Raw genomic sequence first — 230,686 nt, 5'->3', positions numbered from 1 at the left:
CAGGCACAGGCTCAGCGCGCGCGGATCGGCATTACCGATGTCTTCGCTGGCCATGCGTACTACACGGCGTGCGAGGTACAGCGGATCACAACCGCCATCGATCATTCGCGCAAACCAGTACAACGCGCCGTCCGGGTTGGAGCCGCGCACCGACTTGTGCAGCGCCGAAATCTGGTCGTAGAACGCCTCGCCGCCCTTGTCGAAGCGGCGCCGGGTATCGCCCAGCAGGCTTTGCAGCAGCTCGACACCGATCTCGCTGTCGTCTTCGGCCAGGTCCGAGGCGTTTTCCAGCAGGTTGAGCAGGCGCCGGCCATCGCCGTCGGCAGCGCTGAACAATATCTGGAAACCTTCGTCGCTGAGGCTCAGGTGGCGCTTGCCCAGGCCGCGCTCTTCGGTTAGCGCGCGATGCACCAGCTTGCGCATCGCCGCCTCGTCGAGGCTCTTGAGCACGTAGACCCGCGCGCGGGACAGCAAGGCGTTGTTGAGTTCGAACGAAGGGTTCTCGGTGGTGGCACCGATGAAAATCAGCGTGCCGTCTTCGACATAGGGCAAGAAGGCGTCCTGCTGCGACTTGTTGAAGCGATGCACTTCATCGACGAACAGGATGGTGCGCTTGCCGTACTGGCCGGCCTGCTGCTTGGCGATTTCCACCGCCTGGCGAATCTCCTTGACCCCGGCCAGCACGGCCGACACCGTTTCGAAATGCGCGTCCGAGACTTCCGCCAGCAACCGCGCCAGGGTGGTCTTGCCGACCCCCGGCGGGCCCCAGAAGATCATCGAATGCAGGGCGCCCTGCTCCAGGGCTTCGCGCAGGGGCTTGCCGCGGGCGAGCACATGTTCCTGGCCGACGTACTCATCCAGGTTGGTGGCCCGCAGGCGGGCGGCCAATGGCTGGGCAATCGGGGCGCTTCGAAACAGGTCCATGATTACTTACACAACCTCCGCTGGGTCCTGTTGCCGATCAGTTGAACAATTGAACACCACGATCCCTTGTGGGAGCGAGCCTGCTCGCGAAGCGGTGTATCAGCTACGTCATTGTCAACTGATCCGCCGCCTTCGCGAGCAGGCTCGCTCCCACAAGGGTTACAGCGTTATTCCTGGATCACATCCGCACCCTTGGGGATGTCGAACTTGAACTTGGACGCGGCGATCGGCTCGTTGGCCTTGACCCCTGTGAACAGGATGTTGGTGCGCTGGCCGACACTGTCGATCAGTTGCATGTCGTTGACCAGGCCGTTGCGGAACGACAGGCGCAGGCTGTCGAACAGGCTGTCCTTGGTCTTCGGCTTGAGAGTGAAGTCAATCACGCCACCAGCCTCCTTGGAGGTGATGTCGAAGCTCTGGCTGATCTCCGAGATATCGCCGGAAAGCAACAGCGCCGGCGTCTGGGTCAGGCGCTGGTCGAGGGTCTTGATGGTCACTTGTTCGAGGTCCGGGTCCCACAGGGAGACTTTCTTGCCATCGGACACCATCAGCTGTTCGGCGGGTGCATCGGTGTGCCAGTAGAACAGGCCAGGGCGCTGCAGGGCCATGTCGCCAGCGGTTTCCTGCAACTGGGTGCCGCTGCCGTCGAGGGTCAGCTGGGAGAAACGCGCAGTCAGGGTCTGGGAGCCGCCCAGCAACTGGGTCAGGCGGGCCACATCTTTCTCGCCGGCATGGGCCGACAAGGTAGACAAAGCCAATACGGGCAACAACAGCATGCGAATCAGGCGCATGGGAGTCCTCATGAATTCGTGGGGGGCGAGCGGCGCGTCATCACGCCGCCCGGGTTGTCAGTCGCGCATCGGGCCCGGCGCCAGCACTTCGCGCGAGCCGTTGGTGTTCATGGCCGTCACGACCCCGGCCATTTCCATGGCCTCGATCATGCGTGCGGCGCGGTTGTAGCCGATCTTCAGCTTGCGCTGTACGGCGGAAATCGAGGCACGGCGACTCTCCAGGACGAACTGCACCGCTTCGTCATAGAGCGCATCGGTCTCGGCATCGTCGTCACCGCCGCCACTGCTGCCCTCGAAACCGCTGCCGGCCTCTTCGACACCGTTGAGGATGTCGTCGTTGTATTCAGGCGCGCCACGCAACTTCCAGGCTTCGACCACGCGGTGCACTTCGTCATCGGAGACGAACGCACCGTGGACACGGATCGGCAGGCTGGTGCCGGGCGGCATGTAGAGCATGTCACCGTGGCCGAGCAATTGCTCGGCGCCGCCCTGGTCGATGATGGTCCGCGAGTCGATCTTGCTCGACACCTGGAACGCCATGCGGGTCGGGATGTTGGCCTTGATCAGACCGGTGATCACATCTACCGACGGCCGTTGGGTGGCGAGGATCAGGTGAATACCGGCCGCACGGGCTTTCTGGGCGATACGGGCGATCAGTTCTTCGACCTTCTTGCCGACGATCATCATCATGTCGGCGAATTCGTCCACCACCACCACGATGGTCGGCAGCTTGTGCAACAGCGGCGCTTCGTCGTGGATGCTTTCGCGGTGGTACAGCGGGTCGCTCAACGGCGTGCCGGCTTCCTCGGCCTCCTTGACCTTGGCGTTGAAGCCCGACAGGTTGCGCACGCCCATCTTCGCCATCAGCTTGTAGCGGCGCTCCATCTCGGCAACGCTCCAGCGCAGGGCGTTGGCCGCGTCCTTCATGTCGGTGACCACCGGGCACAGCAGGTGCGGGATGCCTTCGTAGATCGACAATTCGAGCATCTTCGGGTCGATCATGATCAGCTTGGCGTCTTCCGGGCCGGACTTGAACAGGATCGACAGGATCATCGCGTTCACCCCCACCGACTTACCCGAACCGGTGGTACCGGCTACCAGCAGGTGAGGCATCTTCGCCAGGTCGGTGATGACCGGCTTGCCACCGATGTCGTGGCCCAGGGCCAGGGTGACCGGTGACTTGTGATTGTCGTACTCGGGGGTCGAGAGCACCTCGGAGAAGCGCACGATCTGGCGATCCTCGTTGGGGATCTCGATGCCCACGGTGGTCTTGCCCGGGATCACTTCCACCACCCGCACGCTGGTGACCGCCAGGGAGCGCGCCAGGTCCTTCGCGAGGTTGGCGATACGGCTGACCTTGACGCCGGCGGCCGGCTGGATTTCGTAACGGGTAATGACCGGACCCGGATGGATCGAATCCACCGACACCTCGACACCGAACTCCTTGAGCTTGATCTCCAGCAGGTGACCGACGGCCGCCAGGGATTCGGGGGAATAATTGAGTTGTTTCTTTTCGGCAGGATCGAGGATCGAGATCGGCGGCAAGGTCCCTTCCACCGCGCTGTCGACGAACAGCGGCGCCTGTTTTTCCTTCTGCACGCGCTTGCTCTGCTCCGGCGGCTTGGCCGGGGCCATGGTGATAACCGGCGGCACCTGCTTTTCGCGCTCGGACATGTGCTTGCTCAGGGCCTGCTCGCGCTCGATCAGGCGTTCCTTGACCTTGGCCTGCTCGCGTTTGTCCGGAACGGTGGGCGCCACGACGTCATGGACCCGATCGTCCACTTCACGCAGTTGCGCCACCAGTTGCTTGCGTTCGTTGCGCGCCGCCCACCAGCGGTTCAGCGCACCCTGGATCAACTCGATGAGGTCGAGCGTGATCTTGCCGGTCACGTCCATGACCTTGAACCAGGACAGGTCGGTGAACACGGTCAGGCCGAAGAGGAACAGTGCGATGAACAGCAGCGTGCTGCCCTGGATATTCAGGGCATTGCGCGCCAGGTCGCCAAGGCTCTCGCCCAGCGCACCACCCGCCCCGGCCGGCAGGCCGGTGGGTGCGTGGAAATGGATATGTGCCAGCGCGGCGCCTGACAACACCAGGAACACCAGGCCAATCAGGCGCCAGGAGAACAGCCAGCCGCTCCACTGCCAGGGCTCATGGCGCTGACGGAAAATCTGATAGGTCTTGATCGCCAGCAGCAGCGGGAAAATATAGGCGAAATAGCCCAGCACCATGAACAGGATGTCAGCACTGTAGGAACCGGCCGGCCCGCCGAAATTCTGCACGTCTTCAATCTTGCTGTTGTGGCTCCAGCCCGGATCGTCCTTGCCGTAGGTCAGCAAGGCCATCATCAGGAACAGGCACAAGGCCCCAATGGCGATCAACGCACCTTCCTTGAGCCGGTAGTGCAATTGTTGGCGCCAGAGCGGAACGACTGTCTTGGGTGCTGCGGTGGATTTCTTCAAAACGCTTCTTTTCCTGCGCCAATGGCGCGTCCATCTGTTGAATGACTATAAAAACTGCCCACGTGGAGCAGGTAAAAAAAGTGAATGTGCTCAACCGGTACTACTTTTACCACTGAGGCATGTTTTACCACTGTGGCATGCGTCCGGAAAACCGCAGGTGTTGCCGAAGATTTGACCTTTTGCCCGTCCTGCGTTCAAAACTCAAGCATTGTACGGGTTTGTCTTGCCCGAGGCATTGCCCGTGCGCCCGGCGACAACCTGGCCAGAAACGGGTCATCGGGCGCCAATTTGAGCATGCATTCTCTTTTGTGACAAAGGCTTATGAGGTGTTTTTTATGAGCGAAGCGAAGCATTCACGCCTGATCATTCTCGGTTCCGGCCCTGCAGGGTACAGCGCGGCTGTCTATGCGGCCCGCGCCAACCTCAAACCCGTTGTCATTACCGGCATACAGGCCGGTGGCCAGCTCACCACCACGGTCGAAGTCGATAACTGGCCCGGCGATGTCGAAGGCCTGACCGGCCCCGTACTCATGGAGCGCATGCAGCGGCACGCCGAGCGCTTCGACACGCAGATCGTCTACGACCATATCCATACCGCCAAGTTGCAACAGCGACCGTTCGAACTGGTCGGCGACAGCGGCACCTATACCTGCGACGCATTGATCATCGCAACCGGCGCCTCGGCTCAATACCTGGGCCTGTCTTCGGAGGAAACCTTCGCCGGCAAAGGCGTGTCCGCCTGCGCGACCTGCGATGGCTTCTTTTATCGAAACCAGGTGGTGGCCGTTATCGGTGGCGGTAACACGGCGGTTGAAGAAGCCTTGTACCTGTCGAACATCGCCAGGGAAGTTCACCTGATTCACCGCCGCGACAAGCTGCGCGCGGAAAAGATATTGCAGGACAAGCTCTTCGAAAAGGCAGCCAACGGCAATATCCGCCTGCACTGGAACCAGAACCTGGATGAAGTGCTGGGTGACGCCAGCGGCGTGACCGGCGCGCGCCTGCGGCACAGCGAGACGGGCGATACCAGCACGTTATCCCTGGCCGGGGTGTTCATCGCCATCGGGCACAAACCCAACACCGATCTGTTCCAGGGCCAGCTGAAGATGCGCGACGGCTACCTGATTGTGCGCGGCGGCAGCGAAGGCAATGCCACCGCCACTGACATCGAAGGTGTTTTTGCCGCCGGCGACGTGGCTGACCACGTCTATCGCCAGGCCATTACGTCCGCTGGCGCCGGTTGCATGGCCGCGCTGGATGCAGAGAAGTATCTCGATGACATCCCGGCCGTTTGACGGTTAACCTCTAAGGCGGGCCTATGACAGGGCCCGCTCCCCTCCCCTTCTGCAAGTCCGGATAACGATGCTGACCTGGTTACAACGCAACACGTTCGATTTCCCACCGCTGGAAAAAGCCATGCGCGACCCCAGTGGCTTGCTGGCCGCCGGCGGAGACCTTTGCGCCGATCGGTTGATCCAGGCCTATCGTCACGGCTGCTTTCCATGGTTCTCGGAAGGACAGTCGATCCTGTGGTGGTCACCGGACCCGCGCACCGTGCTGTTTCCCGACGAACTGCATGTTTCCCGTAGCCTGAACAAGCTATTGCGCAAGCAGCGCTATCAAGTGACGTTCGACCGGGACTTCGCGGCGGTCATCAAGGCCTGCGCCGCACCCCGCGATTATGCCGACGGCACCTGGATCACCGACGCCATGCAGACCGCTTATCTGGAACTGCACCGGCGTGGCTTCGCCCATTCGGTGGAGGTCTGGGACCAGGACCAGTTGGTGGGCGGCTTGTATGGCCTGGCGATGGGGCAGCTGTTTTTCGGTGAGTCGATGTTCAGCCGGGCCGACAATGCGTCGAAATTCGGCTTCGCAACCCTGGTCCAACATCTCAAGGAAGCGGGTTTCGTGCTCATTGACTGCCAGATGCCCACCGAGCACCTGCACAGCCTGGGCGCCCGGTCGATTCCCCGCGCAGCGTTTGCCGATTACTTGAAGGCGCACCTGGACCAGCCCAACCAGGCCACTTGGCTTTGCTGAGCGATATTCGCGCGACTGGCTTACACTTGAATTGAAGTTTTATCCCGAGGGTTGATCATGACCGAGTTGGCGCGCTTGAAGTTCTATGCCACTCAACCTCACTCTTGCAGTTATCTGCCGGAGGAACAGGCCACGACCCTGTTCCTCGACCCGAGCCAGCCCATGGATGTGCATGTCTACGCAGACCTGTCGGAAATGGGCTTTCGGCGCAGTGGCGATCATCTTTACCGGCCCCATTGCCAGCACTGCAATGCGTGCGTTCCGGCGCGCATTCCCGTGGCGCGATTCACACCCAATCGCCAGCAAAAGCGTATTTTCAAGCGCAACGCCGACTTGCAGGTGCGCCCGGCCAAGCCGCAATTTACCGAAGAATATTTTGACCTGTACCAGCGCTATATCGAGCAACGCCACGCCGATGGCGACATGTACCCGCCCAGCCGGGATCAATTCTCGACGTTCCTGGTGCGCGACCTGCCGTTCTCGCGCTTCTACGAGTTCCGCCTCGATGACCGACTGGTCGCCATCGCCGTCACCGACCTGCTGCCCAATGGGCTTTCGGCGGTGTACACCTTCTATGAGCCCGACGAAGAAAAACGCAGCCTGGGGCGTTTTGCGATTCTCTGGCAGATCAACGAATGCCGGCGCCTGGGCCTGGATGCGGTGTACTTGGGCTACTGGATCAAGAACTGCAAAAAAATGAACTACAAGACCCAATATCGGCCCATTGAATTGCTGATCAATCAGCGGTGGGTTGTCCTGAACTAAGGGCTCGCTCGCAATGAGTGCCCCGATGCAAGTACCCGACTCGTCGAGTATCCCAAGAACCCCTTGGCTTGCCCCCCCTTTTTCGGGCACAATGCACGCCGCTTTTGCCTGGCGCAGTTGCACCGGGCCATTCACTGGATACCGAGGGCTTTACTGCATGTCGAAAGAAGACAGCTTCGAAATGGAAGGCACTGTCGTCGACACCCTGCCCAACACCATGTTTCGTGTGGAGTTGGAAAATGGGCACGTCGTAACCGCGCATATCTCCGGCAAGATGCGCAAGAACTACATTCGTATTCTTACCGGTGACAAAGTGCGCGTCGAGCTGACGCCCTATGACTTGAGCAAAGGGCGCATCACTTACCGCGCTCGCTAACAAGTCAATACAAAACGCCCGGCTCATGTCGGGCGTTTTTGTTTGCCTGGGATTTGATGGCTGCCCCGAAACACTGTGGGAGCGAGCTTGCTCGCGATAGCGGTGGGTCAGTTTGCATCGGTGTCGAATGTGCCGCAGCCATCGCGAGCAAGCTCGCTCCCACATGGGATTACGGTGTCGCATATAGCAAAAAGGCGCCTTTCGGCGCCTTTTGCTTATTGCGATTTACGATCAGGCCATTTCCGCCGTGGTTTCGAAGTCGAACGTCAGCTCGCCATCCTTGATGTCGATGTGGACCACACCGCCATGCTCGGCCAGTTCGCCAAAGAGGATTTCCTCCGCCAGTGGACGCTTGATCTTGTCCTGGATCAGGCGAGCCATTGGCCGCGCTCCCATCGTCACATCGTAGCCACCTTCGGCCAGCCAGCTGCGGGCTGCATCGGTGACTTCCAGCAACACACGCTTGTCTTCGAGCTGCGCCTGGAGTTCGGTAAGGAACTTGTCCACCACGCTCTTGATGACTTCATGACTGAGGCGACCAAACTGGATGATGGTGTCCAGGCGGTTACGGAACTCAGGCGTGAAGCTCTTCTTGATCACTTCCATCGCATCGGACGAGTGGTCCTGATGGGTGAAACCGATCGAAGCGCGCGCGGCGGTTTCAGCGCCGGCGTTGGTGGTCATGATGATGATCACGTTGCGGAAATCCGCCTTGCGCCCGTTGTTGTCGGTCAGCGTACCGTGGTCCATGACCTGCAGCAGCAGGTTGAAGACTTCCGGATGCGCCTTCTCGATTTCATCGAGCAACAGCACGCAGTGCGGCTGCTTGGTGATCGCCTCGGTCAGCAGACCGCCCTGGTCGAACCCGACATAGCCCGGAGGCGCACCAATCAGCCGCGATACGGTGTGACGCTCCATGTACTCGGACATGTCGAAGCGCACCAGCTCGATACCCATCGCCTTGGCCAACTGCCGTGCCGCCTCGGTCTTGCCGACACCGGTAGGCCCGGCGAACAGGAACGAACCGACCGGCTTGTCTGGCGACTTGAGACCTGCACGCGATAGCTTGATGGCGGTCGACAGCGAGTCGATGGCCGCATCCTGGCCGAACACCGTGAGCTTCAGGTCGCGCTCCAGGTTACGCAGCAGCTCCTTGTCGGAACTGGTGACGTGTTTTGGGGGAATCCGCGCGATCTTCGCAACGATGTCCTCGACCTGCGGCACCTCGATGCGCTTGACGCGATTCTCCACCGGTTGCAGGCGCTGATAGGCACCCGCCTCGTCGATGACATCGATGGCTTTGTCCGGCATATGCCGATCATTGATGTAGCGCGAGGCCAGCTCGGCGGCCGCGCGCAACGCTTCGTCGCTGTATTCGATGCTGTGGTGCAGCTCGAAACGCCCTTTCAGGCCGCGCAGGATGCCGATGGTGTCTTCCACCGACGGCTCCGAGACGTCGACTTTCTGGAAACGCCGGGCCAAAGCACGGTCTTTCTCGAAAATGCCACGGAATTCCTGGAACGTGGTCGAGCCGATGCAACGGATATCACCCGACGAGAGCAACGGCTTGAGCAGGTTCGAGGCATCCATGACGCCACCCGACGCAGCACCGGCACCGATAATGGTGTGGATCTCGTCGATGAACAGGATCGCCTGCGGCCGTTTCTTCAGCTCGCCGAGCAGCGCCTTGAAGCGTTTCTCGAAGTCGCCGCGGTATTTGGTACCGGCCAGCAAGGCACCCAGGTCGAGCGAATACACGACACTGTTGGCCAGCAGGTCCGGCACCTGGTTATCGACGATGCGCTTGGCCAGGCCTTCGGCGATCGCGGTCTTGCCCACGCCCGCCTCGCCTACCAGCAGCGGATTGTTCTTGCGACGCCGGGCCAGGATCTGCGCCACGCGCTCGACTTCCGCCTCGCGCCCGACCAGCGGGTCGATACGGCCCTGGCGCGCCAGTTCGTTCAGGTTGCTGGCATAGGCATCCAGGGGATTGCCTGAAGAAGAAGACTCACCGCCCTCGTCGTCCTGCATGTCCTGCTCACCCTCGGAATGATCGCCATGCCCGGGCACCTTGGAGATGCCATGGGCGATGTAGTTGACGACATCGATACGCGCCACGCTCTGCTGCTTGAGCAGGAAGACCGCCTGGCTTTCCTGCTCGCTGAAGATCGCGACCAGGACATTGGCGCCGGTGACTTCGCGCTTGCCCGAGCTCTGTACGTGAAAGACAGCACGCTGCAGTACACGCTGGAAGCCCAGGGTTGGCTGGGTTTCGCGATCCTCGTCGTGAACGGGGATCAATGGCGTGGTGGAGTCGATGAACTCCTGCAGATCATGCTTGAGTTTATCGAGGTTTGCGCCGCAGGCACGCAAAACGGTGGCGGCAGCCTCATTATCCAATAGGGCCAGCAGCAGGTGTTCGACGGTCATGAATTCATGACGCTTCGAACGAGCCTCCTTGAAGGCAAGATTGAGGGTGACTTCGAGCTCGCGGTTTAACATAGCTTCACCTCATACCCAAGTGGTCGGCGTTAACCGTCCTTCTCGATTTCACAGAGTAGCGGATGCTGGCTTTCCCGGGCGTACTGGTTGACCTGCATGGCCTTTGTCTCGGCGATGTCGCGGGTAAACACTCCACATACTGCCCGTCCCTCTGTATGGACGGCCAGCATGACCTTGGTCGCCAGCTCGCGATTCAGGTTAAAAAACACCTCGAGCACTTCGACGACGAAATCCATCGGTGTGTAGTCATCGTTGAACAAAACCACCTTGTACATCGGTGGAGCCTGTAAAGCGGGCTTTGATTCCTGAACAGCAATACCCGCTGAATCGTCGTCATGTAGATCCGGGCGATCCTGATTGAATGTTAGTCGAATCTGGCTGATTGCATGCATGGAAAGAAAGGTTCGTTTAGTTGGCGAATACAGTGATGGGGCCGCTTGCAGGCGATTTCAACCGCTACTGCCCGATCACCTTGACTATCGGCAAATCGGTGTTACAACCAATAGAGCCCACCGTGGGTTAAAAAGGTCCGTGAAGTCAATCCGATTTCGGCGATCGACGGCGGATGATCAGGATGATACTCCCATGGCGGGGTGTGTTGCAGAGGGATATTGGTATGCCGGGCAGCGGGATGACATTCAAGGGCAAGGTCAAATGGTTCAACAACTCCAAGGGCTTCGGGTTTATCAATCGCGATGGCGATCCGAATAAGGAAGACCTGTTCGCTCACTACTCGGCGATCCTGATGGACGGCTACAAGACCTTGAAGGCCGGGCAAACCGTGTCGTTCAGCATGATCCAGGGTCCCAAGGGCGTACACGCGATCGCCATCACGCCCGTCGCGCAGGACAACGCCGACGCCACGCCCGAATCCGTCAACGCCCTGGAGCACGTCATCGCCTCCGAAAAAGGCTGACACACCCGCCCCTCCTCAGGCAAAACGCCCGGATCGATCACTCGAGCCGGGCGTTTTCAGTTGCGTAACGATCCGCCTACATGTGCGAAATCAGTGCATCACCAAAGCCGGAAGACGATACCAGCTTGGCTCCGTCCATCAGGCGTTCGAAGTCATAGGTCACGGTCTTGGCCGAGATCGCGCCGTTGGTGCCCTTGATGATCAGGTCGGCCGCTTCGATCCAGCCCATGTGACGCAGCATCATTTCCGCCGACAGGATCAGCGAACCCGGGTTGACCTGGTCCTTGCCGGCATATTTGGGCGCGGTGCCATGAGTGGCCTCGAACATCGCCACAGTGTCCGACAGGTTGGCACCCGGCGCGATACCGATACCGCCCACTTCGGCCGCCAGGGCGTCGGAGAGATAGTCGCCGTTGAGGTTCAGGGTTGCGATCACGTCGTACTCGGCCGGGCGCAGCAGGATCTGCTGGAGCATGGCGTCGGCGATGGCATCCTTGACCACGACATTCTTGCCGGTCCGCGGATTCTTGAACTGCATCCAGGGCCCGCCGTCGAGCAGGGTTGCGCCGAACTCTTCGGCCGCCACTTCGTAGGCCCATTCCTTGAAGGCACCTTCGGTGAACTTCATGATGTTGCCTTTGTGCACGATGGTCAGCGAATCGCGGTCATTGTCGACAACATATTGCAAGGCTTTGCGCGCCAGACGTTTGGTGCCCTGCTTGGAAACCGGCTTGACGCCGATACCGCAATCTTCGTCGAAGCGGATCTTGGTGACACCCATTTCCTCCTTGAGGAACTTGATGACCTTGGTGGCCTCGGCCGAACCGGCCTTCCATTCGATGCCTGCATAGATGTCTTCGGAGTTCTCGCGGAAGATTGTCATGTCGACATCGCCAGGCTTCTTCACCGGGCTTGGCACACCCTCGAACCAGCGCACCGGGCGCAGGCAGACATACAGGTCCAGCTGCTGGCGCAGCGCGACGTTCAACGAGCGGATACCGCCACCGACCGGCGTGGTCAGCGGGCCCTTGATGGAAACCACGTAGTCCTTGACCGCGTCCAGGGTTTCCTGGGGAAGCCAGGTGTCCTGGTCGTAGACCTGGGTGGCTTTTTCACCGGCATAGACTTCCATCCAGGAAATCTTGCGCTTGCCGCCATAAGCCTTCTCGACCGCGGCGTCGACAACCTTGATCATGACCGGACTGATATCAACGCCAATGCCGTCACCTTCAATGAAAGGGATGATCGGATTGTCGGGAACATTAAGAGAATGGTCTGCATTGACGGTGATTTTGTCACCGACGGCTGGAACCTGAATCTTTTGATACCCCATGCTGAACTCCATTGCTTGGATTGAACATCTGGCTGCGTTCGAGCGTACCCCAGTTGTATCGGCACGCAAACCCTACGTTCGGCCCGTCCTCGGCAAATAAACCGAGTTCGCCGCGTACAAGCCTGAAAACCAAGGGAAAAGCGCCAAACTTGAGCATAGTCCAGCCCCGCGGCCTGCGACGTTTAGACCAATGGACGTGTACGGAAGTCTATGAACCGTCGGCAGATCGCCAGCTACCTATGTATAATGCCGCCGCTGACCACAGGGTCACGATGGCTGACGGCTCTATCACGAGACTTTCCGCCAATTTGAAAGCCGGACCGTTACCGCGGCCCGACCGCTTGACGCTCGACTGATGCACCCAACATCACCGCGAAGAAACCTCGACATTCGGCTCACGGATGACTTTGAACGAACGCGCTTACCCGGCGCCCCTCGAGTTTCTGCGCATGCTTTAGCAAAGAAGAGAGTTAATCCGAATATGCCCACCCGCTCGAAGATCATCTATACCTTCACCGACGAAGCGCCTGCCCTCGCCACCTATTCGCTGCTGCCGATCGTCGAAGCCTTCACCGCTTCGGCCGATATCGCCGTGGAAACCCGCGATATCTCCCTCGCAGGGCGCATCCTGGCCAGCTTCCCCGAGCAACTGGGTGACAAAGCCGTAGCCGACCACCTCGCCGAACTGGGCGACCTGGCCGTCACGCCTGAAGCCAACATCATCAAGCTGCCGAACATCAGCGCCTCGGTGCCGCAACTGCAGGCCGCGATCAAGGAATTGCAGGCCCAGGGCTACGCACTGCCGGACTACCCGGAAACCGTGACCACCGACGCCGAGAAAGAAGTCCGCGCCCGTTACGACAAGGTCAAGGGCAGCGCCGTGAACCCGGTCCTGCGCGAAGGCAACTCCGACCGCCGCGCGCCGCTGTCGGTGAAGAACTACGCTCGCAAGCATCCGCACAAGATGGGCGCCTGGGCTGCCGATTCCAAATCCCACGTGGCCCACATGAGCACCGGCGATTTCTACGGCAGCGAAAAAGCCGCCCTGATCGACGCCGCGGGCAGCGTGAAGATCGAGTTGATCGCCAAGGACGGTACTGCCACTGTCCTGAAGGAAAAAACCACCGTCCAAGCCGGTGAGATCCTCGATTGCGCGGTCATGAGCAAAAATGCCCTGCGCAATTTCATCGCCGCCGAAATCGAAGACGCCAAGCAGAAAGGCGTGTTGCTGTCGGTTCACCTCAAGGCGACCATGATGAAGGTCTCCGACCCGATCATGTTCGGCCAGATCGTGGCTGAGTACTATAAGGACGCGCTGGCCAAGCACGCCCAGGTACTGGAGCAGATCGGCTTCAACCTGAACAACGGCATCGGCGACCTGTACGCCCGCATCAAGGCCCTGCCGGCCGAGCAGCAGGCGCAGATCGAAGCCGACATCCAGGCGGTCTATGCCGTTCGTCCGGCACTGGCGATGGTCAACTCCGACAAAGGCATCACCAACCTGCACGTGCCGAGTGACGTCATCGTCGACGCCTCGATGCCAGCCATGATCCGTGACTCCGGCAAGATGTGGGGCACCGACGGCCAGCTGCACGACACCAAGGCCGTGATCCCGGATCGCTGCTACGCGACCATCTACCAGGCCGTGATCGAAGACTGCAAGCAACACGGCGCCTTCGACCCGACCACCATGGGCAGCGTGCCGAACGTCGGCCTGATGGCCAAGAAAGCCGAAGAGTACGGCTCCCACGACAAGACCTTCCAGATCAAGACTGACGGTGTGGTCCGCGTCTCGGACAACAACGGTCGCACCCTGCTGGAGCAGAACGTCGAGGCTGGCGATATCTTCCGCATGTGCCAGACCAAGGACGCGCCGATCCAGGATTGGGTCAAGCTCGCCGTCAACCGCGCCCGCGCCAGCAGCACCCCGGCAATCTTCTGGCTCGACCCGATGCGCGCCCACGATGGCGTGATGATCGAGAAGGTCCAGGCTTACCTGAAGGATCACGATACCAGCGGCCTGGAGATCCGCATCATGTCGCCTGTCGACGCGATGAAGTTCACCCTGGCGCGTACCCGCGAAGGCAAGGACACCATCTCGGTGACCGGCAACGTACTGCGTGACTACCTGACCGACCTGTTCCCGATCATGGAACTGGGCACCAGCGCCAAGATGCTCTCGATCGTGCCACTGATGAACGGTGGCGGCCTGTTCGAAACCGGCGCCGGCGGCTCGGCACCCAAGCACGTGCAGCAATTGCTGGAAGAGAACTTCCTGCGTTGGGATTCCCTGGGCGAGTTCCTGGCCCTGGCCGCATCCCTGGAACACCTGGGCGTGACCTACAACAACCCGAAAGCACTGGTGCTGGCCAAGACTCTCGACCAGGCGACTGGCGAATTCCTGGACCGCAACAAGTCGCCTTCGCGCAAGGTCGGCGGCATCGACAACCGCGGCAGCCACTTCTACCTGACCCTGTTCTGGGCCCAGGCACTGGCCGCCCAGGATGACGACGCAGCCCTGAAGGCGCAGTTCACCACCCTGGCCAAGACCCTGACCGACAACGAAGAAAAAATCGTTGCCGAGCTCAACGCCGTCCAAGGTAAGCCAGTGGACATCGGCGGCTACTACTTCGCCAACCCCGAGCTGACCAGCAAGGCCATGCGCCCGAGCAACACCTTCAACGCGGCGATTGCTGCGCTGGTATAAGGTTGCAAGGAAACACCACAAACCCCGGCCCTGTGCCGGGGTTTGTGTTTCCGGGCCACCACAACCATTTTCCCCTGTGGGAGCGAGCTTGCTCGCGATTGCGATTCATCATTCAATTCAGATGCTGACTGACCCACCGCTATCGCGAGCAAGCTCGCTCCCACAGGGGGATTGAAGCAGAGCCGGCAGAGACAGGTCGGCTGTCAGGCCGCCTTCGCGAGCAGGCTCGCTCCCACAATTAGATCGGGGTATAGCCAAAGAGACAGGCCGCCTCGCTTTCGATCTTGATCTTGATCTTGATCCTGATCTTGATCTGGGGCGCCCCGTTAACCACGATGGCCGAACGCAGGCGTTGCGCAGTGGGCAACCCGGCATGGATGCCGGGTTAGCCGCGCTGGGCCATGGATGGCCCTTCGCGGCGGCCCACGGAGCAATGCCGGAGTGAGGGCATGCCGAGCCCAGGCGAGGCACCGAGTGGTGGGGCTAAGCCTTTTTGGTTACTTTTTTGGCGTCTGAAAAAAGTGACCCGCCGTAAGGGCGGAACCCTAAGCAGCCGTGACCGCAGCAATGGATATGTACTCAATCAACGAAACCCGGCCAGCGAGCAGGCTCGCTCCCACAATTAGATGGGGGTATAGCTGGGCGGGCCTTTGATGTAGTCCGCGATGAATAGCAGTTTCAGGTCCATAGGTCTCGCCATGGCACGGTCAGATCCTCGAAAACCGACCCTGCCAGTTGAAAACTGTTACCTATGTGAGTGAACTGATTTGTAACCTATGTGGGTGAGTCATACCCCCAAAGCCTTTTTGGTTACTTTTTTGGCGTCTGAAAAAAGTGACCCGCCGTAAGGGCGGAACCCTAAGCAGCCGTGACCGCAGCAATGGATATGTACTCAGCCAACCAAATCCGAGAAATAGAGGAATCTCATGAACTGGCAACCCCACATCACCGTCGCCACCATCGTCGAAGACCATGGCCGCTTCCTGATGGTCGAAGAATCCAAGGGCGGACGAGCAGTGCTCAACCAGCCCGCCGGCCACCTGGACCCGAACGAAACACTGATCCAAGCCGCCATACGTGAAACCCTCGAAGAAACCGGCTGGGACGTCGAACCCACCAGCATCACCGGCATCTACCTCTACACCGCCCCGAGCAACGGCGTGACCTACCAGCGGGTCTGCTTCGCCGCCAAAGCCCTGAAACACCACCCGGACTATCAACTGGACGACGGCATCCTCGGCGCCAAGTGGCTGACCCGCGACGAATTGCTGGCACAGCGCGACCGCTGGCGCAGCGAGCTGGTCATCCGCTGCATCGACGATTACCTGGCCGGCCATCGCCACAGCCTGGAGCTTATCCGCCCTTCTCTTTAGCCTTGCACGCCCGGGCCTGATAGAATCGCGTCCTTTTTCAAGACACTCATTGAATTCCTATGCGTGATCCAGCCTCTTCGAACACCCCCAAGCAACGCGTCATAGTCGGCATGTCCGGCGGCGTGGACTCTTCCGTTTCCGCCCTTCTGCTGATCGAGCAGGGTTATGAGGTGGAAGGCCTGTTCATGAAGAACTGGGAAGAAGACGACGGAACCGAATACTGCACCGCCATGGACGACCTGGCGGACGCCCAGGCCGTCTGCGACCGGATCGGCATCAAGCTGCACACCGCCAACTTCGCCGCGGAATACTGGGACAACGTGTTCGAGCACTTCCTCGCCGAATACAAGGCCGGTCGCACGCCGAACCCGGACATCCTCTGCAACCGCGAAATCAAGTTCAAGGCGTTCCTCGACTACGCCATGATGCTCGGCGCCGACCTGATCGCCACCGGTCACTACGTGCGCCGCCGCGACATCGACGGTCGTACCGAGCTGCTCAAGGGCCTGGACCCGAACAAGGACCAGAGTTATTTCCTGCACGCCGTCGGCGGTGAACAGATCGCCAAGACCCTGTTCCCGGTGGGCGAGCTGGAAAAACCCGAAGTGCGCGCAATTGCCGAGAAACATGACCTGGCCACCGCGAAGAAGAAGGATTCCACCGGGATCTGCTTCATTGGCGAACGGCGCTTCAGCGATTTCCTCAAGCAATACCTGCCGGCCCAGCCGGGCGAGATCAAGACCACCGAAGGCGAAGTCATCGGCCGCCACCACGGTCTGATGTACCACACCATCGGCCAGCGCCAGGGCCTGGGCATCGGCGGCTTGAAAGATGCCGGTGAAGAGCCCTGGTACGTGCTGGTCAAGGACCTGGAGCACAACGAGCTGATCGTTGGCCAGGGCAATGACCATCCATGGCTGTTTTCCCGCGCCCTGCTCGCCTCCGACATCTATTGGGTCAACCCGATCGACCTCAGCGAACCGCGCCGCCTGACCGCCAAGGTTCGCTACCGCCAGAGCGACCAGCCCTGCACCCTGGAAAAAACCGCCAGCGGCTATCGCGCCACGTTCGATGATCCGCAGCGCGCGGTCACGCCCGGCCAGTCCGTGGTGTTCTACGAAGGTGAAGTCTGCCTCGGCGGCGGCGTGATAGAAGTCGCCGAGCCATGGAGCAGCCAGGCATGACGCCGATCCAGGAACAACTGACGGCACTCGGCGGGGTGTTTCTCGCCGCGGTGCTGGTGGACCGGATCGCCAAGACCGGCCAGGCCACCGAAGCTGGCCTGGGCTGCATGCTCGGCAGCCTGCTGGTGCGCGACCCCAAGGACACCCTGGAAGTCTACGGAGGCGATGACCTGAACCTGCGCGAAGGCTATCGTGCGCTGATCGGCGCCCTGGAGCGCGACCCCAGTGCCCTGCAACGCGAGCCGCTGCGCTACGCCCTGTCGATGCTGGGCCTCGAGCGTCAGCTGGCCAAGCGCGACGACCTGCTGGAGACCATCGGCAAACGCCTTCCACAGATCCAGTCCCAGGTCGAACACTTCGGCCCGTCCCACGAGAACGTGATCGCCGCTTGCGGCGCGCTGTACCAGGACACCTTGAGTACCCTGCGCCAGCGCATCCAGGTGCATGGCGACATGCGTAACCTGCAGCAGCCTAGTAACGCTTCAAAGATCCGCGCCCTGTTGCTGGCCGGGATTCGCTCGGCGCGGCTGTGGCGACAACTGGGCGGGCATCGCTGGCAGTTGGTGATCAGCCGACGCAAATTGTTGAAAGAGCTTTACCCGTTGATGCGCAACGAATAAGTCGCCTCGACCTGCTTGTGGACATTGAGGGGCTGCTTACAGCCCAGCGGGAGCAAGCTCCCTCGCCACAGGTAATGAACAGTTTTATCTCGATACGCGTAACACGCCGGTCAGTTGGCAACGGACCGGCGCTGGATTTCATGTATGATACGCGCCCCATTTCGTTGCCCGACTGTCCGAGAACACCCCATGCAGCTCTCTTCGCTCACTGCGGTTTCCCCTGTAGACGGCCGCTACGCCGGCAAAACCCAGGCCCTGCGCCCTATTTTCAGCGAGTACGGCCTGATCCGTGCCCGCGTTCTGGTTGAAGTGCGCTGGCTCCAGCGCCTGGCCGCTCACCCTGGCATTGGCGAAGTACCGGCCTTTTCCGCCGAAGCCAACGCGGTACTGAACGCCCTGGCCGACGATTTCGCGCTGGAGCACGCCGAGCGCGTCAAAGAGATCGAGCGCACCACCAACCACGACGTCAAGGCCATCGAATACCTGCTCAAGGAGCAGGCGGCCAAGCTGCCGGAACTGGCCAACGTCAGCGAGTTCATCCACTTTGCCTGCACCAGCGAGGACATCAACAACCTGTCCCACGCCCTGATGTTGCGCGAAGGCCGTGACGAGGTGATGCTGCCCCTGATGCGCCAGACCGCCCAGGCCATCCGCGAACTGGCGATCCGCTTTGCCGACGTGCCGATGCTGTCGCGCACCCACGGTCAACCGGCTTCGCCGACCACCCTGGGCAAGGAGCTGGCAAACGTGGTGTATCGCCTGGAGCGCCAGATCGCCCAGGTGGCCGCCGTGCCACTGCTGGGCAAGATCAACGGCGCCGTGGGCAACTACAACGCCCACCTGTCGGCCTACCCGGACATCGACTGGGAAGCCAACGCCCGCGCCTTCATCGAAGACGAGCTGGGCCTGAGCTTCAACCCGTACACCACCCAGATCGAACCGCATGACTACATCGCCGAGCTGTTCGACGCGATCGCGCGCTTCAACACCATCCTGATCGACTTCGACCGTGACATCTGGGGCTACATCTCCCTGGGTTACTTCAAGCAGCGCACCATCGCCGGCGAAATCGGTTCCTCGACCATGCCGCACAAGGTCAATCCGATCGACTTCGAAAACTCCGAAGGCAACCTGGGCATCGCCAACGCGCTGTTCCAGCACCTGGCGAGCAAGCTGCCGATTTCCCGCTGGCAGCGCGACCTGACCGACTCCACCGTGCTGCGCAACCTGGGCGTAGGTTTTGCCCACAGCGTCATCGCCTACGAGGCCAGCCTCAAGGGCATCAGCAAGCTGGAACTGAACGAGCAGAAAATCGCCGCCGACCTGGATGCCTGCTGGGAAGTCCTGGCCGAGCCGATCCAGACCGTGATGCGTCGCTACAACATCGAAAACCCCTATGAAAAGCTGAAAGAACTGACCCGTGGCAAGGGCATCAGCCCGGACGCGTTGCAGACTTTCATCGAGGGCCTGGACATGCCTGCCGAGGCCAAGGCAGAGCTGAAGAAGCTGACCCCGGCCAGCTACATCGGCAACGCGGCGGCACAAGCCAAGCGCATCTGACACATCGCTTCACCTTTGAGACGCCCGGCCGCGCCGGGCGTTTTTATTCGCGTCTGAAAAGTATATTTTTTCAATAGGTTACACATGAATTCTGACATTCCACTGCAACTCCTGGGCGGTATCACGGCACGGGAGTTCCTGCGCGACTACTGGCAGAAGAAACCCCTGCTGATCCGCCAGGCCATTCCTGACTTCGAAAGCCCGATCGACGCCGACGAATTGGCCGGCCTTGCGCTTGAGGAAGAGATCGAGTCACGCCTGGTGATTGAACACGGCGAGCGCCCCTGGGAATTGCGTCGCGGCCCGTTCGCCGAAGACGAGTTCAGCAAACTGCCGGAGCGCGAGTGGACCCTGCTGGTGCAGGCGGTCGACCAGTTCGTACCGGAAGTCAGCGAGCTGCTGGAGCATTTCCGCTTTTTGCCGAGCTGGCGCATCGACGATGTGATGATCAGCTTCGCTGCTCCAGGTGGCGGCGTCGGCCCGCATTTCGATAACTACGATGTGTTCCTGCTGCAGGGCCACGGCAAGCGCAACTGGAAAATCGGCCAGATGTGCAACTCCGAAAGCCCGCTGCTGCCCCATGCAGACTTGCGCATCCTCGCCGATTTCGAGCCGACCGAGGAATGGGTCCTGGAACCTGGCGACATGCTCTACCTGCCGCCGCGCCTGGCCCACTGCGGCGTCGCCGTGGATGACTGCATGACCTATTCGGTGGGTTTCCGCGCACCGAGCGCCGCCGAGGTGCTGACCCATTTCACCGACTTCCTCAGCCAGTTCCTGCCGGATGAAGAGCGCTACACCGACGCCGATGCGCGGCCTGTCGCCGATCCGCATCAGATCCAGCATGACGCCCTGGACCGACTCAAGGGCCTGCTGGCCGAGCACATGAGCGACGAGCGCCTGCTGCTGACCTGGTTCGGCCAGTTCATGACCGAGCCGCGCTATCCGGAACTGGTCGTCGGCCCGGAGCTGGAAGAGGACGATCTGCTGGCCGGCCTGGAACAGGGCGCGGTGATCATTCGCAACCCGAGCGCTCGCCTGGCCTGGTCGGAAGTCGATGAAGACCTGTTGCTGTTCGCCAGCGGCCAGAGCCGTTATTTGCCGGGCAAATTGCGCGACCTGTTGAAGATGATCTGTGCCGCCGACGCGCTGCACATCGAAAACCTCGGCCCATGGCTGGCCGACGAGGACGGTCGCGGCCTCATTCATGAATTGGTCAAGCAAGGTAGCCTGGGGTTCGCCGATGAATAAAATTCACGTTCGTGTCGCAGACTGGCAAAAGGATAACGCCGAGATCCGGCGCATTCGTGAAGCGGTATTCATTGCCGAGCAATCCGTGCCGCCGGAGTTGGAGTGGGATTCGGATGACCAGGACGCCGTGCATTTCCTGGCCTTCGAAGGCGACTTCCCCATCGGCACCGCGCGCCTGCTGACCGATGGCCATATCGGCCGCGTCTCGGTCCTGAAGGATTGGCGCGGCCTGAAAGTCGGCGATGCGCTGATGCACGCAGCAATCGCCGAGGCCGAGAAGCGCGGGCTCAAGCAGCAGATGCTCAGCGCCCAGGTGCACGCCACGCCGTTTTACGAGCGACTGGGGTTTGCGGTGGTCAGCGAGGAGTTCCTCGAAGCCGGGATTCCTCACGTGGACATGGTGCGGCGCTCGATCTGAGACCGTGGTGCGGCATTCGCGAGCAGGCTCGCTCCCACAAGGTTCTGCTGCGAACACCGATCCGGTGATCACTTCGGCGCACATGTGGGAGCGAGCCTGCTCGCGAAGAGGCCCTCAATCCCTGCCCAAAAGCCCGACAAAACACTGCTCCCTCGCCACAAAGGCAGCCTGCAACAACATCCTGCAACGCCCAAGACGCCCCGCCATCCACCGATGCCGGGGCGTTTTGCCGTCTACCATTCAACTTGCCCCACCCGGGGCCGACAAACTGGCAATATCCAGCTTTTGTCTCGCGGAGAAATGGACATGTCCCTACGTACCCTGCTGACCACCCTGCTGCTCGGTTGCAGCCTGTCAGTCATGGCGGCTACCGAAATCGTGCCGCTGAACTACCGCACCAGCGCGGACTTGCTGCCGGTGGCGCAGAACTTCATCGGCAAGGATGGCCAGGTCAGCGCTTACGGCAACCAACTGATCGTCAACGCCGAACCCGGCAAGATCGAAGAACTTCGACAATTCCTGGCGCAGCTCGACGTGGCTCCCAAGCGCTTGCTGATCACGGTCGACACCAATGAAAACAACCTGCAAGGCGACCAGGGTTACTCGATCAACGGAGCCGCACCCAGCCAGACCCGTATCATCAACCGCAGCACCGCCAGTCGTGAAGGCGGCGTGCAGCAGATCCAGGCCAGCGAGGGCCAGCCGGCGCTGATCCAGGTGGGCCAGAGCGTGCCCTTCACCAGCAACCAGACCGATGGCTATGGGCGCATGCAAAGCCAGACCGAATACCGCAACGTCACCCAAGGGTTTTACGTAACGGCCAGCGTCACCGGCGAGACCGTTCATCTGAGCATCAGCACCAACCGTGACCGCATGAGCCAGGAACGTCCCGATGTAGTGAACGTGCAAAGCACCGACACAACCGTCAGCGGGCGCCTGGGCGAGTGGATCACTCTGGCCGGGGTGAATCGGCAGAATCAGGCCGATAAACAAGGCCTGACCCGCAGCTACTCGACCCAAGGCCGGGATGACATGATTTTGCGGGTCAAGGTCGATACGCTGAACTGAAGCACCAGAAACTGACTGATAAGTCGTATTAGACCAAAGATGTAGTGCCTGAAAAAAAGCACTACAAAACGTTTGACGAGCCAAAAAACCGAAGGCATGATGGCCTCGCTCCCGCTAATCAGGGGCCCTGGCAAGGGCCTTCGGGTCGACGCTTGCAACTACCCTGCGAGCCGATTCGTGTCTGTACCGCCCACAAGGTGTGTTTGACGAGGTTGCGACTGGAACGAAGTTGTCCCGAGGGACGGAAGCGTAACTAGGTAACCCGGCATCACTCTGAGTTCGTATGAAGGCCCACGACGCCCGAATGCGCCCGCAGCTCGCCCCTACCTGCTCACTTTCCCCTCGAGCCCATCGTTCATCCCGTCGCCTCCCCGCCTCAACCGACTTGTACGCCAGCCTCCTGGTCAGCGAGCAGCCCTTCACACCAATGACTGGTGCGATTGACGAGCTGGAACCTTCCAGCCCGGAACGACCATCCATACAAGACGCGACGAGGTTTATTTCCATGGCACTGACACGCGAACAGCAAATTGCAGCCCTTGAAAAAGACTGGGCTGAAAACCCGCGCTGGAAAGGCGTGAAGCGCAATTATTCGGCTGCTGACGTCGTCCGTCTGCGTGGCTCGGTGCAACCTGAGCACACCTTCGCGAAAATGGGCGCCGAGAAGCTGTGGAACCTGGTCACCCAGGGCGCCAAGCCAGCCTTCCGTCCCGAGAAAGACTTCGTCAACTGCATGGGCGCCCTGACCGGCGGCCAGGCTGTGCAGCAGGTCAAGGCCGGTATCCAGGCCATCTACCTGTCGGGCTGGCAAGTGGCCGCGGACAACAACTCCGCCGAGTCCATGTACCCCGACCAGTCGCTGTACCCGGTGGATTCGGTTCCGACCGTGGTCAAGCGCATCAACAACTCGTTCCGTCGCGCCGACCAGATCCAGTGGAAAGCCGGCAAGAACCCGGGCGACGAAGGCTACATCGACTACTTCGCGCCAATCGTGGCTGACGCCGAAGCCGGTTTCGGCGGTGTACTGAACGCCTACGAACTGATGAAGAGCATGATCGAGGCAGGCGCCGCCGGCGTGCACTTCGAAGATCAGCTGGCCTCGGTTAAAAAATGCGGCCACATGGGCGGCAAGGTACTGGTTCCCACCCAGGAAGCCGTACAGAAGCTGACCGCCGCGCGCCTGGCCGCCGACGTTGCCGGCGTACCGACCATCATTCTGGCCCGTACCGACGCCAACGCCGCTGACCTGCTGACATCCGACTGCGATCCGTACGACCAGCCGTTCGTCACCGGCACCCGTACCCAGGAAGGCTTCTACAAGGTGCGCGCCGGTCTCGACCAGGCCATCGCCCGCGGCCTGGCCTACGCCCCGTACGCCGACCTGATCTGGTGCGAAACCGCCAAGCCGGACCTGGACGAGGCTCGTCGCTTCGCCGAAGCGATCAAGAAGGAATACCCGGACCAACTGCTGTCGTACAACTGCTCGCCTTCCTTCAACTGGAAGAAGAACCTGGACGACGCGACCATCGCCAAGTTCCAGCGCGAACTGTCCGCCATGGGCTACAAGCACCAGTTCATCACTCTGGCCGGCATCCACAACATGTGGCACAGCATGTTCAACCTGGCGCACGACTACGCCCGCAACGACATGACCGCCTACGTGAAGCTGCAAGAGCAGGAGTTCGCTGACGCCGCCAAAGGCTACACCTTCGTGGCCCACCAGCAGGAAGTCGGCACCGGTTACTTCGACGACATGACCACGGTGATCCAGGGCGGTACCTCGTCGGTGACCGCACTGACCGGCTCGACCGAAGAAGAACAGTTCCACTGATTGCACGCGTAAACGGCCCTTGCGGACCGAATAAAAGCTAACCGCAAAGCCGACGATTTGAAGCCCCGACTGGTTCGGGGCTTTTTTTTGCCTATGCTTTAGCAGCAACCTCGTCACATGAAATGATTTTGTGGCGAGGGAGCTTGCTCCCGCTGGCTGCGCAGCAGCCTTTTTGTGAGCGCTTCGCACTCAAGCGGGAGCAAGCTCCCTCGCCACAAGGATCCAGACAGGCCTTAAGGAAGCGCTCCCACAGAAAAAGCAAAAAGATTGATCGAACGCAGTAACGGGCAGTCTGAAAAAGAGTAAAACGGCCGGCGCTGACAACTGCGATCACCGCTATATAAGACATGTTCTCAGTTGTTGCATCGAGCCCATACGGCGATCACAGGCCAAACAATAATAATTATCATTTGAAGGGCGTTTCCATTGTTACATCCAAAACGAAATTCCATTGTGCATTCGACGGCCAATCCCCACGGGGCCGGGCTCGCGAGGTCGTGGAGGCGCGCTATGTCCTTATTCCAATAAATAATTTCGCTATAGGAATTTTACTTGCCCGGTGTTTAGCCATAAAATCACCGCGATTGATTGCTGCGACATATCGTCACTGCGTTATTTCTTTTCAAGCTCAGAGACCTTTGCTCTCTGTTAAGGATTTCCAGCATGCCCGAAGCGACAGGACTCATGGCCCACAACTGGGGCTTTGCCATTTTCCTTCTGGGTGTTGTCGGCCTGTGTGCCTTCATGCTCGGCGTGTCGAGTCTGCTCGGGTCAAAAGCCTGGGGCCGCAGCAAGAATGAACCGTTCGAGTCCGGCATGCTGCCTACCGGTGGCGCCCGCTTGCGGCTCTCAGCCAAATTCTATCTGGTCGCGATGCTCTTCGTGATCTTCGATATCGAAGCCCTTTTTCTCTTTGCATGGTCTGTGTCCGTCCGCGAAAGCGGCTGGACCGGATTCGTCGAAGCTCTCGTTTTCATAGCAATTCTGTTGGCAGGTCTTGTCTACCTTTACCGGGTGGGGGCTCTTGATTGGGCTCCGGAAGCTCGGCGCAAGCGGCAGGCGAAGCTGAAACAATGAGGCTTTGGCAATGCAATACAATCTCACCAGGATCGACCCCGATGCTCCTAACGAGCAGTATCCGATCGGCAAGCGGGAAACCGTTTCCGATCCGTTAGAGGATCAAGTTCACAAGAACATCTTCATGGGCAAGCTCGAAGACGTGCTGAACAGCACGGTAAACTGGGGTCGCAAGAACTCCCTGTGGCCGTACAACTTCGGCCTTTCGTGCTGCTACGTGGAAATGACCACCGCCTTCACGGCGCCCCACGACATCGCGCGCTTTGGCGCCGAGGTGATCCGGGCATCGCCGCGCCAGGCGGACTTCATGGTTATCGCCGGTACGCCGTTCCTGAAAATGGCTCCCATCATCCAGCGCCTGTACGAACAGATGCTGGAACCCAAGTGGGTCATTTCCATGGGCGCGTGTGCCAACTCCGGCGGCATGTACGACATTTATTCCGTGGTCCAGGGAGTCGACAAGTTCCTCCCGGTGGATGTCTACGTGCCCGGCTGCCCGCCCCGCCCCGAAGCGTTCCTGCAAGGCCTGATGCTGCTGCAGGAATCCATCGGCCAGGAGCGTCGCCCACTGTCCTGGGTCGTCGGTGATCAAGGCGTCTATCGCGCCGACATGCCGTCGCAAAAGGAACAGCGCCGCGAACAGCGAATCGCAGTCACCAACCTGCGCAGCCCCGACGAAGTCTGATCCAGCTCTGTTCTGTAGAAGAAACGAGAACCTGGCTTCATTCTTTACGTTGACCGAAAGCGATAAATAACCATGACTACAGGCAGTGCTCTGTACATCCCGCCTTACAAGGCAGACGACCAGGATGTGGTCGTCGAACTGAACAACCGCTTTGGCGCCGAGGCGTTCACCGCCCAGGCCACCCGCACCGGCATGCCGGTGCTTTGGGTTGCCCGCGCCAGGCTCATCGAAGTCCTGACCTTCCTGCGCAACCTGCCCAAGCCGTACGTCATGCTCTATGACCTGCACGGCGTGGACGAGCGCCTGCGCACCAAGCGCCAGGGGCTGCCGGGCGCCGACTTCACCGTGTTCTACCACCTGCTGTCGATCGAGCGTAATAGTGACGTAATGATCAAGGTCGCCTTGTCCGAGAGCGACCTCAGCGTGCCGACCGTGACCGGCATCTGGCCGAACGCCAACTGGTACGAGCGTGAAGTCTGGGACATGTTCGGCATCGACTTCCCCGGCCACCCGCACCTGACCCGCATCATGATGCCGCCGACCTGGGAAGGTCACCCGTTGCGCAAGGACTTCCCGGCCCGCGCCACCGAGTTCGACCCGTACAGCCTGACCCTGGCCAAACAGCAGCTCGAGGAAGAATCCGCGCGCTTCAAGCCGGAAGACTGGGGCATGAAGCGTTCCGGCGCCAACGAGGACTACATGTTCCTCAACCTGGGCCCGAACCACCCTTCGGCCCACGGTGCGTTCCGTATCATCCTGCAACTGGACGGTGAAGAGATCGTCGATTGCGTCCCGGACATCGGCTACCACCACCGTGGCGCCGAGAAGATGGGCGAGCGTCAGTCCTGGCACAGCTATATTCCGTACACCGACCGCATCGATTACCTCGGCGGTGTGATGAACAACCTGCCGTACGTCCTGTCGGTGGAAAAACTGGCGGGCATCACGGTGCCGGACCGGGTCAACGTGATCCGCATCATGATGGCCGAGTTCTTCCGGATCACCAGCCACTTGCTGTTCCTGGGTACCTATATCCAGGACGTGGGCGCCATGACGCCGGTGTTCTTCACCTTCACCGACCGCCAGAAAGCCTACACCGTGATCGAAGCCATCACCGGTTTCCGCCTGCACCCGGCGTGGTACCGCATCGGTGGCGTTGCCCACGACCTGCCGCGCGGCTGGGAAAAACTGGTCAAGGATTTCGTCGAGTGGATGCCCAAGCGCCTGGACGAATACACCAAGGCTGCGTTGCAGAACAGCATCCTCAAGGGTCGTACCGTCGGCGTCGCCGCGTACAACACCAAGGAAGCGCTGGAATGGGGCGTCACCGGCCCGAACCTGCGCGCCACCGGCCTTGATTTCGACCTGCGCAAGGCGCGCCCGTACTCTGGCTACGAGAACTTCGAGTTCGAAGTCCCGCTGGCGTCCAGCGGCGATGCCTATGACCGCTGCCTGGTTCGCGTCGAAGAAATGCGCCAGAGCGTGAAGATCATCGAGCAATGCATGCGCAACATGCCGGAAGGCCCGTACAAGGCGGACCACCCGCTGACCACGCCGCCGCCAAAAGAGCGCACGCTGCAACACATCGAGACCCTGATCACGCACTTCCTGCAGGTTTCGTGGGGCCCGGTCATGCCGGCCAACGAATCCTTCCAGATGATCGAAGCGACCAAGGGCATCAACAGTTATTACCTGACGAGCGATGGCGGCACCATGAGCTACCGCACCCGGATTCGCACCCCAAGCTACCCGCACCTGCAGCAGATCCCTTCGGTGATCAAAGGCAGCATGGTCGCGGACTTGATCGCGTACCTGGGTAGTATCGATTTCGTTATGGCCGACGTGGACCGCTAAGCATGAACAGCACGCTTATCCAGACAGACCGTTTCGCCCTGAGCGAAACCGAGCGCTCGGCCATCGAGCACGAGCTGCATCACTACGAAGACCCGCGCGCGGCGTCGATCGAAGCCCTGAAGATCGTCCAGAAGGAACGTGGCTGGGTGCCCGATGGCGCGCTCTACGCCATCGGCGAAATCCTCGGCATTCCGGCCAGCGACGTCGAAGGTGTCGCCACGTTCTACAGCCAGATTTTCCGCCAGCCGGTCGGCCGCCACATCATTCGCGTCTGCGACAGCATGGTCTGCTACATCGGCGGCCACGAGTCGGTGGTCAACGAAATCCAGGGCAAGCTGGGCATCGGCCTGGGCCAGACCACCGCCGACGGCCGCTTCACGCTGCTGCCGGTGTGCTGCCTGGGCAACTGCGACAAGGCACCGGCGCTGATGATCGACGACGACACCTTTGGTGACGTCAAGCCGGATGGCGTCGCCAAACTGCTGGAGGGCTACGTATGACCCTGACTTCCTTCGGGCCCGCCAACCGCATCCAGCGTTCGGCCGAAACCCATCCCCTGACCTGGCGCCTGCGTGACGATGGCGAGGCGGTGTGGCTGGACGAATACCAGGCGAAGAACGGCTATGCCGCCGCGCGCAAGGCATTCGCCGACATGGCCGCCGACGACATCGTCCAGACCGTGAAAGACGCCGGCCTCAAGGGCCGTGGCGGCGCGGGCTTCCCCACGGGCGTGAAGTGGGGCCTGATGCCCAAGGACGAGTCCATCAACATCCGCTACCTGCTGTGCAACGCGGACGAGATGGAGCCCAACACCTGGAAAGACCGCATGCTGATGGAGCAACTGCCCCATCTGCTGATCGAAGGCATGCTGATCAGTGCCCGCGCGCTGAAAACCTACCGTGGCTACATCTTCCTGCGCGGTGAATACACCACCGCCGCCAGGCACCTGAACCGTGCCGTCGAAGAAGCCAAGGCCGCCGGCCTGCTGGGCAAGAACATCCTTGGCTCAGGCTTCGACTTCGAGCTGTTCGTGCACACTGGCGCCGGGCGCTATATCTGCGGTGAAGAAACCGCGCTGATCAACTCCCTCGAAGGTCGTCGCGCCAACCCACGCTCCAAGCCGCCCTTCCCTGCCGCCGTTGGCGTGTGGGGCAAGCCGACCTGCGTGAACAACGTCGAGACCCTGTGCAACGTGCCGGCGATCATCGCCGACGGCGTGGACTGGTACAAATCCTTGGCCCGTGACGGCAGCGAAGACATGGGCACCAAGCTCATGGGCTTCTCCGGCAAGGTCAAGAACCCTGGCCTGTGGGAACTGCCGTTCGGCGTCACCGCGCGTGAGCTGTTCGAGGACTACGCCGGCGGCATGCGCGACGGCTACAAGCTCAAGTGCTGGCAGCCCGGCGGCGCCGGTACCGGTTTCCTGTTGCCGGAACACCTGGACGCACAAATGTATGCCGGCGGCATCGCCAAGGTCGGCACCCGGATGGGTACCGGCCTGGCGATGGCGGTGGACGACAGCGTCAACATGGTCTCGCTGCTGCGCAACATGGAGCAGTTTTTCTCGCGCGAATCCTGTGGGTTCTGCACCCCTTGCCGCGACGGCCTGCCCTGGAGCGTCAAGCTGCTGATGGCCATCGAGAACGGTGAAGGCCAGCCCGGCGACATCGAGACCCTGCTGGGTCTGGTGGGTTTCCTCGGCCCAGGCAAGACCTTCTGTGCTCACGCACCGGGTGCCGTGGAGCCGCTGGGCAGCGCAATCAAATACTTCCGCCCTGAGTTCGAGGCCGGCATCGCGCCAACCCGCGCGGGCGATCTCAATCAGGTGGTCACGCCGACCATGGTCGGCGCGTAACGACGCTTAACAAGGCGAAGGGTCCGTGCCCTTCGCCTTTCGTTCGATGACGCCTTTTCACCGAGGCTGTTTGGATTCGGACGAACAACAAGATTCCATTAGCCACGCCCGCTGACACCGGGCCAACGAAGAACTTTGAACCATGGCCACTATCCACGTAGACGGCAAAGAGCTCGAAGTCGATGGCGCAGACAACCTGTTACAGGCATGTCTGTCGCTGGGCCTCGACATTCCTTATTTCTGCTGGCACCCCGCCCTTGGCAGCGTTGGCGCCTGTCGCCAGTGCGCGGTCAAGCAGTACACCGACGAGAACGACAAGCGTGGTCGGATCGTCATGTCCTGCATGACCCCCGCCACCGACGGCAGCTGGATCTCCATCGACGACGAAGAAGCGAAAGTGTTTCGCGCCAGCGTCGTCGAATGGCTGATGACCAACCACCCTCACGACTGCCCGGTCTGTGAGGAAGGCGGTCACTGCCACCTGCAAGACATGACCGTGATGACCGGCCACAACGAGCGCCGTTATCGCTTCACCAAGCGCACCCACCAGAACCAGGACCTCGGCCCGTTCATTTCCCACGAGATGAACCGCTGCATCGCCTGCTACCGTTGCGTGCGTTTCTACAAGGACTACGCCGGCGGCACCGACCTCGGTGTGTTCGGCGCCCACGACAACGTGTACTTCGGTCGCGTTGAAGACGGCACCCTGGAAAGCGAGTTTTCCGGCAACCTCACCGAGGTCTGCCCGACCGGTGTGTTCACCGACAAGACTCACTCCGAGCGCTACAACCGCAAGTGGGACATGCAGTTTTCGCCAAGCATCTGCCACGGCTGCTCCAGCGGCTGCAACATCAGCCCGGGCGAACGCTACGGCGAACTGCGTCGCATCGAGAACCGCTACAACGGTTCGGTGAACCAGTATTTCCTCTGCGACCGTGGCCGTTTCGGCTATGGCTACGTCAATCGCAAGGACCGCCCGCGCCAGCCGCTGCTCGCCAATGGCGCCAAGCTGAGCCTGGACGAAGCCCTGGACAAGGCCGCCGAACTGCTGCGCGGTCGCAACATCGTCGGCATCGGTTCGCCACGGGCCAGCCTGGAAAGCAACTACGCCCTGCGTGAACTGGTCGGTGCCGAGCACTTCTACAGCGGCATCGAAGCCGGCGAGCTGGAACGTATTCGCCTGGTGCTGCAAGTGCTCAAGGACAGCCCGCTGCCCGTGCCGACGATGCGCGACATCGAAGATCACGACGCGGTGTTCGTCCTCGGCGAAGACCTGACCCAGACCGCCGCCCGCATGGCCCTGGCCCTGCGTCAGTCGGTAAAAGGCAAGGCCGAGGACATGGCCGACGCCATGCGCGTCCAGCCATGGCTCGACGCTGCGGTGAAGAACATCGGCCAGCACGCGCTGAACCCGCTGTTCATCGCCAGCCTCGCTGAAACCAAGCTCGACGACGTCGCCGAAGAATGCGTCCACGCCGCTCCGGACGACCTCGCGCGCATCGGTTTTGCCGTCGCCCACGCCCTGGACGCCAGCGCCCCGGCCGTCGACGGCCTGGACAGCGAAGCTGCCGGCCTGGCCCAACGCATCGCCGACGCCCTGCTGGCGGCCAAGCGTCCATTGATCATTGCCGGCACCTCGCTGGGTTCCAAGGCGCTGATCGAAGCCGCCGCCAACATAGCCAAGGCCCTGAAGCTGCGCGAGAAGAACGGTTCCATCAGCCTGGTCGTGCCGGAAGCCAACAGCCTCGGCCTGGCTATGCTCGGTGGCGAATCGGTCGATGCCGCCCTGCAAGCAGTGATCGACGGCAGCGCCGATGCCATCGTGGTGCTGGAGAACGACCTGTTCACCCGCACCGACAATGCCAAGGTCGATGCTGCGCTGAACGCTGCCAAAGTCGTCATCGTCGCTGACCATCAGAAAACCGCCACCACCGACCGCGCCGACCTGGTGCTGCCGGCGGCGAGCTTCGCCGAAGGCGACGGTACGCTGGTCAGCCAGGAAGGTCGCGCCCAGCGCTTCTTCCAGGTCTTTGATCCGCAATACCTGGACGCCAGCATCCTGGTCCACGAAGGCTGGCGCTGGCTGCATGCGTTGCGCGCGACCCTGCTGAACCAGCCGATCGACTGGACCCAGCTGGACCACGTCACCGCAGCCGTCGCTTCGAGCAGCCCGCAACTGGCCCGCATCGTCGACGCCGCGCCGTCCGCCGCGTTCCGCATCAAGGGCCTGAAGCTGGCGCGCGAACCGCTGCGCTATTCCGGTCGCACCGCGATGCGCGCCAATATCAGCGTGCACGAACCTCGTATGCCGCAGGACCACGACACCGCGTTCGCCTTCTCCATGGAAGGTTACTCGGGCTCCGCCGAACCGCGCTCCCAGGTGCCGTTCGCCTGGTCGCCGGGCTGGAACTCGCCGCAAGCCTGGAACAAGTTCCAGGACGAAGTCGGCGGTCACCTGCGCGCCGGTGATCCGGGCACCCGCCTGATCGAAAGCCAGGGCGATGGCCTCGGCTGGTTCGCCAGCGTGCCACGCGCCTTCAACCCGGCACCGGGCACCTGGCAGGTCGTGCCGTTCCATCACCTGTTCGGCAGTGAAGAGAACTCTTCCAAGGCCGAGCCGGTGCAGGAGCGCATCCCGGCGGCCTACGTGTCGCTGGCCAAGTCCGAAGCCGATCGCCTGGGCGTCAACGATGGCGCCTTGCTGAGCCTGAACGTTGCGGGCCGGACCTTGCGTCTGCCGCTGCGCATCAATGAAGAACTGGGCGCCGGCCTGGTGGCCCTGCCGGCTGGCCTGGCGGGCATTCCACCGGCGATTTTCGGCAAGACTGTCGACGGTCTGCAGGAGGCAGCGCAATGAGCTGGTTCACCCCTGAAGTGATCGCGGTGATCCTGACGGTCCTCAAGGCCATCGTGATCCTGCTGGCCGTGGTGGTCTGCGGCGCGTTGCTGAGCTTCGTCGAACGTCGCCTGCTCGGCTGGTGGCAGGACCGCTACGGTCCGAACCGCGTCGGCCCGTTCGGCATGTTCCAGATCGCCGCCGACATGATCAAGATGTTCTTCAAGGAAGACTGGACCCCGCCGTTTGCCGACAAGGTGATTTTCACCCTGGCACCGGTCGTGGCCATGAGCGCCTTGCTGATCGCCTTCGCGGTCATCCCGATCACCCCGACCTGGGGCGTGGCGGACCTGAACATCGGCCTGCTGTTCTTCTTCGCCATGGCCGGTCTGTCGGTGTACGCGGTGCTGTTCGCCGGTTGGTCGAGCAACAACAAATTCGCCCTGCTCGGCAGTCTGCGGGCCTCGGCCCAGACCGTGTCCTATGAAGTGTTCATGGGCCTGTCGCTGATGGGCATCGTGATCCAGGCCGGCTCGTTCAACATGCGCGACATCGTCGAGTACCAGGCCCAGAACCTGTGGTTCATCATTCCGCAGTTCTTCGGTTTCTGTACGTTCTTCATCGCCGGCGTCGCCGTGACTCACCGTCACCCGTTCGACCAGCCGGAAGCGGAACAGGAACTGGCCGACGGTTACCACATTGAATATGCCGGCATGAAATGGGGCATGTTCTTCGTTGGCGAGTACATCGGCATCATCCTGATCTCGGCGCTGCTGGTAACGCTGTTCTTCGGTGGCTGGCACGGTCCGTTCGGCATCCTGCCGCAACTGTCCTTCGTCTGGTTCGCCCTGAAGACCGCGTTCTTCATCATGCTGTTCGTCCTGCTGCGCGCCTCGATCCCGCGCCCACGCTACGACCAGGTGATGGATTTCAGCTGGAAATTCTGCCTGCCGCTGACCCTGATCAACATGCTGGTGACCGCTGCGATCGTTTTGATGAACGCGCCTGCGGCCGCGGTTCAGTGAGGATTTGACCCATGTTCAAATATATTGGCGACATCGTTAAGGGTACCGGTACCCAACTGCGAAGCCTGGTCATGATCTTCGGCCATGGCTTTCGCAAGCGCGACACCCTGCAATACCCGGAAGAAGCGGTCTACCTGGCGCCGCGTTATCGCGGCCGTATCGTCCTGACCCGCGACCCTGACGGCGAGGAACGCTGCGTGGCCTGCAACCTGTGCGCCGTGGCGTGCCCGGTAGGTTGCATCTCGCTGCAGAAAGCCGAGACCGAAGACGGTCGCTGGTACCCGGACTTCTTCCGTATCAACTTCTCGCGCTGCATTTTCTGCGGGTTGTGCGAGGAAGCGTGCCCGACCACCGCGATCCAGCTCACGCCGGATTTCGAAATGGCCGACTTCAAGCGTCAGGACCTGGTGTACGAGAAAGAAGACTTGCTGATTTCCGGTCCCGGTAAAAACCCTGATTACAACTTCTATCGTGTTGCAGGTATGGCCATTGCCGGTAAGCCGAAAGGCGCCGCGCAGAACGAAGCCGAACCGATCAACGTGAAGAGCTTGCTGCCTTAAGGAAGAAAGATGGAATTCGCTTTCTATTTCGCATCGGGTATCGCGGTGGTGTCCACGCTTCGTGTGGTCACCAATACCAACCCCGTGCACGCCCTGCTCTACCTGATCATTTCGCTGATCGCCGTGGCCATGACCTTTTTCGCTCTCGGAGCACCGTTCGCCGGTGCCCTGGAAGTGATCGCCTACGCCGGCGCCATCATGGTGCTGTTCGTATTCGTGGTGATGATGCTCAACCTGGGTCCGGCGGCCGTCCAGCAGGAACGCTCCTGGCTCAAGCCGGGCATCTGGGCCGGGCCGGTGATTCTCTCCGCGCTGCTGCTGGGTGAACTGCTGTATGTGCTGTTCGCCCACCAGAGCGGCCAGGCCATCGGCCACACCACCGTAGGCGCCAAGGCCGTGGGCATCAGCCTGTTCGGTCCGTACCTGCTGGTGGTCGAACTCGCCTCGATGCTGCTGCTTGCCGCAGTTGTCACGGCGTTCCATTTGGGCCGTAACGAGGCGAAGGAGTAATCACATGCCTGCTATCCCTCTTGAGCATGGTCTGGCGGTTGCCGGCATCCTGTTCTGTCTCGGTCTGGTCGGCCTGATGGTCCGCCGCAACATTCTGTTCGTGCTGATGAGCCTGGAGGTCATGATGAATGCCTCCGCCCTGGCCTTCATCGTCGCGGGCGCGCGCTGGGCGCAACCGGATGGACAGATCATGTTCATCCTGGTGATCAGCCTGGCAGCCGCCGAGGCCAGTATCGGCCTGGCGATCCTGTTGCAGCTGTACCGCCGCTTCCACACTCTCGATATTGACGCTGCCAGCGAGATGCGCGGATGAACCTTCTCTTCCTGACTTTCGTATTTCCCCTCATCGGTTTCCTGCTGCTGTCGTTCTCCCGTGGACGCTGGTCGGAAAACCTTTCGGCGCTGGTTGGCGTGGGCTCGATCGGCCTGTCCGCCCTCGTCACCGCCTATGTGATCTGGCAATTCAACGTCGCCCCACCGGAAGGTGGCCGGTACGTGCAGGTGCTGTGGCAGTGGATGGCGGTGGAAGGCTTCACGCCGAACTTCGCCCTCTACCTGGACGGCCTGTCAGTGACCATGCTTGGCGTGGTGGTCGGCGTGGGTTTCCTGATCCACCTGTTCGCCTCCTGGTACATGCGCGGTGAAGCCGGTTACTCGCGCTTCTTCGCCTACACCAACCTGTTCATCGCCAGCATGCTGTTCCTGGTACTCGGCGATAACCTGTTGTTCCTGTACTTCGGCTGGGAAGGCGTGGGCCTGTGCTCGTACCTGTTGATCGGTTTCTACTACAGCAACCGCAACAACGGTAACGCCGCGCTCAAGGCATTCATCGTGACCCGCATCGGCGACGTGTTCATGGCCATCGGCCTGTTCATCCTGTTCCAGCAACTGGGCACGCTGAACATCCAGGAGCTGCTGGTTCGTGCTCCGGAGCACTTCAAGGCCGGTGATTTCTGGATCGTCCTCGCGACCCTGATGCTGCTGGGCGGCGCCGTCGGTAAATCCGCGCAACTGCCGCTGCAGACCTGGCTGGCGGACGCGATGGCTGGCCCGACCCCGGTTTCGGCACTGATCCACGCAGCGACCATGGTCACCGCGGGCGTCTACCTGATCGCCCGTACCCATGGCCTGTTCGCCCTGGCGCCGGACATCCTGCACCTGGTCGGCCTCGTTGGCGGCGTGACCCTGGTGCTGGCCGGTTTTGCCGCGCTGGTGCAGACCGACATCAAGCGTATCCTCGCCTACTCGACCATGAGCCAGATCGGCTACATGTTCCTGGCCCTGGGTGTCGGCGCCTGGGAAGGCGCGATCTTCCACCTGATGACCCACGCGTTCTTCAAGGCCCTGCTGTTCCTTGCCTCCGGTGCGGTGATCGTTGCCTGCCACCACGAGCAGAACATCTTCAAGATGGGCGGCCTGTGGAAAAAACTGCCGTTGGCCTACGCCAGCTTCATCGTTGGCGGCGCGGCCCTGGCGGCCCTGCCACTGGTCACTGCCGGTTTCTACTCCAAGGACGAAATCCTCTGGGAAGCGTTCGCCAGCGGTAACCAGGGTCTGCTCTACGCCGGCCTGGTGGGTGCGTTCATGACCTCGCTGTACACCTTCCGCCTGATCTTCATCGCGTTCCACGGTGAAGCCAAGACCGAAGCCCACGCCGGCCACGGCGTCGCCCATTGGCTGCCGCTGTCGGTGCTGATCGTGCTGTCGACCTTTGTCGGCGCAATGATCACCCCACCGCTGGCCGATGTGCTGCCGCAAAGCGTCGGCCATGCCGGCGGCGAAGCCAAGCACAGCCTGGAAATCGCCTCGGGTGCCATCGCCCTGGCGGGGATCCTGCTGGCCGCCCTGCTGTTCCTTGGCAAGCGCCGCTTCGTCACGGCCATCGCCAACAGCGGCATCGGGCGTTTCCTCTCGGCCTGGTGGTTCGCCGCCTGGGGCTTCGACTGGATCTACGACAAACTGTTCGTCAAGCCATACCTTGCGATCAGCCACATTCTGCGCAAAGACCCGCTCGACCAGACCATTGGCCTGATCCCGCGCATGGCCAAGGGCGGCCACACCGCCCTGAGCCGTACCGAGACCGGTCAACTGCGTTGGTATGCGGCTTCCATGGCGGCTGGCGCCGTGCTGGTTATCGGCGCCATCGTGCTGGTAGCGGTCTGATATGAACCTTGCGAACTTGCGAAAGGAAACGAGCCCGTCATGATTCTGCCCTGGCTAATCCTGATCCCCTTCATCGGCGGCCTGCTGTGCTGGATGGCGGAGCGTTCCAGCTCTACCCTCCCGCGCTGGATTGCGCTGCTGACCATGTCCCTGGAACTCGCGCTCGGCCTCTGGCTGTGGGCGACCGGCGACTATTCATTCGCACCGGCCCCTGGCGCCGATCCGACCTGGGCGCTTGAGTTCAAGCACACCTGGATCGAGCGCTTCGGCATCAGCGTGCACCTGGCCCTCGATGGCCTGTCGCTGCTGATGATCCTGCTGACCGGCCTGCTGGGTATCCTCTCGGTACTCTGCTCCTGGAAAGAGATCCAGCGTCACGTCGGCTTCTTCCACCTGAACCTGATGTGGATCCTGGGCGGTGTCGTCGGCGTGTTCCTGGCGCTGGACCTGTTCATGTTCTTCTTCTTCTGGGAAATGATGCTGGTGCCGATGTACTTCCTCATCGCGCTCTGGGGTCACAGTTCTTCGGATGGCAAGAAAACCCGGATCTACGCGGCGACCAAGTTCTTCATCTTCACCCAGGCTTCCGGCCTGATCATGCTGGTGGCGATCCTTGGCCTGGTGCTGGTGAACTTCAACAATACTGGCGTGATTACCTTCAATTACGCCGACCTGTTGAAGGTGCAGATGTCGCGCACCACCGAATACGTGCTGATGCTGGGCTTCTTCATCGCCTTCGCGGTGAAGCTGCCGGTGGTGCCGTTCCACTCCTGGCTGCCGGACGCCCACGCCCAGGCACCGACCGCCGGTTCCGTGGACCTGGCCGGTATCCTGTTGAAAACGGCGGCCTACGGCCTGCTGCGTTTCGCCCTGCCGCTGTTCCCGAATGCCTCGGCGGAGTTCGCGCCGATTGCCATGACCCTGGGCCTGATCGGGATTTTCTACGGTGCGTTCCTGGCATTTGCCCAGAGCGATATCAAGCGCCTGATCGCCTTCTCCAGCGTCTCGCACATGGGCTTCGTGCTGATCGGGATCTACTCCGGCAGCCAGTTGGCCCTGCAAGGCGCGGTGATCCAGATGCTCGCCCACGGCCTGTCGGCCGCGGCGCTGTTTATCCTCAGCGGTCAGTTGTACGAGCGCCTGCACACCCGGGACATGCGTGAAATGGGCGGCATCTGGTCGCGCATCGCCTACCTGCCGGCCATCAGCCTGTTCTTCGCGGCCGCTTCCCTGGGTCTGCCAGGCACCGGCAACTTCGTCGGCGAGTTCCTGATCCTGATCGGCTCGTTCGTCAGCGCACCGTGGATCACCGCGATCGCGACGTCCGGCCTGGTGTTCGGTTCGGTCTACTCGCTGATCATGATCCACCGTGCCTACTTCGGTCCGGCCAAGTCGGACGAAGTGTTGCGGGGCATGGACGGTCGCGAACTGATCATGGTGCTCGGCCTTGCGGTGCTGCTGGTTTACCTCGGCGTCTACCCGCAACCGTTCCTCGACACCTCTGCCGCCACGATGCATGGCGTGCAGCAGTGGCTCGGCACCGCCTTCTCTCAACTCGCTTCGGCCCGGTAAGAGCGCTATGGAATTCACGATTCAACACTTTATCGCGCTTGCGCCGCTGTTGATCACCAGCGCCACGATCATCGTGGTGATGCTGGCGATCGCCTGGCGGCGCAATCACTCGCAGACCTTCCTGCTGTCGGTGGCGGGGCTGAACCTGGCCTTGCTGTCGATCCTGCCGGCCCTGAAAGTCGCGCCACTGGCGGTCACGCCACTGATCCAGATCGACAGCTTCGCCTGCCTGTACATGGCGCTGATCCTGGTCGCCACCCTCGCCTGCGTCACCCTCGCCCACGCCTACCTGGGTGACGGCGGTTCGGGTTACCCGGGCAACCGCGAAGAACTGTACCTGCTGATCCTGATGGCCGCCGCCGGTGGCCTGGTCCTGGTCAGCGCGCAGCACCTGGCCAGCCTGTTCATTGGCCTGGAGCTGCTGTCGGTACCGGTCTACGGCCTGGTGGCCTATGCCTTCTTCAACAAGCGCTCCCTGGAAGCCGGCATCAAGTACATGGTGCTGTCGGCGGCCGGTTCCGCGTTCCTGTTGTTCGGCATGGCCCTGCTCTACGCCGAAGCCGGCACCCTGAGCTTCGTCGGCATCGGCCAGGCCCTGGCGGCCACCGGCCTGCCTAGCCCGATCGCGCAACTGGGCCTGGGCATGATGCTGATCGGCCTGGCGTTCAAGTTGTCGCTGGTGCCCTTCCACCTCTGGACCCCGGACGTCTACGAAGGCGCCCCGGCGCCGGTGGCGGCGTTCCTGGCTACCGCTTCGAAAGTGGCGGTGTTCGCGGTGATGGTGCGGCTGTTCCAGATCTCGCCAGTGGCCAGTAGCGGTGTGCTGAGCAATGTGCTGACGATCATCGCCATCGCGTCGATCCTGTTTGGCAACCTGCTGGCGCTGACCCAGAGCAACCTCAAGCGTCTGCTCGGTTACTCGTCCATCGCCCACTTCGGCTACCTGCTGATCGCCCTGATCGCCAGCAAAGGCCTGGCCGTGGAAGCCATCGGCGTGTACCTGGTGACCTACGTGATCACCAGCCTCGGTGCCTTCGGCGTGATCACCCTGATGTCCTCGCCGTACAACGGCCGTGACGCGGACGCCCTGTACGAATACCGCGGCCTGTTCTGGCGTCGTCCGTACCTGACCGCCGTGCTGACCGTGATGATGCTGTCCCTGGCCGGCATCCCGCTGACCGCCGGCTTCATCGGCAAGTTCTACATCATCGCCACCGGCGTCGAGGCCCACCAGTGGTGGCTGGTCGGCTCCCTGGTGCTGGGCAGTGCCATCGGCGTGTTCTACTACCTGCGCGTGATGGTCACCCTGTACCTGATGGAACCGAACCTGCGTCGTCACGATGCCGAGTTGCACTGGGAACAGAAGGCGGGCGGCGTGATGCTGCTGGCCATCGCCGTCCTGGCGTTCTTCCTCGGTGTGTACCCGCAGCCGTTGCTGACGCTGGTCCAGCAGGCGGGCCTGACCGGCTGAATGCCTGAGCGTCATCGCTGACAAAAAATGCCCGTATCGTGAGATGCGGGCATTTTTTTTGATCTGGATTTAAAACCGTGGCGAGGGAGCTTGCTCCCACCGGGTTGCGCAGCAGCCCCATCGCTTTACCGCGTCAGGTCAGGCAGATTTTTACGACTGCTGCGCAGCCGAGCGGGAGCAAGCTCCCTCGCCACGGTTTGGTGGTTTTCCGAGATTGTTATTAGGTTTGATTAATTTTTTGGCAGATTAAATCGCAACCACTCATCTATAATCATCGCCCTAGAAGACTGGCTTGCACCGCCAACCGCCAAGGAGAACTCTGCCATGACAACCACCACGAAAACCCGGTCGGTCACCGCTCATGTCCCGGTGGACCTGGCTGAAAAAGTCGATCTGATGGCCGAGCGCCTTGAGCGCTCCAGGAACTGGATCGTCAAACAAGCGCTATCTGCCTGGATCGAACAGGAGGAGGAACGCAGCCGCCTGACTCATGAGGCGTTGGCCGATGTTGACGCTGGCCGTGTGGTTGACCATCAGGCTGTCCAGGCTTGGGCCGATAGCCTCAGCACTGACGCTCCGTTACCGGTACCGCGCTGATGGAGTTGAAGTGGACCAGCAAGGCGCTTTCCGACATCGCCCGACTTTACGAATTTCTGGCGCTGGTGAATCAACCCGCCGCCGCGCGAACAGTGCAACAGCTCACGGCGGCGCCTACCGCTCTGCTGACCAACCCGCGCATGGGTGAGCGCCTGGAAGAGTTCGACCCTCGGAACGTGCGCAGAATCCAGGTCGGCCCCTACGAAATGCGCTATGAAATAATCGGCTCCACCCTTTACCTGCTACGCCTGTGGCACACACGCGAAGATCGGTGACCCTGGGCTCGATCAGCCACCAGCGCCCTCGGCAGCGCAAAGTGCAAGGCGTTTTCAGCGTGCCTCATGCAGCCTGCACGATGGCGAAAATTCTCGACAATTTAAATCTTTGATTCCAAAGGGTTTTATCAAGCGACTCGGCTGGCACGGTGGATGCACTTGTCCTTGTTACGTGGCGTCGGCGCTTGAAGCCGGCCCGCATCCGTGAATGACCGAGGAGCAACACATGAACGCCATCGACCTGTTGAAAGCGGACCATGAACGCGTGAAGGGCATCCTGTCCCAGTTGAGCGAATCAACCGACCGCGCCATCAAGAAACGCACCGAACTGTTGGCCAAGCTGGAAATGGAAGTGTCTATCCATACCCGCCTGGAAGAAGAAATCCTTTATCCGGCCTTCAAGCAGGAAGGCGGCAAGGACGAAGCCGAGATGTACTACGAAGCCAAGGAAGAGCACCGCACCGTCGATTCCCTGGTGCTACCCGACCTGAAAAACACCGACCCTTCCCAACCTGAGTTCGCCGGTCGCGTGAAAGTGGTCAAGGAGCTGCTCGAGCATCACATCGAAGAAGAAGAGGAAGAAATGTTCCCTAAAGCCGAAGAAATCCTCGGCAAGGCCAAGCTCGAAGAACTGGGCAACCAGATGGAAGCCGTGAAGGCCCAGTACAAGAAAGAGTTCACCGCCAACCTGGCTGCCTGATCTAGCCGTCTCGAAATTCAGCCGTCCCTGGGACGGCTGAATGCGTTTTGCGCTACCTACTGCATGTGTTCACGCAAGAATTCCACCAACGCCTGCACCGGTCGCGAGCTTTGTCGGTGTTGCGGATAGACCGCCGACAGCGTCAACGGCTCGGTCTCGAATCCCTCCAACACCTTGATCAACCGCCCATCCCTCAACGCCTCACCGAGGATGAAGGTCGGCAGATAAGTAATCCCCATGCCGGCAATCGCCGCATCCCTGAGCAAATCGCCGTTATTGGCACGCATGCGTCCCACCACTTCCAGCGCCAACGGCTTGCCCTTTCCGGCGAATCGCCACTGCACCTGACGGCTGTGCCCGTACGGCAAACAGTCGTGGGTGCGCAGGTCTTCCGGTCGCGTCGGCGTGCCTCGCTGCGCCAGGTAGGCGGCGCTGGCGCAATACACTCGCTTGATACTCGCGATGCGCCGGGCGATCAGGGTCGAATCTTCCAGCACGCCGATCCTCAGTGCGAGGTCGTACCCCTCCCCCAGCAGGTCCACCGAACGATCACTCAGGTCGACCTCCACGTTGACATCCGGGTAGCGCTGCAAGAACAGCGGCAGCAGGCTGCCCAGGTGCGCCACGGCGAAGGACAACGGAGCGCTGAGGCGGATGGTTCCGCGCGGCTCGCTGGTCTGGCCACTGATGCCCTGCTCCACCTGCTCGACTTCGCTGAGCAGGCGCAACGCCGCCTCGTGATAACGCTGGCCCAGCGGAGTGACGTCCAGCCGGCGCGTCGAACGATTGAGCAACCGAACCCCCAGCCGCTGCTCCAGCTCCATCAACTTGCGACTGACGAACTGCTTGGACAGCCCGAGCTTGTCCGCCGCGGCGGTGAAACTGCCCGACTCCATGACCTGGGCAAAGATGCGCATTTCTTCGAAGGGGTTCATTGTCATTCCGTGGGTGGACAGTCATCGGGTTCCAGCGGGCATTGTGGTCTTGGCAGGTCAGATTGACCAGCTGTTGAATGTGCCGGCCTCATCGCGAGCAAGCTCGCTCCCACAGTGGTTCGGGGCGCTTCAAACCCTGTGGGAGCGAGCCTGCTCGCGAAGGCGGTAGTTCAGCTTGATAGATTGCTCAGGCACAAAAACGCCCGCACAAGGCGGGCGTCGTCCAGCAAGGCGCGCTTATTTCGCCGTCAGCGCCGAGTAGCTGTTCATCAGGTTGCGGTAGTTGGGGATGCGCTGGGACAGCAGGTTGCCCAGGCCTTCGATGTCGTTGCGCCAGTCGCGGTGCAGCTCACAGGCCACCGAGAACCAGTTCATCATCTGCGCGCCGGCGGCGGTCATGCGCACCCAGGCGGCCTGTTGCACGGTTTCGTTGAACGTACCCGAGGCGTCGGTCACGACAAACACGTCGAAACCTTCAGCCAGGGCCGACAGGGTCGGGAACGCCACGCAGACATCGGTCACTACGCCGGCGATGATCAATTGCTTGCGGCCGGTGGCCTTGATCGCCTTGACGAAGTCTTCGTTGTCCCAGGCATTGATCTGGCCAGGGCGCGGAATATACGGCGCGTCCGGGAACATTTCCTTGAGCTCCGGCACGATCGGGCCATTGGGGCCCTGTTCGAAACTGGTGGTCAGGATGGTCGGCAGGCCAAAGAACTTGGCCAGGTCAGCCAGGGCCAGCACGTTGTTCTTGAACTCGTTGGGCGAGAAATCCTGGACCAGGGAAATCAGGCCAGTCTGGTGATCGACCAGCAGGACCACCGCGTCGTCTTTATTCAGGCGGTTGTAGGCGGGAACGTTGCTCATGGGATGACTCCTTTGGGATGGATATATTGAAACCAATGTGGGAGCGAGCTTGCTCGCGATAGCGGAGTGTCAGGCGGCGGCACGTTGAATGTTCCGCCGCCATCGTCGGATCGCCGCCCGGAGCAAGCTCGCTCCCACAGGGGAATTCCGCGTCTCAGTTAAAAGGCAAAACACGAACAGCCAAACGCGCCCCAGAAACCCTGGAAGTCGCTGACCGGCACGTTCGACAGACGCGCCCGTTCATGGCTGTGGGAATGCACCTTGCACGGCCCACTGCACTGGTGGACTTGCGCCTGCAATGGCGAAGCCGGGCGCCAGTGGCCGGGAACCTTGACCACCGGCGACCAGTCCGGCAGTACCGGGACGCTGGCCGGGCCGAGTTTTTCGAAGTCGCCGGCGGCGTAGACGACCTTGCCGTCCACCACGGTCAGCACCGATTCGATCCACTTGATGGCTTCTTCATCGACGCTGAAGAAATCCGCGCTCAGGGCTGCCAGGTCCGCCAGTTGGCCAACCTTGATCTGGCCCTTCTTGCCCTGCTCCGAGGAGAACCAGGCGCTGCCATGGGTGAACAGCTCCAATGCGGTCAGCCGCGGCAGGCCTTCTTCGTGCAGCGAGAGGCCGCCGACGGTGCGGCCGCTGACCATCCAGTACAGCGATGTCCACGGGTTGTAGCTGGAGACCCGGGTGGCGTCGGTGCCGGCGCCCACCGGTACGCCTTCGGCCAGCATGCGCTTGATCGGCGGCGTGGCTTCGGCGGCCTTGGCGCCGTAGCGGTCGACGAAATATTCACCCTGGAAGGCCATGCGGTCCTGGATCGCGATGCCACCGCCCAGCGCCCGGACCCGCTCGATGTTTTTCGGCGTGATGGTCTCGGCGTGGTCGAAGAACCACGGCAGGCCGTTGAACGGAATGTCGCGGTTGACCTTCTCGAACACGTCGAGCATGCGGCTGATGGATTCGTCATAGGTGGCGTGCAGGCGGAACGGCCAGCGCTGCTCGACCAGATGACGCACCACCGGCTCCAGGTCCTGCTCCATGCCCGGCGGCAGGTCCGGACGCGGTTCGAGGAAGTCTTCGAAGTCCGCCGCCGAGAACACCAGCATTTCACCGGCGCCGTTGTGCCGCAGGAAGTCGTCGCCCTGGTGCAGCTTGACGCTGCCGGTCCAGTTCTTGAAGTCGGTGAGTTCTTCCTTGGGCTTCTGGGTGAACAGGTTGTAGGCGATGCGCACCGTCAACTGCTGCTCGCGAGCCAACTGCTCGATGACTTCGTAGTCATCCGGGTAGTTCTGATAGCCGCCGCCGGCGTCGATCGCGCTGGTCAGGCCCAGGCGATTGAGCTCGCGCATGAACTGGCGGGTGGAGTTGACCTGGTATTCCAGCGGCAGCTTCGGCCCTTTCGCCAGCGTCGAGTAAAGGATCATCGCGTTGGGCCGCGCCACCAGCATGCCGGTCGGATTCCCGTTGGCATCGCGAACGATCTCGCCGCCCGGCGGGTTCGGCGTGTCGCGGGTGTAGCCGGCCACCCGCAGCGCGGCGCGGTTGAGCAAGGCGCGGTCATACAGGTGCAACACGAACACCGGGGTGTCGGGCGCGGCCTGGTTCAGTTCTTCCAGGGTCGGCAGGCGTTTTTCGGCGAACTGGAATTCGTTCCAGCCCCCCACCACCCGTACCCATTGCGGGGTCGGGGTGCGATCGGCCTGGTCCTTGAGCATGCGCAAGGCGTCGGCCAGGGACGGCACGCCTTCCCAACGCAGCTCCAGGTTGTAGTTCAGGCCACCGCGGATCAGGTGCAGGTGCGAGTCGTTGAGGCCGGGAATGACGGTGCGGCCCTTGAGGTCGATGACCTGGGTGCCGCTGCCACGCAAGGCCATGGCCTCGGCATCGGTGCCCACGGCGACGAAACGGCCCTGGCTGATGGCAACCGCGCTGGCGCGAGGTTTTTCACGGTCGACGGTATGGAACTGGCCATTGAACAGAATCAGATCGGCGTTCATTGGATGTCCTTCTGGATGGGAAGATGAAAGAGACAGGCGTGGCCAGAAAGCCGCCGCCGCGCTGAGCAGGGATCCGGCGGCCAGCAACTGGCGGCGCAGCGGATCGGTCGGGTCGTCTTTATTGGCCATCGCCGGGCTCCAGGTGTTGGTGGGCCTTGGACGCTTCCAGCCACGGCGCGAACAGACGCGTCGCCAGCGGCATGCACACGTACACCACCGAGAGCACGATGGTCACGGTGATCAGGAACGTGGCGACCACGTAATTCGACAGAAACGCGTTGAGTTGCAGCAGCGGGCCCCAGAGCAACGGCACCAGCAAGGTGTGCGGCAGGATGACCAGCAAGGTCACCACCGATTGCTTCCAGCGCGGTGGCGGCGTGGCGGCATCGGCCAGCGGGGCGAACCAGAATTCCTTGTGCGGGGCGACTTCTGTCTGGTCGCCGTCCGCCAGCAGCGGCGCGGCCTCTTCCACCAGTTCGCGGCGCTCGGGCGAGTCCAGCCAGCGCTGCATGGCCTCGGTGGAGCAGAACCGCAGCACGCAGGTGAACAGCGACAACCCGCCCTGCTTGCCCCGGACTACGTCCACGCCCAGATGCCCCGGCCATTGGCCGGCCACGCTGACGATGCGCCGCAACCAGGCTTCATAGGCGCCGTCCTGCCCGGCCTTGACCCGGTGTTTGACTACCAGGGTGACGATTTCATCGAAGCCGGGGATCGCCGGGATCGCGGTTGATTCAAGGGTTTGGGATTCAGGCATGACGCAGCACTCCAGCAAAACGCGCGTTGATCGCCAGGCCTCCCGGGCCGGCAATGAACACGCTGGTAAATATGATCAGCAGCAACCAGCCGAACTGGCCTTCTTCCAGGCTCCATTGCGGGTGCACCACGAGCAGCGCAACGGCCAGCAGGAAGAGGATGGGCAAGCACGCCAGGCGCACCAACACGCCGGCCATGATCAGCAGCGGGCAAAGCACCTCGGCGAAAATCGCCAGGATCAGCGTGGGCGCCGCGCCGAGGTGGAACGGGTCTTCGATGCGGGTCAGCTCGGCGCTGTAGTTCAGCAGCTTCGGCAAGCCATGGACCCACAGCAAAAACAGCGCGCCGCTCAGGCGCAGGAACAGCAGGCCGAGGTCCTGCATGCGGCGTTCGTCAGTGGCGTTCATCGGTGAGCTCCGGCCGGGTCCGTCGAGGCGGCTGCCGGCAACGGTTGGGACATGTGGGTGGCGATGCGCGAGCGCAGCCAGCGCTCGGCGGGGTCGTTGTCGTGGACGCCGCTCCAGACCATTGACAACTCGGCGGCGTTGATCTCGAACGGCGGATCTTCGGCGCGCAAGGCGCAGCCCTCCACCAGCGCGCAGCGGCGTAGTCCGGCACCGTGGCGATCAGCTCGGTGCCCGCCAGCAAGGCGCGCAAGCCGCTGAATTGCGGCACCGCCAAGACCACTTTGCGGGCCCGGCCGATGCGCGCCAGGTCCAGGTCGATGTTGCCGCTCAGGTCGCCCGAGAACGACACCATGGCGTGGGGTCGCGAGCAGTAGTCGTCCAGGGTCAGCGGCCCCGGGCGCTTGTCGCCACGCAGGACCTTGCAGGGAATGTCCCGCAGTTTCTTGCGCTTGGCATTGGCCGGCAGGTCGGTGGTGTAGCTGACACCGACGCTGATTTCGCTGCTGGCGAGCAACGACGACATCAGCAGGAAATTGGCCCGGCGCACCACCACGATGATGCCCGGCGCTTCTTCGCGCAGTTGACTGAGCAGCGGTGGAAACAGGCCGAATTCGGCATCATCGGACAGACCGATGCGGAACACGTCGCAACTGGTAGACGGGTCGAACGCCTTGGCCCGGCTGACCGCGCCGGAAATGGTGTCCATGGCCGGCTGCAATTCTTGCAGGATCGCCAGGGCCCGAGGCGTCGGTTCCATGCCCCGGCCGTGACGGATCAGCAGCGGATCATCGAACAGATCCCGCAGCCGCCCAAGCGCTGCGCTCACCGCCGGTTGGCCCATGAACAGCTTTTCGGCGACACGGGTCAGGTTCTTCTCGAACATCAGCGCCTCGAAGATCACCAGCAGGTTCATGTCGAGGCGGCGTAGATCGTTGCGGTTCATGGGTGTGAGGTCCTGTTTAAACTGTGGGAGCTGGCTTGCTCCCACAGGTTCATGGCTTGATCAACCCTGGATGAATGCCAGCAGGTCGGCGTTCAGCCGGTCCTTGTGGGTGTCGGTCAGACCATGGGGCGCGCCCGGATAGACCAGCAGCTGCGAGTTCTTGAGCAGCTTGGCGGCCGCGATGCCGGCGGTTTCGATCGGCACGACCTGGTCGTCATCGCCATGCACCACCAGGGTCGGCACATCGATGTTGCGCAGGTCTTCGGAAAGATCGGTCTCCGAGAAGGCCTTGATGCAGTCATAGGCGTTCTTGTGGCCGGCAAGCATGCCCTGCATCCAGAACCAGTCGATCATGCCCTGGGACACCTTGGCACCCGGACGGTTGGCGCCGAAAAACGCGCTGGCCACATCCTTGTATAGCTGAGAACGGTCGGCCAGGGAGGCCTGGCGGAAGCCGTCGAACACCTCGATGGGCAGGCCGCCGGGGTTGGCCGCGGTCCTGAGCATCAGCGGCGTGACCGCCGAGATCAGGCCGAGCTTGGCGACGCGGGCGGCACCGTGCCGACCGATGTAGCGCGCCACTTCGCCACCGCCGGTGGAGAAACCGAGCAACACCGCGTCCTTGAGGTCCAGGCGCTCGATCAGCTCGGCCAGGTCATCGGCGTAGGTGTCCATGTCATTGCCGTCCCAGGGCTGGCTGGAACGCCCGTGACCACGACGGTCGTGGGCAATCACCCGATAGCCGTTGGACGCCAGGAACATCATCTGCGCCTCCCAACTGTCCGAATTCAACGGCCAGCCGTGGCTGAAGACCACCGGTTGGCCACTGCCCCAATCCTTGTAGTAGATCTCGGTGCCGTCGCGGGTGATGAAGGTGCTCATGACGTGATTCCTTGAGGTCGGTGGATCAATCAATGGTCCGGCCAGGAGAGGCATGTGCGTGAGTTAAACGTTGTTAATTTTTTCGCGACTGAGGTGTTAACAAGCTACTGGAGAGCACATTTGTGGCGAGGGAGCTTGCTCCCGCTGGGTCGGTCCGACGTCTCGGGCGCAGCAGCCCCGGAATTGTCACTTCGGTGTGCCAGATTGGTTGGGGTGGTGCTTTTGGGGCCGCTTCGCGGCCCAGCGGGAGCAAGCTCCCTCGCCACGGGTCGTGGGTTGGAACAAGACGCCTTACCGTTGCGCTTGACGCAAAACCTGAGGAATATGCTCGGGTACAGCGGGAACAGAACCTTGAGCAGACCATGAGCCAATACCTCAGCCTGCCCGTCGAACAGACGGTGCATTTCGGCCCCTACCGGGTCCATCCGCGCCAGCACCTGGTGCTGGAGGGCGGGCAACCGTTGCGCCTGGGGCGGCGAGCGGTGGAGATCCTGCTGGTGCTGCTCGAACACGCCGGCCAAGTGGTGAGCAAGCAGCAACTGATCGCCCGGGTCTGGCCGAAAAGCGTGGTGGAGGACACCAACCTGCGGGTTCACGTGGCGGCGTTGCGCAAGGCCCTGGGCGACGGCCAGGCCGGTCAGCGTTATATCGTCACGGTGGCGCAGCGCGGCTACAGTTTTGTCGCGCCGGTGACGTTCGAAGCGCCCGAGGAACTGGCGCGCATCCCCCACCCCTCCCTGGCGCGCAACCTGCCGCCGCGCCGTACCCGCATGATCGGCCGCCAGGGCCTGGTGGAGAGCCTGGTGGCGCAGCTCCCGCGCAAACGCTTCATCAGCCTGGTCGGCAGCGGCGGCATCGGCAAGACCACCGTCGCCTTGCGGGTTGCCGAACGGCTGCTTGGCCAGTACCGCGACGGCACCTGCCTGCTGGACCTGGCCTCGCTCAACGACGCGGCCATGATCGCCCCCAACCTCTGTGCGCTGCTGGAGCTGACGCTGCATGACGGCGAACCGCTTGACGCGATCGTCCGGCAACTCAAGGACCGCCATCTGCTGCTGGTCATCGACACCTGTGAACACCTGATCGATGCTGTTGCGCTGCTCTGCGAAACCTTGCTGCGCGGCGCGCCTCATCTGCATATCCTGGCCACCAGCCGCGAAGGCCTGCGCGCCGAAGGCGAACACGTGCAGCGCCTCGATTCGCTGGCGTTTCCGCCAAGGGGCATGGCCATCGAAGGTTATCCGGCCCTGGAATTCCCGGCGCTGCAACTGTTCGCCGAACGGGCGATGGCCAGCCAGGACGACTTTGAGCTGACGGACCACGAGGTTCCGCTGATCGTCGATATCTGCCAGCGGCTCGACGGAATACCCCTGGCGATCGAACTGGCCGCCGCCCAGGTCGGGCGCTTTGGGCTGGAGGCGCTATGCCGGCAACTGCAGGACAGCGTCGCCCTGCTCGACCATGACAGGCACGCCAGCGCACCGCGCCAGCAGACCCTGCGCGCCACGGTGGACTGGAGCTTCGCGCTGCTCACGCCGTGCGAACAGACCTGCCTGCGGCGCCTCGCGGTGTTCATGGGCAGTTTCAACCTGGCGTCGGCCGCGGCAGTCATCGTCGGCCAGCATGTCGCGCCGGAACAGGTACTGGTCTCGATCAGCCAGTTGGTGGCGAAATCGTTGCTCAACGTCGAGATCGGCGACGATGAGGTCCGTTATCGGTTGCTGGACACCACGCGCAGCTACGCCCTGGAAAAACTGCTGGAGGCCGGGGAACTGGCCGCCACCCGGGAGCGCCACGCCGAGCGCTGCCTGACGCTCATGGAACAGGCTGAAAAGGATTGGGAAAACACTTCTACGCGCGTGTGGATCGCACGGTACGCGGCCTATCGGGACGACATCCGCGCGGCGCTCGACCGCGGGCTGGGCCCGCAGGGTTCGCACGCCGTGGCGATCCGTCTGGCCGCGCGCACCCTGCCGCTCTGGCAAGAGCTGTCGCTGCTCAAGGAGCACGGGCTATATGTCAGCAAGGCGCGGGCGCTGCTACGGGCCAGCCCCTCGCAGTGCCCGAGATTGACCCTCGCCCTGGAACTGGCCCATGGCAGTTTCAACTACCACACCGAGGGCGGTACGCCGGCCACTGTCGAGGCCTTCGTCACGGCCCGCCACCTGGCCCGGCAGTGCCAGGACCGGGCGGGAGAATTGCGCGCATTGTCGGGCCTCATGACGGTCAATCTCAGCGCCGGCCGCTATCAGCAGGCGCTGGAGCAAAGCCTGGATTTCGATCGCCTGGGCCTGCCGGGCGACCCGGTCCTGTCCTTGAGTACCCAGCGCCTGCGAGTGCTGGCGCTGCATTTCACCGGCGACCAGGACGGCGCGCGACGTGACGCCGAGCAGGTCATCCAGCGCCTGGCCCAGAATGGTCACCTGAGCCGCTTCAGCCACGGTTTCGGCGTGCAATACGAGCAGAGCGTGGCCGCGCTGACAATCCTGTCGCGCATCCTCTGGCTGCAAGGCTTCGCCGAAAAAGCCCGGCGCACGGCCAACCTTGCGCTACAGATTGCCCTGCAGATCAACCACGGCCTTTCGATCTGCTACACCCTGGCGATCGCCGGTTGCGTGATCGCCCATTACACCGGCGATCAGCCGACCGCCCGGGAACGGCTGGACATGTTGAAGCAGCAGGCCAAACGCCATTCGGTCATGCTGTTCCATGATTGGGCTGGCCATTACGAGCGCGCCTTCGACGGCGCCACTCCGCAGTCGCACTTGAGCGCTTGCGGCCTGATCCAGGATACCGTCGTCACTCTGCGCGGCGCTGCCGTCAGCCCTCAGCAGATCGAGCGCGCCCATAGCGGCGCGGCAGGCTGGTGCTCGGCGGAAATCCTGCGCGTCGCTGCCGAAGCGTTGCTGGCCGAGGGAAAGGCGAGCGCAGAAAGCCGTGCCGAAGAGTACTTGCACGCCGCGCTGGCGCTAGCCCGGAGCCAAGGCGCGCTGGCGTGGCAATTACGCAGTGCCATGTCCCTGGCCCGGCTGTGGCAACGGCGCGGCCAGGATGCGGCAGCGCAGGATGTGCTCGCTTCGGTCTATCGGCGCTTCAGCGAAGGGTTCGACACACCCGACCTAAAGGAAGCTGGCGCGCTGCTCCAGACGCTGACTCGCCAGCTCGGGTCTTGAACGCCGCGCCAGCCAGGCCTCCTGCAACATGTAGCGCCGATGGAGCGACTGCCACTGGCCTGCGCGACGCAACTTTTCCAAGGCATAGGCACGCGTGGTATTGAGCAGGTGGTAGCGATTGCCTTCGGCACCTTGTTCGACCATCACCAGCGACTGCTTGACCAGCCGTGACAGCAGCCAGGGCAATCGCCCCACCCCGACGTCGGTGCAACTGACCACAGCCAGCGCAGCCTTCAACGTGAACGGTTCCTCGAACACCGCCAGCCGCTGGAACAGCGTCCGTTCGTCGCTGCCCAAGCGCTCGAAACTCCAATCCAACGCCGCATCAAGGCTGCGGTGGCGCGCCACGGCTGTACGGCGGCCGTGGCTCAACAGTGACAGACCGTAGTCCAACTGTTCCAGGACCCCCGCCACGCCCAGCACATCAACCTGGGCCGCCGCCAGTTCCAGCGCCAACGGCAACCCGTCCAGGCGCTGGCAGATTTGTGCGAGAGGCGCGAGGTCGCGTTCACCCGGCTTGAAGCCCTGCTGTCGGGCACCGACCCGATCGACCAGCAAGCGCACCGCCGGACTCGCCAATATCAAGTGGCCGGGCTCGCTGGCCGTCGCCACGGCCAGACCGGCCAATTGCACGACATGTTCATCTGCAAGCTCCAAGGCTTCGCGACTGCTCAACAACAGCGATACGCCAGGGGCCGCTGAGCGCAGCGTCAAGGCCAGCTCCCGGCAGGCATCGAGCTGGTGTTCGGCGCCGTCGAGCACCAGCAACATCCGGCACGATTGCAGGCACTGTTCCAGCGAGCCGCCCGTCAGGCCAAGGGTTTGCATGATCCGCGGGCAGACCTCGGCCGGGTCGCTGATCGCCGCCAGGTCAATAAACCAGGCGCCGTCGGTAAAATGCTCAAGCAACAGTTCCGCCGCCCGCGACACCACCGTGGTCTTGCCGATACCGCCCGGGCCGACGACGGTAGTCAGGGGCTGGCGAGGAACCTCGACCAACAGCCGTCCCAGCAGCTTGTCGCGACCGATCACCGGGCTCAGGCGCGCGGGCAGATTGTGCCGCTCGGAGCGCCTGGCGCCGGATGATTCAGCACTCGGCTGCGCGGTCAGGGGCACGGCGAAGCAGTAGCCCTGGCGCGGATGATTGAGAATGTAGCGGTTGCCATCCTGTCCAGCACCGAACGCCCGCCGTAAGGCGGCGATGTGCACCCGCAGGTTGATGTCTTCCACCACACTGTCGGGCCAGACCTGGGCGATCAGGGTTTGCTTGCTGACGAAGGCGCCCGCATGGGCCACCAACAAGTGCAGGATGTCCAGGGCGCGACCGCCCAGGGCCAGGGGCTCGCCATCGCGGGTAACCAGCCGCTGCTGGCGGTGAAAGACAAACGGACCGAAGCGCACCGTGGTTTCGGTGCTCGCCGCTGTTGCGGCGCAAGGTTTGGTGAAGCTGTTCATGAGCGATCCAGCGACAGAAAACCGGTCCGGGCGTGGCGCTGCGGATCGCCGCACACACCTGCCCTGGCTCCTGCGCATCCTTTGCAGAGGGTTCGCCGTTATCTTGGCAGCCACAGGGCAGAGAACAATGCTGGCACAGGACGCATCACGGACATCCCGGTGCCCTGGACGGACACCGAAGGCTCAACTGAACTGCTGGCGGTACTGGACCGGTGTCAGGCCGAGTTTTTCGCTGAACAACTGGCGCATGTGCCGGACGCTGCCAAAGCCACTGCGAAAGGCCACGGTCTTGAGGGGCAAGTCGGTGGACTCCAGCAACTGCCGCGCCCGATCGATGCGCGCACCTTGCAGGAACTCCATCGGTGTCATCTTGACTTCGCGCAGGAAAACCCGGGCGAAATGCCTTGAGCTCATGGCGGCCAGATCAGCCATGCGCTCGATGGAAAACGGCTCTTCCAAGTGTTCCATCACATAATGCTGCACCCGGGTAACCGCCGACTCCTGTGCCGCCACCGTCGCTACCAGCGGGCTGAACTGCGCTTGCCCACCCTGGCGCTGCATGACCACCAGCAAGACCTTGGCCACATCCAGCGCGACTTTGCGGCCATGGTCCTGGGCGACGATGGACAGGGCCATGTCGATACCGGCCGTGACACCGCCGGAGGTGATCAACCGTCGGTCATGCAAGATGATCTTGTCGGTCTCGACCAAAGCCTTGGGGAACCGCTGGATCAGGCGTTCGGTGTAATGCCAATGGGTGGTGACCCGATAGCCGTCGAGCAAGCCCGCCTCTCCCAGGATGAAGGCTCCCGTGCAGATCGACCCGTAGCGCGTGGCCCGCTGCGCCGACGCCCGCAACCAGGTATGCAAGCCCGGATGCCTGTCGTTATAGGCACCAGGCCCGCCCGGTACCAGCAGTACGTCGTAGGCCGCCCAAGCCTGGTCGATATGGATATCGGCCTGGACCGTCACCCCGTTGGAGGCTCGCAACGCCCCGCGCTCGGTGCCCAGGGTCAGCAACTGATAGTGCTGCTCCGGCGCGAGAAAACGATTGGCGATGGAAAACACTTCGAGCGGCCCGGCCATGTCGAGCAGCAGGAAATCGGAGAACAGCACCATTGCAACGGTTTTCATGGGGAGGACGCCAAGACAAAGGAACGCATTGGAAGGCTCATGCAAGGACGGCAAACATGTTTAGACAATCTGGTGTGGGAGCGAGCCTGCTCGCGAAGGCAGTTTGTCAGCCGCCATCGATAAAACCTGTGCCGACGTATTCGCGAGCAGGCTCGCTCCCACACGGGTTCATGGTTTGATCGGCTGGCATTATGACGAAGCGCAGCGCTCCCGGCGAGATTGTCCACTCAGAACGGACAGTATTTCCACATTCAGCCGCTTATTGAATGCGCCGATAACCATTAACCTTCTTCTGTACCCGGCGAACGGCCAAGGCCACCGCCCTCTGAACCAGGAGAATCATCATGCTGACCCTTCGCAAAGCTTCTGATCGCGGCATCGCTCGTCACGGCTGGCTGACATCGTTCCACACCTTTTCCTTCGCCAACTACCGCGACCTCAACCAACAGGGTTTTTCCGACCTGCTGGTGATCAACGACGATCGGGTCGCCGCCGCCCAAGGTTTCGGCCAGCACCCACACCGGGACATGGAGATTTTCTCCTACGTGCTCGAAGGCGCGCTGGAACACAAGGACACCCTGGGCACGGGCTCGGTGATTCGTCCGGGTGATGTGCAGTTGATGAGCGCCGGCAGCGGCGTGGCCCACAGCGAGTTCAATCACAGCGCGGACGAGCCGGTGCACTTCCTGCAGATCTGGATCGTGCCCAATGTCGTGGGCGCTACGCCGCGCTACCAGCAGGAGCACTTCAGCACCGAACAGAAACGCGGTCGCCTGCAACTGATCATCTCCCCGGACGGCGCCGAGGGGTCGTTGCACGTACGCCAGGACGCACGGGTGTATGCCGGGCTGTTCGATGGTCAGGAAAGCGCCACGCTGACCTTGGCCGCTGATCGTTATGCCTATGTGCATGTGGCCCGGGGCAGCGTCGAGCTCAACGGCGTGGCGTTGCAGGAAGGCGACGGTGTGCGGGTACGCAACGAACAGGTACTGACGCTGGGCAACGGCCAGGATGCCGAGGTGCTGGTGTTTGACCTGCGGCCGCAGGAACTGCCGCAAATGCCATGAGGCCGGCGCCCTATGTAACAGGTGTAACGGGTGTAACTGGTGGGAGCGAGCCTGCTCGCGAAGGCGGTGGGTCAGCCAAGATGACAGTTGGCTGGCCTGACGCCTTCGCGAGCAGGCTCGCTCCCACATTTATTTAATTGGTCTCCTGGGAAAACGCCGCGACGATCTCATCGATCACCGCTCGCACCGCAACCTTCCAGGCGCTGACCGAGTTTGGCTATTCGGCGCTGTTCAATGCCAATGGCGGACAGCACGGGTTACTGTTTCTGGTATCGGCGGGAGCGATTCTGACTGCTCTGGCGCTGGGCCTGCTGCCCAGGATGAAAAACCCGGCCGGCCACTGAGTTTTTCAACCAGGGTCGCGGGGATCGCGCAAGTCCGAGCGACCTTTTTTTGGGTTGTCCGACCGTGGATGGCGAGGGTCTGATGGGGTCTGCTCCTCTTCAACGATGCGTCGGAATATCATCAGTGCCGAGTGGGCCGTTGGCCAGCCTGAGTAAAATGCCAGATGGGTGATCAACTCGACCAACTCTTCCTGGCTGACGCCATTTTCAAGCGCCTTGCGTAAATGAATCGGCAGCTCATTACCACGATAGAGCGCTACCAGAGCGGCTACGGTTACCAGGCTGCGGTCGCGTGGCGAGAGCTCCTCTCGCTGCCAGACTTCGCCAAAGAGAATCCGGTCAGTGTAATCGGCCAGGGCGGGGGCGATGTCGCCGAACGCCTCACGGCCGGGAAACGTACGGTCTTTCATATCCGATTCCATCCAGTCACGCCTGAACGCGGCCCTGCGCCTGTTCTTCACGGATCAGCCGCTCGACAGCCCGGCGCATGCGCGCCGGAGCCGCATCGACGGAAAACAGTGACGGTTTCATTGCCCAGAACTCGCTATCACCCAGCGCAGCCTGCTGCGCTTCGAGCATGACCTTGTCTTGTTCGGCAAATGCGAAACGACGCATTTCAGCAAACTTTGTCTCGTCGACTTCATTCAATCGAGTCCCCGATGGCAGTGCGGCGGCGAAGTGATAATGGGTCGTCGACCCGGTTTCCGGTGTCAGGATATGTTGTCCGTACCACCAACCGTGATCCTCGCGTTCCTCCAGCCGTGGCGCCCGCACTCCGCCGTCGAACCAGAAGTAACTCGGCGCCATCCAACGTATCTCCGTCCACATATCAACCGGTTGCTGGTCACGTCGGTAGATCAGGTCGAAGACAGCAGGAACTTTACTGTTTGGCATCCAATGCCGGCAGACGAGTCGCCCTTCCTCGTCTTCCTCCACAACTTGTTCAGCGCCGGCCTGTTCAGGATCACCCAACAGGCCATCGTGGAGATACATGAGGTGGCTCAGATCCAGCAGATTGTCCGCCATCAGCAGGTAATTGGCGCCGACATGGAGGTAACCGCTCACCACTTGGTAGCTGGAATCCGCACCGTGCAGGCCATAGTCGGGAATCCGCGTCAGGTCGGCCGGAGCATCCCCCATCCAGATCCACACCAGGCCATACAGCTCTTGCACCGGATAGGCATGTACCTTTGCCACCTCGAGAATTTTTTCATCGCCATGAGGATTGCCGACACAGCGACCTGCACAGTCGAATCGCAGGCCGTGATACCCGCATTCGATCTCATCCCCTTGAAGCTTACCGAGATGAAGCGGTACGAATCGATGGGGACAACGATCGCGTAACGCCGCCAGCGCGCCGTCTTGCTTGCGATAGAAAACGACCGGTTCATCCAGCAGTATTCTATGGAAAATCTCACCACCGCGCACTTGCTGGCTCCGGCAAGCCGCGTACCAGGCATTCCTGATGAAGTTCATAGCGAAAGTCCACTGAGTGCCTCGCGAACACATTCAACGAGTCATGTTGTTATAAAAACCCGTGTAGGTACTGGCGAAGAGGTGACAGCCGAATCGTATCCCTTCTTTGATTGAAGATTTGAAGACGCCTTCTTGCCAATCGTTGTCAACAACGCTCAAGAAGTCTTCGGCATGTTCGATATCCAGCGCCTTGTGTAATCCATAGTGTGTGACCTGATGTACATCCAGCCATCTCTGGTCGACGATGGACTGGCCTATCAGTGCCGAGATATCGGCGAATGTTCGCTCAATCCCCGCGAACATGGAGACGGCAAAACGATAGTTTTCGAATGTCGAGACGCCACGCAGCGCTTCATTGAAGATCCGTGCATTGGGTGACGGGTCGTTCAGGTCGATGCTTGAGGAGTCGCCACCCAGTCGGTCGATGAGTGTCAATATGGTCTGGCCGTGTACATTTTCCGGAACGCCCTGGCCATGCTCTTCCCATAGATTTCCCACCAGGGCAACACGGGGTGGCGCCTCAGGAATGTTGGCGATCACTTGTGCCATCGGACGACTGAAAAAATACACCATCGGTGCAAATTCCATTTGGCTCTTCAGGAATTGTTGCTTTGACATTCTCCCGCTGCAAAGCATCTTGAAGTACAGATTCTCCGGCAAATTCAATTCCGCGATACAGGTTTCCAGACAGTCTTTCAAATCGAGGCAAACAGGCATAAGAGTCCCCTTTTCATGCTGTTCGAACTGAACAAATCGACTTCGTCAATTGGCTAAATTGAATGAACATGGGTGACTATCTTGTGTGGGGTTTTTTCCAGGCACACCTGTCAACTTTGACAGGTGTGCCTGTTTATTTGCGATAAAAACGCCTGGCGTCAGACACAAACGCCTATAAGCGCTTCGCATTGATGCTTCAACGCGCCCCCTGTTTGCGCCCGAGCCCGGCGCGATAACTGCCGGGCGGAACGCCAAAGAAGTCGCGAAAACGTCGCTGGAAATGCGGAGAGCTGACGAAGCCCGTAGCCACGGCGATTTCGGTCACCGAGCGGTTGGTCTGCTGGATGAGCTGGCGTGCGCGTGTCAGGCGCAGTTCCAGGTAATAACGCGTCGGGGTCGCACCGAGGAACCGGCAGAACCGCCGCTCCAGCTGGCGCTTGGAGACATTGACGCAGGCCGCCAGCTCATCGATCGTCAAGGGCTCCTCGACGTTCTGCCACATCAATTCCAACGCCAGCTTGAGGCTTTCCGGCAGCGTCGGATCGGTCTCGACGAAGATCGGCGGCAGGTCCGTGGCGTCATCCCCTGATTCATCGCAGCGAAGGATCTCTTCGATTGCGCCCACCAGCGCCTCGCCGCCGGTGCGGCGGATCAGCTGGAGCATCATGCGCAGCGAGCTGTTGGCGCCCGCGCAGCTGACTCGCTCGCGGTCTACGACATAGGCGCGGCTAGTGACTTTCACATGGGGGAACATCTCGGCCATCGTCGCCCGACTTTCCGGATGGACCGCGCATTCGAAACCATCGAGCAGGTTCGCCTCTGCCACAAAAAAAACGCCGTTCCACAACCCACCCACTATCGCCCCGGACGTTGCGTTGGCGCGCAGCTTGCGCCGCAATAACGGCGTGCCTTGCAACTTCACACGAAAGCCTCCGGCGACAATCAGCACGTCGAGGTTATCGGGCAATTGCGCCAGCTCGATATCGGTGGAAATGACGATGCCCAGGTCACTCGTCACCTGCCCGCCCGAAGCGCCCACCGTCAGCACTTCATAAAGCGGCATGTCGCTCATCAGGTTGGCGGTGACCAGCGCGTCCACCGCGCCGGTAAAGGACATCATGGAAAAGTTGTCCATCAGCACAAACGCGACGCGCACCGGCGCTTGTCCCACAGGCGCAGCCCCTTGGGGGCGATAGGCCATGTTCTTGTTCTTGAGTACGCTTTCGAATGCGCTGGGCATGGGGCCTCGTGAGACAGGAAGGCGATCTGGACCGGACCCGGGCGGATTGCCCGAGCCAAGCCATCTTCCCGATTAACCGCAAAGGCAACCATCGCCTGCGCGACATCACTGTCAGCGTTAGCGACGTCCGACCGGTGGTGACCTCAAGGGAATACGACATTGGTCGATAGCCTCAGAGTAGGCATGGGCGCTTTTCCCTCCAAAGCTCGCAACGCGCACCGCTACTGTTTCCGCCGTTTCCAACACCGATAAATACCCGCGGGAGAAGTTATGAATATCAAACAGAAGCTGACATGGGCGTTCGCGACCATTGCCTGCCTCCCGGTTATCCTGGTGGCGGTGCTCGTTGTATTGAACCTGCGCGATGCGGCACAAGCCAACTTCCTGGACAGCAGCAGCCGCGAGATCCGCCAGATCGACAACGGCATGAAGCAGTTCTTCGACGGCATCATGCAGAACGTCGAATTTTTCGCCAAGGACCCGCGGATCGTCGCGGCCAAGGACCTGAAGAACTACTCGGGCGCTGACGCCGCGCAAATCCCGCTGACCGAGAATAACAAACAGCTGCTGGCGATTTTCGACCAGTTCGCCAAGAGCCATCCAACCACCGCCTACCTGTCCCTGGGCCTGGCGGACGGTGGCTATGCCAGCTGGCCGGATGATCCGAAGATTTCCAACTACGACCCGCGCGTACGCCCCTGGTACAAGGCGGCTATTGCAGCGCCTGGCACCACCGTGAAAACCGATGCCTATTACTGGGCACCGGACGACGTGTCGTTGATCGGCATCGTGCACACCGTCGCCGATGCCAGCGGCAAGCTGGTCGGCGTGGTCGGCCTCGATGTGTCGCTCAAACAGCTGACCGAACTGGTCAAGAACATCAAGCTGGGCGACAGCGGCTACCTGATGCTGGTGGAGGCCAGCGGCAACGTGCTGGTCGACCCGGCCGAGGCCAAGCACAACTTCAAGCCGCTGGCCGACCTCGGCCCCAATTACGCCGCGCTGGCCAAGAGCAGCGATGGCGCCACCCAGATCGAGATCGATGGCGTGCCCTACATGGCCAACATCGTCACCTCCAAAAGCCTGGGCTGGCGCTTCATCGGCCTGATCAAGCGCGACGAAGTGATGGCCGAGGCTTCGAGCCTGACCTGGTTGATCGCCGCTATCGCCGCCGCGCTGGCCGTGGTCTTCGCCATCGTCGGCGCCAGCTTCGCCAGCGTGATCGTGCGGCCGATTCGTGGCGTTGCCAATGGCCTGCAGGAAATCGCCGAAGGTGAAGGCGACCTCACCCGCAAACTGTCGGTGCAGGGCAAGGACGAAACGGCCACCCTGGCGGGTTGGTTCAACCAGTTCCTGGCCATGATCGCGCAACTGATGCAGCGCATCGGCAGCGCTTCTTCCGACCTGCAAACTGCCGCGGCCGATACCAGCAACGTGGCCCAGAACATGAACGATGCCGCCGGGCGCCAGCGCCAGGCCGTGGAGCTGGTGAGCACCGCGTTCAACGAAATGGTCGCCACCGCGAACGAGGTGGCCCGCTCCTGCAGCCAGGCCGCCGTCAGCGCGGACACCGGCTATCGCGATGTACATGACGGCCAGCACCACATCGGCGAAGCCACCGGCAGTGTGCTAAAGCTGAGTGAGGAATTGCAGCAGTCGACCCAGACCATGCAGGCGCTGGAGCAGGACAGCAAGAACATCAACACCATCCTCGACACCATCCGTTCGATCGCTGAACAGACCAACCTGCTGGCGCTCAATGCGGCCATCGAAGCGGCGCGCGCGGGCGATCAGGGCCGCGGCTTTGCCGTGGTGGCCGACGAGGTGCGCGCCCTGGCGCGGCGCACCGCCGATTCCACCGGCGAGATCGACAGTCTGCTCGGCAACCTCGCGCGGCGCACCCAGGAAGTGACGCAACAGATGCAGAACAGCCTGCAGGTGTCGCACACCAGCGTCGAGCGCATCCAGCAGGCTCGCGACAGCTTCGACAAGATCCGCACCTCGGTGGACTCGATCCGCGACCAGAACACCCAGATCGCCACTGCGGCGGAGCAACAGCACCAAGTGGCGGAAGACATCAACCGGCACATCGCGCAGATCCATTCCGATGCGCAACTGGTCGAGGAATTCGCCCATACGGCGCAGACCGGTTCGGGGCGGCTGACCGATATTTCCGGGCAACTCAAGGGCTTGGTGGGACGCTTCAGGTTCTAAATCGGCTTTATGTCCCGCCGAAGATCCAATGTGGGAGCGAGCCTGCTCGCGAAGGCGGTATCACAGCCAATGAAGATGTTGACTGTGCCGGCCTCTTCGCGAGCAGGCTCGCTCCCACAAGGGGTTCTGCGGTTACCTTAGTTTTGTGTCTGCTGAAGTTCTGCGGTTACTTGAGTTTTGTGTCCGCTAAAGATCAAAAATGTGGGAGCGAGCCTGCTCGCGAAGGCGGTGTCACAGCCAATGAAAATGTTGACTGTGCTGGCCTCTTCGCGAGCAAGCTCGCTCCCACAAGGGGTTCTGCGGTTACCTTAGTTTTGTGTCTGCTGAAGTTCTGCGGTTACCTGGGTTTTGTGTCCGTGAAGATCAAAAATGTGGGAGCGAGCTCGCTCGCGAAGGCGGTGTCACAGCCGCTGGGTACCTGCCCGGTGGCTACCCTTTCGCCTTGATCGCATACATCCCACCCGCAATCACCAGACATGCACCCACCACGGTCCAGGTGTCGGGCAGCTCACCGAATACCAGCAGGCCAATCAGCGTGGCGAACACCAGCAAGGTGTAGTTGAACGGTTGGAGTGTGGCTGCCGTTGCGTACTTGAGCGCCTGGAGCAACAACAGCTGGGCCACAACCCCGGTAGTGGAAAGCACCGCGATCAGGGCCCATTGCATCGGGCTTGGCGAAACCCAACCTGGAAGCCCCCACAAGGTGATGACTATTGCGCCAAAGAATCCCATGTAAAGCAGGTTCGTAGCGAACGAATCATGTTGGCTGATCCGCCGGGTCAGCACGCTGAAAATCGCGAAGCCCAGGGCGGACAACAGCGGGATAAGCGCCGCCAGCTCGAAGACACCGGTGCCGGGGCGAAGGATAACCAGTGTCCCCGTAAAACCGATGGCGGCGGCTATCCATCGACGAACCCCGATGAACTCGCCCAGGAACGCTCCAGCCAAGGCCAGCGTCATCAGCGGGAAGACTGCATACAGCGCGTGCATTTCCGCCAGCCCAAGGTAGCGCAGCCCCAGTCCGAACAAGGCGATTTCACCCACGCCGATCAAGGCGCGAATGATCTGCAGGCAGGGGTGGCGGCTTCGACAGGCGGTGCGCAGGTTTCCCTGGAAGACGCCATAGCCGACAGCGAAAACCAGGAAGGCCCAATAGCGCACCATCACCAGCTGCGCAATCGGGAGGTCCTTGACCAGTACCTTGGTAATCCCGTCCTGGCTGGCGAACACCAGCATCGAGAGAAGGCACAGGATGATACCGAGCCGAGGCCTGGGCACTTCGTAAGCAGGTGCCGCGCTGTCCGACTGGTTGCTCATGGATCATTCCATTTCGAGGGAGACGACATCATTCGCCCGGCACGCTCGTAAGCCCGCGCCCGATCCTCAGGCGAGATCAGATTCAAGCGCGATCAACGATTCAAGGGCAACCTTGAGCGCGTCGAGTTTACCAGCAGCCAAACGCGCCAACGGCCGACGCGGGTTTCCCGCTCCGTAGCCGGTGATCGCGGCAGCGGCGTAGACCGACTGCACATAGTCACCCTGCCAGATCAACGACATCGCCGGCTCTATCGACCGCCAGATCTCCCTGGCACTGATCCAGTCGTGCCTCATGGCGGCCTCTACCACGGCAACGCAAGCGCGTGGAGCCATGTTAGCGCCGCCCCAGATCAGACCTGCGGCCCCGGCGAAGAGCGCGTAGGGCACCAGTGCATCGGCGCCATTCATCGTCGGCAGGCCCGTACGGATCAGCGCGGCTTGGGCGGCAAGGTCACCACTGCTGTCCTTGACCGACACGAAGTTCGGAATCTCTGATCGAACGCACTCATGACGGGGAATCAGCCCACCGACTTGAGCGGAATATGGGCCTGGAGCCGCTTAAGCATGGTTTCGCAGTACCAATCGTCAAACTGGCATACACCGTTTTCCGCGATGTCCGAAAAAGGTCCCGGCTCGTAACTCGGTGAGGTAATACCGGCCTGCGTACCTTCCACCAAACGACGGTCCTGATCGTTGGTGGCAAGCCAGACCTTGGTCAGCCGATCGATCTCGTAGTCAACACCTTCAACGGCGGTACTGGGCACCAGCCATTTGGTCGTGACAAGCGTTTCGTCCGGTCCGATCGGGAGGACGCGGAAGCTCAACGCATGATCACCAAGGAAGTGATTCCAGGTAGATGGGTAGTTGAAATACAGCAAGGCGCCAATATCCGGCTCGCCGCTTTTATCCAGGCGTCCCGCCACAGCAGGTTTACCGTCCATTGTGTAACTCACGGCACCCGCGGAGAGTGGAATACGCGTCATACGAAACCGGCCATTGGGATCCATGACCAGCTTGCTCGGCATACCCGCGGTCTCGCAGCGATTCCAGTGTGCGCTCAGTTCGGGATCATCTTCGCCGCCCACCCCGGCCACCGAAAGATTCTCGACAAAGGAGTTCATCAGTTCCGGATGGGTACCGTCGCAGTGGAAGCACTCGCGATTATTTTCAAAGACAAGTTTCCAGTTACCCTTTTCAATGAGGTTGGACTCGAAAGCGACCTTGCAGTTATCCAGGAAATGCGGGGCGATAAATGGATTTACAGCATTTCTGAAACTGTCGAATTCCGGCGCCTTGTCAGCGACACAGACATAAATGTAGGTGTGAACAATTTCACAATGGACAGGCTTCAAATTATATTGCGACCTGTCGAAGTCGGCGCCCATGTTACCGGCAAACAATAGACTGCCGTCCAGTTCGAAAGTCCACTTATGATAAGGACAGACCAGTTTTGCGACTTTGCCCTGGGCGTGCTCGCAAACTTTGGAGCCACGGTGCCGACAGGCGTTGTGAAAAGCCCGGACCTGACCACTTTTATCCCTGACGACCAAGACGGGATAGTCGCCGATCTGCAACGTCAGGTATTGCCCGGGTTTTTCAAGCTCAAATGTATGCCCGGCAAAAATCCAGTCCTTGTGCCAGATCTGCTCAAGATCCTGCCGAAAAACCTCAGGTTCAATGTACAGTTCGCGAGGAAGCGCGTGGCGCGCCTTGCGCTTTTTAATCAGGTCGATCACGGATGTTCTGATATTCATTATTATCCTCTACACATCAACCTGACGGTTAATGGCAAGTACGCCCAGAAAGCAGTGTCATGGCCAACGGATCCTGCGCGAACGATTGTTCAGCGCAGCCGCTGGATACACGTGTATCAGCCATGTTTAGCCCGAAGGGTACGATAGCCAATCCGGTCGGCAAAACTACATTTTCGTTGTTCAACTGATAACTTGGCGTTATGACCGGGCGAATCCAGACACTACCTTGTTTGGATTTCGCTAACGGCCAAGAGGGACCTACGTCGGGAGAAACTTATACGGCCAATCTGGAAAACTTCGAGAGGATCCAGTCTCGCACTCTCCGACAGGCATCTTCATATTCAGTCCTTTCATTACAGGCAACATAATGAAGACTGTTTCGAAGCGTCACCTGCTGCTCGACGGGACGAACGAGCTGCCCTCTCTCGACCATGGCCCCGACCAGCTGGTTCCAGCCCAGTGCGACGCCTTGATGGGTCAAGACCATATTCATGATCAGGTTGTAATCATTGGCATGAAAAATAGGCGGGCAGTCACCAGGACGCTCATCAATATCAACGTTCAGAAACGCCAGCCATACCCCCCAGTCAACATGCTCAGCCACCCCCGACCGGCCATAGGGGCTCAGATTGAGTAGCGAAGAATCGCGCACGCCTTCAAGCGAAGTCAGTTCGGGGTGCGCCTCCAGGAACACGGGAGAGCAAACAGGATAAATAATGTCGTGGCACAACTGATAACTCTTGTACCCGTCCCCGACTTTGCGGATCTTCGAGATGATGATGTCCGGCTCTACGCCAGGCTCCATATTCACAAAGTTCTGGGTAGTGATCAGATTGAACTCGATATCCGGGTTCGTTGCACGAAACTCTGGAAGATGTTCCGACAGCCATAATGCGGAGAATGCTGGTGAGCAACAAACAGTCAGAATGTGCTTCTGCGTCGGCGTGGTACGAATCCTTTCAGCCGCCTGTGCGATATTAACGAAGGACAGTTGCGCCGCCTCAAAAAAAATCTTTCCCTCGGCGGTCAGCTCTACAGTCCGCCCGGCACGCATGAACAATTGAGCGCCCAAGGAGTCCTCAAGCTCTCGGATCTGCCGACTGATCGCTGCTTGCGATACACAAAGTGCCTCCGCCGCCCGAGTGAAGCTTTCATATTTGGCGGCGGCGACAAACGCTCTGACAGCCCTGAGGGAAGGCATTCTAAGCAGTAATGTATCGGGGTCAACGTGTCTGCTGAGCATGGCAAGCCCTCGCACTCCTAGCATCCGCGAAAGCGCCGGAGCGTAACCCAATAGCCTGGCCCGGGCCATACAAAGCGTCGTGATTACGCCAAGGCGGTCGTTTCGACAGGCCTCGATAACGTTAGGTTATCCATAAAGCCCGGTAAATGTTGTTGGATTTAACACAAGGATACCCATAGATTGAAAAAAAGCCCGAGCCCAAGGGCAAACAATAAAAACAAGGTCAATGTCATGCGCCATTCAATCATTTATTCCTGCCCGCCTAAATTACCAACGCTCGAACTCAATTCGATTTCGTGCGCTTGTAGCGTTACACGCAAAGGAGGGACGCGATGACTAGTTCAGACGAAATCATTTCTGTTAAGAACGTTTTCAAGATATTCGGCGCACAACCCGACGCGGCGATGAAGATGCTTGCCGTTGGCGCCTGCAAAAAAGATGTGTTTGAGAAAACAGGTCAGGTTATTGGTGTTTTCGACGCCAGCTTCGCCGTCAAGCGTGGCGAAATCTTTGTGATCATGGGGCTCTCGGGTTCTGGCAAGTCGACGATGGTGCGTTTGTTCAACCGCCTTATCGAGCCCACTTCCGGCAGCATTTATCTGAACGGTCGGGAAATTACCGGGCTGGCTGATAAAGCCCTGCTTGATGTTCGCCGTAAAGAGATGGGCATGGTGTTCCAATCCTTTGCCCTGATGCCTCACATGAGTGTCCTGGAGAACACCGCCTTCGGCCTGGAAATTTCCGGCATCGCCGAAAAGGAACGGCATAGCCGCGCCCGGGAAGCCCTCAGCCAGGTCGGTCTTGCCGGACAGGAGCACAGTTATCCGCATCAACTTTCCGGCGGCATGCAGCAACGCGTAGGCCTGGCCCGTGCGCTGGCCAACGACCCGACCATCCTGCTGATGGACGAGGCCTTTTCCGCGCTGGACCCGCTTATCCGCAGCGAGATGCAGGGGGAGCTCATTCGCCTGCAAGCCGAACAGAAGCGGACCATCATTTTTATCTCCCACGACATCGAGGAAGCCGTTCGCATCGGCCACCGCATCGCGATCATGGAGGGCGGCCAGGTGGTACAGATAGGCACGCCTCAAGAGCTGATCAGCCAACCCGCCAATGACTATGTACGCACCTTTTTCAAAGGGTTCGACAGTTCACGGATTCTCAAGGCGGGCGACGTGGCCAGGCTTGATCCGGAATGGGTTCGTAAAGTGAATGGTCAAGCACCGCAGTTCAGGGCCGGCCTTCCGTTTGGTTACCTGGTCGATGAACGAGGGCAACTGCTCGGGGTCGTCGACATCGATACCAGTGGCGCGGGTGGCAGCACACATCACACCCAGCACCAACACCAGCCGGTATTTACCGATACGCCCCTGCACGAAGTATTGGAAATTGCGGCCAACCTGCCGTATCCGGTCCCTGTACTGGACCGCTCGGGCGCGCTCACCGGGACCCTGTCAAAGAGCGAGTTGCTGCAAACGCTGAGCCGCCATTGATACAACCGTGAAGAGGTAAGCCCTGATGTCCGAGTTCAGTTTTCTCGACCCGTTCCAAGTCGCCACCATCCCGCTCGGCGATTGGGTGGAAAGCACCCTGAATTTTCTGGTGCACAACTTTCGCGATGTATTTCGCGCCATCCGCTGGCCGATTGATCAGGTACTTAACGGCGTTGAGTTCATTCTGCAGAGCATTCCACCGAGCATCGGCATCATCCTGTCTTCATTGCTCGGATGGCAACTCGCTGGCAAACGCATGGCGTTGCTGTGCTTTGTGACACTCACACTGCTGGGTTTGATCGGTGTCTGGTCCGAGTCGATGACGACCCTGGCGCTGGTACTGACCTCGGTGTTCTTTTGCGCGCTGCTGGGTATTCCACTGGGTATTCTCTGTGCCCGCAGCGACAACCTGGAAAAGGTCCTGCGGCCCATCCTCGATGCCATGCAGACACTGCCGGCGTTCGTTTACCTGGTGCCGGTCGTCATGCTGTTCGGCATCGGCAACGTGCCGGGCATCCTTGTGACGATTGTCTTCGCCCTCCCCCCTCTGGTGCGCCTGACGAACCTGGGCATCCGCCAGGTACCGGAGGACAAGATAGAAGCGGCCCGCGCGTTTGGTTGCACACCGCGGCAGATGCTCACCCGTGTCCAGCTGCCACTGGCGACGCCGACCATCATGGCGGGACTCAATCAGACCCTGATGCTCTCGCTGTCGATGGTGGTCATCGCCTCGATGATCTCGGTGGGCGGCCTTGGACAGATGGTCCTGCGCGGCATCGGTCGCCTGGACATGGGCCTGGCCACGGTCGGCGGGACGGGCCTGGTACTGCTCGCCATCTTCCTTGACCGCCTGACCCAAGCCATGGGCGCGCGCACCGGCGCCGACCCGAGCCTGCGCTGGTATCACACCGGTCCCGTAGGTCTGCTGCTACGCCTGTTCGGCGCAAGACAGCCTGCGAGGCGGAGCAAGACCGCCTGAATCCCACTTTCGATCTGCCGCACTTGAAGAAAAAACCCAAAAAAAGGTACGCGACAATGTCTGAATTCAAGCTCTCCCGCAGTATTCTCAATTGCGCTACAGCCCTCGCCATTGCGGCCATGTCCCTGTGCGCAAACGCCTCGGCGAACCAACCGGGCGACGGTGTGAAGGTCACCCCCATCTTCCCGTCCATCGCTGAAGAGCGCTTCCGTGGCGAAGTGGCCATGGAAGGGTTGCGAGAGCTGGGTTACAAGGTGCAGGAGCCCAAGGAGACCGAATACGGCGTCATGATGATGGCCTTGGGTAACGGTGATGCGGACTTTACCGTGCACTTGTGGGACAAGTTGCACGATAAATTCTTCCAGCAGGCCGGGGGTGATAAAGCCATGGTCAAGGCGGGCGACATCATGCCCGGTGTACTTCAAGGTTATCTGATCGACAAAAAGACCGCTGAAGCGCACAACATCAAGTACATCACCGACTTGAAGAAACCGGAAATCGCCAAGCTGTTCGACACCAACGGCGACGGCAAGGCAGACATGACGGGTTGTAATCCTGGCTGGGGCTGCGAACTGATCATTGCCCATCACATGAAGGCCTATGACCTGGAAAAAACGGTCACGGTCAACCAGGGTTCCTATTTCGCGCTGATGGCTGACACCATTACCCGTTATAAGGAAGGGCAGCCGATTCTTTACTTCACCTGGGTCCCACAGTGGATCGCCACCGTTCTGGTCGAAGACAGGGATGTGGTCTGGCTGGAAGTACCGAAAACCGACCTGCCTGACGGCAACAATAACGTTGACACGATGTACAAGGGCAAGAATCTCGGCTTTGCAGTGGATAAGGTCGAGGCCGTGTTGAATAAAGAGTTCGCCGACAAAAATCCGGCAGCCTTGAAGTTCCTTTCGGTGATGCAGATTACTACGGCCGACGAAAGTGCCCAGAACTTGAAGATGCAACAGGGCGAGAAAAAGCCTGCGGATATTCGCCGTCACGCCAAGGAGTGGGTAGCCGCCCATCGGCAGCAGTTTGATGCCTGGTTACAAACTGCTCGCGCGGCAGCGACACAAGCCAGCAATTGATACGAACAAGAGGCGGGGCAAGTCGATGACGGCCCCCGCCTTTTAATGGCGCTCGGTTCTACGCAACATTTAGTTTATGAAATCCAATTGAAAGCTCCCGTTTCGATTACTGATAACGGAGGGTTATCCTTTTTCTTGATTTAACGTTGTTGGATATCAAGCAATCATCAGAATAGATTTGATTCCCTACCCTATCGTTAATTAAAACTGCAACGTCTTGACCGTTACGCCCGTTAAATACTCAGTCGCCGTGAAATTGCCAAGCAAGCTTTTGCAAGACAGGCGTCGGATTGGTTGAATGAACAGGATCTTGAAATGTTGAAAGTCTCTTCGTTACCTGCCGATGATCAATCTTGCGGGTGGTATCACTTGAGCAGGGGGCGCCAGGTCAAGCCAGCCCATCAAGGTCACGACAGCGCACGTTGGGTAATTGTCGGTGCCGGTTTTACCGGGCTCGCCGCCGCCCGGCAGCTCGCGACTCATTTCCCCGACGATCACATCGTGTTGATCGACGCTCAGGAAATCGGCTTTGGCACTTCCGGTCGCAACGCCGGGTTTGCAATTGATTTACCTCATGACATTGCCGCTGAGGACTACATTGGCGATATCACGACGGCCAAAACAACCCTGAAACTTAATCTCAGCGGCCTGAGCTATCTAAAAGAGTTGGTTGAACGCCACAACATCAATTGCCAGATGAAGCATTGCGGCAAATATCAGGCGGCCGTTGAACCACGGGGCATCGCTGTGCTGGAAGCCTACCGTCGCGGACTCGATAAGCTCGATCAACCCTACCAGATGATCGAGGCTGGCGAACTACCCGAACATATCGGCACGCATTTCTACCGCAAGGCCTTATTTACGCCAGGGACTTCCTTGCTTCAGCCCTCGGCGCTGGTCAAAGGTTTGGCCGACAGCCTCCCCGGCAACGTGACACTCTACGAAAACACCGCGATCACTCATGTCGAGTACGGCACCAGGACGGTGCTCAAGCACGCCGGGGGCTCAATCACCGCGGACAAGCTGATCCTGACCAATAATGCCTTTGGCATGAGTTTCGGCTTCCTGAAAGGGCGAATGCTACCGGTGTTCACCTATGCCAGCCTGACCCGTCCCATGACCGAGCAAGAGCAAGCTCGCCTGGGCGGCCGGCCTTATTGGGGGGTGATTCCTGCGGACCCATTCGGCACCACGGTACGTCGCACCCCGGACAACCGCCTGTTGATCCGTAACAGTTTCAGCTTCAACCCCGACGGGCGCAGCGATGCAAAATACTTGAGACGTTTTGTCGCCAGGCATCAAGCCTCTTTCGAGCAACGCTTTCCCATGTTGCCCGAGATGAACTTCGAATATACCTGGGGCGGCGCACTGGCTCTTTCGCGTAACCATATGGGTTATTTCGGCGAACTTTCATCCCATGTCTATGGAGCACTTTGCTGCAATGGCCTGGGTGTTACCCGCGGGACGGCGACCGGAAAACTCCTGGCGGATTGGCTGGCCGGCGAACACTCCGAACTTATTGACTTCGTCTTGAAATCACCCGGCCCCTGCCCTAATCCACCCGCCCCGCTGGTTTCAGCGGGCGTCAATATAAGTTTGCGCTGGGGGCAATACCGCGCCGGTAAAGAAAGTTGACCCGCCCCGACACACTTGAAGAAGTTCAGGTCCGCTCGCTCGATTCTCGGCAAGCGGCCTCCCTTGGTTGAACAGTGACATTAACTGGAGCGATATCAATGAAGTTTGAAGGCATTTACACACCGGCCGTTACGCCCCTGACCTCAGACGGAAGTATCGATAAGACAGCCTTCGCCGAAGTCCTGGAATATCTGGTCGACGCCAAGGTACACGGCATCATTATCGGCGGCTCGACCGGCGAATATTATGCCCACACCGCCCAGGAGCGTTTCGACCTGGCTGCCCAGGCCAAGGACGTGCTGCGCGGTCGCCTGCCGCTGATCGTGGGGACCGGCGCCATCCGCACCGAAGACTCGGTCGCCTACGCCGAAGCGGCGAAGGCGATCAAGGCCGATGCGCTGCTGGTGGGTTCACCGCCCTATGCACTGCCAACGCAAAAGGAAATCGCGCTGCACGTCAAGGCAGTGGACCGCGCCGCCAATCTCCCCATCATGCTTTACAACTATCCAGGCCGCATGAGCGTGAGCATGGGCGAGGAATTCTTTGACGAAGTCCGCGATGTGAAAAACATCGTCGCCATCAAGGAAAGCTCTGGCGACATGGCGCAGATGCACCGTCTGGCCTGCAAGTATCCGCACATCGCGCTGTCTTGCGGCTGGGACGATCAAGCCCTGGAGTTCTTCGCCTGGGGCGCCCGCAGTTGGGTATGTGCCGGTTCCAACTTCATTCCCCGTGAACACGTCGCGCTGTACGAGGCCTGCGTGGTCGAGAAGAACTTCGACAAAGGTCGCCGAATCATGGCGGCGATGATGCCGCTGATGGATTTCCTGGAAGGTGGGAAATTTGTCCAGTCCATCAAGTACGGCTGTGAACTGAACGGCTTGAGCACCGGTGGCCTGCGTGCCCCCCTGCACGGCCTGGACCTTGATGAAAAGCAGGCGCTGCAAAGTGTCGTCACCGAGCTCAAGCGCAACATCGCGCAAATCACTGGAGGTGCATGAGATGGCTGATTTACTGAGCAAGGAACAGTACGCGGCCATTGCCGCCAAGTTGCAGTTTCCTACCCAGGCCTTCATCAACGGCGAGTTCCGCGATGCGCTTTCTGGAAAAACCTTCATCACGACGAATCCTGCCACGGGTGAACAGCTTGCAGAGATAGCGGCTTGCGATACCCGTGACGTCGACGTTGCCGTGGCTGCCGCGAAGCAAGCGTTCGAGGATGGCCGCTGGCACAAGCTGTCTCCCGGCGCACGCAAGCAGGTGCTCCTGCGTTTCGCCCAGTTGCTGGAAGACAATGCCCATGAGCTCGCGGTGCTGGAAAGCCTGGACAGTGGCAAGCCGGTCAGCGAATGCCAGAATGTCGATGTGCCCGATACCATCCATACCTTGCGCTGGCATGCCGAGTTGATCGACAAGGTGTACGACAGTACCGCGCCGACCGGCCACGGTGCCGTAACCATGGTGGTGCGCGAAGCAATCGGCGTGGTCGGCCTGGTCCTGCCTTGGAACTTCCCGTTGTTGATGCTGGCCTGGAAGATTGGTCCGTCCCTGGCCGCCGGCTGTTCCATCGTGGTCAAGCCCGCCAAGGAAACCACCCTGACCGCGCTGCGTGTCGCCGAGCTGGCTCATGAGGCTGGTATTCCGGCCGGTGTATTCAACATTACCCCTGGCGGTGGTCGCGAGGCTGGCGAGGCAATCGGCCGGCACATGGATGTGGCGATGGTCAGCTTCACCGGTTCTACCGACACAGGCCGGTTGTTCCTCAAGTACGCGTCCGAGTCGAACCTCAAGCGCGTGGTGCTGGAACTGGGGGGCAAGAACCCCGCCGTGGTGATGAATGACTGCGAAGACCTCGATCAGGTTGCCCAATATGTGACCGCCGGCGCTTTCTGGAACATGGGCGAGAACTGCTCGGCGTCGTCGCGGCTGATCGTCCATGAAGACGTCAAGGATGAGTTGCTGCAACTGATCGGCAAGCACCTGCGCGATTGGAAAATGGGTGACCCGCTGGACCCGCAAAATCGCCTCGGGGCCATGATCAGCAAAACGCATTTCGAGAAGGTGCGTTCGTATCTGGAGTATGCGGCCGAGCAGAAACTCAATGTGCTGCAAGGTGGCGAGACCGAGTCCGGTGTGTACGTGCAGCCGACGATCATCGACGGTGTTGAACGTGACAGTCGCCTGTTCATCGAGGAGATCTTCGGCCCGGTCCTGAGCGTCACCCGCTTCAGCACGATCGACGAAGCCATTGCGCTGGCCAACGACACGGTCTACGGCCTGGCGGCATCTGCCTACACCGGCAGCCTGCGTAACGCTTTGCGGCTGTCGCGGGAAATTCGGGCGGGCGTGGTCACGGTCAACTGTTTCGGTGAAGGCGACGCCTCCACGCCGTTCGGCGGCTACAAGGAGTCCGGTTTTGGTGGTCGCGACAAATCCGTCTGGGCACATGATCAATACACCGAGCTGAAAACCATCTGGATCGATGCTTCGTAAGCTGATCGAGATCGCGATTTTGTGGCGACTGTACTGGCCTCATCGCGAGCAAGCTCGCTCCCACAGGTTCGTGTGTACGCCCGAGGAATGTGGGAGCGAGCTTGCTCGCGATGAGGCCGGCCCAGCTGAATACCTCTGGCAGACTGAACACTGGACCCCCTCATGCCTACTTCACCTTTTTCGATTCCAGCCTCTGCCCGGCGCATCGACCCGGCGAGGCAGCGTGCAGTTGCACTGAAAAAAGACGGCTCCGTCGACGACAACAACCGCGTCGAGATAGGCCCTACGCCGCTGGCGTTTGCGGAGTGGGAGCGGCTGGGCCTGGAGCCGCCCCATTTACCCACCCTGCGCAAGTACCGATTACAACGGATAGTCGATCAACTGGTCGTCCGTGACCTGGGTGGCATCCTGTTATTCGATCCGCTGAATATCCGCTACGCGACCGATACCACCAACATGCAACTGTGGACGACTCACAACCCCGCACGGGCATGCTTCGTCGCCGCCAGTGGGCATGTGGTTTTGTGGGACTTCCATGGCTGTGATCACTTGTCCGCCCACTTGCCGCTGGTGACGGAGCTACGCAGCGGGGCATCTTTTTTCTTTTTCGAGACCGGTGAACACACTGATCGACACGCCAGGCATTTCGCCGCGCAAATCGACGATTTGCTGCGCCAACACGCCGGAGTCAACCGACGGCTTGCGGTCGATCGAATAGAAGTCGCCGGCGTACGTGCCCTGGATGCCCTGGCAATCGAGATTTGCAGCGGCCAGGAAGTGACCGAATTCGCGCGCATGATCAAGGGCCCGGATGAAATCAAGGCGATGCGCTGTGCGGTGGCTTCATGCGAAGCGTCAGTGGCCGAAATGCACCAGGCAATGCGCGCCGGCGCGACCGAAAACGATGTCTGGGCCGCGCTGCATTCCGGCAATATCCGCCGCGGTGGCGAATGGATCGAGACGCGCATCCTCAGTTCCGGTCCTCGCACCAACCCCTGGTTCCAGGAGTCCGGCCCACGCGTGTTGAACGACGGCGACCTGCTGTCATTCGACACGGATCTGATCGGCACCTACGGCATGTGCGTGGACATGTCCCGCAGCTGGATCTGCGGGGGGCTGGAGCCCACGCCCGAACAGAAGCGCCTGTACCGGATCGCCCATGACCATATCATCCATAACACCGAGTTGATCAAGCCAGGCGTACGCTTCACCGAGCTGACCGCCAAGGCGCACCGGTTGCCCGAGCCGTGCCGGGCTCAACGGTATGGCGTGCTTTATCACGGCGTCGGGCTGTGTGACGAGTACCCGAGCATTCGTTATCCGGAGGACCTGGAGTCCTACGGATACGAAGGCGAACTGCAGCCGGGCATGGCCCTGTGCGTCGAGGCGTATGTCGGTGAGGTGGGCGGACAGGATGGAATCAAGCTGGAGAACCAATTGCTGGTGACCGAGACCGGTTATGAGTTACTCACCCACTACCCTTTCGATGACAGTTTCCTGCGGGATACGAAGCACCACTCATGAACGCGATGATCGAGTCCCAGAAAACATCGAGCGTGGGCTTCCTGTTGCTCGATAACTTCTCCCTGACCTGCTTCACTCAATGCCTGGACGTGCTTGTCACCGCCAATCTGATTCACCCAGGGTCGATAAAAATCCATACTTTCAGTCGCAACGACTCTGAAGTGATCAGCGACCTGGCAATTCCCATCAGGCCCGACACACCGTTGACCGATATCAGGATCGCGGCGCTGGACTTAATGATTGTCTGCGGCGGCCTACGCACGCCGAGGGTACTCCCCCACGGGCTGGTAACGCTGCTGACCAAACTGGCGAACCTGCCCATTGCGCTCGGCGGGTTATGGAACGGCGCCTGGTACCTGGGCAAGGCTGGACTGCTGGATGGTTACCGATGCGCTGTTCATGCCGAACAACGAATGGCCTTGTCGGAGTGTTCACCGAAGACCACGGTGACGCTGGATACAGTAGTGTTCGACAGGGACCGATTCACCGCGTCAAACCCTGCCGGCGCCTTTCAGATCATGATGAAATGGTTGTACGCGGCCCTCGACCCGAAAGTCGCGGACGCGGTGTTTGACCTGTTGGACCATGAGTCTCGGTTTCGTACCTCGGCCAAGGTCCTGGACCGCAAGGTCAGTGCGTGCCTGCGAGAAGTCATCGCATTGATGGAATGCAACCTTGAAGAACCCTTGAGCCTGGACTTGCTCGCTCAATGCGTTCAGCTGTCCAAGCGCCAGATCCAGCGCCTGTTTCGCAGGCAGATCAATATGTCTCCGCAACGCTACTATCTGGAACTACGGCTGACCGAGGCACGGCGCCTGCTACAGAACTCCAGGCTGAGCGTCACGGATGTCGCCATTGCCTGCGGGTTTGTCTCTACTCCTCACTTCAGCAAGTGCTATAGCACGCTCTTTGGCTTTCCTCCCTCGAAGGAAAGTCGCTACGAGATATAGCGCCTGCTGACGAGGAGGCAGGTTTCCCGATGCTAGGCCTCGATAGGCTGCTCATTAGAATCCGAGGATTGCAACAACGAAAACGGAGTGTCTTTAAAGTTGTCCGGCAGTAGCAGCGCTTACAGACTATTCATCCTTGAAAACAATAAATCCGGTGCCCTGACTAAGGGCACCGGACGGCAACAAAACCATCATGGGACAGCGGTGATTACGGGGCTGGCGTAGCGGAAGCAGTCTGGCTGCCGAACATCGCTTCGAAGCGCGGTTTGTTCGCCGCGTAGTACTCGGCAACCACCTTGTCCGCAGTGCTTTCGCGGGCATCCGCCATCAACTTCTCAAGGTCCGCTTTCGGGATCTTGAAGTTGGCGAAGAAGCGCGCCACGTCCGGATGTTCGGCGCTGAAACCTTTGCGGGCAATCGCGTGGATCTGCTCGGCGCCACCGAATATCTGCTTCGGATCATCCAGGTAACGCAGCGGCCATTTGGCGAACATCCAATGAGGGCTCCAGGCGTTGACCAACGACCACTTGTCCCGTTTGATGTTGCGATCCAGTTCACTCAGCATGCCGGACTCTGAAGACGCAACCATCTTGTAGCCGTCGAGCTTGTATTCCTTGATGGCTTTTTCCGTCAGCTTGTACTGACCATTGCCCACTTCCGAGGTGAGAATCTTGCCGCCGAGCTTCTCCCGCACTTCGGGTTTGTTGAGGTCTTCGACACTGGCAATTTCACTGGTAGGAATCGAGGTGGGCACCGCCATGCCGATCCGGCCTTCATACAGTACGCCGAGGTCTTCGAGCTTGTCCTTGTACTTGTCATAGAAGGACTTGTGGGTGCTCGGCAGCCAGACCATCGGAATCAAATCGATATTGCCGTTGGCCAGTGCCTGGAACTGGATGCCGATGTCGGCCAGTACCAGCTTGACCGGTTGCTTGAGATGGTCCTGCAACGCGGTATTCGCCAGCTTCACGGCGATTTCCGTATCCGACCAGTTCACCCAGCCGATACGAATGGGCGCGGGTTCCTCGGCTTGAGCGATCAGGCTGCCGCAGGCCAATGCAAGGCCGGCAAACCAGCCGATAAAAGTTTTACGGGGTAACGTCATCATGTGCATCTCCGCAGACTGTATTAATAGTTATTGGCAGGGCAGCAGAAGCATTCATTTCCCATCGCGACCGCGCACGGCCATGGGCAAGTTCTAATTATGAAATCACGGCTATCGAGTGTGGCTTACCCTCCTCCGCCCGTTGGCGGGCTGATTCTTTCAAGGTTGTCGATAAACCCGTGGCGAGGGAGCTTGCTCCCTCGCCACGGGTTCGTCGTTTTACGTCTTGAATTCACAATGCCCTTTCGAGTGCCGGCAGCGCCTCGAACAAATCCGCCACCAACAGGTAATCCGCCACCTGGGCAATCGGTGCCTCGGCGTCCTGGTTGATCGCGACGATGACCTTTGAACCGCTCATACCCGCCATATGTTGAATGGCGCCACTGATGCCTGCGGCAATATAAAGCTCCGGCGCGACGATCTTGCCCGTCTGCCCGACCTGCAAATCGTTGGGCGCGAACCCCGAATCAACAGCAGCGCGGGAGGCCCCCACGGCACCGCCGAGCTTGTCGGCCACTCGCTCGATCAGGGCGAAGTTCTCTTTGCTCTGCATCCCGCGGCCACCAGAAACGACGACGCGGGCGCTCGCCAGGTCGGGCCGTTCGTTGGCCGTCAATTGTTCGCTCACCAGACGCACGTTGCTGGCGCTTTGTCCGCCGTCCACTGCAACCACTTCGCAGGGTTTGTCATGGGATAACGCTTGGGCGAATGCCGAAGCGCGCACCGTGAGCAACTTGATCGGATCCAGCGACTGCACCGTGGCGATGGCATTGCCGGCATAAACAGGCCGCTGGAAAGTGTCCGCCGAGACGATGTGGGTAACGTCCGAAAGCATGCCCACATCCAGGCTCGCCGCGACCCGTGGCAGCAGATTGCGGCCCATGCTGCTGGCATCGGCAACGACGTGTGTATACCCCTCGGCCACCAGCGAAGTGATCAGCGGCTGGACGTTTTCAGCCAGGGCATTTTCGAACACCGCCGCTTGTGCGAGCAGCACCCGGTCCAGGCCCTGGGTCAAGGCTGCCTGTTGCGCCACGGCCGAGGCGTCCGTCCCGCCCATCACCAGCAAATCCGTTTCAGTACCCAACGCCGCGGCAGCACTCACGGCACTCCAGGTGCCTGCCGTCAGCTGTCCGGCGCTGTGCTCGGCAATCACCAATGTGCGCATCAAATCACCCCCGCAACGGTTTTCAGTTTATCCACCAACTCGGTCACCGAAGCGACCGTGATGCCTGCTTTGCGTACCGGTGGAGGGACAACACCCAGCAATCGCGAGTGTTGCTTCACGCTCGCGCCCAAGCTGTCGGCGGCAATGGTTTCCAAAGGCTTTTTCTTGGCTTTCATGATGTTCGGCAACGAGGCATAGCGCGGTTGATTCAGGCGCAGATCGCAGGTCACCACGGCCGGCGTCGAGAGCGCGACCACCTGGCTGCCCCCATCGACCTCACGCTCGACGAGCCATTGCCCATCGACATGATTGACTGCCGAGGCGTAAGTGGCCTGACCGCTGCCGATCAACTGCGCGACCATCTGCCCGACCTGGTTGTTTTCCTGGTCGATCGCCTGCTTGCCGAACAGGATCAGTTGTGGCTGTTCCTGATCGATTACTTTGCTCAGGTACTTGGCGACGTTGAGGGGCTCGAGAATCGCGCTGGTCTCGACCAGAAGTGCGCGGTCCGCACCGAGTGCCAACGCCGTGCGCAGTTGTTCCTGGGCGGCCGAAGTGCCCACCGAGACCACCACCACTTCGGTTGCCAGGCCTTTTTCCTTGAGGCGAATCGCCTCTTCCACCGCGATCTCGCAGAACGGATTCAAGGCCATTTTCAAGCCGTTGAGCTCAACGTCTGAACCGTCAGCCTTCACCCGGACTTTCACATTCGGATCGATGGCGCGCTTTATCGCAACGAGCACTTTCATGGTCTTTGCACAGCCCCCTTGCACTTGGATCGATGCGCGATGACCGGCGCGCAGACGCCGGACCACCCCTGTTTCGATTGGATGGTAATCCTGGTTTTTCCCCCGCGCAAGAAAAATGTACACCTGTGTCTCAATCGTTGACACATATGAACATTGCACATACCGTTATGTCAAAACCAAGCCTGATGTTCTGTTCCCGGAGCAACACCATGTCCAGCGATCCTCTGCTGCAGCCCTACAAGATCAAGCATCTGACCCTCAAGAATCGGATCATGACCACCTCCCACGAGCCCGCGTATCCCGTGGATGGCATGCCGAAGGATTTGTACCGCGCCTATCACGTCGAACGGGCGAAGGCCGGCGTTGCGTTGACCATGACCGCGGGCTCCGCTGCGGTTTCACGGGACAGCCCGCCGGTGTTCAACAACGTGTTGGCGTACAAGGACGAAGTGGTCAAATGGATGAAGGACCTGACCGACGAATGCCACGAACACGGCGCCGCGGTGATGATTCAACTGACCCACCTGGGGCGGCGCACGCGCTGGGACAAGGCTGATTGGCTGCCGGTCGTCTCGCCGTCCCATCGCCGCGAAGCATCCCACCGGGCGTTCCCGAAAAAGATGGAAGACTGGGACATCGACCGGATCGTCAAGGATTACGTGGACGCCGCCGAACGCATGAAGGCCGCCGGTCTTGACGGTTTGGAACTGCAGGCCTACGGGCACCTCATGGATCAATTCTGGTCGCCACTGACCAACGATCTCGACGGCCCCTACGGTGGTTCGCTGGAAAACCGCATGCGCTTCACCTTCGATGTGTTGCGCGGCATCCGCCAGCGTTGCGGTGAGGACTTCCTGCTGGGGGTGCGCTACACCGGCGATGAAGACCTGCCCGGCGGCTTCGGCGCCAGCGATGGCCTGCAGATTTCCCACATGCTCAAGGACAGCGGGCTGGTGGATTTCCTCAACGTCGTACGCGGGCACATCGATACCGATGCCGGCCTCACCGACGTGATTCCGATCCAGGGCATGCGCAACTCGCCGCACCTGGATTTTGCTGGCGAGATCCGCTCCGCCACCGGTTTCCCGACCTTTCATGCAGCGAAGATCCCGGACGTCGCCACGGCGCGACACGCCATCGCCTCGGGCAAAGTGGACATGATCGGCATGACCCGCGCGCACATGACCGACCCGCATATCGTGCGCAAGATCATCGAAAAACGTGAAGAAGAGATCCGCCCCTGCGTTGGCGCCAACTACTGCCTGGACCGCATCTATCAGGGCGGCGCCGCGTATTGCATCCACAACGCCGCCACCGGGCGCGAAACGACCATGCCCCACGAAATCCCCAAGGCGCCGCTCAAGCGCAAGGTGGTGGTGATCGGCACCGGCCCGGCGGGCCTGGAGGCGGCACGGGTGGCCGGCGAGCGCGGCCATGCAGTCACCGTGTTCGAAGTGGCCGACCAGCCAGGCGGGCAGATCCGCTTGACCGCGCAGAGCGAGCGCCGCCGCGAGATGATCAGCATCATCGACTGGCGCATGGCGCAATGTGAACGCCTCGGCGTGAAGTTCCAGTTCAACACCTGGGCCGAAGCAGAAACGGTGATGGCCGAAGAACCGGACGTGGTGATCGTCGCCACGGGCGGTCTGCCCCACACCGAGGTGCTCAAGCAAGGAAATGAGCTGGTGGTGTCGACCTGGGACATCATTTCCGGCGATATCAAGCCCGGCCAGAACGTGCTGATCTTCGACGACGCCGGCGACCACGCGGCGCTACAGGCGGCCGAGATCATCGCCAGCAGCGGCGCGAAACTGGAAATCGTCACGCCCGACCGGTCGTTCGCACCGGAAGTGATGGCGATGAACCTGGTGCCTTACATGCGCAGCCTGCAAGACCTGAACGTCACCTTCACCGTCACCTATCGGGTCGATTCCGTGGAAAAACGCGACGGTCAACTGGTCGCCCACTTCGGCAGCGACTATGGCCAGGTGCACAAGCAACGCGTGGTCGATCAGGTGGTGGTCAACCACGGGACCCTGCCCCTGGACGATTTGTACTTTGAGTTGCGGCCGCATTCGAGCAACAACGGCGCGGTCGAGCAGCACAACCTGATCGCCGGAAAAACCCAGAATATCGTGACCAACCCCGGAGGCCGCTTCCAGCTGTTCCGGATCGGCGATGCGGTGTCGGCGCGCAATACCCACGCGGCCATCTACGATGCGCTGCGGTTGGTCAAGGACATCTGAAGCGCGACCGGATAAGGACACAGCAATTGTGTCGATAAATGAAGATCCAAATGTGGGAGCGAGCTTGCTCGCGATAGCGGTGGTTCAGTGACAAGGATGCTGGATGGCGGACGCTTTCGCGAGCAGGCTCGCTCCCACAGGGTTCTGTGTTGCACAGTAATCTTGTGATTGATAAAGATCCAAATGTGGGAGCGAGCCTGCTCGCGAAGGCGGTGGTTCAGTGAAAGGGATGCTGGACTGGCGGACGCCATCGCGAGCAAGCTCGCTCCCACAGGGTTCTGTGTTGCACGCAATCTTGTGATTGATAAAGATCCAAATGTGGGAGCGAGCTTGCTCGCGAAGGCGGTGGTTCAGTGACAAGGATGCTGGATGGCGGACGCTTTCGCGAGCAGGCTCGCTCCCACAGGGTTCTGTGTTGCACGGCAATCTTGTGATTGATAAAGATCCAAATGTGGGAGCGAGCCTGCTCGCGAAGACGGTGGTCCAGTGACAGGGATGGTGGATTGGCTGACGCTTTCGCGAGCAGGCTCGCTCCCACAGGTCTCCCACAGGTCTGATCAGTGAATCAGGCTTGCAGGCCCTGACGGGCGACCGCGGCACCGGCTTGCAATGCCTTCCCCACCTGCTCCTCGAAATGCCCCTCGGTCATCGCCTGCAGGGCGGCGGCGGTCACACCGCGGTAGGCGACCAGGGCGTCGATCATCTGCCGGGCGTCATGGCTGGCCAGCAACTGGCTGCTGTGGACCACGACATTCTTCGCCGCAAGCTGCGCAATCTCGGCGGGGATGCCGGCCTCCATCGCCTGATTGGCCAGGGCTGTCATGAGCAAGGCGGGAAAGGCCGGGCCGGTGCCGGAAAGCGCGGAAAGGTAATCAATGAAGTCTTCCTGCTCAACCTCGGCGGCAGTACCGACGCATCCGAACAAGCGCTGGACGAAGCTCTTCGTCGCCGCATCCACCACGCCGAAGCAATACCAAGGTGTAAACGACTGCCCGATCTCCACCGCCGCATTGGGCATCGCCCGCAGCACTCTCGAAGCCGAGGTCCGGGCGGCAATGGCCTGCGCGGTGATCCCGGCCATCAATGAAATGACTGTCTTGCCAGAAGCGTTGAGGCTCAGGCCGGCGAACTGCTCGGGGCGCACCGCGATGATGACCACGTCGCTGCGGTCCACCAGCGCCTGGTTGTCCGTGACGAGACAAACGCCTTGTTGCGCCAAAGGATGGACACCCGAGCGATTGGAAATAACCAGATTGCCCGCCGGCAACAGCGCCTGCGCCAACACAGCCTTGGCAATCGCCCCGCCCAGCCAGCCCGTTCCGCCAATGATGCCCAGCGTCGGCGCGTTCATTTCCCGGCCGTCTCTTCAAAGGTTTCCGTCAACGGCACAAAGATCCCCGGCTCTTTTTCGGCATAACCGAATTTGCCGTAAAAACGATCCAGCTCGCGCTGCTTGGGTACCTTGCCGGTGAAAATGCTCACGTAATGCGGGATGCGCTGGAAACGCACGGTGATCAGCTCGCTGGTGTTCATGGTGATGTAACCGATCTGGGTCAGGTAGATCGTCCGGGCTCGTGCGTCGGCGCCCTGGCTGTCGTAACCAAAGCGCTTGAACATGCTCGCCAGGGCGCCCATTCGCTGCTCGTCGACGATGGCGACTTCCTGCGCCACTTCAGCGGACTGGAGCGCCCAGCTGCGCACGGCGAATTCAAATTGCGAATCGAACAATTGAGGGTTGAGCCAGCATTCGAACACGTTCAGGATCGCCTCGGAAATGCTCTCGGCGTAGCTCTCGCTTTGCCGGATCAGGCCACCGGTGTTGGTCTCGCGCCAGCGCGACAGCAAGGCGGCGAGCAACTGCTCACGATCCTCGAAGAACCAATAGAAGCTGGTGCGTGACAAACCCAAACGCTTGGCCAGCGGCATGACCCTGACCGCATCGATGCCGGACTCCTTCAAGGCCTCGTAGGCCGCTTCCAGCCAGCCTTCGGGCGACCCTCGCCAGCCGGCGTCCTGGGCCTTGCCGCGCGCCTTCCCTACCTGGGGCATCTTGCATCCACCTTGTTGAACATACGTAACGCGAATGTACTCGGATGCCCGCCGAATGTACACCTGAGTACAGTTGCTCAACGCAGCGCGGCCTGTGCGCCCGAAGCCCGGCCAGATTGATGACAAAAACTCATGAGCCACTGACTTTAAATGGTTTGTCAGCACCGCACGCCCGGATGAGTATCTGCTCCAGGCAAACCAGAACAAAAACGAGCCGCCTTATGTGGACTGCACAAGAAAAACTCCCGCTGGGTGAGTACATCGCCCGATACGTCGAATGGCTGACCCAACATGGCGCCGATGTCTTCGACGCCATTTCGCTGTCGCTTTCCGAGGTCATTGCGGTCTTTACCAGCGCCCTGCTCTGGTTCAACCCGCCGGCCTTGATCGGGCTGCTGGCCCTCTTCGCTTATTACATTCAACGCAAGGTGAGCCTGACGCTTTTCGTCGCCCTGTCGTTCCTGTTGATCTTCAACCTGGGCTACTGGCAGGAAACCATGGAAACCCTGGCCCAGGTGACATTCGCCACGCTGGTGTGCGTCATCATCGGCGTGCCGCTGGGCATCGTCGCGGCGCATCGTCCCTGGTTCTACGCAACCCTGCGACCGGTGCTCGACCTGATGCAAACCGTCCCCACTTTCGTCTACCTGATCCCGACCTTGACGCTGTTCGGCCTCGGCGTGGTTCCGGGATTGATTTCCACGGTGGTCTTCGCCATTGCCGCGCCAATCCGCCTGACCTACCTGGGCGTGCGCGATGTGCCTCAAGAACTGATGGACGCCGGCAAAGCCATTGGCTGCTCGCGTCGCCAGCTGCTGGCACGCATCGAGCTGCCCCATGCCATGCCGAGCATCGCCGCCGGGATTACCCAATGCATCATGTTGTCGCTGTCGATGGTGGTCATCGCCGCGCTGGTCGGCGCGGATGGCCTGGGCAAGCCTGTCGTCAACGCCTTGAATACCGCCGATATCGCCATGGGTTTCGAAGCAGGCCTGGCGATCGTGTTGTTGGCGATCATCCTCGACCGCATCTGCAAGCAGCGCGAAACCGTGAAAAGAGGTGACGCATGAGCATTATTCGTTTTGAAGACGTCGACGTCATCTTCGCCAACCGCCCGAAGCCGGCGCTGGAGCTGCTCGACCAGGGTTTTTCGCGCCCGGAGATTCTGCAGCAAACCGGCCTGATCGTCGGCGTGGAGAAGGCCAATCTCGACATCAACAAAGGTGAAATCTGCGTGCTGATGGGCCTGTCCGGCTCCGGCAAGTCGAGCCTGCTGCGCTGCATCAACGGCTTGAACACGGTGAGTCGCGGCAAGTTGTTCGTCGAGCACGAGGGCCGACAGATCGACATCGCCGCCTGCACCCCGGCCGAGCTGAAAATGATGCGCACCCGACGCATCGCCATGGTCTTTCAGAAATTCGCCCTGATGCCCTGGCTGACCGTGCGCGAGAACATCGGTTTCGGCCTCGAAATGCAAGGCCGCCCCGAGAAGGAGCGGCGCAAGCTGGTCGATGAAAAGCTTGAACTGGTGGGCTTGACCCAATGGCGCAACAAGAAGCCCGACGAGTTGTCCGGCGGCATGCAGCAGCGCGTTGGCCTGGCCCGCGCCCTGGCGATGGACGCCGATATCCTGCTGATGGACGAACCCTTCTCGGCCCTCGATCCGCTGATTCGCCAAGGGCTGCAGGACGAGCTGCTCGACCTGCAGCGCAAGTTGCACAAGACCATCGTCTTCGTCAGTCATGACCTGGACGAAGCCCTCAAGCTGGGAACACGGATCGCCATCATGAAAGACGGCAAGATCATCCAGTACAGCAAACCCGAGGAGATCGTGCTGAAGCCGGCAGACGACTACGTGCGCAATTTCGTCGCCCACACCAACCCACTGAATGTGCTCTGTGCGGGAAGCCTGATGACCCCATTGGACCAGTGCATATCCGCACAGGGCGAATATTGCCTGGATACGGTGCAGAACCTCTGGGTTGCGCTGAACGCATCGAGAGGATTGGCCAGCGTGCGCCGCGGCGCTGCGGCCCAACCGCCGCAACACTGGAACCGCAACGAGGCCACCGCGCCCTTGCGCCGCCTGGTCACCTCGGTGCCGGCGGATACCGGCATGCGCGAGGCGCTGCGTATCCGCTATGAAACAGGACATCCACTGATCGTGCTCGACAAAGACCAGACCGTCGTCGGTGTACTGGGCGATACGGAACTGTACCGCGCACTGCTCGGGCATGACCTGTCGCGCCCGGTTTTATCCGAGCCATTGTCAGAGCCTGCGGTGGCCTGAACAGACGAAACCCGTTTTCCCTGCAGCACTGCTTGTCCGCCAACCACCGATCATTTGCCTTGAGTGAGATCGACGATGAACCCAACCCTGAAAACCCATCGTGAACTGCTGGCCGACCGCACCCCGGGCCATGGCATGCCCGGCGGTCTGTTCGGCCGCGAGGATGTTTTTGAAACCGACGTCGATGTGTTTTTTACCAGACACTGGATTCTGGTGGGGGTCACCAGCGACGTTGCCGAACCCGGCGATGTTTCGACGATCGATATCGGCAAATCCTCGATCATCCTGGTCCGCGATGATGACGAGCATGTGCAGGCGTTCCGCAATGTCTGCCGGCACCGTGGGGCGCGCTTGAAACAGGCCGGCAAATCGACGGTGGGCATGCTGGTCTGCCCCTATCACCAATGGACGTACGACCTGGACGGCAGCCTGAAACATGCCGCGCACATGGGCAAGGATTTCGACCCGGGGTGCAAGAGCCTGATTCCGGTCCACACCCGCGTGGTGGGTGCCCATGTATTCGTCTGCCTGAGTGACGAGCCGCCGGAAGACATCCTGTACCTCGACCAGGTCATGACCCCGCGTTTCGCTCAGTACGATCTCAGCCATTCGAAGATTGCCTACGAGTCGGAAATCATCGAAAACGGCAATTGGAAACTGGTGATCGAGAACAATCGCGAGTGTTATCACTGCGCCGCCACGCACCCCGAATTGACCGCGTCGTTCCTGCCGGAAGACTTCGGCTTCTGCATCGACGGCCTGGGCGAGGACTCGCTCCTGGCACTCAAGGAATATCACCAGCGCAACGCCGATACCAGGCAAGACTGGGAAAACCAAGGCTACCTCTGTGAGGCCGTCGAGCACCTGGGCGAGGACGCGGTGACTCAGTTCCGCACCCAGCGCCTGGCCATCGCCGGCAACGGCGAATCCCAGACCCTCGATACCCGCGTCGCCTGCACGCGCTTGTTTGGCGACCTCACCCGGCGCGATCTGGGCGACATGCACCTGTGGACCCACAACTCATGGAGCCACATCATGAGCGACCATGCGGTGGTCTCCTACATCATCCCGCTGGCGCCCGACAAAACCCTGGTGCGGACCAAATGGCTGGTGCACGCCGATGCCATCGAGGGCGTGGACTACCAGGTGGATAGACTGATCGAAGTCTGGGCGGCGACCAATCTTCAAGACGCCAACCTGGTCGGCATCACCCACAGCGGCACCCAGGACCCGGCCTATTCACCCGGACCGTTCTCGGCGTTTACCGAAACCTATGTCGACCAGTTTTCTCGCTGGTACGCGGCGCGTATGGCCGCCCATGGCGTGTGAGGGATGGACATGACGACCTACGAAAAGCTGACGCGGCCCCAACGTTTTACCGACCCGACGACCTGGACCGCTTATGGCTCGCAATGGCACAGCGGCGAGCAGAAAACCTTGTCATGTTGCGCCGTGCACCAGGAAACCCATGACGTAAAGACGTTCGTGTTCCAATGCGCGGACTTCAGTGCGTTGAGCTTCGAACCGGGGCAATTCATCACGCTGTCGCCGGTCATCGGTGGGCAAACCATCGCGCGCTGCTACACGCTGTCCTCCTCCCCCACGCGCCCGTTCGCCTTTTCGATTACGGTCAAGCGCGTGCCGGGTGGCGTGGTCTCGAACTGGCTGCATGACCATCTCGAACCGGGAGACACCCTCAGGGCATCCGGCCCGGCGGGCAGTTTCACACCGGTGGGTCATCCGGCGACAAAACTGCTGTACCTGTCGGCCGGTTCCGGCGTGACGCCCTTGATGTCGATGACCCGCGCCGCCTGTGACATGGCGGCCAATCTCGACATCGTGTTCCTGCACAGCGCCCGTACGCCGGCGGATATCATTTTCCATGACGAACTGACGCGAATGCAGGCCGATATGCCCGGCCTGCGGGTCATCGGTATTTGCGAAGGGCTTGGCGCTGCCAGCCAGTGGCGGCAGCCGATCGGTCGGCTCGATCTGCCTCTGTTGAGCCAGCAAGTGCCGGACTACCACGAGCGGGAAATCTTCACCTGTGGGCCCCAGGGCTACATGGAAGCAGTCAAGGCACTGCTCAGGGAAGCGGCGTTCGATTTTCGCCACTATCATCAGGAAAGCTTCGATATCGCGGTGCTGAATGAGGAACCGCTGATTGAGCAGGCCCCTTCACTCGACCAGCAACAGATGTTCACCGTCACCCTGTCGCGCTCGGGCAAGACCTTCAGCATGCCCGGCAACCAGACCGTGCTGAGCGCGGCAAAAAAAGCCGGGGCGATCGTGCCCTCCTCGTGCAGCCAGGGCATCTGTGGCACCTGCAAGACCGCCCTGCTGGAAGGCACGGTGGACATGAACCACAACGGCGGCATCCGGCAACGGGAGATCGACAAAGGCCTGCGCTTGCTCTGCTGCAGCAAGCCGACCTCCAATCTGATCATCGATCTCTAGCCGTCACGCCTGATCCGCTAGTCACTGCGCGCAGGCTTCTGCACAATCACCCTGCGCCTGACCCCAAACAAGACAGTGACCCAGCCCGATGAAACTGCAACCGTTGCCGCCGCTCAACAGCCTGGTGGCGTTCGAGGCCGCTGCTCGCCACCTGAGTTTCACCGTGGCGGCTCGTGAACTGAACGTCACCCAGGGCGCCATCAGCCGCCAGATACGCCTGCTCGAAGATTATCTGGGCACGGCACTGTTCATCCGCACGACCCGTGAAATCAACCTCACTTCTACAGGCAGCCAGTACCACGAAAGCATTCGCGATACGTTGCAGCAGATCGCCCGCGCCACGGCTGGCGTTCGTCATTGGCAAGGCGCGCAGCAAGTCACCGTGGTCACCAGTACGGCGATGGCATCCCTGTGGCTGCTCCCGCTTGTTTCGGAGTTTCAGCGCCAGCACGAAGAAATCGACCTGCGCATCATCGCCACCGACCAGGTCGAGGACTTTTCCCGACTCGATTGCGATCTGGCGCTGTATTACTGCAGCAAGCCGCCCAACAACATGAAGGTCACCACGCTGTTCAGCGAAGAGATTTTCCCGGTGTGCAGCCCCGCGTACCTGGCGCAGCATCCCGAGGCCGACAGGCTCGAACAGCTCGGCGCCTGCACCTGGTTATGGCTGGAGGATCAGCATCGGGACTGGATCGGCTGGAAGGAATGGTTCCGACGCCTGGGCCACCAGGCGCCAGAGCCTCGTCGGCGGATCAACATCAACAGCTACTCGATGCTGATCCAGTCGGCGCTGGCCGGGCAAGGTGTGGCCCTGGCCTGGTCGAGGTTGCTCGGCGACCACTTGCAGACCGGCAATCTTGTTCGCCCGACCTCCAGCCTCTTGCGCACCGATGCGCAGTTTTGTCTGCTGGAACCCTTGGGACGGGTGCCGAACCGGCAAAGTGTCAATCGCTTCCGCGAATGGCTGATGACTTATCTTGCGCAGACGGAGGGTGCCTGAGCAGTGGCGCGTCGAACCCAGGGCCGTTTATCAAACAGCTTAAAAAACCGCCACCGCGGCCGATACCCCTCACAAGAGCCCAGTGACTGGGTGGCTGGATTGCGGCGGGAACCGGTGATGACAGACATATATCTGCTGATAGCGAGCGGCACGGACCAGAGCGATGCGTACGTGCTGGGTTGGTTCGATGACAGGAACAAAGCCAGGGAAGTGGCCGAGCAGAAAGAATGGGAGGCTTATCGCGCCAGCCTGAAGGCGGAAAACCGTTGGTCAAGCCATAAACCGCTGGCGCCGGACAAGACCGAGTATCGGCGGTACTGGATCAAGACCGTGTCGAAGTTCGAATACGTTTCCGTCCCGAGGTCGCTGGCGGTTCACTGAAGCCTGCGGCCGATCATTCGAAAATTTAACGAACCGCGCGCGCTCGCCAGGGGTCTAGAACACTAAGCCCATCTGAAGAGAGCGTCCTCATGTTGAAATTTCTTGGTGGTACCGTCGGGATCATTTTCCTCATCGGCCTAATCGTGGTCATTGCCCTGTTCAAGTTCATTTTCTGACCCGGACAGCGGTAGCACGTGCTGCGCTACCGCTGGTTTTTCATGGCTCCGATGCTGGCAGGGACGCGAGGACCTGTGCTCGGCAGACCTCGAGTATTTCGCCAGCCAGCGGAGCATCGTCCGGGCACGCGCGCGAGAGCATGATCGCGCCGATAGCCTGGGCGAGCAGGCCAAGCATCTTTGCCCGGCCCCCCTCCTCTTGCGTCCCAAGCTTTTTTTCAAGCGAAGCCAGGGTGCTTTCGACGCCGCTGGCGAAAGTCGCCTTCAACTCGTCTGACTGACGCGCCGCATCCCCGCACAACGCCGCCATGGTGCAACCGTGCCCCCGCGCATCGCGGTGTTCCCTGGATAGATACATCGCAAAAAATCCGGCTACATCAAGCTCGCCGGTGCTGGCCAGCGACTGCGACAGGCTGTTCGCGGAAGCCTCAGCCATCAGGTCGGCCTTCGAACCGAAATGTTTGTAGAAGCCTCCATGGGTAAAACCCGCAGCGGCCATCAGGTCCGCCACGCCTATTCCGTCAAAGCCGCGCTCGCGAAACAACACCGACGCCGTCTCGACGATGTGCTCGCGGTTTGCCTGTGCCTGGGCCTTGGTCACTCTCATTTGCGTATGCCTCGTGGCCGCTCGAATCAAGCCCTCATCATACATAGATGCCGAGCATAATCAAACTCGTTGACAGTTTAGATTTCGGTCATCATCCTAGAGGCAAGCGGTACGAAACCTCCTCCACAGGCACGGACACAAGACCCATGACCAACCAGATTCTGTTCACCCCGCATAAACTGGGCTCCCTCACCCTTGCCAACAGAGTCGTGCTGGCACCACTGACCCGCAACCGGGCCGGGAAAGGCTTTGTTCCCAGCGAACTCGCGGCGACCTATTACAGCCAGCGGGCATCGGCAGGCTTGCTGATCGCCGAGGCCACGCAGATTTCGCAACAAGGTCAGGGCTACCAGGACACGCCAGGAATTTATACCCAGGCGCAGATCGACGGCTGGCGCACCGTCACCGATGCGGTACATGCCAAAGGCAGTCGGATTTTCCTGCAGCTATGGCATGTCGGGCGTGTTTCCCACGTTGCCCTGCAGAAAAACGGCGCAGCGCCGGTCGCGCCCTCCGCCCTTCGCCCGGCCACCAAGGTGTTCGTCAATAACAGTTTCGAGGACGTGTCTGAACCACGAGCGCTCGACGTCAGCGAGCTGCCAGGGATCGTCGACGATTTTCGCCAAGCGGCCTCCAACGCCATTGCCGCCGGGTTCGATGGCGTAGAAATCCACGGTGCGAACGGCTACTTGCTTGATCAGTTCATCAAGGATGGCGCCAACGTGCGCACCGATGCATACGGCGGCTCGATTGAAAACCGCGCGCGCCTGCTGCTGGAGGTGACCGCCGCCGTCGTGGGCGAGATCGGTGCCGGGCGCACGGGTCTGCGCATCTCGCCGGTATCGCCAGCCAATGGCGTGTCCAGCAGCGCACCGCAGGCGCAGTTCGACTACATCGTCGACCAGCTCAACACGCTGGACATCGCCTATCTTCACGTTGTCGAAGGCGCCACTGCCGGACCGCGCGACGTGGCGCCCTTCGATTTTGCCGGCTTGCGCCAACGCTTCAACAACACCTACATCGCCAACAACGGTTACGACTTGGCGCTGGCGGCTGCGCAACTGCTCGAAGACAAGACCGACTTGATCGCCTTCGGTCGGCCGTACATTGCCAATCCGGACCTGGTGGAGCGCCTCAAGTCCAACGCCCCCTTGGCTGCGCTCAACCCAGCCACCCTCTATGGCGGCGGCGCAGAGGGCTACATCGACTACCCGACGTTCGCCGAATCCGGCACCCGCAACTGAAGTTGATCGCACATTTCCTCCCCCTGAAGAGACCGACACCATGACCACTCGCAAAACCGTCCTCATCACTGGCGCCTCCACCGGCATCGGCGCGGTCTATGCCAAGCGCTTCGCTCAACGCGGCCACGATCTGGTGCTGGTAGCCCGCGACAACGCGCGGATGGAAGCGCTGGCAAGCGAACTGCGCAATGAACACAACGTCAGCGTCGATGTGCTCCAGGCCGACCTCACCCAAACCGGCGATCTGCACAAGGTCGAGGCCCGCCTGCGCGATGACGACAGCATCGGCATCCTGATCAATAACGCCGGCGCCGCCCAGTCCGGCAGTTTCATCGAACAGACCACCGACAGCGTCGCGCACCTCGTTGCGCTCAACACCACCGCGCTGGTTCGACTCGCCAGCGCCATCGCCCCGCGCCTGGCAAACGCTGGCGAAGGCGCAATCATCAACATCGGCTCGGTGGTCGGCCTGGCACCGGAATTCGGCATGTCGGTCTACGGCGCAACCAAGGCCTTTGTGCTGTTCCTCTCCCAAGGGCTGAGCCTCGAGCTTTCGCCCAAAGGCGTCTACGTCCAAGCCGTGCTGCCGGCAGCCACCCGTACCGAAATCTGGGAGCGCGCCGGCATCGACATCAATACGCTGAGTGAAATCATGGAAGTGAGCGACCTGGTGGATGCCGCGCTGGTCGGCTTCGATCGCCGCGAAGGCGTGACCATCCCGCCCTTGCAGGACGGCGCGCGCTGGGATGCGTTGCAGGCGGCGCGGCAGGGACTGCTGTCGCAGATCAAGCAATCGACGGTTGCCGAGCGCTACAAAGCCTGACGTTTCACCGCGAAAGTGCTCCGGTGCTGGGGGGTTCGTCCTCGGCGACACCCAGACGGATCCGTCCGGTCAACTCTTCACCATGAAAAGCCGCCCAGGTTTCTGCATTATCGCGCAGACGTTGCCCATCGCGCTGACTTATGCGGTCGTCGAGTTTATCGTTGAGTTCGGTGTAGCCAGCGCAGCGCACCGGGTCAGGCCTTGGCTGGCCCGAACCGGGCGCCGATTTAATAAAGTCTGTGGCGGTTTTTTCGTACTTTTTGGGGTGAGCCTGCCGATTCAAAACTGAACGGTGTGCTTCTGGCATGTAAAACCGTGATCATTGGCCAACCATCGAACGCTCAGGTCGCAACAACATGACAGACGTAGAGACGGCTATCGCCGAGTGGGAGCCGCTTGATCTCGAATGGCATCAGGGTTTCGCCTTCCTGGAAGGCGTGCTGCTGGGCGACGGGCAAGTGCCGGACGTGTACATCCTGCTCAGCCCTGAAGGCGCACACCCCGACGCGATAGCGAAAGCTGCCAGTGACGGGCGTTATCCGCCCTCGCCTCTGGTTGCCGGCCAACCGGTCCGGCGGCATCGACGCAACCCCTGGGTTTTGCGTGACGCCTTGCGCGACTATTACCTGCTTCCCGCCTACCAACAGCGCTACGGCTATCACGCGCTCCAGGCCCTGGCGTTTCGGTTCGACAAGGCCCTGGAAAACCTTGGCCACCAATATTGGCGCGATGCGTCCGGCGCCTATTGGTTCGGCGAATACGCAATCACCGAAATCCTTCAGGCAAAGCCCGCCAGCCTGGCCCCGGTGCCATCGTCGCCAGCCTCGGTGACGGCAGCCTCTGCCCTATTCAGCGACGGGGTGAGTATCTTTCTTCAAGGAAAATTCATCGCCAGCGCGACGGCGCGGGTGCGTTATTGCAATCACCCTTCCTATCGAGTGATCGACGGCCAGGTCTACAAGGGCTTCAAACCCCTGCATCAGAAGGACGGCACCCCATTGCCGATCAGCAATCCGGACGAGTTCCGGATGCTCGCCGAACGCTGGGGAACCGATGGGCAGTCGATCATCGTGCAGGCGCAGCAAGGTTCGAGCATTGCCTATGAGTATTTCTATCGCATCGACAATGCCGACCTGGCGACCTTCACCGTGCTTAACGAACGTTACGCCAAGGACCGGCAACGCGCCTACTACCTGACCGGCAAGACCCTGCGCTACGTTGGTGATTTTCGGCTGCTGAAGAACTGCCACCCGGCGTTCGACGAGTGCGGCCGCGTGGTTGGCAGCAGCGAAAGCGAGGATGAGTATTTCGCCGTGGACGACCTGTACGTCTACGCCGCCGGGACGCGTCTGCGTGACGCCCACGGCCCGAGTTTCCGCCACTTGGGGTTCGATTATTACCGTGATCAACATCACGTCTACAAACGCCAGAAACGCCTGGATGTCGACGCGGAAAGCTTCGTCGTGACCCAGCTCTGTGGCGATGACCAGGACTACTCGCCTGTGCTCGCAGGCGACAGGAATGGTCCGCTGGGTTCTGGCGGAATCATCGATGCGGCAATGCAACAGGCATGGGCGCCCTACTTCGAGGCTCATCCGCAATTGCAGGGTTACTGGTGGCATCGTTTGCAGGTATCGCCTGAAGCTGCAGAAGCGCAAGCACAAACGCCGCCGTTACAAGCCATCGGCCTCGGTTTCGAAGTCGGCCGCCAGGTGTACTTCCATGGCCGCGTTATCAACGGGCTGGACGCTGCAAGCTTCAAATTGCTCGACACACACCTGTGCGGCGACGCCCAGGGCCTTTATCTGATTCCGTTTCATAACGCCGAGACGCAAGTGCCCGAACGGTTTTCCCAGGAGCCGGTTGAGCACTTCCGCTCACTCGGCGGCCCCTATCTCACCGACGGCAAAACCGTGTTCTGCCACCGGGTCTTCTATCATCCCCCTGAACCGATTCGTAAGGCTCAGGTAGGCAGTTTCGAGTCTTGCGGGCATGGTTGGGCCAAGGATCGGGACGCGGTTTATTACTACGGCGAGGCGAAAAAAAAGCTGCATCCTTGCGACACTCGCATTCTCGGTACCTATGCCGTTAGCCCCACGCTGATCTTCTCGGAAGGCAAGTGGCTGGATGTGGCTTTCGAGCCTGACGAAGTCCGCGTGCCGCATCCCGATTTCCTGCAGTTGGGTACACGCAAACTGTTCTGCCATCGGCGGCCGCTGAGTGCCAAGCGTATCGACCTGGGCACCTTGGAATTCCTGACGGAGCGTTATGCCCGAGACAAGCACCGAATCTACCACTACGACGGCTATGCGAGCCTGACCGAGGTCGATGAAGCGCATTATCAGCAATCCCTTCGTGAGCCGTCCCATTCATAGCCGCCGGCGATGTTCTATCATGAGCCAGCGCTCATGACGCGCATCCTGAAATCGCCGGATACCCTTCACATGAGAGACCTGCCGCCGACCGCTACACTACGAGCCTTTGAAGTCGCCACCCGCCATGCGACCTTTACCGCAGCCGCGCAAGAGCTGCATGTCACCCAAAGCGCGGTCAGTCACCAGCTCAAGCACCTGGAATCCCTTTGGGGATTGCAATTGTTCGAACGTGGCAAGTCACTGCGCCTCACCGCCGCGGGGGCCACGCTGGCGCCCATCGTGCGCGAGTTTTTCATGAGCCTTGAAGCGACCCTGGGCGATCTGCGCGAGCAGAAAGGCAGGGTTCGACTCGAAGTCAGCACCACGTATTCCTTCGCACTGAAATGGCTACTGCCCCGCTTGCCGAATCTCTCCCGCCTGCACCCGGAGTTGTTGGTCTCGCTGGACACTACCGACAAGATCATCCACTTCTCCAGTGCCCAGGCCGACGTGGCAATCCGGCTCGGAAAGGGCAACTACCCCGGCCTGTATTCGGAATTCCTCTTCGGCGAGCAGGTTTTTCCGGTGGCCAGTCCTGACTTGCTGCAGCGCTTCGGGACGCCACGCAGCCCTGCCGAACTGTTGCACTATCCGTTGCTGACCCGGGATGGCGCCGAGCTGGTGCCGAAATGGGAGATGTGGTTCGAGAAGGTCGGGCTGGAATTCTTGCCACTCAAGGAAAGCGTCAGGTTCGGCGACACCAACATGACGGTCGAGGCAGCCCTGCTCGGCCAGGGCGTTGCCTTGGTGCGCAGCGGGCATGTTGAAAGCGAAATCAGCGATGGCCGCCTGGTGCGGCTGTTCGACGTGCCATTCCCGTCACCACTGGCCTACTATTTTGTCTGTCCCAAGGGCATCGAATCGCAGCCGCATATCGTCAGCTTCCGCGAATGGTTGATCTGCGAGGCGTCGACCGTCCAACGCGCTTATGAAAATGCATGAGGTTTTACTCATGAAACGATGAGGAGACTTCGCTGTAGTACAGGCATCTGCGCCGCCTAGAATGGCGCATGCCTATCCATATCATCTCACTGGTTCTTTTCGCCGCGCTCCTGCATGCCAGCTGGAACGCCTTGCTGCGCGGCGGTGCCGATCGGCTGTGGTCAATGACGATCATGTGCGTCGCCATCGCCGTGACCTGCGTCGTCGCCGCAGCATTCATGGTCCCACCGGCTGCCGCCAGTTGGGGTTATGCGGTGCTTTCAGCCGTACTCCACGTCGGCTACAACCTGTTCCTGGTACGCAGCTACCGCGTCGGCGACCTCGGACAGGTCTATCCGATTTCCCGTGGCTCATCACCGGCACTGATCGCCCTGGGCGCCGCCGTCTTCGCCGGAGAAAGCATCGCCCCCGGCGTCCTGCTGGGGATTGCGCTGGTGTCCGGCGGGATCATTTCCCTGGCCTTCAGGGGCCGCAAACTGTCGGTGCCCAGCCTGCCCTACTCGCTGGGCACGGGCTGTTTCATCGCCGCCTATAGCGTCGTCGACGGCATCGGTGCCAGGCTCTCCGGAGCGCCGCTCGCCTATACCGTCTGGATGTGCGCCTTGTGGGGCGTGATGATGCCGATGGTCTACATCGGCCTGCGCGACGCACGCAGCCTGTTCTCCGTCCGCCCCGGAATATTCAGCGCCGCGGCCGGCGGGCTGGTCTCCTTGCTGGCCTATGGAATCGTCATCTACGCCATGAACGAAGCGCCCCTGGGGGCGGTATCGGCATTGCGCGAAACCAGCGTGCTGTTTGCGGCGCTGATCGGCGCCATCTTCCTCGGCGAGACACTCACCGCCCGCCGGATCCTGGCGTGCGCAGTGATCGTCAGCGGCACCATCATCATCGGCTGACACAGCCAACTGCTCAGGAGGGCTATTCACCATGGTCAATGACTCGCAGGCACCGCTGATCCTGATAACCGGCGGAAGTCGCGGAGTGGGCGCCGCCACCGCGCGGCTGGCCGCCGCACAAGGCTACGACGTCGCGATCAGCTACGTTGCCAACGAGCCCGCGGCGCTGGCAGTGGTCGCGGATGTGGAGGCACTCGGACGTCGCGCGCTGGCCATGCGCGCCGACAGCGCCGACCCCGAACAGGTCGCCGATCTGTTCGCGGCCATCGACCGCGCGTTCGGGCGCATCGACGTCCTGGTCAATAACGCGGGGATATTGTCGGCTCAGTCACGCCTGGAAGACCTTGGCTTCGAGCGCATGCAGCGCATCTTCGCGGTCAACTCCATCGGCCCGATTCTCTGCGCCCAGCAGGCAGTGAAGCGCATGTCATACCGGCATAACGGCCCGGGTGGCGCGATCATCAACGTTTCTTCGGCATCGGCGCGCCTGGGCAGCCCTAATGAATATGTCGATTACGCGGCGTCAAAAGGCGCCTTGGAGACCTTCACCATCGGCCTCGCCAAAGAAGTGGCCCGGGAAGGCATACGCGTCAACTGCATTCGCCCCGGACACATCTACACCGAAATGCACGCCAGCGGCGGCGAGCCGGGGCGGGTTGATCGGGTGAAGGATTCGATCCCCATGGGTCGAGGCGGCCAACCGGAGGAAGTGGCACGGGCGATTTTATGGCTGGCGGGTGGAGAGGCGTCGTTTGTGACGGGGACGTTTCTTGATGTGACTGGGGGGAAGTGAGTTTTGCGCGGGTGAAACGCTGAGGAGCCTAACGCTGTTCACCCAAGAGAAACGGCAGACCCGTGGCGAGGGAGCTTGCTCCCGCTCGACTGCGAAGCAGCCGTAAAACCAGCGGGTGCGGAGGGTCTGATGCTCCGCGCTCGGCAGGTCAGGGCGCGTCCGGTACTTCTTCCCAGCCCTTCTTCAAATAGACATCAGCGACAATTTTGCGAATAAAAAAGCAATATCCAATGGGGAGGCACATAACGGGTATACCCATCCAAGGTGGGCCCGCTATGACCCCCAAGCCAATCGCAATTACCCAGATCAATAGATGGGACCAGAGTTGCGCAAAAAACAGATAGATAGGGCCAAGCAATAGGATCGCTAAAACCTGGAATGCACCAACTTCTTCTGTTTCATTACTTTCTGGATTCTTAAAATAACGTGCCACGCCAATTCCCTAGAGAAAATTTCTACTTCTGTTGTATCTGCACAATCCGCTCAAGCTTGAGTGCGTCACACTACGTCAATCGCCGCTTGCACACCTATGGGTGTGCCTGAGGATGAGGCGAGTTCGATCAAGCCAAGGCCCTCCGGACTTTTACTCTCCATATCAGAAATCAAAAGCCCAGCGGGTGGGCTGGGCTTGATGTTCAATCCTTTTTAGGGGTCGGCGCCGGAGGTGGTGCCTTAGGGGGCTGAGGTGGTAATACGCTTCTAGTCCGATCAGGATTCACGTTCATTCCGTCATTAACGTGCTTGCGCTCCAAGATCATTGGACGCCCATTTTGATCATTCATTTCGGTTTCCCCTGCGGCTCTAGAAATTCGACCCATTGAACATCAGTATTTGCAACCATGAGGAACGATACTCCGTCCTGAGGCTGAGCATCCTCACCAACGATCCATGTTGGGTACTGCATAACAAAATGTCCATTTTCTGGCTCTGCAGGCCATGCGTATGGATACCCCATTAGCCTACGTCCATCTTTGAGATTGAGCACAATTCCGCGATCGGAAAATCGTAGGAAGGCGAACCTCCATTCGCCAACAGATGCCCTAGAGGTAAGGCCGACCCGTCGAGCTAATTTATAGAGCAAGTCATGCTGGGAAAGATAGGCTAACGAGAGGCCAATGATGATTGCCAGCGCGAGCGACCATGTGATGGCGACATTTGTTGTCCATATACCGAACGAATGCCACTGCCCCGCCCACAGAGCGACTCCAGCAACCACGTCGACAATGAATTTGATCGACGCAGTACAAATCAAGGCCTGAATCACCTGCTCAAACTGTGCGGGTTTTTTCGCATCTGCTAACCAATAGAAAACGACCGTCGCCAGAAATCCGGGCAAAAGCGCCTGTAAGACCGGTAATAGCTTTCCTGCAACGTCTTCCATACTGGCGATCTCTGAGCAAGTCCCTCGAGCATAGCGTCAGGCTGTTGGGATAACCAGCCTGGACGAAAGCCCAGTAACTGGATTGGATCCGAAAGTAGTAGCGTTGTGCCTCCAAACCAACCGAGGCGGCACCGCTATGGCGCGAGTAATCGAAGAGACAGTCCAGTACCTGAAAAAGACGCCGAAGACCGTCCTAGGCGGCGCCGTCTGGGACACGCTTTACCAGATATCAAGCACTGTTCCGGTATCTGGAATCTATCGTTGCGAGGGATGTGGCGACGAAATCACCTCAAACAAAGACGATCGCTTCCCCCCACAAAACAAGCATCAGCACACCAACACAAAAAAGGTTGAGTGGCGCCTGATCGTCGAAACCCAAACTAAAGGCTGAAGGATTTCCCCCCAGCCCTTTACCCGCAAGCCCAAGGACTGGAGTGCGCCAATTCGGCGCGCGTGTGACCTCGAGGTCAATGTGAACGAAGACAGCGCAACATGGAATTATGAAGCTGGCCCAACCGACGCAATGAAGCAAGAGATCGGTCAAATCGTGATAAATCACGCGCTATGCGACCCTTCGCTTTATTCATTGTTTCATGCGTTATCAGGCATCAATGAGGCTACAGCAAAGGTCATGGTGAGAGCTCTAAGACTGAAAAGTGGAGGCCTTATTGAGCTTATAAAAGCGTTCAAAAAAGAAAAAGAATCACAAATTCATCCAGAGCTATCGAAGCGAATAACCGAATGCCTTTCGGCGTATGACCAGCTCTCCAAAGCCAGAAATCTGATAGCTCACTGGCAGTGGGGTCTCTCGCCCAGTGGCGAAGATAATGCTATGACCTCTAATTTTCTAGGGATGAACCATGGGGATCCTAGTGCAGATAGAAACCACACACTAGGATCCTTAAAAGCAACCTCTTGGGGATTAATGCAAGTCAACGTGCTGATGGCACTGGTATCGTCTTTTATAGCGGGAAATATTCCAGACACATTCATTGATCTGGCTCTGTCAGGTGTCGATGACGTACTTAACAAGACGCGTCAGGCTCTGCTTGACATACCAGATGTTTCGGCTGAAGAACTGCCATAATCCGGAAAACCTCTGCCAACAGGTGACTGGACATTAACGGATAGTAGAGGCTGTAGATGTACTCCATGGCAGTCTCAGTCATCGCCTAGTAACGATCACTTGCCCTAGCTCTTGAGGCGGACGACTTGCAAAGCGCGCAAGGTCGGCAAGGCTTTGCGCGTTCAACCAATCCGTTAAATCGCTCATGCCTTTTCTCCTGCGGCTTGACCGCGAGATATGTCTATCTTTGCATTTCTGTGTCTGAGGACCAGGCGTGTTCGGTCGAGCCAAGGCATGGAGCTTTTGATATCCCTGAAGCCCAGCGATTTCCCAGCGCTCCTGATAAAGCTTCGCAACGACCTTGGTGCTGTAGGTGGTGGCTGGCACGATGTCATGACTGTTTTTACTCTGCCCTGGATCTCATAGCTGACTTCGCGGGCTTCCCAGTGCGTGCCAAGAGCCGGACTTCGCTTTCTGGCTTGCGGTGAGACCTTCATGCGTACCAAGCGGTCGTGCTCGCCGTAATGAACCAATTCCTCACAGACCGTGCCTTTTTTGGCGGGGATCAACCAATGACGGTGGGTTCCGACGTTACTCAAGCTCGACGGCATTTCAGCACCCCAGAATCCTTTATCGAAGAGCATCACGGAGTGATCGGGGATCTGCTGCAAAAACTCGTCGGCCAAGCGCATTTCACTGCGACGGTAAGGCCCCAATTGAGCGTCCAGAATCAGGTGCGAGCGTACATTCATCAGTGCCACTAGGCGCATCATGGGAAAAGGTGTCTGACGATCACTCGGTGTGTTTCCCGATCCAAAGTGATCTCGTAGCTCAGGAGGATCCGGTGTGCGCAAAAGCGTACCGTCCACGGCGAACACCTGCAAACCGTGCCAGTCATCCTCGTCATAGCGCTGCGCTCCCCACTGAGTACCGGTCTTACGGAATAGCCACTCATCGGGATCGGCGCCGAGTCGTTTGCGCTCTTCGGTTACGCCGCTTCGGGCCAACAAGTGCTCGGAGGCGAGGCCTTGGGCGCAAACATTCAAGCGTCTGGCCACCTCGTGAAGCGGCTTGTCACGAAACAGCGCCATGCCGAGCACCAGTCAAAGCACTTGATCAGCGGGCAGGCATCGTCGGCGAATGGCGGCCTGGCTCGATAGATCAGCGCAGACGCTACCCACTCTATGGGAATGTTTTGGGTGAAAGTGCTCAGGTCGCAGAAATTGAAAAGGTCGTCGAGGTCGAGCATGTCCTGTTGAACAGACATAAAAAAACCCTGCGAGTGCAGAGGCCCTGAATAGGTGCGCAGTCTTTCCCGCTGTCTGCCGAAGGCCTTCGCAACGTCGACGCCCTATTGCATCGATCTCGCCGCTCAAGTCTCGCGCCAACCCGAAAGCACGTGAGGTCAAGGTGCGCGGGCTGCCGGTGTTATTTCCGTACGCCGTACTGTCTGGCTAATCGGCGTCCAGGTCGTCCCGAGGGCTGTCCTGGCTACAGGTGAAACAGGAAATAAAAAACCCGGCACGGTGGTCGGGTTTGTTTTCGTTTGTATCGGGCTACGATCCTGCTCTGTGGCGTATGAACAGCACGGATTTCGTCGATACAAACGCAATAATTGCGCCTAAAGCCCCTGCCAACACGCCTGCTTTCAATCGTACGGCGGGGCCGAAATTGCACATATCTGTCGGGGAAACAAACCGGATAGTGCAAGGCATTGGAAATAGAAGCTGCTTTGCGTGCGGTAAACAGGTGATGGTGAAAAAAGCTAAAACAAGCACCACCCAAATCCAGACTCCTGGCACGTCAGGACGTTTTCTACCAAGAACCATTAAGAAAACTACTAACGCGAAGGTAAGCGCCCCAGGAACAAGCATTGCGTCGACGTAGAATCGATGGAGTTGTTGAGCAGGAGTGTCCATGTCACCTCAACAAAAACCCGGCTCTTGGGCCGGGTTTTGGAAAAATTATCTAAGTTCCCGACCGCGGGCAGTACAATGAATTACACGAAACCTTTCAAAAATGTGAGAGCGAGACACTCGTGGGAGTAACAAACACCAAAAATAAAAAAGGCCGCGAGATAAAATCTCGCAACCCCTTGAAAAATATGGTCGGGACGGAGTGATTCGAACACTCGACCCCTAGCACCCCATGCTAGTGCGCTACCGGACTGCGCTACGCCCCGACTAGGCGTGAATCTTGTTCCGCTTCTCAACGGAACGCTCAGGAATATATCGCAAGCTTTTGAAAACTGGAAGTATTTAAAAGCAGAAATTTATTTCTTGAGCACCACCAGCACATCTTCAAGCTCGGCGATCATCTGGCGGATCATTTGTTTGTACTGGGTTGTGTCGTCTTTGGCCTCATCACCGGAGAGGCGCAGGCGCGCGCCGCCGATGGTGAACCCCTGGTCGTACAGCAGCGCGCGGATCTGGCGGATCATCAGCACGTCCTGGCGCTGATAATACCGGCGGTTTCCGCGGCGCTTGACCGGGTTGAGTTGAGGAAACTCCTGCTCCCAATAGCGCAGCACGTGCGGTTTTACCGCACACAGCTCGCTGACTTCACCGATGGTGAAGTAGCGTTTGCCTGGGATGACGGGTAGCTCGTCGTTATGACTTGGTTCCAGCATAAGCCTCAACTCGGGCCTTCAACTTCTGCCCTGGACGAAAGGTGACCACACGGCGAGCCGTGATCGGGATTTCTTCTCCCGTTTTCGGATTGCGGCCAGGCCGCTGGCGTTTGTCCCGAAGGTCGAAATTGCCGAAACCAGACAATTTGACCTGTTCGTTGTCTTCGAGAGCGTGCCTGATTTCTTCGAAAAACAGTTCGACCAATTCTTTGGCCTCCCGTTTATTCAGGCCCAACTCCTCATACAGACGTTCCGCCATCTCAGCTTTCGTCAGAGCCCCCATACGTCACTTCCTTAACGTGGCGTTCAACCTGTGTTCGAGCGAGGTGAGGATATTCTGCGTTGCGGTATTCACCTCATCGTCGTTAAGAGTGCGCGATGGATGCTGCCAGGTCAAGCCGACTGCAAGGCTTTTTCTATGCGGATCAATGCCTTTACCCTGATACACGTCAAATAGCCTGAGGTCCGTCAGCCATTCGCCTGCATTTTCACGGATTACTGCCAGTACGTCGCTGGATGCGACGCTGACATCGGCCACCAGGGCAAGGTCACGACGCACTTCAGGAAAGCGCGACAACTCCTGGAATTTCGGCATTTTTCCTTGAGCGACTTCGGCCAGCACCAGCTCGAAAACGAAGACCGGACGGTCGAGGCCCAGGGTCTTCGACAATTCAGGGTGAATCGCCCCGACATAACCGACTTCGCGCCCGTCTCGCTCGATGCGTGCGGTTTGGCCCGGGTGCAGCGCCGGATGCTTGCCCGGCACGAAGGTGAACGCGTCAAGCGCCCCGGCGAAGCCCAGCACCGCTTCCACGTCAGCCTTGACGTCGAAGAAGTCGACGACATCGCGACCTTGCGCCCAGCCTTCCGGCAGGCGGCTGCCACAGACGACACCGGCCAGCATCGGCTCTTGCTTCAAGCCGTCCAGTTGCCCAACGAAGCGCAGGCCACTTTCGAACAGACGCACGCGGTCCTGCTGGCGGTTCAGGTTGTGCTGCAACGACTTGACCAGGCCCGGCCACAAGGACGAACGCATGGCCGCCATGTCGTTGGAGATCGGGTTGGCCAGCAGCAGCGGCTCGACACCCGGGCTGAACAGCTCGAACTGGCGCGGATCGATGAAGCTGTAGGTGATCGCTTCCTGGTAACCACGGGCCACCAGCAGGCGGCGCAGTTCCGGCAGCTCGCTACGCGCCTCAGCCTTGGCCTGTGGAGCCAGACGGGCTTGCGGGTAGCGAACCGGCAGACGGTTGTAGCCGTACAGGCGGGCCAGTTCTTCGATCAGGTCGACTTCCAGGCTGATATCGAAGCGGTGGCTCGGCACTTCAACCTGCCACTGCCCTTGCCCATCGGCGCGGATGCCCAGGCCCAAGGCGCTAAGCAGGCGCTCGACTTCGGCCGAGTCCATTTCCATGCCCAGCATCTGGGTGATGCGTTGGGCGCGCAGGGTCACCGGCGCGATCTTCGGCAAATGCTGCTCGCTGACCGTCTCGATGATCGGGCCGGCTTCGCCACCGGTGATTTCCAGCAGCAGGCCAGTGGCGCGCTCCATGGCTTCACGGGCCAGCTGCCAGTCCACGCCACGCTCGTAGCGGTGCGAGGCGTCGGTGTGCAGGCCGTACGAACGGGCCTTGCCAGCGACGGCGATCTGGTCGAAGAACGCGCTTTCGAGGAACACGTCACGGGTCGTCTTGGAGACGCCACTGTGCTCGCCGCCCATCACGCCGGCAATCGCCAGGGCGCGGGTGTGGTCGGCAATCACCAGTGTGTCGCTGCGCAGGGTCACTTCCTGGCCGTCGAGCAGTACCAGCTTCTCGCCTTCGTCGGCCATGCGCACGCGGATGCCGCCGTTGATTTCAGCCAGGTCGAACGCGTGGAGCGGCTGGCCCAGTTCGAGCATCACATAGTTGGTGATGTCGACGGCCGCGTCGATGCTGCGCACGTCGGCGCGCCGCAGGCGCTCGACCATCCACAGCGGGGTCGGCTTCGACAGGTCGACGTTACGGATCACACGACCCAGATAACGCGGGCATGCGGCCGGCGCGAGAACTTCAACCGGGCGCACTTCATCATGCACCGCCGGAACGACCGCGACCGCAGGGCGGGTAACCGGTGCGTCATACAAGGCGCCCACTTCGCGCGCCAGACCGGCGAGGGACAGGCAGTCGCCACGGTTCGGCGTCAGGTCGACTTCGATGCTGGCATCGTCCAGGCCCAGGTACACACGAATGTCCTGGCCAACCGGTGCGTCGGCCGGCAGTTCCATCAGGCCGTCATTGCCTTCGCCGATCTGCAGCTCGGCCTGGGAGCACAACATGCCGTTGGATTCGACGCCGCGCAGCTTGGCTTTCTTGATCTTGAAGTCGCCCGGCAGTTCGGCGCCGATCATGGCGAACGGGATCTTCAGGCCCGGGCGCACATTGGGCGCGCCGCAGACGACCTGGAAGGTCTCCGTGCCATTGCTGACCTGGCAAACCCGCAGTTTATCGGCGTCCGGGTGCTGCTCGGTGCTCAGCACCTCGCCCACGACCACACCGCTGAACTCACCGGCGGCCGGCGTCACGCTATCGACCTCAAGGCCGGCCATCGACAGGCGAGCAACCAGCTCGTCCTGGCTTACCTGCGGGCTTACCCAGCCGCGCAGCCATTGTTCACTGAATTTCATCCTGCTCCCCTTAATAAATTCGTTACCGACTGCGACCTAGCGAAATTGCGCAAGGAATCGCAAGTCGTTGTCGAAGAACAGGCGCAAGTCATTCACACCGTAACGCAGCATGGCCAGGCGCTCGACGCCCATGCCGAAGGCAAAGCCGGAGAACTCTTCCGGATCGATCCCGGACATGCGCAGCACGTTCGGATGAACCATGCCGCAGCCCATGACTTCCAGCCAGCCGGTCTGTTTGCAGACACGGCAGCCTTTGCCGCTGCACATCACGCATTCCATGTCGACTTCCGCCGATGGCTCGGTGAACGGGAAGTACGAAGGGCGGAAACGCACGGCCAGTTCTTTTTCGAAGAACACCCGCAGGAACTCTTCGATAGTGCCTTTCAGGTCGGCGAAATTGATGTCGCGATCCACTAGCAGGCCTTCAACCTGATGGAACATCGGCGAGTGGGTGATATCGGAGTCGCTGCGGTACACACGGCCTGGGCAGACGATGCGGATCGGCGGCTGCTGCGACTCCATGGTGCGGACCTGTACCGGCGAGGTATGGGTGCGCAACAGCATGTTCGCATTGAAATAGAAGGTGTCATGCATCGACCGGGCCGGGTGATGGCCTGGGATGTTGAGCGCTTCGAAGTTGTGGTAGTCGTCTTCGACCTCAGGGCCTTCGGCGATGCCATAGCCGATATGGGTGAAGAACTGCTCGATGCGCTCCAGGGTGCGGGTCACCGGATGCAAGCCACCGGAAGTCTGGCCACGGCCAGGCAGGGTCACGTCGATGGACTCGGCGGCGAGTTTGGCAGCCAGATCCGCCTCCTCGAACAACGCCTTGCGCGCATTGAGGACCTCTGTAACACGCTCCTTGGCGACGTTTATCAGCGCACCGACCTGCGGACGCTCTTCAGCCGGCAGGTTCCCCAGGGTCTTCATCACCTGAGTCAACTCGCCTTTCTTGCCAAGGTAGTGAACCCGGATTTGCTCCAGGGCATTGATATCTTCAGCGCTTTGCACAGCCTCTAGTGCTTGAGCGACCAGCGCGTCCAGGTTTTCCATGTACAGACTCCAGATACAAAATAGGGGAAGAGCTTTAAGGCTCTTCCCCTATTTAAGACGTTTGACACCTGGGCCCACAGAGGTGAGCCCTAGTGACTGCCGGGGGTACTTAAGCCAAGGTGGCTTTAGCTTTCTCGACAATCGCAGCAAACGCCGCTTTTTCGTTCACTGCCAGATCAGCCAGAACCTTGCGGTCGATCTCGATGGACGCTTTTTTCAGGCCAGCGATGAAACGGCTGTAGGACAGACCGTTAACACGAGCACCAGCATTGATACGAGCGATCCACAGAGCGCGGAACTGACGTTTTTTCTGACGACGGTCACGGTAGGCGTATTGGCCTGCCTTGATTACCGCTTGCTTGGCAACACGGAATACGCGGGAACGCGCGCCGTAGTAGCCTTTAGCAAGTTTCAGAATTTTTTTGTGACGCTTACGGGCAATGACGCCACGCTTTACACGAGCCATGAGTTACTTCCTCTATTCTTGATCCAAAAATTAACGAAGGCGCAGCATGCGCTCGACTTTTGCCACGTCAGACGGATGCAGCAAGCTGCTACCGCGCAGTTGACGCTTACGCTTGGTCGACATTTTGGTCAGGATGTGGCTCTTGAAAGCGTGCTTGTGCTTGATACCGTTAGCAGTTTTCAGAAACCGCTTAGCAGCACCACTTTTAGTCTTCATCTTTGGCATGTTCGGATACTCCGCATTCAGTTGATAAACATAATCGCAAGGCCTGCCGTGCCCTGTTGATTACTTCTTCTTTTTCGGGGCGATGACCATGATCAGCTGGCGTCCTTCCATCTTAGGATGCTGTTCGACCGAACCGTACTCGAGCAGGTCTTGTTCAACCCGCTTGAGGAGTTCCATCCCCAGCTCCTGGTGGGCCATCTCACGGCCGCGGAATCGCAAGGATACCTTGGCCCTGTCCCCGTCACTCAGGAAACGTACCAGGTTGCGCAGTTTTACCTGGTAATCCCCTTCCTCCGTCCCTGGACGAAACTTGATTTCTTTTACCTGAATCTGCTTCTGGTTTTTCTTCGCCGCGGCAATCTGCTTCTTCTTTTCGAAGATCGACTTGCCGTAGTCCATCACCCGGCAAACGGGTGGGACTGCGTCCGCGGAAATTTCCACCAGATCAAGCTTGGCTTCTTCAGCAATACGAAGCGCTTCATCAATCGAGACGATGCCAATCTGCTCGCCATCAGCGCCAATTAACCGAACCTCGCGTGCCGAGATATTCTCGTTGATCGGGGCTTTCGGTGCAGCTCGTTTATCTTGTCTCATTTCACGCTTAATAATAATTACTCCGAATCTGGGCGACCACGCCGGGAAACCGCTTGCGCGAGAAACTCAGCGAATTCGGCGACGGGCATCGAGCCCAGGTCAGCACCTTCACGAGTACGCACAGCGACAGTCTGCATCTCGACCTCCCGATCTCCAATAACCAAGAGAAAGGGAACCTTGAGCAAAGTATGCTCGCGGATTTTAAAGCCGATCTTTTCATTTCTCAAGTCGGACTTGGCACGAAATCCGCTTTGGTTGAGAGTTTTTTCGACTTCAGCGGCAAAATCTGCCTGTTTATCAGTGATATTCATGATCACTGCCTGGGTCGGCGCCAGCCACGCGGGGAACGCACCCTCGTAGTGTTCGATCAGGATACCGACGAAACGCTCGAAGGAACCGAGGATCGCGCGGTGAAGCATGACCGGGTGCTTGCGGCTGTTGTCTTCGGACACATATTCAGCGCCCAGACGGATCGGCAGGTTAAAATCGAGCTGCAGGGTACCACACTGCCAGACGCGACCAAGGCAATCTTTCAGCGAGAATTCGATCTTCGGACCGTAGAAAGCGCCCTCGCCCGGCTGCAGATCGTACGCAAGGCCCGCGCTGTCGAGCGCAGCGGCCAGGGCTGCTTCGGCGCGATCCCACAGCTCGTCGGAGCCGACGCGTTTTTCCGGACGAGTGGACAGCTTCATCTCGACTTCGGTGAAGCCGAAGTCCCGGTAGACGTCCATGGTCAGCTTGATGAACGCGGCGGATTCGGCCTGCATCTGCTCTTCGGTGCAGAAAATGTGGGCGTCGTCCTGGGTAAAGGCCCGCACGCGCATGATGCCGTGCAGCGCACCCGATGGCTCGTTGCGGTGGCAGGCACCGAACTCGGCCAGGCGCATCGGCAACTCACGGTAGCTTTTCAGGCCCTGGTTGAACACCTGCACGTGGCACGGGCAGTTCATCGGTTTGATGGCGTAGTCGCGGTTTTCCGACTGGGTGGTGAACATGTTGTCGGCGTAGTTGGCCCAGTGCCCGGATTTCTCCCACAGGCTGCGGTCAACCACCTGCGGCGTCTTGATCTCCAGGTAGCCGTTTTCGCGCTGGACCTGGCGCATGTATTGCTCGAGCACCTGATACAGCGTCCAGCCATTCGGGTGCCAGAACACCATGCCCGGGGATTCTTCCTGGGTGTGGAACAGGCCGAGGCGCTTGCCGATCTTGCGGTGGTCGCGTTTTTCCGCTTCCTCGATGCGCTGGATGTAGGCCGCCAGCTGCTTCTTGTCGGCCCAGGCGGTGCCGTAGACGCGCTGCAACTGTTCGTTCTTCGCATCGCCACGCCAGTAGGCGCCGGACAGCTTGGTCAGCTTGAAGGACTTCAGGAAACGGGTGTTCGGCACGTGCGGGCCGCGGCACATGTCGACGTATTCTTCGTGGTAGTACAGGCCCATGGCCTGTTCGTCCGGCATGTCTTCCACCAGACGCAGCTTGTAGTCCTCGCCACGGGCCTTGAAGACTTCAATGACTTCGGCGCGCGGGGTGACCTTCTTGATGACGTCGTAGTCTTTCTCGATCAACTGCTGCATGCGCTGTTCGATGGCGGCCATGTCGTCCGGGGTAAAAGGACGCTCGAAGGCGATGTCGTAATAAAAGCCTTCGTCGATGACCGGACCGATGACCATTTTCGCGCTCGGATACAGCTGCTTGACCGCATGGCCAACCAGGTGCGCGCAAGAGTGGCGAATGATCTCCAGCCCCTCTTCGTCCTTGGGCGTGATGATTTGCAGCGTGGCATCGCTGTCGATGACATCGCTGGCGTCGACCAGCTTGCCGTTGACCTTGCCGGCCAGCGTGGCCTTGGCCAGGCCCGCGCCGATGGATGCGGCGACCTCGGCTACGGAAACCGGGTGGTCGAATGAACGTTGACTGCCGTCGGGAAGAGTAATAGTTGGCATGGCGCCTCCTCTCCTAGTGGTGACCCCTACCAAAGGTCACGTGGGTTGGGATGAGCCAGTACAAGATCCAGTCCAGGCCGTTCAATGAAGAACGCCTGCCTTACAGCGGCAGGAGCCTTGCGGCCAACCGGGAAACCGAACCAGAGTGACTGGGATTCAAATCAGGGTTGATCGAACATTTACCGCCGCCGGGGCCTGTTGCCTCCGGAGCCTGAGAAATACCCGAGCCCGGCATCCTAGCACAGATGAACGGTCATCGCCGCGCCTGGATCGAAGCCGGCGTAAACTGACGATTTTTATGCCAGAGTGCTGAACCGAAGCGTCTGCTACGCCTCAGATAACAAGACATCGACCCACAAAGGAGCATCCCCGCATGCGTCTGAACACCCTATTGGCAGTAGTCGCCCCCCTCGCCTTGCTGCTTCCGCTAAGTGCCCACGCCGAATGGCCCAAGGGCGAGCGCGAAAAATACATGGCACAGTGCACTCAAGCGGCGACCCCGCAGATTGGCGCAGCGGCGGCCAAGGCCCACTGCGCTTGTGGTGCGGACGCGATCAAATCCTACCCGGCGAGCGATATCCAGGCGCTGATGGACAATAAGGCCACCCCTGAACTGCAGCAGAAAGCGCTCGGTCAGATCGCCAAATGCAAGGCCAATCCACCCGCAAAAAAATGAGTGATCGAGGCCCCAGAGACGGCTCGGAACAGCTGAAAAGGCTTGGATAAGCGGCTTTTTTCAGGATTTATTCAGGTTTTACAGCTTTTTTTATCGTCTTTACGTTCGGCTGAAAGCCTTTGAAACCGGGCCTTCCAGCCGGTTCAGGGGGTAAAGGAAACACGACTGATTGGCAAACAGCTCGTCCGGGGGGCTCCCAAATCGAACATTTCGACTATGATACCCGGGTGTGCCCAGTTGGCCTGAGCAGCACAGTACACTGAAAATATATGTTTCTTGGAGATACACCATGTCTAATCGCCAAACCGGCACCGTTAAATGGTTCAACGATGAAAAAGGCTTCGGCTTCATCACTCCTCAAGGTGGCGGTGACGACCTGTTCGTACACTTCAAAGCTATCGAAAGCGACGGTTTCAAAAGCCTGAAAGAAGGCCAGACCGTTTCCTTCGTGGCTGAGAAAGGCCAAAAGGGTATGCAAGCTGCACAAGTTCGCCCAGAGTAATTTCCCGGCGCGCTAAAAAAACCCCGTCCATGTGACGGGGTTTTTTATGGCCTGCTGGAAACCGCCTGTCAGCCGCAGCTCACCCGATTGACCACCAGCTTGGCATCGGTGTTGAGGTTGAGGCGATCGGAGCGGTACTCAAGCGTGATCATGTCGTTGGGTTTGAGAATCCGGGCATTCTGCGCACCGGATCGAGCGCGCGCTTGCTCAAGCAACTGCGGCGAAGCCTGCTTGCCGACGGCAAACTCGGCGGCCTTGGCATCGCAGCGGGTATGACCGGCCTCGGCTGCTACAGGATCAGGCGTCGACTCCGACGTGCTACTGCATCCGCTCAATAACGTGGCGGCCAACAGAATATTCAATGACACGAGCTTCCAAGGCATGAAGCCTCCTTTTTTCGATGGATAGTAGTGAGCGTGCGACAGCCGGGATGACGCTTGGTTTCAACACCGGCGCTATCATTGCGCCCTCACTGGAAAAACCGGCAGTTTGCCCGAGCACGACCGCCAGTCCAGAGCTGAATCGTGACTGAATATGAACGGTGCTCAATAGATATCGATGTAATCGAAGGGTGGGTTCGGCCAGTTGTCCTTCAGCGCGTTATAGATCTGCATGACCCAGACCTCGTCACTTGCCGCGACCCGGCCAACGTAGCCTGACCCTTTCGCCCATGTCTCGAGCCGGAACCGCAGGCCATCGATTTCAGCACCACCCACGATGCCCGAAGACAGATAGGCGATGCCGTCCTTGGTCACTCGCAGTTGGGTATGCTCGTCATCACTGGCAGAAGCCAGCAATTGGCGAACCGAGTCGAGGGTAAGTCCATCTGGTTTGTTCAGGTCGATCTGCATGCCAGGGCTCCTCGAAAAAATCAAAAGCCAAGTGTCGCATACCGCACTTCTGATGCCTAAGTCGCACTGCCAAACCCGAAGCAAAAATGCTTAACTCAGCCTACTGATCTCCCAACCTGCGAGCCCGACCATGAGCACCGTCAGCATCGAAGCCACCATCAATGCCAAATGGGCCCAGGGCCACAGCTCATACAGCCCGGGCAGCCCTGAGGAACTGGCAATCATCGGCATCGAGTTGTTGGTGAAAGAGCTCGGGACGCAAGGCGCTCAGAACTTCATCCAGCAGGCGTTCGAACGCTACCCGAGCATTATCGAGACGGTTGACTAGACCACCGCAGGCCGGCGCCTGCGGGGCTCGCTGCGAGAGGGTCTACTTGAGGCGGGCCAGCCGCTCGGTCAACAGGTCGAAGAACCCCTGGGCATCGCCGTCCTTCACCCAGAAGGCATTCTTGGGCGCCTTGAGGCCGTCGTACCAATCGACGACCGTCTGCCCGAACGTCGGACCTTCACGACTGTCCACCACCAGATTGACCGAACGCCCGGTAAACAACTGCGGCTTTAGCAGATAGGCGATCACGGTCGCATCATGCACCGGCCCGCCGGTCATGCCGTAGTGCTCCATATCGCCCTTGACGTACTCATTGAGAATATTGCCGACCAGCTTGCTGGCGTTGTTGTTCAGCGCGGCGATCTGCTTGAGGCGTGCCTCGCTGGTGAGGATCTTGTGGGTCACGTCCAGTGGCAGATACGTCAGCTTCAGCCCGCTTTTGGCGACTATCTCTGCCGCCTGGGGATCGGCGTACAGGTTGAACTCCGCCACCGGCGTGATATTGCCGCCGTTGAAATGCGCGCCGCCCATGATCACCACTTCCTTGATGCCCTGGACGATGTCGGGCTCCTGGACCAGCGCCAGGGCAAGGTTGGTTTGCGGGCCGAGCATCGCAATGGTGATGCTGTGTGGCTTGGCGGCCTTGAGCGTGTCGATCAGGTAGTTGACGGCATTGCCCTCGGCCAATCCTTTCTTCGGCTCATGCACCTCGACACCGGACAAACCTTCCTTGCCATGGATGTTTTCGGCGTAGATCGGCGTGCGCATCAACGGCTTCGGGGCACCGGCGTACACCGGAACCTCTTCACGACCGGCCCACTCGCGAGCAAGGCGCGCGTTGCGGGATGTCTTGTCCAGGCGCACGTTGCCGGCAACGGTGGTCAACGCCCGAATATGCAGCTCTTCGGGGGATGCCAGGGCGAACAACAACGCAACAACGTCATCGGCGCCTGGATCGGTGTCGATGATCAGGTCGATTTTTTCCGCCGCCTGGGCGCTTGTAGCCGTGAGCAATGACAAAAGCAGCAGACTCCGCAACAGTTGATGCATTTTCTGAGCATAGCGGTGCATGGCGCACTCCTTGTGCTGGTGGGAAAACCTAGAACGTGACGCCGGCGATCAGCACCACGTTGCAGTATGGAGAACATTCTCCTGTGCGAATGATCGCCCTCGCCTCTCGGCTGAGCGTCTTGAATTGCTCGTGGCTGACCAGCTCCCGCGTGCCCAACGCGCCTTCGGCATGCAGCGCCTGCAACGTGGCCAGGGCCGACGGTTGTCTATCGAGGATTTCCTGAGCCAGCACATGGCGCTCGACCTGCATTTCGCTGAGCACCACTTTCAAGGTACTGACGAAATCCGGAACCCCATGGGTCAGCGCCAGGTCAATCAACTCGACGTGGGGCGGCACCGGCAGGCCGGCGTCACCGATGACCACCTTGTCGCCATGACCGAGGGAGGCGATCAATCGCGACAGGGCGATGTTCAACAGAGGAGTTTTTTTCATGCTTCGAACGCCTGTACTTCCTGCAGGGTTGGAATGGAAGGCTGAGCGCCCGCGCGGGTGACCGACAGTGCAGCGGCGACCTGGCCGAAACGAATAGCCTCGACCTCATTCTTGCCGCTGGCCAGGGCCGCGGCAAACCCGCCGACAAACGTGTCGCCCGCTGCCGTGGTGTCCACCGCCTTGACCCGCGGCGCCGGGAAATGTTCGAAGCTCGAACCGTTGGCGAACATCAGCCCCTGGGCCCCCAGGGTCACGATCACCTTGCCGGCACCGGCGCCGATCAACTGGGTCGCGGCGGCTTCGGCGTTTTCCAGGGACTCCACCGCCAGGCCGCTGAGGATCGCCGCTTCACTTTCGTTGGGAATCAGGTAATCGACGCAGGCATACCAGTCGGCGGGCAATGCCCGAGAAGCGGGGGCCGGATTGAGGATGACGGTCTTGCCAAGTTCACGGCCACGCTTGAGCGCATGGCCCACTGTCGCATCCGGCACTTCGAGCTGGCAGATGATGACCTCGGCGCTTTGCAGCACCGCGTCGAAACTGTCGAGCACAGCCGGCGTCAGCTCACCGTTGGCGCCGGCGACGATCACGATCGCATTCTGGCTGTTGTCATCGACTACGATCAGCGCCACGCCGCTGGAACCCTCGACAACGCTGACGGCCTGGCAATCAATGCCTTCGGCCACCAGCGCACCGCGCAGTTGCTGACCGTAGGCGTCACCGCCGACGCAACCGACCATGGACACTTGCGCCCCGAGGCGCGCGGCAGCCACCGCCTGGTTGGCGCCCTTGCCGCCGGGGATGGTCGAAAACGATTCCCCGATCAGCGTTTCACCGCCACGGGGCAGACGTGGCGCACGCGTCACCAGGTCCATGTTCAGGCTGCCTATTACCACTACTTTTGCTGGCATACATCATTACTCGTCAATTCGGTTCAGCGGTATTGGGCGAATGTACCGGACAGCGGTGCAGTCGATTCTCGCAAGACAATGCTGGGCGTCACGATCCGCTGGTCGGTGGCAAGCGTCGGCGTGGCGATCCGGCGTAGCAGCACTTCGGCCGCCATCTCGCCGAGCTGCAGGATCGATTGCCCCACCGTGGTCAGCGCCGGGTAGACGTAACGGCTCATCTGGATGTCGTCGAAGCCGATGATCGACAGCTCGCCGGGCACCCGCACGTTGCGTTCAGCGGCGGCGCGCAGCGCACCGATGCCGATCATATCGTTGGCGGCGAAGATCGCGCTGGGCGGCGGCTGCTCAAGCAGTTGCGCCGCCGCGCGATAGCCGCCGGTACTGGTGAAATCGCTTTCGAGCATGCGCTCTACGGGCAATTCGATCCCCGCCTCTTTCAGCGCACGGCAGTAACCCGCCAGGCGCATCTGCGCCACACTGGTGTCCGCCGGCCCACCGATAAAGGCAATGTCGCGGTGCCCTAGCTCCAGCAAGTGCCGGGTCGCCAGGTACGCGCCATATTCGTGGTCGATACGCACCAGGTCGGCGTCCACCCCATCGAGCCCGCGGTCGACGATCACCATGGGCGTGCGCACGTTGGCCAAGCCTTCGGCCAGGCCGACATCGCCGCCGGCCGACGCCACGATCAAGCCGTCGATGCGTTTTTCCAGCAGCACCCGCAGGTAACTGCGCTGCTTGTCCGGGTTGTCGTCGGAATTGCACAGGATCACGCAATAGCCATTGCGCTCGCAGTAATCCTCGATCCCGCGAGCCAGTTCCGCGAAGTACGGGTTGAGGCTGTTGGGCACCAGCAGGCCAATGGTCGCCGTGGTCTTGGCTTTGAGCGAACGCGCCACCGCGCTGGGCACGTAGTCCAACCGCTCGATGGCCGCCTCGACTTTGCGTCGCACCTCGTCACTGACCGGCCGCGTCTTGTTCACCACGTGGGACACCGTCGTGTAGGAAATCCCCGCGAGCGCCGCCACATCCTTGATCGTCGCCATGCTTCAAGCCCGCCGACTGGCGCGCTGGCTGCGGTACGTATCGAGCACCACCGCCACCACGATCACCGCGCCGGTAATGATCCTTTTGGTCGGCTCGGTCGCGCCGATCTGGGCCAGACCCGCCGCCAGCACCGAGATGATCAACACGCCGAAGAAGGTACTGATGACCGAGCCGCGCCCGCCCATCAGGCTCGTACCGCCGATGACCACCGCGGCGATGACCTGCAGCTCAAGCCCTGAACCGGCGTTGGGATCGGCCGCCTCCAGGCGCGAAATCTGGAACAGCGCGGCGACACCGGCGAGCAGCCCCATCAGGCTGAACACCAGGATCTTGTAGGGTTTGGGATTGATGCCGGCCAGGCGCACGGCCTCTTCGTTGGTGCCGATGCCGATCAGGTAGCGACCGAACACGGTACGGGTCAGCACGGCCTGGGCAATGAAAATCACCAGCAAGGCAATGATGAACGAAGGGGAAATACCGAAGGCGATCGGGTTGGACAACCAGGCGAAGGAGTCGCCGATATAGGCGGTCCGCGAGCCGGTCATCTGGTACGCCAGGCCACGGGCCATTTCCAGCACGCCCAGCGAGACGATGAACGACGGGATGCGCCACGCTACGGTAATCGAACCGGTCACCGTCCCGGCCAGCGCCGCCACGGCCATGCCGAGCAAGGCCGACGGCCAGACACTCCAGCCCCAGCCGAGCACCGCCACGCTGACCGTCGAGGCCGCCAGCGCCAGCACCGAGCCCACCGACAGGTCGATGCCGCCGATGATCAGGATGAACGTCATGCCGACCGCCAGTACCATCAAATCCGGAATCTGGTTGGCAAGGGTGCTGAAAGTGTCGTAGGAAAGGAAATGGCTGCTCAGGACCGAGAACAGCGCGACCATGGCCAGCAAGGCGCCGGCCAGGCCCAGGTAGGTGCCAAGGCCATAAAAGTTGCCATTCGATTTGCCGACGGCAGGAGCGGTTTTCATGAGAGTTCCCTAGGCGCTGCTTCGTTGAGCAACGCATCACGTTTCTGGTAGCCGGCGAACGCGGCGGCAAGCAAGTCATCCTGGGTCCAGCTGTCGCGCTCGAAAGTGTCGATCAGGCGCCCGGCGGACAGCACGCCGATCCGGTCGCAGATCAGCATCAGTTCCCGCAGGTCACTGGACACCACGACCAGCGCCTTGCCCTGGCGAGTCAACTCACCAAGCAGCGCATAAATGTCGAATTTGGCGCCGACGTCGATGCCCCGGGTCGGCTCGTCGAACAGCAATACCGAGCAATCGCGTTCGAGCCAGCGGCCGATCACGACCTTCTGCTGGTTGCCGCCGGACAGTTCCGACACCAGCTGCGTCGGGCTGGAGCTGCGGATGCGCATGGCATCGATCTGCCGCTGCGCCAGCGAGAGTTCCTCGCTGCCGTTGACGAAACCGCCACTGGAAATCTCCGGCATGTTGCCCAAGGCAATGTTGGCCGCGATGGATTGGGTCAGCAGCAAGCCTTCGCCCTTGCGATCCTCGGTAATCAAGGCGATGCCATGAGCTACCGCGTCGGCCGGCGAGCGAATGCTCACCACCTGCGCCGGTGAACCCAGCGCCACCGTGCCGCTGTCGGCCGCATCGGCGCCGAAGATCAGCCGCAGCAGCTCGGTGCGCCCCGCCCCGATCAGGCCGGAAATACCGAAGATTTCGCCACTGCGAACTTCAAAGGACACATCGCGAACCTTGTCGGAACGGCTCAGGCCCTTGACCGTCAGTGCCGGTGCGCCGATCTGGCGCGGGCCCAGGTCGATGTGCTCGCCCAGCTCGCGACCGACCATCAGCGTCACCAGTTGCTCGCTGTTGTAGTTGGCCATCGGCTCGACGCAGACCAGGTTGCCGTCGCGCAACACCGCAATGCGCTGGGCCACCCGCGCCAGTTCTTCGAGGCGATGGGAAATGTAGATGATCGACACGCCGCGGGCCTGCAGACGGGTGATCTGTTCGAACAGCATCTCGACTTCACGGGCCGTCAGCATGGCGGTCGGTTCGTCGAGGATCAGCACATGGCAATCGCCGATCAGGTTGCGGGCGATCTCGACCATCTGTTGGTGACCGATCCCCAGCTCACCGACCAACGTGTCAGGATCGATGGCATCCAGCCCCACCTGGGCCATGGCCTCGACTGCCGCCTTGCGCAATTGCTTGCGGCTGATCCAGCCAGCGTGGCTGGGCAGGTTGTCGAGGAACAGGTTTTCAGCCACGGAAAGGGTCGGCAGCAGGTTGAGCTCCTGCATCACCATGCGCACGCCCAACGATTCAGCCTGGGTCCGGCTGCCGGGACGGTAATCCTGCCCCTGGAATTGCATCTGCCCGGTTGTCGGCGTGACCAGCCCGCCGATGATCTTGGACAAGGTACTTTTGCCGGCGCCATTTTCGCCGGTCAGCGCCAGCACTTCACCGCGCATCAACGTCAGGGTGATATCGCTCAGTACCGGCTGCGCATAGGTCTTGCCGATACCGCTGACGCAAAGGACAGCGTTCGGATCACGAACGGACATAACAAACTCTCCAATGCGCCCGCCCGGTCGGGCGAGCGCCGTTGTGTCGCCAGGGTTACGGCTTGGTCACCAGCTCGACCGGAGTTTCGATGACGCCGTTGGTGCCGCTGTCGACTTTTTCGCCCTTGAGCATCTTCAGCGCGGTTTCGATGCCGAACACTGCCTGCCTGGCAGCGAACTGGTCGGCCGTCGCCAGGACGCGACCGTCCTTGAGCATCGGCTTGATGGCGTTGATGTTGTCGTAGCCGACCACTTGCACCTTGCCCGCCTTGCCAGCGGCACGAACGGCCGAGACCGCACCGACCGCCATGCTGTCGTTGCCGGCCAGGAGTGCCTTGATGTTCGGGTATTCGCTGAGCATCGACGCGGCAACCTGGTTGCCCTTGTTGATTTCCCAGTCACCGGATTGCAGGGAGACGACCTTGATCTGCGCCGCTTCCATCGCATCCTTGAAGCCTGCGGTGCGCGCCTGGGCGTTGGTGGTGGTCGACACACCTTCGATGATGCCGACCTCGTCACCGGCCTTGAGCTGCTTGGCCAGGTATTCACCCACCAGGCGGGCGCCCTTGCGGTTGTCCGGGCCTACGAACGGCACGTTGATGTTCTTGCTCTTGACCACGGCCGGATCGAGCTGGTTATCGATGTTGATCACAGTGATGCCGGCATCCACGGCTTTCTTGATCACCGGCACCATGGCCTTGGAGTCGGCCGGCGCGATGATCAGCGCATCGACCTTGGACACGATCATCTGCTCGACGATGCGAATCTGGTTGGCGGTGTCGGTTTCATCCTTGATCCCGTTGGAGATCAGGTCGAAATCGGCGGAGTGTTCCTTCTGATAAGCCTTGGCGCCATCTTCCATGGTCAGGAAGAATTCGTTGGCCAGGGATTTCATGACCAGGGCGACCTTGGGTTTTTCGGTGGTCTGGGCGAGCGCCGAGGAGAATGGCAGCGCTGCGGATGCGGCCGCGAGCATGGCGACGGCGAGAAGGCGTCCAGCGAATGGCAGCTTCATGGGTTCACTCCGATTTTATGATTATTGTGAGCAAAATCGTCGCACGACAGCCGCGCAAACGTTTGCGTGGAATGAACTATGGTAAAGCATCAGGGTTTTGTCAACGTTGCGGTTTCATCCGCAACGTTGACACCTCAAGCGGTGGTATTCACCAGCGCCCCCGAACCCGAATCCTTGGCCAGTTCCTTGATCAGGTTGCCGGTGACCTGTTGCAGCGCGCCGGTGGTATCGGCGATTTGCCCTTGGATAGCCATGATAGCGGTCGTCTTGGCTTCGGGCGTTGAATAGGCACGCGTCTGTGCAGCGGCAAGTTGTTGCTGCTGCTCCCGCAATTGCTGCTGGAGTTCCTGCATTCGCTTGAGCAGCACTTGCATAGCGATACTTTGCGTACTGCTGCTTTTCTCGGTCTTGCCCTCGGCTTCGGTTGCAAGGTTCGCACGGACCGTGCCGGTTTCCTGCGTTTCGCGCAGCGCCTCGTCAGCCGCGTCAGCGCTCGCCTCCTTCAGGGCATTCAGCGTGGAGATAGATCTACCACCGAGGGTGATGGTCGCGGCATTGGGAAAGCCGATGGAAAAGGACATGTCTCGCTCCGTGAATAAATTCCTACAAAGGCATCGTCCGTCAGAGCTTTTTCTTTAGCGCTTCAGATCTTTCTTTCAGCCCTTTCCCTTTCGGGTAACCGAACAGTAAACACTCGCGGCATTCGGAAACCCGTCCCCGGACTGCTTGCCCGGGTCCCTCACTTAATACACATCGTTATGGATATCAACGTCTTAGGCCCTGATCAGCGGCGCCGACCGGGCTGGTACGGATCATGCTCCTCCAGCTGTGTTCCCGGCATTCAGGTCTGCCGGAACATCTAGATGAATCCTCATGACTAGATTCCTCATGACTAGAGAGAAAAATAATGACATCTGCTTTCAAGACTCTTGTCCCGGGCGCCTTGGCCCTTCTGCTCCTGCTGCCCGGCGCGCTCCAGGCAAAAGAAACCCAAACTGAGCAAAAGCTCGCCAACGTCGTCATCCTCGCCACCGGCGGCACCATCGCCGGCGCGGGAGCCAGCTCGGCCAACAGCGCCACTTACCAGGCGGCGAAGGTGGGCATCGAACAACTGATCGCCGGCGTGCCCGAGCTCAGCCGACTGGCCAATGTGCGTGGCGAACAGGTCATGCAAATCGCCTCGGAAAGCATCACCAACGACAATCTGCTGGAGCTGGGCCGGCGCGTCGCCGAGCTCGCCGACAGCAATGACGTCGATGGCATTGTCATCACCCATGGCACCGACACGCTGGAAGAAACCGCGTACTTCCTCAACCTGGTGGAAAAGACCGAAAAACCGATCATCGTCGTCGGCTCGATGCGTCCCGGCACTGCGATGTCGGCAGATGGCATGCTCAATCTCTACAATGCCGTGGCCGTGGCCAGCAGCAAGGAAGCACGGGGCAAGGGCGTGCTGGTGACCATGAACGATGAAATCCAGTCCGGTCGCGATGTCAGCAAGATGATCAACATCAAGACTGAAGCCTTCAAGAGCCCATGGGGCCCGCTGGGCATGGTAGTGGAAGGCAAATCCTACTGGTTCCGCCTGCCGGCCAAGCGTCACACCCTGGACTCGGAATTCGACATCAAGACCATCAAGAGCCTGCCGGACGTGGAAATCGCCTACTCCTACGGCAACGTCAGCGACACGGCTTACAAGGCCCTCGCCCAGTCCGGCGCCAAGGCGATCATCCATGCCGGTACCGGCAACGGTTCGGTGTCGTCGCGGGTTGTGCCTTCGTTGCAGGCCTTGCGCAAGGAAGGCGTGCAGATCATTCGTTCGTCCCACGCCAACGCCGGCGGTTTCGTGCTGCGCAACGCCGAACAGCCTGACGACAAATACGACTGGGTCGTGGCCCACGACCTGAATCCGCAGAAGGCGCGCATCCTGGCCATGGTCGCCCTGACCAAGACTCAGGACAGCAAGGAATTGCAGCGGATATTCTGGGAATACTGATACTCACGCCCGGCCGTTTCCGGTCGGGCTGTTTCGCCACCTGCTTCCTACGAGCAGGTGGCGCTTCGCCTACACACCCGCTAAAAAACGTATTTCTCCTACACCAAAGTCGGAAAAGTGTTGTCAGACGATTTTCTTGAATTTTAAGCAGTTGCGTAATTGCCTACGGTTAAATACTGTATGCCCGTACAGCTTAATAAGGATAACCCTGTGGCAACGCCTCTCGCTGCAACTACCCCCTTAGATTCCTACACACGACTCGGCCTGCGCGTCTCGAAAATCATCAATTCGCCCACCGCGCAAAAGGCCAAGGCCGCACTGATCTTCCGCCTGCCCGACGAGCCGATCGACGAGTGGGAACGCCTGCTCGAAGAAATCGACGAGAACGACAACGTCACCCTCGCTTATCGCGACGATGGCGGTGTGCAGGTTTTCTGGGTTGTGCCGAAGGAAGATTGAGCCCGATGATTGTTCGCTGTTTAGCTTTATTGCTCGTCTTCGTTGCCACGGGTGCACAGGCTGGTGCGCCGCGCACCTTCAACGAAGCCAAGAAAGTCGCCTGGAAACTCTATGCGCCGCAATCCACCGAGTTCTATTGCGGGTGCAAATACACCGGCAACCGGGTGAACCTCGCGGCCTGCGGTTATGTACCGCGCAAGAACGCCAATCGCGCCGCCCGCATCGAGTGGGAGCATATTGTCCCGGCCTGGCAAATCGGCCATCAGCGCCAATGCTGGCAACAGGGCGGGCGCAAGCAGTGCACCCGCTACGACCCGGTCTATCAACGGGCCGAGGCGGATCTGCATAACCTGGTGCCGAGCATTGGCGAGGTGAACGGTGATCGCAGCAACTTCAGCTTCGGCTGGTTGCCGGTGCAGAAAGGCCAGTACGGCTCATGCCTGACCCAGGTGGATTTCAAGGCCAAGAAAGTCATGCCGCGCCCGTCCATTCGGGGGATGATCGCCAGGACGTATTTCTACATGAGCAAACAATACGGTTTGCGCCTCTCCAAACAGGACCGGCGCCTGTATGAAGCCTGGGACAAGACCTATCCGGTGCAGGCCTGGGAACGCCAGCGCAACCAGAGCGTGGCGTGTGTCATGGGCCGCGGGAACGAATTCGTCGGCCCGGTGGACCTGAAGGCCTGCGGCTGACCTGGCATTCGTTAACAGCACAAAACAATGTGGGAGCGAGCTTGCTCGCGATAGCGGAGTGACAGACAACAGGTTTGTCGACTGATATACCGCTATCGCGAGCAAGCTCGCTCCCACAGGTTCTGTATTGACCGATTATTGAGCAGGCGGGAAGTCCACCACCAAGGCTTCGATATTGCGTTTCTTCGCACGGACCAGGGCAGCGGTGATCTGTTCCTGCTTCGCTTCGGCTTCAGCCTTCGAGCTTAACGGCCCTACCAGGACGCGGTCCTTGCCGTTTTCCCTGACGACGGTGGACATGAAGCTGTGCTCGATCAGCCATCCGGTCAGGTCGCTGACGGCCTGGGGCGTCTGGCCTCGAACCTCGACGGCCCACTGCGGTGCGGCAGCGGCGGCCGGCGTAGAGCTCGCCACGGGCTTGGGCTTGGGTGCCGCGACGTCACGCCCTTCACCGCATCCCGCCAGCGCCAATACCACCAATACCCAAGCCAATTTACGCACAACGATTCCCCCGAAAGACATGAGGCGGGAATTTTAGCACTCACTGTCGCCAAAAACGCCGCAAACGGAGCTCAAAACACGAGAAACCTCTCCGGCGTCTCTGTATAGTCGCACCCTGGGAATTAATGCAGCATCTGCACGTCAGAAAGAGGCACCCACATTGTGACACTTAGCACTAATCTATAAGCAGTACCGACATCTGCACTGTCTGAATCAGGTGCCCTATAAAGCAATCAAGGAGAACACCATGCTGATACTCACCCGCAAAGTCGGTGAAAGCATAAACATTGGTGACGACATCACGATCACCATTCTGGGCGTAAGCGGCCAACAAGTCCGGATCGGCATCAACGCCCCGAAAAACGTTGCGGTGCACCGCGAAGAAATCTATCAGCGTATCCAGGCCGGCCTGACTGCTCCTGACAAGCCACAAACGCCCTGAGCCCCTGCCGCAATCCGCAGCCAGCCCGTTTGCAGCAGCGCAGTGGCTGGCTAAAGATCAGGCCGACCGAGCCTCACCCTGCTCTATCCCGCCTTTGACGTTCCGTTAAAACCGATACTACTGGCATGTCTCACAGCATGGCTGTCAGACGTTTCGTTTTAATGGCGACGAAGCAGGCGTTCGTGACCGGTTCCGGCATGGGGACTGTGCTGTCAGCGCGAAGGTCGAAGCGACCTGTTCCAGCGTGGACATACAAAAAACTGTGGGAGCGAGCCTGCTCGCGAATGCGGTATATCAGTCAAACCATTGTTGGCTGATATTGCGCTTTCGCGAGCAGGCTCGCTCCCACAGGGGTATTGCGAGGGGTGGAAGGACTCAGTCCGCCAATCGCCAGGTCGTCCCGCCCTTGCCGTCTTCGAGCACCACGCCCATGGCGGTGAGCTGGTCGCGGATGCGGTCGGATTCGGCCCAGTCCTTGTTGGCCCGCGCGGTCAGGCGCGCCTGGATCAAGGCCTCGACCTCGGCGGCGTTCACCCGGCCTTCGGCGCCGGCTTGCAGGAAGTCGTCGGCTTCAAGCTGCAACACGCCCAACACGCTGGCCAATTCCTTCAGCCGCGCTGCCAGGCCCGCCGCCGCATCGAGATCGCTCTCGCGCAGGCGGTTGATCTCACGCACCATCTCGAACAGCACCGCGCAGGCTTCCGGCGTGCCGAAGTCGTCGTTCATCACTTCGGTGAACCGCGCCATGAACGCTTCGCCACCAGCAGGCGGCACGGCGGGCAGGCCCTTCAAGGCATGGTAGAAACGCTCAAGGGCACCCTTGGCGTCCTTGAGGTTGTCTTCCGAATAGTTGATGGCGCTGCGGTAGTGGCTGGACACCAGCAGGTAACGCACAACTTCCGGGTGATACTTGTCGAGCACGTCGCGGATGGTGAAGAAGTTGTTCAGGGACTTGGACATCTTCTCGCCATTGATGCGGATCATGCCGCAATGCATCCAGGCATTGGCGTAGGTCTTGCCGGTGGCCGCTTCGCTCTGGGCGATCTCGTTTTCGTGGTGCGGGAACTCCAGGTCGCTGCCGCCGCCATGAATGTCGAAGGTCTCGCCCAGGCAGCAGGTCGACATCACCGAGCATTCGATGTGCCAGCCCGGACGCCCGGCGCCCCACGGTGAATCCCAGCTCGGCTCGCCCGGCTTGGCGCCTTTCCACAGCACGAAGTCCAGCGGGTCTTCTTTCGACTCGTCGACCTCGATGCGTGCGCCGATGCGCAAGTCTTCGATCTTCTTGCGCGACAGCTTGCCGTAGCCCATGAACTTGGCGACGCGGTAGTACACATCGCCGTTGCCCGGTGCGTAGGCATAGCCCTTGTCGATCAGGGTCTGGATCATCGCCAGCATGCCCGGGATGTGGTCCGTGGCCCGCGGCTCCAGGTCCGGCTTCTGGATGTTGAGGCGCGCCTCGTCCTCGTGCATGGCCTTGATCATGCGCTCGGTCAGCGCATCGAACGCTTCACCGTTCTCGTTGGCCCGATTGATGATCTTGTCGTCGATGTCGGTGATGTTGCGCACATAGGTCAGGTCATAACCGCTGAAGCGCAACCAACGGGTCACCAGGTCGAAGGCAACCATGCTGCGGCCATGGCCGAGGTGGCAATAGTCGTACACGGTCATGCCGCAAACGTACATACGGACCTTGTTGCCATCCAGCGGCTTGAAGACTTCTTTGCTCTTGGTGAGCGTGTTGTAGATCGTAAGCACGGGGTTTCCCTTAAGACTTGATCACTGACCCCAGGAGTCGCGCAAGGTCACGGTACGGTTGAATACCGGAGCACCAGGTTTCGAGTCCTTGATATCCGCGCAGAAGTAGCCTTCGCGCTCGAACTGGAAACGGTCTTCCGGCTGTGCGTTGCCCAGCGAAGGCTCGGCACGACAACCCGTAAGTACTTGCAGGGAGTCAGGGTTGATGTTGTCCAGGAAGCTGGCGCTGTCTTCGGCCTTCTCCGGGTTCGGCGAACGGAACAGGCGATCGTACAGGCGCACTTCGCACTCGACGCTGGCGGCGGCCGGCACCCAGTGGATCACGCCCTTGACCTTGCGACCTTCCGGGTTCTTGCCCAGGGTGTCGGGATCGTACGAGCAACGCAGCTCGACGATGTTGCCGTCGGCGTCCTTGATCGCCTCGTCGGCGCGGATCACGTAGCTGCCGCGCAAGCGCACTTCGCCGGCCGGCTCCAGGCGCTTGTAGCCTTTTGGTGGCTCTTCCATGAAGTCGTCACGGTCGATGTAGATTTCCCGGGCGAACGGCAGGACGCGCACGCCCATGTCTTCTTTCGGGTGGCACGGCAGTTCGAGGTTCTCGACCTGGCCTTCCGGGTAATTGGTGATGACGACTTTCAGCGGACGCAACACGCACATGGCGCGCGGTGCGCTGTGGTCGAGGTCCTCGCGAATGCTGAATTCCAGCATGCCGAAATCGACCACACCGTCGGAACGGTTGGTGCCGACCATCTCGCAGAAGTTGCGGATCGACTTGGGCGTGTAGCCACGACGGCGGAAACCCGACAGCGTCGACATACGTGGGTCATCCCAGCCGTTGACGTGCTTCTCGTCCACCAGTTGCTTGAGCTTGCGCTTGCTGGTGATCGTGTAGTTCAGGTTCAGGCGGCTGAATTCATACTGGCGCGGGTTGGCCGGCACCGGCAGATGCTCGAGGAACCACTCGTACAGCGGACGATGACTTTCGAACTCCAGGGTGCAGATCGAATGCGTGATGCCTTCGATGGCGTCGGACTGGCCGTGGGTGAAGTCATAGTTCGGGTAGATGCACCACTTGTCGCCCGTCTGGTGGTGATGGGCATGACGGATGCGGTACATGATCGGGTCGCGCAGGTTCATGTTCGGCGAGGCCATGTCGATCTTCGCGCGCAGCACACGGGCACCGTCCGGGAATTCACCAGCGCGCATGCGGGCGAACAGGTCGAGGTTCTCTTCCACGCTGCGATCGCGGAACGGACTGTTGCGGCCCGGCTCGGTCAGGCTGCCGCGATATTCCTTGGCCTGCTCCGGCGTCAGGTCACACACGTAGGCGTTGCCGGACTTGATCAGCTCCACCGCCCAATCATGCAACTGGTCGAAATACTGCGAGGCGTAGCGCACTTCGCCGGCCCATTCGAAGCCCAGCCACTTGACGTCGCTCTTGATCGCGTCGATGTATTCCTGGTCTTCCTTGGCCGGGTTGGTGTCATCGAAACGCAGGTGCGTGACGCCACCGAACTCCTCGGCCAGGCCGAAGTTCACGCAAATGGATTTGGCGTGACCGATGTGCAGATAGCCGTTGGGCTCCGGCGGAAAACGGGTGACGATCTGCGTGTGCTTACCCGAATCCAGGTCCGCCTGGATGATCGGGCGCAGGAAATTGACCGGCACGGCCGGGCCGGTCTTGGAATTCGAGGTAGGGTCGACAGTGGGCTTGCTCATAGGATCCTTGAACATACAAGTGCGCGGCCGGGTGCGGCCTGATAAATCAAAGCCCGTATCATAGCCGATGCTGTCAAGCACCTGACAGGCCAGGCCGGCAAACGATTGAATTTATTCGACAGCCAGATGAAAAACAGCCTCGAAATTCGCGCATGGCGCGCTAAACTGCCCAGCCTGGCCGATTACAGCCAGACCGGTTGCGGGCGTCCGCGCCCCCGAAACCCACGAATTCCTTGAAAGAGTAGTGATCATGACCCAAGTCAAACTGACCACCAACCATGGCGAGATCGTCCTGGAGCTGAACGCCGAGAAGGCACCGATTACCGTTGCCAACTTCGTTGAATACGTCAAGGCCGGCCACTACGAAAACACCGTTTTCCACCGTGTCATCGGCAACTTCATGATCCAGGGCGGCGGTTTCGAACCGGGCATGAAAGAAAAGAAAGACAAGCGCCCGAGCATCCAGAACGAAGCCGACAACGGCCTTTCCAACGACAAATACACTGTTGCCATGGCCCGCACCATGGAGCCGCATTCGGCCTCCGCGCAGTTCTTCATCAACGTCGCCGACAACAGCTTCCTGAACCACAGCGGCAAGAACGTCCAAGGCTGGGGCTACGCCGTATTCGGCAAGGTCACCGCTGGTACCGACGTGGTCGACAAGATCAAAGGCGTCTCCACCACTTCCAAGGCTGGCCACCAGGACGTCCCGGCAGAAGATGTGATCATCGAGAAAGCCGAGATCATTGAGTGATATTGCTGATTTCAGATCTGCATCTGGAAGAGGAGCGCCCGGACATCACCCGGGCGTTTCTGGATTTACTCGCCACACGCGCCCGCTCGGCGCAAGCGTTATACATTCTGGGCGACTTCTTCGAAGCCTGGATCGGCGACGATGCCATGACGCCGTTCCAGCGTTCCATCTGCCAGGCCCTGCGCGAATTGAGCGACAGCGGCACGGCGATTTTCCTGATGCACGGCAACCGCGACTTCATGCTCGGGCAGGCCTTCTGCAAAGCGGCCGGCTGTACCCTGCTCAAGGACCCGACCGTCGTGCAATTCAACGCCGAGCCAGTGCTGCTGATGCACGGCGACAGCCTGTGCACGCGGGACGTCGGCTACATGAAACTGCGGCGCTGGCTGCGCAACCCGGTCACGCTGTTCGTCCTGCGCCACCTGCCCTTGGGCAGCCGTCAGAAACTGGCGCGCAAGCTGCGCAGTGAAAGCCGCACGCAGGTGAGGATGAAAGCCAACGACATCGTTGATGTCACGCCAGAAGAGGTCCCGCGCGTCATGCAGCACTATGGCGTAAAAACCTTGGTCCACGGCCACACCCACCGCCCTGCCATCCACAAGCTGCAACTGGGCGAACACGCCGCCCGGCGCATCGTGCTGGGAGATTGGGACAAGCAGGGCTGGGCGTTGCAGGTGGATGAGCAGGGATTTTCGCTGGCGCCTTTCGAGTTTGCCCCGCCGCCACAACTGCCGGCACCGGACACAATTCCCGATCCAATATAAATCCCCTGTGGGAGCGAGCCTGCTCGCGAAAGCGCTGTGTCAGTCAAAACATCACTGACTGATAATCCGCATTCGCGAGCAGGCTCGCTCCCACAGGTTGGACTGCGCCCGCCATCAATGACCGCTGCTGGCAGGCCCCGCCTTCGCCGCAAACGGCGGTTTCGCCAGCCACACCAGCAGGATCAACCCCATGAACGCCCAGCCCAGCAGCGTGAAATAATCCACGGTGGAGAGCATGTACGCCTGGCTGGTGAGGATCTGGTCGAGCTGGGCGTACACCGGCGTGCTCGCCCCGCCGAGCTGGTTGATCGTCTCGCGCGTGGCCGGTTCGAAAGTGCTGATGCTTTCGCTCAGGTAGGCATGGTGCTGGTCGGCGCGGCGGATCCAGATCCAGGTGGTTAGCGACGCGGCAAAGCTGCCGCCCAGGGTCCGCAGGAACGTCGCCAGCCCCGCGCCGTCGGCGATCTGCTGGGGCGGCAGGTCCGACATCAGGATGCTCAGGGTCGGCATGAAGAACAGCGCCACGCCGATGCCCATGAACAGCTGCACCAGAGCGATGTGCTGGAAATCCACCTCGTTGGTAAACCCGGCGCGCATGAAGCAACTCAGGCCGATCGCCAGGAACGCAAGCCCGGCCAGCAGGCGTAGGTCGAACTTGTGGGCGTATTTGCCAACGAAAGGTGACATCAACACCGGCAGGATCCCGATGGGCGCAACCGCCAGGCCGGCCCAGGTGGCGGTATAACCCATCTGGGTCTGCAACCACTGCGGCAGGATCAGGTTGATGCCGAAGAATCCGGCATAACCGCCCACCAGTACAATCGTCCCGATGCGAAAGTTGCGATAGGCAAACAGCCGCAGGTTGACCACTGGATGGCGGTCGGTCATTTCCCAGATCACGAACACCGCCAGCGCAACGACCGAAATCAGCGCGCCGACGATGATGAAGTTCGACTCGAACCAATCCAGGTCGTTGCCCTTGTCGAGGATCACCTGCAACGCCCCGACACCGATGATCAGGGTGATCAACCCGACGTAATCCATCGGCTGGCGACTGGTGACCACCGGCCGCGCCTTGAGCTGCTGACGCACCACCAGCACTGCGAAAATCCCGATCGGCACGTTGATGAAGAAAATCCACGGCCAGCTGTAACTGTCGGTGATCCAGCCGCCCAGGATAGGCCCGGCGATCGGCGCCACCACGGTGACCATCGCCAGCAAGGCCAAGGCCATGCCGCGCCTGGCTGGCGGGTACACGGCAATCAGCAAGGTCTGGGTCATCGGATACAGAGGCCCGGCCACCAGGCCCTGAACCACACGAAAACCGATCAGCTCGGGCATCGACGTGGAAATCCCGCAGAGGAACGAGGCCAGGACGAACAGCATCGTTGCCCACAAAAACAGTTTCACCTCGCCAAACCGGCGGCTCAGCCAACCGGTCAGCGGCAGCGCGATCGCATTGCTCACCGCAAACGAGGTAATGACCCAGGTGCCCTGCTCCGAACTGACGCCCAGGTTGCCGGAAATGGTCGGCAAGGCGACGTTGGCGATGGTCGTGTCGAGCACCTGCATGAACGTCGCCAGCGACAACCCGATGGTGCTGAGCAACAGGCTGGGCGGCGTGAAGGACGCGTTATTGCTCATTGCGAGAATCCTATGAAGCAAAGGTGACAAAATTGGAGCAAGACCGCCAGGACCTGAATGCTGTCACTTGAGTCTGCGCCAGACACGTGGCGAGGGAGCTTGCTCCCGCTGGGTCGCGAAGCGGCCCCAAAACCTGCTGAACGGGAAGCACCAGACACACCGCACCCGCCGGTTTACGACTGCTTCGCAGCCGAGCGGGAGCAAGCTCCCTCGCCACAGGGTTCGACGGGGCTGCTTCAACGCTGCGCGGTCTTGCTCGCCGCCGCGCTGTTCTCATGAATCAGCCGAGTGATCATCGCGTCGGCATCGGCCAGCTGGCGGGCGTAGACCTGAGTGCTGAACGAGGCTTTTTGCGGTGGCTGCTGGGCCAGTACCGGGCCGCTCTGGTCGTGGAGATTGACGTTGACCTGGGTCGACAGGCCGACCCGCAGCGGATGCCTGGCCAGCTCCTCGGCATTGATATGAATGCGCACCGGCACCCGCTGGACGATCTTGATCCAGTTACCGGTGGCGTTCTGCGCTGGCAGCAAGGCAAACGCGCTGCCGGTACCGGCGCCCAGGCTGTCCACCGTGCCGCTGTACTTCACGTCGCTGCCATAAAGGTCGGTCTCGATGTCCACCGGCTGGCCGATGCGCATGTCACGTAGCTGGGTTTCCTTGAAGTTGGCGTCGATCCACAACTGGTCCAGCGGGATCACCGCCATCAGCGCCGTGCCCGGCTGCACGCGTTGCCCGAGCTGAACGGTGCGCTTGGCGACGTAACCGGTCACCGGCGCAATCAAGGTGCTGCGGGCATTGCTCAGGTAAGCCTGGCGCAGTTGCGCGGCCGCCGCCTGCACGTCGGGATGGCTCGACAGCACGGTGTCATCCACCAGCGCGCTGGTCGTCATGAGTTGTTGCCGGGCGTTGGCCAGGGCGTTCTGCGCCGAGGTCAGATCGTCCCGGGCGTGGGACAGTTCTTCCTGGGAAATCGCCCCGCCGGCCGCCAGGTTCTTGCGTCGGTTGTAGTTTTCCCGAGCCTTCTGCACTTCCGCTTCCTGCGCATGCACCTGCGCTTTCATGCCGTCGACATTGCTGTACAAACCACGCACCTGGCGCACGGTATGGGCCAGGTTGGCCTGGGCACTTTGCAAGGCAACTTCGGCGTCGTTCGGGTCGAACTGCACCAGCACCTGGCCTTCGCGCACCAGGTCACCGTCATCGGCACCAATGCTCACCACGGTGCCGGTGACTTGCGGGGTGATTTCCACCACGTTGCCGTTCACGTAGGCATCGTCGGTGCTTTCGCTCCAGCGTCCATAAAGTTCATGCCAGGCCCAGACACCGACGCCGGCGAGAATGACGATCAGGGCCAGGGCCAGCAGCAACACCTTGCGCTTGCGCGGGTTGCCGCTGTCCTGTTGGGTTTCCTGGGTAGTTTCGGCAGTTGCCATGACAAGTACCTCGAATCAGTGAGTCGGCGCGGTGGCGGCCGGAGTGGCCGAAGCGATGGTTTGGGTATCGAAACCACCGCCCAGGGCCTGCATCAGTTGGATCGACAGATCGATCTGCTCGGCATTGAGGGTCGCCAGTTGGCGTTGGGCCTGGAGCAGTTGTTGCTCGATGCTCAACACGTCCAGGTAATTGCCGATGCCGGAACCGTAGCGCTGGACCACGGTGTCGTAGGAGTTCCGGGCGATATCCACCGCGTGTTGCTGGGCGCCGAGCTGCCGACCGATGTCGCGCAACTGGTTGATGGTGTCGCTGACATCGCCAAGGGCCGCGACCAGGCTCTTGTTGTATTGCGCCACCGCCAGGTCGTAATCGGCGTCCCGGGCATCCAGGTCCGCCCGCAGGCGGCCGCCATCGAAGATCGGCAACGACACGGTCGGCGCCACGTTGAAGAAACGACTGGGCGCGCCGAACATCGCGTCACCCAGCAGCGATTGCACCCCCGCCGCCGCGCTCAGGTTGAGGTTGGGGTAGAAGTTGGTCTTGCCGGCCTCGATGTTCTTGCTCGCCGCCTCGACCCGCCACCGCGCCGCGACCAGGTCGGGACGGCGACCGAGCAACTCGGCCGGCAGATTCGACGGCAGGGCAACCACGCTGGCCTGCAGCACGTTGGGCCGGGCGATGTCGTTGCCCCGGTCGGGACCTTTGCCCAGCAGCACCGCCAAGGCGATCTTTGCGCTTTGCAGGCGTTTTTCCGCGTCGATCAGCGTCGCATCGGCGCTGGCTTCGAGGCTTTCGGTCTGCTGGAACTGGTACTCGCTGTCGATCCCGGCACCGAGACGGCGTTTGCCCAGGTCGAGCATCTGCCGCGTGCGCTTGAGGTCTTCATTGGCCAGGTCATAAATGATGTGGGCCTGGCCCAGGTCGCTGTAGGCCCGGGCCACGTCGGCGGCGAGGGTCAGTTGCGCGGCCTGGCGATCGATCTCGGCGGCGCGGGCCTGGCCCAGGGCCGCTTCCCAGGCGGCACGTTGGCCGCCCCAGAGGTCGAAGTTGTAATTGAAATCCACGCTCAGCGAACGCAGGGTGCTATAGGCGCCGCCCTGCCCTTGCGGGTCCTGGTCACGGGCCAGGCGCGAACGGCTGACACTGCCGCTGGCGTCGAGGGTCGGCAGGCGCGCGGCATTCGCGGCATAGGCAGCGGCGCTGGCCTGGTGCACCCGGGCGCTGGCGATCTGCATGTCCGGGCTGTCGCGCAGCGCTTCACGGATCAAGCCGTCGAGCTGCGGGTCGCCAAGGCTTTTCCACCAGTCGCTTTTCGGCCACGCGGCGGGCGACAGTTTGACCCCGGTCAGCGATTGCCCAGCCTGCAGGCTCTTGGCCTCCAGGCTGACGCCCTCGGTCTTCAGGCCGCTGTAGCTGGCACAACCGGCGAGGCTCATGGCCAACAGCACAAGGCTCAGGCGGGTACGCAAGGTTTGATGTTTCATTTGGCCCCCAATCGCAGGACGGTGATGGGGTCACCGGCGGCGAGCAGTATTTTCTTGAGGATGTCTTCGAGGGTTTGCAGCTCCTCGCGGCTGATGGCGCCGGCCAGTTGATTCATGGCGTCGGCACCGATGAATGGCAGGCGATCGGCGAGGGCCTGGCCGGCGTCGGTCAGCACCAGACGAACCTGGCGCCGATCCTGTGCCGAGCGCTGGCGAACCAGAAAGCCCTTCTGCTCCAGGCGGTCGAGCATGCGGGTCATCGAGCCGCTGTCCAGCGACAGGTACCGGCACAGCTCGACCGGCGTATCGATGCCGTGCTGGGCCATGATGATCAACACCTTGAACTGCGCGGCGGTGATGCCGACAGGCTCCATGTGGGTGTCGATGATCCGGTCCTTGAGCGCCGCGGCACGGCCAAGGAGCATGCCGAGATGGCAATTGTGGAATTCGTCCGGGGTGAAATGCTTCATCTGGATACCGTTGTCTGAATACCGTTTGCTGCCTAGGCAGCGAATGTATGTCGAAATGTTACTGCTTAGGCAGCAAATGTCAAACAAATAGTTAGTTAGCTATGCATAAAAAACGGAAATGAGAAAACCATGTGGGAGCGAGCTTGCTCGCGATAGCGGTCTGTCAGCCTGCGAACAGGTTGAATGTGATACCGCTATCGCGAGCGAGCTCGCTCCCACAAGGGACTTGGGGGAAAGGTCAGAAATCGCGCTTGTAGAAGATATCCAGCGAGCTGGCGACGCCGCTGGCGGCTTCGAGGTAGACCTTCTTGCTCAGCTTGTAGCGCAGGGCAATGGTATTGGCCGGTTCGAACACTCCGACGCCGTAGCGCAGGCTGAGTTTTTCCGACAGGTTGCCGCTGGCGACCACGCTGGTTTCGTTGCCGCTGCCCTGGGTGTCGAGTTGGAAATCCTCGATTCCCAGGTTGTTGGCCAGGCTGGTGGTCACGCCGGAACTGCCCATCAAGCCCAGGCCCAGTGCAGCCTGGGCGAGCATGTTGTTGTCTTCGCCGGTGGTACTCAGCGGCCGGCCCAGCACCAGGTAGGACAATGCCTGCTCCTGGCTCATGGCCGGCTCCGAGAAGATTTGCGTGGTGGGTTGCTCGGCGCTGCCGCTCAAGCGGATGCCGGCAATCACATCGTCGGTCTGGCGGATCGCCTCGATGTCCAGGTACGGCTGATCGATAGGCCCGGCGAACAACAAGCGCGCCCGGCGCACCGTCAACCGCTGCCCATAGGCCCGATAGCGGCCGTCGTTGAGCCAGAGTTCGCCGCGCGTATCCATGTTATCGCCAATATGCACCTGCCCCTGGACGTTGGCGGTGAGCCCGAACCCCGAAAAGGCAAGCTTCTCCTGGCCGACGAGCACGTCGATGTCCATTGCCATGGCCATCGGTGCCTTGCCCTCTTCGGTCTGGTGGCCGACGATCACCGTGTCGTCCGAAACCTTGACGGTTGACGGCGGCAGTTCGCGAATGGTGATCTCGCCCTTCGGCACCAGGACCTTGCCGGCAATTGCCAGCCGCTCGCCCTGCAGCGTGATCTTCAAGTCCGGCGCCACGTCCAGCACCGCATAGGGTTCGACGGTCACCGGCAGTTGCGAGCCCTTGAGTGCCAGGTCCATGGTCAGCGCCTCGCCCCAGCCGATGTTCCCGGTCAGGCGGCCCTGCCCGCTCTTGCCACTCTTCCAATCGCCATCCAGACGCACCGTTTCGCCGGCGATCATCGCCCGCAGTTGCAAGGCTTCGAGGCTGACCGGCAGTTCCGGGCCGGACACTTCGCCGTCGCTGAGCACCAGGTTGCCGTTGACCTGGGGCGCGAGCAGCCCGCCGGACAGCGTGCCACTGCCGTTCAAGTGCCCCGTGAGGGTTTCCACCATCGGCACGAACGGACGGGCGACGGACAGGTCCAGGCCGTTCAGGCGGAACGAACCGCTCAGCGGCTTGCTCGCTGGCAACGGATTGATCCGCGCCTGGACCCTCAGTTCGCCGAGCCTGGCGCCGACGAAATTCAGATCGGTATCGATGCGCGTGGGTGTCAGGCGGCTGTCGAGCGTCAGGGTCTGGTAGGGGAAGTCCAGCCACTGTTCTTTATCCCGAATCCGCAACGTGCCGCCGCTGGCATCCACCAGCACCCGGCCATTCGGGCCGCTGGCCGGCAGGTCCAGTTGCAGGTCGGCGTTGAGCCGGCCTTGCCAGGCAAAATCCTTGGGCATCCACTGGGCCAGGCTTTCGATGGGGAATTGCTTGAGGTGATAGCGCAGCTTCGGCTCCGGCATCAGCCGCTGGTCTTCGCCGCACAGGCTGGCCTGGCCGGAGCGCCAGCAGTGGGCACCGAAGTTCAGCGTACCGTTGGCCAGCCGTTCCAGCTTCGCTGGCGCTTGCAGGCGCCAGTCCTGACCGCCGACCCGCAGGTCGCCACTGGCCAGGCGTCCACGCCAGCTGCCCTGATCCAGCGTGCCATCAAGGGCCAGGCTGGTTTTCAACTGGGGCCCTTGCAGGTCGACCTTCAGTTGCTGTTGCTTGATATCGCCCTGCCCGCTCAGCGTCAGGACGCCAAGGGAAGTTTCGCCGCTGCGGATACCGCTGGCCTTGAGATCGACTTTGCCCCGTTGCGCGCCGTCGAGCGTCGCGTCCAGGTTCAGGCTTTGCAGAAGATTGTCCTGAAACGCCAGTTGCGTCCCTTGCAAGTCGAGCTTGCCCTGGGGGGCCTTGAGCGTGCCGGCCACGTCGACACGCCCGCTGACCTGACCACGCAACTGCGGCCAGAGCTGGGCCAGGCGCGCGAGCTTGATGTCGATCTGGCCGGTCAGCTGCTGTTGCAGGCTGCCCGTACCGTTGATGCGATTATCGCCGAGGCGGATATCCAGAGCGCCGAGGTTCCATTGTTCGCCAGCGCCGCTGGCCTTGGCCTGGAACAGTGCCGGCTGGCCGCGCAGCTTGCCCTTGAGGTCCACGTCCGCGTCGAGTTCCATGCGCTGGTTTTTCATCGAGCCTTTACTGCGCAACGGCCCGGCCAGCGTGCCGGGCAGTTCGGCGAGCCAGTACGCCGGATTGACCGACGACAGTTGCAGCGCGGTGTCCCAGGCGATGCCGTCGGCAAATTGCAGGTCCAGGTGCCCTTCGGCCTTGCCCTGTCCGGCGGCAAGCTTGAGTTCAGGCAAGTGGATTTGCGTCAGGTTGCCGCTGAACGGGCTGCCCAGGCTGAACGCCCCGGCGGGACCGTCCAGCGCCGCCTGGAAATTGCCCAGGTACTGGCCGTCGGTGTACGAGACTTCGCCGTTAAAACTGCGCAGCGTGACTTGCGGCTCGTCGATCAGCGGATAAAGGCGATGCCAGGGGAAATCCAGCCAGGCGACTTTTGCTTCGGCGTTCAGCCCTTCACGCCAATCCAACCGCCCGGTAAGCTTGAGGGTCTGCTGGTTGCCGGCGTCGAGATCCAGCCCGGCGACTTGCGCGCCATTGGCGTCCACCTTGCCTTGCAGCAGCAACGCCACCGGCCCCTTTTCGGCGGGCAGAGTCGCCTTGCCGAGCAGTTGATAGCCGTTCTTCAGGTCGCCTTCGCCGGTCAGTTCCAGTTGGTTGAGCAGCAGCGTGTCCGGCAGATCGGCGCTGGCCTTGAAGCCGTCGGCGGTGATGCGCACCTTGGCCGGCAGGTTATCCGCCAGCGGTTGCAGTTCGCCCGTCAGGCGGCCTTGCAGATAACCACTGCTGTCGGCTGTGAGATTAAGGGTCTTGAGCAGGTCGCCAGCGACTTTCAGCTCCAGTGCCCAAGGCGTCGCGCCCGGCGCCGGCAGGGTCAGCTGGCCCGTCGCGTTCAGCGGCCAGTCGCCGTGCGGTTTCAGCAGGCCGGACAATTTCAGGCTCAGTTCGTCGCGCTGCAACTGCACCGAGTCGATCTGCAAACCCTCGGCGCTCCAGTGCGCCACCAGTTGCAGCCCCTTGAGCTGCTCGCTGCCGTTGAACGACAGGCTGCCCACCTGGACATCGCCCAGTTCAATGGCAAATGGCAAGTCCAGGTCCGGCAGGCTGATCGGGCCGCTGCTCGGTTCATCGGCGGTGGCTGGCAACTGCACGGCGATGGTCTCGGCCTTGAGCTGTTCGATGCACAGGGTCATGCGCAGCAGGCACGACGGCGACCAGGCGAAGTTCGGCCGCTCCAGCGCCACCCGGCGGGTATCTTGCTGCCACAGCACCCGATCGGCGCTCCACTGCCCGCCCAGCCGCCCCTGGAAATTCTCCACGCTCAGGCCTGGCACCAGGCCGAGAGCCCAACGGCTGCCAAAGGCGGTGCCCAACACCATGCTCAAGGCCAGGACAACCGTCAGCAGCAACCCGGCGAGCGCCAGGAGCGTTATTTTCAAACCGCGATTCACAACTCGGGCCCCATGGAAAAGTGCAGTCGAATGCCGCCGTCGTCGTCCATCGCATGGGCCAGGTCGAGACGGATCGGGCCGACCGGCGAGACCCAGCGCACGCCGACGCCGACCCCGGTCTTGAGGCTTGGCAGTTCAAGGCTGTTGAAGGAGTTGCCCTGGTCGACGAAGGTCGCCACGCGCCATTTCTCCGCGACCGAATATTGATACTCGACGCTGGCGGCCACCATGTAGCGGCCGCCGATGCGATCGCCCTCGGAGTTCTCCGGCGACAGGCTCTGGTAGTCGTAGCCACGCACGCTCTGGTCGCCACCGGCGAAAAAGCGCAGGGACGGCGGGATCGACTTGTAGCCGTTGGTGGCGCTGCCGCCCACCTGGGCCCGGGCCAACAGGCGATGCTTGTCGAACACCGTGGTCAGGCCCTTGACCATGGCCGTGCCATACAAGAGGTTGTTGTCCGAACCCAACCCTTCCTTGGCGACCTTGGTGTCGAATTGCAGGCGATAGCCGTTGTGCGGGTCGATGCGGTTGTCGCTGCGCAAGTACGAGTAGCTGACGCCGGGCATGAGCAAGGTGCTCAGGCCCGAATCGTCGCCGAGGCGGTATTCCTCGCGCTGCCACTTGAGCGACACCACCCGCTGCCAGCCGCTGGGCAGCTTGCTGTGCCACTCGGGGCCCACGGTCAGCAGTTTACTGAGGGTGTCGGTGCCGGACAGTTCTTCATATTGATAGCCGCCGGCGTAGCGCATCTTGTCAGTCAGTGGCGGGTCGAGCGGCACGTCGTACCAGAGGCCGACGTTTTGCCGGGGCGCCGATATTTCTGCTTCCCAGCCATAGCTGTGGCCTTGGGGATTGACCCAGTGACGCGTCCAGTTGGCCTTGGCGCGCGGGCCGACGTCCGTGGAAAACCCCAGGCCCAGGCCCATGGTGCGCGGCTTGCGGGTGTCGAGCCTGACCGCCACCGGGATCACATTGTCGGTGGCCGCGGTGGGCGCCGCATCAACGCGCACGCCTTCGAAATAACCGCTCGACTGCAAGGCCTGGTTGAGTTCGGCAATCAATTCGGAATCGTAGGGCGCGCCCGCCTTGAACGGCACCATGCGCTGCAGCAGGTCCTCGTCGAACGGCGTATCGCCCTCGAAACTGACCGGGCCCAGGGCGTAACGCGGGCCGCTGTCGTAGATCAGCTCGACATCGGCAACGCCAGCCTTGGGATCCACGCGCAACGTCTGGCTGACAAACTTTCCGCTGAAAAAACCATAACGCGAGGCCTGGTTCTGGATCGTCCGCTTGGCGTCTTCATAGCGTCCGTGATTGAGCACCGCACCCGGTTTGAGACCGGCGTTGTCCGGCACCCGGAAACTCTTCAGCGAGGCCGCCGGGCCGTCGATGCGGATCGTGACATTGCGCAGGTGCACCGGCTCGCCGGGGTCGATGGTCAGGATCAGGCGCGGGTCCTTGCCAGCCTTGACCTCGCTGTCGATCTGCGGCTGGTAATAGCCCAGCGCCTGGGCCGCCTTGCGCGCCTGCTCCTCGGCGCCGCGACTGAAACGCAGCAGTGCCTCTTCGTCACGCTCACCGAGGCCACCGATATAGCCCTCTACATTGGCCTTGAGCTCGTCATTGGACGGTTTGACCCGTACATCCAATACACTTTGTGCCAGCGCGGCGCAGCTGAGGGACAGCAAGAGCGCGCCACTGGTCATTCGTCCTGGGAAATTCATGGCGCGGATGCTATCACGAGCTTGGGAGCCTGATAGAGCCGGACGCTTCGCAAAAGTTCGTCCGATTATGCCGTCGCGCTGTGTAAAACCTGCGGGTTGGCGTGAAAGAACACATGCTCGCGGACCGGTCCTACCGCGATTTCGCCGATTTCCTCATAGCCCTGGCGTTTATAAAATTCCAGGTAGCGCGGGTTGCCGGTATCGAGCACGACGCCTTGGGAATGCTCGTCCACCGCACACCAGTTATGGACTGCCTCAAGCAACTGCTCGCCGTAATGCTGGCCCTGGAACTGCGGATGAACCCCCAGCAGTGGCAGCACATGGACCGCGTCCGATGGCAGGCAGGCCAGCACCGCGGCGTGATATTCCAGATAACGCCGGGTGCAGCGAAACCCCGTGCTCAAGACCATGCGCAGGCGCCAGGCCCAGCTTTCGGTAATGCCCAGGCGCCGCTGCGGCGGGGCAATCAGGGCGATGCCGATCAGGCGGTCGTTGACCAACAGGCCGATCGCTGGCAGGTCCTGGAAGAAATGCTGCTTGACCAGTTCACGCACCGTCGCCCGCACCCGCTGTTCGTAACCGGGACGCTCGGATTCGAACAGGTAGCTGAAGGTCGGCTCATGGCGGTAGGCCTGGTACAGCAATGAACGCGCTTCGCGGGAATAGCCGCTGTCGAGCATGTGGATATCAGCGGTAATGGCGTCAGGCATGGTGGTGGATCTCCTGGGCGAGGCTCGGTGAGGCCCTGCTCTTATTGACTACGAACCCGTCAGGGCTGCGATCGTTCCTACATGCCAGAGGACATTAGCAGTGCATTTGTCCTACCGCCACGCTGGCTCCCTTCCGACATGTCAGCTAGCATCGCAGTTTTGCCAGGACAGCCGACCATGAAGATCGTCTCCTTCAACATCAACGGGCTCCGCGCCCGTCCCCATCAGTTGGCGGCACTGATCGACAAGCACCAGCCTGACGTCATCGGGTTGCAGGAAACCAAGGTTCACGACGAACAATTCCCTCTGGCCGAGGTGCAAGCCTTGGGTTATCACGTGCATTACCACGGGCAGAAAGGCCATTACGGCGTCGCCCTGCTCTCGCGCCAGGCGCCGCTGACCCTGCACAAAGGTTTCGAGACTGACGACGAAGACGCCCAGCGGCGTTTCATCTGGGGCACCTTCGCCGATGCCAATGGCGTGCCGGTGACCATCATGAACGGTTATTTCCCTCAAGGTGAAAGTCGCGACCATCCGACCAAATTCCCGGCCAAGCAGCGCTTCTACAGCGATTTGCAGCAACTGCTGGAAACCCGCTTCAGCAACGACCAGCCGGTGGTGGTGATGGGCGATGTGAACATTTCCCCGGAAGACTGCGACATCGGCATCGGCCCGGACAACATGAAGCGCTGGCTCAAGACCGGCAAATGCAGCTTCCTGCCGGAAGAACGCGAATGGATGGCGCGCCTGAAGAATTGGGGTCTGGTGGACAGCTTCCGTCACCTGAACCCGGACGTCAGTGACCGCTTCAGCTGGTTCGACTACCGCAGCCGCGGTTTCGAGGACGAGCCCAAGCGCGGCCTGCGCATCGATTTGATCCTCGCGTCCCAAGGCCTGCTGCCACGGGTCAAGGACGCCGGCGTGGATTATGAATTGCGCGGCATGGAAAAACCCTCGGACCACGCGCCGATCTGGCTGGAACTGAGCTGAATACCAGCCTTCCATTCCATCACCTTGTGGGAGCGAGCTTGCTCGCGATAGCGGTTTCACTGTCACATCACCATCGACTGTGCCGCCGCCATCGCGAGCAAGCTCGCTCCCACCCGATCCACTGAACCCGTCGCAACCCTGTCATCTTTCAGCAACCTGACTGACTTAATCTTCCGGCACCTCCCTGGTTCAAAAAGGTGCCGGCATGCGGCTGTGCGTTGTGTTTTTCATGAGCTTCGGGCTGCCGCTCATGGCATGGGCCGGCGCCTTGCCCGTTTCCGAACACGGCCCGGCCCTGCGCATCCAGGGCTCCAACACCATCGGCGCGGCACTGGGGCCGGCCCTGGTCAAGGGTCTGATGCAAGGCCAGGGGCTGCTCAGGGTCAGCAGCGAAATAACCGGCCGGGACAATGAGCAACGGATCGTTGGCTGGACCGCCGAAGGCAAGCGCGTCCAGATCGACATCGCGGCCCACGGTTCCAGCACCGGATTCGCCGCCCTCAAGCAAGCCAGCGCTGACCTGGCAGCCTCTTCCCGACCGATCAAGGACGGTGAACTGAAGGACCTGTCGGCCCTCGGCGATTTGAAAAGTCCGATGGCCGAGCAGGTCATCGCCATCGACGGCCTGGCGATTATTCTGCATCCGCAAAACCCGTTGCGTCAGCTCGACACCGCGCAACTGGCGCGCATTTTCAGCGGTGAGGCAAAGACCTGGGAAGCGGTGGGCAGCGTCGGCGGGGCCATCCATTTATACGCGCGGGACGAACAGTCCGGCACCTACGATACCTTCAAGGAACTGGTACTCAACCGACAAGGAAAAAAGCTCGATCCTGCGGCCCAGCGCTTCGAATCCAGTGAGCAATTGTCCGATGCGGTCAGCCAGGATCCGCAAGGCATCGGCTTCATCGGCTTGCCCTACGTACGTCAGGCAAAACCCCTGGCGCTCGTTGACGGCGCCTCGCAGCCCATGCTGCCGCTGAACAACCTGATCGCCACCGAGGATTATCCCCTGTCCCGACGCTTGTTCTTCTACTTGCCGCCAGCGCAAACCAACCCGTGGGCCGAAGCCCTGGTCGACTTCAGCCAAAGTGAACAAGGCCAGGCCATCGTCGCGGCCAACGGATTCATCGCCCAGACCATCCAGGCCATGTCCGTCACGCCCAACGCGCTGATGCCGGAGGGTTACCAGGCCTTGAGCCGCCATGCCCAGCGCCTGACCGTGAATTTCCGCTTCGAGGAAGGCAGCGCCAGCCTGGACAACAAGGCCCACCAAGACCTCGGCCGGGTACTCGACTATATAAGGCAACACGGAAAACTCGACCGGCGCGTGACCCTGGTGGGTTTTGGCGACCTCAAGGACGACCCGGCGCGAGCCGACCTGCTGTCGAAATTGCGCGCCATGGCGGTGCGGCGGGAACTGGTCAAATACGGCGTGACATTGCGCGAGGTCCGCGGGTTCGGCGCGCTGATGCCGGTGGCGGCCAACAATGAAGACGAAGGCCGGGTACGCAATCGGCGAGTGGAGGTTTGGGTTTACTGAACCCCTTGTGGCGAGGGAGCTTGCTCCCGCTGGACTGCGCAGCAGGCCCAGGTTTTTGCTTCAACACAAAATCCTTGGGGCCGCTTCGCGGCCCAGCGGGAGCAAGCTCCCTCGCCACGAAAAGCCCAGGGGTTTATTGGGTTGGCCTGCGTGTAGGACCGAACTCCCGCGTCTTGCGCCTTTGCCTACAACTACGCCAGAATCGGCCGGCTTGTGCGCCTTGGGGTTGGGCTTTACTGTGGCCTGGTCGTTGAAAAATCAGCGATCGGGTTTGGTAGCCCGGGCTTTCGGTGCATAGCGTCACCTCTTGTGAGTGCAATCATGTGCCTCGCTTTATGGTGGCCCTGCGCAGGGTCTCTTCGGAGACGCCGGCTTCCGATGCCCGGTCTACCAACCTTCGTATGGCCACCACCCTTCGTTTGGTAGCGAGAGGGTTACGGCTCCTTCAGACGCATCGGAGATTCATCATGTTCAAACCAACACCCAACCCACCGGACACCGATCCAGCCACCGCCGATCCAAGAGAAACCGATCCCGGTCAACTCTTCACCGTCATCAACGGCATCGACACCGAATCCCTGCTCGCCAACCTCAGCGAAACCCTCGCCTCGGCCAACGCCATGGTCGGTTACCTGGCCTTCGACCTGGAAGATTCACGACGCCACATTGCCTTGGGCATCCAGCAACTGATCGAACTCGGCGCACTCCTGGCAAACCGCGCGCTGGACAACGTCGACCCACGCTAGCCGCTTCAACACATCCCCTGTGGGAGCGAGCTTGCTCGCGATAGCGGTAGGTCAGTCAACATCTGCTGGACAGACAGATCGCTATCGCGAGCAAGCTCGCTCCCACAGGGTTTCTAGGTGTTGATCCCCCCTTGTGTCAAAACAAAAGACCAGGCCTGCTGCGCAGTCCAGCGGGAGCAAGCTCCCTCGCCACGAAAAGCCTTTCTTCCGCGGGATACTACCGTGCCGCCAACTCCATGATCATTCGCGTCAGCAGATAAATCCTCGGCACCACGCTTTCGACCTCGGCATATTCCTCGGGCGTATGGATATTGCCGCCGACGATGCCAAAGCCGTCCAGCGTGGGTGTACCAACGCCGGCGGACAGGCTGGCGTCCGCCGCGCCGCCGCTGCCTTCCTCGGTCAGTTTGCGGCCCAGCTCGCCATAGATGCCCTGGGCCATGGCCATCAGCCGGTCCGACTCGGCGGTCTGTGGCATGGGCGGCAAGCCGCGCTGCAGGCTGGTGGTGACTTCGGTGTCGGCGATCAGCTTGTCCTTAGAGACCCGGGCCAGGTCTTTTTCGATGCGGTCGAATTCTTCCGGCACCGCTGCGCGCACATCGGCCTTGGCGCTGGCCTGGTCGGGAATCACGTTGGTCCGGTCACCGGCCTTGAGCACGGTGAAGTTGATGGTCGTCTTCTTTTCCGCGTCGCCCAGCTTGCCCAGTTGCAGTATCTGATGCGCCGCTTCCATTGCCGCGTTACGCCCCAGTTCCGGTGCGACGCCGGCGTGGGCCGCCTTGCCCTTGACCTCCACCAGCGCAGTTGCGCTGCCCTTGCGCCACACCACCAGGCCGTCGGCCGGGCGCCCTGGTTCAAGGTTGAGGGTCACGTCATGGGCCTTGGCGGTTTTCTTGATCAGGTCGGTGGCGACGTCCGAACCGGTCTCTTCGCTGGCATCGAGCAGGAACGTGATCTGCGCGTAATTCTTGAAATCCAGGTGCTTCAGCACCTTCAGCGCGTAGATGCCCGCGACGATGCCGCCCTTGTCATCCATCACCCCCGGCCCGTAGGCGCGGCCATCCTTGATATGGAAGGGACGTTCGGCCGCCGAGCCTTCCTTGAACACCGTGTCCATATGGGCCATCAGCAGGATTTTCGCCTTGCCGGTGCCCTTGAAGGTCGCCAGGACATGGTGGGTGCCGTCAGAATTGGGCACTTTTTCGATGCTGGCGCCGAGCTTCTGCAACTCGTCGATGGCGATGTCGCCGACCTGGGTCAGCCCCGGCACATAGCCGGAACCGGAGTCGATGTTCACCAGGCGTTCAAGCAGTTTCAGCGCCTCGCCCTTGGACTGCTCGGCATCGGCCAGCACCTGTTGATGAGGTTGCGCCAGGGCCGCCGGAGCGAAGGCGCCGAGTGCCAGGCTCAGGCCGAGGCTGACAGCGAGACGGGAGCGACGAACGATAACGGTCATGAGTTCATCCTTGTTTCATTGGAAAGCATCATCGGGAAGGTCAACCAGCACCCTACCCGACAATGCGCCAAGGCTCTAGACCGCGGACGCCTCCAGCATCGGCCGATGTCGCTGACAGACAACCCGGTTGCGTCCGCTGGTCTTGGCTTCATAGAGCACCTGGTCGGCGTCGTCGAGCCAGGCGGTCGCATCGGCATAATCCGCCGTGAAGGCCGCCAGGCCGATACTCAGGCTCACTTTCAGCGCCGGGTCACGTCCGTAGTCCTGCGCGGTGAAGCGTTCGCGTAGCCCCTCCATCGCCTGCACCGCGCTGAGCAGCGTCAGGTCCGGCAGGATCACCCCGAACTCGTCGCCGCCATAGCGCCCGACGATGTCCGTGGCCCGCAGGTTCTGCCCCAGCAGCTTGCCGAGCTGACGCAGCACGACATCACCGGCACCATGGCCGTAGGTGTCATTGATGGCTTTGAAATGGTCGATATCGATCAGCGCGATCACGCCATGCCCTGCCCCGTCCGGTGACTGGCGTCGGCAGTGCTGGAATGCCTCGTTGAGCCGGTCCTTCCAGGCGCCATGGTTGAGCAGGCCGGTCAGGCTGTCGGTACGGCTCAGGGCCAGCAATTCGCGTTTCTGTCGGCCCAGGGTGTGCGCCTGGCGAAAGCAGATCCAGCCCAGCGCCAGCGGGTACAGGCACAGCAACGGCAAGCAGGCGTATAGCTGCGCCGGGCTGGTCATGGGCACGCTGGCAAAGGGGAACATGAATATCCCGACGGTGATACCGGCTACCTGGGCCACAGCCCCGACCAACAGGAAACGCAGGCCGCCGATGGCCACGTTGTTCATTGCCATCATCGCCAGCGTCACGGCGGTGGGCAGCGGGTTGAATTGCATCGCGGCGACCCAGAAGCCACCGAGGAAGGCGTCGATCACCAGGTTGCGGTGCTCGGCATGGTACGGCACCGTCGAACGACGGGCCCATTGGTAGGACACGTGCGGCCAGAGCAACCCGTTGAACAGCATGAAGCCCCAGACCCAGGGCGCCGGGTCGAGGGGATAGAGCGCGGCGCTCACCACCAGCAACCCCAGCGCCAGGCCGAGGATTCGGGATGTGTAGAGCCTCCTGGCCAGCGACAATCCCTTTTTTCCCGCTTTATGCATAGAGGCCTCTGCACCACCGGTCTCCCGGGGCCGGGATAGGTTTTGGGCAGTCTATCAGGGCGAGGTCAAATAGCCACTATCGATGCAGGGGTATTTATTCCGACCGATCAGCGTGGTTCCCCGCGGATTTTGGCTATACATGAAAAAGGGAAATTCGTTGGTACAGGGTCTCGATCGCCTTGTCCTGATATGGAGGCAACAACATGCTGGTGTTGTGGGTGGTCCTTGCGGTGTTCATCGCCTGGAGCTGGTTGACGTATCCGGGCATCGGCCATGTGCTGTATGACCTGGGCATGGCGCTGGAGGCGCGTCTCTACCGGCTGCACAAAATTACCGTGCCCATCAGCGAAATGACGGTGTCGACCTGGCAAGGCGGGCCCTATGAAGCGTCCGGCAGCGTGCTGATGCTGCATGGCTACAGCGCCGACAAGAACCTCTGGTTGCGCTTCGCCCGGTATTTCGTCGGCGATTACCGGGTGGTGATTCCCGACCTGGCCGGCCATGGCGAAACCGGCTTCAAGGCCGGCGGCGGTTATGACATCCCGACCCAGGCGCGGCGAGTGATCGAATTGCTCGATGCCTGTGGCCTGGACAAGGTCCATGTGATCGGCAACTCCATGGGTGGTTACCTCGCAGCCTGGCTGGCGGCAACGTCGCCTGAGCGGGTATTGACCCTGGCGCTGATCGATCCGGCCGGTGTCACCGCCCCCGAACCCAGCGACATGGAACGCCACCTGGCCGCCGGTCACAACCCGTTCCTGGTTGATTCTCGAGCCGATTTCGCGCCGTTCTACGCCATGACCATGGCCTCGCCGCCCTGGCTGCCCAGCGTAGTGCTGGCAGCGCTGGCCGAGCGTTATGAACAGCGCCGGGAGGAATTGGCGGAGATCTTCGTCGATTTACGCGCCAGCCCACCAATGGAACCGCGCCTGGCCGACATCCGCGCCCCTTCGTTGCTACTCTGGGGGCGCAAGGACCGGTTGATCGACGTCAGCAGCGTACCGGTATGGAGCAAGGGCATCACCGACCTCAGGGTGGAAATCTGGGACGGGGTCGGGCATATGCCGATGGTTGAAAAACCGGGCAAGACTGCGGCGTTGTACCGGGATTTTCTGAAGGGGTTGGGGCAGTGAAAACAATAACAAGTACTCAAGTGAATCTACTCTGTGGGAGCGAGCTTGCTCGCGATAGCGCAGGCACATCCAGCATTGATGCAAGCTGACCCGCCGCCATCGCGAGCAAGCTCGCTCCCACAGGGGGTCCGCGCCGACTCAGAGGTATCTGACTGCCATGAACATCCTCTACGACGAGCAGCTCGACGGCCCGCTGCCGAAAGTGCCCAAGCAGGCCCTGCTCGACGCCATGCAGGCACGCATTCCGGACCTGGATATCCTGCACCGCGACGAAGACCTCAGGCCCTACGAATGCGATGGGCTGTCTGCCTACCGGACCACGCCATTGCTGGTCGTGCTGCCGCGGCGGGTCGAGCAGGTGCAGGCCTTGCTCACGCTGTGCCATGAACAGAATGTACCGGTGGTGGCCAGGGGCGCCGGGACCGGCCTGTCCGGTGGCGCCCTGCCCCTGCAAAGCGGCGTGTTGCTGGTGATGGCGCGCTTCAACCAGATCTTGCACATCGACCCCGACGCCCGCACCGCGCGCTTGCAGCCAGGGGTGCGCAACCTGGCGATTTCCCAGGCGGCGGCTCCGTTCGGGTTGTACTACGCGCCGGACCCTTCCTCGCAGATCGCCTGCTCCATCGGCGGCAACGTCGCGGAGAACGCCGGTGGCGTGCATTGCCTGAAATACGGCCTGACGGTGCACAACCTGCTGAAGCTGGAAATCCTCACCATCGAAGGCGAACGCCTGGTGCTGGGCAGCGAGGCCCTGGACTCGCCAGGCCTGGACCTGCTGGCGTTGTTCACCGGCTCCGAAGGCCTGCTGGGGATCATCACCGAAGTCACCGTCAAGCTGTTGCCTCGCCCCCAGGTTGCCAGGGTGCTGCTGGCCAGCTTTGATTCGGTGGACAAGGCCGGACGGGCGGTGGCCGAGATCATCGCAGCCGGGATCATCCCCGGTGGCCTGGAAATGATGGACAACCTGGCGATCCGCGCCGCCGAGGATTTCATCCACGCAGGCTATCCGGTCGACGCCGAAGCGATCCTGCTGTGCGAGCTCGATGGCGTCGAGGCCGATGTCCACGATGACTGCGAACGGGTCCGCCAAGTGCTGCAACGGGCCGGCGCCACCGAGGTGCGCCTGGCCCGGGACGAGGCCGAACGCCTGCGGTTCTGGGCCGGACGCAAGAATGCGTTTCCGGCGGTAGGCCGCCTGGCGCCGGACTATTACTGCATGGACGGGACCATCCCCCGGCGGGCATTGCCCGAGGTCCTGCAGCGCATCGCCAGCCTGGGCAGCGAACACGGCCTGCGGGTCGCCAACGTGTTCCATGCCGGCGACGGCAACATGCACCCGCTGATCCTGTTCGACGCCAACCAGCCGGGCGAGCTGGAGCGCGCCGAAACCCTGGGTGGGAAGATCCTCGAACTGTGCGTCCAGGTGGGCGGCAGCATCACCGGTGAACACGGCGTCGGCCGGGAGAAAATCAACCAGATGTGCACGCAGTTCAACAGCGAAGAATTGCAACTGTTCCACGCGGTGAAAGCCGCGTTCGATCCGCTTGGCCTGCTCAACCCCGGCAAGAACATACCGACCCTGAACCGCTGCGCTGAATTCGGCGCGATGCATATCCATGGCGGGCAATTGCCGTTTCCTGAACTGGAGCGATTCTGATGACCGCGCAAGTCGACCGCGACGCCAGCGAGCTGCTGCTGGAGCAGGTCAACCGCGCCCGCGCGAGCGATACGCCGCTGCGCATCCAGGGCTCCAACAGCAAGGCTTTCCTGGGACGCCAAGTGGCCGGCGAGGTGCTGGAAACCCGTGCGCATCGCGGGATCGTTGACTACGACCCCACGGAGCTGGTCATCACCGCCCGCGCCGGCACCCCGCTGCGGGAGCTGTTGGCCGCGCTGGACGCCGCCGGGCAGCGGCTGCCCTGCGAGCCGCCGGCGTTCGGCACAGACGCCACGGTGGGCGGCATGGTCGCCGCCGGATTGTCGGGGCCGCGCCGTCCGTGGGCCGGCTCGGTGCGCGACTATGTGCTCGGCACGCGGATGATCAGCGGCCACGGCCACCTGTTGCGCTTTGGCGGCGAGGTGATGAAAAACGTCGCCGGCTACGACCTGTCGCGCCTGCTGGCCGGCAGTTTCGGTTGCCTGGGGGTGATCACCGAAGTGTCCTTGAAAGTGCTGCCCAAGCCCCGCCACGGCTTGAGCATCCGCCTGGAAATGGACAGCCGCGAAGCCCTGGAAAAACTCGCCGAATGGGGCCGACAACCCTTGCCCATCAGCGCCGCCAGCCACGACGGCGATTGTCTGCGCCTGCGCCTGGAAGGCGGCGAGGGTTCGGTCAGCGCGGCCCATCAGCGCCTGGGCGGCGAAGCCATCGACGATCAATACTGGACCGAGCTGAATGAACATCGCCTGCCATTCTTCGATGAAGACCTGCCGCTGTGGCGCCTGTCGCTGCCCAACGCTACCGGCCCGCTCGACTTGCCCGGTGCGCAACTGATCGATTGGGCGGGCGCGCAGCGCTGGCTGAAAACCGACGTCGATACGGTCCAGGCCCTGGCGCAGGAATGGGGCGGCCATGCCGTCTGTTATCGTCCTGGCGCAACCGCAACGCCGTTCCAACCGTTGGCCCCGGCGCTGCTGTGCTACCACCGTCAACTCAAGGCGAAGCTTGATCCCCAGGGACTGTTCAATCCTGGCCGAATGTACGCGGAGTTCTAGATGCAGACCCGGTTCAGTGAAAAAAGCCAACGCCTGCCTCGCGCCGAAGAGGCCGAACGGATCCTGCGCAGTTGCGTGCATTGCGGCTTCTGCAACGCCACTTGCCCCACTTACCAGTTGCTCGGCGATGAACTGGACGGCCCGCGCGGACGCATCTACCTGATCAAGCAGGTGCTCGAAGGCCAGCCGCCAACCGCCAGCACCCAACTGCACCTGGATCGTTGCCTGTCGTGCCGCAACTGCGAAACCACTTGCCCGTCCGGCGTCGATTATCACAACCTGCTGGACATCGGCCGGGCCGTGGTCGACGCGGCAGTGCCCCGCACCGCCGGCCAACGGGCCCTGCGTCTCGGCTTGCGTGGCCTGGCTGCGAGTCCCGAACGGTTCAAGAATCTGCTGCGCCTGGGAACGCTATTCCGCCCGCTGCTGCCGGCGAACCTGGAGGCCAAGTTGCCACGGTCAGCGGCGTCCCCCGGCACGCGCCCGGCCGTGCGGCACTCGCGCCGCGTGCTGATGCTCGAAGGCTGCGTGCAGCCGGGCCTGTCGCCGAACACCAACGCGGCCGCCGCCCGGGTGCTGGACCAGCTCGGCATCAGCGTCGTTGCCAGCCCTGATGCCGGCTGTTGCGGCGCGCTGGATTATCATCTCGACGCTCAACCCACCGGGCTGGACCGCGCCCGGCGCAACATCGATGCCTGGTGGCCGCACTTGCAAGACGGCGCCGAGGCGATCGTCCAGACCGCCAGCGGCTGCGGCGCGTTTATCAAGGACTACGGACATCTGTTGGAGCACGACCCGGTTTATGCCACCAAGGCGAAACACGTCAGCGAACACGCGCTGGACCTGGTGCAGGTACTCGGCAACGAACCGCTGGAAGAAATTTGCGCCGCCAGGGATCAACGCATCGCCGTCCATTGCCCCTGCACCTTGCAACACGCGCAGAAACTCGGTGGCGCCGTCGAAGCCCTGCTCACACGGCTGGGCTTCAACCTCACCGAGGTGCCCGACGGCCACCTGTGCTGCGGCTCGGCCGGGACCTATTCGCTGACCCAGCCGGCGCTGGCGAGACAATTGCGGGACAACCGTCTCAACGCGCTGGAAAGCGGCCGGCCGGAGCTGATCGTCACCGCCAATGTCGGCTGCCAGAGCCACCTCGACGGTGCTGGTCGCACGCCCGTGCGGCACTGGATCGAGCTGGTGGATCAGTCCCTGGCAGAATGAAGTCGTGAAGATTCTTCGTTTGCCGGCACTGGCGAAGGCTGCGATCTTTTGTCCATCTTTCCCACAGCCCTCGCCAGGAATTCCCACGATGAGCTTCGTCAGCCCCGACCTGATCCGCCAACGCTTCTCCAGGGCGATGTCCGACATGTACCGCGACGAAGTACCGCTGTACGGCGCATTGATGAACCTGGTGGAGCAAACCAACGCCCGGGTGTTGGGAAACGATCCGCAACTGGCCGAACACCTGCGCAGCACCGGCGAACTGCAGCGTCTGGACCTGGAACGGCATGGCGCGATCCGCGTCGGCACCGCCGCCGAGCTGGCGATGCTGGGTCGGCTGTTCGCGGTCATGGGCATGCAGCCGGTGGGCTATTACGACCTCACGCCGGCCGGGGTGCCGGTGCATTCCACGGCGTTTCGCGCCGTGCATGAGGCCGCACTGCAGGTCAGCCCCTTCCGCGTGTTCACGTCGCTGTTGCGCCTGGAACTGATTGAAAACGCCGAGCTTCGGGCCTTTGCCGAATCGGTGCTGGGCAAACGGCAGATTTTCACTTCCGGCGCCCTTGAACTCATCGAGTTGGCCGAACGTCAGGGCGGCCTGACCGAGCCCCAGGCCGAGGAATTCGTGCTGCAAGCGCTGGAAACCTTTCGCTGGCACCACAGCGCCACCGTCACCGCCGAACAATACCGTCAACTGAGCGCCCAGCATCGGCTGATTGCCGACGTGGTGGCGTTCAAGGGCCCGCATATCAATCACCTGACGCCGCGCACCCTGGACATCGACATTGTCCAGGCCCAGATGCCGGTGCATGGCATCACGCCCAAGGCCGTGATCGAAGGCCCGCCCCGTCGCCAGTGCCCCATCCTGCTGCGCCAGACCAGTTTCAAGGCGCTCGATGAACCCGTCGCGTTTACCGACCAACCAGAATCCCAAGGCAGCCACAGCGCCCGGTTTGGTGAAATCGAGCAACGCGGCGCGGCGCTTACGCCCAAGGGCCGGGCGCTCTACGATCAACTGCTGAACGCGGCGCGGGACGCCCTGGGCGCGTTTCCCAACGAAGCCAATGCCGAACGCTACAACGCGCTGATGGCTGAACACTTCGCCGAATTCCCTGACACCCTCGACGAGCTACGCCGACAAGCGCTGGCGTACTTTCGCTATTTCGTGACGCCAGCGGGGCTGACCGCCAAGGGCGCGATTGAACGGTCGAGCTCGCTGGAGCACTTGCTTGAGCAGCAGTACCTGCGCGCCGAACCCTTGGTGTACGAAGATTTCCTTCCGGTCAGCGCCGCCGGCATCTTCCAGTCGAACCTGGGCGATGCCGCGCAGAATCACTACGCCGGACAGTCCAATCGGCACGCCTTCGAAACGGCGCTGGGGCGGCCGACCATCGATGAACTGGGGCTGTATGCCGAGACGCAGCAGCGCTCCGTCGATGAATGTCTGCGCACGCTGGGGCTCTGAAAAACAGCGCAGGAAGGAGAAGCAGCAAGTTGCGCAAGTCCGACAGCAGCATCCGCTCGACTTACGCGCCTTGCTCCCGGCAACACGGCGCCTCGGGCGTGGGCAGATCAATGCGACGCAGCGTGCAGCCGTTTGCGTGATTTGCCGGGCGCGCAACCCGACGTCGGCTCAAAAAATAAGTTAACACCTTGATCTGGCTGTATTTTCTGGCCGATGGCACGGCTCTTGATAACGCTCAGACCGCCTCAGGACGATTCGCGTCCCGGGGCTTCTCAGTTTATCCAGGAAGGAGAGCATCCATTGGCTACCCCCGCTTACATGTCCGTCACCGGTGAAAAACAAGGCCTGATCACTGCCGGTGCGTTCACCGCCGACTCGGTTGGCAATACCTATCAGGAGGGTCATGAAGACCAGGTCATGGTGCAGGGCTTCGAGCATCAGGTGAACATCCCCCGCGACCCTCAATCGGGCCAGCCAACCGGCCAGCGCGTGCACAAACCGCTGGTCATCACCAAAGTCTTCGATAAGGCTTCGCCCCTGCTGCTGGCAGCCCTGACCAGCGGCGAACGCCTGACGAAGGTCGAAATCCAGTGGTACCGCACATCAGCTGCAGGCACCCAGGAGCACTACTACACCACCACCCTGGAGGACGCGATCATTGTCGACATGAAAGACTACATGCTCAATTGCCAGGACCCGGGCAACAGCCACTTCACCCATCTGGAGGACGTTCATTTCAGCTATCGGAAAATCACCTGGACTCACGAAGTCAGCGGCACTTCGGGCTCGGATGATTGGCGCACCCCGGTAGCCGGCTGAGTCATGCAGGTGTTCGCCCAGTGTGACGGCCTCGGCATTCCATGCACTGGTAAAGAGCCTGGCACTGGGCGAACGAAAACAATGATAGTGGAGCTTGCCGGGTCTGTCCGTGAGGCCCGCTTAAATAATTATTCACCTGGCGTGGCGAGGGAGTTTGTTTCTCGCCACCAGGGATTCAATCGCGCCGTGCGGTTTTTTGCGCATCGGTTTCCTGCGCCTCGGCATTGCCTTGCTGTTCTCGCTTGGCCGGGTCGTTCGGCCGTAGCGCGTCGTTGTCTCGCTCCACTTCGCCGGGCAGAGCCGGCTCGTCGGGGTTGTGTTGGGTCTGATCGGGACCGGGCTTCATGGTGAACTCCTTGGGTGGTGCCAGTGGCTGGCGTTTGGTTGATGGTGGCGAGGGTTGTCATCCAGGACCGGGTGTCTTCTTCGCGAGCAGGCTCGCTCCCACACTGAAATGCATTTTCTGTGGCAGAGCCTGCTCGCGCTTCTGTGGGAGCGAGCCTGCTCGCGAAGGCGGCCCACGAAAAATCAGGCATCAGGATCGGCCACTTCCTCCGCCACATTCGCATCCGGCGAGCGCTGGTGCAGTTCCTCCGCCTTGGTCTTCAGCTCCTGCCAGCGGTCCAGGTCAATGGCTCCCTGGCCAAACAGGTCGTCGGCCAGCCGCATCAGCTCGGTGAAATGAGCGTCGGGCGACTGCTGGAAGTAGGCCTTGTCGTCGAACAGCCGCTGCCAGTCGGGCAGCGACGGAGGTTTAAGGTCATCGCTCATGAGGGGCTCCCGCGAGGCATTCATAAAGTATGAGAGGCGACGAATGTCGGGAGTTCCGGTGATTGTCAGTAGCCGGTCATTTCCAGGTAACCGATGCCGCCACGATTGCCGCTCAGTTGCACCGGCCCTTCCCAATAGGGAATACGCAGGTTCATCCAGGCATCGGGGTTCAGCGCCTGAGTGGTGATTTCGAGCTGCCTGGCGGGAATCCTGATCGACCAGCGCACCGGCATCGAGCGTCCCGCGACCTCGGCGGTGTCCAGCGGTTCGAGGCTGATTTCGCTGGCGCCCAGAGTCGTTGCCTGGCCCTGGGCGTCGATCCAGGTGCCGGTGAGGTACGGCGCGCCCTTCTTGTGCCGCATGCGGTAGAGCATGACGTGTTCGCCATTATCCAGATGCAGGGAAAACCAGTCCCATCCGGTCTGGTTTTCGGTCAGCGGCTGGCTGCTCCATTCACGGTCGAGCCAGGCCGGACCACTGACCTGATAGCGCTGGCCATCGATTTCCAGCTGACCGTTGGCCTGGAAGAAGGGTTGGCTGTAGTAATACGACGCCTGGCCCTGCGCGGATTTCTGGCTGAAACCCTGGTCGCCTTGCAGGACCAAGGGGCGTGTCGAGGTGAGCTGCAGCTCATAGCCGAAACGTGCATCCCGCGCCTTGAGCTGCATCGCCGCCAGGGGATCGGTGCCCGCGCTTCGGGTGGTCAATTGCCAATCGTCGATCCAGGCATCGAACGGGGTCGTGCGCACTCCGGCCTGCCCCACTCCGCCGCGGGCATAACGTTCGGCGGCGTGATGGACGGTCGCGGAAGTGACCGCGGCGTGACCGAGCCAGATGGACTGGTTACGCCAGCCACTGGCCTGGGGCGCGGCATCCTGGCTGCTGCGGAACAACGTCCACTGCACGCCGAAATCCCGCCCCTCGGCATCCTTGAGATTGGCGGTGACGTACCACCACTCGATCCGAAACCCGTCATGGGCACCATGATCGGCCGGAAAACTGAATACGCGCCCGGGCACCACAGGCGTAAATGCAACGGCCTGGTTGCCGAGGCCGGCGAAACCTTTTTCCGGCGCCGACGAGTCGTCGCAGCCGCCGAGCAAGGCCAGCAGTATCAGGCCGACTCTAATTTTCATGGGCAAAGGTCCTGAGCAGATCCGCCGGTTGCGTGCGGTACAGCGCGTACAGCGGCCACGCCGACGCCAGCAGCGTGGCGAACATTGCCAAGCCCAGCAGCTGCGCCAATTGCACCGGGAATACCCGCAACGGCAGGCGCCAGCCAAAAGCCTGCACGTTGATCACGGCGTCCAGGCACCAGGCCAGGGCGATGCCCAGCGGCACGGCCAGCATCAGGGTCAGCAGCGCCAGCAGCCAGGTCTGGCCGAGGTTGAGCAGCATCAGTTGCCGACGCGTTACCCCCACTGCCCACAACGGCGCCAACTGACCGAGACGGCTCTGGCTCTGGGTCAGCAGGCTGATGAACAACGCCACCCCGGCGACCGCCAGGGTCAGGCTGTTCAGCGCCGCGGTGGCGGCAAAGGTGCGTTCGAACACCTGGGTCGACCAACCCTTGAGGCGAGCCTGGTCGACGATGTGACTGTCGTCCAGGCTGAACCGGCTTTGCAACGCCGCCAGCAATGGCCCGATGGCGGCCGGCTCGATGCGCAGGTTGAAGCGATTCGGCGTCAATTGCGGCCAGTGCGCCAGCAGGTGATCGGCGTTGATCAGTACATGCCCCTTGGGATTACCGTAATCGGCATAAATCCCGACAACCCGCGGCGTCCACGGCCCTTGTGGGGTCGGCAGGGTCAACCGGTCGCCGACATCCACTTTCAGGCGCCGGGCCAGTTGTTCGCTGAGCATCAGCGTGTCGGCGCCGGCCAGTTGGTCCCAGGCCTGGTCACCGGCCGACTCCAGCAAGGGCCAGTGCAGGCGATAGGAAGGGTGATCGACGATGCCGTAGATATCCGTCGGCCAGCCTTGCAGAGGGACCGATACCTGCCAGTTCGGCAGCACGGCGAGGATACTCGGTTGTTGCTTGAGCCATTCGTACAATTTACCTGCCTGGGCCGGGGTCTGTGGGTTGATGTACAGCTCGGCGGTGAGCCGCTGTTCGAGCCAGTCGCTGAAGGTCTGGCGGAAACCGGCGGTCATGCTGCCAGCGCCGATATTCGCCGCCAGCGCCAGCAACAACGCCATCAGCGCCAGGCTCAACGTCGGCAACTGCTGGCGGCAATCGGCGAGGAACCATTGGCCGAGCACGGAACGGTTGCCGCGCAACAACCGGTTCAACAAAGCGTTGAGCAGCACCGGTAGCGCCAGCGCCGCGCCCAGCAACAACGCTGTCATCAGGACAAAACCGCTCGCCAGGCTGTCGCCCCAGACCAGCGCCGCCACCGCGATCAGCGCGGCCATCAGTGCCACCCCGCCCTGGCGCCGCAACCACCGCGCGTGTGCCTGGTGCCAGGCCTGGGGATTGGCCAACGCCAGCAAGGGCAGGCGCGCCGCCCGCAACAGGCTTTGGCCCCCGGCCAGCAACGCACCGAGCAGGCCCAGGCCCACGCCGCCGAGCCACCACCAAAGGCTGAGGTGCAATTGCCCGGGCACTTCGGCGCCGTACAGACCGCGCAGGCTCGCCGCGACATCAGGCAATAGCAGGCTCGCCAGCCAGTAACCGCTGAGCACCCCGGCAACCCCGCCGAGCAAGGCCAGCGCGCCCAACTCCAGCGCCAGGCTGGCGACCAGTACCCGCGCACTGACGCCACAGGCGCGCAAGGTTCGCAGCAGGCTGCGCCGTTGTTCCAGCGCCAGGCCGATGGCCGCATGAACGATGAACAGTCCCACCACGAATGACAGGAACCCGAGTGCGTCGAGGTTTAGATGAAAGCTCTCGGTCAGGCGCGTCAAGTTGTTCTCCTCGTCCGCGCGCTTGAATTGCAACAGGCCGTTGAATGCCTCGGGCAAGGGCGCGGTGAACGTGGCCGGTAACAACATTCGCGAGACCTGCTCCGGCAATCCCAGGAGCTGCTGGGCGAAACCGATGTCCATCAACAGCATGCCTGGCGCCATGTCCGGCTGTACGTGCAGCGGCGGCAAGGCCTGGCCGTCGGCGCTGCGGGGCCGGTCGCCCACTTTCAGCCCGAGGGCCTGCAACGTCTGCGGGGCGATCCAGGTACGACCGGGGCCGGTGAAGAAGTCCACCACCTCGGCAATCTCCCGCGCTTGCCCCGCCACGGCCGAACCCGGCGGCAGCGACACCGGGTCGATGCCCATCAATTGCAGGCGCTGGTCTTCATGCCCCGCAAGCGTCAGCCGACCCTGCAACACCGGCGATACGGGCCAACCCTGACGCCGCAGGTCGACAAACCATTGCTGTGGGAACGAGCCCCCGCCGGGAGCGCTGAGGCTGGCCTGGGGTTCGCCGCCGATCAGCTGGCTGGCCCGGGCGTAGCTGTCCCGGGCCTGGCTGTTCAAGGCCTGCACGCCAGTGAGCAGGCTGGTGGCCAGCCAAAGCCCGGTCAACACACTGAAAAATTGCACTGGGTGCCGACGCCAGTGACTGAGCAGGGCCTTGAGGGTCTGGCGAAAGATCATCACGCCGGGCCCGCTTGCGCCAGGCGCCCGCCTTGCAATACCACGCGATGCGCCAGGCGCGCCGCCACCCGCTGGCTGTGGGTAACCATCAACAGACTGGTCGGGCTGCCATCGAGCAATTCCAGGAGCAGTTTCAGCACCTCGTCGCTGGTGGCTTCGTCGAGGCTGCCGGTGGGCTCATCGGCCAGCAACAACGGCGGCCGTGAAGCCAGCGCCCTGCCCAGGGCTACCCGTTGTTGTTGACCACCGGAAAGCTGCTCGGGATAACGCCGCAACAGCTCCGACAACCCGAGCCGCTGCACCAGATGCGCTTGCCACGTAGCGTCGAACCGACCGCACAGGCGCGCCTGGAACGCAAGATTGTCTTCCACCGCAAGGCTGCTGATGAGGTTGAACTGCTGGAACACCAGGCCGATCTCGGTGCGCCGCCAATTCGCCAACTGGCTTTCGCTCATGTCTTCGAGCCGGTGCCCCGCGCTGTGGATGCTGCCCCGATCAACCTTGTCGAGGCCAGCGACCAGATGCAGCAAGGTGCTCTTGCCGCTGCCGGATTCCCCCATCAGCGCCAGGCTGCTGCCGGGAGGCAGCGTCAAGTCGATACCTTGCAGCACCGCCAGGGGGCCTTGGGGCGTGGTGTAGCTTTTGAAGACGTTTCGGACCTCAAGCATGGGCAACTCGGCTGATCGACAAGGGCATCAGGATAGCGGAGGTTGCGCTGTGCGCAGAGTTCCAAAAACATGTGATGCGGGTTTGTTTATTCGCTTCCGGAATCTTCGGCGATTGATACTGCGCTTTCGCGAGCAGGCTCGCTCCCACAAGGATTCCTCGGTGAACCTGACTCAATGTGGGAGCGAGCCTGCTCGCGAAGAGGCCGGTCCATTCAACCGCTGATCAGTGCCCCACCGCCATCTCACCCTGGACCGGTTTCGGCGTAACGATGTTGCTCAGGTCAATATGCTTCCACGCCGGCTTGGCCCCCAGTCGCGCGTTAAAACGGTAGTTGAAGGTGAAGTCGTCTTCGGTCGGCTGGTCGAGGGATTTTCCATACAGGGCCGTGACCTCGGCCGATTCATAGCCCATCAACCGCAGCAGCGTCGGGAAGATGTTGTAGTGGCTGGAGCGGTCCTTGTTCTGCGCCCAGGCGCTGCGCCAATCGAGGGTCTGCAACCGGCTTCCCTGGATCACCAGCAACGGCACCAGCCCTTCTTCTTCCACCGGATCTCCGCCGCAATGGGTGTTGAGGCCGGGGTTGCCACGTTCGTGCAGGTCCTGGCCATGGTCGGAGGTATAGATCAACACCGCATTGTCGAGATTGCCCTCTCGGAACAGGCGTTGGAAAAATTCTCCGACGCTCCACAGCAAGGTGTTCTGGTAAGCATTGCGATACAGCACCCAATCATTCGCTTCGCCACTGAAGCCGTCGCGCCGGCCGGTGTCGGCCACCTCCTCGAACTGCCCTCGCGGCAAGGCCGGACGGTAGGTCATGAAAGCATCGGGGTATTTGTCGTGGACCGGGAAATGCGCGCCGACTTTGTTGACCACCACCAGCTCGGCCCGGTCGTTGCCCATCAGCTCGATCAGTTTCGCCGCAGCCGCCATGTCACGGTCGCGCACACGGACCTGGTCGAACTGGACAAATTCGTCGATGTCCTGCTGTTCCAGCTCTGTCATCAGGTTCTGCCGCTTGCCGCCGGTGTTCTGGCCGTCGATATAGACGGTGCGCAACCCGGCGTTGCGGGCGTACTGCCAGATCGACGGCTGGGTGCTGTTGATGCGCATGTAGTCGCCACGGGTGCCGCCATAGCGCAGGGTAACGTTGGTATCCGCGCTGCAATTGGCGATCGAGGCGGCGTAGCCGTAATTGACGATTTCCACGCCGGGAGGGGGCGTCTTGAGGCCGGTGGCGACGCCGGACGGCGTGTTGATATCAAGATAATTCCCGCCAATGCTTTCGTCGATGATCAGCACGATATCGTGCCCGATCGCCGCTGTTTGCCGCACGAGACTGACTGGCGCCCGTGGGCCCACAGTGTTGTGCACGGCTTCATAGATGAAGAGATTCAGATAGGCCAGCGGCGTGTACATGATCGGCAAACCGCGCGCGCCCTCGCCTGCCCGTACGAACAGCACGCCACTGAGCAGCAGCACGCCGAGCAGGGGCGCGGTGATCGCGACGTAACCGGGCAACGGCAGATGACGCCGGGGCTTCAGGCCGATCCCCAGCAGCAGCAACAAGCCCCCCGCAACCGCACCGATGATCACCTCGCGGTACTGATAAGCCGCCTCCTGGATGAACCCGCCGGAATAGACCATCGACACGAACTGGCTGTAGGTCAGGTAGCTGTCGGTTACGCGCGTGTAGACCTCGAAGAACACCGCCGAGGCAAACATCGCCAGGGCAAACAGATGCCGCACCAATGCCTGGCGAATGTACGCGGTCATCCACAGAGCCAGCACCAGCGCAACGAACATCGCGCCGAACAGCAGCGTTGCCAAGCCAAAACCCAGCGCCGAAAGACGGTCGAGATAATAGTCATGCGCCCTGAGCAGGTACAGCAGCAGTAGCAGTTCCTTGAGGTATCGCGCCATGTTTTTCCCAGCGTTACGAGGAGGTTGAAAACGGCTTGGTTTCTGCACACTAGCAGCGGGTTTGCAAAGCGCAAGAAAGTCGATCAACGGCTACAGCGTCAAAAAAAAGTTAGCTCAAAAATGACACCTAATAACCGCTAAAAACATAAAAATCTATGGATTGATACCGTTCATCGGCTACTTAAACACCTTTAAAGCCCTTTAAAAACGGCACTTTTCCAATTCGGTCAAGGACTTGATATCAAAAAGCCCTACTCTTTCGAGTTTGCCAACAGTGACAACTGTCATTTTGCTGACACGCTTTTCTGAGGCTGCGCTATACCCCTCTAAACAGTTTCATCCGAGTTACATCAACGGGTCTGCGAGGCGCGCCAAGAATGGACGTGAGCGTATTTGGAACGGGGTACGTTGGGCTGATTCAAGCGGCGGCGCTGGCAGACGTCGGACATCGCGTCCTGTGTGTCGATATCGATCCGAACAAGATCCGGCAACTGCAACAGGCGGTACCGCCCATCAGCGAGCCGGGACTGTCCGGGTTGCTCGAAGACAACATCAAGGCCGGGCGCCTGTCGTTCAGTTGCCAGGCCAGTGATGCGGTCAATCATGGCGAGCTGATCTTCATCGCCGTGGGCACGCCCGCCGATGAAGATGGCTCGGCGGACCTCAGCCATGTCCTGGCCGTGACCCGGCAGATCGCCGACTTCATGGACAGCGACCGCACCCTGATCATCAAGTCGACCGTGCCGGTCGGCACGGCTGACAAGGTCGCCGAATGCGCCCGCCAGGCGTTGGCCCGTCGCGGCCTGCAACAACTGAATGTGCGCGTGGTGTCCAACCCGGAGTTCCTCAAGGAAGGCAGCGCACTGGCCGATTGCATGCGCCCGGACCGGATTATCGTCGGCACCGTCGACGCCCTGGCCCGCGACCAGATGAGCGAGCTCTACGCGCCCTTCTGCCGTAACCACGAAAAGCTGATGTTCATGGACAACCGCAGCGCGGAACTGACCAAGTACGCCGCCAACGCCATGCTCGCAACGCGCATCAGTTTCATGAACGAACTGGCCAACCTCACCGAACACCTGGGCGCCGACATCGAGGCCGTGCGCAAGGGCATCGGCTCGGACCCGCGCATTGGCTACCACTTCATCTATCCCGGCTGCGGCTTTGGCGGCTCGTGCTTTCCCAAGGACCTGCGCGCCCTGCTGCACACCGCCGAACAAAGCGGCATGCCACTGCGCCTGCTGCGCAGCGTCACCGATGTGAACGACAGCCAGCGGCACATTCTTTTCGAAAAGCTCACGCTGCAGTTCCCCGACGGCCTGGCGGGCAAGTCGATTGCCGTCTGGGGCCTGGCATTCAAACCGAACACCGACGACATGCGCGAAGCGCCCAGTCGCTACCTGATGGAGGCACTCTGGCGCGAAGGCGCCCGCGTTCAGGCCTACGACCCGGAAGCCATGTCCGAATGCCGGCGCCTCTATGGCTATCGCAAGGACCTGAACCTTTGCGCTACCCGCGACGACACGCTGGAAGATGCCGACGCCCTGGTGATCTGCACCGAGTGGAAGAATTTTCGCGTGGTCGATTTCGACCTGCTCGCCAGCAAGTTGCGCGCGCGGGTCATCATCGATGGCCGCAACCTGTACAACCCGGAACACCTGGCCGCCGCCGGACTGCTGTATCGCGGCATCGGGCTGCGCCACACCGTGCCCGCTCAGGGGCCACGAGCATGAACATCCTGGTGACCGGCGCGGCCGGTTTCATCGGCGCCCATTGCGTGCTGCGACTGCTGCGCGATGGCCATGACGTGTGCGGGCTGGACAACTTCAACGACTACTACGACCCGCAACTCAAGCACGACCGCGTGGCGTGGGTCAAAGGCCAGGCCGGCGACTTCCACCTGGCGCGAATCGACCTGACCGACGCATCGGCCCTCGACCAACTGTTCCAGTCCCATCGCCCCGACGTGGTGATCCATCTGGCAGCCCAGGCCGGCGTGCGTTATTCGCTGGAAAATCCGCGGGCTTATGTCGACAGTAATCTCAGCGGGTTCCTGAACATTCTGGAGAGCTGCCGCCGCCATCCGGTCAGGCACCTGATCTACGCCTCTTCCAGTTCGGTGTACGGCGCCAACCAGCGCACGCCGTATTCGGTACAGGACGGCGTCGACCATCCGTTGTCGTTGTACGCGGCCACCAAAAAGGCCAATGAACTGATGGCCCACAGCTACAGCCATCTGTTCGGCATCCCCTGCACCGGCCTGCGTTTCTTTACCGTCTATGGCCCCTGGGGCCGGCCGGACATGTCGCCGATCCAGTTCGCCCGGGCCATTGCCGAAGGCCAGGTGCTGAAGCTGTTCAACCATGGCGAGCACGAGCGCGACTTCACCTGCATCGACGACATCATCGAGAGCATCGCCCGGCTGATCGAGCGCCCACCTCATGCAAACCCGGACTGGAATCGCCACCAGCCGGACCCGGCCACCAGCCTGGCGCCGTGGCGCGTCTTCAACATTGGCGGACAGCATCCGGTGACGCTGCGGGCCTACGTGGCGCTGCTGGAAAAACACTTGGGCCGGAGCGCGCGAGTCGAGCTGCTGCCCCTGCAACCGGGCGATGTGCTGAACACCTGCGCCGATGCCAGCGACCTGGCCCGGGCCACCGGTTTCCAGCCTTGCATCGAACTGGATGAAGGCCTCGGCCGCTTCATCGACTGGTTCCTCGATTACTACGCACCGCCCATCGCCCACGCACCGCTTGCGACAGAACGCTTGCGGCCCAACCTCAACGGAGGAGTCTATGACCCGACATGAGCAAGCCATCCCGACCCGGACCCTCGGCCGTGACAAACGAGTCGACCCCGAGCACCGCAGGCGCCTGGACGCGGCTATCCACCGCCAGGGTCGTGGCTGGATGACTGGCCGCGACGGCGGCCGGCCCTGGACCGTCTCGCGCACCAACCGGGTGGTGGCCTGCCTCGGCGCATTGGCCCTGTTGCTGATGCTCAGTCCGCTGCTGCTGGGCCTGGCACTGCTGGTGAGGTTCTCCAGCCCTGGCCCGGTGCTGTTCGTGCAGAAACGCACCGGCTATCGCGGCCGCGTTTTCGGCATGTACAAGTTCCGCACCATGGTCGCCGACGCCGAGGCCTTGAAAGAATCGCTGCGCCACCTCAACAAGCACGGCGCCGACGCCATCGACTTCAAGATCGACAACGATCCGCGCATAACCCCCATCGGCCGGTTCCTACGCCGCAGCAGCCTCGATGAACTGCCGAACCTGATCAACGTCGTGACCGGCGACATGCGCCTGGTGGGCCCGCGGCCGACCTCGTTCAACGCCTACCGCTACAAGGACAACCATTTGGTGCGCCTGAGCATCTACCCCGGCCTCACCGGCCTCTGGCAGATCTCCGGACGCAGCAATATCGACTTCGACCAGCGCGTGGAACTGGACCTCAGCTATATCGCCGAGCAGAGCCTTTTGCTGGATTTGAAGATCCTGATCATCACCCCCTTCAAAGTCTTCAGCGGCCACGGAGCGAGTTAAATGGACGGTTCAACGAATATCCTGACCATAGCAAGCCCGAGCGAGACCAACCTGACCTCGACCGTGCTCGACCCTTCCTTGCGGATCCTGCTCCTGACGGCGGCGAATATCGGCACCGGCACGAGCACCAGCGCCATGGCGCTGGCCGCCCAGTTGGCGCAGATGAGCAGCGGCCGTGTGCTGCTGGTGGACGCCAGCCGGTCGCCGCGCAACCTCAGTCAGCAGCTGTCGCTGCAAAAAGAGCGCGGCTTCAGCGACCTGCTGTTCAACAGCCTTTCTCCGCCGCTGTTGCAGGACTGCGTGGTGCAGGTTTCCAGCCTGCCCTTCGACGTGCTGCCCAACGGTCGCCTGGGCCATAACGCCGAGCGCCTGAGCCCCGAGCGAATGCGCCCGCTGTTCAGGCAACTGGCCGCGCAGTACCGCTTCGTGGTGATCGACGCCGACGCGGTGTATTCGGCCACCGACACCCTGGTCATGGGCACTCAGGTGGACGGCGTGGTGCTGGTGGTGCGCGGCGAGGACACCCGCTGGGAAGTCGCCCAGGCCGCCCGGCAACGCTTGGCCCAGGCCGGCGCGAAGGTGGTCGGCAGTGTCTTCAATCGCCGCAAGTACTACATGCCCAAGTGGCTCTACAACAACCTGTAAGCCTGCAAAAGGATGACGAGATGAACGCCAGAATGCTTGTCCTGCTGTTGCTGCCGCTTGCCGGTTGCTCCAGCACCACCGATACCCGCTCGATGCCGGTGCAGATCCTCACGGCCGCGCCGGCCAACGCCCAGGCCACCGACATGCCCAAGGTCGAACAGACCCTGCGGCCCCAGGACGTGCTGGATGTGATTTTTCATATCAGCACCACCGCCTCCCAGGCTTATCGTGTACAGCCGGGCGACCAGGTAGCGCTGAACTTTACCGCCGCCAGCCAGCTCAACGGCACGCAACAGGTGATGCCCGACGGCAGCATCGAACTGCCGGGCGCCAACACCTCGGTGAAACTCGCCGGCCTGACCACCGACGAGGCCCGTCTTGCGGTACAGCGAGCCTATGACCAGAAGATGCTGTTCCAGCCCAATCGCAACCAGTTGACGGTGCTGGTGACCAGTCCGCTGGCCGGCGAGACGACCCTGCGCAATACCCTGACCCACCCCGGCACCGGCATGAGCCGGGAAATCACCGTGGGCCGGGACGGTTACGCCAGCTTTCCGGAAATCGGCGCCGTACCGTTGCAGGGCATGACCGTCACCCAGCTGGAAACCTTCCTCAACGAGCGTTACGCCAATCTGCCCGGACGCATGACCGTCGATGTGCTGCTCAAGTCCACCGCCGGCAATGAAATCTACGTCCTAGGTGAAGTGGCCCAGCCCGGTTCCTATCCGATCCGCCGGCCCATCTCGGTACTGGAAGCCCTGACCCTGGCCCGTGGCGCAAACGTCAAGGCCCGGCTCGACTCGGTGGTGATCATGCGCCGCAACGGCAATCAGGTCGAAGCCCGCCACTACGACGTCGAAAAAGCCTTGAGCGGCGACGCCTCGCAAATCGCCTACCTGCAGCCCGAAGACATGCTCTTCGTGCCCAAGACCGGGCTGGCCAAAGCCGGCGAAACGGCCCGCCAATTGGCCGACGTGGTGCTGTTCCAGGGCGTGGGGTTCGGCTTCGGCTACCGCGTCGACAACAAAGGCAGCGACAACTGAAACTCAGGTGACCGATCATGAACCCCAAGGAAAATTATCTGCACGAGTTTTTCAGGATCTTCTTTGCCAACAAGCAGTGGGTGAAGCGCATCTTCCTGATTTTCGCCGTGATCGCCCTGGTGCTGCCATTGATGCTCAAGCAGAGCTTCGATATCACCGCCCAGGTGATCGTCCAGTCGAAAAAACTTTCCCAGGGCGACGCCACCACGTCGCTGAACCAGGAAAACGCCACGTTTATCCCGCCGTCCCTGGCGGACATGGAAACCGAGAGCAATATCCTCCGCTCGCCGGCGTTGATTCGCCAGACCATCCAGACCCTGCGCGACCAGGGCGAGTACACGCCAAGCCCGGGCATCCTCAACAAATGGGTCAGCGAGCCGCTCAAGCGCTACATCACCCAGCCGCTGCGTGAGTATGTGGTCAACCCGTTGCGCGACGGCCTGGGGCTTGAGGTCGATCCGGTGCGCGACACGATGCTCGATACGCTGACCGACCAGGCCATCGAAAACCTGAAGATCGAAACCCTCCCCGGCTCCAATGTCATCTCCATCGTCTACAGCTTCGGTGACCCGGCCCAGGGCACGCGGTTCGTCGCGCAACTGCTGAAGAACTACCTCACCGGCCGCCAGGAACTGCAATCGATCGAACTGCCGCAGACTTTCTACGAGCAGAAAAAAGCCCAATACCAGACGCGTCTCGACGGCCTGGAAGACAAACGACTCGGGCTGCTCGAAGGCATCGGTTCGTCCGATCCGAAGGAAGAAGTCACTTTCCGCCTGAACGCCATCAATACCGAAGAGCAGGCGCTGAACCTCTATCAGGATCGCCTGCTGCAAAGCCAACGCTGGCTCGACTACCTCAAGAGCAGCCTGGCGGCGACGACCAGCTCGCGGTTCAACGACTACACCTTCCCGTTCACCTTCACCACCACGGTGGACAACATCGCCTTCGAAGACCGGGAAATCCGCCAGTTGGGTGAGCAGTTGACCGGCCAGGTCAGCCGCTACATGAATGACCTGGCGATTTTCCAGCCCGGCAGCGAACCGATGCTGCTGGCCCGGGAGCAGATCGTGCGCACCCGCCAGCAGTTCCTGAAAGTGGTGAACAACCGCATCCAGGAACGCACCACCGATCTTGCGGTGGTCAGCTCGGTGATCGAGCAGAAAAAAGCGCGCATCGGGGCGTTCAAGGAGCGCATCCATCAGTTGCAGGAAACCCAGAGCAAGCTGCGGCAGATGGACACCGAAATCAACGCTCTGCATGCGGCGTTCTCCACCTACGCCCAGCGATTCGCCGAAGCCAGCACCGCCCGCTCGCTGGACAACGACCTGTCCAACGCCCGGGTCCTGAGCCCGCCTTTCGAACCGACCGCCGCGGCATTTCCCAAGCCGATGCTGATCATTGTGTTCGGCCTGTTCAGCGGCCTGCTGCTGGCCATCGCCCTGGTCTATGTGCGTGAGTTCTTCGATCATCGCTTCAAGCATCCGGCGCAGATCACCCAGCAACTGGATCTGCCGGTGCTGCTGGTGATCAACGAGCAGTCACCCGAGCAGGTCAATCCGCATCGCAACTGGAGCTTGCCCAGCCTCGTCCATTGGGTGAGAAATTGAACGCGCCGTTCGGCCCGTCTCACCGCAGCAGCCCCCTGTCGATCATTCATCTGCTCGACAGCGGCGGCTTCTACGGGGCCGAGCGGATGCTGCTCGATCATTGCCTGGCCACGCCCGGCCAGCACCAAGTGGTGTTTTTAGCGGCGCCGCCGACCTTGATCACGCGCTTTCGCCAGGCCGGGGTCGACTGCCGCCACTGCGCCAACTGGGCCGAGCTGCTGCAGCATTTGCGGCAACGGCGCGCCGAGCGACCGCTGATCAACACGCATAACTTCAAAGGCCTGTTGTTCGGCTGGGCCGCGGCCACGCTGCTGCGCCTGCCCCTGGTGATTACCCAGCACGGCTTTACGCCGCGCAGCACCAAGCAGCGTTTTTATACCTGGCTGAGCCTGCAACTGTGCCGCACCGCCTCGGTCAAGCGAGTGGTATGCGTGGCCGAAAGCATCGCGGCGTTGCACCGCCAGGCCAGCGTGCAGGCGGACAAACTCGACGTGATTCCCAACGGCCTGCCGGCGGTCGCCACACCCCTGCCGCATCGCGATGACCGGCAGCGCTGGCGGGTCGGCTATGTCGGCCGCTTGAGCAGCGAGAAAGGCCCGGACCTGTTTCTCGACGCCATGATCCCGCTGTGCCAGCGCCATGCTTCGCTGCACGCGGTGATGCTCGGCGACGGCCCGGAACGCCAGCTCCTGCTCAAGCGCATCACCGATGCCGGGCTGCCCACGCGCATCGAATTGCCTGGCTACCAGACCGACATGAATGCCTGGTGGAGCCGCCTCGATGTACTGGTGATCAGCTCGCGCACCGAGGGCACGCCGATGATTCTGCTCGAAGCCATGCAAGCCGGAGTGCCGGTGGTGGCGTTCGGCGTCGGCGGCATTCCCGATGTCGTGCAGGACCGCCACAACGGCCTGCTCGCCGCGCCCGCGGACAGCGACGAGCTGGCCCGGCAGATCGAGACGCTGTTCAGCGAACCACCGCTGGCGCAGATCCTCGCCGACAACGCACGGCGCACCCAACGCGACCGCTACGACCTGCGCACGCTGGCCGAACGCTGGTCGCAACTGTATATCCGCACCGCACGGGAGGCCCGGCCATGATTGTCCCGCTCTCGATCGTCAGCCTCCTGGGCCTGGTTTGCCTGATGTTGCTGGCCAGCCCTTATCCGTACCTGGCTCCCGGCGCGGTGCTCGGCCTGGTCGGTGTCGCCGTGCTCTATCGCAAGCCCGGCTGGGGCTTGCTGGGGATTGCCGCGCTGGTGCCGTTCGAAGGCCTGTTCAAGGAAAACGCCTTTTCCGGCAGCAAGTTCCTCGGACTGGCGCTGATCCTGATCCTGGCGTTGCAACTGGCCCTGCACCAGATTCCCGCCACTCGCCTGCGCAGCAATATCTGGAAGCCGCTGATCGGCTTCATGCTGTTCTATGGCCTGAGCCTGCTGCTATCGGAAAACCCGGGCCTCTCCACCACCCACTTCCGGGAACTGGCGGTGGGCCTGGTGCTGTTCGCGATCACCCTGCTGATCGGCCGTGAGCTGAACCTGGACCTGTTCTGCCGGCTGGTCACCCTGAGCGTCACGACTACCTGCGTGCTGGCGATGTTCTCCGCCCGGTACCAGGATCAGGGCCGCGCTTCCGGCCTGTTGGAAGATCCGAACACCTTCGCCCTGCTGATCGCCTTCACCGTGCCGCTGGCGTTGTTGCTGGTGGTGCGCAGTCCGAACCTGCTGCACCGATTGTTCTGGGGTGGCTGTTTCATCCTGCTGCTGGGCGGCATGACCAAGACCGAATCGCGTTCGGGACTGGTGGTGCTGCTGCTCAGCCTGATGATCGGCTTGTATCACTACCGCGCGCAGCTGCCGCGCATCCGCCCACGGCACCTGGGCTTCGCGATGCTCGGGCTGGCGCTGCTGATTCCCCTGGCAATCGCGGTGATGCCGGCCGGCTACGTGGCGCGCATCCAGTCACTGAGCATCCTCAGCGCTGGCGCCAGCGCTCACAAGGACGAATCCCTCGGCCGTCGCGCCTCGTACATCGTCGTCGGCAGCCAGATGCTTCGCGAAAATCCGCTGCTCGGCTCAGGTCCCGGAACGTTTCCCCTGCACTACGCCCCCACCGGTTACGCCAAGGCTTTCTCGGCCAACCGCAAACTGGGGGACCTGTATCGCCGGGCGCATAACACCTACCTGGAAATCTTCAGTGAGATCGGCATTCCCGGCGGGTTGATGTTTGTCGGCATGATCGGCCTGGGTCTCTACAACCTGCTGCGCGCACGCCAGCTCTGGCTCCAGCGGCGGGACTGGGCGCAGGCGGACCTGCTGACGCACCTGGGCATGAGTTTCCTGTCGCTGGCGTTGTTCCTGATGTTTCTCAGTGCACCGAACCACAAGTTGCTGTGGATCATGCTGGGCTTGACCAGCGTATTGCGCTACGACGCCGAACGGTCCGCGCCGCAGGAGACCCGTTGATGAAACGCGTGAGCATTGTGATCCCGATGTACAACGAGGCCCGGCACATCGGCCGCACGTTGCTGGCGGCCCAGGAAGCTGCGCGCCAGGCGCAGCTGGAGTGCGAGCTGATCGTGGTCGACAACGGCTCGGACGACCATGGCCCGCGCATCGCCAACGAATTGGGCGCACGGGTGCTGATCGTGCCCGGCGTGCACATCGGCGCCCTGCGCAATCGTGGCGCGGCGGCCGCCAGCGGCGACTGGCTGGCGTTCATCGATGCCGACATCGAAATGCCCGCCGACTGGCTCAGGTTGTTGATCGAAATCGAAGGTCGCCAGGGCGATGTGCTCGGTCTCGACCTGGATACGCCCGAGCAGGCGCCGTGGTTCGCCCGGGCCTGGCAGCGGCGCGGCCAACGCCCGGGGTCGCGTCCGCTGCACCGGGTGCAGTGGCTGCCCAGTGCCAATCTGCTGATGCGCCGCGCCTGGTTCGATCGCGTCGGTGGCTTCGATGAAACCCTGCGCACCGGTGAGGACAAGGATTTTTCCCTGCGCCTGCGCCAGGCCGGAGCGCAGTTGTTGCTGGTGAGCGAAAGCCTCGCCCTGCACTGGGGTTACGAAGGCAGCTGGCGCGAGTGGATGAGCAAGGAACTGTGGCGCCAGGGCAGTCACTGGCAGCTGCTGCGCAGCCACGGGCCGAGCCTGCGGCTGTTGCGCTTCCCCGCCTTGTCCATCGGTGCCTGGGGCCTGGATTTCGTGGCGCTGGTCGCGCTGTTCCAGGGCCAGGCGCGCCTGGGGCTGATGCTGCTGTTGATCAGCACATTACCGGCCCTGGTTCTGAGCCTGCGCCAGAGCCAACGCGACCCGCGCCTGACCTTGCAATTGTGGGCCCTGCATGGGGTGCGCCTGCACCTGACCGGCGCGGCGCTGCTGCTCAATCTTTTTCAATGGAACGTCAGGAGACCTGCCCGTGGCTGAGTTTTTCTATTGGTCTTGCCTGTTGCTGCCGGTGTACGCGTACCTCGGCTACCCGCTGCTGCTGACCTTGCTGGCGCCGCTGTTTCCGCTACGACGCTACACCACGGCAGTGCCGATGGACGTGAGCATTGTGATTGCCGCCCACAACGAGGCGCGGCACATCGAAGAAAAATTGCGCACGCTGCTGGCTCAGGATTATCGCGCGCGCTCGCTGCAAATCATCCTCGCCAGCGACGGTTCCACCGATGACACGGTGGCCTGCGCACGCAAGGTCAGCGATCCGCGGATCAGCGTGCTCGACTTGCCGCGCCAAGGCAAGGCTGCCGCCCTCAACACGGGCGTGGCCCATAGCAGCGGCGAAATCCTGGTGTTCACCGACGCCGACAATCAATGGGCCCACGATACCCTCGGCCATCTGTTGGCGCCGCTGGCCGACCCGGAAGTCGGCGCCTGCGCCGGGCACATGGTAATCCCCGTGCCCGGCAAGGGCCTGAGCCTGGGCGACAGCCTATATCGGCACTACGAAGGCTGGCTGCGTCGGGTCGAGAGCCGCACCGGCTGCATGGTCTCCGCTGACGGTGCTCTGCTGGCCCTGCGCCGGGAGTTGTTCCAGGCGATACCGGCGCAAGTCAACGATGACTTTTTTCTCAGCACCTGTGCGCCGGTGGCCGGCAAGGCGATCGTCTACGCACCGCTCGCCCGAGTGACCGACCAGGGCGTGGACGAAGCCGACAAGCAGTTCCGCCGGCGCCAGCGGGTCACCGTCGGTGGGTTGCAGAGCCTGGCCCAGCGCCGGGAACTGCTCAATCCCTTGCGCCATGGGCTCTACGCCATTGGCTTGATCAGCCACAAGCTGATCCGCCGCCTGGCCCCGGTGTTGCTGGTGCCGCTGTTGCTGAGCAACGCCTGGCTGTGGAGCGAGCATGGATTCTATCGCCTGAGCCTGGTGGCGCAGTTGCTCGGCTACGCCATTGCCTTGATCGGGTTGCTGGACGTCGGGCACCGTCTGCCCAGGCCTTTCCGCCTGGCCGCGTTCGTGCTGGTGACGTTGGCGGGCATGAGCATCGGGTTGTGGCAGTTTCTGCGCGGCCACCGCTATAGCCAATGGAATCCCGAGCAGAACCGCTAAGGAGCAACGCCGATGTCGATCAAACACGTTTTCAAGCGCACCGGCGGCTGGCTGTACCTGAACACGTCGATGGGGCGCCATCCCTTGCGTGGCGCCGGCGTGATCCTGATGTTGCACCGGGTGTTGAACAACGACCGCGCCGCCGAATTGCCGCATCGCAATGAGCTGTGCGTGGGGCCTGACGCGTTCGAACACCTGTTGATCTGGCTGCAACGGCATTTTGAATGTGTGCCGTTGATGAGCTTGCTGCTGGCCGACCCGGAAAGCGTTCCGAACCGTCCGCGGGTGGCCCTGACGTTCGATGATGGCTGGCGCGACAACGCCATGAATGCCTTTCCCCTGCTGCGCCAGTACCAGGTGCCGGCGAGCATTTTCCTGTCCACCGATTTTGTTGGCAGCCGCCAGCATTTCTGGTGGGAAAGCATCGGCGAAACCCTCTGGGGCAGCCATGGGCAACTGGCGCGGCATTCGCTCATCGAGCATTTGCAGCAGGTCGGCCGGCCATTGCCGGTGCTGCTCGATGATATCGACGACGAGCGCCGCAGCCTGGCGCTGTTGCATTTCCTGCAAAGCCTGAAAACCCTCGATGCGCGAACCCTGAGCGATCTCACCGAGGCCTGTCCGCAGGGCTCGCAACCCCAGGCATTGGACTGGACCCAGGTGCGCATGCTCGAAGATTCCGGCCTGATCCGCTTCGGCCCCCACGGTGCCAGCCATGCGATCCTGACCGGGCTGGACGACCAGCGTTTGCACGAGGAACTGACCCGCAGCTGGATAGCTTTGGAAAACGGCTGCGCGCAACCCCTGCCGGTGTATTGCTACCCCAACGGTGATCATGATGCACGGGTACGCGAGCAGGTGGCGGCCCACGGTTTTCCATTTGCCCTGGGCACCGAGGCCGGGCTGTATCGCCACGACGGCGACCCCTTGAACCTGCCACGCTTCGGCGTCAGCCAGCGCAATGCCTGCCACCCCGAGTTGCTGGCCTGGCGCATCCGTCGAGGAGCCCGCTCATGAGCCGAGCCCATTACCTCAAGCACCTGGCACTGAGCATGGGCACGCGCCTGGCAATGATCGCTCTGCGCCTGCTGCGTAACGTGTTGTTGGCAAGGATCCTCGGGCCCAGCGAGCGCGGACTGTTTGCACTGCTCAGTACCCTGCCCGACCTGATCAGCGCCGCCACCAGCGGTGGCCTGAATTCCGCCGTCGGCTACCAGGCGGCGCAGCAGCGCTCGATGGGCTTGTTGCTCAGCCAGGTGCTGGTGTTCGGCTGTTTGTTGGCCGGGTTGCTGACCTTGTTGGTGGTGGCGCTGGTGCGGGAATTTGGCGGTGAGCTGGACATCACCACGCAATTGGGATTGCTGGCCTGGCTGCTGTTGCTGGCCGTACCGCTGACCGTGCTCAAGAGTGGCCTGCTGACGCTGCACAATGCCTCGGGCGGCGTGGGCGCGTTCAACGCGTTGCGGCTGATGGAATCGCTGGCACCGCTGTTGTTGTTCGTGGCGCTGTTCTGGATGTGGCAAGACAAAGCGCTGGAGGCGGCGCTGATCAGTTGGCTGGCGGGCTTGAGCCTGGTGGTGCTGGCCGGCTGGATGTGGTTGCGCCGCGATCATGCGGTCGAGCTGCAGTGGGACCGCGCCGGCCAGAACGAGCTGTTGCGCTACGGCGCCCGCAGCCATCCTGACCTGCTGTTCCAGCAAGTGGTGCTGCGCTCGGATTTCCTGTTCATCGGCGCCCTGCTGGGCAGCACGGCGCTGGGGCATTACGCCATGGCCAGCGCTGCGGCCGAACTGCTGCTGATCGTGCCGGAAGCGGTCACCACGCCGCTGATGAAACGCCTGCTGCAGCAAGACCGCGACATGCAGCGCCTGACCCCGCTGGCCTTGCGCCTGACCGCCACAGTGATGCTCGGTGCCTGCCTGGGCATGGCGCTGATTGGCGAATGGTTGATCGTCACGCTGTTCGGCGCCGCCTATCAACCGGCCTACCCGGCCCTGCTAGCGCTGCTGCCGGGGCTGTTCGGGCTCTGCTATGCGAGCATCCTGCGCCTGGATCTGCTGGGCAAGGACCGACCCGGCACGGTGTCGCTGCTGATGGGCGTCGGCGCGCTGCTGAACCTGGCGCTCAACCTGGTCCTGATACCGCGCTACGGCATCGTCGGCGCGGCCGCCGCGTCGTCGGTCGCCTATCTGGGGGTAACGCTGGCGCTGCTGGGCATGTACTGCCGCCTCAGCGGCGTGGCGCTGTGGCAGACACTGATCATCCTGCCCAGCGATTTGCTGCCGATGCGCCAGATGCTGCTGGGGAAATCCGCGTGAACACCGCCGCCCGCCAGACCGCCATCGCGAGCAAGCTCGCTCCCACAGGGTCCAGGGTTGGCAACGGTATTTGTATTCACCACAGATCACCTGTGGGAGCGAGCCTGCTCGCGAAAGCGTTGGGTCAGCTGGCGGTGATGTTGAAGGTGATGGCCTCTTCGCGAGCAGGCTCGCTCCCACAAGGGGGCGGGGTTGGGCAGGATATTTGTGGTCACCACAGATCACCTGTGGGAGCGAGCCTGCTCGCGAAAGCGCTGGGTCAGCTGGCTGGGATGTTGAAGGTGATGGCCTCTTCGCGAGCAGGCTCGCTCCCACAGGGGGGCGGGGTTGGGCAGGGTATTTGTGGTCACCGTAGATCACCTGTGGGAGCGAGCCTGCTCGCGAAAGCGTTGGGTCAGCTGGCGGTGATGTTGGAGGTGACGGCCTCTTCGCGAGCAGGCTCGCTCCCACAGGGGGGCGGGGTTGGGCAGGGTATTTGTGGTCACCGTAGATCACCTGTGGGAGCGAGCCTGCTCGCGAAAGCGTTGGGTCAGCTGGCGGTGATGTTGGAGGTGACGGCCTCTTCGCGAGCAGGCTCGCTCCCACAGGGGGGCGGGGTTGGGCAGGGTATTTGTGGTCACCGTAGATCACCTGTGGGAGCGAGCCTGCTCGCGAAAGCGTTGGGTCAGCTGGCGGTGATGTTGAAGGTGATGGCCTCTTCGCGAGCAGGCTCGCTCCCACAGGGGGGCGGGGTTGGGCAGGGTATTTGTGGTCACCGTAGATCTGTGGGAGCGAGCTTGCTCGCGATGGGGCCAGTGGAGTGCATGCGAAAAATCGGCGCCGGTCTATGCCTTCTGGCCCTCGCAGCCTCGGCCCATGGCGCGTCCATGCAATGGACCGGCATTCGCGACGGCAGCCTGTACCTGCAGACCGACCAGCCAAGCACTGTGACCGTGCGCTGGGTGCCCGCCTGGCAGGCCGATGCCAATACCGAACACCTTTACCTGCTCGACGGCCAGGGGCGGCTGGCCGGTGAACGCCTGGTCGAGGCGGCACAGACCCGTGGCGAGCAGCAGTGGCCGCTGCGGCCTGGTGCCGCCAGTTATCGCCTGGAAATTCCCGGCTACAGTTTCCGCCGCTATGCGGTAGAGCACGATGCGCGCACCCGTGCCCTGTTCGCCCCGGCGAAAGTGCATTTCAGCGCCGAAGCCCACGATGGCGACGAGTTGTACTTCAAGGTGGCGGCCGGCGAACGCGCAGTGCTGGCGGGTAAATTCCATGGCGGTGTGCACGCGCTGCAAGCCCGGCGCGTCGGCGACGGCAAACAGCTCCAGCTGAATCTCAAACCGTATCGCGCCTATTGGCAGTTCGACCAGATCGCCCTGCCGGTGGCGGATGTCGAGCAAACCTGGCGTCTGCACTTGCAAGGCAACGGCAAGGTAGCGTTCTGGCTCGACGGTAGCGCCAACCTGTTCGCCCAGGACCCGGCGCAGTTGCAGCCGGTGCGCCAGGATCCGGGCCAAACCCACCTGACCCTCCATGACGATGTGCTCGGCCCCACCCCCAGCCTGGGCATGTCCCTGCCCTATGTGCTGCCGCCACCGTCCGCCTACGCGGTGATCGATACCCTCAAGCCCCGAGCGGCCACCTACTACAGTTTCGTCGATGTCACGGCGGCCAAGGCCGACCACGAAGATGCGTTCCGGCGCCTGTACCAGGATCGCTTCGGCATCACCCGGGACATTACCCTCTTGGCCGGCAGCCAACGCAAGGCCGATCTGCGCGCCGACCGGACCAGCAACAGCGGCTTGCAAGCCTGGCTCGACACGACCCGCGCCTTGGGCGGCAAGGGCCTCCATTACCTGAGTTTCGCCGACGAGCCGAACCTCAACTATCCGGACTTCGCCAGCTTCGAGCAGATGTTCGAAAGCCTGGCCGCCCAGGTCCGCGCCAACGACGCCAACGCCCGCGCCGGAGTGCGCATCGCCATGCCGGCCAGCTCCCGGTTCACCAATGGCCCGCTGGCCGAAAACGCGGCGGATCGGCGCGGCATCGATTGGGCACGGCGCCTGCTGGAAACCTCCGGCGACCGGATCGACGCCCTGGCCTGGCATGAATGGATGGTCCGCGACTTGCTGGCGACCCGGGTCTATCGCAACAGCGTCCGCCAGGCCGCCGACCTGGTGGGCCTGGACAGCCAGGGCCGGCCGCGCAAGGCCTTGCTGCTGGATCAGACCAACATCTCCAGCGGCTCGAGCCTCAGCCCCTACGATCAGGAAACCCACTACGCCGCGCTGTGGTGGACGTCGGTGGCGATCAACGCCTCCGCCGACGGCTGGCTGGACATGCTCAACTGGTTCCAGTCCGCCGACGAGCCGCAATACCCCAAAGGCATGGTGCGAGTGCTGGAGAACCAGCGCTTCGAACTCAAGCCAGTGGGCCTGGCCCAGCAATTCATCCAGCAGCACTGGCTCGACCAGGTGCTGCGCCTGGACAACGACGCGTTTGAAGTCGACGCGCTGGCCATGGCCACCGGGCAGCAGCGCAGCCTGCTGGGCGTGAACAAAAGCACTCGCGCCCATCAAGTCAGCCTGCAGGGCGCGGGCTGCCCGCAGCCCGGCGCCAGCCTGGTGTATTTCGGCCCGGACAACATCAGCCGCAATGCCCCGTTCAACTGCAAAGCCAGCCAGGTCGGATTTCTCTTGCCAGGAGAAACCGTATTTGCCCTGCGCTGGACTGCCACCCTTCCCCCCCAACCCGCTATCCGTCAGGAGGCTCCATGAACGCTCTGCAAAAATTGCGTGATCGCATTCAGAAAAAAGGCCTGCGTTCCGTTTTCAAACTGCTGGTACGTCGCTTCGTGTTTTTCCATTCGCAACTGGTATGGCTGGAACACGATGTGAGAATCCCGCTGCGGCCGCATACCCTCAGGCCCTACCCACCGGTACGTCGCGAGTTCATCACCGTCGAAAACGCCGACGCTTTCGCCAGGCATTTCGGCGACCGCGTCGAAACCATGCGCGAGCTGGCCGCCGAAGGCTATACCGGCCTGATGTACCTGGACGACAAGGGCGACACCATAGGTTTCGCCTGGGCCAGTACCCGAGACTATTTTGATCGCCACTTCTATGGCTGCTGGTTCCCGATCAAGCCGGGTGAATACTTCCAGTTCGGTGGCGAGATGATTCGCGCGTACTGGGGCTCCCAATTGTCGGCGGATGTACAAACCGATATATGGAAAGTCATGGCGGACAAGGGCTGCGAAAAAATGGTCGATGTCTGCGACCTGGAGAACACCCCAGCGATCAAGATGCACATCCGCATGGACTTCCAGGAGCGCGGCCAGATCACCCATGTGTATTGCCTGTTTGGTCGCTTCCGGTTCTTCCGCGACACGTTCTACAGCGGCTCGGTACTCGACGCTTTCCGTAAACCGGCCCGGCCGGTTGCATCGGCTGCGGCGGCCTGACGTCCATGGCGATCCGGTTCCAGTGGTGTCGCTCCATGAGCGCGGCGGAGTTTCCTGCAACGGCTTATGAAGAGCTGCGGACCCAGGTGGTCGACGCTACGCCGTTCAATACGCTGGCCTGGTTGCAAGCGGCGGAATTCGCCCTCGCGCCCGACCAGCAACTCCATGTGCTGCTGGGCTGGCAAGACCAGACACTGTGCCTGTGCCTGCCTCTGGTCGCGGGGCGCGAGCGCATCGGCGGGCTGCGCTTTCGGGTGTTGCATCACTTGGGGTTTCCACTGGCTGACCGTATCGCCCTGCTGGTGCGCCTGGACGCCGAAGCCATGGGCCAGGCGCTGATGCAGATCCGCCAGCAGGTGCCCCACGCGTTGCTGCAATTGAATGAAGTGATCGAGCCGGTCGGCGAACAAAGCGTGCTCAGTGCCTGGATGGCGCAGAGTTCCACCGGCGAACGGCGGCTCAGTTGCCGGGTCCCGGTGCACCTGATCAGCGACAGTGACCATCAGGAAATCACCGGCGATCCGCGTTACAAGTTGCGCCGCGCGCGCAAGCGGATCGCCGCTTGCGGTGCCGAAATACGTCGGGTGACGCCGGATGCCATCGGCATGGGGCAGCTGCTGCGGGCTCTCGCTGAAGTCGAGGCGGCCAGTTGGAAAGGCGAGGAAGGTGTCGGCATCTTCGCCGACCCCGGGCGCCGGCAATGGATGAACCTTGCCTTCACCGCCCTCGCCGCCCAAGGCCTGGTGCGGGTGGTGATGCTGGAGCTGAACGGCGAGTGCATCAGCTATCGCCTCGGCCTGCTCGACCAGGGACGGCTGTATGACTACAACCTGGCGTTCCTGCCGCGGCACGCCGACCTGGGCAGCGGTCGGGTCTTGCTCGAAGAGTGGATCCGCTGGGGGCTGGACGAGAACTGGCGGTGGATCGATGCATCGCGCGTCAGTCTGGAGAATTCCAGCCATCAACTGCACGAACGCATGACCGGCCAACTTGAGCACTGGCGCTGGAGTTTTTATTCCTGGCGGCCCGATGGCCTGCTCCTGGGGTTCGCCCTGCGGCTATGGAAAAGCCTGAAGCCCTGGCTCGGCAAGCGCCGCGCCAAACCGCCCGCGACAACGTCGCCCACTGCCAAAAAGCCGGAGGACACGCATGCCTCGCCAAGTGATCGTCAACGCTGATGACTTCGGGCTCAGCCTCGATGAAAACGACTTGATTCTACGAGCCTTCGAGGCAGGCGTGATCAGCTCCGCCACGGCCATGGCCAACATGCCGGGGTTTGACCAGGCGTGTGAGCTGGCCCGACACCCACTGCTTGAAGGGCGCATCGGCCTGCATTTCAATCTCAGTTACGGACCGCCGCTGAGTCAGGCAATCAGGACACGGCAGACGTTCTGCAATGCAACCGGCGAATTCGACCTCAATCTGTCGCGCTACAGCCTGCGACTGGGGACGGATGATCTGGCGGCCGTGGAAGAAGAACTCCAGGCGCAGTGGCAATACTGCCTGGACCGTGGCCTGCGTCCGAGCCATCTGGACTCTCATCAGCATGTACACAACATCTGGCCCGTCGGCGAACTGGTGGCTCGCTTCGCCGCCCGGCAGGGCGTGCCCATGCGCCTGGCACGTAACCTGGGACCGAACCTGAGCGTGGCCAAACGCATCTTCAAAACCCTGCTCAACCGCCGCCTGCGCAGGCTCTGCGGCGCAACGGCGGATTATGTCTGCACGCCAGCGGACCTTCATCACGCGGCGCCACCGAAGCATGGTTCGCTGGAAGTGATCGTTCATCCGCTGCAACTGGACGGGGATTTTGGCGACGCCAGCCTGGCCCTCGACAACTCGCTGACCCAAGTGCTGCACAGGCGCCTGGCGGGGGTGCCGAAGGTGGGGTATGGCGAGAGTGGGCGGGAGTTTGAGCGAGTTGAGTTGGGGGATCTGTACTGACCCGACCCACCAAAGGCTGGTTTGCCGCAGGCCCTGTGGGAGCGAGCCTGCTCGCGAAAGCGGAGCATAAGTCAATGATGATGTCGACTCACCGGGCGCCTTCGCGAGCAGGCTCGCTCCCACAGGGATAACGGTGCTCCGCTTTCCTCAATTGCCCAGGCACGCTCGGGCCAGGGAGGCCCGCCGATCGATGGCTTCGCACAGCCGACGCTTCTGCGTCTCCCAGACGTCGGCCTCGACCCGGGCCGAACGCATCAGCGCCAGCATCGCTTCCTTGGCGTGGACGTACTCTGCCCAGGCATCCCGGATCCTGAGGTTGCGGCGCTCTTCATCGCTCATGTCCATGCGCCTCAGGGCCAGGGTGCATTCGTCCCGGATCAATGGCCCAAGGGTCATCTGGATCTTGTGGGGCGCCTTGAAACATCCGCTACCGGCGACGATGTCCCCGGCCCGGGCCAAGCCCCACTCGAGCGCTTGGCACAACGGTTCGCGCAACGCGCGATCATGGAATTCTTCGACCCAGACGGATCCGTTCGGCCGATAAACACAGATGAAAAGTTGCGTCACGCTCTGCTGGTTGATCCGCGCCTGGACCTCGACCTGCGTGCCGTCCTCCAGGACCTCTTCGTGGTTGCGCCCCGCCAGCCGACGGTTCACCCACAGCCAATACGCTGCGCTTCTACGTCGCATCCCGTTGCCCTCCCCCTAAGGAACAGGGAGTAAGGCACACGGATGGGACAATTTCCAGCGATGCAAAGCGGGCTTCTGACGAATGACAGTCGCCACTCAGCGGCCGAGCTTTTTCTCCACCTGCCCGACCTTGTCGCGCAATTTTTCAGCGTCCTGCTCATGGCTCTTGATCGACTTGGGCGTGATCGTCTTGTCGACTTTGTCAGTGGCTGGATCCGGGTGGCGCACATCGCGCTCCACGACGTCCACCGGGTCGCCGGCAGCATCCTTCGCTGGCGCATTGTTGCCGACTTGGCTGGCTGTTTTCGAATGTTCGCTCGTCATGACATCGTCCTCGACAGGGTTGAGTATTGAATTTCGAGTGGGGCGAAACGGCGAGAGTTCGATCGGGTTGCACCACAATCTGAAGGCAATGAAACCCTCGTGGCGAGGGAGCTTGCTCCCGCTCGACTGCGCAGCAGTCGCAAAAGATCGATGCCTGCCCGCAGCCCTGGGGCCGCTCCCGCATCACAGGCAAACCGTCCGAAATCCCTGCGCGCCCTCCGAGGAATCTGCTAAAACGCAGCTTCTGTCCCCGAGTAGCGAATCGCGTCGATGCCTTCATCCTTACTTTCTCGCCTCAGGCAACGCTGGCTGGCCTGGTTGTTCATGGCCGCGATGGTGGTCGGCCTGCCGGTGGGCTGCGCGGTGTTGCAGCACAAGGAACGCGAGCTGGTGTTTCGCATCGAGCCGGGGACGGCGAGCTGGTTCAGTGGCCTTCCCAGCGGTGTGCAGGAGTTCGACCTCAAGCCCAAGAGCTTCAAGGCCGGGGAAAATATCCACGGCTGGTGGTGGCCGGCCGAACGCAAGAACGCGCCCGCCATCCTGTACCTGCACGGCGTGCGCTGGAACCTGACCGGCCAGCTGTTTCGCATCCAGCAATTGCGGGCGCTGGGCTATTCGGTCATGGCGATCGATTACCGTGGCTTTGGCAAAAGCCAAGGGGGACTGCCCTCTGAAGCCAGCGTGTACGAGGATGCAAGAATCGCCTGGGAACGTCTTGCGGTGCTGCAACCTGACCCGGCCCTGCGCCTGATCTACGGCCATTCCCTCGGCGGTGCCGTCGCGGTGGATCTTGCGGCGGAGCTGGGTCAGGAGGCGGCAAAAAATGGCACCACCGTGCCCGCCCGAGGCCTGGTCATCGAATCGACCTTCACGTCCCTGGGCGATGTCGCCACCGCCATGGCCAACACTTCCCTGCCGGTACGCTGGCTGCTGTCGCAGAAGTTCGATTCCATCGACAAGATCGGCGAGATCAACATGCCGCTGCTGATCGTCCACGGCGCCGCCGACCGCTACGTACCACCACGCTTCAGCGAGCAGCTGTTTAATGCCGCCCGGGAACCGAAGCGTTTGTTGTTGGTGCCGGGCGCCACGCATAACAACAGCATGAGCCTGGCGGGCCGCACGTATCGGCAGGCGTTGGATGCGTTGATGAGCGCCCGCCCGACCCCGGTGGCCGGAAACGCCCAGGCAAGCCCGGTCAAGGCCGGTTAAACCATCATCCCTCTCTGGAAGCGACCCCTGTGGGAGCGAGCTTGCTCGCGATAGCGGTGGCTCAGTTCGCATCCAAATTGAATGGGCCACCGTCATCGCGAGCAAGCTCGCTCCCACAGGGGATGGTGTCCAGTTCGAATTCTCCGCAAAAAAAAAGCGGCACCTTTCGGTGCCGTTGTTTTTTGGTTGAAGCGTTACTTACGCGCCGCCTCCCACGATTTCAGCAATTCGGCATAGTTGACCGTCTCGCCTTTAGGCTTCTCGTTCGCCAGTTTCGGCTTCGGTGCGCCCGGTTGATCGAACCAGTATTGCGCGTCGCGCTCAGGGTTCATCTTAGGTGCGCAGGTGGCCTGGGCCTTGGAGCGTTCCAGACGCGTCATGATCGCGTCCTGATCCTTGGCCAGCCCGTCGAGAGCCTGTTGCGGGGTTTTCTCGCCACTGGCCGCTTCGGCGATGTGGCTCCACCACAGTTGCGCCAGGCGTGGATAGTCCGGCACGTTGGTCCCGGTTGGCGACCATTGCACACGGGCCGGGCTGCGATAGAACTCCACCAGGCCACCAAGTTTCGGCGCCAGGTCGGTCATCGCCTGGGAGTTGATGTCCGATTCGCGAATCGGCGTCAGGCCAACGATGGTCTTCTTCAGCGACACGGTCTTGGATGTCACGAACTGCGCGTAGAGCCAGGCCGCGAGGCGCTGTTTCTCAGGCGTCGACTTCATGAAGGTCCAGGAGCCCACGTCCTGATAGCCCAGCTTCATGCCCTCTTCCCAATACGGACCGCGTGGCGACGGCGCCATGCGCCATTTCGGCGTGCCGTCGGCGTTCATCACTGGCAGGCCCGGCTTGGTCATGTCGGCGGTGAAAGCGGTGTACCAGAAAATCTGCTGGGCGATGTTGCCTTGGGACGGCACCGGACCGGACTCGGAGAAGGTCATGCCCGCCGCTTCCGGTGGCGCGTATTTTTTCATCCAGTCGACGTACTTGGTGGTGGCGAACACGGCGGCCGGGCCGTTGGTGTCGCCGCCACGGGTGACGCTGGAGCCGACCGGATGGCAGTCTTCGACGCGAATGCCCCACTCGTCCACTGGCAAGCCGTTAGGCAGGCCCTTGTCACCGCCGCCGGCCATGGAGAACCAGGCATCGGTGAAGCGCCAGCCCAGGGACGGGTCTTTCTTGCCGTAGTCCATGTGGCCATAGACGCGCTTGCCATCGATCTCCTTGACGTCTTCGGAGAAGAACTTGGCGATGTCTTCATAGGCCGACCAGTTCACCGGTACGCCCAGCTCGTAGCCGTATTTTTCCTTGAACTTGGCCTTCAGGTCCGCACGCTCGAACCAGTCGGCGCGGAACCAGTAGAGGTTGGCGAACTGCTGGTCGGGCAGTTGATAGACCTTGCCGTCCGGCGCGGTGGTGAAGGAGATGCCGATGAAGTCCTTGAGGTCGAGGGTCGGCGAGGTGAAATTCTTGCCTTCGTTGGCCATCAGGTCGGTGATCGACTCGGTCTTGCCGTAGCGAAAGTGCGTGCCGATCAGGTCCGAGTCATTGACCCAGCCGTCGTAGATGTTCTTGTCGGACTGCATCTGGGTCTGCAGCTTCTCCACCACGTCGCCTTCCTGGAGCAGGTCGTGGGTCAGCTGGATCCCGGTGATTTCGTTAAAAGCCTTGGCCAGTACCTTGGATTCATATTCGTGGGTAGCGATGGTCTCCGAGACCACGTTGATTTTCATCCCGCGAAATGGCTCGGCGGCCTTGATGAACCACTTCAGTTCTTCGAGCTGCTGCTCGGCTGTCAGGGTCGACGGCTTGAATTCGCTGCCGATCCATTTTTTCGCGGCGTCTTCATAGGCGTCGGCCCAGGCCGTAGCGCTCAGCCCGCTGAGTGCCAGCATGGCTGCCAATGAAACGCTATGTCGCAGCTTATTGTTTTTATCGAACATAGAGACCTCCTGTTTGGGTTTAAGAGCTTGATCGTCAAGTTGTCGCGATTAGCCCCACCGCATCACTGCCAACAGCCACACCAGAGACAACGCGAACGCTATCCAGATGCTCCAGTCGGTAACGCCGATCACCAGCAGGTGCAGGTAGGCGCTACCGAGAAGACCGATAAACAACCGATCGCCACGGGTCGTGGCAATCGGCAGGAAACCACGCCGAGGGATACTCGGCGAACGCAATTCCCATGTCGTCATGCCCGCCAGCAGCAAGGCAATGACCCCAAAAAACGTCGCCGTCGGGGCGGTCCAGTTCATCCATTCCATCATCGACTCCTCAGACCCGGCCCAGGGCAAAGCCCTTGGCCACGTGGTTGCGAACGAACCAGATCACCAGCATGCCCGGCAGGATGGTCAAGACCCCTGCCGCTGCCAGCACGCCCCAGTCAATACCGGACGCCGACACCGTGCGGGTCATGACCGCCGCGATCGGCTTGGCATTCACCGAGGTCAGTGTCCGGGCCAGCAACAGCTCGACCCAGGAGAACATGAAGCAGAAAAACGCCGTGACGCCGATGCCGGACCCGATCAACGGGATAAAGATCTTGGCGAAAAACTTGGGGAAACTGTAGCCGTCAATGTAGGCGGTCTCGTCAATTTCTTTCGGCACGCCGGACATGAAGCCTTCGAGGATCCACACCGCCAACGGCACGTTGAACAGACAGTGGGCCAAAGCCACGGCGATGTGGGTGTCGAACAGGCCGATGGACGAGTACAGCTGGAAGAACGGCAACAGGAACACCGCCGGTGGCGCCATGCGGTTGGTCAGCAACCAGAAGAACAGGTGCTTGTCGCCAAGAAAGCGGTAGCGCGAGAACGCATAGGCCGCCGGCAGCGCGACCGCCAGGGAAATCACCGTGTTCAGGCTCACGTAGTACAGCGAGTTGAGGTAACCGGTATACCAGCTCGGATCGGTGAAGATCACTTTGTAGTTCTGGAAGGTGAAATCCTGTGGCCACAGCGTCAGGCCGCCGAGGATTTCAGTGTTGCTCTTGAACGACATGTTCAGCAGCCAGTAGATGGGCACCAGCAGGAACAGGATGTAGATCAAAAGCGGTATCAGCTTTCTCTTGCTCATTGTGCGGGCCTCAACGGTTGGCGTCGGAGTGCGTCATGGCGGTATAGAACAGCCAGGACACCAACAGAATGATCAGGAAGTACACCAGGGAAAACGCCGCCGCGGGGCCCAGGTCGAATTGACCGATAGCCATCTGCGTCAGGGTCTGGCTGAGGAATGTCGTGGCGTTCCCCGGCCCGCCGCCGGTGAGGACGAACGGCTCGGTGTAGATCATGAAGCTGTCCATGAAGCGCAGCATCACCGCGATCAGCAGCACGCTCTTCATCTTCGGCAACTGGATGTGCCGGAACACCGCCCAGTTCGACGCCCGGTCGATTCGCGCCGCTTGATAATAGACGTCCGGAATCGCCCGCAGCCCCGAATAGCACAGCAGCGCCACCAGCGAAGTCCAGTGCCAGACGTCCATCACCAGCACCGTGACCCACGCGTCCATGGTGTTGGCCGCGTAGTTGTAGTTGATGCCCATGGCGTTGAGCGTCGAGCCCAGCAGGCCAATGTCGGCGCGCCCGAAAATCTGCCAGATGGTACCCACCACGTTCCACGGAATCAGCAACGGAATCGCCAGGATGATCAGCACCAGGGACGACCACTTGCCCTTGGTCGGCATGGTCAGGGCGATGGCGATGCCCAGCGGAATTTCAATCAGCAGGACACACGCCGAGTAGATGAACTGACGCAACAGCGAATCGTGCAGCCGTGGGTCGAGCAGCACCTGCCTGTACCAGTCGGCGCCGACGAAGTAGCGGCTGGACTGGTCGAAGATGTCCTGCACCGAATAGTTGACCACGGTCATCATCGGGATCACGGCACTGAAGGCCACCAGCAGGAACACCGGCAACACCAGCCACCAGGCCTTGTTGTTCTGCACCTTGTTCATGGCTGTACCTCGCCTGCGGATTCAAGCAGATATTCATCGGCATAGACCATCAGCCATTGACCCGGAAAACTGATATACGCGGTGCCTTCCGGCACAGGCTTGTCTTCGGCGAGGCGGACCTTCAGCGGTGCGCCATCAAGGTTGAGGGTCAGGATCTTGTAGGTGCCGAGGTCTTCGACGTGCACCACGTCAGCCCGCATCGCGTCGTCGTAAGGGCCGTCCCAGACATGCACGAATTCCGGGCGGATGCCGACCTTCAGGCTCTTGCCTTGCGCGTCGGCGACACGCCGCTGCAGGGTTTCGGACAGCGGCAAGTGGGTCGAGGCGAAACCGACGCCACCGGGCTGCGCCTGGACCTCGATCAGGTTCATGCCGGGGCTGCCGATGAAGTAGCCGACGAAGGTGTGGCTCGGACGCTCGAACAGTTCGCGCGGTGTGCCGAACTGCACGATCTGGCCGCCGTACATCACCGCGATCTTGTCGGCGAAGGTGGAGGCCTCCAACTGGTCGTGGGTGACGTAGACCATGGTGATGTTGAACTGCTCGTGGATCTGCTTGAGCTTGCGCCGCAGTTTCCATTTCAGGTGCGGATCGATCACCGTCAGCGGCTCGTCGAACAGGATCGCCGAGACATCGTCGCGCACCAGCCCACGGCCCATGGAGACTTTCTGTTTTTCATCGGCGGTGAGGTTGCGGGCCTTCTTGTCCAGAAGGCTCTGCAGGTCGAGAACCTCGGCGATTTCCTGCACCTTGGTGTGGATCCGCGCCTCGGCCATGCCCTGGTTGCGCAGCGGGAACGCCAGGTTGTCGAACACCGTCATGGTGTCGTAGACCACCGGAAACTGGAACACCTGGGCGATGTTGCGCCGCTCCGGGGACAGTTCGTTGACGACTTTGCTGTCGAACATCACCTGCCCTTCGGAAGGGCTGAGCAAGCCGGAAATGATGTTGAGCAAGGTCGACTTGCCGCAACCCGAAGGCCCGAGCAGCGCATAGGCGCCGCCCTGCTCCCAGATGTGGTTCATCTCGCGGATCGCGTAGTCCTCGGGGCCCGCCGGGGTGCTGGTGTAGCTGTGGGCGAGGTTCTGCAAACGAATTTCGGCCATCAGGCAACCCTCGCGATACGTTGCCCTGGGGCTTGGACGAGCTTGCCCTGGGCATCGAAGACAAACAGTTTGTGGGTCGGGATGTAGATGCGGATCGGCGCGTCGACGTCGTATTCGTGCACGCCGGGCAAATGCAGGACCAGCAGGAAGTGTTCGTTGCGCACGTGCAGGAAGGTCTCGGAACCGCTGATCTCGGCCACCTCGACGGTCACCGCCAGTTCCAGGTCGTCATCGTTGCTCGGCACCAGGGAGATATGGCTGGGACGCACGCCGAAACGGAACTCGCCCTCGCCCACCGGACGCAGGTCGACGTTCAGCGGAAAGTGCACGAAGTTGGCGAAGCTGACTTCATTGCCGGCAATGCGTCCCGGCATGAGATTGATCGGTGGTTCGGAAAACAGCTCGGCGGCCAGCACGGTTTGCGGTTGGTGATAAACGGACGACGACTTGCCGCTCTGGATCACCCGGCCCTCATGCAGGATCGTCGTGGTGCCACCCAGGGCCAACGCTTCGTTCGGCTCGGTGGTGGCGTAGACGGCGATGGTGTGACGAGCCTGGAACAGCTCGCGCATTTCCTGGCGCAGTTCTTCACGCAGCTTGTAGTCGAGGTTCACCAGCGGCTCGTCGAACAGGATCAGTTCGGCGTCCTTGACCAGCGCACGGGCCATGGCGGTCCGTTGCTGCTGACCACCGGACAGCTCCAGCGGATGACGCTTGAGGAATTTTTCGATCCGCAGCATCTTCGCGGTTTCCAGGACCTTGCCCTGGATAATTTCCTCGGAAATACCGGCCTGGCGCAGCGGCGAGGCGATATTTTCGAATACGGTCATGGTCGGGTAGTTGATGAACTGCTGGTACACCATCGACACATTGCGCAGCCGCACCGGCCGCTTGGTGACATCCACGCCGTTCATCAGGATGCGGCCGCTGTCGGGCTTGTCCAGACCGGCCATCAGGCGCATCAGGCTGGTCTTGCCGGACAGCGTGCGGCCCAGCAGAACGTTGAAGGATCCGGGTTCGAAACTCAGATTGGCATCGTCGATCCAGGTCTGGCCTTCGACGGTGCGACAGATGTGCTCAAGCTGTAATGACATGGCTCGGCCTTTTTATTATTTGGAGTCAAGCGACCTGAGTGCAAAAGCGAAAGCCGTGCCAGAAATCACAAGCTGTTGATTATGCTTGGCTTTCTTTTTTTGACGGTAAAACTGGCGTTCATTGCTGAACAGAAGTGAACAATCAGGAATGAACAATTGAACAGTGAGCCGGTTGACAATGAACAATTTTGAACAACACTGAATGAACGCTATCTGCCGGCCTGACGATAGTCCTTGTGGGAGCGAGCTTGCTCGCGATGGCGGTGGATCAGTTGCATTGATGTGACTGACACACCGCCATCGCGAGCAAGCTCGCTCCCACAGAATCTTCCACAGGATCCGTGTATGGATTGATATTCAGGCCTGCCCCAGCACAAGGACTCTGTGCGAGACTTGCCACAACAATAAAAACAGCACCTGCGAGAGTGCCCCATGGCCGCACCTGCTCCTGCCTTGTCCCACGAGGCCATCATTCAGGCTTCCTGGTCCCGTTGCCGCGCCTTTGGCCTCAATCACCAGAGCGTACCGGCGTTCGACCCATTGCCGGCCGAGGGCATCGCCCAGTTACTGGAAAGCCAGCATTCGCTGGTGCAGACCACCCACCAGGAAGTCCTGCCGTACTACGAGAACATCCTGAGCAATTCCAATTGCCTGATCATGCTGGCCGACAACCAGGGCCAGGTGCTGACCTCCTGGGGCACCCAGCGCTTCATCGAACCGAAGCTGGCCCATGGTTTCAGCCCCGGAGCGAGCTGGATGGAGCGCTGCACCGGCACCAACGCCATCGGCACCGCGCTGGCCTGTGAACAGGCGGTGCACATCGAACACGATGAACATTTCCTCAAGGCCAACCGCTTCATGACCGGCTCCGCCGCGCCGATCTTCGATGCCGAGCGCAAGGTCATCGCGGTGCTGGACGTCTCCAGCGACAGCTACCTGCCGCCGTCCCACACCCTGGGCATGGTCAAGATGATGAGCCAGACGGTGGAGAACCGGCTGATCCTTAATCTGTTTCGCGGTGAACACTTTCAACTCACGTTCAACACCGGACTGAACAACCTCGACAGCCAATGGGCCGGGCTGTTGATTTTCGATGAGAGCGGCCAGGTGCTCTCGGCCAACCGCCGCGCCGACAACCTGTTGGGCCTCAGCCTGTCACGGGTGAGCATCGAAAGCCTGTTCAAGGTCTCGCTGATGGAATTGCTCAACCAGCCCGACGGCCTGCCGTTCGCCTTGCAGGCGTCCGGGCGCAATCGGTTCCAGTGCCTGCTCAAGCGGCCGAAGCAGGTGTCGGTCAAGCCGCGCATCTTTGCCGAAACGACGCCCTCGCCAGCGCCCGCCCCTGCCAATACCACCATCAGCCTCAACACCCTGCACTTCGGTGACAGCAGGGTGGAAAAAGCTGTGCGCCAGGCCGAGCGCCTGTTGGAGAAAGACATTCCGCTGCTGATCCACGGCGAGACCGGCGTCGGCAAGGAAGTCTTCGTCAAGGCTTTGCACCAGGCCAGTTCGCGTTGCAAGCAGGCGTTTATCGCAGTCAACTGCGCGGCGATTCCCGCCGAGTTGGTCGAGTCGGAATTGTTCGGTTATGAAAAAGGTGCCTTCACCGGCGCCAACCAGAAGGGCAGCATCGGCCTGATCCGCAAGGCCGATCGCGGCACGTTGTTCCTTGATGAGATCGGCGACATGCCGCTACCGACCCAGGCCCGCTTGCTGCGGGTCTTGCAGGAACGCTGCGTGCAACCGGTGGGCAGCGCCGAGCTGTTCCCGGTGGACATCCGCATCATCTCAGCCACCAACCGCTCGCTGCGCGAACAGGTGCAACTGGGGCGATTTCGTGAAGACCTCTACTACCGCATCGGCGGTCTGACCCTCGAATTGCCGCCCCTGCGCGAACGCAGCGACAAGCAGGCGCTGTTCAACCGCCTCTGGGAACACCACCGCGAGCCGACCCAATGGGCCGGCCTGAGCCGCGAAGTCCTGGAGCTGTTCGAACGCCACCCCTGGCCGGGCAACCTGCGGCAAGTCAGCAGCGTGCTGCAAGTGGCCCTGGCAATGGCCGAAGAACAACCGATCCGCCCGGAACATCTGCCCGATGATTTTTTTGTCGACCTGGAAATGGAGCCGGTGGAAACACCGGAACCGCTGGCAGTAGACCTGAACGACGCCGAAGACCTGAACCGCCAGTTGCAGGCCGTCGGCGGCAACATTTCCCACCTGGCACGACGCCTCGGCGTCAGCCGCAATACCTTGTACAAACGCCTGCGGCAGTTGGAAAACGTCGGATCAGTCGGCATCAACGGTGACTGACACACCGCTTTCGCGAGCAAGCTCGCTCCCACAGGGGGCCTGGGGTGAATGTGAAACCTGAGAACAACGCAGAAAAAATGTGGGAGCGAGCCTGCTCGCGAAGGCGTCGGGACAGCCAACATCAACGTTGAATGACACTCCGCTTTCGCGAGCAGGCTCGCTCCCACCGGGGATCTGTAGTGGATGCGAAATCTGAGAACAACTCGGAAAATGTGGGAGCGAGCCTGCTCGCGAAGGCGTCGGGACAGCCAACATCAACGTTGAATGACACTCCGCTTTCGCGAGCAGGCTCGCTCCCACCGGGGATCTGTAGTGGATGCGAAATCTGAGAACAACTCGGAAAATGTGGGAGCGAGCCTGCTCGCGAAGGCGTCGGGACAGCCAACATCAACGTTGAATGACACTCCGCTTTCGCGAGCAGGCTCGCTCCCACAGAAGTTTCGCTTATCTGCCTGGTACTCCGAAGCGGTTGCCATTCCACTCAAGCAACAGGTCAGTCGAAGGCACCGTTGAGCACTTCGTAAATGATGCCGCTGGCGATCGCCACCAGAATCAGGTCGGTACCAACCTGCTGCCATTCGTAACCGTCATAGCGCGGCAGGTGTCCCAGCAAACGTCCGTCGAGCTTCTTGGCGATGCCGGGTGGCAGCGGCTTGCCCCGGGCGAGGTTCTTCTGGATACCCGGCGGCAATGCCGGGCCTGGGCTCCAGTAATCGCGATAACCGCCAATCACACCCAGAACACCGCCACGGTCGATGCTCGGCCCATTATGCCAATCGCTGCCGCCACCGCCCTGGTTGCCTTTGCCTCCCTGGTTGCCTTTATTGCCAGCATTGCCCTGGTTACCCTTATTGCCAGCATTACCCTGGCCGCCCTTGTTGCCCTGCCCGCCCTTGCCTCCTTGTCCCTGACCTTGATCGAATTGAGCGTTTCCCTTGCCATTGCCCGGGTCCGCGACAGCAAGGCCAGGGCCCGCCGCCAAGGCAAAACAGGTTACTGCAGCAATCAACGAGCGCGATTTGAACATGGCAGTACTCTCAGAAAGGGAATAGTCCCTGTAAAGATATAGAGACTAACGGTGATATTAGTTCCATATCACGCTGCGTGTCGGTTACCTGCACCCGGTGCCGCCCTGAACTAAGCAATCAGGCGGCAATTGACCCGGTTTTGTCGTATCAGTGACTTATTCCTGAGGCATGGTTGGAACGCTGCCGCCCCGACAGGCGCCGAAACTTGCCACTGGTCGCCTGTGACAAGTCGTGCACATGACACGGGCCCGTCTGGCTCAAGGTTTGCAGCGGACCTTGTACGCAGCGCAGGACGACGTCTTTCTGTCGCGGCAGCAAATTCTAAACGCTTGGTCAGCCACCGGAGATGTACCGTGTCAACTCTCAATGAAATCGCAGCGAACCACGCGAGAATGGCAAAATTAAAGGAAGAAGAGTCGATGCGGTTGAGCGCGCTTCAAAGCCAGATAGTTGGCAGTCTTGAGTTGCCAGTGACGCACACGGAACAGCAGATGCCGCTGCACTTTCTGACAATCGTCCCAGACCACGCTTTTGCAGATGCCATGCTCTGAGTGCGTCCTGAATGTTGGATGAAACCCGTCGCCCGTTTGATTGAGCGGGCGATTCGGGATGACCTGCCTTTGCAGTTTCCAGCGCCGTCGTGAACTTCCCGCCTGCCCTCGCAAGACCAGCGTGATGCCCATCACAGATCAGAAAGCCATTTAAGCAACTGTTGCGGTTTTTTTGCGCGCGAACGCTTATAAAGCGGGCAGCAAAAGCGCATTAGCCAAAAGACCAGGAAAAACAGCGCAGGATTCTCGGAAGAACGATCTCTTTGATGGAACACCAGGAGCAGCGAAAAATGAGCACGACTGAACAAATACAAAGCAGCGGAAAATACAGCGCCAAATGGCAGGAACGTTTCGACTTCTTTGATACCTATGGCGCGCCAAACGACCCGCGCTACAAGGAAGCCGTCAAGAGCCTGCCGGACTTCAAAAAGAAAATCCTGATCAACGCCAACGTGATCGCGTTTTTCTTCGGTCCTATCTACCTGTTTGTCTTGGGCCTGTGGAAGAAGAACCTGGCGCTGCTCGGAATCTTCCTGGCGATCAACATCGTATTGAGCGTGATTTTCGCCATCATCGGCATGGAATTTCCGCGGCCGTTGAGCATGGGTCTGAACATCGCCATGTCGATGATGTATGCGCTCATGACCAACTATGCGTACTACCTGAAGGAAATCAAGGGCGAGCAAGGCTGGAATCCGCTCAAAGGCATGCGTCTCTGATTACCGGCTCAGCCGCAGCGCCCTATAAAAATGACGCAAACAGCCCCGCCTGATGGTCCATTGAGTGTCGCCTGGCGTTACCAGGCCTTTCATAGGAACTCGACAATGGCTGACGACTTGAGCAATCGCGGGCCCCAGGACCGGAACCGCATCAACACTTCCGAAGACTGGGAATTGAGATACTGGGCGAAAGAATTCGGCGTGACCGAAGAGCAGCTCAAGGCAGCGGTCAAGGCTGTTGGGCCGGTGGCCGATGATGTTCGCAGGCAATTGAAGAAGTAACGAATAAGCCCTGCATTGCTGCGGGGCTTATTCATTCAGGTGGACCTCCATCCGACGGCTTAGACGCTGACCGGATCAATCCTGCCCAGTCTGAGCGTCTTAGAAAGCAATTCGTCCTGGCGGCTACCTGGGCCAATGATTGCGCTTCGTCTCCGGGAGCCTTAGACGTGAGCTTATTTGTCGGCCTTGCGGAAAAGTGTGGTCTCGAAGCGATGGGTTCCTCTGATGAAGTATATTTGCTTTAGCGTACCGTCCTCATTGATAGCAATCACATGCGGTATCCTGGATTTATGATACGGGTGATCATAAAGGTCTGGCTTATTGCTGTAGGCGAACGCGGTGAAGTGGAGGCCGTCAGCTTCCCAACTGACGCCGTTGAACAGGTAGACCCAATTTTCGCTGTCTGAGTTATAGAGATAAGCTTCACCGCCTTTGTCCCTGCGGATCTCAAATTGAATATCTCCTCGCTCGCTTGCCCACCGACCGATGTATCGGTTCAGGTCGGCGTGCGAGGGCAAAGTAGGCGCTGGAGCAAAATCAGCCTCTTGGTACGGCGACTTTTTGGCTTCTGCTTCCCGGTCAATGACATACGAATCGCACAATGGCGCGATCTTTTGCACCTTTCGATAGCTAAAGATCAGAGGATTGCCGGACAACACCATACCCAGGCGCATGGTATTCGGCGTCAACGAAATAACCTCAAGGTCGAAGGTATCGTTTGGCGACTCGATATGGATCGACTTACCGTCATCGGCCAAGGTGTACTTGGATACCTCGACCTCCCCTCTGGCGTTGGGCTCATTGCAGTTAAACGAATGCAATGCCACTGTTCCATCCGGCAAGTAGTTTGCCACGTTGGCAATACCGTTGCGTAGAGGGCTCATCGCCCAAGTTCCTAAAAGAGCCGTATGATCGGCCTTTGCCGATGCACCCACCGCAGAATCTGCTACTTGCACTGCATGAGCGCCCAAAGATAGGGCTGCGAAAAACAAGGGGTAAAGCTTTTTCACTGAAAATCTTCCATGGTGGCGCCAAAATCGAAACACACGCTCATTTGCGCGAACTGTTTGCCTGCACAGCGAGGCCATTCGATGTCAGGTTTCCACTATGTCGGTAGAGCCAGCGACATCTTTAGTTCGCAGCAAGACCTGGAAAAACGCTCAGGCTCTACGATCAGCTCGTTAGAAAAAATGAATTACCCGTCAAGGCGCTCGGTCAACAATTATGAACGCAGTAATCTGACGAGGTAACAGCGATGACTATCGAAGCAGAGACACTCGTACAACTGACCGAAGCACTTCAGAAGCGTGGGATGGTGCTGGTATCCGACGTGGCATTTATCCGAGCGCCTTACAGGGAGGATCATCATTGGATTTGCATGGTGGAATAATCGGTAAGTTGTGCTGGCGGCGCTGAGAACGTTTGCGCCGCCAGTCTCCGTCTAACGGTATATAAATCCGCACTTAGGCAGTGCGCAACTCCCGAGGCCGATCATGAGGACCCCGGTGGAATACCATCTTTGTTGAAGTCCTTCAGACGCTCACGCTCCTGCTCGGTGGAGTGGGCGGGCGTGTCGTCCTTGGGTTGTTCGTTTTTCTTCTCGTCGGTCATGGGTTTGCCCTCTCGTTGATAACAGGTTGGGCACACCAGGGCGCTGGCAGTTCAATCAATACGTGGTTCTACGGTCAGTCGTCCCGCACGTTCCCCAGCCTCAACTCTCGCAGGCCGCTGTTCCCCATGAATCGAATCACGACACCCTCCCCCCGCGTCAAGGCAAGCACATGGTCGATCAACTCACCTTGACTGTCAGCCTGCAGGATCGGTTTGTAGCCATGGGATTTATAAAGTGTCCAACGGTCGTTTTCGAACTCTATCCTGTACACATCCACTGCCAGGCGCTCCGATTGTGTTGTCGGTAGATACGCCAAGGTGCGTCGGTGTTCCGGTTGGCTGTCGAGTGGAACCGACGAGATTCCCAGCGACCAAGTAGCGCCGCCTGGTGCAAGCTCAAGCCGAATCGAAAGGCATCTTCTTGTCACGCGCTCGATCCCATAAACGCACTTCCAGGCTGTTATGCACCGCCGTCGCACATATGGCCGCCTGGCCAGTAGCGACACTGATCTGCTTGAGCGAATTGACCACGTCTCCAACCGCATACAGACCTTCTACGCAGGTGCGCTGGTGCTCGTCGACGACCAGCGCACCTTGCTCGTCGGTTTCGGCACCGAGTTGCACCGCGAGTTCGGAGCACATTTGCGAACCCAGACACGGATACACAATGTCGAAGCAGAGGCTTTCGCCCTTGCACGTTTCAACCTGGACTTGATCGCTGCCAGCCTCTATATGCTCGACACGATCGGCTACCAAGCAAATACCGGCATGCCTCGCTACCGCAACGGCTTCTTCGCAAGCCTGGCTATCTCCATGAATCAATACCGTTACCCGGTCAGTGAAGTTTCGCAAAAACAATCCATGATTGATCGCACAGCTCGCCTCGCCATAAACCGCGACGTTATCGCCGTTGACTTCGTAACCATCACAGATCGCGCAAAGTCGGATCACCGATTGCGCAACCGCATCGTAAGGCCGCTCCATGTGTGGCAGCGTGTCGACGATTCCGGTCGCCAGCACCACGCGACGCGCAACCAGTTCACGGCCGTTGAGTTGCGCAACAAAACCTGCACGGTGCTTGAGCAGGCGCTTGACCCTCCCTGATTCGATGATCGCGCCGTAACGCAACGCCTGCTCTCGCAGCCGGGCGAGCAAGTCCGTGCCGGAAATGCCCGGTGGAAAACCCGGATAGTTATGGGAACGTGGAATGAGACTCGCACGGCTGCGCCCACCGTCGGCGACCAGGACCTGCCGGTGGAAACGACTCAGGTAAACGGCAGCGGTCAATCCAGCGGGGCCGGCGCCGACGATCAGACAATCAAGATCAACGTCCCCACCTTCAGTGGAAGCTGATTCTGGCCGAGCGAACAGCTCTTCATATTCATCAGGCTCCAGTGGCATCGCCGGTTCCTCGTGCTTGCGGTGTTCTTAGCAATGACCGCGAACTGAGCGACAACGATTGCCTGGCCCGACAAACGGCCGTTTATTCCGGTTTATCAATAACTTATGCGCCTTCCGTTTGTCCTGTGCGCCGATGCCGCGTGTGAACTTGCGGCAGGCGGCTCTTTCCGAACTGAAAGAGACCCTGCTGAAACAACACATACATCAGGAGCCGCCCCATGGATGCCCCCCGCCAGATTACCTACAGCCAATTTCCCCCTATCGAGCAGCCTCGGCGCAGTGGCATGCTGCCCGTCGACGATCTGCATACGCTTTATTGGGAAGAAAGCGGCAACCCCGGCGGCGTACCGGTGATTTACCTCCACGGCGGACCCGGCGAAGGCGCTCCGCCGACCAAACGACAGTTCTGGGATCCCGATCATTACCGCATCGTACTGTTCGATCAGCGCGGCGCCCTTCGCTCGACACCCTTGGCGGAACTGCGCGACAACACTACCCAAGCGCTGGTCAACGACATCGAGGCGTTAAGGGAGCATCTCGGAATCGATCGTTGGCTGATCACCGGTGGCTCGTGGGGCACCACCCTGGCGTTGGCCTACGGCGAGACGCATCCGCAACGCTGCCTCGGCTTCATCCTGCGAGGGGTATTCCTGGGCACAGCCGACGAGATCGACTGGTTCATCCACGGCATGCGGCGCTTCTTTCCCCGCGCTCATGAAGACTTCGTGAATTTCATTCCCGAAGCCGAACGCCACGACCTCTTGAAAGCCTATCTGGACCGCATGACCGGCGCCGACGAGCACCTACGCGTGGAAGCCATCCGCTGCTGGGTGCGCTACTCCGCCAGTTGTTCGCTGTTGCGGCATGACCCTGACGGCGTCGAAGAACAAGCGTCAGACGATCAGACCAGCACTGGCATGGGATGCCTGGATGCCTGGTACTTCAAGAACCAGCTATTCTTGGAGGAAGATCAGCTCATCCGAGACATCGCGGCGATTACCCATCTGCCGTGCAGCATCATCCAGGGCGGGCACGACATGATTGCTACGCCAAACTCGGCCTTTCGCCTGCATAAAGCGTGGCCAGGCTCGGTGCTGACCGTGATCAATGATGCCGGGCATTCACCTTCGGAAACCGGGATTGTCAGTGCTTTGATCGAGGCGACGGAGCAGTTCAAGGTGGGTGGGAAATTCGGTTAGGAGCAACGCACAACAAACCAGAAGGCCCAGCACCAACGCCGGGCTTCAGTGAAGCACTCTGCGACTCTCCCCGATCCTTATGCGATCAAGCGCACGGTTTAACGCATCCAGCGCCTTTAACAGCGCCTCGGCTTCAGCTTCCCGGCCATCACCCCACAGGCGCTCAGCCATTTTGTTGAGCGCCAGAATTGATCGCTCGATTTCGGCAGCACTCGCTGTCGTTTTGTCATCCGGCTGTTTCTTTGGCATTGCCTTGGCGCTTTTTAAAGTTGATCGGGGTCTTGCGATGAATCGCCAGGCAGCGCCACGCTCAAGTCCAAATGGCCGTCTCGGTATTGATCTCCGCGACAGACGTAGCGTTGAACTGCCGCTGGCGGTGCAGATCATCGCGCATTTTCGGGTAATTGAATTTCCTGCCCCCCAGCTCTTTCAGAACAAGGCCTGAAATTTTGTAGGTGCCGCAGTCAGCGCAGTTGACGAGTTCACCACCTTGATCCTCTTCGGACTGTTGTGCTTCCAGCCCGCATAGATAACATTTCATACCTGATCTCCTGTTAGCCAATGCTTAGAAGATCATCTGGTAAAGGGTGAAGTTTCAATGGCTTGATCGCCTGCAACCATGACTGCAGGATCCCGAACAACCCAATCTGCTTGCGGGGGCGCCTATGGACAGGTAACAGCCTCGTTAGACTGCCGCTTGGTCCACAAAGTACGACCGTTGATTGCGCTCTTGAACCATGCCTCGGTAACCGCATAGCATTTGCCCTCCCAAGTCTCGACAAACGTCCTTGGATAACCCTCAGGCTCATTTCCACCCAGACGCATCCAGTTTGGATCTGGCGAGGTGACTGTCCTATAAGGCATGCAGGCTGCCAGTACTACCAGCAAGAATGCCAAGACTAGCGTTTTCATATGCATCCCAGTGAATTGGAAGGCGTGTGTTGCACACCGCGCTCTTGAGATTGACCGCGGCTAGAAACGCGGGGTATAGACGGATGGGATGTTTTCCCAACGTGAGCTACGACGAGAAGCTTCTGCGAGTGACGCAGTACAACCCACGTTGATCGGCGGAAAGCGGAAAGCCAGGGACAGACCGTAATAGGAGTTCACCTGTAACCGGACCGTCGCGTAATTGTTGTATGGCCGCGTTTTCCTGGTCCTTGCATCTGTTGCCCATAAAATCATTGGCGCGAGTGATGATGAGGAGACAGCGACAGACCTCGATTTGAAGACATGATCGTTTTCCAACTCACTGCGACGCCAACCTGGTGATCCTCGCTCCCTGCGGGCTCGGCTCGTGAAGAAGGCACGGAAACGCCTGAAAGGATTTGAATCGGACATGGCCATCTCTATCCGTTCCTGCGCCATCTCGTTCTTCGCCTGGGCGATTTGCCTTGCCAGGTTTATCGCGGTGTTTTTGAACTCCCGGTGAAGCGCCTGCTCCTCGGTCTCGTTTCCAAGTGGCTTAACCTTCATCTCGGAAAATGTGAACAGCGTTCTGTCGCTGAGCACGTAAAACGTGCCGCGAATTTTTTGTATAGTGCCCTGAAAGGTAAAGTCCATCGAACAGAACGCATGTTCGTCCACGTTTATGTAGTAGAGCGGCTCACCCTGCAGGTTTCGAACGGTTCCGTCCTGGTGAATCCTGCCCAAAGGCGCCCCATCGTTGCCGTTGCCTTTGAAGACCAGGTAGCGGCCGTTCATGTAGTTGTACGGCATTAACGGTTCCAGTTTGCCCATTCTCTGCACACACCCATGCTCCTTTCCCGCAACGCTATCAGGTCAGGAGCACCGATGCTCATTATCTTCTGACGGCTGCTTGCCTGGCTGCAGAAGTGTCCGCTGGAAAATACAGCTCCAGGTCTCAGGCGCAGGTAGCCAGAGGCCAACCGACGCGTGCTGCACGGAGCAGGCTGGCCCTGACAACCAAACGATGAAACGGGGCGATAACGAAGATATAGGCCCGGCCAAGACGGTTGTGGCACTGGACCACGGTTGAAAACACCAGTTGGCGACTGCCTTCTCGCTCCGCCTCTTCAGAACACAGGATCGATATCCGAAAGTCGAGGTGCTTGTCATCCTCTCCCAACACGATTTCAGTCTGGTTTGTACTGTAGACCTTGAAGACGCCAACCCGATTGGCAAGCGATGCCAGATGTCTGGCTGTCTTCAGGCCAAAACAGGCAACGATAGTGTCCCGGATTGTCAGGAGCCATCCGATCCAGGAGGGCTGGTGTGAAAGAATGAATCGAGCTAGCAAATCCGGATCGCTGGATGTGCCCGCAGGGAGCCGAATCGCAAAAGCGTCCGCCAGGTTCATCGGGTTGTAAAGATGGGTAATGCCTGACGTTGAGGGGACTGGCACGGACTTAATGAGCTTAAATTCTCGCATTGGGGATCCCTCCTTAGTTTCCAGCCACGAATTGGACGACCTGCCGTGTCGATAAAGGCGAGATAGAGCTCTAGCTGCCCACTGGCAGACCATAGAGCAACGTCGCACTGAGCTTGTTAACGTTCGCTGGTGTTCGCAGCATATCAGTCAGCTGCGCACCATACGCAGTCTGTATGGCGCGAAATGTCGAGCGAAATAACCGGTGAGGAACCTGACTCTTAGGGTAGAGGCGGATCCGACACGAAACCCGTCGGAATATTGAGAAAGGAATGCCAGGCATCTACAGCGTCATGATGCCGCTGGGCAGCGTCCTCCCAAAAAGGACCGGATACCTCTTTCGCAGAGACCAGCATCATCATCTTTATCGTCGCGGCGTCCAGCTCTTTGAGAAGCTCATGGGATGTAGCCCTGAATTCTTCGAACGACGTCATTGCATCTGCCTCGGGCGGTGTTCACCGCCATTGAGAAATAGATATTCCTCGATGAATGGAGTCCCGCGAGCGGCAGTAATTCCGAACGGCCGGACCGCCGGTAAATTCATTTCGAAGCGATGTTCAAAACCCGCGGACTTGGCTTGCGAAGAAGACCAGGAAACACGATGGTTACTACCTAGCTAAGAACATCTCACGGTGCACTCACCTGTGAAGAGGACGAACTGCCTGGTGGGATTGCGATATCCCTTCTGGTGTGATGCCTCATGTTTAGCATTTGAAAAGTACATTGCACCGGCTGCACCAGCCTTCAGCTGCGCTCCGGCTCATCGGAAAACGGAAGAGAGGATGACCTGTATCGGAAACCGTCAAAACCAGTGAGAAGTTTATGAACCTACGCCGAATTTCGTCGGCTGGAACGCTGATGCCTGCCCCATCGACTATTTGAAGAACGCCGCCCGATACCCTGCTGTCAATCCGTTGCCATTCGAACTGCCAGCCTGTTACCCAGGTGAAGTTTCGAATTTGATAGTCGCCAGTGATGCTTTGGCATTGAGCGAGTTTCCTGTTGGACAGGTCAAAGACAAAAAACAGGGAGTTTGGATAGCCGAGCATCCGAGCACCGTCCAGGCTCAGACCTTCTTTTCGGTTGATGGACGTCACAAGTGCTTTTGCTCGTCGCTTACGCCATATCAAATACCCTATGGCGAGACAAAAAATAGAAAAAGAAGCCCCGAAGAGCTGACGTCCCTCGACTGTAAGCTTATCGGGCGAAAACCGTATAATGCCCCACACGAGTCCTATCGTTACAAGCCCCGATAACCAAGCGGCGGGAATCGCTATTTTGTTAGCGAGGCTAACTCCAAGCGTCCTCAAACAGCTGTCCATGACTGTATCCAATATCACTTAAAGAAGAACTCGCAGGTTATCACTCACAGAGCGCCAATTTATAGGGCCTGGCCCGCAATGCGTGGGTACGTGCCTCAACAGGGCTTCGTTTGCTTGGTTGCGGTGGGAACCTCACCGTTGGCCGGCTAATTTCTTCAGTCTTCCAGAGCCATCATCCACGTATGCAAATAAGCCCAGAAACGCGGCGAGCTCGCTGGCGAGCTGTTTCTGTTGGCTGACTTTTTTTCCGACGACACGGCGAGCAATTAACAAACGCCCGTTTTCATACTCGACATAAATACTGTAGGACTTGCTAAAAACAGCCAGGTGGCCGTCGGGTTTGAGCACTATTCGAAGCGGTGTGCGTTTCGTTAGTTGATACCGTCCGAGAAAAGCCACCCCAGACGACTGCATGGCCAGCGGAGCGCGCTCGCTGATATCTCTGCCCAGTTGATATACCCACCACATCACAACCAGGCTTGCGAGGATGATGCCCGGCCACTCCCTCCCAGGTAACGACAGGCCGGTCGATAAGCTGATACAAAAGATCGCCGTGATCGCCCAAGGTGTCTGGCGAAGCAGCGGGACAAAAAATAAACGACCGATGCCGATCTTCGGCCGGATGATGAAAACTTCGTTGGAGCCAAGTGGTGTCATCCGTAATCCCCTGTCGCAGACTGAAGGAAAAGATAGGGGAAAAGGGGGGGAAAAAGGGAAAAGGGGACCAGATTTATTTTCCAGCCAACTGCCAGTTCCAAGCGAATCCATTCGATAAGAACTCTCAAACGCACGGAGCAAAAATAAATCCGTCCCTTTTTTCTTTTTTTCTTGCTTCGAAGGCCGCACTACTTGGCTTTTGCGCTCTTGATGTCGCTTATGATTTTCTGGGAAATAGCCTCAACCTGCTCCTTGGTCATCGCCGACATGACGCCTTCCCAGGCAGACGACGATGTGTCGTACGTTCGGGTGCCGATCAGCCGGCCAGATTTCAAGTCCGTATAATCTGCGCTGGAATTGACCCACGCATTCCCCACCATGACACCGGCGCCGTAGCGTGCACCCGGAGTGAGGTAACGGAAATTGCTCACATTGATCTTGATACCGACACCGTCTTCGCCTTCAGGATTTGATGCCTGACCTTCCGCAAGGCTATAGCCGGCACGAGTCGCTTCGACTTGCAGGGCATCGCGCCATTCTTGTTTCAAGCGAGGCCAGTCCTCGTTCTGTTGAACCTTGCTGTTTCCCTGGAAGTTCACCACCAGGTTTTGCTTGGCTGACTCCTGGATGACCAGCGTTTCTGTCCCGCCGCTTTTGACAGAAGCAGCGCATCCGCTCAACATCAAAAGAGCAACAGCACAGGACAGTGCAATCGAAAGCTTGGAGTTGTTCATTGATTTCCCTATCCAAAAATCGGTGAGATGGAGGTAAGTATCCGCCGGGGCGGATAGGTTATGGCCGTCCCTTAACGGACGCTTGCCGGGGTCACTTCAGCACGAAGAGCGATCCATGCCAAGGCGGCGATCCACAAGACGCATACGCCATAATTAAGCCGTTGATACAGACCAAATCCATGCCCTTCGGCGAATGCCTTGGACATCATCGCTAATGTCACGACAGCCAGGATTACGCAAAGCATCGAGAACCTTCCGAATCCAGGTGACGACAGTAACCGTTTACCGAGAAAACCCCACAACACAATGGCCAGCGCCAGGGAGACGAACATGATCAACCCCGCCAGGTTATGAGCCTGCTGAGAGGTTGAAGGAAGTACCGGAGCACATCCCTGATCACAAGAAAAATAGCCTGCAGCGAAGCTCGCCAGGCCGTGGAGCACTATCAAAACGGCGCTGAACAGGGCGAGGCGCGATCCCCCGAAGTTGCGTATCAAACCTATCGCGAACAGTACGAACAGCACGCCCAGCGGAAAGTTATTCACCCAGGCGGAATAACCGTGCGTGGGAGCCCCTACCGCGCCCAACACACTCATCGCCTGGTCTAGATGGCTATAACCCGGATAGCCCAGCGACGTCAGCGCCACACCCGCGAACAACCAAAGAGGAATCAACAGCCCCATTCCCAGCAGTATCCGGTCAATGGTTTTCAAATACGACACTCCCTTTTTATGGCAATAGACCGCTCCGTTTCCTACGAAGCGCCTTCATGCTAGCGGGCGTCTGGCATGGGGGGTATCTATTTTTGCAAGCTAGCGGGTAGATGCGTCACCCTGTGGCCCCTTCGAACCATGGACGGTCATGCTTGCCGAACACTTTTTCGCCTATTACGAAAATGTTGTACATCGCTGCGCTAGGAATCTTATCGCTCATCCAGCCTTCGTCTTCCTTGAAAAAGGGAACAGATTTATTTTCTAGCCGGCTACCAGTTCCAAGTGAATCCATTCGATGAGAACTCTCAGAACACCGGAGCAAAAAATAAATCCGTCCCCTTTTCTTGTTCCAGTACCGCCCGGCCAGGTAGCTGAGCCTGGGCCGAGGTCAGGAGGATCCATCGCAACTCCATCAGGAAAAGTTGGCCGCTGCAGGCCTGATCAAACAAGTCAGCTCCAGCAGCGCTCCCAGCTCGGGGCAAAAGGTGTGGTGGAACCGAAAAAAAAACCGGAAAATGCCGAGGCTCATGAATATGTTGAGATGTCTTCAAGCTGAGGCCACGACCCCCGCAGTGAGCAAAACAACTCCCAAATACCAACCCCAGAGGAACACCTTCGCTTGTGAATCTTTCTTCGCATAGACATACACGTAAAAGGGTATGACTAAGCAGAGCATGGCCTGGGGTAACGAATTTTTGATGGCAACGCAGAAAATGACCAGCTGCATAGCAACCATTAAGCCGAGCCCCGACAGGAGCAAGTACATGACCATCCGATTACATCCATTTGAAAATGAGTGGTGAGTGTATCGGCGGCCCAATCAGAAACTAAAAGTCTGATAAGAGGGAAAAGGAAGGAAAAGGGAACAGATTTATTTTCTAGCGGCTGCCAGCTCCAAGTGAATCCATTCGATGAGAACTCAGAACACCGGAGCAAAAAAAATCCGTCCCTTTTCTTCTTCTATAGAAGAAGTGGTTTCTTAAGAAAGGGCGGATCTCATCTCTTGTCGTGATCCCCGTAGGCATACCCCATCTTCTTGGTCATCTCCTGGCTCTGCCTGTGGTAGATGTCACTCAGCGTCCACCTCAGCCTCTCGTTCTCAGCCTTCAACGTCCCAATCTCCTTTAGTGCACTCCGGTACGCGACGATCAGCCCTGCAAGCTCCCTGTGGGCTGCTCTGAGGTTACGGCGTGTCAGCTCCAGGTCTGAACAGAGTATGTCCACTTGATGCTTAAGCATCTCCTCACGGCTAGGTAGCCCAAGCTCAAAACCAGTGTCATCGATCAGATCGTCATGCATTGCCATCACACCAAATACTGTACAAATGAACAGTATCGGTACAACGAAAGACACTCAAGACAAGGAGGATGAACGGTGGTTCGGCGGGAATGAACGGGAGAAATCGCCTTTACAAAAGCTCGCTAATCCAGCGTTCACATTGCCGATGTGAACGAACGCGATATTTTGTGAACGTTCTGCCTGAATCCGAAGCAACAAAAAAGGGCCCACCTTTCGGTGAGCCCTTCTAGACCGCCCAGCAGAGCGGATTTTGTTTGGTAGGCGCGATTGGACTCGAACCAACGACCCCCACCATGTCAAGGTGGTGCTCTAACCAACTGAGCTACGTGCCTGCTGTGAGGCGGCATTCTACGGAATTCCAAAAGGGTGTCAACACCTTTTTTTCACCTAACCCTATGAATATGCAAAATATTTAATTGCGCCAACGCGACGAAGATTTTGCGCCGGCTGGCGGCGGATTTTTATCTCGGGTAGGATCGGCGCATTCGTAAAAAATATAAAACAGAGGTTCCAGAATGGCGAACACATCCTACCCAGCGTCCTATTACGCCGCATCGGCGAATCCGGCGCCGTCGCGCCCTGCCCTGCAGGATGACGTCGAAACCGATGTCTGCGTGATCGGTGCGGGCTATACGGGGTTGTCTTCTGCGCTGTTTCTACTGGAACACGGCTTCAAGGTGACCATCGTCGAGGCGGCCAGGGTCGGCTTTGGCGCCTCGGGTCGTAACGGCGGGCAGATCGTCAACAGCTATAGCCGCGACATTGATGTGATCGAACGCAGTGTCGGCCCTCAGCAGGCGCAGTTACTGGGCAACATGGCGTTCGAGGGTGGCCGGATCATTCGTGAGCGGGTGGCGAAGTATCAGATCCAGTGTGATTTGAAGGACGGCGGTGTGTTCGCCGCTCTCACCGCCAAGCAGATGGGCCATCTGGAGTCCCAGAAGCGTTTATGGGAGCGTTTCGGGCATACCCAGCTGGAACTGCTGGATCAGCGGCGTATCCGCGAGGTGGTGGCTTGCGACGAGTATGTCGGCGGGATGCTGGACATGAGCGGCGGGCATATTCATCCGCTCAACCTGGCCTTGGGCGAAGCGGCGGCGGTCGAGTCGCTGGGCGGGGTGATTTATGAACAGTCGCCGGCGGTGCGCATCGAGCGCGGCGCCAGTCCGGTTGTGCATACCCCGCAGGGCAAGGTCAGGGCCAAGTTCATTATCGTGGCGGGTAATGCTTACCTGGGTAATCTGGTGCCTGAGCTGGCGGCCAAGTCCATGCCTTGCGGTACGCAGGTGATTGCCACCGAGCCGTTGGGCGATGAGTTGGCTCAACGTCTGCTGCCCCATGATTATTGCGTCGAAGACTGCAACTACTTGCTCGATTACTACCGGCTGACAGGCGACAAGCGTCTGATCTTCGGTGGCGGCGTGGTGTACGGCGCGCGGGATCCGGCGAATATCGAAGCGATCATCCGGCCAAAGATGCTCAAGGCGTTTCCGCAGCTCAAGGATGTGAAGATCGATTACGCCTGGACCGGAAATTTCCTGCTGACACTGTCGCGTCTTCCGCAGGTCGGGCGCCTGGGGGATAACATTTATTATTCCCAGGGCTGCAGTGGCCATGGCGTGACGTATACGCATCTGGCGGGCAAGGTCCTGGCCGAGGCACTGCGGGGTCAGGCGGAGCGTTTTGATGCGTTTGCGGACCTGCCTCACTATCCGTTCCCGGGCGGGCAGTTGTTGCGTACGCCGTTTGCGGCGATGGGGGCCTGGTATTACGGGTTGCGGGATCGGTTGGGGTTCTGAGGCGAGTTCGACATTTCACCGAAGGGCTGCTTTGCAGCCCAGCGGGAGCAAGCTCCCTCGCCACAGGGGCTTGTTCCAATCTTAAAATCCCAGAAACAAAAAACCCCGGTCTTTCTACCAGGGTCTTTGCTATCGATTGGAAGAAGCTTTTCAGCTTTCTTCTTAGCTTCAAGGCGTTCAGTGGGCCTCGAAGCAGATATGGCGCAGCGGACGGGACTCGAACCCGCGACCCCCGGCGTGACAGGCCGGTATTCTAACCGACTGAACTACCGCTGCGTATCGCTGTGGACTTGCGTCCAGTTAACTCGTCTGATCAAAACCCTAAGGTTTGGATCTCGAACCAGGCGAACCTGCTTCGGAAAATATGGCGCAGCGGACGGGACTCGAACCCGCGACCCCCGGCGTGACAGGCCGGTATTCTAACCGACTGAACTACCGCTGCGCGTCGGTGGAGGCTTTTGACAGCTTCCATCTTGCTTTCGCAAGACTCTCAAGAAACATGGTGGGTGATGACGGGATCGAACCGCCGACATTCTGCTTGTAAGGCAGACGCTCTCCCGGCTGAGCTAATCACCCTTTGCTGCGTTGAGGCCGCGAAATTTACGCAGGTACCGATGCTAAGTCAATAGCAGCGTTGAAGTTTTTTTAAAAACAGTTCAAACAACGCGCGGGCAGCCTTTCACTCGTAGATCATTTTCTTAGTCATGCCACCGTCCACGACAAACTCCTGCCCGGTAACAAAACCGGCGTTGCGCGACAACAGCCACGCCACCATCGCCGCCACGTCCTCCACCGTGCCTACCCTGCCCGCAGGATGCTGGGCATGATCGGCGTCGGTCAACGGCTGCGCACGACGTTGCGAGGGGTCTCGCGCATCGATCCAGCCGGGGCTGACGGCATTGACCCGGATCTCCGGCCCAAGGCTGATCGCCAGGGCATGGGTCAGCGCCAGCAGGCCACCCTTGCTCGCCGCATAAGCCTCGGTGTCGGGCTCCGATTGCGCGGCGCGGGTCGAGGCCAGGTTGACGATGGCGCCGTTATGGGCACGCAGGTAAGGCGCGCAATGCTTGGCCAACAGCATCGGCCCGCCCAGGTTCACCGCCAGGACCCGGTTCCAGTGAGCCAGGTCGAGGCTTTCCAGGGTGATGTTGTGCGGGTCGGCAATGGCCGCGTTGCACACCAGCGCGTCGAGCCGGCCGAACTGCCCGAGCACTTCGGCGATGCCGGTGGCAACCTGCCCTTCATCCGCCACGTCCATGCCGATGAACCAGGCATTGTCGCCCAGGGCCTTCGCCACTCTGGAGCCGCGCTGGCGGTCCAGGTCGGTCAAGACGACCTGCCAACCTTCGCAGATCAGCCAGGCGGCAATGCCCAGGCCGATCCCCCGTGCCGCGCCCGTTACCAAGGCAACCCGGCCATGAGTACCGCTCGGCGGCGTTGCCAGCTCGATCACAAGGCTGCCAACCCGCGGGCCAGGTCGGCTTGCAGGTCCGCTACGTCTTCCAGGCCGACCGCGACGCGGATCAGGCTGTCACGGATGCCCGCCGCCTCACGCTCTTGCGGCGAGAGACGCCCGTGAGAGGTGGTGCTTGGGTGCGTGATGGTGGTCTTGCTGTCACCCAGGTTCGCGGTGATGGAAATCAACCGGGTGGCATCGATGAAGCGCCAGGCGCCCTCCTTGCCGCCCTTGACCTCGAAACTCACCACCGCGCCAAAACCACGCTGCTGACGCGCCGCCAGCTCATGTTGCGGATGACTCTTGAGGCCGGCGTAATGGACTTTCTCGATGCCGTCCTGCTGTTCCAGCCACTCGGCCAGGACCTGGGCGTTGGCGCAATGCGCTTTCATCCGCAGGCCGAGTGTTTCCAGGCCCTTGAGGAAGATCCAGGCGTTGAACGGGCTGAGGGTCGGCCCGGCAGTGCGCAGGAAACCCACCACTTCTTTCATCTGTTCGCCACGACCGGCAACAACGCCGCCCATGCAACGGCCCTGGCCGTCGATGAACTTGGTGGCCGAATGCACGACCACGTCCGCGCCCAGCTTGAGCGGCTGTTGCAGTGCCGGCGTGCAGAAGCAGTTGTCGACCACCAGCATGGCGCCTTTGGCGTGGGCGATTTCCGCCAGCGCGGCGATATCCACCAGTTCGGCGAGCGGGTTGGACGGCGATTCGACGAACAACAGTTTGGTGTTGGCCTTGATCGCCGCATCCCAACCCGACAAATCCGCCAGCGGCACGTAGTCGACTTCGACACCGAAGCGCTTGAAGTACTTTTCGAACAGGCTGATGGTCGAGCCGAAGACGCTGCGCGACACCAGTACATGATCACCGGCGCTGCACAAGCTCATGACCACGGCCATGATCGCGGCCATGCCGGTGGCGGTGGCAACCGCTTGCTCGGCGCCTTCCAGGGCGGCAATGCGCTCCTCGAAAGCCCGCACGGTGGGATTGGTGTAACGCGAATAGACGTTGCCCGGCACTTCACCGGCAAATCGCGCCGCGGCATCGGCAGCGGTGCGGAAGACGTAGCTGGAGGTGAAGAACATCGGATCGCCATGTTCGGCTTCCGGTGTACGGTGCTGGCCCGCGCGAACCGCCAGGGTATCGAACGCTACGCCCTCAAGGTCGCTGTCCAGCCGACCGGCATCCCAATCCTGACTCATGCTGCCACTCCTTCTATCGCTTGAACGCAAACCGGCCCCTCGGGGCCGGTTCGTTACTCAGTTGTTGTACAGATCGATGATCGCGCTGACCGCCTGGGTCTTGGCCTTGGACGCATCGTTACGGGCGTTCTCGATCCGGTTCAGATAGACCTCGTCGATGTCGCCGGTGACGTACTTGCCGTCGAATACCGCGCAATCGAACTGCTCGATCTTGATCTTGCCGCCACCGACCGCTTCGATCAGGTCCGGCAGGTCCTGGTAGATCAACCAGTCGGCGCCGATCAGGTCGGCCACTTCCTGGGTCGTGCGGTTATGAGCGATCAGCTCGTGGGCACTCGGCATGTCGATGCCGTACACGTTCGGGTAACGCACGGCCGGGGCCGCGGAGCAGAAATACACGTTCTTGGCGCCGGCTTCGCGGGCCATCTGGATGATCTGCTTGCAGGTAGTGCCGCGCACGATGGAGTCGTCCACCAGCATCACGTTCTTGCCGCGAAATTCCAGCTCGATGGCGTTGAGCTTCTGGCGTACGGATTTTTTCCGCGCGGCCTGGCCCGGCATGATGAAGGTGCGGCCGATGTAGCGGTTCTTCACGAAGCCTTCGCGGAACTTCACGCCCAGGTGGTTCGCCAGCTCCAGGGCCGCGGTGCGGCTGGTGTCCGGGATCGGGATGACCACGTCGATGTCGTGGTCCGGACGCTCGCGCAGGATCTTGTCGGCCAGTTTCTCGCCCATGCGCAGGCGCGCCTTGTAGACCGAGATACCGTCGATGATCGAGTCCGGACGCGCCAGGTAGACGTGTTCGAAAATGCACGGGGTCAGGCTCGGGTTGGTCGCGCACTGGCGGGTGAAAAGCTTGCCGTCTTCAGTGATGTAGACCGCTTCGCCCGGTGCCAGGTCGCGAATCAGAGTGAAGCCGAGCACGTCCAGGGATACGCTCTCGGAGGCGATCATGTACTCGACGCCTTCGTCGGTATGGCGCTGGCCGAACACGATTGGGCGGATGCCGTGCGGGTCGCGGAAACCGACGATGCCGTAGCCGGTGATCATCGCCACTACCGAATAGCCACCGACACAACGGTTATGCACGTCGGTTACGGCGGCGAACACGTCTTCTTCGGTTGGCTGCAGCTTGCCGCGCTGGGCCAGCTCGTGGGCGAACACATTGAGCATCACTTCCGAGTCGGAACTGGTGTTGACGTGGCGCAGATCGGATTCGTAGATTTCCTTGGCCAACTGCTCGACGTTGGTCAGGTTGCCGTTGTGCGCCAGGGTGATGCCGTACGGCGAGTTGACGTAGAACGGCTGGGCCTCGGCCGAGGTCGAGCTGCCCGCTGTCGGGTAGCGCACATGGCCGATACCCATGTGGCCGACCAGGCGCTGCATGTGACGCTGATGAAACACGTCACGCACCAGGCCATTGTCCTTGCGCAGGAACAACCGGCCGTCATGGCTGGTCACGATACCGGCAGCGTCCTGGCCGCGGTGCTGGAGCACGGTTAGCGCGTCATACAGCGCCTGATTGACGTTCGACTTACCGACGATACCGACGATGCCACACATGCGACGCAACCCCTACTTAATGGATCTGAACTGAACAACACTCACTGCGGCGTTTTGGCCATCGGCAAGAGCTGTTCCTTGAACGGTATTTCAGCGGGTACGCTGATACCGCTGGCAAGCCACTGACTGCTCCAACCCAGGATCAGGTTCTTGGACCAGTCTGCGACCAATAGAAATTGTGGCACGAGCCGGGACTCCTGCCACCACGTATCCTGCTGTACCGGCCCCAGGCTCAACAGCCCGACGGCCACGACCACCAGCAACGCGCCACGCGCCGCGCCGAAGGCCATGCCCAGGAACCGGTCCGTCCCGGAAAGCCCGGTGACGCGAATCAGTTCGCCGATCAGATAATTGATCATTGCGCCAACCAGCAAGGTGGCGATAAACAAGATGGCACAGCCCGCAATGACGCGGGCCGACGGTGTTTCGATGTATCCGGCGAGGTACTGGGACAGCGAGCCACCAAACATCCAGGCCACGACTCCCGCAATGATCCAGGTCAGCAGCGAGAGCGCTTCCTTGACGAAGCCGCGACTCAGACTGATCAATGCAGAGATGGCGACGATTGCAACGATCGCCCAGTCAACCCAGGTAAATGGCACGGTGCAGCCTACAGACGGATAAGGCGGCGCATTTTAGCAGAGCGCAGGGCTGTCGGTAAGCTGCGTGATTCAAATCAGCCAAATGGCGTTCAACCACGCTCCGGCTGGAAGCGCACCACGAAACCCTTGAGGTTTTGCTGGCGATTGAGCAAGTCGCGCAGGCGGTCAGCCTCGGCACGCTCGATCAGCGGACCGACAAACACCCGATTCTTGCCATCGGCGGAACGGATATAGGCGTTGTAACCCTGGCTGCGCAGGTTCTTCTGCAGCTTTTCGGCGCTTTCGCGACTGGTCAGGCTGGCCAGTTGCACCGACCAACTGACCGACAGGCCATTGGCATCGACACGGCTTTGCGTGGTATCCGGTTTCGGTGCCGCCGTGATCGGCTGGGTCGGGGCTGGCTTGACTGCCGGCGCTGCTGGAACAGGCGCTGGCGCGGCAGCCGGTTTGCTCGGCGTGGCCGGAGCCGGTGCGGTCGGCGCGGGCACAATGGGCGCAGACGGCGCGGCAGGTTCCTGGGCCAGTTCCTCGTCGCTCGGAACAGGTTCCTGAGGCAATGCTTGCGGCTCGGGCACCGCCACCGGTTCGACCTGCACCGGCGGCACGGCGGGCGCCTGGGGCGCAGCGGGTGCATCAACCGTGACCTGGCGCTGCTCGTCCTGACGGGAAAACAGCATCGGCAGGAAGATCACCGCCAGGGCCACCAACACCAGGGCCCCGACCATGCGCTGCTTGTACGCCTTATCCAGCAATGCCATCTGCAGCTTCCTCCGAGGAGCGCCGGGCCAACCATTGAAGGGCCTCGGCTACGCAAAAAAATGATCCGAACAACAGAATCTCGTCGTCGGCCGTCGCCAGGGCGCACTGTCCTTCCAGCGCGTCGGCCACACTGGCGTAAGCATCAACCGAAGCGCCACGACCCTGCAAGGCTGCCTGCAACTCGCTGGCCGGACGGGAACGCGGCGAATCCAGCGGAGCGACGGCCCAGTGCTGGACAGTAGCATCCATGGCATCGACCACGCCATCGAGGTCCTTGTCGGACAGCAGCCCGAACACCGCCAGGCGCTTGCCCGGCACCGGCCGCCGCGCCAGGCGCTCCGCCAGGTACTGGGCGGCATGAGGGTTGTGGCCGACATCGAGCAGCAGGTTGAGACGCTTGCCCCGCCAATCGAACGAACGACGATCAAGACGACCGACGACGCGAGTCGCCTGCAACGCCTGGACAATCCGTTCCGCGTCCCACGGCAGATCCGCGAGCAAATAGGCCTGAAGCGCCAGCGCAGCGTTTTCCATCGGCAGGTCCAGGAGCGGCAGGTCATGCAACTCCACCGGGTTGCCCTTGGCGTCACTGCCGCGCCATTGCCAGTGCTGCTCGGTCATGGCCAGGTCAAAATCCCGCCCACGCAGAAAAAATTGGCAATCAAGCTCGCGAACCTTGTCGAGCAAGGGCTGCGGTGGATCAAGGTCGCCACACAGCGCAGGCGCGCCCGGGCGGAAGATGCCGGCTTTCTCGTAAGCCACGGATTCGCGGGTATCGCCCAGGTAATCGGCATGGTCCACGCCGATACTGGTGACCAGCGCGATGTCCGCATCCACCAGGTTGACCGCGTCCAGCCGCCCGCCCAGGCCGACTTCCAGCACGACGGCGTCCAGACCGGCACGGGCGAACAACCAGAACGCCGCCAGCGTGCCCATTTCGAAATACGTCAGGGAAGTCTCGCCCCGCCCGGCTTCCACCGCCGCGAAGGCTTCGCACAGCTCGGCATCAGAGGCTTCGATGCCATTGACCTGCACCCGCTCGTTGTAGCGCAGCAGGTGCGGCGAACTGTAGACACCGACACTCAGGCCCTGGCCCCGCAACAGCGAAGCCAGGAAGGCGCAGGTCGAACCCTTGCCATTGGTGCCGGTAACCGTGATGACCCGGGGCGCCGGCCTGGCCAGTCCCATGCGGGACGCTACCGCTTGCGAGCGCTCCAACCCCATGTCGATGGCGGATGGATGCAACTGCTCAAGGTAGGCAAGCCAGTCGCCCAGGGTACGTTGGGTCATAGGCCTGCAGGCACCGGCGGAACCACGATCGGCTCGATAGGCGTGGCAACGAACTTCGGCGTCGGCAGGCCCATCAGTTGCGCCAGCAGGTTGCCCAGGCGCGGGCGCAGTTCCTGACGGTGAATGATCATGTCGATGGCACCGTGCTCAAGCAGGAATTCACTGCGCTGGAAACCTTCCGGCAGTTTTTCACGCACGGTCTGTTCGATCACGCGAGGGCCGGCAAAGCCGATCAGCGCTTTCGGCTCGCCGACGATCACGTCACCGAGCATCGCCAGGCTGGCGGAGACGCCGCCGTAGACCGGGTCGGTCAGTACCGAAATGAACGGAATGCCTTCTTCACGCAGACGCGCCAGTACCGCGGAGGTCTTGGCCATTTGCATCAGCGAGATCAGCGCTTCCTGCATCCGCGCACCGCCGGATGCGGCGAAGCAGATCATCGGGCAACGGTTTTCCAGGGCGTGGTTGGCCGCGCGAACGAAGCGCTCGCCGACGATCGCGCCCATGGAACCGCCCATGAAGGAGAACTCGAACGCCGACACCACCACCGGCATGCCCAGCAGGGTACCGCTCATGGACACCAGCGCGTCTTTTTCGCCAGTCTGTTTCTGGGCGGCGGTCAGGCGGTCCTTGTATTTCTTGCCGTCGCGGAATTTCAGGCGGTCCACGGGTTCCAGTTCGGCGCCCAGTTCAACGCGGCCTTCGGCGTCGAGGAAAATATCGATACGGGCACGCGCGCCGATGCGCATGTGGTGGTTGCACTTGGGGCAAACGTCCAGGGTCTTTTCCAGCTCGGGGCGGTAAAGCACCGCTTCGCAGGATGGACATTTGTGCCACAGACCTTCAGGCACCGAGCTTTTCTTCACCTCGGAACGCATGATCGAAGGGATCAGTTTGTCTACCAACCAGTTGCTCATGCTTCTTTCTCCAGTACCGGCGGCCCGAACGCTCTGGTTCGCGGCCCCGCGTATGCCCTTGAGCTCAAATTCATTGTGCGGCGAGGGTTGCGGACCGTCGCGGTCAGCGCGAAACATGACCTGCGTCCAGCCCCACCATCCCCTGCCATCCCGACAACCGCTGCACGGCGATTGCCACTACGCTATCGGCCCGCCCGGAGGCGGCGCCTGCCTGCTTTGTACAGTGCAGGTATGGACGGCGGCAGTCTGCCAGCCGTCACATTGGCTACTGGCTGCTGCGCACAGCAGCCATGAATGCGCGAATCTTCGCCGGATCCTTGAGGCCCTTGGCCTGCTCCACGCCACCACTGACGTCCACCGCATAGGGGCGGACCTGGGCAATGGCTGCCGCCACGTTGTCCGCCGTCAGGCCACCGGCGAGGATGATCGGCTTGGCAAGATCTTGCGGGACCAGCGACCAGTCGAACGCTTCGCCGGTCCCGCCGGGAACGCCCTCGACGTAGGTGTCCAGCAAGATCCCGCTGGCACCGGCAAAGGCCTCGCAAGCCGCGGCGATGTCGTCGCCGGCCTTGACCCGCAGGGCCTTGATATAAGGGCGATGCCAGCCTTCACAATCGGCTGGCGTCTCGTCGCCATGGAACTGCAACAGCGCCAATGGCACCGCATCGAGTATCTCCCCCAGCTCGCAACGGCTGGCGTTGACGAAAAGACCGACCGGCGTCACGAATGGCGGCAAGGCCTGGATGATCGCCCTCGCCTGCTGCACCGTCACCGCCCGCGGACTCTTGGCGTAAAACACCAGCCCGATGGCGTCCGCCCCGGCCCCGACCGCCGCCAGCGCGTCCTCGACGCGAGTGATCCCGCATATCTTGCTGCGAACGACCGGCATGATGGGGAAAACCTCAGGCTATTCCATGAAAGTCCCGGATGGTAACAAATGCAACGGAAGGCGTCAGCCGTCGAGTTCCGAGAAGCCTGTCAGGAAATGTGGCCCGATGTAACGCTCCGGCAGTTCGAACTCATCGTGATATTCCACCTGCACCAGGTACAGGCCAAACGGATGCGCCGTGACGCCTCCGGAACGACGGATGCGGCTTTCCAGCACTTCCTTGATCCACTCCACCGGTCGCTCGCCTGCGCCGATGGTCATGAGCACGCCGGCGATGTTGCGCACCATGTGATGCAGGAAGGCGCTGGCACGGATGTCGAGCACGATCATCTTGCCGTGACGGGTCACGCGCAAGTGATGCAGCTCCTTGATCGGCGATTTGGCCTGGCATTGGCCGGCGCGGAAGGCGCTGAAGTCTTGGACGCCGACCAGATATTGCGCGGCCTCGGCCATGCGTTCGACGTCCAGCGGGCGGTGGTTCCAGGTGATTTCTTCGTTCAGGTGCGCCGGGCGGATCTGGTCGTTGTAGATCACATAGCGATAACGCCGGGCGATGGCCTTGAAGCGGGCATGGAAATGCGCCGGCATGGCCTTGGCCCAACTGACGCTGACATCGTGCGGCAAGTTGATATTGGCGCCCATGACCCACGCCTTCATCGAGCGCTCGACCTGGGTATCAAAATGCACCACCTGCCCGCACGCATGCACGCCGGCATCGGTACGCCCGGCGCAATGTAGCGACACGGGCGAGTCGGCGACTTTGGACAGGGCATTTTCAAGGGTTTCCTGCACCGTCAGGACACCGGAGGCCTGACGCTGCCAGCCGCGATAGCGCGAGCCTTTGTATTCAACGCCCAGGGCGATCCGGAAAAAGCCGTCAGCCGCCATTTCTGCGGCCGGGTTGTCTATGTTTGCCAAGGAATTACAGCCTGCTGAGGTACGCAAAGGCGGGCATTATAAGGCGGGCGGGGCGCGATGCCAGTGCAACCGGTGGTTCTGCGTGGAATCGACTGGCGCCATCGCGAGCAAGCTCGCTCCCACATGGGATCTCCAGTGAGCACCGACCTGTGGGAGCGAGCTGGCTCGCGATGAGGCCAGCCCAGACACCATCCAACCCCTGCAAACAAAAACGGCAGCCTCACCGGCTGCCGTTGTTGTTTACCCCATCACCTCAAGCCAGGCGCGACAACATTTCCTGCGCTTCACTCTTCTGCGTGGCATCGCCTTCGTTGAGGACTTCACCCAGGATATCCCGGGCGCCATCGTCGTCGCCCATGTCGATGTAGGCCTGGGCCAGATCGAGCTTGGTCGCCACTTCGTTGGTGCCGCTGAGGAAGTCGAAATCCGGCTCGTCGTCAGCGGTCGCCAAGGCATCATCGGCCGTGAAGGTCGGCTGACCGAGGCTGTCGGACAAACGATCCAGCTCAGCGTTGACATCATCCAGCTCGGATTCGAAGGCATCCTTGGGCTGGTCATGGGCATCCATTTCGTCCGCCAGGGACAGGTCGAAATCCGCCGGCAGCTCAAGATCGTCGGCCGGGGTGTCGTTCAGGGCCGGCGTTTCGGCAGCCGGGACGTCCAGGCCCTTGAGGTCATCCTCCAGGCCCAGCAGGAAATCTTCGTCCTCCAGGGCGGGTGCCGGAGCATCGGCGCCCAGGTCCAGGTCGAACTCCGACAGGTCGTCGAGGCTTTCGTTGGCCTCGGTCTGCTGCTTGAGCACCGACTCGAAACTCAGGTCATCGTCTTCCGGAAACGCGTCCAGCTCGTTGAGCGGCTCGGGTGCCGGCGCTGCGGGCGTCGTATCAAAGTCGTCCAGGCTCAGGTCAAAAGCGTTGTCGAGCTCTTCATCGGTCGCCGGCTTGTCTTCCAGCAGTTCCTTGACGTACTGCGCATCCAGTTCGGCAGCCACGGCTGCGGCGGCCAGGCCTGCGCCAGCGGCGACCGCCATGGCCGGGAAACGGCTCTTGAGCTGTTCGACCTGGGCGTAGTTTTCACCATTGGCGACCAGTTGGCGTTCCTGGGCGACAAAGGCGTCTCGGTCGCCCTGTTGGCCGTAGACCTCCATCAACTTCAAACGCAGATCGCTGCGCTGAGGCTCAGCCTTGATGCCCTGCTCCAGCAGATCGGCCGCCTGGTTCAAACGACCGCGATCGATGTGCGACTGGGCCTGAGGCAGCACGTCGTCGGAACGATCGGCGGCCGGGGCCACCAACGGTGCGGCAATGGGCGGCGTGACAATCACTGGCGCAATCACCGGAGCCGGCTTGGGCGCTGGCGTCGGGGCTGGCTTGGGTTCGAGTTTTACGCTAGGTGGTGGAACCTCAATGCCCTCGAAGCTGCTCGGGGGCAGATCGAGCTCCGGGGAGAAGTCGGCCTCCTCCTCGAGGGCTCGGGCCATGCGCAGATGTTTCTCGGCTTCCTGCTGGGCCTTGCGGCGACGGGCAAGCAGCAACAGAAGCAGCAACAGGATCAACGCGCCGCCGCCAATCAGCCCCAGGAGGATCGGATTGGTCAGCAGGTCGTTGTATTTCTTTTCATCGGAAGCGGCAGGTGTCGGCTCGACCGGTGCGGCGGGCGGCGTCGCTTCCGGGGCGGCCTCGGGTGCTGGTGTTGGCGCCGGTGGTTGTGTCGACGGCGCCGGGGTCAGCTCGGCCGACATCGTCGGGGTCGACTCGCCCGCAGGCGGTACAGCAGCGCCATCAGCCTGCATTTTCGCCAGCTGGTTGTTTTTCAGTTCGATCAGACGCTGCAGCTTGTCCAATTGGCTCTGCAGGTCGGCCATGCGGCTTTTCAGTTCTTCGTTGTCGCGGCGAGCCGCATCAAGGCTTTCCTGGGTCACTGCAAGCTGGTTGCTCAGTGCCTGGGCATCACCGGCAGCGCCCTTGCCCTTGGCGCCGGCCTTCGCCGACTCGGCGGAAACCAGGCTCAGGTTGTCGCGCGCGGCGGCCTGGGCTGGCGCGCCCTCGGCAGCGCCCCGCTTGGTCGCGTCCAACTGCTGCCGGCCGTTACCCGCCACACCCCGATGCCCCTGGCGCCAGGCGGCGTTCTGTGCAGCCACTTCGGCGATGGCCTGGGGTTGCGGCAGCGCCGTGCTTTGCACCGGATCCGGCAGGCGCAGCACCTGGCCGGTCTTGAGCAGGTTGATATTGCCGTTGATGAAGGCGTTCGGGTTCAACGCCTGAATCGCCAGCATGGTCTGTTGCACCGATCCACCGTTGCGCACCTTGGCGGCGATTTCCCACAGGGTGTCGCGCGGCGTGGTGGTGTATTGGGACGGCTTGGTGGCCCCGGTGACCGGTGTGGAAACCGCTTGGGACGGCTTCGCCCGCGCAGCATCGGCGGCCTGCGGCGAGAATTTGGACGGATCGAGCAGCACGCTGTAGTCGCGCAGCAAGCGGCCGTTGGGCCACATCACCTGCACCAGGAACTTGACCATCGGCTCGGACAGCGGCCGGCTGGACGTCACCCGCAGGACACTGCGGCCGTTGGCGTTGATCACCGGGGTGAAGCTCAGGTCATTGAGGAAGGCTTGGCGGTCAATGCCCGCCTTGGCGAACTCTTCTGGGGGCGCCAGGCTCGGCACGACTTCGGCGGCGGTCAGTTGCTGGACATCGAGCAGCTCGATCTCGGCGACCAAAGGCTGGTTCGGCGGCGACTTCAGGGTCAACTCCCCGAGCCCGAGCGCTTGCGCCATACCGGAGGACAGCGCCGAGGCGGCCGCTATTGCTAACACCAGTTTGCGAACTTGAACCATAGCCTCTTCCTTTGTTTGAACATTCCTCGGCCAGCGAGAAGGTGTTGATGCCGCTGCCGTAAGGCATTGCGCGCAGCCCCGAAGCGACGGCGCGCGCGATCGTTTCACTCATGCCCGAGGACGCCCCGGGGAGGAGGTTCGCCTTCAGCACTCTGGCCAAGCATAGCGCCCAGCTAGACTCATTCGACAAATTGTTGCCAAGTATCTTTTACAGCAAGTCTTTTATCAACAACTCAGCCACCTGCACGGCATTGAGCGCCGCGCCCTTACGCACGTTATCCGCCGTCAGCCACAGATTCAGTTCCGCCGGATCGTCCACGCCACCGCGCACACGCCCGACATAAACCACATCCTGGCCGACCGCATCGCCCACCGGCGTCGGGTAGTCACCCGCCTCCACCAGCTCAATGCCGGGCGCCGCCTCCAGGGCTGCGTTGACCTTCGCCAGGTCAACAGCGCTCGCGGACTGTACGGTCACGCTAAAGCTATCGCCGAAAAACACCGGCGCTTGAATGCAAGTGACGGAAATCTTTAACAAAGGTTGCGCAAGCACTTGGCGCAGCTCGCGGACCAGGCGCTTCTCCAGCAGCGTATGACCCTGCTCATCCGGGACACCGACCTGGGCCAGCAGGTTGAACGCCATCTGCCGATCGAAGAATTTCGGCTCCAGCGGACGGGCATTGAGCAACTCGGCGGTCTGGCGCGCCAACTCGCTCACCGCTGCGCGCCCCTGGGCGGAGACGGCGAGACTGGCGGTCAGGCTGATGCGTTGCAGGTCCAGGCAATCGCGCAGCGGCGCCAGCACCACGGCGAGCGCAGTGGCCGAGGCGCTGGGGCTGCTGACCTGGAACGGTTTGCTCAGGCCGGCCAGCAACCGGGCGTTGGCCTCTGGCACGATCTGCGGCGCCTGCTCCGGCGGCAGCGCGCCGGAGAGGTCGATCAGCGCACAACCGGCGGCCGTGGCGCGTGGTGCAAAACTCAGGGTGACCGCCGGGCCGGCGGCGAAGAACACCAGTTGGACCTTGCCGAAATCGAATTCATCGACCTCGCGCACCCGCACGTTCTTGCCGCGAAACAGCACCGAACTCCCCGCCGACTCACTGCTCGCCAGCAGGTGCAGGGTGCCGATCGGAAAATCCCGTTCTTCGAGGATCTGCACCAGGGTTTCGCCGACAGTACCGGTGGCGCCGATCACGGCAATATCAAAGGACTGGCTCATGGGTCTACCTCAGGTAAAACGTGGGGAGCGGCACTTTACCGGGTGGTTGGCGGGCAAGCAATTGGACACAAGAGAACTCGTGGCGAGGGAGCTTGCTCCCGCTCGGTTGCGTAGCAACCGCCAGAATTTTGGGGCTGCTGCGCAGCCCAGCGGGAGCAAGCTCCCTCGCCACGGGGATTTCACCAAACCAATATAAAAAAACCCGTGCCTCTCGCAAGGCACGGGTTCTTCAACAGCAGCAACCGATCAACGCTCGAGCAGGATCCGCAGCATGCGGCGCAGCGGTTCGGCCGCGCCCCACAGCAGCTGATCGCCGACGGTGAAAGCGCCGACGAATTGCGAACCCATGTTCAGTTTGCGCAGACGGCCCACCGGCACGTTCAGGGTGCCGGTGACCTTGGTCGGGCTCAGCTCTTGAATGCTGGTTTCGCGGTTGTTCGGCACCAGCTTGACCCAAGGGTTGTGCTGGCTGATCAGCCCTTCGATGTCGGCGATCGGCACGTCCTTGTTCAGCTTGATGGTCAGCGCCTGGCTATGGCAACGCATGGCGCCGATGCGCACACAGATGCCGTCCACCGGGATCGGGCTCTTGAAGCGACCGAGGATCTTGTTGGTTTCGGCCTGGGCCTTCCACTCTTCACGGCTCTGGCCGTTAGGCAGTTCCTTGTCGATCCACGGGATCAGGCTGCCAGCCAGCGGCACGCCGAAGTTCTCGGTCGGGTAGGCATCGCTGCGCATCGCCTCGGCGACCTTGCGATCGATGTCGAGGATGGCGCTGGCCGGGTTGGCCAGGTCATCGGCGACAGCGGCGTGGGTCGCGCCCATCTGTTTGATCAGTTCGCGCATGTTCTGCGCGCCGGCACCGGAGGCCGCCTGATAGGTCATGGCGCTCATCCATTCGACCAGGCCAGCCTCGAACAGGCCGCCCAGCCCCATCAGCATCAGGCTGACGGTGCAGTTGCCGCCGATGTAGTTCTTGGTGCCCGCGTCCAGCTGCTGGTCAATGACCTTGCGGTTGACCGGGTCGAGGATGATCACCGCGTCATCCTGCATGCGCAGGCTGGAAGCGGCGTCGATCCAGTAACCCTGCCAGCCGGCTTCACGCAGCTTGGGGAACACTTCGCTGGTGTAGTCGCCGCCCTGGCAGGTCAGGATCACGTCGAGGGTCTTGAGCTCTTCGATGCTGTAGGCATCCTTGAGCACACCGGTGTCCTTGCCCACGGACGGGCCTTGGCCACCGACGTTGGAGGTGGTGAAAAACACCGGCTCAATGAGATCGAAATCCTGCTCTTCCAGCATTCGCTGCATGAGCACGGAACCGACCATGCCGCGCCAACCGATCAGACCTACACGTTTCATCGCAACTACACCTATACAAAAGTGGGCCACCGTCGAAGCAGTGGGCCCGAAAGATTACAGATTCCGCAGCGCGGCGACTACTGCATCGCCCATTTGCTGCGTACCGACCTTGGTGCAACCTTGTGACCAGATGTCACCGGTGCGCAAGCCCTGGTCCAGGACCACGCTGACGGCTTTTTCAATCGCGTCGGCGGCATCGTTCAAGTTGAAGCTGTAGCGCAGCATCATCGACACCGACAGGATGGTCGCCAACGGGTTGGCAATGCCCTGCCCGGCAATGTCCGGCGCCGAACCGTGGCACGGCTCGTACATGCCTTTGTTGTTGGCATCCAGGGAGGCCGACGGCAGCATGCCGATGGAACCGGTGAGCATCGACGCTTCGTCGGACAGGATGTCGCCGAACATGTTGTCGGTGACAATCACATCGAACTGCTTCGGCGCGCGCACCAGTTGCATCGCGGCGTTGTCGACGTACATGTGGCTCAGCTCGATGTCCGGGTAATCCTTGGCCACCTGCTCGACCACTTCGCGCCACAGTTGGCTGGACGCCAGCACGTTGGCCTTGTCCACCGAGCACAGCTTCTTGCCACGCACGCGGGCCATGTCGAAGCCGACCCGGGCGATACGGCGGATTTCGCTTTCGCTGTACGGCAGGGTGTCGTAGGCCTGGCGCTCGCCGTTTTCCAGCTCACGGGTACCGCGCGGGGCACCGAAGTAGATACCGCCGGTCAGCTCACGCACGATGAGGATGTCCAGGCCGGAGACGATTTCTGGCTTCAAGCTCGATGCATCGGCCAGTTGCGGATAAAGGATCGCCGGACGCAGGTTGCCGAACAGGCCCAGTCGCGCGCGAATCTTCAGCAGCCCGCGCTCGGGGCGGATGTCGCGTTCGATCTTGTCCCATTTCGGCCCGCCCACGGCGCCCAGCAGCACGGCATCGGCGGCACGGGCACGGTCCAGGGTTTCATCGGCCAGCGGCACGCCGTGCTTGTCGATGGCGGCGCCACCGATCACGTCGTGGCTGAGTTCGAAACCCAGGCCGTACTTGGCGTTCGCCAACTCCAGGACCTTGACCGCCTCGGCCATGATTTCCGGGCCGATGCCATCACCTGGGAGAATCAGAATCTGCTTGCTCATGCTTTCCTCGTTAACTGTCGGCGCCCTTGGGCTAGCCGGGAAAAATGCTATCGCTCGGCCCACAGCACCAGTACATCCGTACTGAACGATCCATCGGCCTCAATCTGAAAATATTCACGCACTTCATCGCCCATCGAGCGCTGCAGCTCGAGAATCGCCGCCCGCATTACCTCCGGAGTACGCATGCGCTCGACCCACGAACGGTATTCCAGGCGCAGACGCTGGCGCGAGGTGCTACGGGTGTGCAGTCCCGCGTCGCTGACCTGCTGCAACCACTCGGCAGCCGAATAGTCGCGCACATGGCTGGTGTCGCGCAGCACTTCGACGCTTTGCAGGTAGGTATCGAGCAGCGGCATGCCCGGCGACAGGATATCAATGAACGCCGCTACGCCGCCCGGCTTGAGCACCCGGCGCACCTCCCGCAAAGCCAGGCCCAGGTCACTCCAATGATGCGCCGAATAGCGGCTGAACACGAAGTCGAACTCGCCGTCGGCGAACGGCAGCCGCTCGGCGGCGCCACGTACCGTGCCGATATTGCCCAGGCCACGCTCGGCCGCCGCCGCGGCAACCACGTCGAGCATCTGCTGGGACAGGTCGTAGGCCACCACCTCGCCGGCCAGCGGCGCCACATGGAAGCTCACATGCCCGGCGCCACAGCCCAGGTCCAGCACACGGGCATTGGCGTGACCGGCCAGCTCGGCCTGCAGCAGCGCGAATTCGGCGCCCTGGGCGTGCACGGCGCTGCTCAGGTAGGCCGAGGCCTGTTCGCCGAATTGCTTTTGTACGATTTGGCTGTGGGCGGTGCTGGTCATAGGGACTTCCTTTTGGGCTGTAGCCTTGTGGTGTCAGCACCGCCGTCTTCGCGAGCGGGCTCGCTCCCACACTGGATTGCGGCGTCCCTGTGGGAGCGAGCCTGCTCGCGAAGAGGCCAGCACTGACTACATCAATCTCACCTCAGTCAAGCATCACGAAACAACCAAGGCTGGCTCGCCCGGTGCTTGGCTTCGAACGCGGCAATCGCCTCGCCGTCCTGCAAGGTCAGGCCGATGTCGTCCAGGCCGTTGAGCAGGCAATGCTTGCGGAACGCGTCGATTTCAAAACCCAGCACCTTGCCGTCGGGACGGGTCACGGTCTGGGCCGCCAGGTCGATCTGCAGTTGATAGCCAGGGTTGGCCTCGACCTGCTGGAACAGCTCGTCCACTTCGACATCGCTGAGAATGATCGGCAGCAGGCCGTTCTTGAAGCTGTTGTTGAAGAAGATGTCGGCGTAGCTCGGCGCGATGATGCTGCGAAAACCGTATTCTTCCAAGGCCCATGGCGCGTGCTCGCGGCTCGAACCGCAACCGAAGTTCTCGCGGGCCAGCAATACGCTGGCGCCTTGGTAACGCTCGGCATTGAGCACGAATTCCTTGTTCAACGGCCGCTTGGAGTTGTCCTGGTACGGCTGGCCCACATCCAGGTAACGCCATTCGTCAAACAGGTTCGGGCCGAAGCCGGTGCGTTTGATGGACTTCAGGAATTGCTTGGGGATGATCTGGTCGGTGTCGACGTTGGCACGATCCAAAGGCGCGACAAGACCGGTGTGCTGGGTGAAAGCTTTCATGCTGCGCTCCTTCAGATCAATTCGCGGACATCGACAAAACGGCCGTTGACGGCAGCGGCGGCGGCCATGGCCGGACTCACCAGGTGCGTACGCCCACCGGCGCCCTGGCGGCCTTCGAAGTTTCGGTTGGACGTCGAGGCGCAGTGCTCGCCCGACTCCAGGCGATCCGGGTTCATCGCCAGGCACATCGAGCAGCCTGGCTCGCGCCATTCGAAACCGGCCTCGAGGAAAATCTTGTCCAGCCCTTCCGCTTCGGCCTGGGCTTTCACCAGCCCCGAGCCCGGCACCACGATCGCCTGCTTGATCGTCGAGGCAACCTTGCGGCCCTTGGCGATCACGGCTGCGGCGCGCAAGTCTTCGATCCGCGAGTTGGTGCAGGAACCGATGAACACACGGTCGAGCTGAATGTCGGTGATCGCCTGGTTGGCGCTCAGGCCCATGTATTTCAAGGCGCGGACGATGGAGTCACGCTTGACCAGGTCCATTTCCTTGGCCGGATCCGGCACGTTCTGGTCCACGGCCAGGACCATTTCCGGCGACGTGCCCCAGCTGACTTGCGGCTTGATCTGCGTCGCGTCGAGCTCGACCACGGTGTCGAACCTGGCGTCCGGGTCGGAGACCAGGTCTTTCCAGGCTTCGACCGCCATGTCCCATTCGGCGCCTTTCGGGGAAAACGGCCGGCCCTTGACGTATTCCACGGTTTTTTCATCGGCGGCCACCAGGCCGACGCGGGCGCCGGCTTCGATGGACATGTTGCAGATGGTCATGCGGCCTTCGACGGACAAATCGCGGATCGCGCTGCCAGCGAACTCGATGGCATGGCCGTTACCGCCGGCGGTGCCGATCTTGCCGATCACGGCCAGGACGATGTCCTTGGCGGTCACGCCGAATGGCAGCTTGCCCTCGACGCGCACCAGCATGTTTTTCATTTTCTTGGCGACCAGGCACTGGGTGGCGAGTACGTGCTCGACCTCGGAAGTACCGATGCCATGCGCCAGCGCACCGAAGGCGCCGTGGGTCGAAGTATGCGAGTCACCACAGACCACGGTCATGCCCGGCAAGGTCGCACCCTGCTCCGGGCCGATCACGTGGACGATGCCCTGGCGGACGTCATTCATCTTGAATTCGACGATGCCGTATTCATCACAGTTGTCGTCAAGGGTCTGGACTTGCAGGCGGGAAACCTGGTCGGCAATGGCTTCGATGCCACCCTTGCGCTCCGGCGTGGTCGGCACGTTGTGGTCCGGGGTCGCGATGTTGGCATCGATGCGCCAAGGCTTGCGCCCGGCCAGACGCAGACCTTCGAAGGCTTGCGGCGAGGTCACTTCGTGAATGATGTGACGGTCGATGTAGATCAGCGCAGAGCCATCGTCGCGCTGCTTGACCAAATGCGAATCCCAGAGCTTGTCGTAGAGCGTTTTGCCGGCCATCAGACGGTTTCCTCATCAGCTTGTTTCTATGCCCTGGGTCCTGAGCGGATCAATAACCCCTTGGCTTGTGAGGCTGATGGTAAGAGGCTACATTAAATAACTCAAATTCATATTTTTCATGCTTTGCATAACCAACTGGAATTCGACCAGAAACGCCATGGACCTCGCCAACCTCAATGCCTTTATTGCCATTGCTGAAACCGGCAGTTTTTCCGGTGCCGGTGAACGCCTGCACCTGACGCAACCGGCCATCAGCAAGCGTATCGCCGGCCTCGAGCAGCAGCTCAACGTGCGCCTGTTCGACCGTCTCGGCCGGGAAGTGAGCCTGACCGAAGCCGGTCGGGCCCTGCTGCCACGGGCCTATCAAATCCTCAACGTGCTGGACGACACCCGCCGCGCCCTGACCAACCTGACCGGCGAAGTGACCGGGCGCCTGACCCTCGCCACCAGCCACCACATCGGCTTGCACCGCCTGCCACCGCTATTGCGGGAGTTCACCCGACGCTACCCCCAGGTGGCACTGGATATTCAGTTCCTGGATTCGGAAGTGGCCTACGAGGAAATTCTCCACGGCCGGGCGGAACTGGCGGTCATCACCCTGGCCCCCGAGCCCCACACGCTGGTAAGGGCCACGCCGGTGTGGGACGACCCGCTGGATTTCGTGGTGGCGCCGGAGCACGCCCTGCTGGAAAACAGCGCGGTCAGCCTGGCGGACATCGCCCTTCATCCGGCGGTTTTCCCGGGAGGCAACACGTTTACCCATCACATCGTGCAGCGGCTGTTCGAAGCCCAGGGCCTGACGCCGAACATCGCAATGAGCACGAATTATCTGGAAACCATAAAGATGATGGTGTCCATCGGCCTGGCCTGGAGCGTTTTGCCGCGCACGATGCTTGATGATCAAGTGGCGCGTGTGCCTTTACCGGGCATACAGCTCAGTCGCCAGCTAGGCTATATCCTGCACACCGAAAGGACGCTGTCGAACGCTGCACGGGCTTTCATGGCTCTATTGGACGCACAAATCGATCTGCCAGGGACAAGGGCATAAGTTGTGCTACTCCTACAGGGCCATTACGCCTGCGCCTAACACCCAACCGCCCAAGGCCCGCTAGAGAATGCCCAAACCCGCCGACCATACTCCGCCCCTGCCGCGTATCCAGGCGCTCGACCCGAAACGGTCGGAGCAAAGCTGGGAAAGCGCGCCACAGTTGCTCGCCGCCCTGAACGGAGCGCGGCTGGGGGCCTGGTCGTGGGACATCGATACCGGCCAGATCAGCTGGTCCCGAGGCACCCAGGCGTTGTTCGGCTTCGACCCGCGCCAGCCATTGCCGGCGGACGTCGACTACCTCGACCTGCTGCTGCCCGAAGATCGGGCCAGGGCCGTGCGGGCCTTCCATGCAGCCGTGTCCGGCGTGCCGTTGGAACAGGCGATGCACCACCGCATCGTCTGGCCCGATGGCAGCCTGCACTGGCTGGAAATCAGTGGCAGCGTACTGCCCGACAAGCACGGTCGCCCGCGCATGATCGGGGTGATCCGCGAAATCACCCACCAGCGCGAACGGGAACAGGCGCTGCGCAGCTCGGAGAAACGCTTCGCGACATTGTTCCACCTGTGCCCGAACATGGTCCTGCTGACCCGCCAGGAAGATGGGCTGATCAGCGAAGCCAACCAGTATTTCGAAAGCCTGTTCGGCTGGCCGGTCCACAATGTGATCGGCCGCACCACCCTGGAACTGGGCCTGTGGGTCGACCCCACGCAGCGCGCCAAACTGGTGGAGGCCACCAAGGCCAAGGGCGAGCTGGTGAGCATGGAGGTGCAATTCCGCGCCAGTAACGGCCAGGTCCACAACGGTATCCTCAGCGCCCAGAAAGTCGAACTCGAAGGCCAGCCTTATCTATTGAGCACCTTCCTCGACACCACCGAACGCAAACTTGCCGAACAGGCCCTCAAGGACAGCCAGGAGCGCCTGGACCTGGCCCTCGACTCGGCGCAACTGGGTACCTGGGACTGGCACATCCCCAGCGGCATGCTCTACGGCTCGGCCCGGGCCGCGCAGCTCCATGGCCTGGAGCCCCAGGCGTTCCACGAATCGTTCGATGCGTTTTTCGAGGGCGTGCCTACCGAAGAACGCAACAACATGCGCAACGCCTACCGCAGCCTGCGTGAAGGCCCGGCGGGCAATTACCAGCTGACCTACCGCGTGCAACTGCCGGACGGCAGCTCGCGTTACCTGGAAAGTCGCGCCCGCCTCTACCGCAACGACGACGGCAGCCCGCTGCGCATGGCCGGCACCTTGCTCGACATCACCGACCAGGTGGAGCGCGAACAGAGCCTGGCGGCTTCGGAAGAAAAATTCGCCACGTTGTTCCAGGTCAGCCCCGATCCGATTTGCCTTACCCACCAGGACGACGGCACGTTCCTGGAAATAAACTCCAGTTTTACCCAGACATTCGGCTGGGCGGCCAATGATGTGCTGGGCCGCAGCGCCGACGAGATCGGCCTGTGGGAAGCTTCGGGCAGCAGCCTGCAGCGCATCGAACGGGTCATCCGCGAGCAGTCGCTGAGCAATGTCGCCATCGTCGTCCACCACAAGAACGGCCAGCCGCTGACCTGCGTGATCTCCAGCCGGCAGATCAGTGTCGGCAACCAGCCCTGCATCGTCACCACCCTGCGGGACATCACCCAGCAACAACGCTCCGAAGCGGCACTGAAAGCCAGCGAGGAAAAATTTGCCAAGGCATTCCACTCCAGCCCCGACGCGATCACCATTACCGAATGCGAAAGCGGCCGCTACCTTGAGGTCAACGATGGCTTCTGTCGCCTGACCGGTTACCGCGCCGACGAAGTCATCGGCCATACCGTCTACGAGGTCGGCATCTGGGCCGAAGAAAAGCAACGGACGGCGCTGCTCGCCGAATTGCAGCTCAAGGGCCGCGTTCTCCACCAGGAAATGCTCGGGCGCAACAAGCGCGGGGAAATCCTCACGGTGGAAGTATCGGTCGAGCCCATCACGCTCAACGAAACCGCATGCCTGCTGCTGACCGCCCGTGACGTAAGCCTGCTGCGCAACGCCGAGGCGCAGATCCGTCACCTCGCCTATCACGACCCGCTGACCAACCTGCCCAACCGCGCGCTGCTGCTGGACCGGCTCAGCCAGCAGATCGCCCTGCTCAAGCGCCATAACCTGCGCGGGGCGTTGCTGTTCCTCGACCTCGACCATTTCAAGCACATCAATGATTCGCTCGGCCATCCGGTTGGCGACACGGTGCTGAAGATCATCACCGCGCGCCTCGAAGCCAGCGTGCGCCTCGAAGACACCGTGGCGCGCCTGGGCGGCGATGAATTCGTCGTGCTGCTCAGCGGCCTGGAAGGCACGCGCGGCGCGGTCAGCCAGCAGGTGCAGACCCTGGCCGACACCCTTCGCGAACTGCTCTCCGAGCCGATGTTTCTCGATGGGCAACGACTGCAAGTCACCCCCAGCATCGGCATGGCGCTGATACCGGACCACGGCTCCACGCCCACTGACCTGCTCAAGCGCGCCGATATCGCCCTGTACCGCGCCAAGGATTCGGGACGCAATACCTCGCAGATGTTCCACGCCACCATGCAAAAAGCTGCCAGCGAACGGCTGCGCATGGAAACCGACCTGCGCCAGGCCCTGGCTCGCAACGAGTTCAGCGTGCATTTCCAGCCACAGGTCGATGCCCGGGACAACCGCATCGTCGGCGCCGAAGCGCTGGTGCGCTGGCATCATCCGGACCTGGGCGCGCAATCACCCAACGAGTTCATCAAGGTGCTGGAGGACAGCGGCCTGATCCTGGAAGTCGGCACCTGGATCCTCGACGAAGCCTGCGATGGCTTCAAACAACTGATCGCCAAGGGCAAGGTCGACCCCCGACGGTTCAAACTGTGCGTGAATATCAGCCCCCGGCAGTTCCGCCAGAGCGACTTCGTCGAGCGCATCGAAACCAGCCTCGCCAGCCATGGCCTGCCCTATTCCCTGTTGAAGCTGGAGATCACCGAAGGCATCGTGATCCACAACCTGGACGACACCATTGGCAAGATGCGCCGCCTGAAGAAATTGGGGGTGAGCTTTGCCATGGACGACTTCGGCACCGGTTATTCATCGCTGACTTACCTCAAGCGCCTGCCGGTGGACACGCTGAAAATCGACCAATCGTTCGTACGTGACGCCACGAGTGACCCCAACGATGCCGAGATCATCCGCGCCATCGTCGCCATGGCCCGCAGCCTGAACCTGGAAATGATTGCCGAAGGCGTCGAGACGCTGGAGCAGTTGAAGTTCCTGCAGGGGCTCGATTGTCATTTGTACCAGGGTTACCTGCACAGCCGGCCGTTGCCGCTGGAGGCGTTCGAGCGGTTGTTGCCCTAGCTAGGAGCTTTTGTGGCGAGGGAGCTTGCTCCCGCTGGGGTGCGCAGCAGCCCTGAAACCTGCCACCTCGGTGTATCAGGTCGGTTTGAGTCGTACCATTTGGGGCCGCTTCGCGGCCCAGCGGGAGCAAGCTCCCTCGCCACAATTTATCCTTCACTGCTTACCAAGACAAAAAAGGGCGCCATTCGGCGCCCTTCTTCAACTGCGATGCATCAATTTTCCAGCGCGGCTTGCTGTTGCGCACCGTTGATCGGGATGCGCTTGGCTTTCGCCTCTTCCGGCACCACACGCAACAGGTCGATGCTCAACAGACCGTTGCTCAGGCCGGCGGATTTGATCTCGATATGATCCGCCAACCGGAAGGACAGCTTGAACGCACGCTGGGCGATGCCCTGGTGCAGGAAGGTGACGCTGTCATTGCTGGCCTCGCGCTTGCCGCCGCTGATGGTCAGCACACCTTTTTCCACTTGCAGGTCCAGGTCCTCTTCGCGGAAACCGGCGGCGGCGACTACGATGCGGTATTCGTCATCGCCATGTTTTTCCACGTTGTAGGGTGGATAGCTGCTGCCCGGTTCGTTACGCAGGGCGGTTTCGAACAGGTCGTTGAAACGGTCGAAGCCCACCGAGGAACGGAACAGAGGGGCCAGCGAAAATGCAGTACTCATGATTCAAATCTCCTGAAAGTTCAGCAAGTTTTTTTGTCTCCGCGACCCGAATTCGGCATCGCGTATTCCCTATCTAGGGACCGCCAAATACTTTTCAAGAGCTTTTTCGGAAATTTTTTCAGGCCGCTTCCGTGCGCTGCACACCCAGCAAACGACCCACTGCGTCCAGGTCGGTTTCCCGGCGCAGGGCGCCGAAAAGCTCGACCGCTTCGGGGTAGTTGCGGGTCAACATCGCCAGCCACTGCTTCAACCGACCGGGTGCCTGGCGAGGCGTCAGTTGGTCGACCACTTGCATCCAGAAGTCCTGGAGCATCGGCTGCAGTTCGGCCCAGGACATCTCGACCACCTCCTCGCCGGCCCGGGCGGCGGCGATCTGCCGGGCCAGGTCAGGGCGGGAAACCAGACCGCGGCCGAGCATGATGTCTTCGACGCCGCTGATTTCCCGGCAACGACGCCAGTCTTCCACACTCCAGATATCGCCGTTGGCAAACACCGGCACCTTGACCACGTCCTGGACCCGCGGAATCCATTCCCAGTGGGCCGGCGGCTTGTAGCCATCAACCTTGGTCCGCGCATGCACGACGATGTGCGCCGCTCCGCCCTCGGCCAGGGCCGTGGCGCAGACCAGCGCGCCGTCCGGGCTGTCGAAGCCCAGGCGCATCTTGGCGGTGACGGGAATGTTTTTCGGCACCGCGCGACGGACATGCTCGACGATCCGGTTGAGCAATTCCGGTTCTTTGAGCAATACCGCCCCGCCCCGGGATTTGTTCACGGTCTTGGCCGGGCACCCAAAATTCAAGTCGATGACTTCCGAGCCCAGCTCACAGGCCAGCGCCGCATTCTCCGCCAGGCACACCGGATCGGAACCCAACAATTGCACCCGCAACGGCACGCCGGCAGCCGTCCGGGCACCGGTCAGCAGTTCGGGGCCAAGCTTGTGAAAATAGGCCGGCGTAAGCAGACGGTCGTTTATGCGGATGAATTCGGTGACACACCAGTCGATACCGCCAACACGGGTCAGGACGTCCCGCAGGATGTTGTCGACCAACCCCTCCATGGGCGCCAGGGCAATTTGCATGGAAAACACACTCAACGAAAAAACGTGCGGCAGTTTAGCGGATTTCCTTCACAGAATCGGAATCCACCGCCAAACCTGTAGGAGCGAGCTTGCTCGCGATAGCGGTGGGTCAGCTGCAGATGTGTTGGATGTACCGCCGTCATCGCGAGCAAGCTCGCTCCCACAGGGTCCGAGGGTGCCCATAAAGCCTGAGTGCACCACATTTCACTGTGGGAGCGAGCTTGCTCGCGATAGCGGTGGGTCAGTCTATAAGGATGCCGGATGGATTCAGCGCAGGGCCGTAGCCCTCGATAAACTCCGGCGGCATGCGCTTGGGCCTGCCGGTGGACAGTTCGATGCAGACAAAAGTGGTCTGGGCGCGCAGCAATGTGGCGTTATCACTGGGGCGAACCAGTTGAAAGTGCCGGGTCATTTTCAGCCGCTGGTCCCAGTCGACGATCCAGGTCGCCAACTGCAATTCGTCGCCTTCATAGGCCGCCGCCAGGTAATCGATCTCGTGCCGCACCACCGCCATGGCCCGGTCAAGCCGGCGGTACTCCACCAGGTCCAGGCCCAGGCGCTGGGAATGGCGCCACGCGCAGCGCTCCAGCCACGTAACGTACACCGCATTATTGGCGTGACCCAGCCCGTCGATATCTTCGGCATTCACCTGAAGATCAATGATGAACGGCGTCGCCCGATCCCAGCCCATGCCCGTCTCCCGGTCGAATTTGGATCGGCGCAGTGTACCGGAAGCTCAGGCCGATTGCCGCGCCTGCAGGCTGCGTCCGGCCAGCAGTGATAACACACCATCAATGACCCGGGGATCGGCCAGTACCCGTTGATGCCCGCCCTGGCCCAGGCGCAGCAAGCGGCTGTCGAACCAGGCTTCATGGATCAATTGTGATTCCTTGACCGATACCGACGTATCGTCCTCGGCGTGGACAATCAAGCCCGGAATATCCAGCTGATATTGCGCGACATCCATCTTCGAAGCCTGCATGCCGACGTCCTGCTCCACCTGGCGAATAAAGGCCGAACGCGCCCTGGGTGGCAAACCCATCATCCGCGCGAAGCCACGCAGGACGCCGAGGATACGCGCCGGCGCGGCGATGCTGACCAATGTC

208 protein-coding genes, 5 tRNA genes and 4 pseudogenes (2 of these 217 running past the window's edge) are annotated in these 230,686 nt (G+C 61.0%); 102 read left to right on the top strand and 115 right to left on the bottom strand.

All coding sequences use genetic code 11. From position 1 onward, the window contains the following. From J3P97_RS09965 to J3P97_RS09955, 3 genes are all read right to left on the bottom strand, one after another. Positions 1-924, bottom strand: the 5' portion of a protein-coding gene (locus J3P97_RS09965; protein WP_434603736.1) for a replication-associated recombination protein A. 402 nt of this gene lie to the left of the window's left edge; the window shows 924 of its 1,326 coding nt (coding positions 1-924); the start codon lies at positions 922-924; its stop codon lies off the left edge, out of view. Positions 925-1,091: 167 nt separating this feature from the next. Continuing rightward, positions 1,092-1,715: an outer membrane lipoprotein chaperone LolA gene (gene lolA / locus J3P97_RS09960; protein ID WP_186710180.1), complete on the bottom strand. Its 624-nt coding sequence runs from the start codon at positions 1,713-1,715 to the stop codon at positions 1,092-1,094. A 57-nt stretch (positions 1,716-1,772) separates the two neighbouring features. Continuing rightward, positions 1,773-4,178 carry a DNA translocase FtsK gene (locus J3P97_RS09955; protein ID WP_434569010.1) on the bottom strand — a complete coding sequence of 802 codons (2,406 nt, stop codon included), beginning with the start codon at positions 4,176-4,178 and terminating at the stop codon, positions 1,773-1,775. Between the two features lie 335 nt (positions 4,179-4,513). Here J3P97_RS09955 and trxB point away from each other — a divergent pair, with 335 nt between their 5' ends. From trxB to infA, 4 genes are all read left to right on the top strand, one after another. Continuing rightward, entirely contained in the window at positions 4,514-5,473 is a 960-nt protein-coding gene (gene trxB, locus J3P97_RS09950; RefSeq protein WP_434674031.1) for a thioredoxin-disulfide reductase, read from the top strand. 67 nt (positions 5,474-5,540) lie between these two features. Further along, positions 5,541-6,221, top strand: a complete 681-nt coding sequence (gene aat, locus J3P97_RS09945) for a leucyl/phenylalanyl-tRNA--protein transferase (RefSeq protein ID WP_434674030.1) — start codon at positions 5,541-5,543, stop codon at positions 6,219-6,221. Positions 6,222-6,278: 57 nt separating this feature from the next. Continuing rightward, complete coding sequence (locus J3P97_RS09940) at positions 6,279-6,986, top strand: arginyltransferase (RefSeq protein WP_434569013.1); 708 nt, start codon at positions 6,279-6,281, stop codon at positions 6,984-6,986. A gap of 157 nt (positions 6,987-7,143) precedes the next feature. Beyond that, positions 7,144-7,362, top strand: coding sequence for a translation initiation factor IF-1 (gene infA / locus J3P97_RS09935; RefSeq protein WP_002553999.1), 219 nt, complete (start codon positions 7,144-7,146; stop codon positions 7,360-7,362). A 231-nt stretch (positions 7,363-7,593) separates the two neighbouring features. Here the strand turns inward: infA and clpA are convergent, their stop codons facing one another. Together clpA and clpS are read right to left on the bottom strand one after the other, a co-directional pair. Beyond that, positions 7,594-9,864, bottom strand: coding sequence for an ATP-dependent Clp protease ATP-binding subunit ClpA (gene clpA / locus J3P97_RS09930; RefSeq protein WP_434603725.1), 2,271 nt, complete (start codon positions 9,862-9,864; stop codon positions 7,594-7,596). 29 nt (positions 9,865-9,893) lie between these two features. Continuing rightward, positions 9,894-10,256 carry an ATP-dependent Clp protease adapter ClpS gene (gene clpS / locus J3P97_RS09925; protein WP_305495541.1) on the bottom strand — a complete coding sequence of 121 codons (363 nt, stop codon included), beginning with the start codon at positions 10,254-10,256 and terminating at the stop codon, positions 9,894-9,896. Positions 10,257-10,480: 224 nt separating this feature from the next. Between clpS and J3P97_RS09920 the strand changes: the two genes are divergently transcribed. Then, entirely contained in the window at positions 10,481-10,780 is a 300-nt protein-coding gene (locus J3P97_RS09920) for a cold shock domain-containing protein (protein WP_434674029.1), read from the top strand. Positions 10,781-10,856: 76 nt separating this feature from the next. Here J3P97_RS09920 and icd read toward each other — a convergent pair whose 3' ends face one another. Further along, positions 10,857-12,113 (bottom strand): NADP-dependent isocitrate dehydrogenase, encoded by a 1,257-nt coding sequence (icd, locus tag J3P97_RS09915; RefSeq protein ID WP_434674028.1) that lies wholly within the window; start codon positions 12,111-12,113, stop codon positions 10,857-10,859. 481 nt (positions 12,114-12,594) lie between these two features. Between icd and J3P97_RS09910 the strand changes: the two genes are divergently transcribed. The 25 genes from J3P97_RS09910 to J3P97_RS09790 all read left to right on the top strand — a co-directional run bounded on the left by J3P97_RS09910 (position 12,595) and on the right by J3P97_RS09790 (position 41,305). Then, positions 12,595-14,820, top strand: coding sequence for an NADP-dependent isocitrate dehydrogenase (locus tag J3P97_RS09910; protein ID WP_434603720.1), 2,226 nt, complete (start codon positions 12,595-12,597; stop codon positions 14,818-14,820). 926 nt (positions 14,821-15,746) lie between these two features. Continuing rightward, a complete protein-coding gene (locus J3P97_RS09905; protein WP_434603718.1) occupies positions 15,747-16,193 on the top strand; it encodes an NUDIX hydrolase in 447 nt (148 codons plus the stop codon). Between the two features lie 59 nt (positions 16,194-16,252). Beyond that, entirely contained in the window at positions 16,253-17,377 is a 1,125-nt protein-coding gene (gene mnmA / locus J3P97_RS09900; protein WP_434674027.1) for a tRNA 2-thiouridine(34) synthase MnmA, read from the top strand. After that, complete coding sequence (gene hflD / locus J3P97_RS09895; protein ID WP_305495552.1) at positions 17,374-17,997, top strand: high frequency lysogenization protein HflD; 624 nt, start codon at positions 17,374-17,376, stop codon at positions 17,995-17,997. Before mnmA ends, hflD begins: the two co-directional genes overlap by 4 nt. A 189-nt stretch (positions 17,998-18,186) precedes the next feature. After that, positions 18,187-19,557: an adenylosuccinate lyase gene (gene purB / locus J3P97_RS09890; protein ID WP_434569019.1), complete on the top strand. Its 1,371-nt coding sequence runs from the start codon at positions 18,187-18,189 to the stop codon at positions 19,555-19,557. Positions 19,558-19,641: 84 nt separating this feature from the next. Next, entirely contained in the window at positions 19,642-20,808 is a 1,167-nt protein-coding gene (locus tag J3P97_RS09885; RefSeq protein WP_434603712.1) for a JmjC domain-containing protein, read from the top strand. Then, a complete protein-coding gene (locus J3P97_RS09880) occupies positions 20,801-21,226 on the top strand; it encodes a GNAT family N-acetyltransferase (protein ID WP_434674026.1) in 426 nt (141 codons plus the stop codon). Before J3P97_RS09885 ends, J3P97_RS09880 begins: the two co-directional genes overlap by 8 nt. Positions 21,227-21,532: 306 nt before the next feature. Beyond that, complete coding sequence (locus tag J3P97_RS09875; RefSeq protein WP_434674025.1) at positions 21,533-22,294, top strand: secretin N-terminal domain-containing protein; 762 nt, start codon at positions 21,533-21,535, stop codon at positions 22,292-22,294. Positions 22,295-22,799: 505 nt separating this feature from the next. Beyond that, entirely contained in the window at positions 22,800-24,125 is a 1,326-nt protein-coding gene (aceA, locus tag J3P97_RS09870; protein ID WP_014337679.1) for an isocitrate lyase, read from the top strand. Positions 24,126-24,788: 663 nt separating this feature from the next. Next, positions 24,789-25,202: an NADH-quinone oxidoreductase subunit A gene (locus J3P97_RS09865; protein ID WP_030141323.1), complete on the top strand. Its 414-nt coding sequence runs from the start codon at positions 24,789-24,791 to the stop codon at positions 25,200-25,202. A 10-nt stretch (positions 25,203-25,212) separates the two neighbouring features. Then, positions 25,213-25,887 (top strand): NuoB/complex I 20 kDa subunit family protein, encoded by a 675-nt coding sequence (locus J3P97_RS09860; protein ID WP_186609323.1) that lies wholly within the window; start codon positions 25,213-25,215, stop codon positions 25,885-25,887. A 72-nt stretch (positions 25,888-25,959) separates the two neighbouring features. Continuing rightward, on the top strand, positions 25,960-27,741 hold the full coding sequence (gene nuoC / locus J3P97_RS09855) for an NADH-quinone oxidoreductase subunit C/D (RefSeq protein ID WP_434603708.1): 1,782 nt from the start codon (positions 25,960-25,962) through the stop codon (positions 27,739-27,741). 2 nt (positions 27,742-27,743) lie between these two features. Then, positions 27,744-28,241, top strand: a complete 498-nt coding sequence (nuoE, locus tag J3P97_RS09850) for an NADH-quinone oxidoreductase subunit NuoE (protein WP_434603706.1) — start codon at positions 27,744-27,746, stop codon at positions 28,239-28,241. Then, positions 28,238-29,596: an NADH-quinone oxidoreductase subunit NuoF gene (gene nuoF / locus J3P97_RS09845; protein WP_434569024.1), complete on the top strand. Its 1,359-nt coding sequence runs from the start codon at positions 28,238-28,240 to the stop codon at positions 29,594-29,596. Before nuoE ends, nuoF begins: the two co-directional genes overlap by 4 nt. Before the next feature lie 142 nt (positions 29,597-29,738). Next, positions 29,739-32,453 (top strand): NADH-quinone oxidoreductase subunit NuoG, encoded by a 2,715-nt coding sequence (gene nuoG / locus J3P97_RS09840; RefSeq protein WP_434674024.1) that lies wholly within the window; start codon positions 29,739-29,741, stop codon positions 32,451-32,453. After that, positions 32,450-33,457, top strand: coding sequence for an NADH-quinone oxidoreductase subunit NuoH (gene nuoH / locus J3P97_RS09835; protein ID WP_186609329.1), 1,008 nt, complete (start codon positions 32,450-32,452; stop codon positions 33,455-33,457). The genes nuoG and nuoH overlap by 4 nt, the downstream gene beginning before the upstream one ends. Positions 33,458-33,468: 11 nt before the next feature. Beyond that, positions 33,469-34,017: an NADH-quinone oxidoreductase subunit NuoI gene (nuoI, locus tag J3P97_RS09830; RefSeq protein WP_072392816.1), complete on the top strand. Its 549-nt coding sequence runs from the start codon at positions 33,469-33,471 to the stop codon at positions 34,015-34,017. Between the two features lie 9 nt (positions 34,018-34,026). After that, on the top strand, positions 34,027-34,527 hold the full coding sequence (nuoJ, locus tag J3P97_RS09825; RefSeq protein ID WP_030141317.1) for an NADH-quinone oxidoreductase subunit J: 501 nt from the start codon (positions 34,027-34,029) through the stop codon (positions 34,525-34,527). Positions 34,528-34,531: 4 nt separating this feature from the next. Further along, positions 34,532-34,840, top strand: coding sequence for an NADH-quinone oxidoreductase subunit NuoK (gene nuoK / locus J3P97_RS09820; protein WP_003180046.1), 309 nt, complete (start codon positions 34,532-34,534; stop codon positions 34,838-34,840). Further along, positions 34,837-36,690 (top strand): NADH-quinone oxidoreductase subunit L, encoded by a 1,854-nt coding sequence (gene nuoL / locus J3P97_RS09815; RefSeq protein ID WP_434674023.1) that lies wholly within the window; start codon positions 34,837-34,839, stop codon positions 36,688-36,690. The genes nuoK and nuoL overlap by 4 nt, the downstream gene beginning before the upstream one ends. Positions 36,691-36,729: 39 nt before the next feature. Beyond that, entirely contained in the window at positions 36,730-38,262 is a 1,533-nt protein-coding gene (nuoM, locus tag J3P97_RS09810) for an NADH-quinone oxidoreductase subunit M (protein WP_434569028.1), read from the top strand. Between the two features lie 7 nt (positions 38,263-38,269). After that, the gene (gene nuoN, locus J3P97_RS09805) at positions 38,270-39,733 is read left to right on the top strand and encodes an NADH-quinone oxidoreductase subunit NuoN (protein ID WP_003203388.1); all 1,464 of its coding nucleotides are present in this window, start codon (positions 38,270-38,272) and stop codon (positions 39,731-39,733) included. A 324-nt stretch (positions 39,734-40,057) separates the two neighbouring features. Beyond that, on the top strand, positions 40,058-40,330 hold the full coding sequence (locus J3P97_RS09800) for a CopG family ribbon-helix-helix protein (protein WP_434603700.1): 273 nt from the start codon (positions 40,058-40,060) through the stop codon (positions 40,328-40,330). Further along, positions 40,330-40,605: a type II toxin-antitoxin system RelE/ParE family toxin gene (locus J3P97_RS09795; protein WP_434674022.1), complete on the top strand. Its 276-nt coding sequence runs from the start codon at positions 40,330-40,332 to the stop codon at positions 40,603-40,605. The genes J3P97_RS09800 and J3P97_RS09795 overlap by 1 nt, the downstream gene beginning before the upstream one ends. Before the next feature lie 226 nt (positions 40,606-40,831). Continuing rightward, positions 40,832-41,305, top strand: coding sequence for a hemerythrin domain-containing protein (locus tag J3P97_RS09790; RefSeq protein ID WP_305495568.1), 474 nt, complete (start codon positions 40,832-40,834; stop codon positions 41,303-41,305). Between the two features lie 56 nt (positions 41,306-41,361). Here the strand turns inward: J3P97_RS09790 and J3P97_RS09785 are convergent, their stop codons facing one another. The 7 genes and pseudogenes from J3P97_RS09785 to J3P97_RS09755 form a co-directional block, all read right to left on the bottom strand. Continuing rightward, entirely contained in the window at positions 41,362-42,240 is an 879-nt protein-coding gene (locus J3P97_RS09785; RefSeq protein WP_434674021.1) for a LysR family transcriptional regulator, read from the bottom strand. Between the two features lie 237 nt (positions 42,241-42,477). Next, positions 42,478-43,107: an isochorismate family cysteine hydrolase YcaC gene (gene ycaC / locus J3P97_RS09780; RefSeq protein ID WP_030141308.1), complete on the bottom strand. Its 630-nt coding sequence runs from the start codon at positions 43,105-43,107 to the stop codon at positions 42,478-42,480. 158 nt (positions 43,108-43,265) lie between these two features. Beyond that, a complete protein-coding gene (locus J3P97_RS09775) occupies positions 43,266-45,104 on the bottom strand; it encodes an amidohydrolase (RefSeq protein WP_434674529.1) in 1,839 nt (612 codons plus the stop codon). Positions 45,105-45,222: 118 nt separating this feature from the next. Further along, entirely contained in the window at positions 45,223-45,861 is a 639-nt protein-coding gene (locus J3P97_RS09770; RefSeq protein WP_434603694.1) for an antibiotic biosynthesis monooxygenase, read from the bottom strand. Next, on the bottom strand, positions 45,854-46,267 hold the full coding sequence (locus J3P97_RS09765; protein ID WP_434674020.1) for a DoxX family protein: 414 nt from the start codon (positions 46,265-46,267) through the stop codon (positions 45,854-45,856). Before J3P97_RS09765 ends, J3P97_RS09770 begins: the two co-directional genes overlap by 8 nt. Continuing rightward, positions 46,264-47,210 (bottom strand): annotated as a pseudogene (locus tag J3P97_RS09760) (LysR substrate-binding domain-containing protein). The gene J3P97_RS09765 and the pseudogene J3P97_RS09760 overlap by 4 nt, the downstream one beginning before the upstream one ends. A gap of 60 nt (positions 47,211-47,270) precedes the next feature. Next, on the bottom strand, positions 47,271-48,092 hold the full coding sequence (locus tag J3P97_RS09755; RefSeq protein WP_305495574.1) for an alpha/beta fold hydrolase: 822 nt from the start codon (positions 48,090-48,092) through the stop codon (positions 47,271-47,273). A gap of 362 nt (positions 48,093-48,454) precedes the next feature. Between J3P97_RS09755 and J3P97_RS09750 the strand changes: the two genes are divergently transcribed. Then, a complete protein-coding gene (locus J3P97_RS09750) occupies positions 48,455-51,265 on the top strand; it encodes an ATP-binding protein (protein ID WP_434674019.1) in 2,811 nt (936 codons plus the stop codon). Here J3P97_RS09750 and J3P97_RS09745 read toward each other — a convergent pair. Together J3P97_RS09745 and J3P97_RS09740 are read right to left on the bottom strand one after the other, a co-directional pair. Continuing rightward, positions 51,212-52,720 (bottom strand): ATP-binding protein, encoded by a 1,509-nt coding sequence (locus tag J3P97_RS09745; RefSeq protein ID WP_434674018.1) that lies wholly within the window; start codon positions 52,718-52,720, stop codon positions 51,212-51,214. The genes J3P97_RS09750 and J3P97_RS09745 overlap by 54 nt on opposite strands. A gap of 183 nt (positions 52,721-52,903) precedes the next feature. Continuing rightward, on the bottom strand, positions 52,904-53,854 hold the full coding sequence (locus J3P97_RS09740; RefSeq protein ID WP_434674017.1) for a GlxA family transcriptional regulator: 951 nt from the start codon (positions 53,852-53,854) through the stop codon (positions 52,904-52,906). 344 nt (positions 53,855-54,198) lie between these two features. On the opposite strand from J3P97_RS09740, the gene J3P97_RS09735 reads away from it, so the two are divergent. Together J3P97_RS09735 and J3P97_RS09730 are read left to right on the top strand one after the other, a co-directional pair. Beyond that, positions 54,199-54,921, top strand: coding sequence for a pirin family protein (locus J3P97_RS09735; RefSeq protein WP_434674016.1), 723 nt, complete (start codon positions 54,199-54,201; stop codon positions 54,919-54,921). Between the two features lie 137 nt (positions 54,922-55,058). After that, entirely contained in the window at positions 55,059-55,265 is a 207-nt protein-coding gene (locus J3P97_RS09730; protein WP_434674015.1) for a hypothetical protein, read from the top strand. Between the two features lie 5 nt (positions 55,266-55,270). On the opposite strand, the gene J3P97_RS09725 is transcribed toward J3P97_RS09730, so the two are convergent. The 4 genes from J3P97_RS09725 to J3P97_RS09710 form a co-directional block, all read right to left on the bottom strand. Further along, positions 55,271-55,675, bottom strand: a complete 405-nt coding sequence (locus J3P97_RS09725) for a carboxymuconolactone decarboxylase family protein (RefSeq protein ID WP_434674014.1) — start codon at positions 55,673-55,675, stop codon at positions 55,271-55,273. Positions 55,676-55,691: 16 nt separating this feature from the next. Beyond that, positions 55,692-56,741, bottom strand: coding sequence for a Rieske 2Fe-2S domain-containing protein (locus J3P97_RS09720; protein ID WP_434674013.1), 1,050 nt, complete (start codon positions 56,739-56,741; stop codon positions 55,692-55,694). A 33-nt stretch (positions 56,742-56,774) separates the two neighbouring features. Next, the gene (locus J3P97_RS09715; protein ID WP_434674012.1) at positions 56,775-57,458 is read right to left on the bottom strand and encodes a TenA family transcriptional regulator; all 684 of its coding nucleotides are present in this window, start codon (positions 57,456-57,458) and stop codon (positions 56,775-56,777) included. 196 nt (positions 57,459-57,654) lie between these two features. Beyond that, positions 57,655-58,698, bottom strand: a complete 1,044-nt coding sequence (locus J3P97_RS09710; protein ID WP_434603678.1) for a GlxA family transcriptional regulator — start codon at positions 58,696-58,698, stop codon at positions 57,655-57,657. Between the two features lie 270 nt (positions 58,699-58,968). On the opposite strand from J3P97_RS09710, the pseudogene J3P97_RS09705 reads away from it, so the two are divergent. Together J3P97_RS09705 and J3P97_RS09700 are read left to right on the top strand one after the other, a co-directional pair. Then, positions 58,969-60,003: pseudogene (locus J3P97_RS09705) on the top strand (cache domain-containing protein); the annotation flags it as partial. Positions 60,004-60,057: 54 nt separating this feature from the next. Then, positions 60,058-60,912: a methyl-accepting chemotaxis protein gene (locus tag J3P97_RS09700; RefSeq protein WP_434605050.1), complete on the top strand. Its 855-nt coding sequence runs from the start codon at positions 60,058-60,060 to the stop codon at positions 60,910-60,912. A gap of 429 nt (positions 60,913-61,341) precedes the next feature. On the opposite strand, the gene J3P97_RS09695 is transcribed toward J3P97_RS09700, so the two are convergent. From J3P97_RS09695 to J3P97_RS09680, 4 genes are all read right to left on the bottom strand, one after another. After that, positions 61,342-62,229 (bottom strand): DMT family transporter, encoded by an 888-nt coding sequence (locus J3P97_RS09695; protein WP_434674011.1) that lies wholly within the window; start codon positions 62,227-62,229, stop codon positions 61,342-61,344. Between the two features lie 66 nt (positions 62,230-62,295). After that, positions 62,296-62,706: a dihydrodipicolinate synthase family protein gene (locus J3P97_RS09690; protein WP_434674010.1), complete on the bottom strand. Its 411-nt coding sequence runs from the start codon at positions 62,704-62,706 to the stop codon at positions 62,296-62,298. 41 nt (positions 62,707-62,747) lie between these two features. Continuing rightward, the gene (locus tag J3P97_RS09685) at positions 62,748-63,983 is read right to left on the bottom strand and encodes an aromatic ring-hydroxylating oxygenase subunit alpha (RefSeq protein ID WP_434674009.1); all 1,236 of its coding nucleotides are present in this window, start codon (positions 63,981-63,983) and stop codon (positions 62,748-62,750) included. Positions 63,984-64,257: 274 nt separating this feature from the next. Next, positions 64,258-65,226 carry a LysR family transcriptional regulator gene (locus J3P97_RS09680; protein ID WP_434605048.1) on the bottom strand — a complete coding sequence of 323 codons (969 nt, stop codon included), beginning with the start codon at positions 65,224-65,226 and terminating at the stop codon, positions 64,258-64,260. Between the two features lie 332 nt (positions 65,227-65,558). On the opposite strand from J3P97_RS09680, the gene J3P97_RS09675 reads away from it, so the two are divergent. The 8 genes from J3P97_RS09675 (at position 65,559) to J3P97_RS09640 (ending at position 75,385) form a co-directional block, all read left to right on the top strand. Beyond that, positions 65,559-66,719, top strand: coding sequence for a quaternary amine ABC transporter ATP-binding protein (locus tag J3P97_RS09675; RefSeq protein ID WP_434674008.1), 1,161 nt, complete (start codon positions 65,559-65,561; stop codon positions 66,717-66,719). Positions 66,720-66,744: 25 nt separating this feature from the next. Further along, positions 66,745-67,698, top strand: coding sequence for a glycine betaine/L-proline ABC transporter permease ProW (gene proW, locus J3P97_RS09670; RefSeq protein ID WP_434674007.1), 954 nt, complete (start codon positions 66,745-66,747; stop codon positions 67,696-67,698). A 56-nt stretch (positions 67,699-67,754) separates the two neighbouring features. After that, complete coding sequence (gene proX, locus J3P97_RS09665) at positions 67,755-68,783, top strand: glycine betaine/L-proline ABC transporter substrate-binding protein ProX (protein WP_434674528.1); 1,029 nt, start codon at positions 67,755-67,757, stop codon at positions 68,781-68,783. Between the two features lie 315 nt (positions 68,784-69,098). After that, entirely contained in the window at positions 69,099-70,418 is a 1,320-nt protein-coding gene (locus J3P97_RS09660; protein WP_434674527.1) for an NAD(P)/FAD-dependent oxidoreductase, read from the top strand. A 98-nt stretch (positions 70,419-70,516) separates the two neighbouring features. Next, positions 70,517-71,419 carry a dihydrodipicolinate synthase family protein gene (locus J3P97_RS09655; RefSeq protein WP_434569050.1) on the top strand — a complete coding sequence of 301 codons (903 nt, stop codon included), beginning with the start codon at positions 70,517-70,519 and terminating at the stop codon, positions 71,417-71,419. A gap of 1 nt (position 71,420) precedes the next feature. Further along, positions 71,421-72,911 carry an aldehyde dehydrogenase gene (locus J3P97_RS09650; RefSeq protein ID WP_434674006.1) on the top strand — a complete coding sequence of 497 codons (1,491 nt, stop codon included), beginning with the start codon at positions 71,421-71,423 and terminating at the stop codon, positions 72,909-72,911. Positions 72,912-73,073: 162 nt separating this feature from the next. Beyond that, positions 73,074-74,435 carry a dimethylsulfonioproprionate lyase DddP gene (gene dddP, locus J3P97_RS09645; RefSeq protein WP_434674005.1) on the top strand — a complete coding sequence of 454 codons (1,362 nt, stop codon included), beginning with the start codon at positions 73,074-73,076 and terminating at the stop codon, positions 74,433-74,435. After that, positions 74,432-75,385 (top strand): GlxA family transcriptional regulator, encoded by a 954-nt coding sequence (locus J3P97_RS09640; RefSeq protein WP_434674004.1) that lies wholly within the window; start codon positions 74,432-74,434, stop codon positions 75,383-75,385. The genes dddP and J3P97_RS09640 overlap by 4 nt, the downstream gene beginning before the upstream one ends. 208 nt (positions 75,386-75,593) lie before the next feature. Here the strand turns inward: J3P97_RS09640 and J3P97_RS09635 are convergent, their stop codons facing one another. The 3 genes from J3P97_RS09635 to J3P97_RS09625 form a co-directional block, all read right to left on the bottom strand. After that, positions 75,594-76,493, bottom strand: coding sequence for a glycine betaine ABC transporter substrate-binding protein (locus J3P97_RS09635; RefSeq protein WP_434569055.1), 900 nt, complete (start codon positions 76,491-76,493; stop codon positions 75,594-75,596). Positions 76,494-76,722: 229 nt separating this feature from the next. Next, positions 76,723-77,658 (bottom strand): electron transfer flavoprotein subunit alpha/FixB family protein, encoded by a 936-nt coding sequence (locus J3P97_RS09630; RefSeq protein WP_434674003.1) that lies wholly within the window; start codon positions 77,656-77,658, stop codon positions 76,723-76,725. Continuing rightward, on the bottom strand, positions 77,658-78,407 hold the full coding sequence (locus tag J3P97_RS09625) for an electron transfer flavoprotein subunit beta/FixA family protein (protein WP_434674002.1): 750 nt from the start codon (positions 78,405-78,407) through the stop codon (positions 77,658-77,660). Before J3P97_RS09625 ends, J3P97_RS09630 begins: the two co-directional genes overlap by 1 nt. Positions 78,408-78,616: 209 nt before the next feature. Between J3P97_RS09625 and J3P97_RS09620 the strand changes: the two genes are divergently transcribed. After that, positions 78,617-80,653: an FAD-dependent oxidoreductase gene (locus tag J3P97_RS09620; RefSeq protein ID WP_434652851.1), complete on the top strand. Its 2,037-nt coding sequence runs from the start codon at positions 78,617-78,619 to the stop codon at positions 80,651-80,653. A 565-nt stretch (positions 80,654-81,218) separates the two neighbouring features. Here the strand turns inward: J3P97_RS09620 and J3P97_RS09615 are convergent. Both J3P97_RS09615 and J3P97_RS09610 read right to left on the bottom strand, forming a co-directional pair. Then, entirely contained in the window at positions 81,219-82,004 is a 786-nt protein-coding gene (locus tag J3P97_RS09615) for a pyrroline-5-carboxylate reductase family protein (protein WP_434674001.1), read from the bottom strand. Beyond that, a complete protein-coding gene (locus J3P97_RS09610; RefSeq protein WP_305495603.1) occupies positions 82,001-82,702 on the bottom strand; it encodes a TetR/AcrR family transcriptional regulator in 702 nt (233 codons plus the stop codon). Before J3P97_RS09610 ends, J3P97_RS09615 begins: the two co-directional genes overlap by 4 nt. A 221-nt stretch (positions 82,703-82,923) precedes the next feature. On the opposite strand from J3P97_RS09610, the gene choW reads away from it, so the two are divergent. The 6 genes from choW to J3P97_RS09580 all read left to right on the top strand — a co-directional run bounded on the left by choW (position 82,924) and on the right by J3P97_RS09580 (position 88,833). Beyond that, the gene (choW, locus tag J3P97_RS09605; protein ID WP_434674000.1) at positions 82,924-83,772 is read left to right on the top strand and encodes a choline ABC transporter permease subunit; all 849 of its coding nucleotides are present in this window, start codon (positions 82,924-82,926) and stop codon (positions 83,770-83,772) included. Further along, positions 83,769-84,992 (top strand): choline ABC transporter ATP-binding protein, encoded by a 1,224-nt coding sequence (gene choV / locus J3P97_RS09600; protein ID WP_434673999.1) that lies wholly within the window; start codon positions 83,769-83,771, stop codon positions 84,990-84,992. Before choW ends, choV begins: the two co-directional genes overlap by 4 nt. A gap of 75 nt (positions 84,993-85,067) precedes the next feature. Further along, on the top strand, positions 85,068-86,321 hold the full coding sequence (locus J3P97_RS09595; protein WP_434673998.1) for an aromatic ring-hydroxylating oxygenase subunit alpha: 1,254 nt from the start codon (positions 85,068-85,070) through the stop codon (positions 86,319-86,321). A 9-nt stretch (positions 86,322-86,330) separates the two neighbouring features. After that, positions 86,331-87,449 (top strand): FAD-binding oxidoreductase, encoded by a 1,119-nt coding sequence (locus tag J3P97_RS09590; RefSeq protein ID WP_434673997.1) that lies wholly within the window; start codon positions 86,331-86,333, stop codon positions 87,447-87,449. Between the two features lie 88 nt (positions 87,450-87,537). Continuing rightward, positions 87,538-88,452 (top strand): LysR substrate-binding domain-containing protein, encoded by a 915-nt coding sequence (locus J3P97_RS09585; RefSeq protein ID WP_434673996.1) that lies wholly within the window; start codon positions 87,538-87,540, stop codon positions 88,450-88,452. Positions 88,453-88,569: 117 nt separating this feature from the next. After that, positions 88,570-88,833 carry a hypothetical protein gene (locus tag J3P97_RS09580; protein ID WP_305495615.1) on the top strand — a complete coding sequence of 88 codons (264 nt, stop codon included), beginning with the start codon at positions 88,570-88,572 and terminating at the stop codon, positions 88,831-88,833. Between the two features lie 216 nt (positions 88,834-89,049). On the opposite strand, the gene J3P97_RS09575 is transcribed toward J3P97_RS09580, so the two are convergent. Next, complete coding sequence (locus tag J3P97_RS09575; RefSeq protein WP_434674526.1) at positions 89,050-89,616, bottom strand: TetR/AcrR family transcriptional regulator; 567 nt, start codon at positions 89,614-89,616, stop codon at positions 89,050-89,052. 146 nt (positions 89,617-89,762) lie between these two features. On the opposite strand from J3P97_RS09575, the gene J3P97_RS09570 reads away from it, so the two are divergent. From J3P97_RS09570 to J3P97_RS09540, 7 genes and pseudogenes are all read left to right on the top strand, one after another. Further along, positions 89,763-90,860, top strand: a complete 1,098-nt coding sequence (locus tag J3P97_RS09570) for an alkene reductase (RefSeq protein ID WP_434673995.1) — start codon at positions 89,763-89,765, stop codon at positions 90,858-90,860. 40 nt (positions 90,861-90,900) lie between these two features. Continuing rightward, positions 90,901-91,683, top strand: a complete 783-nt coding sequence (locus J3P97_RS09565; RefSeq protein ID WP_434673994.1) for an SDR family NAD(P)-dependent oxidoreductase — start codon at positions 90,901-90,903, stop codon at positions 91,681-91,683. A 106-nt stretch (positions 91,684-91,789) separates the two neighbouring features. Then, positions 91,790-91,972, top strand: a pseudogene (locus tag J3P97_RS09560) (LysE family translocator); the annotation flags it as partial. A gap of 67 nt (positions 91,973-92,039) precedes the next feature. Next, positions 92,040-94,058 (top strand): DKNYY domain-containing protein, encoded by a 2,019-nt coding sequence (locus tag J3P97_RS09555; protein ID WP_434673993.1) that lies wholly within the window; start codon positions 92,040-92,042, stop codon positions 94,056-94,058. A gap of 69 nt (positions 94,059-94,127) precedes the next feature. Beyond that, complete coding sequence (gene gcvA / locus J3P97_RS09550) at positions 94,128-95,039, top strand: transcriptional regulator GcvA (RefSeq protein WP_434674525.1); 912 nt, start codon at positions 94,128-94,130, stop codon at positions 95,037-95,039. 68 nt (positions 95,040-95,107) lie between these two features. After that, on the top strand, positions 95,108-95,935 hold the full coding sequence (locus J3P97_RS09545; RefSeq protein WP_434673992.1) for an EamA family transporter: 828 nt from the start codon (positions 95,108-95,110) through the stop codon (positions 95,933-95,935). Between the two features lie 31 nt (positions 95,936-95,966). Next, positions 95,967-96,728 (top strand): SDR family oxidoreductase, encoded by a 762-nt coding sequence (locus J3P97_RS09540; protein WP_434673991.1) that lies wholly within the window; start codon positions 95,967-95,969, stop codon positions 96,726-96,728. A gap of 148 nt (positions 96,729-96,876) precedes the next feature. Here the strand turns inward: J3P97_RS09540 and J3P97_RS09535 are convergent, their stop codons facing one another. Continuing rightward, positions 96,877-97,161 (bottom strand): hypothetical protein, encoded by a 285-nt coding sequence (locus J3P97_RS09535; protein WP_434673990.1) that lies wholly within the window; start codon positions 97,159-97,161, stop codon positions 96,877-96,879. A gap of 345 nt (positions 97,162-97,506) precedes the next feature. After that, positions 97,507-98,109, bottom strand: coding sequence for a DUF6338 family protein (locus J3P97_RS09530; protein WP_434652877.1), 603 nt, complete (start codon positions 98,107-98,109; stop codon positions 97,507-97,509). A gap of 136 nt (positions 98,110-98,245) precedes the next feature. On the opposite strand from J3P97_RS09530, the gene J3P97_RS09525 reads away from it, so the two are divergent. Both J3P97_RS09525 and J3P97_RS09520 read left to right on the top strand, forming a co-directional pair. Beyond that, the gene (locus J3P97_RS09525; protein WP_434569073.1) at positions 98,246-98,500 is read left to right on the top strand and encodes a protein L; all 255 of its coding nucleotides are present in this window, start codon (positions 98,246-98,248) and stop codon (positions 98,498-98,500) included. Positions 98,501-98,581: 81 nt separating this feature from the next. Beyond that, complete coding sequence (locus J3P97_RS09520) at positions 98,582-99,196, top strand: hypothetical protein (protein ID WP_434673989.1); 615 nt, start codon at positions 98,582-98,584, stop codon at positions 99,194-99,196. Positions 99,197-99,468: 272 nt separating this feature from the next. Here the strand turns inward: J3P97_RS09520 and J3P97_RS09515 are convergent. The 10 genes and pseudogenes from J3P97_RS09515 to thrS all read right to left on the bottom strand — a co-directional run. Continuing rightward, positions 99,469-100,442: pseudogene (locus J3P97_RS09515) on the bottom strand (IS4 family transposase); the annotation flags it as partial. An 838-nt stretch (positions 100,443-101,280) separates the two neighbouring features. Beyond that, a tRNA-Pro gene (locus J3P97_RS09510) sits at positions 101,281-101,357 on the bottom strand. A 90-nt stretch (positions 101,358-101,447) separates the two neighbouring features. After that, positions 101,448-101,804, bottom strand: a complete 357-nt coding sequence (locus tag J3P97_RS09505) for a MerR family transcriptional regulator (protein WP_003179985.1) — start codon at positions 101,802-101,804, stop codon at positions 101,448-101,450. Then, on the bottom strand, positions 101,785-102,087 hold the full coding sequence (gene ihfA / locus J3P97_RS09500) for an integration host factor subunit alpha (protein WP_002553164.1): 303 nt from the start codon (positions 102,085-102,087) through the stop codon (positions 101,785-101,787). Before ihfA ends, J3P97_RS09505 begins: the two co-directional genes overlap by 20 nt. 3 nt (positions 102,088-102,090) lie before the next feature. Continuing rightward, positions 102,091-104,469: a phenylalanine--tRNA ligase subunit beta gene (pheT, locus tag J3P97_RS09495; RefSeq protein WP_434673988.1), complete on the bottom strand. Its 2,379-nt coding sequence runs from the start codon at positions 104,467-104,469 to the stop codon at positions 102,091-102,093. Between the two features lie 36 nt (positions 104,470-104,505). Next, entirely contained in the window at positions 104,506-105,522 is a 1,017-nt protein-coding gene (gene pheS / locus J3P97_RS09490) for a phenylalanine--tRNA ligase subunit alpha (protein WP_003203624.1), read from the bottom strand. A gap of 109 nt (positions 105,523-105,631) precedes the next feature. Continuing rightward, complete coding sequence (gene rplT, locus J3P97_RS09485; protein WP_002553161.1) at positions 105,632-105,988, bottom strand: 50S ribosomal protein L20; 357 nt, start codon at positions 105,986-105,988, stop codon at positions 105,632-105,634. A 30-nt stretch (positions 105,989-106,018) separates the two neighbouring features. Then, entirely contained in the window at positions 106,019-106,213 is a 195-nt protein-coding gene (rpmI, locus tag J3P97_RS09480; protein WP_002553160.1) for a 50S ribosomal protein L35, read from the bottom strand. A 60-nt stretch (positions 106,214-106,273) separates the two neighbouring features. Continuing rightward, the gene (gene infC, locus J3P97_RS09475) at positions 106,274-106,825 is read right to left on the bottom strand and encodes a translation initiation factor IF-3 (RefSeq protein WP_169432615.1); all 552 of its coding nucleotides are present in this window, start codon (positions 106,823-106,825) and stop codon (positions 106,274-106,276) included. Continuing rightward, positions 106,825-108,747, bottom strand: coding sequence for a threonine--tRNA ligase (gene thrS / locus J3P97_RS09470; RefSeq protein WP_305495660.1), 1,923 nt, complete (start codon positions 108,745-108,747; stop codon positions 106,825-106,827). The genes infC and thrS overlap by 1 nt, the downstream gene beginning before the upstream one ends. A gap of 373 nt (positions 108,748-109,120) precedes the next feature. Between thrS and J3P97_RS09465 the strand changes: the two genes are divergently transcribed. Both J3P97_RS09465 and J3P97_RS09460 read left to right on the top strand, forming a co-directional pair. Continuing rightward, entirely contained in the window at positions 109,121-109,423 is a 303-nt protein-coding gene (locus J3P97_RS09465; RefSeq protein WP_305495662.1) for a hypothetical protein, read from the top strand. A gap of 289 nt (positions 109,424-109,712) precedes the next feature. Further along, complete coding sequence (locus tag J3P97_RS09460; RefSeq protein WP_003179963.1) at positions 109,713-109,925, top strand: cold-shock protein; 213 nt, start codon at positions 109,713-109,715, stop codon at positions 109,923-109,925. 68 nt (positions 109,926-109,993) lie between these two features. On the opposite strand, the gene J3P97_RS09455 is transcribed toward J3P97_RS09460, so the two are convergent. After that, positions 109,994-110,308 (bottom strand): I78 family peptidase inhibitor, encoded by a 315-nt coding sequence (locus J3P97_RS09455; protein ID WP_434673987.1) that lies wholly within the window; start codon positions 110,306-110,308, stop codon positions 109,994-109,996. Between the two features lie 162 nt (positions 110,309-110,470). Continuing rightward, positions 110,471-110,776, bottom strand: a complete 306-nt coding sequence (locus J3P97_RS09450) for a hypothetical protein (RefSeq protein ID WP_434569077.1) — start codon at positions 110,774-110,776, stop codon at positions 110,471-110,473. A gap of 130 nt (positions 110,777-110,906) precedes the next feature. Here J3P97_RS09450 and J3P97_RS09445 point away from each other — a divergent pair, with 130 nt between their 5' ends. Further along, a complete protein-coding gene (locus J3P97_RS09445) occupies positions 110,907-111,104 on the top strand; it encodes a hypothetical protein (protein WP_305495666.1) in 198 nt (65 codons plus the stop codon). Positions 111,105-111,146: 42 nt separating this feature from the next. Here J3P97_RS09445 and J3P97_RS09440 read toward each other — a convergent pair whose 3' ends face one another. From J3P97_RS09440 to J3P97_RS09405, 8 genes are all read right to left on the bottom strand, one after another. Then, the gene (locus tag J3P97_RS09440; protein WP_434603602.1) at positions 111,147-112,175 is read right to left on the bottom strand and encodes a nucleoside hydrolase; all 1,029 of its coding nucleotides are present in this window, start codon (positions 112,173-112,175) and stop codon (positions 111,147-111,149) included. A 28-nt stretch (positions 112,176-112,203) separates the two neighbouring features. Then, positions 112,204-112,608 carry a D-ribose pyranase gene (gene rbsD, locus J3P97_RS09435; protein WP_434603600.1) on the bottom strand — a complete coding sequence of 135 codons (405 nt, stop codon included), beginning with the start codon at positions 112,606-112,608 and terminating at the stop codon, positions 112,204-112,206. Further along, positions 112,605-113,519 carry a ribokinase gene (gene rbsK, locus J3P97_RS09430; RefSeq protein ID WP_434603598.1) on the bottom strand — a complete coding sequence of 305 codons (915 nt, stop codon included), beginning with the start codon at positions 113,517-113,519 and terminating at the stop codon, positions 112,605-112,607. The genes rbsD and rbsK overlap by 4 nt, the downstream gene beginning before the upstream one ends. 23 nt (positions 113,520-113,542) lie before the next feature. After that, complete coding sequence (locus J3P97_RS09425; RefSeq protein WP_434673986.1) at positions 113,543-114,562, bottom strand: LacI family DNA-binding transcriptional regulator; 1,020 nt, start codon at positions 114,560-114,562, stop codon at positions 113,543-113,545. 3 nt (positions 114,563-114,565) lie between these two features. After that, on the bottom strand, positions 114,566-115,543 hold the full coding sequence (locus J3P97_RS09420; protein ID WP_305495674.1) for an ABC transporter permease: 978 nt from the start codon (positions 115,541-115,543) through the stop codon (positions 114,566-114,568). Then, positions 115,540-117,093 carry a sugar ABC transporter ATP-binding protein gene (locus J3P97_RS09415; protein ID WP_305495676.1) on the bottom strand — a complete coding sequence of 518 codons (1,554 nt, stop codon included), beginning with the start codon at positions 117,091-117,093 and terminating at the stop codon, positions 115,540-115,542. Before J3P97_RS09415 ends, J3P97_RS09420 begins: the two co-directional genes overlap by 4 nt. Positions 117,094-117,148: 55 nt before the next feature. Beyond that, a complete protein-coding gene (locus tag J3P97_RS09410; protein ID WP_434603594.1) occupies positions 117,149-118,108 on the bottom strand; it encodes a sugar ABC transporter substrate-binding protein in 960 nt (319 codons plus the stop codon). A gap of 134 nt (positions 118,109-118,242) precedes the next feature. Then, positions 118,243-118,689: a hypothetical protein gene (locus J3P97_RS09405; protein ID WP_434673985.1), complete on the bottom strand. Its 447-nt coding sequence runs from the start codon at positions 118,687-118,689 to the stop codon at positions 118,243-118,245. 326 nt (positions 118,690-119,015) lie between these two features. Between J3P97_RS09405 and J3P97_RS09400 the strand changes: the two genes are divergently transcribed. The 3 genes from J3P97_RS09400 to J3P97_RS09390 all read left to right on the top strand — a co-directional run bounded on the left by J3P97_RS09400 (position 119,016) and on the right by J3P97_RS09390 (position 121,258). Further along, positions 119,016-120,104 (top strand): asparaginase, encoded by a 1,089-nt coding sequence (locus J3P97_RS09400; protein WP_434673984.1) that lies wholly within the window; start codon positions 119,016-119,018, stop codon positions 120,102-120,104. Between the two features lie 159 nt (positions 120,105-120,263). Beyond that, the gene (locus J3P97_RS09395; RefSeq protein ID WP_434569086.1) at positions 120,264-120,563 is read left to right on the top strand and encodes a DUF1654 domain-containing protein; all 300 of its coding nucleotides are present in this window, start codon (positions 120,264-120,266) and stop codon (positions 120,561-120,563) included. 5 nt (positions 120,564-120,568) lie between these two features. After that, positions 120,569-121,258 carry an endonuclease gene (locus tag J3P97_RS09390; RefSeq protein WP_434569087.1) on the top strand — a complete coding sequence of 230 codons (690 nt, stop codon included), beginning with the start codon at positions 120,569-120,571 and terminating at the stop codon, positions 121,256-121,258. 135 nt (positions 121,259-121,393) lie between these two features. Here the strand turns inward: J3P97_RS09390 and J3P97_RS09385 are convergent, their stop codons facing one another. Further along, the gene (locus J3P97_RS09385) at positions 121,394-121,759 is read right to left on the bottom strand and encodes an SPOR domain-containing protein (protein WP_434603587.1); all 366 of its coding nucleotides are present in this window, start codon (positions 121,757-121,759) and stop codon (positions 121,394-121,396) included. Between the two features lie 247 nt (positions 121,760-122,006). Here J3P97_RS09385 and csrA point away from each other — a divergent pair, with 247 nt between their 5' ends. Then, positions 122,007-122,201: a carbon storage regulator CsrA gene (csrA, locus tag J3P97_RS09380; protein WP_003179932.1), complete on the top strand. Its 195-nt coding sequence runs from the start codon at positions 122,007-122,009 to the stop codon at positions 122,199-122,201. A gap of 375 nt (positions 122,202-122,576) precedes the next feature. On the opposite strand, the gene cysS is transcribed toward csrA, so the two are convergent. Both cysS and J3P97_RS09370 read right to left on the bottom strand, forming a co-directional pair. After that, entirely contained in the window at positions 122,577-123,959 is a 1,383-nt protein-coding gene (cysS, locus tag J3P97_RS09375) for a cysteine--tRNA ligase (protein ID WP_434603585.1), read from the bottom strand. Between the two features lie 21 nt (positions 123,960-123,980). Continuing rightward, a complete protein-coding gene (locus J3P97_RS09370; RefSeq protein WP_434673983.1) occupies positions 123,981-125,678 on the bottom strand; it encodes a glutamine--tRNA ligase/YqeY domain fusion protein in 1,698 nt (565 codons plus the stop codon). Positions 125,679-125,928: 250 nt separating this feature from the next. Between J3P97_RS09370 and J3P97_RS09365 the strand changes: the two genes are divergently transcribed. Continuing rightward, the gene (locus tag J3P97_RS09365; protein WP_434603581.1) at positions 125,929-126,432 is read left to right on the top strand and encodes a peptidylprolyl isomerase; all 504 of its coding nucleotides are present in this window, start codon (positions 125,929-125,931) and stop codon (positions 126,430-126,432) included. After that, positions 126,429-127,196, top strand: a complete 768-nt coding sequence (locus tag J3P97_RS09360; RefSeq protein WP_434603579.1) for a UDP-2,3-diacylglucosamine diphosphatase — start codon at positions 126,429-126,431, stop codon at positions 127,194-127,196. Before J3P97_RS09365 ends, J3P97_RS09360 begins: the two co-directional genes overlap by 4 nt. 114 nt (positions 127,197-127,310) lie before the next feature. On the opposite strand, the gene J3P97_RS09355 is transcribed toward J3P97_RS09360, so the two are convergent. The 7 genes from J3P97_RS09355 to J3P97_RS09325 all read right to left on the bottom strand — a co-directional run bounded on the left by J3P97_RS09355 (position 127,311) and on the right by J3P97_RS09325 (position 138,575). Further along, positions 127,311-128,840, bottom strand: a complete 1,530-nt coding sequence (locus J3P97_RS09355; RefSeq protein WP_434673982.1) for a DHA2 family efflux MFS transporter permease subunit — start codon at positions 128,838-128,840, stop codon at positions 127,311-127,313. 236 nt (positions 128,841-129,076) lie between these two features. After that, complete coding sequence (locus tag J3P97_RS09350) at positions 129,077-130,273, bottom strand: efflux RND transporter periplasmic adaptor subunit (RefSeq protein WP_434673981.1); 1,197 nt, start codon at positions 130,271-130,273, stop codon at positions 129,077-129,079. A 15-nt stretch (positions 130,274-130,288) separates the two neighbouring features. Further along, positions 130,289-131,758 carry an efflux transporter outer membrane subunit gene (locus tag J3P97_RS09345; protein ID WP_434673980.1) on the bottom strand — a complete coding sequence of 490 codons (1,470 nt, stop codon included), beginning with the start codon at positions 131,756-131,758 and terminating at the stop codon, positions 130,289-130,291. Further along, positions 131,755-132,228 carry a MarR family winged helix-turn-helix transcriptional regulator gene (locus J3P97_RS09340; RefSeq protein ID WP_305495695.1) on the bottom strand — a complete coding sequence of 158 codons (474 nt, stop codon included), beginning with the start codon at positions 132,226-132,228 and terminating at the stop codon, positions 131,755-131,757. Before J3P97_RS09340 ends, J3P97_RS09345 begins: the two co-directional genes overlap by 4 nt. 238 nt (positions 132,229-132,466) lie before the next feature. After that, positions 132,467-136,141: a translocation/assembly module TamB domain-containing protein gene (locus tag J3P97_RS09335; protein ID WP_434673979.1), complete on the bottom strand. Its 3,675-nt coding sequence runs from the start codon at positions 136,139-136,141 to the stop codon at positions 132,467-132,469. Next, positions 136,138-137,865, bottom strand: coding sequence for an autotransporter assembly complex protein TamA (locus J3P97_RS09330; protein WP_434673978.1), 1,728 nt, complete (start codon positions 137,863-137,865; stop codon positions 136,138-136,140). The genes J3P97_RS09335 and J3P97_RS09330 overlap by 4 nt, the downstream gene beginning before the upstream one ends. 65 nt (positions 137,866-137,930) lie before the next feature. Next, the gene (locus J3P97_RS09325) at positions 137,931-138,575 is read right to left on the bottom strand and encodes a GNAT family N-acetyltransferase (RefSeq protein WP_434569098.1); all 645 of its coding nucleotides are present in this window, start codon (positions 138,573-138,575) and stop codon (positions 137,931-137,933) included. 177 nt (positions 138,576-138,752) lie between these two features. Here J3P97_RS09325 and xthA point away from each other — a divergent pair, with 177 nt between their 5' ends. The 3 genes from xthA to J3P97_RS09310 all read left to right on the top strand — a co-directional run bounded on the left by xthA (position 138,753) and on the right by J3P97_RS09310 (position 141,851). Next, complete coding sequence (gene xthA / locus J3P97_RS09320; RefSeq protein ID WP_434603567.1) at positions 138,753-139,565, top strand: exodeoxyribonuclease III; 813 nt, start codon at positions 138,753-138,755, stop codon at positions 139,563-139,565. A 205-nt stretch (positions 139,566-139,770) separates the two neighbouring features. Then, a complete protein-coding gene (locus tag J3P97_RS09315; RefSeq protein ID WP_434673977.1) occupies positions 139,771-141,105 on the top strand; it encodes a substrate-binding domain-containing protein in 1,335 nt (444 codons plus the stop codon). A gap of 467 nt (positions 141,106-141,572) precedes the next feature. Beyond that, positions 141,573-141,851: a DUF6124 family protein gene (locus tag J3P97_RS09310; RefSeq protein ID WP_434624820.1), complete on the top strand. Its 279-nt coding sequence runs from the start codon at positions 141,573-141,575 to the stop codon at positions 141,849-141,851. Between the two features lie 217 nt (positions 141,852-142,068). Here the strand turns inward: J3P97_RS09310 and J3P97_RS09305 are convergent, their stop codons facing one another. Further along, positions 142,069-143,307 carry a M20/M25/M40 family metallo-hydrolase gene (locus J3P97_RS09305; RefSeq protein ID WP_434673976.1) on the bottom strand — a complete coding sequence of 413 codons (1,239 nt, stop codon included), beginning with the start codon at positions 143,305-143,307 and terminating at the stop codon, positions 142,069-142,071. A gap of 75 nt (positions 143,308-143,382) precedes the next feature. Beyond that, positions 143,383-144,462, bottom strand: coding sequence for a diguanylate cyclase (locus J3P97_RS09300; protein ID WP_434673975.1), 1,080 nt, complete (start codon positions 144,460-144,462; stop codon positions 143,383-143,385). 203 nt (positions 144,463-144,665) lie between these two features. On the opposite strand from J3P97_RS09300, the gene J3P97_RS09295 reads away from it, so the two are divergent. From J3P97_RS09295 to J3P97_RS09270, 6 genes are all read left to right on the top strand, one after another. Continuing rightward, positions 144,666-145,595, top strand: a complete 930-nt coding sequence (locus tag J3P97_RS09295; RefSeq protein ID WP_434569103.1) for an alpha/beta fold hydrolase — start codon at positions 144,666-144,668, stop codon at positions 145,593-145,595. A gap of 157 nt (positions 145,596-145,752) precedes the next feature. Then, positions 145,753-147,252, top strand: a complete 1,500-nt coding sequence (glcD, locus tag J3P97_RS09290) for a glycolate oxidase subunit GlcD (RefSeq protein WP_434673974.1) — start codon at positions 145,753-145,755, stop codon at positions 147,250-147,252. Further along, positions 147,252-148,310: a glycolate oxidase subunit GlcE gene (gene glcE, locus J3P97_RS09285; protein WP_434673973.1), complete on the top strand. Its 1,059-nt coding sequence runs from the start codon at positions 147,252-147,254 to the stop codon at positions 148,308-148,310. The genes glcD and glcE overlap by 1 nt, the downstream gene beginning before the upstream one ends. Then, positions 148,311-149,531 carry a glycolate oxidase subunit GlcF gene (gene glcF, locus J3P97_RS09280; protein WP_434673972.1) on the top strand — a complete coding sequence of 407 codons (1,221 nt, stop codon included), beginning with the start codon at positions 148,311-148,313 and terminating at the stop codon, positions 149,529-149,531. Between the two features lie 88 nt (positions 149,532-149,619). Continuing rightward, positions 149,620-150,996 carry a 2-oxoadipate dioxygenase/decarboxylase HglS gene (hglS, locus tag J3P97_RS09275; RefSeq protein WP_434673971.1) on the top strand — a complete coding sequence of 459 codons (1,377 nt, stop codon included), beginning with the start codon at positions 149,620-149,622 and terminating at the stop codon, positions 150,994-150,996. A 300-nt stretch (positions 150,997-151,296) separates the two neighbouring features. Continuing rightward, positions 151,297-151,815, top strand: coding sequence for an Hcp family type VI secretion system effector (locus tag J3P97_RS09270; protein ID WP_434569108.1), 519 nt, complete (start codon positions 151,297-151,299; stop codon positions 151,813-151,815). A gap of 175 nt (positions 151,816-151,990) precedes the next feature. Here the strand turns inward: J3P97_RS09270 and J3P97_RS09265 are convergent, their stop codons facing one another. The 6 genes from J3P97_RS09265 to J3P97_RS09240 form a co-directional block, all read right to left on the bottom strand. Beyond that, entirely contained in the window at positions 151,991-152,161 is a 171-nt protein-coding gene (locus J3P97_RS09265) for a hypothetical protein (protein ID WP_434569109.1), read from the bottom strand. Between the two features lie 182 nt (positions 152,162-152,343). Beyond that, complete coding sequence (locus tag J3P97_RS09260) at positions 152,344-152,586, bottom strand: hypothetical protein (protein WP_434569110.1); 243 nt, start codon at positions 152,584-152,586, stop codon at positions 152,344-152,346. A 65-nt stretch (positions 152,587-152,651) separates the two neighbouring features. Then, positions 152,652-153,722: a lipocalin-like domain-containing protein gene (locus J3P97_RS09255; RefSeq protein ID WP_434673970.1), complete on the bottom strand. Its 1,071-nt coding sequence runs from the start codon at positions 153,720-153,722 to the stop codon at positions 152,652-152,654. Further along, the gene (locus tag J3P97_RS09250) at positions 153,712-156,183 is read right to left on the bottom strand and encodes an FtsX-like permease family protein (protein ID WP_434673969.1); all 2,472 of its coding nucleotides are present in this window, start codon (positions 156,181-156,183) and stop codon (positions 153,712-153,714) included. The genes J3P97_RS09255 and J3P97_RS09250 overlap by 11 nt, the downstream gene beginning before the upstream one ends. After that, positions 156,180-156,848: an ABC transporter ATP-binding protein gene (locus tag J3P97_RS09245; RefSeq protein WP_434569113.1), complete on the bottom strand. Its 669-nt coding sequence runs from the start codon at positions 156,846-156,848 to the stop codon at positions 156,180-156,182. The genes J3P97_RS09250 and J3P97_RS09245 overlap by 4 nt, the downstream gene beginning before the upstream one ends. A gap of 223 nt (positions 156,849-157,071) precedes the next feature. Next, positions 157,072-158,769, bottom strand: coding sequence for a sulfatase-like hydrolase/transferase (locus tag J3P97_RS09240; RefSeq protein ID WP_434673968.1), 1,698 nt, complete (start codon positions 158,767-158,769; stop codon positions 157,072-157,074). Positions 158,770-159,146: 377 nt separating this feature from the next. Here J3P97_RS09240 and J3P97_RS09235 point away from each other — a divergent pair, with 377 nt between their 5' ends. The 16 genes from J3P97_RS09235 to J3P97_RS09160 all read left to right on the top strand — a co-directional run bounded on the left by J3P97_RS09235 (position 159,147) and on the right by J3P97_RS09160 (position 177,874). Continuing rightward, a complete protein-coding gene (locus J3P97_RS09235) occupies positions 159,147-160,502 on the top strand; it encodes a UDP-glucose dehydrogenase family protein (protein ID WP_434673967.1) in 1,356 nt (451 codons plus the stop codon). Continuing rightward, positions 160,499-161,581, top strand: coding sequence for an NAD-dependent epimerase (locus tag J3P97_RS09230; RefSeq protein ID WP_434673966.1), 1,083 nt, complete (start codon positions 160,499-160,501; stop codon positions 161,579-161,581). The genes J3P97_RS09235 and J3P97_RS09230 overlap by 4 nt, the downstream gene beginning before the upstream one ends. Then, positions 161,568-162,314 (top strand): sugar transferase, encoded by a 747-nt coding sequence (locus J3P97_RS09225; RefSeq protein WP_434569117.1) that lies wholly within the window; start codon positions 161,568-161,570, stop codon positions 162,312-162,314. Before J3P97_RS09230 ends, J3P97_RS09225 begins: the two co-directional genes overlap by 14 nt. Then, positions 162,315-162,959: a CpsD/CapB family tyrosine-protein kinase gene (locus tag J3P97_RS09220; protein ID WP_434673965.1), complete on the top strand. Its 645-nt coding sequence runs from the start codon at positions 162,315-162,317 to the stop codon at positions 162,957-162,959. It begins immediately after the preceding gene. A gap of 20 nt (positions 162,960-162,979) precedes the next feature. Next, on the top strand, positions 162,980-164,002 hold the full coding sequence (locus J3P97_RS09215; RefSeq protein ID WP_434603537.1) for a polysaccharide biosynthesis/export family protein: 1,023 nt from the start codon (positions 162,980-162,982) through the stop codon (positions 164,000-164,002). Between the two features lie 17 nt (positions 164,003-164,019). Next, positions 164,020-165,612 (top strand): GumC family protein, encoded by a 1,593-nt coding sequence (locus J3P97_RS09210; protein WP_434569120.1) that lies wholly within the window; start codon positions 164,020-164,022, stop codon positions 165,610-165,612. Next, positions 165,609-166,712 carry a glycosyltransferase family 4 protein gene (locus J3P97_RS09205; protein WP_434673964.1) on the top strand — a complete coding sequence of 368 codons (1,104 nt, stop codon included), beginning with the start codon at positions 165,609-165,611 and terminating at the stop codon, positions 166,710-166,712. The genes J3P97_RS09210 and J3P97_RS09205 overlap by 4 nt, the downstream gene beginning before the upstream one ends. Beyond that, positions 166,709-168,076 (top strand): O-antigen ligase family protein, encoded by a 1,368-nt coding sequence (locus J3P97_RS09200; protein ID WP_434569122.1) that lies wholly within the window; start codon positions 166,709-166,711, stop codon positions 168,074-168,076. The genes J3P97_RS09205 and J3P97_RS09200 overlap by 4 nt, the downstream gene beginning before the upstream one ends. After that, positions 168,076-169,035 carry a glycosyltransferase gene (locus J3P97_RS09195; RefSeq protein WP_434603531.1) on the top strand — a complete coding sequence of 320 codons (960 nt, stop codon included), beginning with the start codon at positions 168,076-168,078 and terminating at the stop codon, positions 169,033-169,035. The genes J3P97_RS09200 and J3P97_RS09195 overlap by 1 nt, the downstream gene beginning before the upstream one ends. Then, on the top strand, positions 169,028-170,164 hold the full coding sequence (locus J3P97_RS09190; RefSeq protein ID WP_434673963.1) for a glycosyltransferase: 1,137 nt from the start codon (positions 169,028-169,030) through the stop codon (positions 170,162-170,164). Before J3P97_RS09195 ends, J3P97_RS09190 begins: the two co-directional genes overlap by 8 nt. Before the next feature lie 12 nt (positions 170,165-170,176). Continuing rightward, positions 170,177-171,181 (top strand): polysaccharide deacetylase family protein, encoded by a 1,005-nt coding sequence (locus J3P97_RS09185; protein WP_434569125.1) that lies wholly within the window; start codon positions 170,177-170,179, stop codon positions 171,179-171,181. Continuing rightward, complete coding sequence (locus J3P97_RS09180; RefSeq protein WP_434673962.1) at positions 171,178-172,482, top strand: lipopolysaccharide biosynthesis protein; 1,305 nt, start codon at positions 171,178-171,180, stop codon at positions 172,480-172,482. Before J3P97_RS09185 ends, J3P97_RS09180 begins: the two co-directional genes overlap by 4 nt. A gap of 785 nt (positions 172,483-173,267) precedes the next feature. Further along, positions 173,268-175,244 carry a hypothetical protein gene (locus J3P97_RS09175; RefSeq protein ID WP_434674524.1) on the top strand — a complete coding sequence of 659 codons (1,977 nt, stop codon included), beginning with the start codon at positions 173,268-173,270 and terminating at the stop codon, positions 175,242-175,244. Further along, positions 175,241-175,930, top strand: a complete 690-nt coding sequence (locus tag J3P97_RS09170) for an N-acetyltransferase (RefSeq protein ID WP_434569128.1) — start codon at positions 175,241-175,243, stop codon at positions 175,928-175,930. The genes J3P97_RS09175 and J3P97_RS09170 overlap by 4 nt, the downstream gene beginning before the upstream one ends. Before the next feature lie 5 nt (positions 175,931-175,935). Beyond that, positions 175,936-177,108, top strand: a complete 1,173-nt coding sequence (locus J3P97_RS09165) for a GNAT family N-acetyltransferase (RefSeq protein WP_434673961.1) — start codon at positions 175,936-175,938, stop codon at positions 177,106-177,108. Then, on the top strand, positions 177,080-177,874 hold the full coding sequence (locus tag J3P97_RS09160; protein ID WP_434673960.1) for a ChbG/HpnK family deacetylase: 795 nt from the start codon (positions 177,080-177,082) through the stop codon (positions 177,872-177,874). The genes J3P97_RS09165 and J3P97_RS09160 overlap by 29 nt, the downstream gene beginning before the upstream one ends. Before the next feature lie 147 nt (positions 177,875-178,021). Here J3P97_RS09160 and J3P97_RS09155 read toward each other — a convergent pair whose 3' ends face one another. Next, positions 178,022-178,564, bottom strand: coding sequence for a hypothetical protein (locus J3P97_RS09155; protein ID WP_434603520.1), 543 nt, complete (start codon positions 178,562-178,564; stop codon positions 178,022-178,024). Positions 178,565-178,660: 96 nt separating this feature from the next. Next, the gene (locus J3P97_RS09150) at positions 178,661-178,888 is read right to left on the bottom strand and encodes a hypothetical protein (protein WP_434603518.1); all 228 of its coding nucleotides are present in this window, start codon (positions 178,886-178,888) and stop codon (positions 178,661-178,663) included. Positions 178,889-179,158: 270 nt separating this feature from the next. Here J3P97_RS09150 and J3P97_RS09145 point away from each other — a divergent pair, with 270 nt between their 5' ends. Continuing rightward, entirely contained in the window at positions 179,159-180,100 is a 942-nt protein-coding gene (locus J3P97_RS09145) for an alpha/beta hydrolase (RefSeq protein WP_434673959.1), read from the top strand. 194 nt (positions 180,101-180,294) lie between these two features. On the opposite strand, the gene J3P97_RS09140 is transcribed toward J3P97_RS09145, so the two are convergent. Genes J3P97_RS09140 through J3P97_RS09115 form a run of 6 tightly spaced genes read right to left on the bottom strand, consistent with a single transcriptional unit; the run spans position 180,295 to position 186,246 of the window. Then, a complete protein-coding gene (locus tag J3P97_RS09140) occupies positions 180,295-182,037 on the bottom strand; it encodes an ABC transporter substrate-binding protein (protein ID WP_305495764.1) in 1,743 nt (580 codons plus the stop codon). A gap of 48 nt (positions 182,038-182,085) precedes the next feature. Then, positions 182,086-182,358, bottom strand: a complete 273-nt coding sequence (locus tag J3P97_RS09135; RefSeq protein ID WP_305495766.1) for a DUF2160 domain-containing protein — start codon at positions 182,356-182,358, stop codon at positions 182,086-182,088. 10 nt (positions 182,359-182,368) lie between these two features. Further along, a complete protein-coding gene (locus J3P97_RS09130) occupies positions 182,369-183,169 on the bottom strand; it encodes a carbohydrate ABC transporter permease (RefSeq protein WP_305495769.1) in 801 nt (266 codons plus the stop codon). Between the two features lie 10 nt (positions 183,170-183,179). Further along, positions 183,180-184,046 carry a carbohydrate ABC transporter permease gene (locus tag J3P97_RS09125; RefSeq protein WP_305495771.1) on the bottom strand — a complete coding sequence of 289 codons (867 nt, stop codon included), beginning with the start codon at positions 184,044-184,046 and terminating at the stop codon, positions 183,180-183,182. After that, the gene (locus tag J3P97_RS09120; protein ID WP_434569134.1) at positions 184,043-185,152 is read right to left on the bottom strand and encodes an ABC transporter ATP-binding protein; all 1,110 of its coding nucleotides are present in this window, start codon (positions 185,150-185,152) and stop codon (positions 184,043-184,045) included. The genes J3P97_RS09125 and J3P97_RS09120 overlap by 4 nt, the downstream gene beginning before the upstream one ends. Continuing rightward, positions 185,152-186,246, bottom strand: coding sequence for an ABC transporter ATP-binding protein (locus tag J3P97_RS09115; protein ID WP_305495775.1), 1,095 nt, complete (start codon positions 186,244-186,246; stop codon positions 185,152-185,154). The genes J3P97_RS09120 and J3P97_RS09115 overlap by 1 nt, the downstream gene beginning before the upstream one ends. A gap of 432 nt (positions 186,247-186,678) precedes the next feature. On the opposite strand from J3P97_RS09115, the gene J3P97_RS09110 reads away from it, so the two are divergent. Continuing rightward, entirely contained in the window at positions 186,679-188,556 is a 1,878-nt protein-coding gene (locus J3P97_RS09110; RefSeq protein WP_434673958.1) for a sigma-54-dependent Fis family transcriptional regulator, read from the top strand. Between the two features lie 493 nt (positions 188,557-189,049). Here J3P97_RS09110 and J3P97_RS09105 read toward each other — a convergent pair whose 3' ends face one another. Continuing rightward, positions 189,050-189,583, bottom strand: coding sequence for an anti-virulence regulator CigR family protein (locus J3P97_RS09105; RefSeq protein ID WP_434569136.1), 534 nt, complete (start codon positions 189,581-189,583; stop codon positions 189,050-189,052). Between the two features lie 354 nt (positions 189,584-189,937). Here J3P97_RS09105 and J3P97_RS09100 point away from each other — a divergent pair, with 354 nt between their 5' ends. The 3 genes from J3P97_RS09100 (at position 189,938) to J3P97_RS09090 (ending at position 191,136) form a co-directional block, all read left to right on the top strand. Further along, entirely contained in the window at positions 189,938-190,135 is a 198-nt protein-coding gene (locus J3P97_RS09100; protein WP_434603512.1) for a hypothetical protein, read from the top strand. A gap of 290 nt (positions 190,136-190,425) precedes the next feature. Continuing rightward, positions 190,426-190,854, top strand: a complete 429-nt coding sequence (locus J3P97_RS09095) for a DUF2628 domain-containing protein (protein WP_434603510.1) — start codon at positions 190,426-190,428, stop codon at positions 190,852-190,854. A gap of 105 nt (positions 190,855-190,959) precedes the next feature. Then, the gene (locus J3P97_RS09090) at positions 190,960-191,136 is read left to right on the top strand and encodes a DUF3606 domain-containing protein (protein WP_434569139.1); all 177 of its coding nucleotides are present in this window, start codon (positions 190,960-190,962) and stop codon (positions 191,134-191,136) included. Between the two features lie 173 nt (positions 191,137-191,309). Here the strand turns inward: J3P97_RS09090 and J3P97_RS09085 are convergent, their stop codons facing one another. Both J3P97_RS09085 and J3P97_RS09080 read right to left on the bottom strand, forming a co-directional pair. Beyond that, on the bottom strand, positions 191,310-192,146 hold the full coding sequence (locus J3P97_RS09085) for a hypothetical protein (RefSeq protein ID WP_434569140.1): 837 nt from the start codon (positions 192,144-192,146) through the stop codon (positions 191,310-191,312). 997 nt (positions 192,147-193,143) lie between these two features. Beyond that, positions 193,144-194,148 carry an NAD(P)/FAD-dependent oxidoreductase gene (locus tag J3P97_RS09080; RefSeq protein ID WP_434603508.1) on the bottom strand — a complete coding sequence of 335 codons (1,005 nt, stop codon included), beginning with the start codon at positions 194,146-194,148 and terminating at the stop codon, positions 193,144-193,146. Between the two features lie 218 nt (positions 194,149-194,366). Here J3P97_RS09080 and pip point away from each other — a divergent pair, with 218 nt between their 5' ends. Next, on the top strand, positions 194,367-195,347 hold the full coding sequence (gene pip, locus J3P97_RS09075) for a prolyl aminopeptidase (protein ID WP_434673957.1): 981 nt from the start codon (positions 194,367-194,369) through the stop codon (positions 195,345-195,347). A gap of 45 nt (positions 195,348-195,392) precedes the next feature. On the opposite strand, the gene J3P97_RS09070 is transcribed toward pip, so the two are convergent. The 12 genes from J3P97_RS09070 to J3P97_RS09015 all read right to left on the bottom strand — a co-directional run bounded on the left by J3P97_RS09070 (position 195,393) and on the right by J3P97_RS09015 (position 202,793). Then, on the bottom strand, positions 195,393-195,596 hold the full coding sequence (locus J3P97_RS09070; RefSeq protein WP_434569141.1) for a hypothetical protein: 204 nt from the start codon (positions 195,594-195,596) through the stop codon (positions 195,393-195,395). 61 nt (positions 195,597-195,657) lie between these two features. Further along, entirely contained in the window at positions 195,658-195,888 is a 231-nt protein-coding gene (locus J3P97_RS09065) for a hypothetical protein (protein WP_434603504.1), read from the bottom strand. Positions 195,889-196,319: 431 nt separating this feature from the next. Next, positions 196,320-197,066: a hypothetical protein gene (locus tag J3P97_RS09060; RefSeq protein ID WP_434603502.1), complete on the bottom strand. Its 747-nt coding sequence runs from the start codon at positions 197,064-197,066 to the stop codon at positions 196,320-196,322. Positions 197,067-197,211: 145 nt separating this feature from the next. Beyond that, on the bottom strand, positions 197,212-197,739 hold the full coding sequence (locus tag J3P97_RS09055) for a DUF2867 domain-containing protein (protein WP_434569144.1): 528 nt from the start codon (positions 197,737-197,739) through the stop codon (positions 197,212-197,214). A gap of 218 nt (positions 197,740-197,957) precedes the next feature. Then, positions 197,958-198,170 (bottom strand): hypothetical protein, encoded by a 213-nt coding sequence (locus J3P97_RS09050; protein ID WP_305495793.1) that lies wholly within the window; start codon positions 198,168-198,170, stop codon positions 197,958-197,960. A 270-nt stretch (positions 198,171-198,440) separates the two neighbouring features. Continuing rightward, positions 198,441-199,058: a hypothetical protein gene (locus tag J3P97_RS09045; protein ID WP_434673956.1), complete on the bottom strand. Its 618-nt coding sequence runs from the start codon at positions 199,056-199,058 to the stop codon at positions 198,441-198,443. A gap of 132 nt (positions 199,059-199,190) precedes the next feature. Then, entirely contained in the window at positions 199,191-199,715 is a 525-nt protein-coding gene (locus J3P97_RS09040; protein WP_434569146.1) for a hypothetical protein, read from the bottom strand. A gap of 188 nt (positions 199,716-199,903) precedes the next feature. After that, a complete protein-coding gene (locus tag J3P97_RS09035) occupies positions 199,904-200,449 on the bottom strand; it encodes a hypothetical protein (protein ID WP_434569147.1) in 546 nt (181 codons plus the stop codon). A 71-nt stretch (positions 200,450-200,520) separates the two neighbouring features. Continuing rightward, positions 200,521-201,162 (bottom strand): DUF998 domain-containing protein, encoded by a 642-nt coding sequence (locus tag J3P97_RS09030; RefSeq protein WP_434569148.1) that lies wholly within the window; start codon positions 201,160-201,162, stop codon positions 200,521-200,523. A 305-nt stretch (positions 201,163-201,467) separates the two neighbouring features. Beyond that, a complete protein-coding gene (locus tag J3P97_RS09025) occupies positions 201,468-201,611 on the bottom strand; it encodes a hypothetical protein (protein ID WP_434673955.1) in 144 nt (47 codons plus the stop codon). Between the two features lie 547 nt (positions 201,612-202,158). Continuing rightward, positions 202,159-202,461 (bottom strand): hypothetical protein, encoded by a 303-nt coding sequence (locus J3P97_RS09020; RefSeq protein WP_434673954.1) that lies wholly within the window; start codon positions 202,459-202,461, stop codon positions 202,159-202,161. Between the two features lie 255 nt (positions 202,462-202,716). Then, positions 202,717-202,793 (bottom strand) — tRNA-Val (locus tag J3P97_RS09015). A gap of 183 nt (positions 202,794-202,976) precedes the next feature. On the opposite strand from J3P97_RS09015, the gene J3P97_RS09010 reads away from it, so the two are divergent. Then, on the top strand, positions 202,977-204,260 hold the full coding sequence (locus tag J3P97_RS09010) for an NAD(P)/FAD-dependent oxidoreductase (RefSeq protein WP_434673953.1): 1,284 nt from the start codon (positions 202,977-202,979) through the stop codon (positions 204,258-204,260). 199 nt (positions 204,261-204,459) lie between these two features. Here J3P97_RS09010 and J3P97_RS09005 read toward each other — a convergent pair. The 19 genes from J3P97_RS09005 to leuC all read right to left on the bottom strand — a co-directional run bounded on the left by J3P97_RS09005 (position 204,460) and on the right by leuC (position 223,443). After that, positions 204,460-204,536, bottom strand: a tRNA-Asp gene (locus J3P97_RS09005). Between the two features lie 89 nt (positions 204,537-204,625). Continuing rightward, positions 204,626-204,702 (bottom strand) — tRNA-Asp (locus tag J3P97_RS09000). Between the two features lie 58 nt (positions 204,703-204,760). Next, positions 204,761-204,836: transfer RNA gene (locus J3P97_RS08995), tRNA-Val, on the bottom strand. Positions 204,837-204,939: 103 nt separating this feature from the next. Next, complete coding sequence (locus tag J3P97_RS08990; protein ID WP_305495812.1) at positions 204,940-205,713, bottom strand: SDR family oxidoreductase; 774 nt, start codon at positions 205,711-205,713, stop codon at positions 204,940-204,942. Further along, positions 205,710-206,921, bottom strand: coding sequence for an O-succinylhomoserine sulfhydrylase (locus J3P97_RS08985; protein ID WP_434673952.1), 1,212 nt, complete (start codon positions 206,919-206,921; stop codon positions 205,710-205,712). The genes J3P97_RS08990 and J3P97_RS08985 overlap by 4 nt, the downstream gene beginning before the upstream one ends. A gap of 57 nt (positions 206,922-206,978) precedes the next feature. Further along, the gene (purF, locus tag J3P97_RS08980) at positions 206,979-208,484 is read right to left on the bottom strand and encodes an amidophosphoribosyltransferase (RefSeq protein WP_434569205.1); all 1,506 of its coding nucleotides are present in this window, start codon (positions 208,482-208,484) and stop codon (positions 206,979-206,981) included. A 41-nt stretch (positions 208,485-208,525) separates the two neighbouring features. Continuing rightward, on the bottom strand, positions 208,526-209,086 hold the full coding sequence (locus tag J3P97_RS08975; RefSeq protein WP_039593931.1) for a CvpA family protein: 561 nt from the start codon (positions 209,084-209,086) through the stop codon (positions 208,526-208,528). An 89-nt stretch (positions 209,087-209,175) separates the two neighbouring features. Continuing rightward, positions 209,176-209,844, bottom strand: a complete 669-nt coding sequence (locus J3P97_RS08970; RefSeq protein ID WP_434673951.1) for an SPOR domain-containing protein — start codon at positions 209,842-209,844, stop codon at positions 209,176-209,178. Then, entirely contained in the window at positions 209,828-211,135 is a 1,308-nt protein-coding gene (folC, locus tag J3P97_RS08965) for a bifunctional tetrahydrofolate synthase/dihydrofolate synthase (RefSeq protein ID WP_434673950.1), read from the bottom strand. The genes J3P97_RS08970 and folC overlap by 17 nt, the downstream gene beginning before the upstream one ends. After that, entirely contained in the window at positions 211,132-212,052 is a 921-nt protein-coding gene (gene accD / locus J3P97_RS08960; protein WP_434569208.1) for an acetyl-CoA carboxylase, carboxyltransferase subunit beta, read from the bottom strand. Before accD ends, folC begins: the two co-directional genes overlap by 4 nt. Positions 212,053-212,317: 265 nt before the next feature. After that, complete coding sequence (locus tag J3P97_RS08955; protein ID WP_434673949.1) at positions 212,318-212,941, bottom strand: phosphoribosylanthranilate isomerase; 624 nt, start codon at positions 212,939-212,941, stop codon at positions 212,318-212,320. Positions 212,942-213,004: 63 nt separating this feature from the next. Next, a complete protein-coding gene (gene truA, locus J3P97_RS08950; protein WP_434674523.1) occupies positions 213,005-213,829 on the bottom strand; it encodes a tRNA pseudouridine(38-40) synthase TruA in 825 nt (274 codons plus the stop codon). A gap of 283 nt (positions 213,830-214,112) precedes the next feature. After that, the gene (locus J3P97_RS08945) at positions 214,113-216,695 is read right to left on the bottom strand and encodes a FimV/HubP family polar landmark protein (RefSeq protein WP_434673948.1); all 2,583 of its coding nucleotides are present in this window, start codon (positions 216,693-216,695) and stop codon (positions 214,113-214,115) included. A gap of 208 nt (positions 216,696-216,903) precedes the next feature. Beyond that, complete coding sequence (locus J3P97_RS08940; RefSeq protein WP_434673947.1) at positions 216,904-217,914, bottom strand: aspartate-semialdehyde dehydrogenase; 1,011 nt, start codon at positions 217,912-217,914, stop codon at positions 216,904-216,906. Positions 217,915-218,160: 246 nt separating this feature from the next. Next, a complete protein-coding gene (gene asd / locus J3P97_RS08935; RefSeq protein ID WP_434569212.1) occupies positions 218,161-219,273 on the bottom strand; it encodes an aspartate-semialdehyde dehydrogenase in 1,113 nt (370 codons plus the stop codon). Between the two features lie 54 nt (positions 219,274-219,327). Next, the gene (gene leuB, locus J3P97_RS08930) at positions 219,328-220,410 is read right to left on the bottom strand and encodes a 3-isopropylmalate dehydrogenase (RefSeq protein ID WP_434673946.1); all 1,083 of its coding nucleotides are present in this window, start codon (positions 220,408-220,410) and stop codon (positions 219,328-219,330) included. Positions 220,411-220,457: 47 nt separating this feature from the next. Continuing rightward, on the bottom strand, positions 220,458-221,222 hold the full coding sequence (locus J3P97_RS08925; RefSeq protein ID WP_434673945.1) for a class I SAM-dependent methyltransferase: 765 nt from the start codon (positions 221,220-221,222) through the stop codon (positions 220,458-220,460). Between the two features lie 146 nt (positions 221,223-221,368). Further along, positions 221,369-222,013 (bottom strand): 3-isopropylmalate dehydratase small subunit, encoded by a 645-nt coding sequence (gene leuD / locus J3P97_RS08920; RefSeq protein WP_434673944.1) that lies wholly within the window; start codon positions 222,011-222,013, stop codon positions 221,369-221,371. A gap of 11 nt (positions 222,014-222,024) precedes the next feature. Then, entirely contained in the window at positions 222,025-223,443 is a 1,419-nt protein-coding gene (gene leuC / locus J3P97_RS08915; RefSeq protein ID WP_305495827.1) for a 3-isopropylmalate dehydratase large subunit, read from the bottom strand. 157 nt (positions 223,444-223,600) lie between these two features. On the opposite strand from leuC, the gene J3P97_RS08910 reads away from it, so the two are divergent. Both J3P97_RS08910 and J3P97_RS08905 read left to right on the top strand, forming a co-directional pair. Beyond that, entirely contained in the window at positions 223,601-224,491 is an 891-nt protein-coding gene (locus J3P97_RS08910; protein WP_434569215.1) for a LysR family transcriptional regulator, read from the top strand. 67 nt (positions 224,492-224,558) lie between these two features. Beyond that, entirely contained in the window at positions 224,559-227,837 is a 3,279-nt protein-coding gene (locus J3P97_RS08905) for an EAL domain-containing protein (protein WP_434603479.1), read from the top strand. A 212-nt stretch (positions 227,838-228,049) separates the two neighbouring features. Here J3P97_RS08905 and J3P97_RS08900 read toward each other — a convergent pair whose 3' ends face one another. The 4 genes from J3P97_RS08900 to J3P97_RS08885 all read right to left on the bottom strand — a co-directional run. Continuing rightward, positions 228,050-228,502: an Hsp20 family protein gene (locus J3P97_RS08900; protein ID WP_434569217.1), complete on the bottom strand. Its 453-nt coding sequence runs from the start codon at positions 228,500-228,502 to the stop codon at positions 228,050-228,052. A 118-nt stretch (positions 228,503-228,620) separates the two neighbouring features. Continuing rightward, the gene (locus J3P97_RS08895) at positions 228,621-229,580 is read right to left on the bottom strand and encodes a tRNA dihydrouridine synthase (RefSeq protein ID WP_434673943.1); all 960 of its coding nucleotides are present in this window, start codon (positions 229,578-229,580) and stop codon (positions 228,621-228,623) included. A gap of 241 nt (positions 229,581-229,821) precedes the next feature. Next, entirely contained in the window at positions 229,822-230,271 is a 450-nt protein-coding gene (locus tag J3P97_RS08890; RefSeq protein WP_434569219.1) for an acyl-CoA thioesterase, read from the bottom strand. A gap of 45 nt (positions 230,272-230,316) precedes the next feature. Then, positions 230,317-230,686, bottom strand: partial view of an alpha/beta fold hydrolase gene (locus tag J3P97_RS08885; protein ID WP_434569220.1) — the 3' portion only. Its footprint extends 464 nt past the window's final position; the window shows 370 of its 834 coding nt (coding positions 465-834); its start codon lies beyond the right edge, outside the window; the stop codon is at positions 230,317-230,319.

Source organism: Pseudomonas sp. R1-15, from assembly GCF_051132085.1.
Lineage (GTDB): Bacteria > Pseudomonadota > Gammaproteobacteria > Pseudomonadales > Pseudomonadaceae > Aquipseudomonas.
Note: the sequence above shows the minus strand (reverse complement) of the source record. Positions and strands in the feature narration are given on the sequence as shown.

Bases quoted from the DNA above. Each gene is read 5' to 3' on its own strand.
- lolA (WP_186710180.1), bottom strand. From the start codon at position 1,715: ATGCGCCTGATTCGCATGCTGTTGTTGCCCGTATTGGCTTTGTCTACC.
- trxB (WP_434674031.1), top strand. From the start codon at position 4,514: ATGAGCGAAGCGAAGCATTCACGCCTGATCATTCTCGGTTCCGGCCCT.
- aat (WP_434674030.1), top strand. From the start codon at position 5,541: ATGCTGACCTGGTTACAACGCAACACGTTCGATTTCCCACCGCTGGAA.
- J3P97_RS09940 (WP_434569013.1), top strand. From the start codon at position 6,279: ATGACCGAGTTGGCGCGCTTGAAGTTCTATGCCACTCAACCTCACTCT.
- infA (WP_002553999.1), top strand. From the start codon at position 7,144: ATGTCGAAAGAAGACAGCTTCGAAATGGAAGGCACTGTCGTCGACACC.
- clpA (WP_434603725.1), bottom strand. From the start codon at position 9,864: ATGTTAAACCGCGAGCTCGAAGTCACCCTCAATCTTGCCTTCAAGGAG.
- clpS (WP_305495541.1), bottom strand. From the start codon at position 10,256: ATGCATGCAATCAGCCAGATTCGACTAACATTCAATCAGGATCGCCCG.
- J3P97_RS09920 (WP_434674029.1), top strand. From the start codon at position 10,481: ATGCCGGGCAGCGGGATGACATTCAAGGGCAAGGTCAAATGGTTCAAC.
- icd (WP_434674028.1), bottom strand. From the start codon at position 12,113: ATGGGGTATCAAAAGATTCAGGTTCCAGCCGTCGGTGACAAAATCACC.
- J3P97_RS09910 (WP_434603720.1), top strand. From the start codon at position 12,595: ATGCCCACCCGCTCGAAGATCATCTATACCTTCACCGACGAAGCGCCT.
- J3P97_RS09905 (WP_434603718.1), top strand. From the start codon at position 15,747: ATGAACTGGCAACCCCACATCACCGTCGCCACCATCGTCGAAGACCAT.
- mnmA (WP_434674027.1), top strand. From the start codon at position 16,253: ATGCGTGATCCAGCCTCTTCGAACACCCCCAAGCAACGCGTCATAGTC.
- hflD (WP_305495552.1), top strand. From the start codon at position 17,374: ATGACGCCGATCCAGGAACAACTGACGGCACTCGGCGGGGTGTTTCTC.
- purB (WP_434569019.1), top strand. From the start codon at position 18,187: ATGCAGCTCTCTTCGCTCACTGCGGTTTCCCCTGTAGACGGCCGCTAC.
- J3P97_RS09885 (WP_434603712.1), top strand. From the start codon at position 19,642: ATGAATTCTGACATTCCACTGCAACTCCTGGGCGGTATCACGGCACGG.
- J3P97_RS09880 (WP_434674026.1), top strand. From the start codon at position 20,801: ATGAATAAAATTCACGTTCGTGTCGCAGACTGGCAAAAGGATAACGCC.
- J3P97_RS09875 (WP_434674025.1), top strand. From the start codon at position 21,533: ATGTCCCTACGTACCCTGCTGACCACCCTGCTGCTCGGTTGCAGCCTG.
- aceA (WP_014337679.1), top strand. From the start codon at position 22,800: ATGGCACTGACACGCGAACAGCAAATTGCAGCCCTTGAAAAAGACTGG.
- J3P97_RS09865 (WP_030141323.1), top strand. From the start codon at position 24,789: ATGCCCGAAGCGACAGGACTCATGGCCCACAACTGGGGCTTTGCCATT.
- J3P97_RS09860 (WP_186609323.1), top strand. From the start codon at position 25,213: ATGCAATACAATCTCACCAGGATCGACCCCGATGCTCCTAACGAGCAG.
- nuoC (WP_434603708.1), top strand. From the start codon at position 25,960: ATGACTACAGGCAGTGCTCTGTACATCCCGCCTTACAAGGCAGACGAC.
- nuoE (WP_434603706.1), top strand. From the start codon at position 27,744: ATGAACAGCACGCTTATCCAGACAGACCGTTTCGCCCTGAGCGAAACC.
- nuoF (WP_434569024.1), top strand. From the start codon at position 28,238: ATGACCCTGACTTCCTTCGGGCCCGCCAACCGCATCCAGCGTTCGGCC.
- nuoG (WP_434674024.1), top strand. From the start codon at position 29,739: ATGGCCACTATCCACGTAGACGGCAAAGAGCTCGAAGTCGATGGCGCA.
- nuoH (WP_186609329.1), top strand. From the start codon at position 32,450: ATGAGCTGGTTCACCCCTGAAGTGATCGCGGTGATCCTGACGGTCCTC.
- nuoI (WP_072392816.1), top strand. From the start codon at position 33,469: ATGTTCAAATATATTGGCGACATCGTTAAGGGTACCGGTACCCAACTG.
- nuoJ (WP_030141317.1), top strand. From the start codon at position 34,027: ATGGAATTCGCTTTCTATTTCGCATCGGGTATCGCGGTGGTGTCCACG.
- nuoK (WP_003180046.1), top strand. From the start codon at position 34,532: ATGCCTGCTATCCCTCTTGAGCATGGTCTGGCGGTTGCCGGCATCCTG.
- nuoL (WP_434674023.1), top strand. From the start codon at position 34,837: ATGAACCTTCTCTTCCTGACTTTCGTATTTCCCCTCATCGGTTTCCTG.
- nuoM (WP_434569028.1), top strand. From the start codon at position 36,730: ATGATTCTGCCCTGGCTAATCCTGATCCCCTTCATCGGCGGCCTGCTG.
- nuoN (WP_003203388.1), top strand. From the start codon at position 38,270: ATGGAATTCACGATTCAACACTTTATCGCGCTTGCGCCGCTGTTGATC.
- J3P97_RS09800 (WP_434603700.1), top strand. From the start codon at position 40,058: ATGACAACCACCACGAAAACCCGGTCGGTCACCGCTCATGTCCCGGTG.
- J3P97_RS09795 (WP_434674022.1), top strand. From the start codon at position 40,330: ATGGAGTTGAAGTGGACCAGCAAGGCGCTTTCCGACATCGCCCGACTT.
- J3P97_RS09790 (WP_305495568.1), top strand. From the start codon at position 40,832: ATGAACGCCATCGACCTGTTGAAAGCGGACCATGAACGCGTGAAGGGC.
- J3P97_RS09785 (WP_434674021.1), bottom strand. From the start codon at position 42,240: ATGAACCCCTTCGAAGAAATGCGCATCTTTGCCCAGGTCATGGAGTCG.
- ycaC (WP_030141308.1), bottom strand. From the start codon at position 43,107: ATGAGCAACGTTCCCGCCTACAACCGCCTGAATAAAGACGACGCGGTG.
- J3P97_RS09775 (WP_434674529.1), bottom strand. From the start codon at position 45,104: ATGAACGCCGATCTGATTCTGTTCAATGGCCAGTTCCATACCGTCGAC.
- J3P97_RS09770 (WP_434603694.1), bottom strand. From the start codon at position 45,861: ATGCCTGAATCCCAAACCCTTGAATCAACCGCGATCCCGGCGATCCCC.
- J3P97_RS09765 (WP_434674020.1), bottom strand. From the start codon at position 46,267: ATGAACGCCACTGACGAACGCCGCATGCAGGACCTCGGCCTGCTGTTC.
- J3P97_RS09755 (WP_305495574.1), bottom strand. From the start codon at position 48,092: ATGAGCACCTTCATCACCCGCGACGGCACCGAGATCTACTACAAGGAT.
- J3P97_RS09750 (WP_434674019.1), top strand. From the start codon at position 48,455: ATGAGCCAATACCTCAGCCTGCCCGTCGAACAGACGGTGCATTTCGGC.
- J3P97_RS09745 (WP_434674018.1), bottom strand. From the start codon at position 52,720: ATGAACAGCTTCACCAAACCTTGCGCCGCAACAGCGGCGAGCACCGAA.
- J3P97_RS09740 (WP_434674017.1), bottom strand. From the start codon at position 53,854: ATGAAAACCGTTGCAATGGTGCTGTTCTCCGATTTCCTGCTGCTCGAC.
- J3P97_RS09735 (WP_434674016.1), top strand. From the start codon at position 54,199: ATGCTGACCCTTCGCAAAGCTTCTGATCGCGGCATCGCTCGTCACGGC.
- J3P97_RS09725 (WP_434674014.1), bottom strand. From the start codon at position 55,675: ATGAAAGACCGTACGTTTCCCGGCCGTGAGGCGTTCGGCGACATCGCC.
- J3P97_RS09720 (WP_434674013.1), bottom strand. From the start codon at position 56,741: ATGAACTTCATCAGGAATGCCTGGTACGCGGCTTGCCGGAGCCAGCAA.
- J3P97_RS09715 (WP_434674012.1), bottom strand. From the start codon at position 57,458: ATGCCTGTTTGCCTCGATTTGAAAGACTGTCTGGAAACCTGTATCGCG.
- J3P97_RS09710 (WP_434603678.1), bottom strand. From the start codon at position 58,698: ATGCCCAGCGCATTCGAAAGCGTACTCAAGAACAAGAACATGGCCTAT.
- J3P97_RS09700 (WP_434605050.1), top strand. From the start codon at position 60,058: ATGATCGCGCAACTGATGCAGCGCATCGGCAGCGCTTCTTCCGACCTG.
- J3P97_RS09695 (WP_434674011.1), bottom strand. From the start codon at position 62,229: ATGAGCAACCAGTCGGACAGCGCGGCACCTGCTTACGAAGTGCCCAGG.
- J3P97_RS09685 (WP_434674009.1), bottom strand. From the start codon at position 63,983: ATGAATATCAGAACATCCGTGATCGACCTGATTAAAAAGCGCAAGGCG.
- J3P97_RS09680 (WP_434605048.1), bottom strand. From the start codon at position 65,226: ATGCTCAGCAGACACGTTGACCCCGATACATTACTGCTTAGAATGCCT.
- J3P97_RS09675 (WP_434674008.1), top strand. From the start codon at position 65,559: ATGACTAGTTCAGACGAAATCATTTCTGTTAAGAACGTTTTCAAGATA.
- proW (WP_434674007.1), top strand. From the start codon at position 66,745: ATGTCCGAGTTCAGTTTTCTCGACCCGTTCCAAGTCGCCACCATCCCG.
- proX (WP_434674528.1), top strand. From the start codon at position 67,755: ATGTCTGAATTCAAGCTCTCCCGCAGTATTCTCAATTGCGCTACAGCC.
- J3P97_RS09660 (WP_434674527.1), top strand. From the start codon at position 69,099: ATGTTGAAAGTCTCTTCGTTACCTGCCGATGATCAATCTTGCGGGTGG.
- J3P97_RS09655 (WP_434569050.1), top strand. From the start codon at position 70,517: ATGAAGTTTGAAGGCATTTACACACCGGCCGTTACGCCCCTGACCTCA.
- J3P97_RS09650 (WP_434674006.1), top strand. From the start codon at position 71,421: ATGGCTGATTTACTGAGCAAGGAACAGTACGCGGCCATTGCCGCCAAG.
- dddP (WP_434674005.1), top strand. From the start codon at position 73,074: ATGCCTACTTCACCTTTTTCGATTCCAGCCTCTGCCCGGCGCATCGAC.
- J3P97_RS09640 (WP_434674004.1), top strand. From the start codon at position 74,432: ATGAACGCGATGATCGAGTCCCAGAAAACATCGAGCGTGGGCTTCCTG.
- J3P97_RS09635 (WP_434569055.1), bottom strand. From the start codon at position 76,493: ATGATGACGTTACCCCGTAAAACTTTTATCGGCTGGTTTGCCGGCCTT.
- J3P97_RS09630 (WP_434674003.1), bottom strand. From the start codon at position 77,658: ATGCGCACATTGGTGATTGCCGAGCACAGCGCCGGACAGCTGACGGCA.
- J3P97_RS09625 (WP_434674002.1), bottom strand. From the start codon at position 78,407: ATGAAAGTGCTCGTTGCGATAAAGCGCGCCATCGATCCGAATGTGAAA.
- J3P97_RS09620 (WP_434652851.1), top strand. From the start codon at position 78,617: ATGTCCAGCGATCCTCTGCTGCAGCCCTACAAGATCAAGCATCTGACC.
- J3P97_RS09615 (WP_434674001.1), bottom strand. From the start codon at position 82,004: ATGAACGCGCCGACGCTGGGCATCATTGGCGGAACGGGCTGGCTGGGC.
- J3P97_RS09610 (WP_305495603.1), bottom strand. From the start codon at position 82,702: ATGCCCCAGGTAGGGAAGGCGCGCGGCAAGGCCCAGGACGCCGGCTGG.
- choW (WP_434674000.1), top strand. From the start codon at position 82,924: ATGTGGACTGCACAAGAAAAACTCCCGCTGGGTGAGTACATCGCCCGA.
- choV (WP_434673999.1), top strand. From the start codon at position 83,769: ATGAGCATTATTCGTTTTGAAGACGTCGACGTCATCTTCGCCAACCGC.
- J3P97_RS09595 (WP_434673998.1), top strand. From the start codon at position 85,068: ATGAACCCAACCCTGAAAACCCATCGTGAACTGCTGGCCGACCGCACC.
- J3P97_RS09590 (WP_434673997.1), top strand. From the start codon at position 86,331: ATGACGACCTACGAAAAGCTGACGCGGCCCCAACGTTTTACCGACCCG.
- J3P97_RS09585 (WP_434673996.1), top strand. From the start codon at position 87,538: ATGAAACTGCAACCGTTGCCGCCGCTCAACAGCCTGGTGGCGTTCGAG.
- J3P97_RS09580 (WP_305495615.1), top strand. From the start codon at position 88,570: ATGACAGACATATATCTGCTGATAGCGAGCGGCACGGACCAGAGCGAT.
- J3P97_RS09575 (WP_434674526.1), bottom strand. From the start codon at position 89,616: ATGAGAGTGACCAAGGCCCAGGCACAGGCAAACCGCGAGCACATCGTC.
- J3P97_RS09570 (WP_434673995.1), top strand. From the start codon at position 89,763: ATGACCAACCAGATTCTGTTCACCCCGCATAAACTGGGCTCCCTCACC.
- J3P97_RS09565 (WP_434673994.1), top strand. From the start codon at position 90,901: ATGACCACTCGCAAAACCGTCCTCATCACTGGCGCCTCCACCGGCATC.
- J3P97_RS09555 (WP_434673993.1), top strand. From the start codon at position 92,040: ATGACAGACGTAGAGACGGCTATCGCCGAGTGGGAGCCGCTTGATCTC.
- gcvA (WP_434674525.1), top strand. From the start codon at position 94,128: ATGAGAGACCTGCCGCCGACCGCTACACTACGAGCCTTTGAAGTCGCC.
- J3P97_RS09545 (WP_434673992.1), top strand. From the start codon at position 95,108: ATGCCTATCCATATCATCTCACTGGTTCTTTTCGCCGCGCTCCTGCAT.
- J3P97_RS09540 (WP_434673991.1), top strand. From the start codon at position 95,967: ATGGTCAATGACTCGCAGGCACCGCTGATCCTGATAACCGGCGGAAGT.
- J3P97_RS09530 (WP_434652877.1), bottom strand. From the start codon at position 98,109: ATGGAAGACGTTGCAGGAAAGCTATTACCGGTCTTACAGGCGCTTTTG.
- J3P97_RS09525 (WP_434569073.1), top strand. From the start codon at position 98,246: ATGGCGCGAGTAATCGAAGAGACAGTCCAGTACCTGAAAAAGACGCCG.
- J3P97_RS09505 (WP_003179985.1), bottom strand. From the start codon at position 101,804: ATGCTGGAACCAAGTCATAACGACGAGCTACCCGTCATCCCAGGCAAA.
- ihfA (WP_002553164.1), bottom strand. From the start codon at position 102,087: ATGGGGGCTCTGACGAAAGCTGAGATGGCGGAACGTCTGTATGAGGAG.
- pheT (WP_434673988.1), bottom strand. From the start codon at position 104,469: ATGAAATTCAGTGAACAATGGCTGCGCGGCTGGGTAAGCCCGCAGGTA.
- pheS (WP_003203624.1), bottom strand. From the start codon at position 105,522: ATGGAAAACCTGGACGCGCTGGTCGCTCAAGCACTAGAGGCTGTGCAA.
- rplT (WP_002553161.1), bottom strand. From the start codon at position 105,988: ATGGCTCGTGTAAAGCGTGGCGTCATTGCCCGTAAGCGTCACAAAAAA.
- rpmI (WP_002553160.1), bottom strand. From the start codon at position 106,213: ATGCCAAAGATGAAGACTAAAAGTGGTGCTGCTAAGCGGTTTCTGAAA.
- thrS (WP_305495660.1), bottom strand. From the start codon at position 108,747: ATGCCAACTATTACTCTTCCCGACGGCAGTCAACGTTCATTCGACCAC.
- J3P97_RS09465 (WP_305495662.1), top strand. From the start codon at position 109,121: ATGCGTCTGAACACCCTATTGGCAGTAGTCGCCCCCCTCGCCTTGCTG.
- J3P97_RS09460 (WP_003179963.1), top strand. From the start codon at position 109,713: ATGTCTAATCGCCAAACCGGCACCGTTAAATGGTTCAACGATGAAAAA.
- J3P97_RS09455 (WP_434673987.1), bottom strand. From the start codon at position 110,308: ATGCCTTGGAAGCTCGTGTCATTGAATATTCTGTTGGCCGCCACGTTA.
- J3P97_RS09450 (WP_434569077.1), bottom strand. From the start codon at position 110,776: ATGCAGATCGACCTGAACAAACCAGATGGACTTACCCTCGACTCGGTT.
- J3P97_RS09445 (WP_305495666.1), top strand. From the start codon at position 110,907: ATGAGCACCGTCAGCATCGAAGCCACCATCAATGCCAAATGGGCCCAG.
- J3P97_RS09440 (WP_434603602.1), bottom strand. From the start codon at position 112,175: ATGCACCGCTATGCTCAGAAAATGCATCAACTGTTGCGGAGTCTGCTG.
- rbsD (WP_434603600.1), bottom strand. From the start codon at position 112,608: ATGAAAAAAACTCCTCTGTTGAACATCGCCCTGTCGCGATTGATCGCC.
- rbsK (WP_434603598.1), bottom strand. From the start codon at position 113,519: ATGCCAGCAAAAGTAGTGGTAATAGGCAGCCTGAACATGGACCTGGTG.
- J3P97_RS09425 (WP_434673986.1), bottom strand. From the start codon at position 114,562: ATGGCGACGATCAAGGATGTGGCGGCGCTCGCGGGGATTTCCTACACG.
- J3P97_RS09420 (WP_305495674.1), bottom strand. From the start codon at position 115,543: ATGAAAACCGCTCCTGCCGTCGGCAAATCGAATGGCAACTTTTATGGC.
- J3P97_RS09415 (WP_305495676.1), bottom strand. From the start codon at position 117,093: ATGTCCGTTCGTGATCCGAACGCTGTCCTTTGCGTCAGCGGTATCGGC.
- J3P97_RS09410 (WP_434603594.1), bottom strand. From the start codon at position 118,108: ATGAAGCTGCCATTCGCTGGACGCCTTCTCGCCGTCGCCATGCTCGCG.
- J3P97_RS09405 (WP_434673985.1), bottom strand. From the start codon at position 118,689: ATGTCCTTTTCCATCGGCTTTCCCAATGCCGCGACCATCACCCTCGGT.
- J3P97_RS09400 (WP_434673984.1), top strand. From the start codon at position 119,016: ATGACATCTGCTTTCAAGACTCTTGTCCCGGGCGCCTTGGCCCTTCTG.
- J3P97_RS09390 (WP_434569087.1), top strand. From the start codon at position 120,569: ATGATTGTTCGCTGTTTAGCTTTATTGCTCGTCTTCGTTGCCACGGGT.
- csrA (WP_003179932.1), top strand. From the start codon at position 122,007: ATGCTGATACTCACCCGCAAAGTCGGTGAAAGCATAAACATTGGTGAC.
- J3P97_RS09370 (WP_434673983.1), bottom strand. From the start codon at position 125,678: ATGAGCAAGCCCACTGTCGACCCTACCTCGAATTCCAAGACCGGCCCG.
- J3P97_RS09365 (WP_434603581.1), top strand. From the start codon at position 125,929: ATGACCCAAGTCAAACTGACCACCAACCATGGCGAGATCGTCCTGGAG.
- J3P97_RS09355 (WP_434673982.1), bottom strand. From the start codon at position 128,840: ATGAGCAATAACGCGTCCTTCACGCCGCCCAGCCTGTTGCTCAGCACC.
- J3P97_RS09350 (WP_434673981.1), bottom strand. From the start codon at position 130,273: ATGGCAACTGCCGAAACTACCCAGGAAACCCAACAGGACAGCGGCAAC.
- J3P97_RS09345 (WP_434673980.1), bottom strand. From the start codon at position 131,758: ATGAAACATCAAACCTTGCGTACCCGCCTGAGCCTTGTGCTGTTGGCC.
- J3P97_RS09340 (WP_305495695.1), bottom strand. From the start codon at position 132,228: ATGAAGCATTTCACCCCGGACGAATTCCACAATTGCCATCTCGGCATG.
- J3P97_RS09330 (WP_434673978.1), bottom strand. From the start codon at position 137,865: ATGAATTTCCCAGGACGAATGACCAGTGGCGCGCTCTTGCTGTCCCTC.
- J3P97_RS09325 (WP_434569098.1), bottom strand. From the start codon at position 138,575: ATGCCTGACGCCATTACCGCTGATATCCACATGCTCGACAGCGGCTAT.
- xthA (WP_434603567.1), top strand. From the start codon at position 138,753: ATGAAGATCGTCTCCTTCAACATCAACGGGCTCCGCGCCCGTCCCCAT.
- J3P97_RS09315 (WP_434673977.1), top strand. From the start codon at position 139,771: ATGCGGCTGTGCGTTGTGTTTTTCATGAGCTTCGGGCTGCCGCTCATG.
- J3P97_RS09310 (WP_434624820.1), top strand. From the start codon at position 141,573: ATGTTCAAACCAACACCCAACCCACCGGACACCGATCCAGCCACCGCC.
- J3P97_RS09305 (WP_434673976.1), bottom strand. From the start codon at position 143,307: ATGACCGTTATCGTTCGTCGCTCCCGTCTCGCTGTCAGCCTCGGCCTG.
- J3P97_RS09300 (WP_434673975.1), bottom strand. From the start codon at position 144,462: ATGCATAAAGCGGGAAAAAAGGGATTGTCGCTGGCCAGGAGGCTCTAC.
- J3P97_RS09295 (WP_434569103.1), top strand. From the start codon at position 144,666: ATGCTGGTGTTGTGGGTGGTCCTTGCGGTGTTCATCGCCTGGAGCTGG.
- glcD (WP_434673974.1), top strand. From the start codon at position 145,753: ATGAACATCCTCTACGACGAGCAGCTCGACGGCCCGCTGCCGAAAGTG.
- glcE (WP_434673973.1), top strand. From the start codon at position 147,252: ATGACCGCGCAAGTCGACCGCGACGCCAGCGAGCTGCTGCTGGAGCAG.
- glcF (WP_434673972.1), top strand. From the start codon at position 148,311: ATGCAGACCCGGTTCAGTGAAAAAAGCCAACGCCTGCCTCGCGCCGAA.
- hglS (WP_434673971.1), top strand. From the start codon at position 149,620: ATGAGCTTCGTCAGCCCCGACCTGATCCGCCAACGCTTCTCCAGGGCG.
- J3P97_RS09265 (WP_434569109.1), bottom strand. From the start codon at position 152,161: ATGAAGCCCGGTCCCGATCAGACCCAACACAACCCCGACGAGCCGGCT.
- J3P97_RS09260 (WP_434569110.1), bottom strand. From the start codon at position 152,586: ATGAGCGATGACCTTAAACCTCCGTCGCTGCCCGACTGGCAGCGGCTG.
- J3P97_RS09255 (WP_434673970.1), bottom strand. From the start codon at position 153,722: ATGAAAATTAGAGTCGGCCTGATACTGCTGGCCTTGCTCGGCGGCTGC.
- J3P97_RS09245 (WP_434569113.1), bottom strand. From the start codon at position 156,848: ATGCTTGAGGTCCGAAACGTCTTCAAAAGCTACACCACGCCCCAAGGC.
- J3P97_RS09240 (WP_434673968.1), bottom strand. From the start codon at position 158,769: ATGGCGCGATACCTCAAGGAACTGCTACTGCTGCTGTACCTGCTCAGG.
- J3P97_RS09235 (WP_434673967.1), top strand. From the start codon at position 159,147: ATGGACGTGAGCGTATTTGGAACGGGGTACGTTGGGCTGATTCAAGCG.
- J3P97_RS09230 (WP_434673966.1), top strand. From the start codon at position 160,499: ATGAACATCCTGGTGACCGGCGCGGCCGGTTTCATCGGCGCCCATTGC.
- J3P97_RS09225 (WP_434569117.1), top strand. From the start codon at position 161,568: ATGACCCGACATGAGCAAGCCATCCCGACCCGGACCCTCGGCCGTGAC.
- J3P97_RS09220 (WP_434673965.1), top strand. From the start codon at position 162,315: ATGGACGGTTCAACGAATATCCTGACCATAGCAAGCCCGAGCGAGACC.
- J3P97_RS09215 (WP_434603537.1), top strand. From the start codon at position 162,980: ATGAACGCCAGAATGCTTGTCCTGCTGTTGCTGCCGCTTGCCGGTTGC.
- J3P97_RS09210 (WP_434569120.1), top strand. From the start codon at position 164,020: ATGAACCCCAAGGAAAATTATCTGCACGAGTTTTTCAGGATCTTCTTT.
- J3P97_RS09200 (WP_434569122.1), top strand. From the start codon at position 166,709: ATGATTGTCCCGCTCTCGATCGTCAGCCTCCTGGGCCTGGTTTGCCTG.
- J3P97_RS09195 (WP_434603531.1), top strand. From the start codon at position 168,076: ATGAAACGCGTGAGCATTGTGATCCCGATGTACAACGAGGCCCGGCAC.
- J3P97_RS09185 (WP_434569125.1), top strand. From the start codon at position 170,177: ATGTCGATCAAACACGTTTTCAAGCGCACCGGCGGCTGGCTGTACCTG.
- J3P97_RS09180 (WP_434673962.1), top strand. From the start codon at position 171,178: ATGAGCCGAGCCCATTACCTCAAGCACCTGGCACTGAGCATGGGCACG.
- J3P97_RS09175 (WP_434674524.1), top strand. From the start codon at position 173,268: ATGGGGCCAGTGGAGTGCATGCGAAAAATCGGCGCCGGTCTATGCCTT.
- J3P97_RS09170 (WP_434569128.1), top strand. From the start codon at position 175,241: ATGAACGCTCTGCAAAAATTGCGTGATCGCATTCAGAAAAAAGGCCTG.
- J3P97_RS09165 (WP_434673961.1), top strand. From the start codon at position 175,936: ATGGCGATCCGGTTCCAGTGGTGTCGCTCCATGAGCGCGGCGGAGTTT.
- J3P97_RS09160 (WP_434673960.1), top strand. From the start codon at position 177,080: ATGCCTCGCCAAGTGATCGTCAACGCTGATGACTTCGGGCTCAGCCTC.
- J3P97_RS09155 (WP_434603520.1), bottom strand. From the start codon at position 178,564: ATGCGACGTAGAAGCGCAGCGTATTGGCTGTGGGTGAACCGTCGGCTG.
- J3P97_RS09150 (WP_434603518.1), bottom strand. From the start codon at position 178,888: ATGACGAGCGAACATTCGAAAACAGCCAGCCAAGTCGGCAACAATGCG.
- J3P97_RS09145 (WP_434673959.1), top strand. From the start codon at position 179,159: ATGCCTTCATCCTTACTTTCTCGCCTCAGGCAACGCTGGCTGGCCTGG.
- J3P97_RS09140 (WP_305495764.1), bottom strand. From the start codon at position 182,037: ATGTTCGATAAAAACAATAAGCTGCGACATAGCGTTTCATTGGCAGCC.
- J3P97_RS09135 (WP_305495766.1), bottom strand. From the start codon at position 182,358: ATGGAATGGATGAACTGGACCGCCCCGACGGCGACGTTTTTTGGGGTC.
- J3P97_RS09130 (WP_305495769.1), bottom strand. From the start codon at position 183,169: ATGAGCAAGAGAAAGCTGATACCGCTTTTGATCTACATCCTGTTCCTG.
- J3P97_RS09125 (WP_305495771.1), bottom strand. From the start codon at position 184,046: ATGAACAAGGTGCAGAACAACAAGGCCTGGTGGCTGGTGTTGCCGGTG.
- J3P97_RS09120 (WP_434569134.1), bottom strand. From the start codon at position 185,152: ATGGCCGAAATTCGTTTGCAGAACCTCGCCCACAGCTACACCAGCACC.
- J3P97_RS09115 (WP_305495775.1), bottom strand. From the start codon at position 186,246: ATGTCATTACAGCTTGAGCACATCTGTCGCACCGTCGAAGGCCAGACC.
- J3P97_RS09110 (WP_434673958.1), top strand. From the start codon at position 186,679: ATGGCCGCACCTGCTCCTGCCTTGTCCCACGAGGCCATCATTCAGGCT.
- J3P97_RS09105 (WP_434569136.1), bottom strand. From the start codon at position 189,583: ATGTTCAAATCGCGCTCGTTGATTGCTGCAGTAACCTGTTTTGCCTTG.
- J3P97_RS09095 (WP_434603510.1), top strand. From the start codon at position 190,426: ATGAGCACGACTGAACAAATACAAAGCAGCGGAAAATACAGCGCCAAA.
- J3P97_RS09090 (WP_434569139.1), top strand. From the start codon at position 190,960: ATGGCTGACGACTTGAGCAATCGCGGGCCCCAGGACCGGAACCGCATC.
- J3P97_RS09080 (WP_434603508.1), bottom strand. From the start codon at position 194,148: ATGCCACTGGAGCCTGATGAATATGAAGAGCTGTTCGCTCGGCCAGAA.
- pip (WP_434673957.1), top strand. From the start codon at position 194,367: ATGGATGCCCCCCGCCAGATTACCTACAGCCAATTTCCCCCTATCGAG.
- J3P97_RS09070 (WP_434569141.1), bottom strand. From the start codon at position 195,596: ATGCCAAAGAAACAGCCGGATGACAAAACGACAGCGAGTGCTGCCGAA.
- J3P97_RS09065 (WP_434603504.1), bottom strand. From the start codon at position 195,888: ATGAAATGTTATCTATGCGGGCTGGAAGCACAACAGTCCGAAGAGGAT.
- J3P97_RS09060 (WP_434603502.1), bottom strand. From the start codon at position 197,066: ATGCCGTACAACTACATGAACGGCCGCTACCTGGTCTTCAAAGGCAAC.
- J3P97_RS09055 (WP_434569144.1), bottom strand. From the start codon at position 197,739: ATGCGAGAATTTAAGCTCATTAAGTCCGTGCCAGTCCCCTCAACGTCA.
- J3P97_RS09050 (WP_305495793.1), bottom strand. From the start codon at position 198,170: ATGACGTCGTTCGAAGAATTCAGGGCTACATCCCATGAGCTTCTCAAA.
- J3P97_RS09045 (WP_434673956.1), bottom strand. From the start codon at position 199,058: ATGGACAGCTGTTTGAGGACGCTTGGAGTTAGCCTCGCTAACAAAATA.
- J3P97_RS09040 (WP_434569146.1), bottom strand. From the start codon at position 199,715: ATGACACCACTTGGCTCCAACGAAGTTTTCATCATCCGGCCGAAGATC.
- J3P97_RS09035 (WP_434569147.1), bottom strand. From the start codon at position 200,449: ATGAACAACTCCAAGCTTTCGATTGCACTGTCCTGTGCTGTTGCTCTT.
- J3P97_RS09020 (WP_434673954.1), bottom strand. From the start codon at position 202,461: ATGCATGACGATCTGATCGATGACACTGGTTTTGAGCTTGGGCTACCT.
- J3P97_RS09010 (WP_434673953.1), top strand. From the start codon at position 202,977: ATGGCGAACACATCCTACCCAGCGTCCTATTACGCCGCATCGGCGAAT.
- J3P97_RS08985 (WP_434673952.1), bottom strand. From the start codon at position 206,921: ATGAGTCAGGATTGGGATGCCGGTCGGCTGGACAGCGACCTTGAGGGC.
- purF (WP_434569205.1), bottom strand. From the start codon at position 208,484: ATGTGTGGCATCGTCGGTATCGTCGGTAAGTCGAACGTCAATCAGGCG.
- J3P97_RS08970 (WP_434673951.1), bottom strand. From the start codon at position 209,844: ATGGCATTGCTGGATAAGGCGTACAAGCAGCGCATGGTCGGGGCCCTG.
- folC (WP_434673950.1), bottom strand. From the start codon at position 211,135: ATGACCCAACGTACCCTGGGCGACTGGCTTGCCTACCTTGAGCAGTTG.
- accD (WP_434569208.1), bottom strand. From the start codon at position 212,052: ATGAGCAACTGGTTGGTAGACAAACTGATCCCTTCGATCATGCGTTCC.
- J3P97_RS08955 (WP_434673949.1), bottom strand. From the start codon at position 212,941: ATGCCGGTCGTTCGCAGCAAGATATGCGGGATCACTCGCGTCGAGGAC.
- truA (WP_434674523.1), bottom strand. From the start codon at position 213,829: ATGGCGGCTGACGGCTTTTTCCGGATCGCCCTGGGCGTTGAATACAAA.
- J3P97_RS08945 (WP_434673948.1), bottom strand. From the start codon at position 216,695: ATGGTTCAAGTTCGCAAACTGGTGTTAGCAATAGCGGCCGCCTCGGCG.
- J3P97_RS08940 (WP_434673947.1), bottom strand. From the start codon at position 217,914: ATGAGCCAGTCCTTTGATATTGCCGTGATCGGCGCCACCGGTACTGTC.
- asd (WP_434569212.1), bottom strand. From the start codon at position 219,273: ATGAAACGTGTAGGTCTGATCGGTTGGCGCGGCATGGTCGGTTCCGTG.
- leuB (WP_434673946.1), bottom strand. From the start codon at position 220,410: ATGAGCAAGCAGATTCTGATTCTCCCAGGTGATGGCATCGGCCCGGAA.
- J3P97_RS08925 (WP_434673945.1), bottom strand. From the start codon at position 221,222: ATGACCAGCACCGCCCACAGCCAAATCGTACAAAAGCAATTCGGCGAA.
- leuD (WP_434673944.1), bottom strand. From the start codon at position 222,013: ATGAAAGCTTTCACCCAGCACACCGGTCTTGTCGCGCCTTTGGATCGT.
- leuC (WP_305495827.1), bottom strand. From the start codon at position 223,443: ATGGCCGGCAAAACGCTCTACGACAAGCTCTGGGATTCGCATTTGGTC.
- J3P97_RS08910 (WP_434569215.1), top strand. From the start codon at position 223,601: ATGGACCTCGCCAACCTCAATGCCTTTATTGCCATTGCTGAAACCGGC.
- J3P97_RS08905 (WP_434603479.1), top strand. From the start codon at position 224,559: ATGCCCAAACCCGCCGACCATACTCCGCCCCTGCCGCGTATCCAGGCG.
- J3P97_RS08900 (WP_434569217.1), bottom strand. From the start codon at position 228,502: ATGAGTACTGCATTTTCGCTGGCCCCTCTGTTCCGTTCCTCGGTGGGC.
- J3P97_RS08895 (WP_434673943.1), bottom strand. From the start codon at position 229,580: ATGCAAATTGCCCTGGCGCCCATGGAGGGGTTGGTCGACAACATCCTG.
- J3P97_RS08890 (WP_434569219.1), bottom strand. From the start codon at position 230,271: ATGGGCTGGGATCGGGCGACGCCGTTCATCATTGATCTTCAGGTGAAT.